Consider the following 230,686-nt stretch of genomic DNA (forward strand, 5'->3'; position numbering starts at 1 on the left):
CGCCGGCAACAAGACCCTCACCGCCGCCGACCCGCTACCGACCGACCTCGCCGAAGCACTCACCAAAATCCACGGATCCGCCGGGCCAAACCCGGCGGACTTGCACACTAACCTGTCCTAACTCGGGTCCGACATCGCGAGCAGCGGCTCGATCGACTGCGGCGCGCGATCGGCCCACGGATCGCCGCGCTCGGCCAGCAGCGCGGGCACGGTCGCGATGGTCAGCTCGTCGGGGACCACGGTGTCCAACTCCGACCAGGAGATCGGCGTCGACACCTGCGCGCCCACCTTCGGGCGCACGCACCACGCGCCGAAGACCGTCTTGTGCGGGGCGTTCTGATTGAAGTCGACGAATACCCGGTGCCCGCGCTCCTCCTTCCACCACTTCGCGGTGATCTCCTCGGGGAAGCGGCGCTCCAACTCCCTGGCCAGCGCCACCGCCGCCGCCCGCACCTGGTAGCCGTCCCACTTCGGCGCCAGCGCCGCGTAGATGTGCAGCCCGCGCGAGCCTGAGGTCTTCACGTTCGACGCGACGCCGAGTTCGGCGAGCAGGTCGCGTGTGTGGGTGGCGGCCCTGCGCAGATCCTCGAATCCGATGCCGGGGGACGGGTCGAGGTCGATGCGCAGTTCGTCGGCGATCTCCAGGTTCCCGACCCGGTTCGGCCAGACGTGGAAGCCGAGGCAGCCCTGGTTCACCGCCCACAGGATGTGGGCCAGATCGTGGGCGACCAGCGCGTCGCTCGTGGTGCCGTTGGGCGTGGCGACCTCGACGGTGTGCAACCAGTCCGGCGCGGACTTGGGGACCCGCTTCTGGAACCAGGACTTCCCCGACGCACCGTCGGGATAGCGCTCCAGCAGCAGCGGCCGCTCCCTGACCACGCCGAGGAAGGGTTCGGCGACGGCCTGGTAGTAGCGCACCAGATCGAGTTTCGTCTCGCCGCGCTTGGTGAAGTAGACCTTGTCCGGATTGCTGACGGTGACGGTCCTGCCGTCGGTCTCGATCTCGATCGACGCGCTCATCGCCGGGCCGCTTCCTCGAAGATGGCGCCGAGCTCGGCGGGGGCGACCTCGTCGAGCTGGGCGTAGGTACAGGACCGCGGCGTGCGGTCGGTGCGGAACCGCACCAGCCTGCCGCCGTGGCGCAGCCGCCCGGACTGCACGTGCTCGTAGCGCACCTCGGCGACGAGTTCGGGCCGCAGCGCCTCCCAGGACAGGTCCTTGCCGCCGGTCCAGCGGCTGATCCCGCCCGGCATCTTGCCGTCGGCCCTGGCCTGCGCGGCCGCGTCGGCCCATTCCCGCCATGGGTGGTTGTCCAGCGCGTTCTCGCGCAGCGGCGCCAATTCCGCGAGCAGTTCCCGGCGGCGCGCCGCGGTGAAACTGCTGGCCACCCCGACATGGTGCAGGTTGCCCTCGTCGTCGAACAGCCCGAGCAGCAGCGAGCCGACGCCCTCGCCGTCCTTGTGCACGCGGTATCCGGCGACCACGCAGTCGGCGGTGCGCTCGTGCTTGATCTTGAGCATGACCCGCTTGTCCTGGAGGTAGGCCAGCTCGTCGGATTTGGCGATCACCCCGTCGAATCCGGCGCCCTCGAAGCGGGTGAACCAGTCCTGCGCGATATCGGGATCCCTGGTGAGCGGGGTGAGGTGCACTCTGGCGAGCTCGGTGTCGAGGATGGTCTCGAGCAGGCGCCTGCGTTCGGCGAACGGGTCCTCGGTGAGGTCGCGGTCGCCGAGGGCGAGCAGGTCGAAGGCGACGAAACTGGCCGGGGTCTCCGCCGCGAGTTTGGCGACGCGCGAGGCCGCGGGGTGCAGGCGGTTCTGCAGGGTGTCGAAGTCGAGGCCATGATCGGTGACCACGACGATCTCCCCGTCGACCACGCATTTGTCCGGCAGCGCCCGCTTCAGCGACTCGGCCACCTCGGGGAAGTAGCGGGTGAGCGGGCGGTCGTTGCGCGAGCCGAGTTCGACCTCGTCGCCGTCGCGGAAGACCACGCAGCGGAAGCCGTCCCATTTGGGCTCGTAGCTGAGACCGGGCTCGCGCGGCACCGACGGCGCCGTCTTGGCCAGCATCGGGCGCACGGGCGGCATGACCGGTAGGTCCACGCGCTCCTCCTCGGATCGTGGGGTCACCCATGTCGACGCCGCCGCCTGGGGAAACTCATCGGTACGGCGTCGGGCTCGATCGTAGGCGCAGGCACCGACAACGGCCCGACATCGACCCGCGCCCGCCGTGCCGCGCCCGGTCCCACCGGCACCATGAGGCTCACCCGCGACGGGTGATGTCGCGCGCCGCGCGGACCTGCGACATTGGAGGCGCGACCGGTGTCGGCGGATCACCCGGCGCGGAAGGGGGAACGTCGATGGACATCGCCCGGCGGATGCGAGAGGCGGGTGAGCTGCGGTGGGCGGACTGATCGGACGGCTGCTTCCCGAATTGCTGGGTCTCGTTGTCACCCCGGTGGCCGTCGTCGGATGCGTCCTGCTGTTGCGGTCGGGCAACGCGGTGCGCAACGCCTACGCCTTCGGGGCGGCATTCCTGCTGGTGTATCTCCAGATCGGGATCGCCGGCCTGCTCGGTGGCGCCGGTGGCGAGCACGCCACGCCCGCCGCGGTCGCGCACTGGTTCGGATTCCTGGTCGGCGTGCTGTTCCTGGGTTTCGGCGCGTGGGTGCTGGCGCGCCCGCCTGCGCGCGCGGGCCCGCCGCGGTGGCTGACGGAACTCGAATCGGCCGGTGCGCGAAGGGCTTTCGCCACGGGGCTGGTGCTCGCGGTGCTCAACCCGAAGCTGTTGATCATGCTGTCGGGAGTGAGCGTCATCGCGAGTTCGGATGCGGGGCCGGGTGCCGCGATCTTCGCGACGCTACTGCTGTTGGTCTCGGCCGCACTGGATTTCGCGATCCCCATCGGCATGTACGTGCTGCTCGGGGTGCGGGCGCGCCGGGGGTTGGACCGCGCGACCCGGTGGATGGTCGCCAACGACCGGATGCTGGCCGTGTGCGTCTCACTCGTATTCGGCCTGCTCTTCACCGTGCGCGGACTGCTCGCGCTCGGCTGATCCGTACCCGTTGGGACGCAACGGATTCGGTGCGACGGATCCCCGACCGCGACCCGGTATCGGCCGTGATCGGGGACGCGAACTCAGTTGTCGAGCCAGCCGTGCTGTTCGGCGAAGGCGGTGAGGCGTTCGCGGATGGTGAGGATCTCACCGGCGGTGAGCGCGGGACTCGCGTCGAGCAGCAGTTCGGTGACCAGCCGGGTGTGTTCGGCGGCCGAGAGCTGACCTGTCACGGACTTGTCCTTCTTGCGAGGGGCGGCCGGTGGTGCGGGCTGCCCACCCGCCGCACTCAGATTGACCGCCTTCGGACCCCGATCACCCTCGGTGACATCGAATTCGAACACCCGCCCCTGCCGCAGTTCGTCCTCGTCCAGACCGATGTCGTTCACGTGCACGAACACATCGGGGCCACCGTCCTCGGGTCTGATGAACCCGAACCCCCTCGAACTGTCGAACGACACCAACTTACCGATGGACACCAACACCCACTCCTCGCCGCCGCCCGTCTCTACCGTGGCAACTCTAGTCCGCTTTATCCACGACGTCGTTCGAAAGCGCCTTTTGTAGCGAATTGAACACCGTCAGACCCTGTCCGACCATTCCGTTCACCAATTCACCCACACCATCCGGTCCGTTGAGCACCGTGAGATTCGCATTCGACAGACCGCCTGCGGCCTGCTTCACGATTTCGGGCAGCTGCTCGATCAGCAACTGGTCGAGCGCGATCCTATTGTTGGACGCGGCCGCCTCGGCCTGGATCCTGGTGCGATCGGCCTCGGCCACGGCGAGAATGCGCACCCGTTCCGCCTCGGCCAGCGCGGGCTTGACCACCTCGGCCTGCAATTGCTGTTCGCGCAGGTCCGCTTCCTTGCGGGCCTGTTCGGCCTGGGCGGTGAGCACTTCCTGTTTCGCGACCGCCTCCGCCAGCGGACCGGCCTGGGCCGCCTCGGCATTGGCCTTGTCGATATCGCGCTGGAACTGCGCCTGCAGAATCGAGGTCTCCCGCTGGTATTCGGCCTGGCGGCGCAGCGATTCCTGTTCGGCCTCGGCGGCGCGCTGGGCGGCCTGGGCCTGCGCGATCTGCGCGTCGCGCTGGACGGCGGCATTGTGCGGGGCGGCGAGCGCGTTGATGTAGCCGAGATTGCCGTCGTCGATGGACTGGATCTGGAACGAATCCACCCACAGCCCGATATTGCTCATCTCGACTTTCGACGCGACCAGCACCTCGTCCGCCAGCCTCTGGCGTTCGCGGATGATCTCCTCCACGGTCATCGAGCCGACGATCGAGCGCAGATGACCGGAGAAAATGCGACCGGTCAGTACCGACATCTCCTTTTCCTGCTCGGAAAGGAATCGCTGCGCCGCATTCACGATGGAAATGGTGTCGTTGGCGACCTTGAACGCGATGACCGCGCGCACGTCGAGCTGAATGGCCTGTTTGGTCACGCAGCGTTCCTTGATCTCGGCCTCGAACATGGCCAGCGACAGATAACTGACCTTGCGGAACAGCGGCACCACCCACGCGCCGCGGCCGATCACCACCTTGAACGGCGCGTTGTCTTTGACCTTGGCGCCGCTGACCAGCATCGCCTCGTCGGGATCTGGTACGTGGTACCCAAGCAACGTCGAACTCCTCTCGGCTGTCTACCTCGGATCCGGCGAGGTCAGGGGCACCCAGGGGACGACATCGACGATGCGTCCGGGATGCGCCTCGATGATCAGTACGCTCGCCCCCGCCGCGATCGGCTCCTGCGCCCGCGCGATGTACAGCTCCGTGCCCCCTCGGATCGCGACCAAGACCTCTCCCAGCGCCCCGGCGCCGCGAATCGGCGACGTGATCGTACCGGTCAATCCCGTCACGGGATCGGTCATCGTGCCGCACTCCTGGATCGCTCGCCGAACCCGCTCAGCCTACGTCGACGGACGCCCCGCCGCCCAGTACACGGCGGGGATCGATGCGGCCGACTACCGGTACAGCGTGCGGTAGGCGGTGAGGGTCGCGACGCAGTGGTCGACGATCTGGTCGCGGGTGGCGCGCAGCGAACCGCTCAGCCACGCCGAGAACATGCCCGCGTTGCCGCTGGCCATGGTGACCGCCGCCAGGCGTCGGCGCACCGGGTCCTCGATCCCGGCGAACAGGTGATCCTGGATGAGCCGGGTGAAGGCGGGCATCACCGCGATCGTGGTCGCGCCGAGGCCCGTGCTGGAATACGGTTCGACCAGGAACAATCGCGACTTGCGCGGATCTTCGAGCACCTTGTCGACCAAGGTCGTGGCCAGCGCGCGGTCGCGGCTCGGCTCGTCGGCATCGGCGAACGCGGTCATCGGCTCCAGGAATTCCGCGGCGACCTGCCGATACAGCACGTCGAGCAGTTCGTCGCGGCTGGTGAAGCTCTCGTAGAAGTAGCGGTCGGTGAGGTTGGCCCGCCTGCACACCGCGCGCATGGTGACACCGGCGGCGCCGGATTCGCCGATCAGGTTCAGCGCGGCCTCGAGCAGCGCCGCGCGGCGCGCCTCGCGACGTTCGGTGAGCGTTGTCCCGCCCCAGATGCGGGGACCGCCGTCCGCTGATTCCTGACCTGTCTGCACCGTTTCACAGTAATCGCGGCCGCCGAGGGCGCGCTCAGCCGCCGCTTTCCAGACCGAGTCCGGCGTCGCGCCAGGCGATGATCCCGCCCGCGAGGCTCGCCGCGTCGTAACCCCGCGCGTTGGCGAGCGCGGCGAAGCGGCGGGAGATCTCGCCGACCGGGCAGACGAAGACGACCGGGCGCGAGCGCGGGAACGGGATGCCGTGCGCGAACAGGTCGTCGAGATGGTCGTCGCGGATGTTGAGTGCGCCGGGGACGTGGCCGATGCGGTAGGCCATGGCGCCGCGGGTGTCCACGATCAGCGGTGCGCCGTCGCGGTCGAGGTCGGCCAGTTCGGTCGGGGACAGTTCGGGGGCCGCGCGCAGTTCCTCGGCGGTGGGAGCGCGTCGCCGGTCGTCGCGGCCGAAGAGATCCGGGCGGCGTTTCCTGATGTAGGACAGGTACGGTTCGAGGCGGTCGCACACGACGAGCACCGCGACCACCGGCGCCTCGCGTTCGGAAAGGTCGAGCGCGCCGAGGATTTCGAGGGCGGCGGCGTAGGACGCGCCGCTGGTCGGGCCCGCGAGCACGCCGTGGCCGGTGGCCAGTCGCAGCGTGCCGTCGATCGCCGCGGTCGAGTCCACGGTGATCACGCGGTCGTAGAACTCGGGCCGGAAGAGCCCGACATCCCACATCTCGGTTTCGGAGCGGATGCCGGGAATGAAGTCCGAGCGTTCGGAAACCACGCCGACGGTCCGCATCTCGGGATGGTGTTTGCGCAGGTAGGTGGCCGCGCCCCGGGTCGAGCCCGTGGTGCCGAGTCCACCGACGAGGTAGTCGATCCGGCCAGGTCCGCCGTCGGCGGTCAGATCCTCGTGGATCTCGCGGCCGGTGCCGAGGAAATGCGCCTCGATGTTCTTCTCGTTGGTGTACTGCGACGGGTGGTGGTAGGCGCCGGGCTGCCTGGCCATGGTCGATTCGATGACCGAGTACACGTCGTTCGGCGTCGTCGGGTCGGGACATTCGGAAAGTCCGGGCAGTTCCTCGATTTCGGCGCCGAGCAGATGCAGCAGATCGCGCACCTCGCCCACCTTGATCCGATTGGTCACCGCCCGCAGCTCGATGCCGTGCATCGCGCCGAGCACGCGCAGCGCCTTGGCGGTATTGCCGCTGGAAGCCTCGATGAGTGTGCGTCCGGCGGCGGCGATCTCGTCGACCTCGTCGCGGATCATGGCCCACGCCACCCGGTCCTTCACCGAGCCGAACGGGTTGTGCGACTCCAGTTTCGCGTACAACTGCACCCCGGCCAGACCGTGCACGGCCGGGTCGAGCCGCAGCAGGGGAGTGTCGCCGATCAGGTCGGTGATGCTGTCGTAGCGCATCAGCGTTGCTCGCCCCGGCGCGCGAAGGCGACCGCGTCGAGTCCGTGCGGCTCGTCCTCGGGCACGTGGTCGGCGTCCGGGACCGCGACGAATCGGCCGTCCCTATGGGTGACAGCCACTTTCGGGGGCAGCGGATGCATCGAGGCCGATGAGGCCGACAGATCCATGTGGTAGGCGGCGGTATTCGGGAACACCACCAGATCGCCCGGCCGCGGCATCCACTCGAGCCACACCTTGTGATTGGTGATCATGTCCCGTTCCAGGCACAAGCGTCCGGCGAAATAGACGCCGACCGGGCCGCGCCCGCCCTGCCGGGTATTCGACAGCACCAGCGGATCCACCATCACCTCCTGATCGGCGGGCGTCACCGAATCACGGCTCAGATCGACGGCCACCACGATCGTCCCGTCGGCGAGTTCCTTGGTGAACTCCACCGTGGCCACGGTGATGCCCGCGTGATCCACCAGCGCCTTGCCCGGTTCCAGCCACAGCGTCAGCAGATTGTCGCCGACCACCTCGGCCACGGTCCGGCCGCCGTGGCGCTCCAGTGGCGCGGTGAGCAGGTCGTCGAGCATCCGCGCGGCGGGCACCGTGTTGGCGTACTTGTGGAAGACCGGGACCCCGCGCACCGCACCGCCGTCGACGTGATAGCCGAAAGTGTTCTCGCCCCAGCTCATCGGCTCGCCGCGGCCGAGCAGCGAGGCGCGCAACGCGCGCACGTACCCGTCGAAGCGGTCGGCGTCGGCGGTGAACACCTGGCGCAGTCCCCCGCCGATATTCAGCACCGACGGGGTGTGGCCGTGGCGGTAGGCCCGCTCGATCAGGCCGAGGCAGGCGTCGACGGCGCGCACCCGGTCGGCGGTCTCGCCGGAGTCGAGGTGGAAGGCGAAGCCGAGCAGGGTGATTCGGTCGCGATGGTCGGACACTAGGTCGAAGGCCCGGTCCACCTGCGCGAGCGCGATACCGAATCGGCTCGGCGGGGTGCCCGCGAATCCCGACACCCGCAGCAGGATCGGGACCGGACCGAGGTCGCGGGCCGATTCGGTGATCCGGCCCAACTCCCACAGATTGTCCACGCTGATCGTCACCCCGCGCCCGATCACCTCGCGCAGGAACCGATCTCCTTTCGGCCCGGTGACCTCCACGCGCTCCGGATCGAAGCCCGCCGCCAGCGCCGAGGACAGTTCGCGGGGCGAGGCGACGTCGATGCCGATACCCGCGCGGCACGCCGTGCGCGCGAAGGCGGCGGACTGGTTCACCTTGTGCGCGTAGCAGATCCGGTGCCGGTCGAGCCGACGGCGCAGCACCGCTTCGAGATCCGCCAGGTTCCGTGCGTAAACCTGCGGGAACACCAGGTGCGTCGGGGTGTCCGTGACGGCCGCGCGCACGGCGGCGGGATCATCGAGGAAGGCGCGCACCAAGTCGGGCAGCAGTGCGGGCAGGCTCGCGCTCATACCGCGGTTTCCGATGGCCGCGCGGCGGGCGGGCGCCGGATCACCGGGTTGTAGCCGCCGTCCCGGATCGCCTCGAAGGCGCGCAGGCGATTGCGCGGGCTGCGGAACTCGGCCACCACCCGCTTGCTGACCAGGTCGATATCGTCCACGGTGATATCCATCGAGGTGAGCACCCCGGTGATGGTGTGCACGCAGTGCTTGCAGTTCATGTCGGGCACGTAGAACACGCGGTCCTCGGCGCCCACCGGGAAGTCGCCTATGTCGTCGTCGACATCCGCGCCGACCTCGACGATCTCGCAGCGCGCCGCCAGATCGCCGAACACCTCGACGAATCGGGCCGCCACCGCTGGCAGCACGCTGTAGTGCTCGCCGTCGAGCTGATGCGGCATGGCCGCGAGACAGGCGGGCCTGGTACCCGCGGGCAGCAGCGCGTACTGGCGGGAGATGAGGTCGAGTTCGTCGTGGTACTTGGCGATCGCCTCCTCGACCCCGAGACCCTCGACGCGGGTGGCGCGGCGCATCACCGAATGGGCCTCGGCGATGGTGGCGTCCTTCATCGCGCGCAGCGTCGCGACCGTGTCGGCGTTGTACCGGACCGTGCCGTCGGGCTGCGCGGTGAGTGTCACCGGAATCATGCCGCGGCGGTAGGTCGAGGCCTGCAATTCCCAGTACCAGCGGGTGGCGACGGCGGCGAAGATGCCGGATTCGTGCATGCCCGAGGCGAATTCGGCCGAACTCCGGTATGGCGTCTGGCGAGCGAGCAGGGCGTGCTGGGCCAGGGCGCGGCCGGTGGCCTCGATGCCGACGCGGAAGATCTCGCGCGGATCGTGATCGGTGGTTGTGCCGGTCAGCACGGCGTGCGCCTGCGGGCCGAGCGCGTCCACCCGCGCGCCGAAGGCGGCGTCGGCCGAGAGCGCGTGCCACAGCGCGAGCACCGCCTCGCGGGTCGCGATCGGGACCAGCGGCCCGAGGCCGTCGGCGCGGTAGTGGCCGCCGTTCGGGATGCCGTCACTGTCGACCCAGCTGATCCGATGCGTCGCGCTGGTGACCTGGTAGGGCAGGCACGGCCGCATGAACCGCTCGAGATACAGCCGCTGCGACAGGGTGAGGTGGCTGTTGGGCTCGGTGCGCAGCGCGGTGCTGGTGTATTCGATGCGTGGCGCGCGTGGCGCGGGAGCGAGGTTCGGGAACAGACCGGGGTGGGCGAGTTCGGCGAGGACGCGGGAGGCGGCACGCCTGTCGTAGCGCGGAATGTCGCCGCGGGTGGTGATATTGCCTTCGCCGCGCTCGTTCACGAAACCTCCTCGGCAATCGTCGTGACGCACCGGACGAACCGGTCGATCTCGTCGAAAGTGGTGTAGATGTGGGTGCTGACCCGTACCGAATCCGTCTCGCGCACATCGGCGTCGCCGTCGGGGACCGTGCAGTGCGCTCCGGTGCGCACCAGGAATCCGAGCTCACTCAGTACGAATCCCACGTCGGCGGAGGAGATTCCGGTGAGGGTGAACGATACGATCCCGTAGCCCACCGCGCACGGCGCGTAGGCCGGACCCGGCAGGAACCGCAGGCCCGGCACCCGGCGCAGCCGCTCGACGAGATGGATCGTCAGATCGCGATCGTGTCCGGCGATGGCGTCGACGCCGAAGGAATCGATGACCTCGAGCGCCGCGCCGAGCGCGAGAATGCCGGGGAGATTGTGGGTTCCGCCCTCGAGCAGGTCCGGCATCCCGGTCGCCACCAGGCCCGCGTCGGTGAGCCGCACGCCGCTGTTGCCGCCGGGCAGGAACGGCAGCAGCCGGTCGTGGACCCGGCGGCGGCAGTACAGGATTCCGGTGCCGGGCGCGCCGAACATCTTGTGCGCGGCGAATATCGCGAAGTCGGCGCCGAGTTCGGCGACGTCGACCGGTTGGTGCCCGCCGCTCTGGCTGCAATCGAAACACAGCAGGATCGCCGGATCGATCAGTCCGCGCAGTTCCTCGAGGGTGGTGCGCCCGCCGAACACGTGATGCACGTGGGCGGTGGTGATCAACCGGGTCCGCGCGGTGACCTTGGCGAGGATGTCGGCGGTGTCGGCCTCGCCGAACGCGTTCGTGCGGTACGGGACCAGCTCGATTCGGCGGCCGAAACGCGCGAGCAACTGGCGCAGGTGATGCCAGGGGTAGACATTGGAGCTGTGCCCGTCGGGACTGTAGAGAATCTGGTCGCCGTCGGCGAGTTCGGCCAGCCCCCATGACATCGCCACCGCGTTCAGCGCGGCCGTCGCGCCCGAGGTGAACACCACCTCGTCGGTGTCGTCGGCGCCGATGAATCGGGCGGTGCGCGCGCGGATCTCGGCGACGCGGCGGCCGAGCCCCGTAGCCCACGGATAAGCGCCGCGATCGGCGTTGGCCGTGCGCGACGCGTGATACTCGGTCACCGCGCGCACCACCGGCTCCGGCTTCTGGGTGGTGGCCGCGCTGTCCAGATAGACTTCCCGCGACTCGGCGAGCGCCGGGAACAACGCGCGCACCGCGGCGCGCGACGGCGCGGCCCCCGGCGCCTGCCGCGTGATCGGCGGCCGGGCGGCGTGTGGCCCTGGTGCGGACGACCGCAACGTGACGCTCCCTCCGCAGGATGCGCTTGACCCGACCAACGATACGCACTCCCGCGCGATCACATCGAAGGTTTCAGGTGGACAACATCTTTCACGCGCGCGCCACGGACGGGCGCGCGCGGCGGCGAGCGGCCTCGCTCAGTACTGGCCCTGCACGTAGTTCACCAGTTGCTGGCGCTCGGTGGTGAGCTCGGACAACGCGCTCTTCACGACATCGCCGATACTGACGATGCCGACGAGTTCGCCGCCGGACACCACCGGCAGATGCCGGACGCGATGCTCGGTCATGACGCGCCGCAGCCCGTCGACCAGGTCGTCGGGCGCGCAGACCCGCACATCGGTGGTCATGATCTCCGAGACCGCCGCATCGAGCAGTTCCGCGCCGCGCCGGTGCAGATGCCGCACCACATCGCGCTCGGAGACGATGCCCGTGATCGCGACGCCGTCCGGGGAGACGACCACCGCGCCGATATTGTGCTCGGCCAGCACGGCGAGCAGCAGCCGCACCGGCGTGGCCGGTGTGACGGTCGTGACAGCGCTGCCTTTGCGCCGAAGGATCTCCGTAATTCGCATAGGTCACCATCCAATGGGCACGGGCTTCAAGGATCCCGCTTTCCCGCCCCCGTGACCAGCATCGATTCCGCCCAGTTGGTCGGCCCGCCGTGCCGCGGCCCGCACGGATCCGCCGACAACCGCCCCCGACCAGGGCCGGAGCGGATGTGGAGCGCAGGCGACACGAAGACGTCGGCTCGAGGGACAATAGCGGTGTGAAGGACGACGCGACCAGCACCACGCGCGCACCCCGGTTAGGCGCGGCGACAGACGCCGGACCACCGGGCGCACCCGCGCCGCTCGGCGGATAGCTCGATGTCGGACCGGGAGGTGCCGGGCAGGCACAACGAGTCGAGCGCCGACCGCGCGAACGCGCGCGACAAATTGCGACGCCAACTAGAGGACATGAGATCCGCCGAAGCCGATCCGTCCTCCGGCAACCGCACGCCGAAGGTCACCCGACTACCACGCCGCCCCCGGCGCGTCACCGACGACCTTCGCGGCGCCCCCGACCCACAAGGCGGCCCCGTCTACGACCCGGCCCCCACCAGACCCGTCTCCCGATCCGAACTACAACACGAAACCGGCCGCTGGCCCGCAGGCCCCACCCCCAAAAAACCACCGACCGCCCCACCCCAAGGCAACGTCGTAGACCTCGACGCCCTCCGCCGCAGACGAGGCGGCGACGACCCCCGCCCCACCAAAGCCCGACGCATCACGAAAAAAGACGAACGCCCAGCCCCCACCGAAGACACCCCCACCCCCGACGACCCCGCCAACCCGAACTGACCCCCCGACCCCGGCTCACCTAAACCGCTCCGTCCCCACATACCCACCCCCGTCGGGAGCCCCTCGGTACACCGACAAGGTTCGCGGCCGTCTCGCGTCCCAGCGGGCGAGACAATGCGACGCAGGAGCAAGTATCGCCCGCTGGGACGCGAGACTCCCAGGGCCGCGAACCCGCGGCGCCGGAGGCGACGCCAATAAACACAGCGCGCGGGTAAACCATTGCGAAGAAGCGTGCCCGGGTTCTGGACCCGACCATCCCGACGTGCCGCCGGTTCACCCCTGGGACGGTTGCGAAGAGCCGTGCCCGGGTTCTTCACGACGTGCCGCTGGTTCACCCCCGGGACGGTTGCGAAGAAGCGCGCCCGGGTTCCGTACCAGACCATCCCGACGTGCCGCCAGCTCACCACTGGAACGGTTGCGAAGAGGCGTGCCCGGGGTTCTGGACCTGACTATCGCGACGGACCGCTAGCTCACCACTGGGACGGTTGCGAAGAGCCGTGCCCGAGATCGGCACCCGACCATCCCGACGTATCCCTGGCTCCCCACCAGGACCCAGTGGGAAGACCCGTGCCCCCACCCACCGACGCCACACCGGAAACCTCAGTGCTGATTACGCTCCCCACTACCCCGGAACTCCGGAACAGCGCGAATCTCGTGCTCGATCGCCACGGCGGCGTAATGCTGGCCGCACGCGCGTAACTGAGCGATGCGATGGTGCAAAGCTTCGGTGCCGTAGGCAGCGGCGATGTCGGCGATGCCGAGCCGGTGCGAGCGGTTAGGTGGCTGGTCCACGTCTAGCCTTTGGACTCTGGCGCACCGAAATCCGATTGGCGACGCTGGCACGGCTCCGGGTGCGAACTCCCGTGATCTAACGATGGTGAGTCTAGAGATTTGTACCGTGCAGATGCAAGAACAGATGTGTGTGCTGTGGGTGTTCTTGATGGTTTCCGTGGTGAGCCGGGGGGTGGCCGGTTGGGGGTGAGGGGTTGTGAACGTGACTGTTCGGGGATGGAACCTGGGTAAGGGGCGCTCCGGGGTGGTTGGCCGGGCACGGGAGGGGGCTCGTTGGTTTGCCGCATGTGGAGTGGGAGATGGGTACGAACCTGTCGGTCGTTCGATTTTCTCCAGGGTGGGGGAGGAGGTGAACGAGCGGTTCGTGGGTGTGCGCGTGGCGGCTCGGCGTGAGGGAATGCTGATACGGGCGGGGCCGAATAGGGCTGGGCGAGTGGAGGTGTCGCGGTGGGGTGAACCGGTGCGGCGGGGGTGGGTTACTCGTCGTCCAAGCCGGCTGAGAGGTAGGCGGCGGCGGCCAGCCATTGGCGGCATTGGGGGCCGTGTACCTCGTGTTGGTGCAGGATTTCGCGGGCGCGGCGGTAGGTGAGGCCGCCGGGTTCGCTGGCACAATCGGTGAAGCGCTCCGAGGTGGGGCGTGGTCGTGGTGCTTCGGCGCCTGCGCCCGCCATGACGGACCGGCGGGAAGTGCGATATGCCTGGCTCATGTCGACCGCCCCTCGCGTGTGGCTCGGGGGAGGCGGATGTGTGGCGACGCGGGAGAGTGCTCCGTGCGTTACCTCCCCGTTTTGCGAGTTCTACTTTATGGGGTCGTCGCTTGCAGATGCAAGTACATTTGCACGAACGGCAAGGGATTTCGAAAGAAAACCGGTAGGTACGGAAACGGCGATTACCGACCTGCCGGTCGGAAATCGCCGTGTGCCGCTGGGGATTCGCCGAAGGCGGCGGTCAGGGCTTGCGGGCCACCGCGCAGTAGGCCGAGATCGGGCGGATCTCGCCGACCTCCGCGTCGGGCGCGCGCCACTGGGTGAGCGAGGTGAAACCGGGCTCGACCAACTCCAAACCGTCGAAGACGGCGCGGATCTCGGCCTGCGGGCGCGGAACGTACGGTGCGCCGCCGGTGTTGGTGTACTCCTTGCACAGCGTCACGTAGGCCTCGCTGTCGTCGGTGCCGTCCCACATCACCAGGTAGCTGCCCGAGGGCACCGCGTCGAGCACCGTGCGCACGATGCGCCGCAGTTCCTCGTAGCTCGCGGCGTGGCCGAGCACGCCCATGAACATCACGCCGATCGGCTGGTTGAAGTTCAGCACGTTGCGGGCGCTGGTGATGATCTGCTCGGGGAAGTGGTAGTCCGAATCTATGTAGGTGGTAACGCCTTCGGGCGTGGTGCTGGTGAGCAGCGCGCGCGCGTGGGTGAGCACCAGCGGGTCGTTGTCGACGTAGACGATCTTCGATTCGGGGGCGATGCTCTGGGCCACCTCGTGGGTGTTCTGCATGGTGGGCAGGCCGGTGCCGATGTCGAGGAACTGGCGGATGCCGATCTCGCCGGTGAGGTAGCTGACGGCGCGGATGAGGAACTGGCGCGACTGCACCGCCATGGTGGTGATCTCGGGGTCGACCTCCTTGCCCGCGTCGCCCGCGACCCGGTCGATCTCGTAGTAGTCCTTGCCGCCCATCCAGTAGTTCCAGATGCGCGCCGAATGCGGAATGTCCGTGCGGATCAGGGGGGCGTTGGCTTCGGTCATTGGGTCCATCTCCTCGGCGGACATGTTCGACGGCACGCCGGTGTGGGTGTCGCGAACGGCTGGTGCATCCGATGTGCAGTGTGACAGTACAAGATTCGCGGGGAGGCGGCGGCGCTGATCAGGGACCTGAACACCGGCTTTCCGAACGCCCTTGTCGCACAGTAAATAAGCCGACCGATAGGTATGTAAATTCCCCGACGCAAGGGTGAACTTCGTGCTATCGTCCGTTCGTCGGTGCAAATGCAAGAACGTTTGAGCGTGCATCTGCAAAGCCGGCGAACACTCTCCCTCTCAAACACTGGTGTGACCGAGGAGTGGCAAATGCCTGCAACACCCGAGCCCAAGATCGAAAGCGACTGGCGCAAGAGCTCGTTCAGCGGTCCGAACGGCGGTAACTGCGTGGAGGTCGCGGAGGCGTCCGGCGGACTCGTCGCCATGCGCAATTCGCGAAACCCCGAAGGAGGTGTGCTTTTCTACACCCGTCCCGAGATCGATGCCTTCGTTCGCGGGGCGAAAGCCGGGGAATTCGACTATCTGACTAGCTGAAAGGTAACATTGCGGTCGGCGCGGTGTGTCTGACAGCCGCTGGTCTATGACACACTGGTGGGCAACCTCGAGTATCGGAGACGACTCCATGATCGCAGAACCCGATGACGACGGTCGTGTGCAATCGGTTGTCGCGGAACGTGGTCCGACCGTGCTTCGGATCGCGCTCGGCGGTCAACTGCGCAGACTTCGGGAGAGCAGGAATATCACCCGAGAGGCCGCGGGAGATGCGATTCGCGGTTCCCACGCGAAGATCAGTCGCCTCGAGCTGGGTCGAACCGGCTTCAAGGAACGCGACATCCGTGATCTGCTGACCTTCTACGGCGTGCACGATGTCGAGGAGCGCGACGCGTTCATCGACTTGGCGCGCAAAGCGAACGAACCCGGCTGGTGGCATCGCTACAGCGATCTGCTGCCCCCTTGGTTCAGTACGTATCTCGGTCTGGAACAGGCCGCAGGCAAGATCCGCACCTACGAGGCGCATCTGATGCCCGGCCTGTTGCAGACACCCGACTATTCCAGGGCCGTACTCTCACTCGGCGCCGACGACGCCGACACCGAACGGCGCGTCGCCGTGCGGCAGCGTCGCCAGGAATTGCTGTACCGGCCGGAGGCCCCGGTGGTGTGGGTCGTGCTCGACGAAGCGGCCCTGCACCGCCCGGTCGGCGGCCGCCGGGTCCAGCGCGATCAGATGCGCCATCTCATCACCCTCGGCGAGCTGCCGAACGTGACGATCCAGGTCCTGCCCTATTCCGCGGGCGAACATGCCGCGGCGGGCAGCGCGTTCAGCATCCTGCGTTTCGCCGAACCCGAACTGCCCGACGTGGTCTACCTCGAGCACCTCACCAGTGCCCTGTACCTGGACCGCAGGCAGGATCTCGCCCAGTACCTCTCGATCATGGACCGTCTCAGCGTGCAGTCGCTGCCGCCGGAGAAGTCGATGGACATGTTGGACGAGTACGCGACAAAACTGTCCTAGCACTCCGCCTGGGAGCCGTCACAGGACGAAAATCAACACAGGGTGCGTACCGAGGAAATCGGTACGCACCCTGTGCATTTCGGGCTCTGCACTGCTTTCGCGCCGGAATCCGGTGGTGTCGCGTAGGTCACGGAGGGTCGCCGGGCGAGGTGCGGCGGACACGCGAGCGGCCTCGACACCGAAGGTGTGAGGCCGCAGGTGGGTATCGAATTCGACTGGAGCGCATGCGATCTCGAGCGCACGGTGTTCTTCGCCCGCGGTGCTTCATCCGGATCGTCGCGGCGGCGGCCCGCGTGGCTCTTCGCGGACACGCGGTCGCGCGCGAGGTGTCGACCGTTCGCGCGTGACCTGCGGTGCACAGTTCGATGGCACAGCTGTCACTCGCCGGGGGCGTCGCGTGGACGCGGTACCCGGCGGTTCGACCTTCGTGCCGCAGGTGGCGCGGTCCCGGGCGGGACCGCTACCGGCGGATGCCGACTACTGTTTGATGAAACTGGACGCGATGCGCCAGAACGTGGAGGGCTGCAAGGCGTTCATATCCCAGTCGTCGGCCATCGCGTGCGCGATGGAGACGATCCGGTCGATGTCGAAGTCGTTCCTGGTGGCGGCGCCGGTGGATTCGACCGCATCGATCACGAAGGCGACCGCGGTCTCCCGCGAGTACGCGATGGTGCGAGGGCTTTTGAAAGCCGATGTTGTGCTCATGATTGTCATACCGTTCCCTGGCTGGTGGGCCAGTGCGGCTTCGGTGTACCGAGCCGGCCGCCGGAAAGTGGTCGATCCATAGGAACTCCCCTGACATGTGGCGGCAGCAAACCTTTAGCTACTGGGCCGTCGGTCTGCCCACGCGGCCTCCCCTGATTGTCCCCTGACTTGCGCTGCGGACTGAGTCTAGGTCCGCTGGGCTTTCAGATGCAAGTACATCTGCAATTTCGATTTGTATTCGTACGGACCATTTTTCACGGTTCCGGGCCGATTCGCACGCAATGCCGACCGGACGGTTCGGGTGGGGCCGCGGGGAGTGTGTGGAGCAAAGTCGTGGCAGCGGCCCGGTGCGCGGATTCGACGTGGGCATTCGTCGGTATTCGACGCCATCGTGACCGGGTGTTTCTGCGGCGGTCTCGGGGGTTGGGTGCGGGCTTGCGATGTGGTGGAATCACCCGACTGGTCGGTTCGGAGCCCGCCGCGCCGGAGAGTTGGCACTGTCCGTACGGTGTGTCGCGCGCTGTGGGTGCTTCGGGCCTGTCGTCATGCCGCTCGGCGCGTTCGCGGCGACGCGCGGGCATCGCCCGGTGTCGCGCGCGGTATCCCGGTGCGCGACACCGGCAATGGCTAATTATTAGTTAACAGTCTGGGCCACGGCGTCGACGAATGGTGTGGCGCCCGTCACGAGTTCGAGCGTCGCACCGGCGGTCGCGGGCGTATGTAGCAGTTCGGTCACGACGGCCGCGACATCGGCGCGCGGGATGTCGCCACGGCCGACCGGTGGCCGGGACAGCGTGACCGCACCCGTGCCTGGAGTGTCCACCAGACGGCCGGGACGCAGGATCGTCCAGTCCAGATCGCGGCCGCGCAGATCCTGCTCGGCCTGGGACTTGGCGTCGAGATAGGCCGCCCACACCTCGTCGGCGCCCGCCGCGGGCGGTTGCCCCGCGCCCATGCTGGAGATCTGGACGAACCGCCGCGCGCCCGCCCGCTCGGCGGCCGTGGCGAGCAGCACCGACCCGTCCCGGTCGACGGTGTACTTGCGCGCGACGCCGCTGCCCGGCCCGGCCCCCGCCGCGAAGACCGCCGCGTCGGCGCCGTCGAGCAGTGCGGCCAGCGCGTCGGGTGTGGTGTTCTCCAGGTCGAGAACCACCGGTCGCGCACCGGCGGCCGCCACCGCGCCCGCGTGGTCGGGATTGCGGACCAGGCCGTCCACGGTGTCACCGCGTCGGGTGGCCGCCTCGGCGAGCAGCAGGGCGATCTTTCCGTGACCGCCCGCTATGACGATGTGCATGGCATCGATCCTTTCCTGTCGTCGGAACCGGTTCAGCGTTCGGGACCGCCGGGATTGCAGGACGCGGCGACCACGGCCTGGTAGCCGACGTCGGGTCGCCACGGCTCCAGATTCCAGCTGGGCTTGTTCGGCTGCACCAGCCTCGCCCATTCCCAGTGGCAGACGAATTGGTCACGCATGCCGGGGGATTCGGCGTCGGCGGACAGCGCGAGCACCTCCTGCCATGCCCGCTCGTCGGATCCCTGCGTTGTGGTGCGTCGCCCGGCCGTGGTCGGGAAGACCAGCAGGCGCGGGCCGTCGACATTCGAGGTCCACTCCACGCGTTCGATGAGCGGCAGCCCGGCGTACGGGTCGACGGTGGGCAGTCCGGCGGGCGTGGTCAGCGCGGACGCGGATCTCGCCACCGTCGCGGTCGGCACGGCGGTGCTCGCGGCGAGGGTGCCGATGCTGACCGGATCGGTGTCGCCGGTGTCCGCGCAGGCGATCAGTGGCAGCAAGCTCGCGCAGAGCGCGGTGGCCGCCGCGGCGCGTCGATGTCTTCGCGGTGCCCGTCTCCTCGGTGTCACGCGTGTCCTCTCCGATCCGGTGCTCGTGATTGGTCGCCATGTCGAGGGTAGCCGGCCGCGCCTGCATCGACGGTGGGCGCGGTCGGGCCACCGAAGGTGGTGTCTTGCCGGGGGAGAGCGCGCGGACGATAGTCGAGCCGTGGGCAGGCCGGGTTGACGAGACTCGCCGTCGCCGCGATGGTCGCGGTGGTGGTGTCGGCTCCGTCGGTGGTTTCGATCCCGGCGCTTCCGGTCTCGACATCGGGCCCGCACGCGGTATCGATATCCTTCGCGACGGCGTCGGCGGTACCCGCGACCGCGCCGGAACCCGCGACCGCGCCGGGGACGGTGACCTTGCCGGGGACCGCGACCATGCCGGGGACGGTGACCGAGGTGTCGGCGCTGCCCGGCGAGGTACAGGTGTCGGCCGCGGGCGCTTCCTACGCCATGACCTACCGGTCGCGCGGTCCGCGCGGCCCGATGCTCAGCAGCGGCGCGGTCTACCTGCCGTCGGGTGACCCGCCTGCGGGCGGTTGGCCGGTGGTGGCGTACGCGCACGGCAGCGTCGGCATCGCCGACAAGTGCGCGTTCACCACGATTCGCCGCGACTACTATCTGGATACGGTGTACCCGACGCTGCTCGGCGCGGGATACGCCGTAGTGATCTCCGATTACGTCGGACTCGGTACACCGGGCACCCATCCCTATCTCGACGGTCCGTCGCAGGCGCACAGCGTGATCGACGGTGTGCGCGCGGCTCGCGCGCAGACGCCCGAGCTCGGTGCGCGCTGGGCCGTGCTCGGTCAATCCCAGGGCGGCCAAGCCGCGCTGTTCGCCGCGAACATCGCCCCGACCGATGCGCCGGAACTCGACTTCCGCGGCGCCGCCGCGACGGGTCCGCCGTCGAATCTCGACCTGCTCGCGCCGCTGCTCGGCCCGTGGGTGCCGAGATTGCCGCTGCGGGTGACCACCGCCTACGTCGCGATGATCCTGGCAGGCGTGCGCGCCACCGCGCCCGAACTCGACGTGAACCGCTATCTGACGCCGACCGGGCGGCGGGTGCTCGACATCGTGGAGAACGTCTGTGTGACCGAGGCCGATCCGCTGGTTCGCGAGGTGGCGATCGGGGAGATGCTCACCGGTCCGCTCGACGATCCGGCGTTCACCGAGGTGGTGTCCGCGATGCTGCGGATTCCGACGACCGGCTACCTGATGCCGCTGTTCATCGGTCAGGGCCTGGCCGACGCGGAGGTCCCGGCGCCGCTGAGCGCGAAGCTGATCGCCGATCTCGCGCTCGGCGGCGCCGATCTCCAGGTGCGGGTGTATCCGGGCGATCATCTCGGCGCGGCGCGTGCGGCGCTGCCGGAGGCCGTGGCCTTCCTGCACCGGGTGCTCGACCGGCCGTGACGTCGCGTCGGGCGGCCCGCGCGGCCGGATTGTTCAGTGCCAGAGCGTGTTGCAGGGCAGTCGGCGCAGTCCGGGGCGGACCATGCCGTCCACGGTGACCGTCAGTCCCGCCTGGGTCGCCGCGAGGGTGAACTGCGCGGCTTCCACGCCGGTGGCCACGTATTCGAGGACAAGCGGATCCTCGGGATTCGGGCCGTCGAAGTAGACGGTCACGCGCCGATTCAAGATCTCGTTCGCCCGCCGGTCCCGTGTCGCCCTCGCGGACTTCCTGGTTCTCGCGGCCCGCAGTGTCACCGCTCGAGGTGTCACCGTTGTGGTCGTCACAGTGCCGTCCATGCCACCGTCTCCCTTCGACCGGGCGATACTGCTCGGTAACTTAGACGGTAAGTCGAGGTGGGCCGCCGAAACCAGAGGCGCGGCGCGGCGTTTGACATCTCACAGGGCGCGCACGGTTCGGCGCTGGGACAAGTCACGACGCATGGAGAATCGGGTCACGTCGCGCGATCGGGACGCCGGGTCCTCGACCGGACAGCCGAAGGTGACCGGAGCGGCGACGATGCCGGAGTGTGCGCCGAATCCGCCACGGTGCGGAGGTGTTCGGTGCTCGCCGGGCTCGGCCGCGGTGCGTCCGAGCCGTCCGGCGCGCCCGTATGGTAGCGCACTCTCGGGGATCCGTCCCGAGAACGTCGGCGCCGGGACGGGATTCGATGCGGCGCCCGCGCTCGGATTTGCGAAGTCGGGGTCGGTGAGACCTTCGGAGAATCGTATTCCTACCGGTGCGTTCGTATCTCGTCCTGTGATGTTGCCAGGTTGCGGAACGGATGTCGGGCAACGGCTTTCGATCGAATGCCGAATCGGTCTCGTAATCGCCTCGGGCGAATGACCTTCGGGTGCCGTGGCCGTTCGCGTGCCGTGTCGCGTTCGAGCCTAGTCACTGTTCAGGAGGAGTGACGTGGAGCCCGAAAGCTCTTGCCGTCGCTCGGAATATCCGCAGATTTCGATTCGGAGACGTGACATGCACAACTCGGGAACAACGGCGGTGCCGCGTTCGCCGGCGGCGATAGCCTGAAAGTCCTGCACCCATATCCCACGGGACATTTCGTTACCGGAATACGCATATCGGGTGCGGCACAATTCGACATTCTCTTCGGGGGCGTGTGCCATGAGATTTTCACCGATGGCCTTACTCGTGACGGCCCTCGTGGTCGCGGGCGCGACCGGACAGGCGGGTGCGCAACCACCCGCCGAACCCGCCCCGCCTAGCCTTCCCGGACTGCCTGCACCGGCCGACCTCTCGGGATCGCTGCTTCCGGAGTTGCAGCGGTGGATCGATGCGGTCATCCCGGCGCCGCCCATCGATCCGGTGCCGCAACCGAACTCGCCGGTGGTGTCGGAATCGTCCGCGCAGTTGGCTGCCCTTCGGCTCGCGGTGCTGCCCGCCGCGGTGGGCGACCCGTTCTTCGACGCGTGGCCGGAAGGGCTCGGCGAGCTCGAGCCGGGTCAGCCGATCGAGGTGCGCGACATCACCGCCACGGCGGCCGCCATGGTTCTGATGCCGTTCCAGCGGGCGCTTCAGATCAAATATCGCACCACCGATTCCGGCGCGCGGCCCTCCTTCGCCACCGCGACCCTCGTGGTGCCGCTCGGCGAGTGGACCGGACCGGGGCAGCGGCCGGTGGTGGTGAACAACCTGCCCATCAACGGTCTCGGCCGCCGGTGCACGATCGGCTACAACTTGGCTCACGGCCCGTACGAGGACAGTGTCACCGACTACATTCCGCCCACGATCCAACTCGCGCTGCTGCGCGGCTACGCGGTGCTGCTGCCCGACCACGAGGGTCCGTGGATGGCCTACGCCGAACCCGTGGTGGCCGGGCACGCCATCCTCGACGCGATCAGAACGGTGCGTGGGCTGTGGCCCGAGGCGTACGGGACGAGCCGGTTCGGGATGACGGGATACTCCGGCGGCGCGATCGCGACGCACGGCGCGGTGAAGCAATTGGCCGACTACGCACCGGAGTTGGCCGAATTCGTGGTTGGCGCGGCGCTGGGCGGCGTGCCCGCCGACGCCGAGATCCTCGCGCGCAGCCTGAACGGCAATCTGGCGGCGGGCGTGTTCGCGGGCGCCGTCTTCGGTATCGCACGCGAACGCACCGAGATCCTGTCGCGGATGAATCATCTGGCGCAGTGGATCGCCACCTCACCGGTGAAGGACCTGTGCGCGGACGGTTTCGGGGCGACCGGCGTGCTGATGCTGCCGATCGACGTGGCCGCGAACTTCCCCGACCCGCTGCGTTCGGAATTCGCCGCCGAGATCTACCGGACGCTGCGCATGGAGGGCCGCAAGTCGGCGACGCCGCTCTACATCTACAACGGCGAGCAGGAGTGGTGGATTCCGGCCGAGGGCGCAAGGAACCTCTTCCGCGAGCAGTGCGATCTCGGTGTGCCCGCGGTCTATCGGAGTGTGTTCGGTGAACACGTGATCGCCGCGGCGACCGGGTATCCCGAAGCCATCGTGTGGCTCGATGATCGTCTGCGCGGACTGCCCGCGCCCGACGAGTGCTGAACGCGCCGGGCACGGTTGTGGGTCGGGTCAGGTCATGATGGTCAGGGGCACCGGCCCCGACCATCCGCAGGGTAGGTCGCAATTAGCGGTGACGGTGATGTCGACTTCGCCGCGCGGGCTCATGCCGCGAGCCTCCGTCGCGCGTGCGGGATAACCGCACGCGGGACATTTGCCGAAGTAGTTCAGGATTTCGTGAGTCCGGACGGCGACCGGACGGCTCTGCGCGCTCATGGGGCGAGCGACTCGACATCAGACATGGTGGCGACACTAGAGCCACGAGGTTGCCCGCATATGTGGTTCAGCCCACACCTCGTGGGACTCACAGCAAATTCGGCGATGCGGTGGTGAGTTGCACAGTCGGGCTCGTCGCGGCGGTCTAGGGGGAGCCGGGGGCGACCGAGCGGATCACCGGGGGATCGGTCGCGTCCGGGCCGATTAGCAGGCGCTTGAGGATCTTGCCTGTCTCCCCGCGCGGCAGCGCGTTGAGGAAGGTCACGTCGCGCGGCACCGAGAACCGGCTCAGCCGGTGCTTGATATAGCTGCGGACCATATCCGAATCCAGGCCGGAGCCTTCCCGCTTGACCACGAACGCGGCGAGGCGCTGGCCGAACTCCTGATCCGGCACGCCGACCACGGCGACCTCGCTGACCTGCGGCAGGTAGGCCAGCGCCTCCTCGACCGGGCGTGGGAACACGTTCTCGCCGCCGGAGATGATCATCTCGTCGTCGCGTCCGTCGATGAACAGTTTGCCGGAGGCGTCGAGGAAGCCGAGGTCGCCGGTGTCGAGCATGCCGTCGGCCTCGTTCGGCGGCGCGGAGTTGACGTAGCCGTCGAACAGCATGTGGTTGCCCACGTAGATGTGCCCGGTGGCGCCGACCGGCAGCGGCTTGTGGTCGGTGCCGAGCACCGCGACCCTGGTGCCGAGCGGGGGACGGCCCGCCGTGGTCGGTGCGGCGCGCAGATCCTTCGGGTCGGCGACGGTCGCCCAGGAGACCTCGGTGGAGCCGTACACGTTGTAGAGGATGTCGCCGTAGTCGTCCATGAACCGCAGCACGGTGTTCGCCGCCAGCGGCGCCCCGCAGCTGGCGACCACCTTCAGACTGGAGGTGTCGTAGCGTTCGCGGATGTGCACGGGCAGTTCGAGGATGCGGTGCACCATGATCGGCACCGCGATGAACGTGGTGACCTTGTATTCGGCGATGAGCCGCAGGCATTCCTCGGCGTCGAACTGCGACGGCAGCACGACCGTCGCGCGCAGCGCTGTGCTCATCTGGAGTGCGGCCAGGCCCCAGGTGTGGAACAGCGGCGCCGGGATCAGCATGGTGTCGTCGGTCCGCAGCGGGATTCGCGACAGCAGCGCGGCGACGGTGCCGAATCCCTTGGGATGCGGTCGGCGCGCGCCCTTGGGCGTGCCTGAGGTGCCCGAGGTGAGCACGACCAATTTGCCGGGGTGCGTCGGCTTCGGGAAGGTGCGGTGCCCGCGCGCGATCAACTCGTCGACGCCGACGGGCCCGAAGCCGCCGGGGCGGATGTCGCTGGCGTAGCGGGCGATGTCGGCGTGCAGGTACTGCACGAGGTGATCGAATTCGGCGTCGATGAACAGCGCCGAGAGTTTGTCGCGCTGCACGACCTCCTCGATCCTGCGGGCGGGCAGGCCGGTGTTGAGCAGGGCGACGTCGACCCCGAGTTTGCCCGCCGCCACCATGATTTCGACCATGCCGCGATGGTTGCGGGCGAGCAGGCCGATGGCGTCGCCCGCCGCGAGTCCGGCGGCGTGCATGGCCGCGGCCAGCGCGTGGGTGCGGTCGTGCATCTCGGCGAAGGTCCGCACGCCCTCGGCGTCGACCAGCGCGGTGCGCTCGGGCGCGAAGGCGGCGGCCGCGGCGTAGCCGCCCGCCAGGTTGAACCCCCACTCGGCCAGTCGGCGCAGCTGTCGCACGCCGCGGTCGAGGCGGTAGGTGACGGCCACGCCCGCGGTCATGATCTGCCTGGTGACCTCGGCGTGCCTGCGCAGCGGCGAGTTCTCGCCATTGACCACGACCGAGGTGTGCGCGCCGCGCACCAGGTCGGCGACCCGTCCGAGCCCGGCGCGCGCCCATTCGGTGACGGTGGCGTTGGACATCCCGGCCACCGCGGGGTGCACGCGGTTGGCGGCGAAGAAGGTGGCAACGATCTTGGTGTGCTGCTCGTCGCCGGTGATCCTGACCGAGGCGAAACTGCCAAGCGTCGGGCACTGCAACTCGAAGCCGTCACGGATGCGGCCGACGACCATGCGGACGCTGTGGGTACGGATGCCGAGGTCGGCGGTGCCGACCCGCAGGCGCATCATCATGTGCCCGTCGCTGCTCTCGAGCGGTTCACATGCGCCGATACCGGGGAAGACCCTCGGGTAGGTCTGCGACTCCAGGAGGAGTTCCCATACTGCGGACTTGGGGATCGCGAACTCCGCGACCACGTCGATGACATCGGCAACCACTGGCGTGTCAATTCTCGTCGGCCGGTTCGAACTGCTCGGGTCGGCGGGAAATTCATTTGTAACCCTGGATTCACCTACGGTCAAGCAGCGGGAGCCTGCACGGGCCTTCCGTGTGATTATTCGAAAGCGCCATCGAATCGAGTTGTGATCGAACATGATTCGATGGCCGCGAGACGGTCTTTCCTGGTAGCGCGCACCGCGTCGAGCGGAATCGTCCGGCGATTGTGACGGATCATAATTGGACGGTTGTTATTTCGCTTGTTCCGGTGTCATGTCGTTCGGCTATCCGCGCTGCGTTCCGAGGCCGCGCGGGTCCGCGGCGTACTCGTGTCGCCGCGGCTCGGGTGGCTCGCGGCTATGACCGATCGGAACCCCGGGCAGGTAATGTCCCGCCGGGACAATAGTCGTACCATGAGGTCATGGTCGGCGAGGTCGATGTGGACGGTCGCAGGCTGCGCGCGCGCCGCAGTCACGAGGCCATGTCGCGCGCGGCGTTCGAACTGCTCGCCGAACACGGACTCGGCGCGCTGAGCGTCGAAGGCGTCGCCGAACGCGCCGGTGTCACCCGGCGAACCTTCAGCAGGCACTTCGGCTCCCTCGAAGAAGCCGTGCTCGGCGCGGTCGACCAGGACGTGCACCTGTTCAACGACGCCCTGCTGCGCCGCCCGCTCGCCGAATCCCCGCTGGTCGCCTTTCGCGCCGCCGTGCACGACTGGCTCGACGACGCCTACGGCGCCGATCGTGCCGCCCGGCTCGCGCACCGGTGGGAGCTGTTCCGCCGGATCGAGGGCGAGCCCGCGCTCTCGGCGGAGTATCAGCGGATCAGAATCGACGGTCAGCGCGAATCGGAGCGCATCGTCGCGGCCCGCCTCGGGGTCGACCCGGCCGTCGATCCGAGGCCTGCCGCGGCCGTCGCCGCCGGATCCGGCATGTTGCTCGCCGCCTCGCGGGCATGGGCCGAGGGCGAGGATCCCGCGGCGCTGCCGCGCCTCGTCGAACGCTTCTTCGCGGCGCTGGACGAACTGGTAGCCGCGCGAAAGTACGAGGAGTCGATGTCATGACCATCGGAAGGGCCCGCGTCGTGCGCCGCGCCTGCCGCCGCGTCGGCCTGGATCGCAATCCGCTGCGGCGGCGCGAGGACCGTTGGCAAACCGCGATCGGCGCGCTGCTCGCGCTGTGTGTCGTGGTCAGCGTGCCGCTGGTCGTCCTCGGCGTCGGTGTGCCGATCCACGCGGCCCAGACGCGCGCTCTGCACGCCGAATACGCGCGCCTGCACCGGGTCGATGCCACCGTGACCGAGGTGGGCAAGACGCCGCTCTACGCTCCGGTCACCCCGGTGACGGTGTCGTGGACCGGAGCCGACGGCCTGCCGCGCACCGCCACATATCACAGCGCCATCGTGGTGAAAGTCGGTGCCACACTGCCGATCTGGCTCGACGGCGCCGATCGCGTCACCGAACCGCCCTCCGCCACGAGACCGGTCGGCCGGGCCGTGCTCGTCAGCGCCGCCGTGCTCTGCGCCGTGCTGATCGGTTGCGCCGGAAGCTATCTCGCTGCGCGCCTGGCGCTGAACCGGCGCCGTTCAGTGCTCTGGGAATCCGAGTGGGAACGCGCCGGGCTCACCTGGGGCGCACACGGCGCGAGCTGAGATCGGTTGCGTCGCAGAAGGAGTGCGGCGTGCCCGGCGAGCGAGGGTAGGGACTCGCTCGCCGGGCACGCCGCGGCGCCGGGCCACCGCGCGGCGACGCGGGCCGGGCACGCACCGAGAGTAGGGGATCCGCTACCAATCGGGCCCGGAGCCGGGACCGATTCGTAGGATGCGTACAGAATAGTCCGGTCGCGGTGTGAGCGAACACAATACAACCGCGAAAACCGCTCAGACCGGCATGAGGCTGTGCTTGCGCGGGTTGTGCTTGCGCACCGCGTCCTTGTCGCGCAGCAAACGCAGCGCCTTGCGGATCTCGAGGCGGGTCCGCGACGGTTCGATCACCGCGTCCACGTAGCCGCGCTCGGCGGCGATCCACGGCGTGGCCAGCGTCGCGTTGTAGAAGTCGATCATCTGCTGACGCAGCGCCGGACGATCCTGCGGCTGCGCGGCCTCGAGCTGCCTGCGGCCAACGATGCCGACCATGCTCTCCGCGCCCATCACCGCGATCCGCGCGGTCGGCCAGGCCAGGCTGATGTCGGCGCCGAGCTGCTTGCAGCCCATCACCGCGTAGCCGCCGCCGTACGCCTTGCGGGTCACCACCGTCACCACCGGCACGGTGGCCTCGATGACCGCGCGGAAGAACCGGCCGCCACGCTTGATGACCCCGGCGCGCTCCTCCTCGACGCCGGGCAGCACGCCGGGTGTGTCCACCACGAAGATCAGCGGCAGGCCGAAGGCGTCGCACAGCCGGATGAAATGCGTCGCCTTGTCCGAGCACTTGGCGTCGAGCGCGCCGCCGAGCACCTGCGGCTGATTGGCGACGACCCCGACGCTGCGGCCGTCGACCCGCGCGAAACCGGTGATCAGGTTGCGCGCGGTCGCCTCGCCGATCTCGTGGAAGGCGCCGTCGTCGAAGATCCGCAACAGGATCTCGTGCATGTCGTAGCCGACCTTGTCCGAATCCGGGATGATCGCGTCGAGCTCCAGATCGCTCGCGGTGACCTCGGGTTCGAGTCCAGGATTGACCACCGGCGGCTGTTCCAGGCAGCTCGAGGGCAGATAACCCAGGTAGGAACGCACCCAGTCGAAGGCGGCGCGCTCGTCGGCGGCGACGTGGTGGATGGTGCCGATCTCGGCCTGCACGGCCGCGCCGCCGAGTTCCTCGGCGCTGACGCTGTGACCGGTGACCGCCTTGATGACCTCGGGGCCGGTGACGAACATGTAGGACTTCTCGGTCGCGACGAGCACATCCATGTTGACCGGGCCGTAGACCGAGCCCGCCGCGCATTTGCCGAGCATCACCGCGACCATCGGGACGTAGCCGGACAGGTCCTCCTGGCGGCGGCACATGAGCGCGTACCAGGCCAGCGAGGTCACCGCGTCCTGGATGCGGGCGCCGCCGGAATCGTTGATCGCGACCACCGGGCAGGCATTGTCCTGGGCGAATTCCATGGCCGCGGCGACCTTGCGCCCGAACATCTCGCCCACCGACCCGCCGTGCACGGTCTGGTCGTGGGCGATCACGACGACCGGCCTGCCGTCGACGTATCCGCGTCCGGTAACCACGCCGTCGCCGTACATCGCGTTCTTTCCGCCGGGCTGGCGCATCAGTGCGCCCATTTCGACGAAGGTCCCCGGATCGAGCAGCATTCGAACGCGCTCGCGAGCGCTGGGAATACCCTTGCTCTTGCGTTTCGCGATACCGGTCTCGCCTGCGGGTTCTCGGGCGAGCTCCAGGATGTCCCGGAGTTCCTCCAGCTTTTCGCGCGTGCCGCTCATATGTGTCGTGCTGTCCTTCGAACTAGGTGTCGCCGCCCCCGGCGCCGGTGCTGCCGTGCTCGGGGTGCGGCGCTCGATGTTAGCCCTGATGAGGCGCTTGGTATAGCCGATCGGCCGATCCGGTGGGCCGGGCACGGCGATGTCGCACGTTCTCTCGGTGCATGACCGTATCGTGCGGGCGATGCCGACGTTGTGCGCGGTACCGGCGCGGTGTGGGTCCGGTGGTGACAACGACAGACTTTTCACCCCGCGGCGCGGGAGGTTCTACCGTGACTGTGCGCGGCGCCGGAAATTGCGCGGCCGGCGCCGCGCACTTCCGGGGGAGTCTCGCTTTCGCACTTCGTGTATCCGAATCGTGATCGGCGTGTCGTTGGCTGCGCAGTTGCCGATTCGGGAACACGAAATCCATTGTCGGAGTGCTGCGGACCCGGCACGTCCGGACCAATGACGGCGAACGCCCGTGATCGTCTTGTGATTTCGCCCAATGGGAAATCCGAACCCTCAGGAGATGCCAAGTTCAGGTCTGCGCGTCTGTAATTCGCATCGACTCGTGGCTAGCCTTCGATAGTCATGGTGGGTATAGAGATCGGGTCGGATACCACGACCCTGACGAGCAGGCTCGTCGATCACTTGGCCTATCGTCCGCGTGGCGCGGCGCCGGGTGATCTCACAACCGTCACGCGGCACTGCCTCGCGGCCGCGGTGCGCAGCTCCCTCGGCCCCTCCGCTCCGCCGGGCGCGCAGCCCTCCGAGATCGCGGGCTCGGCGGCACGATGGGCGCGCGAAGGAGTGGCGCTCGAGACCGTGCTCGGCGCCTATCACGACGGCATCCGCGCCGGCCTCGAATTCCTCGCGACCGCCGCCGAGAACAACGACTCCGAACAGGTGGTCGCTGGCGCCCGGTTGATCGTGCGTGCACTCGAGATGGTGACGCTCGCGGCCTCGACGGCCTACGTCGAGGAGCATCGTGTGGTCGCCAAGGAGCATCAGACCGCGGCGCAGACCCTGGTGTCGGCGCTGCTGGCCGGACACGGCGTCGGGCGGATGGCACGCCAGACCGGTATCACGGTGGCCCCGGTCTACCAGGTGATCGCGTTGTCCATACCGCCGCATCCCGATGAATCGAGGCCGGGCGCGGGACTCTCGGCCGCGCGCTACAAACTGCGCAGGGTGCAGGCCGCGCTGGCCTATCCGCTGGGTTCGCGGGCGCTGTCGCTGCTGTCCAGCGGCGGCGGCACGGTGCTGGTGCCCATCGACGACGAGGCGGGCGCGCTGACCCCGCTCGCGATGACCTCCGAGGTGCTGGAACTGGTGAGCGCCGCCGCCGAGGTGCCGCTCATCGCGACCATGGTCGCCGGCCGGACCAAACACATCCCCGAACTGGCCGCCCGCGCGCACGAGTTCCTGCACCGGTTGCGCGTCGAGGGGCGGGCGCCTGGCCTGTACGCGGTCCCCGAGCCGGAGGAGCTCCCCGCACCCGAGGTCGAGCCCGCGCCGCGCCGCGACCGAGCGAGACGGTGAGCCGCGTGGGGGCCGTCGAATCGCTCACATTCCCCGCCGCGCGCGATTCCGTGTCATGTCGAATTGACCGGCGAGCGCGGCAAATCGGGCCGAATCGTTGTGAAAGGTCCTGAACGTCGTCATCCGCGCTGTGATTCGCCCAGCAAATGGGTAACCTCCGTCCTGTAATGGAGTGGCTCTTCTACTGTCTGGATACCCGGTCCTGACGGGTGTCGGAGGAGCCCTAGAAGGTGATGAGCAAACGAGTACCGATCGCCGCTGCCGCGATGGCCGCGGTCGCGGCGACCACATTGTGCATCGGCGGTCGTTCCATGGCGGAACCGCCCGCGGCGGAGCCGCCCAATCCGATGGCGCCGTCAACGCCGCCGCCCCCGGTCGATCCGAAGATGACCCGAACGGGACTGCTGAGCAGCGAGACCATCGCGCCGCAGCACGAGCGACTGCGTATCGCCTCCGCGGCCATGCGCCGCGTCGTCGAGGTCGACGTGCTGCGCGGTGCCGGTGACGGCCCGCGCCCCACCCTCTACCTGCTCGACGGCGTCGACGGCGAGCCGACCTCGGGATGGCTCACCAAGGGCAACGCGGCCCGATTCTTCGCCGACAAGCCGGTGGACGTGGTGCTGACCGCTGGCGGCACCGGCAGCATGTACAGCGACTGGGATCGCCACGACGCCGCGCTCGGCCTGAACCGGTGGGAGACCTTCCTCACCGACGAACTGCCCCCGATCGTGGAATCGCTGCTGAAATCCAACGGCGCGCGCGCCATCGCGGGCGTATCGATGGGCGCGCAGGCGGCCATGATGCTGACCCAGCGCCATCCGGGGCTGTACCGCGCGGTGGCGGGCATGAGCGGCTGCTATTCGACCGCCGACCCGCTCGGCCAGGCGATCACCACCATCACCGTGGCCTCGCGCGGCGGCAACGTGAACAACCTGTGGGGTCCGCCCACCTCGCCGGAATGGGCCGAACACGACACCGTGCTCGGCGCGGACAAGTTGCGGGGGACCGCGGTCTACCTGTCGGCGGCCTCGGGCGCGCCGACGCACGCCGATCTCTCCGCGGTGGCCCGAGCCACCGACGTCATGGCCGCCCTCGGCCTCGTCGGCGGCGGCGCGGCGCTCGAGGCGGGCGCGCGCTCCTGCACCGAACGCTTCGCGGCCCGGCTCGCCGAACTGCGCATCCCGGTCACCGTCGACTACTCCGACGCGGGCATGCACACCTGGGTCGATTTCGAGGCCCAGCTACCGCGCGCCTGGAACGTGCTCGCCGAGGCGCTCGGGGTGCCGCGCCCGCAGTGACCCGGCCGTCCGCCTGTGAGTGGTCGGGCGCTGCCTATCGACCGAGGCGTGACCGACCAGCGCTCGAAGGCAGGGCACGTGTGGGGTCGGCCACGATGGGCGGTGTGGTGCGTTCATCGTCGTGGCGGTAGTTGCACGTCGACCGAGGCGTGGCTGAACAATGCTCGGTGGCCCGCGTGCGCGGTGAGCGCGACGGTGGCGCGGCGGCGGCCGAGGTCGAGTCCGGTTACGCGACCGCCCATCCGCAGGTGTGCGCCGTCGGGCGCGGGCAGGGTCAGATGGTGGGTGTGGCGTGAGGTCTGGGTGCGGATCCGCCGCACCAGCGCGTCGGGGCCGAAGCGCCGACCGAGATAGGTTGTGGCGTAGGCGAGTTCGATGGTGCTCGGGGCAAGTCCGGTGGCGCAGGCGAGTCGCGCGTAGCCGAGGAGGTCGGTGCGCGGCACCCACACCGACCACGGCGCGATCCGGTCTCCGATCGCGGGCATCGCGCCGTCGGCGCTCGCGAATTCATCGGTGTCCGAACCCGATACGCCGACGGGACGGTCACGGTCGTCGTCCGGGGCGCAGCGGTGGCCGTCGCCGCCGATGCGGGTGAGCAGGGAGGTCGTTCCCGACAGGATCGCCGCGCCGTTGTCGTCGACGAGCGCGGTGCGGATCGCCAGGACGTGGTAGTCGGCGAAGTGCCGGAAGGACTCGATCGCGGCGCGGCAGACCACCAGGTCGCCGTCGACGAGCGGCCTGCGCAGGTCGAGCACCTGGTCGACGTGCAGGATGCGCTCGGCGGTGCCGTCGGGGACGAAGTCGGCGAGCAGCGCGCCGACCGCGCCGGTGCGGACGGTCGCCGCGAAGGAGACGGGCGCGACAGCGCGGCCGGTCGCCGGATCCCGACGCGGGAATTCCCGCACGGTGCGGACGAATTCGGCGATGGTCTCCGCATCGATCGGATGCGGGCCGGTACAGATGCGGCGGCGGTCGACCGCCGCCGTGTCGACGGTGGCCGATCCTGCGGATTCACGCAATTCGCTCTCGATTCGCTGATTCACTCGAATGTGGTTCTGTGCGCGCGGGTTACCGCTGTCGGGCGGGTGCGCGGACCGGGCGGCAAGGCGCGCGTCCGATCGAGGGTGACGGTCGCGACTCCCGTGTCGGCCGAGTCTCGGACGGCCTAGCCATCCGGCTGGCCTGGGCGAGGCGGCGACCCGCGGTGGATCGGCATGGCAACTCCGTCGGTTAGCCACAGGTTGTCTACTAATGGATCAGTCACTCTATGGTGGACCCGTTATCGACTGCGGCCACAACGATTTTCGTAACCTGCTGACTTCTCACCGTGACATACCCGTGCTTTTGGTATTTCGGACGTGTCGGGTCGTGGCGGCTGCCGCTTGCCCCGCTGCGCGGGCGTGCCCCGCGGTCGCGGTCGGATGTCCGATTCCGCGTCCGAAGTCCGGCATCCGACGCTCGTACCGAGGCGCCGCCGAGGTCTTCTCGCCCGCCGGTCCTGGGCGCACGCGGGGCGCGTGTCGCGGGGATGGCTCCGTGCGGCAGACGGGACGTAAAGGACGGAAGTGGATGCCGATTCGAGCCCGGTGGGCGGGGTGCTATACGATCTCGAGTCGCGACACGCGAATGAGGGCGCGTGCCGGTGTACCGGATTCACCACCGAGCTGCCAATTCTGAAAATCAATGAATTCACAGATGTCGTTCGGGAATGGATCCGACTGTTCGCCTTGTTCTGCGGGAGTCTCGACCTTTATCCGGGTCGGTCGGCCGTGGAGAACCGATACGCGATCGTTGCGCCTTCGCGAAATGGTCGGTCGGTAGTTAGCCAGAAAATCGGACATGAGATTCGGGTGCTCGGTCGCAAATATCGGTGAACCCGAAGGGGTGGAGCTGACCGGTTGGTCGGTGGATATTTCGCGCGTCGACATCGGGGTCGACGGTCGCGAGCGGATCTCACCCATCCGCGACACGCCGCGCGGAAATCGCGGCAAAACTGCTAGTCAGACGGTATATACGCCGGTCGACGCCCGGTAGGGATCCGTGCTGAAGCCGGAGTAACGTTGCCGCACACGCGGGCGAACAACATTACGCCAGGCAAACAACTCGGCCCCAGCTCGGTATGACCCGTCTACACTGAGCGGGGAATGCTGCCTGATAGCTGAATGGCGCAGAGCTCGATCGCTTCATCGCATGATTCATGTCCTCGTTTCGCGGTAGTTGGTGGAAGACGTGGTTATGGAGGTGGGTTCGCTATAGCAGACCGTGTCGGCATCGGTTCGATGATCCGCGCACGGGGACACGTCGTATGTGGTACACGGTCGGCGCATTCGTAGCAGGGGTCGCGCCGTCCCGTCGTTAGGTAATTCGGGTAATCGGGGAAATTCGGATGCGGTACGCAGGCGTCTCGTCGTGCGTGGCGTGCTTTCGAGTTGAGTTAGGGGTCACACGAATGAATCTGAAGTCGGACCGATCCGGCGCGGGCGAGCGCGATCTGATTCCGCTGTCGAGGGCGCAGTACGGCATGTGGCTTGCCGACAACATGCCGGGCGGGCCTCCCGTCAACATCGCGCACTACGTCGAGATCGAGGGTCCGATCGACCACGACGCCTTCCGCCGCGCCGTCAATCTGGCGGGCCGGGAGACCGAATCGATGGCCGTGCGGGTCGTCGAGGTCGACGGGCGTCCGTACCAGTACGTGGACGACACCCTGGAATACCGCGAACCCGTCCTCGACGTGAGCGAAGCGGACGACCCCTACGCGGCCGCCATGGCGTGGATGCGCCGCGACTACAACACCAAGGCAAGCGATCTCGCCGTCGACCGGCTCGCCGCCACCATGCTCATCAAGCTCGGCGAGAACCGCTACCTGTGGTATGCCCGCGCCCACCACCTGGTGATCGACGGCTACGGCGCCTTCAACGTCCTGACCCGCGCCACCGAGCACTACAACGCCATCATCGAGGACAGGCGGCCGTCCCGGCTGGTGGCCGCCGACCTGCGCGAGGTCGCCGCCGCCGAGGACGCCTACCGCGCAGGCCCCCGTTTCGAGCGGGACCGCGCCTACTGGCTCGACAAGGTCAGCGGCCTGCCCGCACCGGTCAGCCTGGCCGGGCGCACCGCCCGCTGGCACAAGGTCGACCGTTATGCGGGACAGGAGATTCCGCCGAAGGTCGCCGCCGCGCTCGACCGGTTCGCCGCCACGTCGGGCGCCTCGCCCGCGCAGATCGTGATCGCCGCCTTCGCCGCCTTCCTGGCCCGCATGACCGGCACCGACGACGTGGTGCTCTCCATGCCGGTCAGCGCGCGCGTCACCAAACGGCTGCGCCACGCCGCGGCCATGCTGGCGAATATGGTGCCGATCCGTTTCGGGGTCGACGCCTCGACCACGATCCGCGACATGGTCGACGCCTCGGTCGGCGAACTCGTCGCCGCCATGCGCCATCAGCTCTACCGCTTCGAGGATCTGCGCCGCGAATCCGACGCCATCGACGCCACCGCGAACTCCTTCGGCCCGATCGTCAACATCCTGTTCTTCGACACCGAGGTCCGCATGGGCGCCGCGCTCGGCCGCTACCGCGCGCTGACCTCGGGCGTTCTCGACGACCTCCAGCTCAACATGTACCGCTCCGGCGACGACGCGCCGATGCAGGTCGAACTGCACGGCAACGCGAACCTGTACGAGCAGGACGAACTCGATTCGCACACCAAACGATTCGTCGACTTCCTGAGCAGGATGCTGACCGCGCCCGCCGATACGCCCGTGGTCGAGATCGAACTGCTCGACCGGGCCGAACGCGGCCGCATCGTGCGCGATCTCGCGGGCGTCGACGGCGCTACCGTCTCCGGCACGTTGACCGACCTGTTGGCGCGGCGGATGTCGACCACACCGGACGCGGTCGCCGTCACCGCGGGCGAGGTCGCGGTCACCTACCGCGAGCTCGACCGGCGCTCGAACCGGCTCGCGCGCAGGCTGATCGAATGCGGCGCGCGCCCGGAGACCCTGGTCGCCATCGCGATGCCGCGCACCGCCGACCTGATCGTCGCGACCCTCGCCGTGCTGAAATCCGGCGCGGGATACCTGCCGCTCGACCTCGCGCATCCGGTCGACCGGCTCGCCTACGTGCTCTCCGACGCCGACCCCATCGCGGTGCTGACCACCGAGGAGTTCCGCGACCGCGTCCCCGGCGACCCCGACCGGGTCCTGCTCTTCGACGCCGACCAGCGGCATTCGGCCCGCCCGCTCACCGACGCCGACCGCCTCGCGCCGACCCGCTCCGAGCAGATCGCCTACGTCATCTACACCTCCGGGTCCACCGGCAAGCCCAAGGGCGTCGCGATCACCCACCGCGCGGTGACCTCCTACCTGCGCAACTCCTGCGCGAAGTTCGGCATCGAGCCGGGCGACGTGTGGACCCTGTTCCACTCCTACGCCTTCGACTACTCGATCTGGGAGATCTTCGGTCCGCTGAGCACCGGCGGCCGGATCGTGGTGGTCGACGCCGCGACCAGCCGCGCGCCCGACGAGATGGTCGCGCTGGCGGCCCGCGAGAAGGTCACGATCTTCAGCCAGACGCCTTCGGCGTTCTACCAATTCGCCACCGCGCGACGGCGTTACGCCGACCAGGGCGAACCCGGGGGCGCGCTGGCGCTGCGCCAGGTCGTGCTCTCCGGTGAGGGCCTGCATCCGGGCTGGCTCGCCGACTGGTACGAGCACGATCCCGAGGTTCCGGTACTGGTCAACAGCTACGGCATCACCGAGACCACGGTCTTCGTCACCCATCGGTCGATGGCGCGCGCGGATGCCGTGCCCGGCGCGCCGAGCGCCATCGGGCGCGCGCTGCCGGGGCTGCGCACCTACGTCCTCGACGGGCGGCTGCGGCCCGCGCCGCTCGGCGCGTGGGGCGAGATCTATGTCGCCGGTGACCAACTCGCGCGCGGCTACCTCGGCAAGCCCGCGCTCAGCGCCGGGCGTTTCGTGGCCGACCCGTTCGGCGCGCCCGGTTCACGGCTGTATCGCAGCGGCGATGTCGCGCGCTGGAATCACGGCGGCGAACTGGAGTATCGCGGTCGCGCGGACCAGCAGGTGCAGTTGCGCGGATTCCGCATCGAACTCGACGAGATCCGTAACGCGCTGTCGAGCCATCCCGCGGTGTCGGCGGCCGTCGCCATCGTGCACCTGCCCGACACCGAGGGCGCGTGCCTCGTCGGCTACGTGGTCCCGGCGGCCGGGTCGAGCTGTGACACGGAGGCTCTGCGCGCCCACGTCGGCGCGCAGCTGCCCGAATACATGGTGCCCTCCGCCCTGGTCACCCTCGATGCGCTGCCGCTGACGGTCAACGGCAAGGTCGACCTGCGCGCGTTGCCCGAACCGGTCTTCGACGCCGCGGCGCCCTATGTCGCACCGCGCACCGATGTCGAGGCGGCGATCGCCGACGTGTTCGCCGAGGTGCTCGGTACGGAACGGGTCGGGGTGCTCGACGGCTTCTTCGAACTCGGCGGCAACTCGATCACCGCGACCAGCGCCGCGGTGCGCATCGCCGAGGTGACCCACTGCGACGTCTCCGTGCGCGACCTGTTCACCACCCCGACCGTGGCCGGTCTCGCCGCGCGCCTCGGCGAGACGCGGCGTCCCGCCCGCCCGGCCCTGACCGCAGTGCACCGCGAGGCGCCCATCCCGCTCGCGCCCGCGCAGAACCGGATCTGGGTGCTCAACCAGGCCGATCCCGAATCCGCCGCCTACAACATCCCGCTGGTCCTGCGGCTGACCGGGCGACTCGATCTCGACGCGCTGCGCGCCGCGCTCACCGACGTGATCGACCGCCACGAAGCGCTGCGCACCATCTACCCCGACCACAACGGGCAGGGCTCGCAGGTGATCCTGTCCGCCGCGCAGGCCGCCCCGGATCTGGAACGCGACACCGCGACCAGCCCGGCGGAACTGGCCGAGCGCATCCGCGCGCTGGTGTCGGTGGGCGTCGACCTGCGCTACGAGGCGCCGATCCGGGCCACGCTGCTGCGCACCGCCGAATGCGACGACCACGTTCTGGTCGTCGTGCTGCACCACATCTGCTGCGACGGCTGGTCGCTGCGCCCGCTCGCGATCGATGTCGCCACCGCCTACAAGGCGCGGGTCGACGGCAAGGCGCCGGACTGGCACCCGCTCGCGGTGCAGTACGCCGACTACAGCGTCTGGCATCGCGGCCTGCTCGGCGACGAGACCGCCCCGAATTCGGTTGCCGCGCGGCAACTGCGGTACTGGGCGCAGCGCCTCGCCGGGCTGGCCCCGGTGCTGGAACTGCCCGCCGACCGCCCGCGTCCCGCGCGCGCGTCGCTGCGCGGCGATATCGCCACCGGCGCGATCCCGGCGGCGGTCTTCGCGGGTGTCGAGCGCGTCGCGCGCGCCGCGGGCGTGACCAATTTCGTCGTCGTGCACGCCGCGCTGGCGGCGCTGCTGTCGCGCATGTCCGGTGTCGCCGACATCGCGATCGGCGCGCCGGTGGCCGGGCGCGGCGAACGCGCGCTGGAACCGCTGATCGGCATGTTCGTCAACACCGTTCCGCTGCGCACCGACGTGCGCCGCGACGAATCCTTCCGCGCCTTCCTGAGCCGGGTCAAGGAAACCGACGTCGACGCGTTCGCCAACAGCGACCTGCCCTACGAGCGGATCGTGGACGAACTCGACCCGACCAGGTCGATGGCCTACGCGCCGCTGTGCCAGGTGTACCTGGTGTTCGAGAACACCCGCCGCGCCACCGCGGAACTGGCCGACCTCACCGTCGAGGTCCTCGATCCCGGCCCGGAACCGGCCAAGGTCGACCTCATCGTCACCGTGTCCGAGAACACCGCCGACGGCGGCGATGTCGCGGTGCGGGTCAACTACGCCACCGACCTGTTCGACCGGGCAACGGTCGAGGAGTTCGTGCGCCGCCTCAACCGGGTGCTCGCCGCCTTCGTCGCCGACCCGCAGCTGAGCGTCGGTGCGGCGCCGGTGCTTTCGGCCAGTGAGATCCACGACACCGTGCCCGCCGTCGGCGCCGTCGCCGAACCCGCGCGCGTGCTGTCGGAGGTGTTCACGGTGGGCGCGGCCACCGACGAGGCGGTCGTGGCCGACGGGCGTGTCCTCACCTACGGGGAACTCGACGCGTGGTCGAATCGCCTCGCCCGCAAGCTGATCGCGGCGGGCGTGGGTCCCGAGGACCGGGTCGCGCTCGCCATGGGACGCGGGGCGGAATTCGTGGCCTGCGTGTGGGCGGTGGCGAAGTCCGGTGCGGCATTCGTGCCCGTCGACCCCAGGTATCCGGCCGACCGGATCGCGCACATGATCGCCGACTCCGCGATCGAGGTCGCGCTCACCGTGCGCGCGGCGCGGGAACTGCTGCCGGGGACCGTGCGCGCGATCGTGCTCGACGACCCGTGCACCGCCGACGAGCTCGGCTCGGAATCGGCCAAGGCGGTGCGGGAATCCGAGCGCGTGCGCCAGAGTCGCCCGAGGGACGTGGCCTACGTGCTCTACACCTCCGGGTCCACCGGCACGCCGAAGGGTGTCGCGGTGACCCACGAGGGTCTGGCGAATTTCGCCGCCGAACAACGCGATCGGTACCGGGTGGACCGGCGTGCGCGGGTATTGCAGGTCGCCGCGCCGGGATTCGACGCGGTGATGCTGGAACTGTTGATGGCCCACGCCAACGGTGCGGTGCTCGTGGTGTCCCCGCCGCAGGTGTTCGCGGGCGCCGAACTCACCGAACTGATTCGCGCGCACCGTGTCACGCACGCCTTCCTCACCCCGAGCGTGCTCGCCACCATGTCGACCGATGGCGCCGAATCGCTGCGGGTGCTGGTCGCGGGCGGCGAGGCCGTCACGGCGGAGACGGTGGCGGTGTGGGCGCCGGGGCGTGAGCTGTTCAACGGCTACGGCCCCACCGAGACCACCATCATGGTCGCCATCAGCGATCCGCTGCGGGTCGGCGAGACGGTGACCATGGGCGGCCCGATCCGCGGCACCGACACCGTGGTGCTCGACGCCGCGCTGCGCCCGGTCCCGATCGGCGCGACGGGCGAGTTGTATGTCTCCGGTGTGCAATTGGCGCGCGGCTACCTCGCGCGCCCGGACGCGACCGCGGCGGCCTTCGTGGCGAACCCGTACGGCGAGCCCGGCGCGCGCATGTACCGCACCGGTGATCTGGTGCGCTGGCGCGGCGATCGCCGCCTCGAGTATCAGGGACGCGGCGACTTCCAGGTCAAGATCCGCGGCCAGCGCATCGAACTCGGCGAGATCGAGTCGGTGCTCGCGAGCCATCCCTCGGTCGCCGCCGCGGTCGTGGTTGGGCTCGCCGGAGAATCCGGCACGCGACTGGCCGCCTACGTCGTGCCCGCCGACGGCGCCCTCGACACCGCCGAACTGCTGCGGCACGCCGGCGGGCGACTGCCGTCGCACATGGTGCCCGACGCCGTGACCGTGCTGGCCGCACTGCCTTTGAGCTCGGTCGGCAAGATCGATCGCGCCGCGCTGCCCGCCCCCGATTTCGTGACCACCGTCGAATTCGTCGCGCCGCGCGACACCGCGGAACAGACCGTGGCCGAGACCTTCGCCGAAGTGCTCGGCGTCACCAGGGTCGGCGCGCTCGACGACTTCTTCGGACTCGGCGGCAACTCGCTCTCGGCCACCAGGGTGGCCGCGCGGCTGGCGACCGCCTTCGGCGCCGAGGTGCCGTTGCGCGCGATCTTCGAGGCGCCGACCGTCGCGGCGCTGGCGCGGCAGCTGCGCACCGCGCGGACCACGACCCGCGAGCCGCTGGTTCCCCAGCCGCGCCCGGACCGCGTACCGCTCTCACCCGCGCAGGCCCGCATGTGGTTCCTGAACCGGCTCGATCCCGAGTCGGCGGTCTACAACGTGCCGATCGTCGTGCACATCGATGGCGCCCTCGACATCGATGCGATGCGGGCCACGCTGATGGACCTGCTCGAACGCCACGAAACCCTGCGCACCTTCTATCCGGACAGCGACAGCGGACCGCACCAGGTAGTCGTCGCGGTCGATGCCGCCGCGGTTGCCGAGGCTGCGGCATCTACCGAGGTTGCGAAGACTACCGAGGCTGTGGCGACTACCGAGACTGCGGTGGCGGGCGACGCTGTGATGGCTGAGGGTGCCGCGGCAGCGGGAGATGTCGCGGTGGCAGCCGGGGCTGTGGTCACGGGCGGTGCCGTGGCGGCGAGCTTGACGCCGATTCCGGTGGCCGAGGCCGACCTCGAGGCGCGGATCGCGGTCGAGGTGGCGGCGGGCTTCGACGTGACCGCCGCGCCGCCGTGCCGTATCGCGTTGCTGCGCAGCGCACCCGGGCGGCACACCCTGATTCTGGTCGTGCACCACATCGGCATCGACGGCTCCTCGCTCGCGCCGCTGGCCGCCGACCTCATGACCGCCTACCGGTCCAGGTCGCGGCAGCAGGCCCCGGACTGGGCGCCGCTGCCGGTGCAGTACGCCGATTACGCGCTGTGGCAACGGAATCTGCTCGGCGCCGAGGACGATCCGCACAGCCCCACCGTCGCCCAGACCACCTATTGGCGCACGGCGCTGGCCGATCTGCCCGAGGTGCTCGACCTGCCGACCGATCACCCGCGCCCGGCGATCCAGTCCTTCCGCGGCGCGACGGTGTCGGCGGCCGTACCCGCCGACGTGCACGCCGCCGTCCGCACGCTGGCGCGCGCCAACGACGTCACGGTGTTCATGGTGATGCACGCGGCCTTCGCGGCACTGCTGGCGCGGCTGTCGGGCAGCGGCGACATCGCGGTCGGCACCCCGATCGCCGGTCGCGGCGAACCCGGACTCGACGGCTTGGTCGGTATGTTCGTCAACACCCTCGTGCTCAGGACCGAGGTCTCGCCCGGCTCCTCCTTCCTCGACCTGCTGCGCGATGTGCGCGCCACCGACCTGGCGGCCTTCGAGAACGCCGACATCCCGTTCGAACGTCTCGTCGAGGTCATGAACCCGCCCCGCTCGGCCGCGCACGCCCCGCTGACCCAGGTCGGGTTCTCCTTCCAGAACATCGAGATCCCCACCGTCGACTTCGACGGCCTCACGGTCTCGACGCGCATGGTCGATCCGGGCGTGGCGAAATACGATCTGCACCTGAACCTGGTCGACACCATCGGCGCGGACGGCGAACCCGAGGACATGGCCGTCGAATTCGCCTACGCCACAGATCTGTTCGAGGAATCCACGGTATCGGCGATCTTCGAACGCTTCGTTCGTCTGCTGCGCGGCGCGCTCGCCGATCCGGCCCGCGCGCTCGGCGACATCGACCTGCTGACCGCCGCCGAACGCGACCGGCTGACCGCGCTGTCCATCGGACCGGTGGTCGTCGAGTCGCCGACCACGCTCGCCGACATGTTCGCCGCGCAGGTCACGGCCACCCCGGAGGCCACCGCGCTGATCGACGCCGAAACCGGTGCGCGACTGACCTACCGCGACTTCGGCGCGCGAGTGAACGCGCTGGCGCACGGTCTGATCGCGCGCGGCGTGGCCCCCGGCACCCTGGTCGCGGTCGCGATGCGGCGCAGTGTGGATCTGCTGACCGCGCTGTACGCGATCCACGCCGCGGGCGCGGCCTATCTGCCGCTCGACCCCGACCATCCGATGGAACGCACCCGCGCGGTACTCGGCGCGGCCGGACCACTCGCGGTGCTCACCCGCGCGGACGACGAAGCCCCGTTGCCGGTCGATGCGACCCGTTGGAAGCTCGCCGAATTCACGTCCGAGAACGTCGCACCGGTCACCGACGCCGACCGGATCCGCCCGCTGCGCCCGGCCGACCTCGCCTACGTCATCTACACCTCGGGGTCGACCGGCGAGCCGAAGGGCGTCGCGGTGCCGCACGCGGCGGTCGCGAACCAGATGCGTTGGATGCGCGCGCATTACGAACTCGGCGGCACCGATGTCCTGCTCTGGCGCACCCCCGTGACCTTCGATCTCTCGGTATGGGAACTGTTCTCGGCCGGGGTGTCCGGCGCGGCGTTGGTCGTCGCCGACCCCGGCGCACACACCGATCCGGTGGCACTGGCCGGCTCGATCACCGAATACGGCGTCACCCTGGTCGATTTCGTCCCCTCACTGTTGTCGGCCTTCCTCGAGGCCACCCCCGCGGGGACCATCGCGGACCGGTGCCGAGTGCTGTGCATCGGCGAGGCGCTGCCCGCCGCGACGGTGCGCCGCTTCCGCGAGCACAGCGGCGCGCGCATCGACAATCTGTACGGTCCGACCGAGGCCGCGGTGAGCGTCACCGCGCACCGGATCGGCGAGGTCGACGCGGGCACCGTGCCCATCGGCGCGCCGGAGGCCAATGTGACGGTGCAGGTGCTCGACGCGCGACTGCGTCCGACCCCGCCCGGCGTGACCGGCGAACTGTATCTGGGCGGTGTGCAGTTGGCGCGCGGCTATCACGGCAGTCGCGGCCGGAGCGCGGCGGCTTTCGTCGCCGACCCGTACACACCCGGCGCGCGCATGTACCGCACCGGCGACCTGGTCCGCTGGGGCGGCGACGGGAATCTGCGCTACGTCGGGCGCGCCGACACCCAGGTGAAGGTGCGCGGTCTGCGTGTGGAACTCGGCGACATCGAGGCGGCGCTGCGCGCGCACCCGTCGGTGCGCGCCGCGGTCGCGCAGGTGCGTGCCGCGGGCGGCGAACAGCGCGTGGTGGCCTACGCGGTAGCCGAGGATCCGTTCGACGCCAAGGAGATCCGCGCGTTCCTGCTGACTCGCCTGCCCGCCTATATGGTGCCGTCGGTGGTGATCGCGATCGACGCGATTCCGCTGACCCCGAACGGCAAGGTCGACCACCGCGCTCTGCCCGCACCCGATCCCGCGCATTTCGTCTCCGAGTACCGTGCGCCGCGCGGCGTCGTGGAACAGGCCGTCGCCGGGGTCTTCGGCGACCTGTTCGGGGTACCCGAGGTTGGCGCGGACGACGACTTCTTCGAACTCGGCGGCAATTCGCTGATCGCGACCCGCGCGCTGAGCCGCATCGGCGCGGTCGTCGACGTGACGATTCCGGTGCGCACGATCTTCGAGGCGCCCACCGTCGCCCGGCTGGCCGAGCGCGTCGCGCGGCTGCGCGACGCCCCGAGTCTGCCCGCGCTGGAACGCAAGTCGCGTCCCGAGCGTATTCCGTTGTCGCACGCGCAGACCCGGATGTGGTTCCTCAACCAGTTCGAACCGGACGCGCCGGGCTACGTGGTGCCCTTGGCCATCCGGCTCAGCGGCGCGCTCGACGTGGCGGCATTGCGTTCGGCCTTCGGCGATGTCGTGGCCCGCCACGAGAGTCTGCGCACCACCTACCCGGTGATCGACGGCGTACCCGCCCAGCTCGTCCTCGATCCCGAGGAGGTCTTCGCCGCGCACGACCTGATCCCCGCGCCGATCACGGCCGAGGAACTGCCCGCGCGGCTCGCCGAGTTCTGCGCGGTCGGATTCCACGTGTCGCTGGAGGTGCCGGTGCGCGCGGCGCTGTTCCGGCTCGCCGAACAGGACTGGGTCGTCGCGGTCGCGGTGCACCACATCAGCTGCGACGGCTTCTCGGTGGCGCCGCTGGTCACCGACGTGATGACCGCCTACCGGGCGCGCGCGAACGACGCCGCGCCCCAATGGTCGCCGCTGCCTGTGCAATTCGCCGATTTCGCGCTCTGGCAGCACGAGGTGCTCGGTTCGGCCGACGACCCCGAATCCCCGGTCGGGCGCGATATCGCCTACTGGCGCGAACGGCTCGACGGCCTCCCGGATCGTCTCGACCTGCCGACCGACCGCCCGCGCCCGGCGGTGCGCACCCAGCACGGCGCGGTACTGCACGCCACCGTGCCCGCCGAAGTGCACACGCGGGTCAGGGAACTGGCCCGCCGCACCGGATGCACTCCGTTCATGGTGCTGCACGCGGCGCTGGCCGTGGTGCTAGCGCGCCTGTCGGGCAGCGACGACATCGCCGTCGGCGTGCCGCACGCGGGTCGCGGCGACCGCGCCCTCGACGATCTGGTCGGCATGTTCGTCAACACCCTGGTGCTGCGCACCGAAGTCGATGCCGGGGAGTCGTTCTCGGATCTGCTCGACCGGGTTCGCCACGCCGACCTCGAGGCGTTCGACCACGCCACGGTGCCCTTCGAGCAGTTGGTCGAGGCCCTCGCACCCGCCCGATCCACCTCGCACACCCCGCTGTTCCAGGTCATGATGGCCTACCAGAACATGGGACGCACCCGCCTCGAGCTGCCCGGGCTCACCGTCGAGAACGTCGATCCCGGTGACAGCGCCGCCATCTACGATCTGCTGCTGATGGTCTCGGAGGAATTCGGGCCGCGGCAGGAACCCGCAGGCGCCGCTCTGCGCCTGACCTACTCCACCGACCTGTTCGACGAACAGTCGATGCGCCGCTGCCTGGCGCGGCTGGTGCGCGTTCTGGACGCCGTCACCGCCGAGGCGGGCGCGGCCGTCCGGATCGGCGACATCGATCTGCTCGACGCGCACGAGAGCGCCATGATCGACCGCGTCAACGACACCGGCGGCGCGGTCGCGCGTGCCACCCTCGCCGAGCTGTTCGACGCGCAGGTCGTTCGTACTCCGCACCGCCCGGCGATCCGGGTGCCCGGCGGGGTCACCTGGACCTACCGCGAATTCGACGAGCGCGTGAACCGGTTGGCGCGCACGCTGATCGAACTCGGCGCGGGCCCGGAGACCGTGGTCGCCGTCGCGGTCGAGCGCGGCGCGGCGCTGGTGACGGCGCTGTACGCGGTGATGAAAGCGGGCGCGGCCTTCCTGCCGATCGACCCCGCCCATCCGAGCGCGCGGATCGCGCGGATCACGGCGGCGGCGCGACCGCTGCTGGTCCTCACCACCGAGGCCGACAGCGGTAATCTGCCCGCCGAGGTCCGCCGCGAATACCTCGACCGGATGGACACCGCCCCGATGTCGGCGGGCCCGATCACCGACGCCGACCGCCGCGCGCCGCTGCGTCCCGATCACCTGGCCTACGTGCTGTTCACCTCCGGCTCGACCGGCACCCCGAAGGGGGTCGCGCTCACCCACGCCGCGACGGTCAGCCAGTTGGCATGGGCGCAGCGGCGCTGGCCTCACGATGCCTCGGACGCGGTTCTGTTCAAGACCCCGGTGACCTTCGACATCGCGGTCTGGGAACTGTTCTGGCCGTTGCAGACCGGCGCGCACATCGTGGTCTCCGCACCCGGCGGCCACCGCGACCCGGCCTACCTGCTCGACGTCATTGCCCGCTATCGCGTCACCACCGTGCATTTCGTGCCGTCGATGCTGGACGTGCTGCTGGAATCCGCGCGCGGCGAGGCACGCACCTCGGTGCGGCGGGTGTTCGTGGCGGGCGAGGCGCTGACCAGGCGCACCGCCGAGACCGCGACGGATCTGTTCACCTACGCGGAACTGGTCAACTGGTACGGACCGGCGGAGGCGGAGGTGGTGACCTTCGCGGCGCCCGACACCGCCGACGAGACCGCGGCCACCGTCCCGATCGGCGTTCCGGTCTCGGGGATGCGGACCCACGTCCTGGACGCCAGGCTGCGGCGGGTGCCGGTCGGCGTTATCGGCGAACTGTACGTCGCCGGAACCCAGCTCGCGCGCGGCTACCACGCGCGCACCGACCTGACCTGCGCGGCATTCGTCGCCGACCCGTTCGAGGGCGCGGGCGAAAGGCTCTACCGCACCGGCGATCTGGTGCGCTGGAGCGACGCGGGGCAGCTCGAGTACCTCGGCCGCCGCGACTTCCAGGTGAAGGTGCGCGGCCAGCGCGTCGAAGCGGGCGATATCGAGGCCGCGCTGCACGAGCTCGCGCAGGTGGCGCGCGCGGCGGTGGTGGTGACGCCCGATCGCATCGCCGCCTATGTGACGCCCGCGCCGGGCGCCACATTGGACGCTCGCGGTGTGCGCGCGGAATTGGCGCGCGCGCTGCCCGCCTACCTCGTCCCCTCGGGGGTCACGGTGCTCGCGGAGATGCCGCTCAGCGCGAACGGCAAACTCGACCGGTCCGCGTTGCCGGAGCCGGTGTTCGACGCGGGCGAGGAGTTCGTGGCGCCGCGCGGTGAACGGGAGACGCTGCTCGCGGGCATCGTCGCCGAACTCACCGGCGCCGAGCGGGTCGGGGTGACCGCGAATCTGTTCGATATCGGCGTCACGTCGCTGTCGGCGGCGCGCATCGCCGCGCGCGCCGAAGCGTCGCTCGGCGTCGCGGTCGGCATCCGTGACATCTTCGAGGCGCCGACCGTGGCCGAGCTGGCCGACCTGCTGGCCACGCGCACCGCCTCGGCGGCGATTCCGCTGCTCACCCGCCCGCGACCGGAGATCGTCCCGCTCGCCACCGCCCAGCGCCGGATGTGGCTGCTCAACCAGCTCGACACCGAATCCGCCGCCTACAACATCTGCCTCGCGGTGCGCCTCACCGGCGCACTCGACGTCGACGCGCTGCGCGCGGCCTTCCTCGACGTGCTCGCCAGGCACGAACCGCTGCGCACCGTGTACCCGGCGGTGGACGGCGAACCTTGCCAGGTCGTGCACACCGTCGCGGCGTTCGGCGCGGCGGCCACGCGCGAGATCGCGGTGTTCGAACCCGAATCCGTCACCGACGCATCCGAACTCACCGCGCGCATCGGCGCGACGGTGGCGGCGGGCTTCGACGTGGCCCGCGAGGTCCCGGTGCGCGCGCGGCTGTTCCGCACCGCCGCGGACAGTCACGTACTCGTGGTCGTCGTCCACCACATCGCGGCCGACGGCGCGTCCATGCCGCCGCTGGCGCGCGATGTGTTCACCGCCTACCAGGCCCGCGGACGAGGCCAGGTGCCGCGCTGGCAGCCGCTGGCCGTCCAGTTCGCCGACTACGCGCTGTGGCAACGTGATTCGCTCGGTTCGGAATCCGATCCGGAATCCACGATCGCCCGGCAGATCGATTACTGGACCGGCGCGCTCGACGGCTCGCCGGAACTGCTCGACCTGCCGACCGACCGTCCGCGTCCGGCCGCCATGTCCATGGTCGGCGCGAGCGCCCGCTTCACCGTCTCCGCCGAATTGCACGAGGCCGTGGTGCGTTTGGCGCGGCGCGAGGGCGTGACCATGTTCGTGGTGCTGCACGCGGCGCTGGCCGTCGTGCTGGCACGCACCGCGCACGACTCGGACATCTGCGTCGGCACGCCGGTCGCCGGACGCGGCAGGCGCGAACTCGACGACCTGGTCGGCATGTTCGTCAACACCGTGGTGCTGCGCACCGACGTGCGCGACGATCGGTCGTTCCGGGAATTCCTGGCGCGGGTCCGCGACACCGACCTCGCCGCGCTCACCCACGCCGACCTGCCCTACGAGCGTCTCGTCGAGATCCTCGACCGTCCGCGCTCGGCGGCGTATTCGCCGCTGTTCCAGGTGATGTTGGGCGTACAGCCCGCGGGCGGCGTGCGTTTCGAACTGCCCGATATCGCGGTCGAGGTCGTCGATCCCGGTCTGTCCCAGGCCAAGACCGACCTGACGGTCCTGCTGACCGAGCGCGCCGAGGACGGCCGCGCCGCAGGCATCGACGGCGAGATCATCTACGCCACAGATCTTTTCGTGGCGTCCACCGCGGAGTCGCTGGCCGCGCGCCTGCTGCGCGTACTGGAATCGGTCACTACCGATCCGGCCGCGCGGGTCGGCGACATCTCGCTGCTCGACGCGAGCGAGCTGGCGCGGTTCGTCCCCGCGAGCGGCGGCGCGACCGCCGCCCCCGGCCTGTTCCCTGACCTGCTCACCGCCGCGACCGCCGCCGCACCCGAGGCCGCCGCGCTGATCGGCGTCGACCGGACGTTGACCTACGCGGAGTTCGATCGCGAATCGAACCGCTTGGCGGCCTACCTGCTCGCCCGCGGTGTCGGTGTCGGGTCCTTCGTGGCGTTGGCGGTGCCGAGATCGGTGGACTACCACGTCGCCATGTGGGCCGTCGCCAAGACCGGCGCGACCTTCGTCCCGGTCGACCTGCGCTATCCCACCGCCCGCATCGCGCACATGATCGCCGATTCCGGCGCCGCGATCGGCCTCACCCACCTCGACGCGCGCGCCGCGCTGCCCGACGGCGTGGCCTGGTTCGCACTCGACGATCCGGCCGTCGCCGAAGCGATCGACGCGCGCTCCGACGCGCCGATCACCGACGCGGACCGCACCCGTCGGGTGCACCTCGACGACGCGGCCTACCTCGTCTACACCTCCGGCTCCACCGGAACCCCGAAGGGCGTCGTGGTGACCCACCGCGGCCTGCACGGATTCGCGGCCGTCCAACGTGACCGGTACCGGGTCGACTCCCGCTCCCGCGTGCTCCAGGTCTCGGCGCCCGCCTTCGACGCGGTCCTGCTCGAGTCGTTCATGGCCGTGGCGGCCTCGGCCACGCTGGTGATCTCGCCCCCCGAGGTGTTCGGCGGCTCGGAACTCGACACCCTGGTTCGCGCGCACGCGGTGACCCATGCGTTCCTGACCCCGAGCGTGCTCGCGACCATCGGCCCCGACGGACTCGAATCCGTGCGGGTGCTCGCGGTCGGCGGCGAGATGGTCAGCGCCGAGATCATCGCCGCGTGGTCGCCGGGACGCAGGCTGCACAACATCTACGGCCCCACCGAGACCACGATCGTGGTCACCATCGGCGAACCGGTCGGCGCGGGCGACGCCATCACCATCGGCGGCCCGATCGCGGGCGTCGCCGCGGTGGTCCTCGACGAGCGACTGCGGCCCGCGCCGATCGGTGTGGCGGGCGAGCTCTACCTCGCGGGCGACCAATTGGCTCGCGGATACCTGCACCGGCCCGCGCCGACGGCGGGCGCGTTCGTCGCGAATCCTTTCGCCGCGGCGGGCGCGCGGATGTACCGGACCGGCGACATGGTCCGCTGGACCGCCGATGGCGCCCTGGAATACGTGGGGCGCATCGACTTCCAGGTCAAGATCCGCGGGCAGCGCATCGAACTCGGCGAGATCGACGCGGCGCTGTTCGCCCATCCCGGTGTCGCGACGGCGGTCACGGTGAGCCGCAGCGGCCCCGGCGGTCAGCCCGCGCTGGCCTCCTACGTGGTGGCCGACGGGGGCGCCGAACTCGACCCGGCCGGCGTGCGCGCCCACGTCGCGGCGACACTGCCCGCGCACATGGTGCCCGCCACCGTCACCGTGCTGGACCGGATGCCGCTGTCGGCCACCGGCAAGGTGGATCGAAAAGCGCTGCCCGAACCCGATTTCGAAGTGGGCGAAACCGAGGAGGTCGCCCCCGCCGACGAATCGGAGCGGATCATCGCCGCGGCATTCGCCGAGGTGCTCGGCCTCGCCTCGATCGGCGCGACGAGTTCGTTCTTCGCCCACGGCGGCGACTCCATCATGGTGATCCAGCTGGCATCGCGTCTGAAGGCCGCGGGCATCCTGGTCACCGCGCGAGACATCTTCGAACGCAAGACCGTTCGGGAACTGGCCCGCGTGGCCGACCGCGCGGGTCGCGCCGCGCTGCCGGAGCTGCCCGGCGGCGGCATCGGCGAGATCACGCCGACCCCGATCGTGTCCTGGCTGCTCGAATTGCCCGGACACACCGACCGTTTCGCGCAGTCGCTGCTGGTCCGGTTGCCGCGCACGGCCACCGTCGAACAGGTCGCCGCCACCGTGCGCGCGATTCTCGATCAGCACGACATGTTGCGCGCCCGACTGCGCGACGGCCGCCTCGAGGTCGCCCCGGTCGGCGCCATCGACGCGAACGCGGCGGTCCTGGTCCGCACCTTCGACGCCGATTCCGCGCCGGGCACGGTCGGTTTCGCCGAGGCGGCCCGCGCGGCCGCGATGGCGGCGGCCGATGGACTCGATCCCGCCGACGGCCGCATGCTGCGCGTGGTCTGCCTGCTGCCCGCCCGCGGCGTCGACGCCGAGGCCCGCGCCTTGATCGTGATCCACCACCTCGTGGTCGACGCAGTGTCGTGGCGCATCCTGGTCCCGGACTTCGCCACCGCATGGGGGCAACTCACCAACGGACAGCAGGTTTCGCTGCCCGCGCAGGGCACTTCCATGCGCCGCTGGGCGCACGCGCTGGCCGAGGCGGCGCCGAGCCGGGCGGGCGAACTCGACCTGTGGCGGCGGATGGCGACCGCGTCCGACCCGCTGCTGGGCCGCGGCGAATTCGATCCGGTGCTCGACACCCAGTCCACGGTCCGCCACGTCGAGCTCACCCTGCCCGCATCGGTCACCTCGGCGCTGCTGCACGCGGTGCCCGAGGCCGCGCGCGGCGGCGTGGACGACGCGCTGTTGGCCGGCCTCGCCGTGGCCACCGCCCGCTGGCGGGCGCGTCGCGGCGTCGCCCACCGCGGTCTGAAGGTGCTGCTCGAGGGCCATGGCCGCGCGGAACAGCTCGTCGAGGGCGCCGACCTGTCGCGCACGGTCGGCTGGTTCACCGCCACCTACCCGGTGGCGCTCGACCTGACCGAGGTCGCCGAGGACGATCCGCGCGCCGCCGTCATGGCCGTCAAGGACCAGTTGCGCGCGATTCCGGACAAGGGCATCGGCTACGGCTTACTGCGCTACTTGAACCCGGACACCGCCGCGACCTTGGCCGCGCTGCCCGCGCCGCAGATCAGCTTCAACAATCTCGGCCGCGTCGGCGCCGACATGTCAGCACTCGCGGAGGTGCCCTGGCTCCCGACCGACGAGAACTTCGACCGCACAGCGGCTTTCGATCCGGATATGCCCGCAGCCGCGACGCTCACCATCGATGTGAACGTGCTCGACACCGCCGCCGGACCTCGGCTGACGGCGCGGGTCGGCTACGCGGGCGGCCTGATCGCCCGCACCGCCGCGAGCGAACTCGCCGACGACTGGGCCGCCGCTCTCGCCGAGATCGCGGCCGCCGCCGACCGCGATGCCGACTGGGGACTTTCCCCCGGCGACCTGCCGCTGATCGACCTGACCGGCGCCGACCTGGCCGCCTTCACCGAGCGGTACGGCCGCCTGACCGACGTGTGGCCGCCCGCGCCGTTGCAGGCCGGTCTGCTGTTCCACGCCGAGCTCGCCGCGGGCGGACTCGACGTGTACACCGCGCAGTCGGTGCTCGAGATCGAAGGCCGACTCGACGCCGACCGGCTGGAGCGGTCGATGGCGGCGCTGCTGGAACGGCACCCGAACCTGCGCGCCGGATTCGCCCGCACCGCACAGGGGGTCGCGGCGCAGGTGGTGCCCGCCGAGATCGCCGCGTGCTGGTCGCGCCTGGACCTGTCCGACGACCCGTCGGCGCTGGAGTCGGTGATCGCGGCCGAACGCGCCACCGCCTTCGATCCCGCCGAGCCGCCGCTGCTGCGCCTGCTCACCATCACGGTCGGCCCCGACGCCCACCGCCTGGTGCTGACCGCGCACCACCTGCTGCTCGACGGCTGGTCGCTGCCGCTGCTGTGGCGGGAGCTGATCGGGCTGTACGCGGTCCGGGCGCGCATCGAATTGCTGCCCGCCGCACCGGATTACCGCGACTACCTGACCTGGCTGCACGATCGCGGCGATGACCTCGCGGCGTGGCGGGAGGCGCTGCGCGAGGTCACCGAACCCACGGTGGTCGCGGATCTGCGTACCGGCGCACCGGTCGACATCCCGGTGGACCTGCCCGTCGACCTGCCGCCCTCGGTCACCGCCGAACTCACCGAATTCGCACGGGCGCAAGAGATCACGATGGCGACGATCCTGCAATTCGGGTGGGCGCTGGTACTGGGCAATCAACTCGGCGCCGACCGCGTGGTGTTCGGCGGCACCGTCTCCGGGCGGCCCGCCGAACTGTCCGGCGTGGAATCGATGATCGGCCTGTTCATCAACACGATTCCGGTGCCGGTCGAGCTGCGCCAGGACAGCAGCGTCCGGGACGCGCTGGTGCGGTTGCAGGCCGACAGCGCCAGGATGGTCGACCACCATCACGTCGAGCTGTCGCAGATCCTGTCCGCCGCCGGCGCGGGCGCGCTGTTCGACACCCTGGTCGTGCTCGAGTCCTACCCGGTGGACAGCAGCGGACTCGGCGCGGTCGACATCGACGGTATGCGGGTGACGGCTGCCTCGGGCACCGACGCCGCGCACTACCCGATCACCGTGCAGGCCCACCTGCTCGACACCCTGCACATCCGGGTGCGCTACCAGCGCGGGCACGTCACCGACGCCACCGCGGCGCGGCTGGCCGCCCGCCTCGAGACCGCGCTGCGCGCCATCGCCGCCGATCCGGACGCGCGGGTCGGGGCGGTGGATCTGCTGACGGTCTCCGAGCGGGCGCTGCTCGCCCCGGCCAGGGGCGCGGCGGCCGAAACCGCTTGGCCGCTCGCGGATCTGCTGGCGGTGCGCGAGGATTCGGCCCCCGCCGTGATCTGCGGTGCGCGCGTCGTCTCCTACGGCGAACTCGACGCGTGGTCGACCCGTGTCGCGCGGCAGCTGATCGCCTGGGGCGTCGGCCCCGGCGACCTGGTCGGGCTGGCCATGGGCCGGTCGGTGGAGTTCGTCGTCGGCATGTGGGCCGTGGCCAAGTCGGGCGCCGGATTCGTGCCGATCGACCCGCGCTATCCGGTCGAGCGGGTCGCGGGGATGGTCGCCGATTCCGGTCTGCGGGTGGCGCTCGCGGTCGCGGTGTCGCGGCACGTGGTGCCCGACGGCGTGCGCCTGCTCGAACTCGACGATCCCGATATGGAGGTCTCGATCGCGGGCTGGCCGCCGTATCCGGTGACCGACGCCGACCGGGTCCGCCCGGTCCGCGCGAACGATGTGGCCTACGTCGTCTACACCTCCGGCTCCACCGGAACGCCAAAGGGCGTCGCGGTGACCAACACCGGCCTGGCGAATTTCGCTGCCGAACAACGGCATCGGTACCGGGTGGACGAGCGCGCGCGGGTGCTGCAGGTGTCGGCGCCCGGATTCGACGCGGTGCTGCTGGAACTGCTGATGGCCCATGTGAACGGCGCGGCGCTCGTGGTGTCGCCGCCGGAGGTGTTCGGCGGCGACGAACTCACCCGCCTGATGATCGACCGGCGCGTCACCCACGCCTTCCTCACCCCGAGCGTGCTGGCCACCATGTCGCCCGACGGGCTGGACGCGCTGCGCGTGCTGGTCGTCGGCGGCGAGGCGGTGGCGCCGGAGACGGTGGCGCGGTGGGCGCCGGGCCGCGCGCTGTTCGACGGCTACGGCCCGACCGAGACCACCGTCATGGTGATGATCAGCGACGCCATGGCGCCGGGCCGCGACGTCACCATCGGCGGTCCCATTCGCGGCGTGACGGCCGCGGTACTCGACGCGCGACTGCGCCCGGTGCCGGTCGGCGTCGCGGGCGAACTCTACGTCGGCGGTGTCCAATTGGCGCGCGGCTACCTGAACCGGCCCGCCGCCACCGCGTCCGCCTTCGTCGCCGACCCGTTCGGGTCCGCGGGCGAACGCGTCTACCGCACCGGCGATCTGGTGCGCTGGCGCGCCGATCACACCCTCGAATATCTGGGGCGCGCGGACTTCCAGGTGAAGCTGCGCGGCCAGCGTGTCGAACTCGGCGAGATCGAATCCGTGTGCACCGCGCAGGCCGGAGTCGAGCGGGCCGCGGTGGTCCTGCGCACCGATGATCGCGGCGTGGATCGCCTTGTCGCCTACCTGGTCGGCGCCGCAGGACTCGACCCGGCGGCGGTACGCGATGCCGCGCGCCTGATCCTGCCCGCGCACATGGTGCCCGCAGCGGTCGTCGTACTCGACAGCCTGCCGCTCACCACCACCGGCAAACTCGACCGGGCGGCGCTGCCGACACCGGAATTCGCCGAACGCACCGAGTGGGTCGCCCCGCGCACCGAAGCGGAGACCGCCGTGGCGCGGGTCTTCGCCGAGGTGCTCGGAGTCGAGCCGGTCGGCGCGCTCGACGGGTTCTTCGACCTCGGCGGCAACTCGCTGTCGGCGACCAGGGTGGCCGCGCGGCTGCAGGCCGCGCTCGACGTGCAGGTCGGCGTCCGCGACCTGTTCGAGGAGCCGACGGTGGCGGGTCTGGCCGAACGCCTTGCCTCGGCACGGCTCGCGCCCGCGATCCGCCGCGCGCCGCTGACCCGGCGTCCGCGTCCCGACCTGATCCCGCTCTCGCCCGCCCAGCAGCGGATGTGGTTCTTCAACCAGTTCGACACCTCGATGGGCGCGTACAACATCCCGCTGGCGATCCGGCTGCGCGGCGGACTCGACATCGCCGCCCTCCAGCGCGCCTGCCGCATGGTCATCGACCGGCACGAGTCGTTGCGCACCGCGTTCCCGGTGACCAACGGCACCCCGCACCAGAAGATCGTGACGGCCGACGAAGTGGTGCCCGACCTGGTCCCGATCATGGTCGGCGAGACCGAGATCCTGGCGCGGGTGGCGGCCGCGGTGTCGGCGAGCTTCGATGTGACGCAGGCGCCTCCGGTGCGCATCGAACTGTTCCGGCTCGATCCGCGCGACCACGTCGTCGTCATCACCGTGCACCACATCTGCGCCGACGGCCAGTCCATGGTCCCGCTGGCGCGCGATGTCGCGATGGCCTACGAGGCGAGCCTGCGCGGCGCCGAACCTGCATGGCCCGCGCTGGCCGTCGACTACGCCGACTACTCGCTGTGGCGGCGCGAAATGCTCGGCGAGGACGGCGATCCCGATTCGCTGGTGTCCGAACAGCTGCGCTTCTGGCGCGACACCCTCGGTGGATTGCCGGAACTGCTGGAACTGCCCACCGACCTGCCGCGCCCGCCGGTGTCGTCGATGCGCGGCGCGGGCGTCGATTTCGCGGTGCCCGACGCGCTGCGGACGCGGATCGCGGCGCTGGCGCGCGGCTCGAACAGCACCGTGTTCATGGTCCTGCACGCCGCGCTGACCGTGCTGCTGTCGCGGTGGGCCAATGTCGGCGACATCGCGGTCGGCACACCGGTGGCCGGGCGCGGCGCCCGTGAACTCGACGATCTGGTCGGCATGTTCGTCAACACGGTCGTACTGCGTACCAGGGTGCGGCCGAGGCAGAGTTTCGGCGAACTGCTCGCCGAGGTGCGCGCGGCCGACGTGGCCGCCTTCGGGCACGCCGACGTGGCCTTCGAACAGGTCGTCGACATGCTGAATCCGCCGCGCTCCACCGCCCACCTGCCCGTCTACCAGGTGACCCTGGACGTGCAGAACCTCGGCGCCGCGGCGCTGACGCTGCCCGATCTGGTCATCGAGCCGATCGAGGAGGGCTTCGACCAGGCGCAGGCCGACCTGAACGTCAAACTGGTCGAGGGCCCGGCGGGCATGTCCGGCCGGTTGACCTACGCCACCGACCTGTTCACCGCCGAGACGATGCACCGCGTCGCCGCCGCCTACGTCCGGATTCTCGAGGCGGTGACCCAGAACCCGGCGGTGGCGCTCGAGGCGATCGACATCACCGATCCGGCGCAGCGCCGCGAACTGCTCGACGCGGCGGGCACGGCGAGCGCTCCGGTCGCGGAACGCTCACTCGCGCAATGGTTCCGGGATATCGCCGCCGCACGACCCGACGCGGTCGCGGTCTCCGACGGCGCGTCCAGGCTGACCTTCGCCGAACTCGATCGCAGGTCGGCGGCGGTGGCGGCGCGGCTGGCGGCGCTCGGCGCAGGCCCGGAAACCTTGGTCGCGGTGGCGATGTCGCGCACCGTCGACCTCGTGGTCGCGCTGCTCGGCGTGGTGCGCTCGGGCGCGGGCTACCTGCCGCTGGACGTGACGTATCCGCCGCAACGGCTGCGGCTGGTCCTGGACGACGCCACCCCCGCGGTGGTATTGGCCTGCGCCGCAACCGCATCCGCTGTTCCGGCCGTGGACGCGCCGACGGTCCTGCTCGAAGAGGTGGGCGAAGGCGAAGCGCCGACGGTGCGGATCGCGCCGGACACCATCGCCTACGTCATCTACACCTCCGGTTCGACCGGACGCCCCAAGGGCGTCGCGGTGACCCACCGCCAGGTGGTCACCCTGTTCACCAACACCGCGACCCGCTTCGACGTCGGCCCCGACGACGTGTGGACGCTGTTCCATTCCTACGCTTTCGATTTCGCGGTGTGGGAGATGTGGGGCGCGCTGCTTTCGGGCGGTCGCGTCGTGGTCGTCGATCACGACACCTCGCGTTCGCCGGAGGCCGTGGTCGAACTCGCGGCGCGTGAGGGCGTGACGGTGCTCAGCCAAACACCCTCGGCGTTCTACGGATTCGCCGACGCCGAACGCCGGTATCGCGAATCCGAGCGCGCGCACGGTGATCTCGCGCTGCGCTATGTCGTCTTCGGCGGCGAGGCGCTGGACACCGCGCGGCTCGCGGGCTGGTTCGAGGGCAACGACGGCGCGTGGCCGCGATTGGTCAACATGTACGGCATCACCGAAACCACCGTGCACGTCACCTATTCCGAGGTCGACCGCACCGATCCGGCAGGCGGCGCCGGCGGCATCGGCACGCCGCTGCCCGGCCTGCGCGCCTATGTGCTCGACGACCGGCTGCGCCCGACCCCGGTCGGGGTGGCGGGGGAGATCTACCTCGCGGGCGCCCAGCTCTCGCGCGGCTATCTCGGCGCGCCCGGCGTGAGCGCGGGCCGTTTCGTGGCCGATCCGTTCGGCCCCGAGGGTTCGCGGCTGTACCGCTCCGGCGACGTTGCCAGGTGGCGGCGCACCGGACGCGGGCTCGAACTGGCCTATGTCGGTCGCGCGGACGGCCAGGTGCAGGTGCGCGGATTCCGCATCGAACTCGGCGAGGTGGAGTCGGCGCTGCTGCGGCATCCCGGTGTCGGCCAGGCCGCGGCGGCGGTGCACCGGCACGAGAGCGGCGTCGACCAGCTGATCGGCTACGTGGTGGCCCGCGACGGGCAGGTGGTCGATCCCGACGAGGTCCGCACCGCGGCGGCGCGGGTGCTGACGAACTACATGGTGCCCGCCGCGGTCACGGTGCTGGCGCGGCTGCCGCTCACGGTCAACGGCAAACTCGACCGCGCCGCGCTGCCCGCCCCCGAATTCGGCACGGCGAGCGCCGAATTCGTCGCCGCGCGCACGCATTCGGAGAAGGTGGTGTGCGAGGTGTACGCGCAGGTGCTCGGGGTGGCGCGGGTCGGGGTCGGCGACGGGTTCTTCGACCTCGGCGGCAACTCGCTGCTGGCCGCGACCGTGGTCACCGAGGCGCGCGCCCGCGGCGTGACCATTTCGCTGCCGTGGATGTTCGACGACGCCACACCCGCGGCGTTGGCGCGGCGCGCCGACGAGGCCGAAGGCGGGTCAGGACTCCAGGTGCTGCTGCCGCTGCGCGCGGGCGGCGCCAAGCCCGCGGTCTTCGGCGTACATCCCGCGGGCGGTCTGGCCTGGTTCTACGGCGGGGTGGTCGAACACCTCGACCAGGACCGCCCGGTGTACGGATTGCAGGACCCGCACGTCGTGGCGGGGGAGCCGAGCGCGACCTCGGTGGACGACTTCGCGCGACGCTACGTGGCCGAGCTCCGCCGTCTCCAGCCGGAAGGCCCGTATCACCTGCTCGGCTGGTCGCTCGGCGGCGAGATCGCGCACGCCATGGCGGTGCGGCTGCAGCGCGAGGGCGCTGAGGTCGGCATGCTGGCCGTGCTGGACGCCATGGTCGGCCCGCCGCTGCCCGAACACGTCGCGGGCGACGCCGCGCCCGGTGAGCTGATGGCCGATCTGCTCGGCGGCTGGCGGGAACTGTTCGACCTCGGCGACGCGGTCACCGCCGACACCCACCAGCAGGCGTGGTCGGTCATCCGCGACCAGGTCGTCGGCACCGGAATATTCACCGCCGACCAGGTCGACCGACTGATGACCAGTTTCGAGACCGCGGCCGAGATCGCGCACGAATACCGCCCCGGCGTATTCGACGGTGATCTGGTGTTCTTCACCGCGGGGCGTGAGCGCGATGACCACGACGCGATCGCCGAGACCTGGCGGCCGTACGTCACCGGCGGCATCACCAACACCGTGGTCGACGCCAGGCATCTGGAGTTGACCCACCCGGCCGCGCTCGCCGTCGTCGGTCCGATTCTCGAGCGCTACATGGTCACGGCCGAGAACCGGTCGATGACGCGGGCCGGGCGGGATTAGGCGCCCCGGCGCGTCGGGTCGCCCGCGCTACGCGCGATAGGTGCGGGCGACCAGCGCCGAGCGCAGGTACCACAGGCCCGAAGGCTGGGTCGGGTCGAATCCGGTGAGCTGGCCGATGCGCTTGAGTCGGTAGTCGACGGTGTTGGTGTGCACGTGCAGCACCCGCGCGGTGCGCTGGCGGTTGAGGTTGTTGGCGATGTGGCGTTGCAGCGTCTCCAGCAGTTCGGGATGTTCGTCCAGCGAATCGAGCAGCGAGCCGAGGTATTCGCGACCCGGACCCGGGCGGGTCAGCTGGTATTCCAGCGCCAGCTCGTCGAAGCGGTACAGCCCGGGCACCGCCTGCAGCCGCTGCACCATGTCGAGCAGTTCGTGAGCCTGGTCGGCGGCATCGGGGATCTGCTGCGGGGTGGCGTCCATCATGGTCGCCGTGATGCCGACCTGGGCCGCCTGGGAGAGCTGGTCGGTCAGCGCCTCCAGGCCTTTGTGGTCGAACATGGTCGAGGGGATGAGCAGGGTGCCGCCGTCGATGCTGAGCAGCGACAGCGCCTTGTTGCCGCAGCGGGTGGCGAGTTCGGCCTGCACCCTGCGCAGTTTGCGCCGGGCCACCACCTGGGTGTCGACCGCCGGGTTCTGCTCCTCGCGGTGCGCCGGAATCGCCACCGCCACGACGGAATAGGACTCGGCGATGGCGATGCCGCATTCGCGCGCCATGGTCGAGGTGCTGTGTCCGCCCAGCAGTGCCGAGGTCAAGGTGTGCACCGCCGTGTGGTGTTCGCTGACCACCGCGCGCAGTTCGCGCACGTAGGCGACGGAGATGGCGGAGGTGATCTGGTCGAGCATCTCCACCACGGCCTTGGCGCCGTCGACGAGGTTGTCGTAATCCTTGATCGAGGCGCCGGACACGACCAGATCCAGGCCGATCTTGAAGCCCTCGTGGATGGAGTGGTGGATGGTGTCGATCGGCACGCCCTCGCGCGCCCAGCCCGCGGCGGCGTCCTGCAGGCGTTGCAGCTTGGCCGGGATATCGCGCCCGTCGAGCATGGTCACCGCGAACTCGAGGCAGATCCGCGTGATGGTGGTCACATCGCCGCTGATGGCGTCGCCCGGTAATGTTCCACATGGTGCCACGTTCTCCACGAAGTGGCCGACCATCTGTCGAGACAACGACCGGATGTCCTGTAGTTGCGACGACATCGGCCTGCCCGACAGGGTGAGGCTCGGCCTGGCCGAACTGTCGACGGTCATTGGCGACTCCTTCCGCCCCCAGAAATTACTGTGCGGCGCATTCACACTAACTTGCGGTGGCGGGGAGCGGATCGATTCGGCCGGTTCTGTGACATCGGTCGGGCCGTGCGGCAGGCCGTTGTGAGTCGTCACAGGACCGGTTCAGTAGTCGCACAGCTGCACCCAGTCGTTGTCGTTGTCGCGGTTGTCGCGCGCGAACAGACCCGCGTCGTCCACGTACGGCACGGGCAGAAAGTCCCGCCGCGACGCACGCGTCCTCGGTTCGCCGGCCGGTTGACAGCGGCGTCGATCGCCCTTGTTTACGGGAGCGATTGTGCCACGCGGAATTCCAACCCGACTGTTCTCTCTGTTTTCCGCACTTGGCAACCGATATGAAATACCTGCTCAGGCCCTATTTCTCGAATTGAGTGAGGACGCCGCCTCGCGGTACCGGTAGTATCGCTTCGGCCGGAACGGCCCCGGAAACCAGGGGCTTGCCCGGTGTGTGCCGTGTCCGGGAAGGTTGCGACAGTGTGGTTTTCCCGCTCGCGACACGGCAGCAGCGGCAGCGAACGGCGAACGATAGGGGCAGGCATGCGACCGGCTCTGCGATGTCTTGTCTGGGAACTGGACAACACCCTCTGGGACGGCGTTGTCTGCGACGCGACGAGTACCGTCCCGAGACCCGAAGCCCTGCGCACCCTACGCACCCTGAGCGAACGCGGCATCTGGCACGCCGTCGCCAGCCGCAGCGACCGCGACAAAACCATGGACCGCCTCTACCGCCACGGCGTCTACGAAATGTTCTCCGCCATCGAAATCGGCTGGGGCCGCAAATCCACCGCGATAATCCACATCGCCCGAACCCTCGGCCTGACCCTGGAATCCGTCGCCTTCATCGACGCCGAACCAGTCGAACGCGCCGAAGTCGCCGCCGCGCTGCCCTCCGTGCGCTGCTACGCCGCGCGCAATGTCGACATACTCACCGCCCTCCCGGATTTCGGCCGAATCCCACGGATCGGCCCCGATCCCACGCCCCCACTCGGCTTCGCGCGGGTTCCCGCTCACTGAATCCGCGCTGCCGGTCACTCCGGCAGGATCGCGATCTCCAGCGCGCGTAGCCGCGCCGGATCGGCGATGACCTCGTAAGACGAGATACGTCCCGCCGTGACGGTGATCCGCAATGCCAGGCGCATCCGCGTGCCCTCCGCCACGATGATGCCGACCGCGCCCTCGACGAGGGCGACCGCGGCCGTCCGCGCCCGATCGCGCAGCAGCGCGGTCTCCTCGGCTACGGCGCGCGCACCTCGCAGCACCGCCGCCGACGCGGCGGGCAGTGCGGCCGGATCGGCGCTCCTGACCACATCGGGGGCGAGCACCGCGACGAGTCCTGCCAAGTCACCCTCGCGCGCCGCCGCGAGAAATGCCTCGACCACTCGGCGCTGCTCACCGAATTCGACTGTGGTGCGCGAGGATTCGACTCCGACCCGCCCTCGCGCCCGACTGGCAAGCTTCTTGGTCGCTGCGGTGCCGCGCCCGACGACGGGTGCGATGAGATCGAACGGCACCGCGAACATGTCGTGCAGGACGAACGCGACCCGCTCGGCCGGGCCGAGGGTCTCCAGCACGATCAGCAGCGCTCGACCGACCGAATCCGCCAGTACCGCTTCATGTTCCGGATCGGCCGAGGAATCCGCGCGCCGCGGATCGATATCGCCGTCGAGGAAGTCCTCGCGCCGCGCTGCCCGCGTGCGCAACATGTCCAGGCAGATGCGGGAGACCACCGTGGTCAGCCATGCCGCCGGTGTCTCGATCGCGGCCATGTCGGTGCGCGCGACGCGCAGCCAGGTCTCCTGCACGGCGTCCTCGGCCTCGGCCGCCGACCCGAGGATGCGGTAGGCGACGGCGTGCAGACGGCCGCGTTCGGATTCGAAGAGCCGGTCGGGTTCGCGCACTGGTCACCTTTCCGCGTCGGCGCGCGTCATCTGTTGGAAGGGCGCGGTCGGCGCAAGCCTGGCAGATCGCGTCGACCACCATCGGAGGAGGGTTTCATGACCATCGCCTACATCGTCGTCACCGTACTGGCCGCCGCGGCGGCCGCTTTCGCCGCAGGATACGACGTGGTCGCCGCCGATCGCGTGCGCGAGACGATGCGCGGCTACCGCGTTCCGCCGTGGAGTCTGGCGCCGCTCGCGGTGATCAAGGCCGTCGGCGCGCTGGGGCTGTTGGCAGGACTGTTCGTCCCCGCACTCGGTTTCGCGGCCGCGCTCGGCCTCGTCCTGTATTTCCTGTTGGCTGTCGCGACCATCGTGCGCGCGGGCGTGTACTCCGACATCGGATACCCGCTGCCGTATCTCGCGGCGGCCGCGGGCTCGCTCGCGCTGTTCGCGTTCGCCTGAGCGGGCTTCAGCGCAGGATCAGTAGCGCGGACTTCTCGATGCGGTCGGCTATTTCGGAGTAGGAGCCGTACCCCATGCCCGCGCGAACCAGCGCACCCGCGTAGAGCAGTTCGAGGGATTCGACGATGTCGACGTCGGCGTCGGGTCCGAGCGCGGTGATGATCCGCTTGCGGATCTCGGTCCCGATACGCAACCGCAGATGCTCGACATCGGCATCCCGACCGAGCAGCGCGCTGGTCACCGCGCCGGAGAGCTCCTGCTCATCGGCCACGAGCATCGCGATGGCCCGCAATTCGGCGACCACCCGGGCGATCGGATCGGGATCCTCGCTGGCGGGCGAGCCCGCGGCCATCAGTCGACGCCAGAAGATCTCGGCGACAAGGTGTTCCTTGGACGAGAAGTAGGTGTAGGCCGTCGCCGTCCCCACACCCGCGGCGGCCGCGACCAGCCGAATCGTCATGCCCGCGAAGCCCTCGCGGGCAAGCACCTCCACCGCCGCTCTGGTGAGTTTGTCGACGGTGTCGGCCTGCTTGCCGCTGAGGCGGCGACGGGTGGCCTCGAGACTGAGGGAATCGGCTTCGGACATGTGTCTGTATCCTACTTGGTCACCGCGCCGTGGCGACACCAGTGCGTGTGCCGTGGCGGCTGTGGTCACGGGGAGTGTCGTTCACCCAGCCGCCACGGTCGCTACCCGACCGCCGTGGTCAGGGCGCGATGTGTTTTTCGGCGATGGCGCCGGGGCCGGTGCCGAGTCCGATGCCGAGTCCGCCCAGCGCCACATCGGCGAGGGGGAGATCGACGCCGAGGCGTTCGCCGAGTCCGAGCGCCAGCGACAGGTCCTTCTCGCCGAGATCGCGCGCGTGACTGAGGATGGGCAGCCAGAAGTCGCCCTCGGGGATCGCCGCGGTGGTCTCGCGCAGCATGATCGCGCCCGCGCCGCCGGTGATCGCGTCGGAGTGGCGGACCACCTTGCCGAGTTCGGTGATGTCGAGCCCCGCGGCCTCGGCCAGGCGCTGCGCCTCGGTCGCCGCGGTGAACGCGATGAAGTGAAGCAGGTTGCGCGCCAACTTCATCCGGGTTCCGGCGCCGACCGGTCCGGCGTGCACGATCAGGTCGGCGAACGCGCTGAACGGTTCCTTCACCCGCTCGTAGCCGGTCTCGGTGCCGCCGACCATCACCGCGAGCTTGCCGAGTTTGGCCGCCTGCGCGCCGCCGCTGACCGGCGCGTCCACGAATTCCACGTCGTGGCTCGCGCACAGCTGCGCCATTTCCTCGGCCGTGGTGTCGGAGATGGTGGAGTGCACCGCGATCACCGTGCCGGGCTTGGCCGCGCGCAGGATGCCGTCGGCGCCGTCGATGACCGAGCGCACCTGCGCGTCGTCGACCACGGCGACACTGACGACCTCGGAGCGCTCGGCAACCTCGGCGGGGGAGCTCGCGGAGGTGGCGCCCTTGTCGGTGTAGGCGACCACGACTTCGGGGCGCATATCGCAGACGGTCAGGCCGCCGGGGTGATCGAGGAGTTTCTTGGCCATGGGCGCGCCCATGTTGCCGAGGCCGATGAAGCCGACACCACCGCTCATGACCGGAACACCTGCCCGCCGTCGACGTTGAAGATCTGTCCGGTGACCCAGCTCGCGTCGTCGGAGAGCAGGTAGAGGCAGGCGCCGACGAGGTCCTGCGGGGTGCCCATGCGCTTGAGTGGCAGGCGTTTGACCATGTCGTCGACCATATTGCCCGGTGTCACCGACTTGGTCGCGTCGGTATTGATCGGCCCGGGCGCGATGGCGTTGACGCGGATGTTGGATCCGCCGAGTTCGGTCGCCAATTGCTGGGTGAGGCCGTTGACGCCGACCTTGGCCAGGCCGTAGAAGCCCGAGTACAACCAGGCCGCCGTCGAGGACTGGTTGACGATAGACCCGCCCTTCTTGGTCATGTGCGGCCACACCGCGCGGATCATGTTCAGCGCGCCGTCCATGTTGACGCTCATGAATTTCTTGTAGTAGTCCCAGGGGACGGTGAGCAGGAGGTCGAGTTTCATGGTGCCGTAGATGGCGGCGTTGTTGACGAGGTGGTCGATGCCGCCGAATTCCTTGACGGTGAATTCGGCGAGTGCGGTGGCGGAGTCGGGGTCGGCGACGTCGACGGAGGCGAAGACGGCGGTGCCGCCGTCGGCCACGATCTTCTCCGCGACGGCGTTGCCGAGTTCGGTGTTGAGGTCGGCGACCACGACCTTGGCGCCTTCGGCGGCCAGTGCTTGGGCGTACACCGCGCCGATGCCTTGGGCGGCGCCGGTGACGATGACGGATCTTCCCGTGAAACGGGTCATGGATTCCTGCTCCTCTACGAGGTCGGGAGGTCGGTGTGCCGGGGTGTCCGACGGCCTGCCACGCCGATCACAATACTGTCTGGACACGTGTACGGAAATATAGGCTCGTGAGGTGTCGCGACGCAAGAACCTGTTTCAGAACGGGGCGCCGCCGCCCTTTCGTCGGACGGCGTCCCGGCCGTTCTCGGGCCGATCCGGGCGTAATCGTTGTCCGCGCGCGTAACCCGCTGGTAGTGTCCGGACACATGTCCAGCTTACTGGCACCCCGGGGTGCGACGGTTTGTGATCCGGCCACGGGTGGGCGTCGGTAATGCCACGTTTCGCACCGCACCCCGAGCGGCGGCCCTCCCTCGTCGCGGGTGCGTCCTCCGGCATCGGCGCCGCCACCGCGCTCGCGCTGGCCGACCTCGGCCACCCGGTCGCCCTCGGCGCGCGCCGCGTCGAGAAACTCGAAGAACTCGCCGCCGAAATCCACGGGCGCGGCGGATCGGCCTTCGTGCACCCCCTCGACGTCTCCGAGGAGAGTTCGGTCGACGAGTTCGTGACCGCCGCGGAGAAGGAATTCGGGCCCGCCGAGATCCTGGTCTCCGGCGCGGGCGACATCGAATTCGGCCTGATCCACGAAATGCCGCCGGACCGTTTCCTCGCCCAGGTCGGCGTGCACCTTGCGGGCGCGCACCGCCTCGCGCACCGCATCCTGCCCGGCATGATCGAGCGGCAGCGCGGCGACTTCGTGCTCATCAGCTCCGACAGCGCCGACCGCCCGCGCCCGCGCACCGGCGCCTACAGCGCGGCCAAGGCCGGACTCGAGGCGATGGCGCTGCAAATGCGCATGGAACTCGAGGGCACCGGCGTGCGCGCGTCGCTGGTGCGCCCCGGCCCGACCTTCACCGGTATGGGCATGGACGCCACCCCCGAAGCGGTCGGCCCGGTCATCGAGGACTGGCAGCGCTGGGGCTTCGCCCGCCACCCCTACATGCTGCGCCCGAGCGACCTCGCCGCGGCCGCCGTTACGGTCGTCAGCGCCCCGCGCGGCGTCCACTTCGTCCTGATCGAAGTCCAACCCGAAGCGCCGCTGCGCGCCGCGGAGTAAGGAGCTCGGAGCACATGAGAATCGAGGCCGATCTCGACCTGTGCCAGGGGCACGCCGTCTGCCAGGACGAGGCGCCCGACGTGTTCACCGTCCCCAAGCGCGGGACGGTCGAGATCCTGGACGCCACACCGGATCCGAGCCTGCACGCCGAGGTGCGACGTGCCGTGAAATATTGCCCGGCCCAGGCCCTGTTCCTGTCCGAGGACACCGCGGGCTGAGTCGCGCCGACCGCGTCGCCGCGGGTCGGGCGCCGCTTCGGTAGCGCCGACCGGCATGTCGGCCCCCGGGTAGGGGCGGCCATCGCGGGTCGGCGTGGTGTCGCCCGGTACCGGATTCGTCGTCGTGCGCGTCTATCCGTCGTGAGACGTACGCGGGCACAACGGGTCCGGAGGTGAGCTGAATCCGCGCCGCTAGCGCGCCATGACACCGCGCAGGAACAGGTCGACCGCGTGGGAGAGGTGGCGGCGCTGTTCCCTCGGTGTGCGGTAGACGCCGAAATCGGCGAGGCGGGCGGGCAGGATCTCCACCATCGCGATGAAGTGTTCGGCGGTGAGTTCGATGTCATCGATGTCGAGCGCGCCCGTCTCGGTGTGGTGGCGCAGCACGTCCATCACCTGCTGCTGGCGTCGTGCCCAGCCGAGTGAGCTCGCCGCCGAAGCGAATTCGGGGAATCGGTGGGATTCGTTGCGGGCGATGCGGTGCAACTGGACGATATCGGGGTCGAGCGCGTGTTCGATGGCGGCGCGGCCGATGGCGAGCAGGGTGGCTCTGAGGTCGCCGTCGCTGTCGCCGTCGTCGGGATCGGGCTCGGGGCGCACGGCGCGGCTCAGCGCCCACGGGATCACGTCGAGGAAGACCGCGCGCTTGTCCGGGTAGCGCGCGTAGAGCGTGGCTTTGGCGACCTCGGCCGCTTCGGCGATCGCGACCATGGTGGTCGCGTCGTAGCCGTTGTCGAGGAAGGTGCGGACCGCGGCTTCGCGCAGTCGCTGGTGCAGCGCCGCGGCTTCGGCCTGTGTGGGGCGACCGCCGCGCCGCGGCGATCCCGTCGACCCGTTCACCGTCATTCCCCCGACTCTAGAGCCCGATCGGAAGTCCTCGCGCGGAACGCCGCCAATAACTAGACGCCTGTGTATAGTTATGGCATCGGCGACGGGTACACCGAAACCGCACACCGCCGATGACCTTCTGAGGAGATTCGATGTCTGAATCGCTATCGAGCCGCTCGGCCGACCTGCTCCCGCACAGGCCGGTGACGGCATGAGCACCGACACCGCGCTGGAATCGACCGAACTCACCCCGCGCATCGCCTCGGCCGTGCACGCCGACAAGGAAACGCTGCTCAGCGGGTGCCACGCCACCCAATTGCGTGACCTGCTCGAACGGCGTGGCGTGCTGGTGTTCCCGCGGATCGGGTTCACCGACGAGGAACACGTGGCGTTCACCCGCACCCTCGGCACCTTCGCGCCCGAACGCAGCGGGGAAGAGGTCTACAGCGTCACCCTCGACACCAGCGTCAACAAGCTGGCCGACTATCTCAAGGGCTCGCTGTTCTGGCATATCGACGGCACCATGAACGAAGTCCCCATCCGGGCCTCGCTGCTGTCGTCGAAGGTGCTGCCGTCCACCGGCGGCGGCGACACCGAGTTCTGCAACACCTACGCCGCCTACGACGACCTCTCCGACGAGGACAAGCAGCGCATCGCCGAGCTGCGGGTCATGCACTCGGCCTGGAACACGCTGTTCTACTACGACCCGGAACCCGACTACCGGACGCTGCGCCGGATGATGGCCATCGGCGACCGCGAACTGCCCCTGGTGTGGACGCACCGCTCCGGCCGCAAGTCGCTGGTACTCGGCTGCACCGCCCGCCACATCATCGACTCCGAGTTCCGCGAGAGCTTGGATCTGCTGGTGCGCCTGCGTGATTGGGCCACCAAACCGCAGTTCGTCTACCGGCACACCTGGTCCGTCGGCGACCTGGTGATCTGGGACAACACCGGCACGATGCACCGCGCGCGGCCCTACGACCCCACTTCCGGCAGGCTGCTGCACCGCACGAAACTCGAGGGCGAGGAACCGTTCGAGTGAGCGAACCCGCCGACCCGCCCTTCCGGGAACGCTACGGTCGCTGGGCCGTCGTCGCGGGCGCCTCGGAAGGGATAGGCGCCGTGTACGCCCGCGCGATGGCCGAACGCGGACTCGACCTCGTCCTGCTCGCCCGGCGCCGCGAACCGCTCGAGCGGCTCGCCGCCGACCTGCGCGCCGACACCGGCGTGCAGGTGCGCGTGGTCCCCGTCGACCTGTCCGAACCCGACGCGGCCGCGACCGTCTTCGCCGCCACCGCCGGACTCGAGGTCGGCATGCTGATGTATTGCGCCGGAGCGGATCCCAACTACGCGCCGCTGCTGTCGGGTCCCGTCGAATCGGCTCTGGCGCTGGTGCGACGCAATTGCGCGGCGCCCCTGACGCTGTGCCACCACTTCGCGGGCGACATGGCCCGGCGCGGCCGCGGCGCCCTCGTCGTGCTCACCTCGGTCACGGGCCTCTACGGCGCGCCCAATATGGTCGCCTACTCGGCCACCAAGGCATTTGACCTGGTCATGACCGAGGCGCTGTGGGCGGAGCTGCGCGGACACGGCGTCGATGTCCTCGCCCTGGTACTCGGTACCACCGACACTCCCGCCCTGCGCCGCGCGCTCACCGAACGCGGCCTCCTCGATCCCGAGGACACGACGCCGGTGGCCGGTGCGGTCACGGCGGAAGAGGTTGTCGCCGAGGCCATCGCGAACCTGTCGAACGGCCCGACCTGGTTCGTCGGCGATCAGATCCGCGAATTCGCCCGCCGCCTTGCGCTGCGAACCCGGAGTGAGGCCGTCGGGGTCCTGGCCCGCCACAGCGACAGTGTCGTCGCCGGGAGCGAATAGCGGTCGGTCAGGTCGACGAAGGGTGCCGAGGACATGTCGCCGCATCCTCGGCGCCTGTTGTCGAATCATGCTGCGTGCGAACGAGTTCGCTCATCCGGCGGCTTCGCGGAGGCGGCGCTTGTAGATCTTGCCGGAATCGTCGCGCGGGAGTTCGGCTACCAGGGTGACGGTGGTGGGGATCTTGTAGTCGGCGAGGTACGCGCGCAGCGCGGATCGGATGCCTGCGGGGTCGAGCGCGGCGCCCGGGCGGGGGAGGATGTGGGCGGTGACGGTTTCGCCGAGGTCGCCGTCGTCGGGTGCGCCGAATACGGCGACGTCCTCGACGCCGTCGATGGCCATGATGGCGTTCTCGATCTCGGCGGGATAGATGTTGACTCCGCCCCGGATGACGATGTCGGCGGCTCGCCCCGACAGGTAGAGGTAGCCGTCGGCATCGACGTGACCGAGGTCGCCGACCCAGGTCATCCGCGGCACGGGGCTTTCGGGTGCGCCGCGGTGCGAATAGGTGAAAGCGGGCCAGTAGTCGGCGCCGCGTACGTAGACGCGGCCGGTTTCGCCCGCGGGCAGCGGGTTGCCGTGTTCGTCGGCGATGAGGACGGCCGATCCGTCGGCCTGCTTGCCCACCGAGCCTGGGTGTTCGAGCCATTCGGCGGCCGAGATCCAGGTTATGGCGCCGCATTCGGTGTTGCCGTAGAACTCCCACAGCGCGTCGCCGAACCAGTCGACGGCCGCGCGTTTCAGCGCGGGCGGGCAGGGGGCGGCGGAGTGGATGAGATGGGTCAGGCTGCTCACGTCGTAGCGGGCGCGGACGTCCTCGGGCAGGGACAGCAGGCGCGAGAGCATGGTCGGCACGACCTTGGCCTGCTGGATGCGCTGCCGGTCGATGTGGCGCAGGAATCGTTCGGAATGCCAGCGGGGCATGATCGTGATGTGCGCGCCCATGCGCAGCGCGAGCACGGTGACCGCGTTCGGGCTGGTGTGGTAGAGCGGCCCGGCGACCAGCATCCGCCCGCCCGCGGCCAGCCCCATCCGCCGCGCGGTGCCCGCCGCCGTCGCCAGCAGCTGCTCGAGGGACATTCGTGCACGCAGTACGCCTTTGGGTGTTCCCGTGGTGCCCGAGGTGTAGATCAACCCCATGGAATCGGCGATCGCGCCTTCCACGTATCCCAAGGGTTCGGACTGGGATTCGATCCAACTGTCGAGCAGCGGATGTCGCCCGGTCGGCTCGGTCGACACCGCGTCGAGGCCCGCCTCCTCGATCGTCTCCGGCGGCATCGCCACCTCGAGCACGCCCGGCTCGGTCCCGGCGTATTCGCGCGCGTCCTCGACGACCGGCACGAATTCGGTGTGTGCGATGACCAGGCGGGCGGCGCTGTCGCGCAGGACGTGCGCGACCTCCCGCGCCCGCCAGCGGGTGTTGACGGGCACCGGGTTGGCCCCGCAGCTCGCGGCGGCGAGCGAGATCTCCAGGAACTCGATGTCGTTGCGCGCCATGACCGCCACCCGATCGCCGCGAGCGATCCCGGCCTCGACCAGCGCGGCGGCGAGGCGGCCCGCGCGGTCGTGCACCTGCGAGTGCGGGCGGACGCGGGTGCCGCAGGTGACAGTGGGAGCGGTGTCGTCGTGCATGGTTGCGAAGTCTGCCGCACCGGAACCGCGTCGGGCGAGAACGTGGGAAGGAGAACATCCCGGAAAGATCGGCAATCTCTGAAACAAGAATGCTATTCTTAGAAGTAAGATTATCGTACTTGCAGGTTGTGGCCCTCGCGACGACCTGTGCGACGCGATCGGAACTTCGCGAGTTCCTGCCGGCGTCCATAACTTTCGGAGGTCGCGTGACGGAGACGAGCCGATCGCCGCTGCTGCCCGGACCCGTGCGGCAGCTCGGCTACGTGGTGGCCGATATCGATGCGGCCATGCGCTCCTGGATTCGGCTCGGCGTCGGCCCCTGGTACGTGCTGCGCGCACTCCCGCAGCGGGCGCGCTATCGCGGCGCGCCCTGCGACGTGGTCGTCACGGTCGCCTTCGCCCACTCCGGCGATCTGCAGCTCGAACTCATCCAGCAGGAAGACGAAACGCCGAGCATCTACACCGAATTCCTGGGTGACGGCCCCGGCGGCTTCCATCAACTCGCTTGGTGGTCGACCGATTTCGAGGCAACCGTCGAAGCCGTGCGCGCGGCGGGCTACGAATCGGTGTGGTCCGGCGGGTCCGACGGCGGCGTGCGCTACGCCTACTTCGAGCCGCGCGACGAAATCGCCACCGTCCTCGAGATCAGCGAATACACCGACAGCACCGCCGGACTCGCCCGCATGCTCCGCGCCGCCGCCGACGGCTGGGACGGCGACGACCCGATCCGAACCCTCGGGTGATGACGCCCCGAACCCTCGGGTGATGACGCAGTCGGAGCAGGCAGGCGTGTGCACGGCGGCGGTGGACGCGCTCATCCGGACCGCGTTGTCGCGCGCGGAATCTATGCGCCGCGCGCGTTTTCAACGCGGTCGGCGCCCGCGACGACGCCGTCGGCGATCAGTTCCTCGACGGTTTCGGGCGCGCAACCGATCTCGGAGAGCAGTGCGCGTGTGTGTTGTCCCAGTGCGGGAATCGCGCCGAGCGCAAGCTCCACGTCGTGGAACGTCGTCGGCGGCAGCAGCGCCGCGATCGGGCCCGAGGGCGTGGCGATCTCGCGCCAGCGGTCGCGTTCGCGCAGCTGTGGATGCTCGGCCAACGCGGCCATGTCGTTGATGCTCGCGGCCGGGATGCCCGCCGCGGCGAGACGGCGGTCCAGGTCGGCGGTGGTGAACCGGCGGGTCAGCGCGGCGACGGTCGCGTCGCAGGCCGAACGGTGCGCCACACGGAGCGGGTTGGTCGCGAAATCGGGATGGTCGACCAGGTCGGGGCGGCCGAAGACGTCGGAGACCAGCGCGCGCCAGCCGCGGTCGTTCTGGACGCCGATGAGTATGTCGCCGTCGGCGGTGGGGTAGCGGTCGTAGGGGGCGATGGCGGCGTGGCCGAGCCCCATGCGCGGCACCTGCACGCCCGCGTAGAGCTGCATGTACATGGGATGGCCGAGCCATTCCACGGTGGCGTCGAACATCGAGATGTCCACCAGCGCACCGACACCCGTTCGCGCACGGCGCAACAGCGCGGCCAGCACGGCCTGCGCGGTGTAGAGGCCCGCGGCGATATCGGCGCTCGGCACACCGGTCTTGGTGGCCGTCTCGGGTGTGCCGGTGACCGAGATCAGGCCGGATTCGGCCTGGATCAGCATGTCGTATGCCTTGCGGTCGCGCAGCGGCCCGGCCGTGCCGTATCCGCTGATGCAGCCGATCACCAGGCGCGGATACCGTCGGTGCAGCGCGTGCGGGTCGAGTCCGAGGCGTTCCATGGCGCCGGGCGCGGTGTTGTGCACCAGTACGTCGGCGCGGTCGAGGAGTTCGCGCACGATCGCGACCCCGCGCTCGGATTTGAGATCGACGGCGATCGACTCCTTGCCGCGATTCAGCCAGACGAAATGCGAAGCCTGACCGTGCACGGCGTGATCGTAGTTGCGCGCGAAATCGCCCTCGCCGACGCGCTCGACCTTGATGACGCGGGCGCCGAGGTCGGCCAGTTGTCGGGTGGCCAGCGGCGCGGCGACGGCCTGTTCGACGGCGACGACGGTGAACCCGTCCAGTGGAAGCAGCGACGAACTCACGGCACTCTCCGGTCTTGCGACGACGCCTTCGCCTCGAGCGGACATGTCTCCGATATCATTGTGCCGTAGATGTTTTCGGCGAACTGTCGAACAGTTCTCATCGGGCGCCTGCCTCGCTGCGGGTCAGTCCGGCAGCCGCGGCGGCGGCGATGAGCGCGTCGAGGCCGAAGGCTTCGACGGGGCCGAGGGCGCCGGTCTCGCGCAGTCCGCCGTCGAGCGCCGTGCGCGCACCCCACGACAGCATCGCCGCGGTGAGATCGTAGGGATCGCCACCGGTCAGCGTCACCGAGGCCAGGAGCCTGCCGTCGGCGTCGGAGACGTCGGCGACGGTGTGCGAACGGGTGCGGGCGCGCGCTCGCGGGCCTGGTCCGCCCGTCGAACCCTTGACGACTCGTCCGAGCGCGCCGAGCGCGAGCCGTTTCACCGGCGCGACACCGGCAGCGGCACTCGCGACCAGCGAGGTGACCTGCATCCCGCGCGCGGCGACCTCGGGCAGTCCGAGATAGACGTCGGCCTCGCGTAGCCCCGGATGCGCGCGGTGCAGGACGAGATGTTCCGAACCGGGAATCGACACACTCGAACGCTTCCCGCCCGCGACATCGAAGGCCCGCACCCGCGAACCCGACCGCTGCGCCACGACCCGGCCGCCACGCAACGCGAAGCCTTCCTCGAACAGCATGCCCGCGATGGAAGCGCGTGTGCCGCCGCTGGTTCCCGGCCGGTCCAGGAAGTAGCCGATATCCGCGCGCACCGCGTCGGGCGCCTCCCGCAGTGCGAGCGCGGCCGCGAGATTGCCCGGCACGTAGTCGAATCCGAAGGCGGGGAGCAGCGCGATGCCCGAATCGCGTGCGCGCTCGTGGTGCTCGAACACGGTGCGGATGAACGGTCCCTCACCGGTCGAGTCGAGGTAGTGCGCGCCCGCGGCCAGCGCGGCGTCCAAGGCGGGGCGGCCGTAGCGCAGGAACGGGCCGACCGTCGTCACCAGTACGTCACCTCGGCCGAGCAGGGCGCGTACCGAGGTCGGCTCGCGCACGTCGGCCACGGCGGTGTCCGCGCCGCCGAGTTCGGTGGCCAGTTTCGCCAGCGCGGTCGCATCGCGTGCGGCCAGTACGGGCGCGGCGCCCGCGGCGAGCAGAGCCTCGGTGGTGAGTCGACCGGTGAAGCCGGTCGCTCCGAACACCACGATCTTCGACATCGATGACTACCTGTGTTTCTGCGCGTCGTTGCGGTCGGTCGGCGAAGTCGCGGCGGACTCCGTCCCGGCCAGTGTGTCAGGCGACGGACGACTTCGCGCTCGCACCGGTTCGATGCCGGCGAGCAGGGTGGCGATCACCCGCTCGACAGACGCGGCTGTCGTCGGGACGACGCCGGGCAGCAGGGCGGCGAGCACCCGATCGTGGCAGAGTCCGACGAGTACGGCGGCCGCGGCCTCGGGATCGGCGTCGGGGGCGAGGCGTCCGAGGTCGCGTTCGGCGCGCAGATAGTCGGTGAGCAGATCGCGCCAGTCGCGTTCGGCACCGTGGCTCGCGCCGAGGCGGTCGCGCAGCGCGGGGCGGCCGAGTAGGAGGGTGAGCACCGGGAGAATGGCCCGGTGCACGGCCAGACCTTCGCGGACGTGCACGCCCAGGTTCTCGGCGACCGTGGCCGTGCCGGGTTCCGGCAGCGGACCCATGCGGCGGTGGGCGTCATCGATGTGTGCGCGCAGGGCGGTCGCGAGCAGTTCCTCCTTGTCGGCGAAATGGTTGTAGAGCACGCCGTCGGCGACGCCCGCGGCTCGCGCGATCGCCCGCACCGTCAGTGTGGCGTCGTCCTGTTTCTCCAGCATCCGCTCGGCCGTGGCGATCAGATGCGCGCGCAGGTCGCGGTTGTCCGGCAGTGCCGCGGCTTTCCTCGGTGACATTCGGGATCACCGTCGGGCGGTGGCGGTGACCAGCCAGGCGGGGGAGTCCAGGTGCACGCCGTCCGGGCGGGCGAACTGCTCGAGCGCGGCGGTCAGCGCGGCGCGCACCTGCGTGTCCGTGGCGAATTCGCACAGGCCGCGGCGGTGGCGCATCGGCCCCCAGTCGATGATGAAGTTCGCGGCGTCGGCGGGATCGCAGCCCCAGACGCTGTCGGCGACGATCCGGCGGATCTCGACGGCCTCGAATCCCGCCGAGGTGAGCACGTCGGTGGTGGCGTCGGGAAAGGCGAACGCGGAGTTGCGATGGCCGGCTTCGACGGCGGGCAGGTAGGGCGCGGCCGCCTCGAAGACGAGTCCGATATCGGAATCCTCGAGCGGGGGCAGCGAGACGAACGCGAGTCGCCCGCCGGGTCGCAGTGCGCGGGCGACGGTGGTGAAGGCCGCGACCGGGTCGGCGAAGAACATGACCCCGAACCGGCTGACGGCGACGTCGAACGCGCCCGCCGGGAACGCGTGGACCTGCGCGTCGCCGTGCACGAATTCGACGTTGTCGACCTGCTCGGCGGCGGCGCGACCTCGGGCCACCGCCAGCATCGGTTCCGACAGGTCGATCCCGGTCGCCGACACCGCTCGCCGCGCCGCGCGGCGGGTCAATTGCCCGTTGCCGCAGCCGATATCGAGTACCCGGTCGTGCCTGGTCAGTTGCGCGGCGGACAGCAGCGACTCGTTGAATCCGCCGTTGATGCCGTCATAGCGGTCCTCGTTGTCCGCCCAGTGGCCGCCGTCGTAGCCGTTCCACGTCGCGGACTGGCCGGTATTGACGATCTCGGTCATGCGCGCCTCCTCCTCGTTATGAACGTTTGTTCATGAACGCACGTTCATAATAAGCACGGAGAGCCCTCGTGGTCGACCGCCGACATCACCGCGCGGGACAGGACGCGACGGTCGAGGTGGTCGGGTCGAGTAGGAAGTCGTCGACCGCGGTGCGCGTGCATTCGGTTCGGTCGTAGCCGCCGTGACCCCGGCCGTCCCAGGTCACCAGTCGCGCGCCCGGGATTCGCGAGGCGACCCCGGACGCCCAGCCGTGGGGAGTGGCCGGGTCGTGACGCGCGTTCAGCACCAGGACCGGCGGTGTGTCCACCGTCGACGCGACATGCTGCGGATTCGCGACGGGCGTCGACATCCCCGAGCAGAAAGCCGCCGCGGCCCAGGCGAAATGCGTGCCGAGCACCGGCGCCTCGACCCGCTGCCGTTCCCACAGCTCGAGCCAGCGGGCCTGGTCGGGAATATCGAAACGCCAATCCGCGCAGACGATCACCCCGGGATAGTCCGTCACGACGCCGCCGCGGCGCGGCGACGGCACGGCTTCGGCTGCCGCAGGCGCTTGTTCGGCGAGGTCGAACAGTGTGCGCGCCAAGTCCGGCCAGGTCGGGGCGTAGAGATACTGGATCACCGCCGAAGCGAGATCCACCGGCCCCCAGACCGCATCCGGGCGGCCGGGTGCGCGCAGTCGCCCCTCGGTCGCGGTGGCGCGTAGATTCGCGTAGAGCGCGGCGACATCGCGTCCGTGCAGGACGCAGTCCGGATGCGTCGCACACCATTCGGTGAATCCATCGAAGGCGTCCTGTCCGGCACGGGCCTCGTCGGCGAGGAATTCGTCGCCGGTGCGGCTGTGATCGTCCACGCTGTCCAACACCGACGCGCGCACACGTCGCGGGAACAACTCCGCGTACGCCTGCGCGGGCATCGTCCCGTAGGAGCGGCTGTACAAGGTCACGCGCTCCTCGCCGAGCGCGACGCGCAGCGCCTCCACATCGCGGGCCACGCTGACCGCGTCCACGTGATCGAGTAGCGGCCCGGTGTGCTCGCGGCAACTCGCCTCGAGATCGCGTGCGTAGGAATGCACTTCGACGAGTGAGGCGCCCGCGTCGGGCGCGAGCTGCGGGCGTCGCGTCGCGAGTCCTTCGTCGCAGCGCACCGGATGGCTGCGGCCGACACCGCGCGGATCGATGCTCACGATGTCGAAGGCGGCGCGCAATCGCGGTGACAGCGCCGTGCCGCGCAGAATCTGGTCGACGCCGGAGGTGCCGGGGCCGCCCGGCAACGAGATCAGGGTTCCGACACGATGATTCGGGTCATCGGCGCGGTCGCGGACCACCGCGATGTCGATCGTCGCGTCGGGAGCGGACCAATCGATCGGCACGGTCACTGTCGCGCAATCGAATTCCGGCCGCTCCGGGCAACTGCGCCACTCGAGCCCGGCGCGCGGTGGATCTTGCGCACAGCTCGTCAGTGCGCCACAGGCGAGTACGGTCGCGATGGCGACCATGAATCCGTTCCGGCCCGACAACATGTGCCGATCCTCGCCGGCCACACCGCCGACCCGCATCACCCGTCCGGGCTGTTCGCCTCTCACCCCACGGTGCTAGCCCGCGGGGGCGCGGGGCGCTACGCGAGCGGGTGGTCCGGGCCGAACTGCCACACGCCGGGTTGCGCGGTGGCATTGGGCGTCACGGTGCCGATGACCTCGACGCCCGCCTCGTGGAAGGTGTCGACGGCGCGGTCGAGGTGGTCCACGGAGGTGACGACCACCGCGTCGCGGACGCCGAGTTGGCGCATGATCGGAGCCGAGTGTTCGGCGTTCTGAACCGTGGAATTGGCGGTGTCCTCGATGTGGATGCGATCGGCGGGCATGCATTGGCGCAGCAGCCAGTCCGCCATGGCCCTGGCCTCGGTCATGCCGTTGTGCGGGTTGCCGCCGGTCACGATGATCGGCGACATCGGCGCGAGTAGCGCCTGTAGGTAGCCCGCGCGTAGTCGTTCCACCAGTTCCGGGCGCATGCTGCCGTCGTCCTGCAAGCCGTAACCGAGAATGACGATGGCCGTCGACCTTCCGTGGATGTCCGGCAGCGTCTGCGGGCTCACCGTCGCGATCGCGCGCAACGCGTCGACGAGCTGGCCCGCGGCCGACGGCACCGAGCAGGTGGCGGCGGTATCGGCCTGCGCCGCGGGCGCCGCCTGGGTGTAAGTCGCGGCGGCCATGGCGAAGGTGCCGAGCAGCGCTCGGGTGGCGTTGCCGGTGCGGGAGGGGCGTCGGTGGCGGGCGCGGTGCTTGGACGGTGAGACGGGCATGAACTCTCCAGTGGTCGGCCGAAATCTCCGTAACGGCGGAGGATCAGGTGTCGATCAACGTCTAGCAGCGCCGTATTCGCCGATCGACCCTTCGGCCGGGTCTCTGGACATCTCACGTTCACCCGGCGGATCTTTGTGACGACTACTACCGGAATCGCCGGGCCGAAGCGGCATTTTCGAGCGCGCGCTCGGCCCGTCTACCGGAGTGGGGAACGGCTGCGCGTGGCGCTCGGCGTCTCGCCGGTGTATCGACGGTAGACGCGTCGAAAGGCGGCGGCATCGGCGTATCCGACGGCGGCGGCGACCGCGTCGACGGAATTCCGCGTGGTGGTGAGCAGCGCGCTCGCGTGCTCGACACGGAGTCGGTGCACGAAATCGGTGGGAGTGACGCCGAGGACCGCGTGCAGTCGCCTGGCCAGCGTGCGCGGGGACACCGATGCGGCCGCGGCCAATTCGGCGAGCCCGAGTTGCCTGGTCAGGTGCGCGGCGACATACCGCCGCACCGCGCGCACGACGGGATCGTCCGCCCGCAGGTGTTCGAGCGCCATGTACCGCGACTGCGACATTCGGGCGTCGAGCACGAGGTAACCCGCCACGCGCCGCGCCGCGTCCTGCCCGCGCAGGCGCGCCAGGATCGCGAGCAGCAGATCGGCGTGGGCGAAGGCGGCGCCCGCGGTGAGGACGGCGCCGCCGTCGACCACCATCCGGTCGGCGCGCACCCGCACCGGTGGGAACCGGCGGGCGAGCTCCGGCGCCAACCACCAGGTGGTCGTGGCCTCGGCTCCGTCCAGCACACCCGCGGCCGCCAGCACGAAGGTCGCCGAACAGGACGCGGCGACCGTCGCCCCGCTCGCCGCGGCCCGCCGCACGAGTTCGGCCGCCAGGGTGGTGTCGGGGTGGGCGAGCAGGCGTTCGACCAGTTCGGGACTCGACGCCGACGGTCCGGGGAGCACAAGCACGTCACCGGGACCGAACTCCGCCGCGCCCGCGGGCGTCGCCGCCGTGACGCAGACGGTTCGACCCGCGCCGGAACGCACCGGTCCGCCGTCGAGCGACAGCACCCGTTGCGGCAGCGCGGGCTCGGCGGTGTCGATGATGTCGATGCCGACGCCGAGCGCCCCTTCGAGGACGCCGTCGAGCACCAGGTGCGTGATCATGGCGAGATCAGACCGAATAGTGGCGATCCTGTCAATGGCGAGCGCTCCTCGCGTCCGGCACCGTTGGAGTCGTGCCGAACCCCACTGAAAGCCCCCGCGACGCCGCGGGCAGGCGCGACGACAGCCTCGCCGACTTCCGCCCGCGCGTTGTCACCCTGCTGGACACCGCTCGAACGGTGTACGTGAGCGGGACCGGACCGGCGGTGATCGTGATGGCGGAAATGCCGGGAATCAGCCCCGACGTAGCCCGATTCGCGCGCTGGGTGCGCGACGCGGGCTGCACCGTCTACCTGCCGTCGCTGTTCGGACGCGACGGCGCCTACCCGGAGGCGGAGGAAGGACTCGCGGTGCTGCGCCGCGCCTGCGTCAGCGCCGAGTTCCGCGCGTTCGGCGCGGGCCGTTCCAGTCCCGTCACCGACTGGCTGCGCGCGCTGGCCGCGCTCGCCCACCGCGAATGCGGCGGCCCTGGCGTCGGCGCCGTCGGCATGTGCTTCACCGGCAATTTCGCCCTCACCATGATGTGCGAACCGTCGATGCTGGCCCCGGTGCTGTGCCAGCCGTCGCTGCCGTTGGACGAGCCGGGCGGCATCGAGATCTCCCAGAGTGAACTCGCGACGATCCGTGCCCGCCTCGACCGCGAGGACCTGGCGGTGCGCGCCTACCGCTTCGACGGCGACCGCGTGTGCACCGCACAGCGTTTCGCGGCCTACGCGGCCGCGCTCGGCCCGCGCTTCGAGGCGCGCGTGCTGCCCGCGAGCGCGGCGAATCCGACGCCGCCGCCGTTCTTCGAACAGGTGGTCGGCTGTCCGCACAGCGTCGTCACCGCCCACCTCGTCGATGCCGAAGGCGAACCGACCCGCGCCGCGCGCGACGAGATCATCGCCTTCCTACGCGCCCGATTGCACATCACGGAGCACTGAATCGGGCGGGTGAGCGATCCGGGTGGATCAGGTCAGTGTGACGCCGCCGTCCACGACCACGGTCTGGCCCGTCACATAGCTCGCGGCGTCGGAGGTCAACCAGATCGCGCAGGCGGCGAGTTCGTCGGTGTCGCCGGTGCGGCCCAACACGATGCGGGACTTCATGGCCTCCAGGTAGCCGGGCTGGTAGTGGTCGGTCATCTCGGTTTCGAAGAATCCCGGCGCGATCGCGTTGACCCTGATGCCTTTTCGCGCGCCCCACTGCTGGGCGAGGTCGCGGGTCAGGCCGATCACGGCGGCCTTGCTCGCGGCGTAGGCGGCCTGCGGCAGACCGGCGGTGGTGATGCCGAGAACGCTGGAGATGTTCAGGATGGACGATCCCGGCTCCATCACGCGCCCGCAGGCCTGCGCCGCCCAGTACGAGCCGTGCAGATTGACGTCGACGACCTGGCGGAACTGTTCCGGCGTCTCGCGCGTCGCGGGCACGGCGGTGCCGATGCCAGCGTTGTTGACCAGCACGTCGACGCGGCCGTAATGCGCCATGGCGGTATCGATCATGCGCTGGGCCTGATCGGGATCGGCGATATCGGTCTCCACGGTGAGCGCCTGTCGGCCCGCGCCTCGGACCAGTTCGGCCGTCTTGTTCAGCTTGTCGAGCCTGCGCGCGGCCAGCACCAGATCGGCGCCCGCCTCGGCGTAGGCGCGCGCCATGGCCACACCGAGTCCGGAGGACGCGCCGGTGACCACCACGACGCGGCCGTCCATCTTGAAGCTGTCCAGAATTCCCATGGGGGTTGTCTCCCTATATCTTTCGCGTCGGGCGACACCGCGCCGCCCGAATACCCGGTTGTCGCCGCGGCGCGTCCGGGCGAGGTCGGTGGGTCACTTCCGACCCGAGGACTCGGCGTCCGCGCGTTTCGCCGCGCCGACACGGCGTTTCGCGATCGCCCACCGGTGCACCTCGGACGGCCCGTCGTAGATGCGGAACGGGCGGACCTCGCGCGACAGGCGCGCCAGCGGCAGATCCTCGCAGACGCCGCGCGCACCGGCCATCTGCACGCTGCGGTCGACGATGCGGAAGATGGCTTCGGCGGCGAAGGTTTTCGCGATCGAGGTGGAATCCGAGGCGCGAAGTCCTTCGTCGAGTTCCCAGCAGGCCCGCACCAGCAACGCGCGGGTGGCCGCGATGTCGATCTCGTTGTCGGCCACCATCTTCTGGATCATGCCGAGATCGCCGAGCCGTTGTCCGAACCCTTCCCGGTGCGCGACCAGGTCCACCGCGACATCGTGCGCGCGGCACGCGGCGCCGAGCCACCGCATCACGTGCGTCATCCGCGCGGGCCCCAAACGCACTTGCGCATAGTCGAATCCGCGATCGACCTCACCGAGTACGGCCGAATCCGGCACGGTGACATCGGTGAACTCGACCTCGCAGTGCCCGCCGATCATCGCGCGATCCAAGGTGCCGATATGGCGACCGACCCGCACGCCGGGCGTGTCGGCGGGGACGAGGAACATGGTCGCCCCGCCCCGCGACCCCGGTTCGCCCGAGGTCCGCGCCATCACGATGAAGAAGCCCGCGCCGTCCGCGCCGGTGATGAACCATTTCTGTCCGTCGATGCGCCATTCGCCACCGCTGCGCGCCGCGCGGGTGCGCAGCGCGGAGGGGTCCGATCCCGCGCCGGGCGCGGGCTCGGTCATGGCGAACGCGGACCGGATGTCGCCCGCGGCCAGTGGCGCGAGGTAGCGGGCCTGTTGCTCGGGCGAGGCGATGTGGGCGAGTAGGTGCACATTGCCCTCGTCGGGGGCGGCGATGTTCAGTGCCGTCGGGCCGAACAGCGAGTATCCGGCCGCTTCGAAGACGGGCGCGCGATCGGACATGTTCAGCCCGAGCCCGCCGTATTCGACCGGGGCGTGCGGGGCGAAGACACCCGCCTGCTTCGCGGCTCGCTGCATGCGCACGCGCAGCGTGTCGCCGCCCGCGGCCGCGATGTCGCCGCCGTGTCGATCCTCGACGGGGAGGATTTCGCCGTGCACGAACTCCCGCGTCCGCTCGATCAGCGCGGTGACCTCGGGGGAGTAGGACAGCTCGATCGGCACGTCGCCTCGTCTCGTCGAAGTGTGCTTACCGAACGATCGCTCGGTACCCGACGAATCTCCCACTCGCGGTGTTGACAGTCAAGTTCCGAGTGTGAAAACCGAACACGAATTACTTGTATTGTTCAGTGTGGCTGAACACAATGATCGTGTGGAGAATGTTTCGGATTCCGGCGCCGTGAGATCGAGTCCGGTGACATCGGGCGTGACGGGATCGGGTGCGGCCATCAAGCGGGCGCGCACCGCAGCGGGACTCAGCGTGCGCGCGCTCGCCGCGCACATGGACCTCAGCCCCGCCACCATCAGCGCGATCGAGAACGGACGCACCGAAGTCACCGTCGCGCGCCTACGCCGCTTCGCCACGGTGCTCGAGGTCCCCACGGCGCACCTGCTCGCCGAGGGCGGCGCGCCGGTCGATGCGGTGGCACCCGCCGCCGAACCCGAACACGCCGCCGACCTCCCGGACTGGCGCGACTTCCCGCCCCTCACGCTCGACCCGGTCCTCGCCGCCACGGTCGCGGCGATCGTCGAAACCGGCTACCACGGCACAACCATGCGCTCGGTCGCCGCGCGCGCCGGACTCAGCGTTCCCGGCATCTACCACCACTACACCGACAAACAGCAGCTCCTGGTACGCATCCTCGACCTGACCATGGACGAACTGCACCTGCGCGTATCGGCCGCCGCCGACAGCGCGGCCGACAGCGTCGAACGGGTAGCCCGCGTGGTCGAGGCACTCGCCCTGTTCCACACCCACCGCCGCGCGCTCGCCTTCATCGGCGCGAGCGAGATGCGCAGCCTCACCGCCGCCAACCGCACCCGCATCGCCGATTCCCGCAGCCGCCTGCAACGCGTCCTCGACCACGCCATCGAGGCCGCGGCCGCCGAAGGCAGGCTGTGTTGCTCCGACCCGCACACCGCGGGCCGCGCCATCGCCACCATGTGCACCTCGATCCCGCAGTGGTTCCGCGACGACGGTCCACTCACCCCGGAAGACGTGGCACGCGACTACGCCGGGTTCGCCCTCGCTCTATTGGGAGTCGGCCACCGAGGGTGATATCGACAGCGCGCGCGGGCTGTCGAGCTGGATCTCCTCGCGCGTCGCCGGATGCGGACGACTACTTCCGCGGGAGTCCGAGAATCATCTGGGCGATGATGTTGAGCTGGATCTCCTTGGTCCCGCCGCCGATCAACTCGGCGGGCATGGTGAGATACGGCCCGGTGACCGCGGGTTCGGTGGCGGCGGCCATCGCAAGGCGCCCGGTGGTCGCGAGGGTGGCGCGGAAGGTGCGGCGCAGCAGGATGTTCATCGCGACCTTGGAGACGCTGGAGGCCGCGCCCGCGCCATGCCCGTCGAGCAGCCGCAGGATTTCGCGCACCCCGAGCGCCTTGATCGCGTTCGCGTAGGCATCGAGTTCGCCGAGCGCGCGCACGGCGTCGTCACGGTCTTCGCCGGAGGCCGTCGCGGCGACCGTGCGCACCGCGGCGGCCCGGTCGAGCACGACATATCCGCTGATGGCCGTGCGTTCCTCGGCCATGGTGGCGATGGCGAGATCCCATCCCGCGGTGGGTTCGCCGATCAGCATGTGGTCGGGCACGAAGACGTCGGTGAGGAACACCTCGTTGAAGTGGGCGTCGCCGTCGACCTGCCGGATCGGGTTGATCTCGATTCCCGGCGACCGCATGTCGACCACGAAATATCCGATGCCGCGATGCTTGGCCGCCTGCGGATCGGTGCGTGCGAGCAGCGCGCCGTAGTCGGCCCGGTGCGCCGCCGAGGTCCAGATCTTGTGCCCGTTGATCCGCCAGCCGCCCTCGACGCGTTCGGCGCGCGTGACCAGCGCGGCCAGATCGGAGCCCGCGCCGAGTTCGCTGAACAGCTGACACCAGGCGAGTTCACCGCGCAGCGTCGGTGTGATCAACTGCTTCGGCTCTTCGGTGGCGGCCCGTCGCAGGGACGGCAGAATCCATTCGGCGATGCCGAGTGATGGACGCACCAGGTCCGGGCGTCTGCGGAATTCCTCGTCGATGACGAGTTGGCGCAGTGGCGAGGCATCGATTCCCCACGGCGCGGGGAACTGCGGTGCGACGAGTCCGGCCGCGGCGATGGTGTCGCGTCGCGCACCGGTCGCGAAGTGCGGGTAGTCGCCCTGGCGGCCGGGTCCGTCGTCGGTCAGCGCTCGGGCGGCGTCGAGTGTCGCGGCGACGCCCGCGCGGAACTCGGCGTCGGCGTCGCCGATGTCGACGGTGAAGTCCCGCTCGGTCGCGATGGTGGATTCGCCGAGCCGCCTGGCCCAGCGGCCGGGCGCGCCGATCGATGCGGCCAGCGATGTCGCGCGCCGCCAGTAGAGATGCAGGTCGTGTTCCCAGGTGAATCCGATGGCGCCGAACATCGTCATGGTGTCGAGTACGAGGTCGGGGCCCGGGATGATCGTGGTCAGCGCCGCGCCCGCCGCGGCGATCCGATGCTGTTCGAGAGTGTCGCCCGCGGCGCGTACAGCGTCCCAAGCCGCGGCGGTCGCGAGCTCGCTGTCGACGAACAGCAGCGCGGCGCGGTGTTGCAGCGCTTGGAACGCGCCGATCGGTTTGCCGAACTGTTCGCGGACCCGCAGGTGCGCGGTCGCCGCTTCGACGCACCATCGCGCGATGCCCGCCGCCATCGCCGCCGTCGCCGCGACCGCGAGATATTCGGCGCGGTCGGCATCGATGCCGTGCCACACGTCGGCGGTGTCGACCGGGTAGTCGGTGAGGGTGATCGTCGCGAGGTCGGTGAGCAGGTCTGTCCCGTCGACCGGCTCGACCACGCATTCGGGCCGCGCGGTGTCCACGGCGACCCACAACGTCTCTCCGGTGTCGCGCACCGCACCGACCAGCGCGAACCGGGCCGAGCGAGCACCGGCCACGACCGGGGAGGCGCCGGTGATCGACCACCCCGTGCGCTCCGGTCGCGCGCGCGGGCCCGAAGACCGGGGTAGCAGCACCGTTGCCGTGGCGCCCCCGGCGAGCTGTTCGAGGAAGACGCGCACGGATGGCGTCGCTTCGGCGAGCAGAGCTATCGCCCCCGCCGTCATGGTCGGCAGCAGCGGCCCCGGCAGTCCCGCCTTGCCCGCCGCTTCCAGGACGCAGGCGGCGTCGAGCAGGTCGCCGCCCTGGCCGCCGTAGTGCTCGGGCAGGTGGACCGCGTGGAACCCGTTGGCCGTCAGCTCCTTCCACCAGGCGGGGAGTTCGCCCGCGGCGAGCCCGGCGAAGGTGTCGCGGGCACCCGACAGCGGTGCGTACCTGGCGGCGAACTGTTCGACGTAGGTGCCGAGTTCACGTTGTTCGGGGGTCGACGCGATCGTCACGACAGCTGTCCTTCCTCCGTCGCGGCGGATGACCAACGCGGTGGCGGCCCCACCGCGTGGACACGAGTACAGACATTAGTCCAACTGTGGCGCGGGTCAAGTATCCGTCGCGTCCGGCATAAGACGTCGATGCGGATGGCGACGGTGACATCGATATCGCCCGAAGATTGCCCGCACCTGGACTATTGTGCTTACCGTATTGGTTACCGTAGTGTTGCCCAGGTCACACGGAAATGCAGTGGTTTCGACCCGAGGGTCGGCGGGTCAGGCGACGTGCCCGATCGGTGATACCGATTCGGCATGATTCGCCCCCCGGAGCGGAAGTTAGGCACGCGATGCGATTTGGTACATCGAGATCGGCGACGGCGCGGAACGCGACGAATCTGAGAAAGATCGTCGACCGGAACCCGCACGGCGCATCGGCGGGCACCCCCGCGGGACGACCGGCATGACACAACATATCCAGTTCCTGTTGTTGGGAATCGGAAGCGGTGGCGTATTCGGTGCGCTCGCGATCGCTTTGGTGCTCACCTACCGCAGTTCGGGGGTGTTGAACTTCGCGACCGGGGCGATCGCGTTGAACTGCGCCTACATCTACGCCTTCCTGCGTAAGGGTGAGTTCGTCGTCCTGATTCCCGGACTGCCGAAATCCGTCGATATCGGCGGTGACCCCGGGTTCGCCGTCTCGGCCCTGATCGCCGTCGCGCTGTCGGCGCTGTTCGGCCTGTTCGTCTACGTGGTCGTGTTCCGCCCGCTGCGCAAAGCGCCGCCCATCGCGCGCGCCGTGGCCTCGATCGCGCTGATGATCGTGATGGTCGCCGTCGCCGCCAAACAGGTCGGCACGAACGCCGTCGGCGTGAAGGCGATCTTCCCGGTCGATATCTGGACCTTCGGCGGTGTCCGGCTTCCGCAGGACCGCGTCTATTTCGGTATCAGCATCGTGGTGCTGGCCCTGGTCCTCGCCGCGCTCTACAAGTTCACCCGATTCGGCCTGGTGACCCGCGCGACCGCGGAGAGCGAGGAAGGCGCCTACGTCAGCGGCCTGTCCCCGGACCGGATCGCCGCCTACAACTGGATGATCGGCGCGGCGGTCGCGGGCGCGGCGGGCATCCTCATCTCGCCCATCGTGCCGCTGAGCCCGACGGGATACTCGCTGTTCATCGTGCCCGCGCTGGCCGCCGCGATCATCGGCCAGTTCTCCTCGGTCGTGGCCGCGGTCTTCGCGGGTCTGGTGATCGGCATGTTGCAGTCCGAGGCCACCTACCTCTCGCGCACCTACGAATGGCTGCCCTCGAGCGGACTTGTCGAACTGGTTCCGCTGATCGTGATCCTGGTGGTGCTGGTCATCCGGGCCAAGCCGCTGCCATCGCGCGGCGCGGTCATCGTCGCCGAACTGGGCAACGCGCCCTATCCGCGCCGAATTCCGCTGTGGGCGGGCCTGGGCACGGTGGTCACCGCGGTGGTGCTGATCGTGTCCGGAAACGATCTGCGGGTCGCGCTGATCACGACGCTGATCCTCGCCGTGATCGGCATATCCCAGGTCGTGGTCACCGGTTACGCGGGTCAGGTGTCGCTGGCGCAGCTCGCGCTCGCGGGCGCCGCCGCCTACATCCTCGGCCCGATCACCGAGAGCTGGGGCGTTCCTTTCCCGTTCGCGCCCCTGCTCGCGGCGCTGGTGGCGACCGTGCTCGGCGTGGTCGTCGGATTGCCCGCGCTGCGGATTCGCGGACTCACGGTCGCGGTGGTCACCCTTGCTCTCGCGTACGCGATCGAGGCGCTGTGGTTCCGGAATCTGGATTTCGTGCCGTCGAGCGGTGTGAACATCCCGGATCCGAAGATCTTCGGGCACAGCATCGGCATCGGTCGCGGCGAGAACTATCCGCGCCTGGAATTCGGGCTGTTCTGTCTCGCGGTGCTGGTCGTGGTCGGCGTCTCGGTGGCGTATCTGCGGCGCAGCCGCCTGGGCACCCGCATGCTGGCGGTGCGCGCCAACGAACGCTCGGCCGCGGCCTCGGGCGTGGATGTCGTGCGAACGAAGTTGGCGGCCTTCGCGATCGGAGCGTTCATCGCGGGCATCGGCGGCTGCCTGCTCGCCTATCAGCAGACGAACGTGTCGTTCCAGTCCTTCACGTCGCTGGCCGGGGTCACCCTGTTCGCGATCGTGTACCTGGCGGGTGTCACCTCGATCTCCGGCGCCGTCCTCAGCGGCGTGCTCGGCGCGGGCGGTGTCGCGTTCCTGCTGCTGGAGAACGTCAGCGGTAACGCGGGCACCTGGTACCAGGTGATCGTCGGCATCGGGCTCATGATCACCGTGCTGACCAATCCGGAAGGCATCGTCGCACCCGCGCAACGCGCCCTGGCCCGCGTCGGGCGCAAGACCGCGCCGCGCGCGGGTTCGCAGGTCGCCGCGCCATCGCTCGCCGTCGACCACGGCGACGTGCGCCTGGGCGATCCGCTGCTGGTCCTGGACGGCGTGACGGTCCGCTACGGCGGCGTCGTCGCCGTGGACGGGGTGAGTTTCGCGGTGCCGCAGGGCGCGATCGTCGGCCTGATCGGACCGAACGGCGCGGGCAAGACGACGCTCATCGACGCGATCAGCGGTTCGGTGCGCAATGAGGGCACGGTGTCGCTCGGCGGGAATGACCTCGGCGACAAGAGCACCCACCGCCGGATCCACGCCGGTCTCGGCCGGACCTTCCAGGCGATCGAGCTGTACGAGGATCTCAGCGTCCGGGAGAACGTCGTGGTCGGACTGTCCGGTCGCGGGCGCGAGGACGGCGCGGCCACGGCCGAACTCGACGAGATCTTCGACCTGCTCGGCCTCGCCGAGGTCTGCGACACCCCGGCGGGCGAATTGTCGCAGGGGCAACGGCAATTGGTGTCGATCGCCCGCGCGCTGGCGGGCAAGCCGAAACTGTTGCTGCTCGACGAACCGGCGGGCGGCCTCGACACCACCGAAAGTCATTGGCTCGGTGAGCGATTGCTGGCGATCCGCGCCAGCGGCGTGACCATCCTGCTCGTCGAACACGATATGAGCCTGGTGCTGCGGATCTGCGACATCGTCGAGGTCCTGAACTTCGGCCGCAGCCTCGCCTCCGGCACGCCCGAGCAGATCCGCGGCGACCGCGATGTCGCCGAGGCCTACCTCGGCACCATGTACACCGAGGAGGTCGTCGGATGAGCCTGCGGTTGAGCGGCGTGACCGCCGGATACGGCAAACTCCCCATCGTCAGGAATCTGGACCTCGAGGTGCCGTCGGGCACCGTCACCGCGGTACTCGGCCCCAACGGCGCGGGCAAGACCACCCTCATGCTGACGATCGCGGGCCTGCTGCCCGCCCTCGGCGGCGAGATCGGCGTCGAAGGCAAGCGGCTGCCCGACGGCAGACCCGCGCGGGCCAACAACTCCGGCGTCGTGCTCGTCCCCGACAACCGGGCGCTGTTCACCGGGCTGACCGTCGCGGAGAACCTCGAGATCGCCCGCAAACGCGGCGGGCCATCGCTCGACGAGATCCGCGAGACGCTGCCCGCGCTGATACCGCGCTGGAACGTGGCGGCGGGCGCGCTCTCCGGCGGCGAGCAGCAGATGCTCGCGGTCGGGCGGGCACTGGTGCAGAAACCGAAAGTGCTGCTCATCGATGAGATGAGCATGGGCCTCGCGCCGGTCATCGTGGAGAATCTGCTGCCCGCGGTCCGGCATATCGCCGACAGCACCGGCGCGGCGATCGTCCTGGTCGAACAGCACGTGCGGCTCGCCCTCGAGGTCGCCGACGACGCGGTGGTCCTCGTGCACGGCGACGTCACGCTGCGCGGTCCCGCCGCGGAACTGCGCGGCGCACCGGAACGGCTCGAGGCCGCCTACCTCGGAGGTGAATCCGCCACAGCCGCACGTTGATCCGCACACGAGGTCGCGAACAAGCCCACTACACAGCACAATTCCCAGGAGATAGACATGTCCTTACTCACCACGAAGCGATGGCTGGCGCTGCCGTGTATCGCGTTGGCGGCCACGCTGTTCGCGTCCGGCTGTTCCAGTGACGACAAGGATTCCTCGGCCCCGGTCGACAAGTCCGTGCTCGGCCCGGAGAACAAGGCGACCGGTGCGCCGGTGAAGATCGGCTTCATCACCACCGGACCCAAGGCGCCGGTCTACACCGAGGAGACCGAGGTCGCCAACGCCACCGTCGCCTACATCAACAACCACCTCGGCGGCATCAACGGCCGCCCGATCGAGCTGATCGCGTGCGAGGACGAGATCCAGGTCAGTCTGTCGCGCAACTGCGCCAACAAGTTCGTGCAGTCCGACGCGGTGGCCGTGGTCAGCGGTGAGGCCAACAACGCCGACACCGTCGCCGCCATCACCTCGCCGTCCTCCATGGCCTACCTCACCGCCGCGGGCGGCCAGCAGTCGATGATGCTGCCGAACACCTTCGTGCTGGTCAACGCGCTCAACTCGCTGGCGGGCGTGCCCGCGGCGTACGCGAAGCAGAACGGCTACAAGAAGGTCGCCATCATGACCGTCGACTCGCCGACCGCGGTCGACCCGCTCAAGCAGCTCGGGCCGTTCGCGTTCGGCAACGCGGGCGCGCAGGTCGATGTGGTGCCCGTGCCGCTCGGCACCGCCGATATGACCCCGCAGGTCCAGGCCGCGCTCGAGAAGAAGCCCGAGATGTTCCACTTGCTCGGCGACGTCTCGTTCTGCACCGCCGCGCTCAAGGCCATGAAGACGCTGAACACCAGCCAGCCGGTCATGTCGGTGACCCAGTGCGTCGGCAGCGCGGACGCCGCCGCGCAGATCCCCGGCGGCTACGAGGGTGTGAAGGTCGTCGCCAACGCGGTGTTCGACACCTCGACCGAGGACGGCAAGCTCTTCGCCGCGGTGGTCGACGGGTCGGGAGCCAAGGATCCGCAGCGCGCCGCCTCGATCTACCGGACGATCCTGAGCCTGCAGTCGGCGTTGAACGGCGCCCCGGGTGAGATCACCCGCGAATCCACCCTCGCGCGCCTGAGCGCGATGCCCGAGCCGAAGCCGCTCCCGCTCTCCGGCGGCGGCACCTTCCAGTGCGGCAGCAAGCCCATCCCGGTCGTGCCCAACATCTGCTCCGACGGCGCCCTGCTCGGCACCGCGAAGGAGGACGGCACTCTGGTCGACATCAAGCCGATCGACACGAAAGGTATCTTCTCCCTGCCCGGTACGGCCCGCTGACACGTTGCGGACGGCGCCCGCCCGGCACCCGGGCGGGCGTCGCGGCGTGTTCGCGGTACCCGATCACAGAAAGGCACGACATGCAGCGGTTGCAAGCGGAGGAGACCTTGAGCTCCTCGACCGAGGTCGACGCCGAGATCGACACCGTCTACGCACTGGTCTCCGACGTCACCCGCATCCCCGAGTGGAGCACCGAGACCGTCCGCGTGCGCCACCTCGACGCGCAGCGGTTCCGCTCCTGGAACCGACGGCGGCTCGGAGTGTGGCGAACCGACGCGGAGATCGTCGAATCGGTTCCGGGACAGCGGTTCTCCTTCGTCGTCAAGGTCATGGGCGGCGACTGGACGCAGTGGACCTACCTTGTCGAACCCGGCGCCGCGCCCGGCACCACCCGCCTGACCGAGACCTTCCGCATGTGCGTCGCACTGCCGAACAGCGTGCTCGCCTTCGAGCGGCTGTTCCTGTTCGTCCGCGACCGCCGCACCGACCTGCAGGCCAATCTCGACGCCTCGGTCGCGCGCATCAAGAGCATCGCCGAAGCCGATGCTCGCGTCGGTGACAAGGGGGACGCTCGCGTCGGTGACAACGGGGACGCTCGCGTCCGTGACAACGGGGACGCTCGCGTCCGTGACAACGGGGACGCTCGCGTCCGTGACAACGGGGACGCTCGCGTCCGTGACAACGGGGACGCTCGCGTCCGTGACAACGGGGACGCTCGCGTCCGTGACAAGGGAGAACCGGCATGAGATATCAGGATCGTGTCGCGGTGGTCACCGGCGCGGGTTCGGGCATCGGCCGCGCGTTGACCATCGCCCTCGCCCGCGACGGCGCCCGAGTCGCGGCCTCCGACATCGACCCGAAGGGCCTGGCCGAGACCGCGTCCGCGGGTCCGGCGGGCAGCGTCACCACCTACCCGCTCGACGTCGCCGACCGCGCGGCGTTCTCCGCGCACGCCGAGCAGGTGCGCACCGATCTCGGTCCCGCCTCGATGGTGTTCAACAACGCGGGCGTCGACCTGATGGCCAATATCGCCGACATGGACCCGGCCGATCTCGACTGGCTGTTCGGCATCAATATCGGCGGTGTCGTCAACGGCATCAAGGCATTCCTGCCGCAACTCCTGGAAACGGGCACCGCGGCGAAACCGTCGCACCTGATCACCATGTCCAGTGCGTTCGGCCTGATCGCGGTGCCCGCCCAGGGCGCCTACAGCGCGTCGAAATTCGCGGTGCGCGGTCTCACCGAAGCGCTGCGCCAGGAAATGATCCTCGACAACCTCCCGGTATCGGTGCACTGCGTGCATCCCGGCGTGGTGAAGACGAACTTCGGCGCCAATATGCGGACCGCCGAAGCCGACGCCGATATCGCGAGGACCCTGTTCGACAAAGCCGCCATGACCACCCCCGAGAAGGCGGCCGAGGTGATACTGCGCGGTGTCGACAAGAATCGCGCCAGGATTCTCGTCGGTCCCGACGGCCGCGTCATGGCGGCATTGCCGCGCGTTCTCGGGGTCTCCTACACGACGCTGCTGGCGCGCGGCGCCCGGCTGATGAATTCGCGCTCGAAGAAGAACTGACCGCTATCCGGCCGTGGCGTGGGCCTGCTCGTAGAGTCGGGCCCATTCGGCGCGCGAGCGGATGGAGACGTCGACATCGGTGGCCGCCGCCCGCAGCGCGCCGACGGTGACGTCCTCGCGCCGCTTGCCCCCGAACGGATCCCAGTCGAAGAATCGGCACGAATTCTGCCAGGTGATCTTGTCGATATCGCTGTCGTCGGCGCCCGCTCCGTCGAGTTCGGCGAGCACCTTCTCGGCGGCGTCGGGCCAGAAGCAGTCCGAATGGGGGTAGTCGCATTCCCAGGCGATGATGTCGATGCCGATCTCGTGGCGCAGTTTCAACGCGGTCGGGTCGGTGACGTAGCAGGCCAGCGAGTGTTCCTTGAACACCTCGCTCGGCAGTTTCCCGCCGAAGTCGCGGCGCAGCCACCGCTGATTGGTGTAGTGGCGGTCGCACCGATCGAGGAAGAACGGAATCCAGCCGATCCCGCCTTCGGAGAACGCGAACTTGAGTCCGGGGAACGCGCGCATCGCGGGCCCCCACAGCAGATCCTGTGCGGTGATCGCCGACACCTGGGTGGCCAGCACGATCATATTGTCGATCGGCGCGTCGTCGGCCATCGAAATGGCGCCGAGTCCCGAGCCGATGTGCAGGCACATCACCACGTTCTCGTCGACGAGCGTGCGGAACACCGGACCCCAGTAGTCGATGTCGTGATAGCTGGGCAGACCCTCGAGGTGCGGGATCTCGGGCATGGTGATCGCGCGGCAGCCCTTGGCGGCCACCCGGCGGATCTCCGCGCACATCGCTTCCGGATTCCAGGTCGGCATCAGCGCCAGCGGGAGGAACCGGTCGGGGTAGGCGCCGCACCACTCGTCGATGTGCCAGTCGTTGTACGCCTGCACCATCACGATGGTCACGTCGGCCTGATGCTGGTTCAGGTGGCGCGCGGAGAATCCGGTGAACGTCGGGAAGCACATCGAGCCGACGATGCCGTTGCGGTTCATGTCACGGACGCGCTCGTGCACGTCGTAGACGCCGGGCCGCATCTCGGCGAAGCGGGCCGGGTCGCGCCCCCATTCCTCGGCGGGCCACGACACCACCGCGTTGAGGCCGCTGACCCCGGTCGGTTTGCCCTGATACACCCACTGGTCGATGCCATCGTCGGTGACGATGACCCGCGGCGCCTCGTCGACGTATTTCGCGGGCACGTGGCGGTGGAACATATCCGGCGGTTCCACCACGTGGTCGTCGATACTGACGAGAATCAAGTCCTCACAACGCATTTCGATTCCTGGATACGCTCGGCTACAAATGTCTGCCCTCAGTTGTACGCTGTTCCGATATGACCGACTCCACGCTATCGGCCACACATGACGCAGAATCGGCCAAAGTCGAGTATCTGCGTCGCAGCGCCGCGGTCACGGCGGGCAGCTACGTGTACGAGGAAGGACACCTCGTCACCGGATGGCACCGCCACGACCTGCACCAGATCCAGTACGCGGCGGGCGGCGTCGTTGAGGTGGAGACCGCCACCGCCCACTACCTCTCGCCGCCGCACCGCGCGGTCTGGATCCCCGCCGGACTCGCCCACCAGACCGTCATGAGCGCCAACGTGCGCGCCATCTCGGTGATGTTCGACCCGTCCCTGGTGCACGCCGATGGCGACCGCGCCGCGGTGCTCGACGTGTCCGCGGTGATCCGCGAGATGATCATCCACGCCCAGCGCTGGCCGATCTACCGCCTCGGCACCGAACCGATGGCCGACAGATACTTCACCACCCTCGGCGAACTGGTCCTCGACGCCATCGAGACCGACGAGACCTACCTCAACCTCCCCGTCTCCGACCATCCCGTGGTCGGCGCGGCCATGGCCTACACCAAACAGCACCTCGTCGAGGTCACCATCGCCGAGGTCGCCCGCGCGGTGGCGGTCTCCGAACGCACCCTGCGCCGCCTGTTCGACGACCACGTCGGCTACTCGTGGCGCACCTACCTGCTGAACGTGCGCATGCTGCGCGCGATGGCTCTGCTCGCCTCCCCGAGACAGACCGTTCAGGAGACCGCGCGCGCCGTCGGCTTCGACAACGCGGGCTCCTTCTCCCGGGCCTTCACCGAATTCAGCGGCCAGTCACCGTCCTCCTACCGCCGCAGCGCGGAGTCCCATCTCTGATCCCTCGGCCCGAGAAACCGCGGGCTACCCGTTCATCAGAGTGAACAGCGCCCACGCCGTGGACGGGTCGAAGATCTCGCTGTGCCCGTGAATGGTGCGAGAACCGTTGACGGACAACACCTCCGTGTCCACGTGCGGATACAGATCGCCGGGATCTTTGATGTCGGCCCAAGTGACCCGCACTCGCCCGCCCGGCCCGTAGCCGCCGAGTGCGGCATAGTCACTGGGCGCGTCCGCTCCCGCGACGCCGATATCACCGAGGTCTTTTCCGCGGCGCAATGCGAGGTGGAAGAAACAACGCAACGCGCGGTCCTCCAGGCTGAAAGTCGTCACGATCGGTTGCCGCACGAATTCCCCGGCCCCGCGATATCCGCCTTCGGGATGGTCGGCGGAGAAGCAGAGATAGTTCACGGCGGGCTGCAACAACAGCATGGAATCCACGGGACGGGGCAGCGGGGCGCCCGCGGGCCGCGACACCGCGTTGAGGAATACCCGCGCGCCGTAGGAATGCCCGATCACGTGGAAACGGGTGTCGCTGTTCGACTTCTCGAGCATTTCGCGCAGCATCGGGCCGACGCCGACCGTGCCGACCGTGCCCGCCCGATCCTTCATTTGATACACCGTGAACATCCGCAGCAGTTTGCGCGGATCGAGCGCCGACAGGAATCCGGCGGCCTCGGGAGACGGCCCGCCGCCGTTCGCCGAACCGCCGGGATCGCCGGGGGAGACGCGCGGCGCGAGCTCCGCTTCGATCATCGCCCATGCCGCGAGGATGTCGTCGGCGTCGCGGGCGGTATCGGCGGGCAGGTCGGCGTCGCCGGTCGCGCAGACGTCGACGAGCATGTCGATCAAGCGGCGTCCCTCGGTCTCGTCGATCCTGGCGGGCTCGGTCAGACGGTAGAACTCGGCGCGATCGCCCTCGGCGACGAGCGGCGCGAACTCGAGCGTGGTGTCCGGCGTGTTCGCGCGCTCGTCGGCGGCGGCGATATCGGGGCCGTGCTCCCACGAGAACTCCAGCGCCGCCGACGGCCAGTAGAGCCCGACGAGAGCGGGCCGGTATTCCCGATCGAATCGGTAGCCGCCGTCGTGCATCATCTTGTGGAATACCGAGAGGAATCGCAGATACGTCTCGTTGGCCGCGTCCCAATCGTTGTTCCAGCCGTGGCAGAAGGCGATGACGTCGGTGAATTCGCCCGCACCGACGGCATCGATCAGAGCGCGCTGGGTGAGTGGGCTCGTCGATATGCCGTCGGCGTCGAACTGCAACGCGTAGCGTGGCACGCGCGCTCCGGTGTCGGTGACGAAATAGTCGATAGGTTTTGTATCCGTCGGCATGGCACACCTCTTCCTCGACGTTTGCGCTACTGTGCGGGCACGGGGAACTATCCCTCCGATAGCTGGAAATTTCCTGAGTACTCGACTACCTCAATCCGGCGCCGGTCTACTCGCCACGGCCTTCGGTGCGTCGAAAGCCCGTGGGATCCTTCGCCGGTTCGGGAGTCGTACCGGTCTCATGAGGTTAGGCAAACCCTGGTCGATGTCCGGATCGCGGCGATCGGGCAACCTGTCGGAGGCGGGGCCTATACTGTTGGCCCAGGGGAGTTGATCCGTGTCGGGGTGAGCGTGAGGTAGCAGGGGTTATGGTGGCTGAAGCTCGGGAACGTCAGCAGGATTCGACCGTCGTGCCGACCGAGCCCGCCGGGCATCCGGAATTGCGAGTACTGCCGGAATGGCCGCGCGACACCATCGCGGTGCTCGTGACCGCCGATCCGGCACTGCACGCGATCCCCGTGTCCTGGCCGGTTCGCGCCGGTGACAAGCGAATCCTGTTGAGTCTGCGCAACAATCGCGGTTCGCTCGCGCGGTTGCGCGACAGCGCCGAGGTGGCGCTGGTCATTCTCGGCGGCGGCAACGTCGCGCTCTCGGCGCGCGGTCGCGCCGAGGTGATCGCGGATCCGATGCCCGAGGCGGAGGATTACGTCGCCGTCGCGATCGCGGTCGAGGTGATCGACGACCACCGCCAGGGCGCGTTCCTGGTCGATGCGGGCATCCAGCGCACCGTGGTCGACGAGGCCGAATTCCAGTATCTGGAAGCACGTTTCGCCACCCTGCGCGAGATGGCCCGCGAAGGGAAGTAGTCGCGGCGCCGAATCCTCCGGCGCCGCAGACTGTTTCGACGCTCAGCCCTGTTTCGACGCTCAGCCGCGCGCGGGTCCGCGCGGCACATCGCGGAAGGGCAGGGTGCTGTCCGGCGAGGGTTCGCGTGGCATCCCGAGCAGTCTTTCGCTGATCACGTTGCGAGCCATCTCCGTGGTGCCGCCGCCGATGCACGCGGTCTGCCGCATCAGGAACGTCTCCGCCGCGCCCGCGTGCACGTCGTCCTCGGACCAGGCGATGGCCGCACCCGCCGCGACCTCGGCCCGGATGGTCGATTGCCGCACGCCCGCGAGGCCGCGGAAGAGCCGTCCGAGCGCGGCGGACTGATCCGAGATCGCCCCGGAGGAGATGCCGGTGGCGAGGCGGCCCGCGAGCGCCGTTTCGACCAGGTCGAGCATCTGCGATTCGCCGACGAGTTCGCGGGTGCCCGGCTCGTCCAGAACGCCCGCCCGGCACGCGACGTCGAGCAGGGGAGCGTCGGTCAGCCCCGGCCGGTCGGACCAGGTCACGTAGGGGGAGTCGGCGAGCATCCGTTCGTGGAACATCCAGCGCCTGCCGACGGTCCATCCGTCGTTGACCTCGCCGACCCGGTCGGTGTCGGGAACCCGGACGTCGGTGAGGAATTCCTGACAGAAATCCTTGGCGCCGTTGAGCATTTCGATCTGGTGCACCTGCACGCCGGGTTGGTGGATGGGCAGGATGAACACCGTGAGCCCGCGGTGTTTCGGCACATCCCAGTCGGTGCGCGCCAGGCACAGCGCCCAGTCCGACCACCACGCGCCGGTGGTCCAGATCTTGGCGCCGTTGAGTATCCAGTCGTCCCCGTCGCGGACCGCGGTGGTGACCGCGCCCGCCACATCCGAGCCGCCGCCCGGCTCGGAGAGGAACTGCATCCAGATCTCCTCGCCGCGCAGGATCGCCGGGATGTGGCGCAGCTTCTGTTCCTCGGTGCCGAAGTCGAGCAGCACCGCGGCGCACGGAGACAGCGTCGGCACCTGGAATCGGGTCGGATATTCGTAGCCCGCCAGTTCCTCGTTGAACGCGCGTTGATGGTCGCCGGTGAGGCCGCGGCCGCCGTAGCGGGTGGGGATGGCGAGTCCGGCGAATCCCGCGTCGTAGAACTTGCGTTGCAGTTCACGGTCGTAGGCGACCGCGGCCAACTCGGCCTCGCGGGCGACGCTGCGCAGCCCGGACGCGGTCTCGGGGCGGAAGGCGCCCAGTTCGGCGCGGATCCATCGGCGGGCCCGCAGCCGGAAGTCCTCGACGGTCTCGGCGCTCATGCGGAAACCCTCTCGCTCAGTAGGTGTTCGGTGATCGCGCGATGATGCTGGGCCGGTGTGGCGTGCAGCATCCGGTTGACGGTCGCCCGGCGCAGGAACAGGTGCAGATCGTGTTCGAAGGTGAGTCCGATGCCGCCGTGCAGCTGCACACAGTCCTGGAGCAGTTCGACACCGTATTCGCCGGTGTAGGCCGCGGCCGCCCGCGCGAGCACGCCCGCGTCGGGACGGCGATCCTCGACGGCGGCGGCCGCGGCGTCGGCGATCGCGTGCGAGGCTTCCAGCCACATCTTCATGTCGGCGAACCGGTGTTTCAGCGCCTGGTAGGAGGCCAGCGGACGACCGAAACTGTAGCGGTCGTCGGCCCATCGGGCGGTCATGTCGAATCCGACCTGCATGGCGGCGACGGTTTCGGCGGATTGCAGGATCAGCGCCGTGTGCAGCTGGCTCTCGAGTTGCTCGCCCGCGCCGTCGATGTCGCCGACCGCCGCGCTCGCGTGCACCCGGACATTGTCGAAGACCACGGTGTCGAAGCGGCGGACCAGGTCGATCGAGCGCAGCGGGGTGATGGAAACGCCGGGCGCCGCGGCGGGCACGAGCACCTGGGTCGGGCCGTTGTCGGTCCGGCCCGCGACCAGCAGGTAGCGGGCCGCGCTCGCGGACTCCACGGGTCGGCAGGCGCCGTCGATCACCAGATCGCCGCCGTCGGAGCGGATGCGGAGTTCGCCGTCGGGACCGGACGGGGCGCGGCACCAGGTCGCGATCGCCGCTCCCGAGGTCAGTTCGTCCAGCACCTCCGGGTGCGCGCCGGTGTCGTGCAGTGCGCGCACGACGACGTTGACGGCGGCCAGCGGGCCTGGTGCGGAGTGCGTGCCGAATTCGTTGGCGATGAGGGTGAGGTCGACGAGCGGGCGGCCGCTTATCCCGTGGCCGTCGGGGTCGGCGAGCAGCGCGGTCCAGCCGAGTTCGGCGCCGCGGCGCCAATAGTCGGGGTCGAATCCGGTCGGGTGCTCGCGCAGCTGCCGCAGCATGGTCACGGGCATGTGGGTGGCGAGGAACTTGGCGGTGGTCGATCGAAAGAACTCCTGGTCGGAGGTCATGTCCAGGAGCATCGTTCGCACTCGTTTCTGTCGGTGGTCGGTCGCGGCTCGGCGACCGGCCTCCTATATCGAATACCTTGTGGTAGGTACTTTCTGCAAGGCTTCGACGAAATCCGACACGCGTCCTCGACGGGCGTTGTGAGCTGGGGGTTCACCTTCGCGACCGCTACGGAGTGCATATACAGTAAACTACTACTGTAGCGATAGTTGATGCATCTACCATCTGGGGTTCGGTCGGTGCGATCCACACCGACCCGCGACCTCAGCGCATCACGCCCGTGTGACCGGTGGAGTACCGGCCGGGCTGGGGCCAGACCGTGAGCCCGTGCGGTCCGCTGCCGCCGACCGGAATGCGGGCCAACAGGTTCCAGTTGACGATATCGATCGCGTACACCTCGCCGTGGTAGCGCCCCGAAACCCAGAACACCCGGCCGTCGGCGGAGATATTGCCCATATCGGGGCTGCCGCCGCCGGGAATCTGCCACTTGTGCACGATCCGCTGCTCCGCGAAGTCCCACACCGAGATGCTGCCCTCGTCGCGATTGGTGACCAGCATCTGCTTGGAATCGCGGGTGATGTAGAGCCCGTGCGTGCCCTTGCCGGTCGGAATGTGGCCGGTGTATTCGAAACTCGCCGCGTCGACGGTGTAGATGCCGTCGGCCATCATGTCGGCGATGAAGAACGTGTGCCCGTCGGGGGAGAGCTTCACATCCTGCGGCATGCCGGAGCGGCCGCCCGGCAGGTCGATCAGCTTGAGCACGGTGCGTTGCGCGACATCGAAAACCAGCATCCTGCCCATGAATTCGCAACTGGCCAAGGCGAATCGGCCGTCGGCGGTGAAATCCATGTGGTCGACGCCCGCGCAGTCCGGGACCGGCATCGAATGCAGTTTCTCCCAGGATCTCGGATCGTAGAAGTCGAGCGACTTGTCCGCCTCCGCCACCACGAGGGCGAACCGGCCGTCCGGCGTGTAGTACATGTTGTAGGGGTCGCGCACCGGGAATGGCGCGCCCGGCGCGCCGGTGCGCGGGTCGATCGGCAGCAGGCTGCCGCCGCCGATCGGCAGATCGTTGGTGACGTAGAGCGTCTGCATGTCGTAGGACGGCACGACGTGCTGCGGTTCGAGCCCGCCCGCCGAGAAGGTGTCGACCACCGCGAAGGTGGCCTGATCGATCACCGTCACCGAATTCGACCGGCTGTTGGGCACATAGACCAACGGCCGGTGGTCGGCCACCGCCGGACTCAGCGTGCGGTTCGCGGCGTACACGTCGGTCGGCGACAGGGGCGGCGGCATTCCCGGCAACAGCGTCGCCACATGTGGCGGTACGGGTTCGGCCGCCATCACGGTCGGCGGCGCCGCCGTCGTCGTGAGCGGCGGTGCGTCGGCGGTGTCGGCGGCTCCGCAACCGGTGATCGTCAGCGGTCCCGCGGCGAGGGCGATGGCCGCGAGTAGTGCACCCAGCCGTGGCTTCCGGTGCGGATCGGTCTCGTCCTTCGGCGCGGGCGTCACAGGCACGCGGATAGACTATGCGGCAACGGACTCCGCTGCACCCACTGTTCGCAACGCCACCGCAAACGTTATGTGAAGTCCATGTCGGTGCGGTCAGTGGTCGAGCCAGACTCCCGCGGGCGCGCAGACGAGGCCCACATCCTTGAGCGTCGAGATACCGGCGGGCGCGGCGACGACCTCGAGCGCGGCATTGACCGCGGGCATGGCGGTCATCGTGTCCCACTCGTGGTTGCCCCAGGTGTCGGGCGGGACGAAACGAATGCGGGTCCGCACTTCGGGTTCGCCCTCGATCACGACGTGGTAGTGGTCGTCGTCGAACTGCCAGTCCTCGTTGAGCTGCTTGGTGAGATACCAGGCGACATTGGACTGCACGACGGTCTTGCCCGCCACCTTGCCGTTCCAGCCCGCGCGGATGGCGGCGATGGTGTCCTTCTCGATGCGCAGCCAACCGAGGTCGACCTCGGTCGACGCGGTGGCGTGCTCGATGAAGAATTCGATGTCGTCGAGCCGGTATCCCAGGGCGGCGGCCATGCGCTCGTTGGAGTCGCGGAAGGTGCTCAGCCAGAGTTTCGACATCTCGATCTTCTCGGGCGTCGCTTCGGGGTAGGAGAATCCGAGCGCCTGCCAGGTCTCGGCGGACTCGTAGACCGACACGTCGGCGGATTCGTGGATCGACACGGTCTCGACGTGCCTGCACACCGCGGTCATCGCCGTGACCATGGAGTTGATCCAACCCGGATTGATGCCGGTGATGAACAGCGAACTGTCGCCGCGCGCGCAGGCCGCGGCCAGTTTCTCCCTGGTCTCGCCCTGGATGCCGCCGAGGTTGAGAAACAGGTTGGTGCTGATCACGTCGAGGCCGCTGTCGAGCAAGCGCACCGCGTGGTCGAGATCGGCCATGAACGGCGTGTAGAGCACGACGTCGGCGTCCAGCGCGAGCAGCGCGTCGATATCGGTGGTGGCGAGTATTCCGGTGTCCGGTCGGCCGCACAGCGCTCCGGCGTCGACGCCCGCCTTGTCGGCGGAATAGGCGTAGACGCCCGCCAGTTCGAGGCGCGGGTCGTCGAGTATGCCGCGCAGGCTGAGCTTGCCGACCTTCCCCGTGGTCCATTGGATGACTCGCAGTGTGGTCACAGGCTTCCTCCGACGCGGGATTCGGCCGAGCCACGTGCGTGTCGAGCGGCCGTCTTCGGGTGGCGCCGACGAGTATCCGGTTCGCGGGCGACTGCCGTCAGAATATGATTCTCGTCAACGACGAGGATGATAGTCGAGATCGGGAATCATATTCTCGTTTCGGCTCGACGCTTCGCCGCCTCAACGCGCGGGGCTGATCTGTCGTCCGTTTCCGGGTCTGGTGTTGATCAAGGTGCGGTCGCCGCCGTAGTGCGCGAGGACACGGCGGTCCATCACCGCCCGCCACAGTGGTGGCACGGCCGCGAGCAGGATCATGGTGGCGTAACCCGCCGGGAGTTGCGGCGCCTGCTCGCTGCTGCGCAAGGTCTGGTAGCGGCGTCCCGGGTTGGCGTGGTGGTCGCTGTGGCGTTGCAGATGGAACAGGAAGACATTGGTGACCAGATGATCGCTGTTCCAGCTGTCCCGCGGCGAGCAGCGCGCGAAACCGCCGTCGGGTCGGCGGGAACGCAGCAGGCCGTAGTGCTCGATATAGTTGACGGACTCGAGCAGTGTTATTCCGATCAATGCCTGTAGGGCCAGGAAAGGCAGCACGATCCAGCCGAAGAGGACGACCATCGCGCCGAACAACGCGAGGGTTATCGCCCATGCCTGCAGAATATGGTTGTTCGGGCTGAACCAGGATTTTCCTCTTCGGGAGAGGCGTTCTCCCTCGAGTCGCACGGCCGATCGCACACCGCCGATGGCGCTGCGCGGAATGAATTGCCACAGCGATTCGCCGAACCTCGCGCTGGCCGGGTCGGCCGGGGTGGCGACGCGGGCGTGGTGGCCGCGATTGTGTTCGACGAAGAAATGCCCGTAGGCGGATTGCGCCAACGCGATTTTCGCCAGTCGCCGTTCGAGGTGTTCGGCGCGGTGGCCGAGTTCGTGCGCGGCGTTGATGCCGACCCCGGACACCACGCCGAGCGTGGTGGCGAGCCCGATCTTGTCGACGAGGTCGAGCCCGGGATCGGCCCACAGGTATCCGGCGATGAAGAGGCCGGTGATCTGCAGCGGCAAGGCCAGGTAGGTGCACCACCGGTAGTAGCGGTCCTCGGTCAGCGCCGCGTAGTCCTCCTCGCGCGGACGGCTGCCGTCCTCGCCGATCGCGACGTCGAGCAGCGGGATCACCAGGAATATGATGATCGGGCCGATCCACCAGAACAGCTGGAGACCGGTGTGCTGCACGAGAATCGAGGGTAGAAGTGCGCATCCGGGGGCGATCAGTCCCAGAATCCAGAGATAGCGTTTCGGATCGCGCGCTGCCGAGTTGTCGAAGACCATGCCAGCCATCCATCGCATTCGAGCCTCCCCCGCGGATATTTCGGATTCAGCTCCTTAGACGGGTATATCTCGCCGCTTCGGTCCACTGTCTCGCACCGCCTTGCTCGGGTGCGGGTGTATTCCGAATATCGTGAGAAATATGGAGTGGAAGCGGTGACGTATGGAAACGATGTCATTCCGGCCGCCACTGTGACAAGTGACGCAACCCCTGCTGAGAAAAACCGTACCTGTGGGTCGAAATGCTGTCAACGGAAAGTGGCGGCGGTGGGCCGTCGAAGTATCCGGTGGTCCAACCAGTTCTCCGGTGTGTGGAAGGCGCGGTGGGGCGGGATCGCCGGTTGTTTCCCCGGTTCGGGAGGTCGCGGGTCGACCGGAGTTCGCCACTCGGCTGGAGTGGCCCTCGGTGGTGACGCTCGTGTCCGGTCGCGTGGCCGCGGACTGCCGTGCGGTATCGACCAAGGCGTTGACGAGCCTGATGTAACTAGTTACATTTGTGGGGGGAGTGTACGGATCAGGCTGAATTCTATTGCTGATCAGGAGAATTGGCTGACTTTTCGGATCGTCCATGTCGAGGGGTGTGGACGACATCCGGCCGTACGCCGCTTCGATGGCGCCTGTGGTCGCGCGAGTATCGCCGCGTCGGTGGCGGGTGCGCCGTCGATGTCCCGCCCTGTCGGTCGAAGCTGTTCTCGGACAAGGAATCTCATGGTCTCACAAGTTGTCGTCATCGGTGCGGGTGTCTACGGCGCCGCGGTGGCCGCCGAGCTGTCGAGGCGCGGCGCCGGAGTCACGATCGTGGACTCCGGCGCACCCGCCTCGGGCACCTCGCGCGCGACGTTCTCCTGGATCAACTCCTGCGGCAAGCAGCCGCGCGCGTACCACGATCTCAATGTGGCGGGCATGGCCGCGCACCGGCGATTGGCCGCGCGGATCACCGGAGCCGACTGGTACCACGGCGGCGGAAATCTGGAATGGGCGGACGGCGAAGTCGAACGGGCGGCGCTGCGCCGAAAAGTGGAGGCGGTGCGCGAGACCGGGTACGAAGCCCAGTGGCTCACCCGCGCGCACGTACTGCGGCTGGAGCCCGAAATACGTTCGGCCGCACTGCCCGACGGGGATATCGCGTACTTCCCGGCCGAAGGGTGGCTCGAACCCGTCCGGCTGATCGGGCACCTGCTTTCGGTGGCGGGCGCCCACCGCGTATGGCACGACGCCGTAACAGGTTTCGACATGTCGGACGGCCTGGTGCGCGCCGTGCGCCTGGCCTCGGGTCGGCTGCTGCGCGCCGACGCCGTGGTGAACTGTGCCGGGCCGAGGGCGGCCGACATCGCCGGATTCGCGGGACTCGAACTGCCCATGCGCAATACGCCCGGCGTCCTCGTCTACACCACGCCCGTACCGGTTTCCGTGTCGCGGGTGATCCACGCCCCGCGCGTGCACCTACGTCCCGACGGCGGCGGCCGCCTGTTGCTGCACACCCACGATCTCGATCACGCGGCGCGGCTCGCGGGCGAAGGTGAGTTCACCGTGGACGGGCACGCGGCGGAGGAACTGATCGCCGCCGCGGCCGCGCTGTACCCCGGTATCGCCGCGGCGAGTGTCGAGAGCGTGCGCGTCGGCGTGCGGCCCATCCCCGGTGACGGCCTGCCGGTGCTCGGACGGGCGCGCGCGGTGCCGAACTTCCACTTCGCGGTCTCGCACAGCGGTGCGACCCTCGCGCTGGTCGCGGGCGCGCTGGTCGCGGCCGAGGCGCTCGGCGTCGACCGCGACGAAGAACTGGCCGACTTCCGTTTCGAGCGGTTCTGAGTGACGTCATGCGAACGACAGTGTTACGTGGCGGCGATCTCGTCGACGGCACGGGAGCGCCGCCGCGACCGATGGTCGACATCGTGATCGAAGGCGACACCGTCCGCTCGATCCTGCCGAGCGCACCGCGACCGGCATACGGCACCGTGGACGAGATTCTCGACGCCCGAGGACTTCTCGTGATTCCGGGTCTGATCAACAACCACACCCATGGCACCGCGTACGGACCGCTGTTCCCCAGCGCGCACGAAGGACTCCCATCCGAGCGGGTGCGCGCGAACCTCGACCGGCACCTGCTCGAAGGCACGACCACCGTGCTGTGCGTCGACGGCTTCGTCACCGCCGAGGCCGCCGCGCGCACCGCCGACGACCATCCGATGCGCGTGCGGCTCGCCTCCTGCAACACGCCCGCGTGCCTGCGAGCGGCGTCGATCGCGGACGGCGCCGGTCTCACCGAGGAGATTCGCGCCTTCACCGCGCACCGGGCGCTCGCCGCGGGCGCCGTCGCGCTGGGGGAGATCGGCGCGGGCCACACCCTCGGCGGCGGCGGAGCGAGCTACCTGTACATCCCGGCGGAAGTGTCGCGCCGCACCGGAAAGACGATCACGCCCCGCCAAGCCGACGCAATCAAGATCGCGGTGCTCGGCCGCCACATCTCGAGCTCCTCGTTCGACCGGGACGCGGTCGAGGAAGCCCTCGTCGGCGCGGGGCTCGCCGAGCATCTGTCCGTCACGCAGGCGCGTGCTCTCGTCTCGGAAATAGTGTTGCCCGCCTTCGATATCGCGCTCGACGGCTTGACCGAGGCCGCCGACTACGCGCGCCGCGCCGACGTGCCGGTACTCGTGCACAACGCGGCCGCGTCGATGTCGCAGGTCGCCGCCATCGCCGCAACCGATGTTCGGCTCATCGCGGGCCATTCCAACCACGCGAGCTTCGACCCGCGCGAAGCGCTGCGCCACGCCGAACGCCTCAAGGAACTCGGCGCGACCGTGGACGTGTCGACCTTCGACACCTTCGGCGCGCGGCGGCTCACCACCGGACCCGAACTGCTCTACGCGATGCTGCGCGACGGCCTCATCGACACGATCTCCACCGATTACGCGGGCGGGCATCACGATCCGATCCTGCTCGCCGTCGAACGCGCCACCGAAGCCGGTGTCGTGCGGCTGCCCGAGGCGATCGCGATGGCCACGGCCAATGTCGCGGACGCCGTCCCCGGACTCGCACCGCGCCGCGGTCGCGTCACACCCGGTGCGGTGGCCGATATCGTGGTCACGGACCCGGCGCGGCTCTCGCAGGTCGACACGGTGCTCATCGGCGGTGCGATCGTGGTCAGCGGGGGTCGGCGGGTGACGGCTGTGGAAAGGGCGGAAGTCGTTGAAGCGTACGACGATCGGTGATGTGGCGGCCGCCGCGGGCGTCTCGGTGGCCACGGTGTCGCGGGTGCTCAACGGCGGCAATGTCAAAGAGGCAACGGCTGGGCGCGTGTGGGAGGCGGCCAACCGGCTCGAGTACACGCCGAACGCGCTCACCAAGAGCATCTTCGCGGGCCGCTCCACCACCATCGGCGTCGTGGTGCGGGACCTCGCCTCCCCGTTCTACCTCGACATGATGCGCGGCATCGACGAGATCGCCGCCGCCGACAACGCTCTGGTCATGTTCGCCAACGCTTTTCGCCGCGTCGACCGCGAGATCGCCCAGGTGCGGATGATGGACGAGCAGCGCGTGCGCGGGCTGGTCGTCACCACCGGCGCCGCCACCGACGACCGGACCCGCCGCATGGCCGAACGCGGTACTCCCTGCGTCGTCATGGCGCGATCGATCCCCGCCCCGCCGCCCCGCCTGCACACCGTCGCCCTCGACGATCTCGCCGCGGGCCGCCTGATGGCCGCGCACGCGGTGTCGTGCGGGCGGCGGTCGGTCGCGGTGCTCGCATCGGGCGCCCGTCCGTCCCAGCTCGCACGCATCGAAGGACTGCGCGGGGGGCTCGCCGAGGCCGGTGCGGCGCTACCCGAGCACGCCGTGGCCTCGGCCGCCGTTCCCGCCGACGTCGACGGCGCGGTCGCGACATTGCTCGAGCGTGTCCACGCCGTCGACCTGCTCGTGTGCCTGACCGGCCGCCTCACCGTCGCCGCCCACACGGCGCTCACGGTTCGCGACATCGACATACCCGCGGACATCGGACTCCTGGCGATGGACGACTTCCCGTGGGCGCCAACCCTCGGCATTACCGTGATCGCGCAGCCGCCCTACGAAATGGGAAGGCGGGCAGCAGAACTCATCATCGAGAACCCTGATCGGTCGGTGCGCACGATCTTCGAACCGGAACTCGTCGCGCGCGCCTCCTGCGGTGAGCGCTCGACCGGTGATGCCGCGCTGTAGGTGGGGTCGTGAGTGGGGGGCGTGTCGTGATCCGAGGTGGTTTCGCCCGCGGCAGGCATCGGCCCGGTGCCGCGGCGGCGGTGTCGAGCTGTTGTCGACGGCGTCGAGCACCCGTGAAATTCGGTGGCTCGGTGCGCCCCGACCCTTCTACAGTGCGCTCATGGCCAATGAGGTGCACGGCACTCATCATCCGCGTTTCGCTCCGGTCGTCCGCGCGCTCGAGGAGTCGCTGCGCACCGTCGACGTGGGCGCCGCCGTCGCGGTGTTCATCGACGGTGAACCCGTGGTCGACATCTGGGGCGGGCACACCGACGCCGACCGGACCATCCCGTGGCGGTCCGACACCATCGTCAACGTGTTCTCCACGACCAAGACGATGGTCGCCGTGTGCGCGCTGATCCTCGCCGACCGGGGCGATCTCGATCTGAACGCCCCGGTCGCCACCTACTGGCCCGAGTTCGCCGCCGCGGGCAAAGACGGTGTGCTGGTACGACATCTGCTCGGCCACGCCGCGGGCCTACCCGCCTGGGACACCCCCGTCACCGCCGCCGACCTCTATTCCTGGCCCACGGTCACCACCCGCTTGGCCGAACAGACCCCGAGCTGGGAGCCGGGCACCGCGGGCGGATACCACGCCCTCACCTACGGCTACCTCGTCGGCGAGGTGATCGCCCGAGTCACCGGCCGCAGCGTCGGCGAGTTCTTCGCCGAGGAGGTCGCCGCACCCCTCGGCGCCGACTTCCACATCGGCCTGCCCGCAGAACACGACCACCGCGTCGCCACCCTCGTCCCCGACCCGAAAGGCGACCGCCCCGAAGGATTCCCGGTCGGCGTCTCCGACGCCAACACCCTCGCCTGGCGCCGCGCCCAGATCCCCGCCGTCAACGGTCACGGCAACGCCCGAGCGGTGGCGACCATCCAATCCCTGCTGGTCTGCGGCGGATCCGTGGGCGGGGTCCGCCTGCTGTCCCCCGAAGGCTGCGCCCGAGTATTCGACGAACAGTCCCGCGGCGAAGACCGCATCCTCGGCCGCCCGATCCGCTGGGGACTCGGCTACAGCCTCGAAGGAAACACCTTCACCTGGGGTGGTTGGGGCGGCTCCCTGGCCTTCAACGACCTCGACCACCGAATGTCGTTCTCCTACGTCATGAACCAGATGCTCTGGGAAGACGGCTACGCCCGCTCCATCGCCCTCCTGATGTCCGCCTACGAATCCCTCACCTAGCCCTCAGCCGTCTGCCCACTCCGGACGCAACCCGAAATCGACCGGGAGCCGTGCGACCACCGACGGTGGCCGATCGCGCTGTTCGCGCTCACGACATGCATCGGCCTCGGCGAACATTCGTCGGGGCGGCGTCCGTCTCGGCGTCAGCACGGTCCGGAGGCCGCGTGACGGATCCGCCGGGCGAGGTCGGCTGCGTCGACGGGCTTCGCGGTGTCGACGGGAACAACCGGTGCGAGCCCGAGCGGCGCCGCCCGTTCGGCCCATGCGTCCCAATCCTCGGCCAACCGTTGCTCGTCGCGGTGCAGCGGGGACCGGCGTCGGTCGCGGTAGCGGTCCCGGGCGATCGCCACCGGAACGTCGCACCAGACCTCCGCGACACGGTCGGCTCCGCCGCGCGCGATTCCGGCCCTGGCGAATTCCAGGTCGCGCGGCGCGAACCACCACGAATCGATGAGCACGTCGCCGGTCGACGCGCCCGCCATCGCCCAGACGGTGTCCATCGCGATGCCGCCGAGCCAGGGCAGGGCGTCGGCGTCGTCGAGGCAGTCCGCCAGCGCTTCCTTGACCGCGTCCTTCGACAGCAACCGAGCACCCAACGCCGGTGCGAGCGAGCGGCCGAGTGTGGTTTTGCCCGCCCCGGGCAGGCCGTTGATCAGGACCAGCAGTTTGCTCATCGGATCGCTACCGTTGCCGCACAGGGGCATCGAGGAACCAGCGGTGACCGAAGGGGTCCACGAATACCGCGACTCGGCCCGCGGGTGGGCTGTCCTCGGGGCCGCGCGTCATCTCGATGCCGTTGGCGAGCACGCGCGCCGCGGCCGCGTCGCAGTCCTCGACGGTGAGGTGCAGCGAGACCGCGGCGCCGCGGGCGAGGTCGGGAGCCTCGACGCCGATCTCGGGATGCTCGTCGCTCATCATCCAGCGGGCGCCCGCCACCCGGAGCTCGCAGTGCCCGACGCGGCCGTCGGGCATCACGATCGGGTCGTGGGCGATTTCGGCGCCGAGCGCCGAGATGTACCAGTCGATCGCGGCGTGGGCGTCGGCCACGGCCAGGTACGGGGTGATCTCACTCATCGGTATCTCCCTGCGGGGTGGAGGAAATGGGGGTTTGGAACGACCAGAGGTGCCCCTCCAGGTCGCGTGCGGAGTACTCGCGGAACCCGTAGGGCTGGTCGACGGGCGGGTAGTCGACCGAGGCGCCGGTCGCGGCGACCCGCTCGTGGTGGGCGTCGACGTCGTCGACCGCGACCGCGAGGGACGCCGTCAAGGCGCCGCCGGTGGCCAGCGGCGAAAGCAATCGGTGCTCGGGGGCTTCCCGGTGCAGCCAGATGACGCCGTCGCCGACGTGCACCTCGCCGTGCACCACACGACCGGACTCGTCGTAGGTGAGGCCGCCCGGCGCGAATCCGAAGACCTCGACCAGCCACGTGTGCGCGCCCACGAGGTCGCGGTAGACGAGCAGGGTGATCCGGCGGGTCGGCACCTGCTCCGCACCGGCGAGTCCGGCGAGCAGGTCGAGCAGCGCGGAGTCCGCCGGGGCATTGCCGGACAGCAGGCGGTCCTCGACGGCGCGCACGCGTTCGCGCTGGCGGGCTAGCACGGCCAGCCTGGCGTCGAGTTCGGCGAGGTGGCGCCGGGTGAGCGACGCGAGGTCCCCGGCCGCCGGGTCGACCTCGGCGAGCGGTGTGCCGAGGTCGCGCAGCAGCCGCACCCGGTAGAGCCGGTCCAGTGCCGCACTGTCGTACCGGCGGCGGCTGCCGCTGTCTCGGCCCGGCGTGACCAGCCCGAGTTCTTCGTAGTAGCGCAGTGTGCGCTCGGTGAGGCCGGTGCGGCGCGCGACCTCGCCGATCGTGAGCTCGTTGTCTGTCACATCGGTGACGCTAGAACCTCACGTCACGTCAGGTGCAAGTTCCGCCGCACGGACCGGCGATCGACCTGCCTCGGACTCGGGGCGTCGGGCGGCGGACGCGCGCAGCGCGGTCCTGGTCCGCATCAGCGCGAATCCGAGCAGGTTCGTTCCCGGCCACCGTCGCGGGTCCTGCGCCACGGGATCGTCGGCCGCCGCCCCGATGCCCCAGATCCGGTCCACCGGACTCGCCTCGACCACCACGCGGTCGCCGGTGCGCAGCAGATAGTCGCCCAATTCGGGATGCTGCCCGAACTTCGCGGTATTTCCCGCGACCACGATATCGAAACGATGTGCGCACCAGAGCGATTCATCGTAGTCGCGGACTTCGCGACCGATCTCCTTCGCCCGCTTCGGGTGTCGAGCCGCCAATACCCGCCCTGCGGCGTCCTCGTCGCCGAACAGCATGGCCTTGCGCCACATCATGTAGTGCTCGGCGGTGGCGAAGGTGTTTCCGTCCGCCGTGAATTCGACAGGCCACCACTGGCTGAGGCATCCCTGCCCGACGCTGCCGTCGCGCTGCGGTCGATGCCCCCAGAAGTACAGGTACTTCACCGACGCTCCCGCGTCGAGAAGCGCCACCAATTCCTCGACCGAACTCGCATCCATGCCGACAGTCTGCCGTATCCGGCCGCGCCGCCGCTGCCGGATTTCGTCCGAGCCACTTGTCGCGGATGCCGCTTCCGTTGATCCGTCAAGTGTGCGTAGCATTCGCCCCGCAGGCGACTCTTTCGGTGAATCACGTTGGCTTACAATGACTGTAGTCGGAGATGATGGTTCCCGTCCGGCACTGCGGGGAAGCCCGTAGGATACCGACCGGACTCCCGGCCATCCCCGCCGAGGAGTGCACGATACGCGCCGTCGTGATCCACGTCGGGCGATTCCCGGTGCGACGGAAAGATGCCACGCGCCGGGCTGATTCGGAATTCGAACATGGGAGTTGTTGCTGTACAGGTATTCACACACTCGGGCCGTCCAGTTCCACGGACCGGGACGTTCTACCGATCCCGTGCGGGCGCGAGGCGATGGATCGGATCGCCTACGCACGACCTCGGGTCGCGGGGGATCGATACGTTCGCGGGGGGATGGCGGTCACGTGGAGGTTTCTCGGTGACGGAATCGGTTTTCGCACGCGGCGGCGGAGCGCCGACGGGCGCGGACAACTCGCGGGTGTCGTTGTATTCGGAGCGGTTCGCCGCCGCACCCCACGACGCCTACCGCAGTATGCGCGAGGTGTACGGCTCGCTCGTGCCGGTGTGGCTGGCGCCGGGAGTACCGGCGACGCTGGTCGTCGGATGGCGCGCCGCGGTGCGAATCCTCAACGACCCGGCGCATTTTCCGGCCGATCCGGCCCGGTGGGAGTCCACGGCGCGGACCGACAGCCCCGTGTTCGAGGTGTTGCGCGGACGGCGCAACGCGTTGCGGTGTGCGGGCGCCGAACACGCGCGCTACCGGGCGACGATCAAGTCGGCCCTCGACGAAACCGATCGGTTCAAGGTGGAGTCGACCGTCGACCGCATCGCCGAGGACCTGGTGAACGGTTTCTGTGCGGACGGCAGCGCGGACCTGCGCGCCCAGTTCGCCTTTCCACTGACCGTTCGGGTGATGTGCGAGCTACTCGGACTCACCCCCGACCGCGCGCATCAGGTGTGGGCGGAGATGGCCGCCATGATGGACGGCGTTCCCGAGGCGGGAGCGCGGTTCGGTGCGGCGCTGTACGAGGTGGTCACCAGCAAACGCGCCGCACCGAGCGCGGACATGATGTCGCGGCTGATCACGCACGAGCAGAAACTCGACGACATCGAGGTGGTCGAGCAGACCGCGCTGCTGCTTGGACCTGGCACCGAGCCGACCTGCAACCTGATCATCAACGCGGTGCTGCTGTCCATGACCGACGACCGGTTCGCCGGTGGGTTGCACGGTGGTTCCCTGGCGACCAGGGACGCGATCGACGAGGTCTTGTTCGCCGACACCCCGCTGCCGAATTTCTGTATCACGTATCCGCGCCAGCCCCAGTTGATCGATGAGGTGTGGCTGCCCGCCGATCAGCCGGTGGTGATCAGCATGGCCGCGTGCAACACCGACCCGACGATGGCTCCAGCGCGCGGTCCGGACGAAGTCGGCCGGTGGGGCAACAGGTCCCACCTGTCCTGGGGTGCGGGTCCGCACGCGTGCCCGGCGCAGGACATCGCGGGGATCATCGTGCACCGCGCCATCGATCAGCTGTTCGACGCGTTGCCCGATCTCCGTCTCGCGGACGGGGAATCGCCCCGGTGGCGGCCGGGACCGTTCCACCGGGCCGTGGAATCGTTGCCGGTCGTCTTCCCACCCGGCCCGCCGACGCATCCGGTTTCGCGGCAACCGATCCCAGAGGAGGTCCACCCATGACCACGCGTACCGACAACGATCCGCTCGTGTTGACCGGCGTCGACTGGCCGGGGGAGTTGGCTCGCTTGCGCGCTCGAGGCCCGATCGCGCGCGTCGAACTACCGGGTGCGGTGCCCGCGTGGGCGGTCACCGATACCGTGCTGCTGAAGAAGCTGCTCACCGATCCCCGGGTTTCCAAGGACGCGCAACAGCATTGGCCCGCACTGGTCGACGGTGAGATCACCCCGGAGTGGGTGATGTATCCGTGGGTGGCGGTGCGCAGCATGCTCACCACCTACGGCGCCGATCACAAACGCCTGCGCTCGATCGTGACCCCGGTCTTCACCAACCGCCGCCTCAAGACGCTGACCCCGCGCATCGAAGCGATCACCGCCGACCTGCTCGACCGGATCGCCGCCGCTCCCGCGGGTGAGATCACCGACCTGCGAGCGAGTTTCGCGAACGAGGTGCCGATCCGGGTGATCTGCGAACTGATGGGTGTGCCGCCGGGGCCCGCCGCCGAGCTGTGCGCCTGCACGACCGCGATCCTCGACACCTCGCTCACTCCCGAACAGGCGGGCGCCAATTTCGCCGCGCTGTACCGGGTGCTCGGCGAACTCATCGCCCACAAACGCGCGAATCCGGGCGACGACGTCACCAGCGCGCTGCTCGCCGCGCACGAGAACGACGCGGAGCGACTGAGCGAACGCGAACTCGGCGACACCTTGACGCTGATCATCACGGCGGGCTACGAGACCACGACCCACCTGCTCGACCAGTCGATCCTCGCGGTGCTCACGAACGCGGAGCTGCGCGCCGACCTGCTCGCCGAGCGGGTGGCGTGGACCACGCTGGTCGAGGAGATCCTGCGTGTCCAGCCCCCGATCGTGCACATGCCGTTCCGTTTCGCGGTCACCGATATCGACCTCGGCGCCGGTGTCAGGATCGCGGCGGGTGAGGTCATCCTCGCGTCACTCGCGGGTGCGGGACGTGATCCGCGCGTGCACGCCGACCCGGACATCGTCGACCCGAGTCGCCCGAGCAACGACCACCTGGCGTTCGGGTACGGTCCGCACCACTGCCTCGGCGCGCCGCTGGCGAGGCTGGAGGCGGCGATCGCCCTGCCCGCGTTGTTCGCGCGGTTCCCCGAGGTCGAACTCGCGGCCGATCCCGCGGGCCTCGAACAGATTCCGAGCATCGTCGTCAACGGCCACCACAGCATCCCGGTTCGCCTGAACGCGCGATCCTCCTAGACCGCGCGTTCCGACCGTGGCCGCTCGCCTCAGCAGGTTGGCGGCCACGGGTTCGGCGAGCGCACCGAACCCTGCGAGCCGGTGGCGATCGGCGCGAGCGTGCCGACCGCGGCGTTCTCGACGCCGACGAGTCCGCGCGCCGCCTTGGCGGTCGGCGAGATCTCGGTCGCCGCGGCGAGTTCGGCGCCCGTCAGCGGGCGCTCGGCGGCGTCGAAGAGTTCGGAGACCCCGGCGATGCCGTAGTCGGCCAACGCTTTGTCGAGTGAGTAGATGCCGACGGTGCCGGTCGTGAGCGCGGCCGCCAGGCGGGTGTCGCGCACCAGTTCGCCCAGATCGTGTTCGTACGGGCCTTCACCGGCCTCGCCGAGGCTGAAGGTGGCCGAATCGCCGTACCAGCGTTTCATTTCGGCGATGTAGGCGGAGTGGATCGACGGGCCGGGATCGCTGCCGATCATCGACGCGTAGACCGAGCGCATCGCCATGAATCCGAGCTCGCGGAAGACTCCGGGGCGCGGCACCGGCATATCGAGGGCATCGGAAAGGCCGAGGTCACCGTCGGCGATATCGTCGAACAGGTACGAGTAGGCCGCCGCCTTGGTCGGATACCCGTGTTCCTCGAGCCAGGCCACGACCCGCTCGTATCCGTGCATCGCCTCGCACTGCTGTTCGGGACCGATATTTCGCGCCAGCATCTGCACCGCGGGCAGGGGATCGCGGAATGCCTTGTTGAAGACCGCGGTATCGGTCAGCGGCGCCTCGAGATCGAGCACCACCTCCTCGGGCCGGAACTCGACCGCGTGCGTCCAGGCGTCGAAATCGCGGATCATCCGCTCGTGCTGGGCGACATTGTCCTCGGTGGCCCAGTAGCCGTCGGAGTAGGGGATGGTGAGCCAGGCGACGACGCCGACGTGATGGTCGGCGGCGGTCCGCAGGAAGGGCAGCAGTTCGTCGAATCGAGGCATGCCAGCGGGGACCGGTCCGAAGTCGCGTTGCCAGCGCATGTTGACCGCGATCGCGGCGCCGCGGTTCTGGAGCAGGCGCCAGACTTCGGGCGTGTAGGCGCTGAAGTCACGCGGGACGGTCCAGTAGGTGTTCGGATCGGGGACTTGGCCGCTGGTGAATCCGTGCAGCGTCGACACCTCCTCCCCGGCGGCGAATACCAGGCGCGAATGAGCGGGCGCCGCATCGGCTTCGGTGATCGAGGTCGGAGCGGTATGCAGCAAGAACAGCGCCGCGGCGGCGGCCGCGAATCTCGGTGCGATGCCTCGTGTGAGCATTCGGTCGGTGTTTCCTTTCACTCGTTCGGTGCGAGCGTCGTAGGGGTGTGAATATCGTTGGTGTGCTGATTTTTTCGCGCTGCGGCCGGGCGTGGGTCGGCGGTCCGCGTCTCGAATCGGTAGTCGTCTAGATCGAAGCGCGCGCTGCGGATCGCCGCGCCGAAGGACGTGGACGGGCGGAACGGCACGTCGCCGTGTCGGTCGAAGTAATAGCTGTTGGCGTTGGAACAGCTTGCCTGCCAGAAGATCTGGGTGTGGCGACGAGCCAGCATCTCGTCGAAGAAGCGCCGGTTCGCCTCGGTGCGGATCTCGACGAGGGTCGCGCCCTCGCGTCGCGCGCGGTCCAGACAGCGGGTGATATGGCGCATCTGGGTCTCGATCAGTCCGAAGAAGGACTGGCCGTTGAACGCGTACGGTCCGAGAATCGAGAACATGTTCGGGAATCCGGGCACGCTCACGCCTTCGTAGGCCTGGTGGCGGTTGGTCTGCCAGAAGTCCGCGAGCGCGACGCCGTCGCGGCCGAACACCGGATACGGCGGCACGCCGTCGTCGAATCTCGCGAAGCCGGTTGCCAATACGAGAACGTCGACGGCGTGCTCGGTGCCGTCGGTGTGGCGGACGCCGTCGCGGGTCACCGCCGCGATCGGGGTGGTCTCGAGCGTCACGTTGTCGCGGTTGAAGGTGGACAGGTAGCTGTTGTGAAAACTGGGGCGTTTGCAGCCGAGGCCGTACTCCGGAGTGAGTTTCGCGCGCACCTCGGGGTCGTCGACCTGGCGGCGCAGGTGGGTGAGTCCCTGTCGCCGACCCGCCGCGCCGAGCAGGGGGAAGCGTGCGCCGAATTGCGCGGGCAGCGGGAAGGTGAGTTCGACGAACGCCTGACTCAGCCAGCGGGGCAGGAACTTTCCGCCGGGCAGGCGCAGCAGTGCGGCCAGCCAGCCGGGGATGCGCGCGTCGGGCTTGGGTAGGCACCAGATCGGCGTGCGCTGGAAGACGACCAGCTGATCGACCCGCGTCGCGATCTCCGGGATCACCTGCACCGCTGACGCGCCGGTGCCGATGATCCCGACCCGCTTGCCGCGCAGGTCGACGCCGTGATCCCAGCGCGCGGTGTGCATCCTCGGCCCGGCGAAGTCGGCGAGCCCCGCGATGTCGGGGTCGCGCGGTTGGGCGAACACCCCGGTCGCGCCGATCACGAAGCGCGCCGTGACGGGACTCGCGCCCGCGATCTCGATCCGCCAGAGGTGCCGTTCGCTGTCGAATACGCAGGCCGTCACCTCGGAATTCAGCCGGAGCCGCGGTCGCACACCGTATTTGTCGACCAGGTCGTCGGCGTAGACCTTCAACTCGCGGCCCGGCGCGTACACGCGCGACCAGTCCGCGCGCTGGTCGAAGGAGAACTGATAGCTGAACGACGGGATGTCAACGCCCACACCGGGATAGGTGTTCCAGTGCCACGCGCCGCCGACGCCGTCGCCCGCCTCGATGACGACGTAGTCGCCGAATCCGGCGGCATCGAGCGCGATGGCCGCGCCGATCCCGGAGAAGCCGCCGCCGATGATCGCCACCTCGTGATCGGGACGATTGTTCGATGAATCCACTGCATCCACGCGCTCACCCTAACTCGACTCTGGTACTTTTCGTACTTGATCAGTACCATACGTCCCATGGAGTTGTTGTGAACGCTATCCAGCGCCGCGTCGTGGCGGGACTCGAGGACATCGTCGGGCGCCACGACGACCCGGCCGTCTACGGCGGGCCGCCCGGTGATCCCGGGCTCTGCGGTCCCGGCAGCGTCTCGTGGAAGGTCAACAGCGATCTCACCTCGATCATGCACGCGGGCACCAGCGCGATCGTCCTCGAACTGCTGCACCCCTCGGTCATGGCCGGTGTCCAACAACTGTCCAGCTACCAGAAGGATCCCTTCCGGCGCGCCCGGACCACCCTCGGCTACGTCCTGACCACCACCTTCGGCAACACCGAAGCCGCCACCGGCCTCATCGACCGGGTCGCGCGCATCCACGGGAAGATCAACGGCGAACGCCCCGACGGCGTGCCGTTCCGCGCCCTCGACCCGAGCCTGCTCACCTGGGTGCACATCAGCATCCCCTGGATGATCCTGCGCAGCTACGAGCGCAACAACGCGCCCCTCACCGCCGCCGAGCAGGACCGGTACCTGGCCGAGCAGGCCGTCATCGGCCGCATGAGCGGCGCGACCGGCGTCCCGGAGTCCATGGCCGAACTGCGTGACTACGTCGAGGCCATGCGCCCACACCTCGCCGTGACCGAGCAGACGCTCGAGTTCTTCGAATTCCTGATGACCGCACCGCTGCTCCCGATCCGCGCACCAGGGTCGCTGGGCCGGCTGCTGCACCTCTACTACGCGCACGCCAGCATGAGTCTCGCCCCGGACTGGGCGCGGCGCATGAGCGGCTTCCACCACCCGCCGCTGCTGCACAAGCTCCTGTTCGCGCCGTACCTGACCATCGACCCGTATGTCACCCGCCGGTTGCTGGGCGAACCCGCCTACTACACCCTCGCCAAGGCGCGCACGACCGGTGTGGCGTCGAAGGCCGCCGAGTCATTGGCGATAATCCACCAATGAACTCCTCGCCCGTAGCGCTGTCGGAGCTGCTCAGCCGCGCGACCTCCGACACCTCGGCGGCCCCGGACGCCACCGCCGAGCGCATCATCGACGCCGCGGTCGCCGAATCCGCCGCCGTCGGCCTGGACCGCCTGCGCATGGAAGACGTGGTGCGTCGCAGCGGCCTGGGCCGCACCACCGTCTACCGACGCTTCCCCACCCGCGACGAACTCGTGCGCGCCCTCGCCACCCGCGAGACCCGACGTTTCCTCAGCGCCGTCTCCGCCGGGATCGACAGCGTCGAAGCCCCCAGCGAGCGCGTCGTCGAAGCTTTCGTCGCGGCCGTCTCCTTCGCGCGCAAACACCCCATGATGCGCCGCATGGCCGAAACCGCCCCAGGCAGCGTCGTCGACCTCGCCCACGCCCCCGACGCCGAACTCTTCGCCGCCGGAACGGCATTCATCACCCGGCAACTACACGGCGCGAACCCGGGCGAGCCGTCCCGCGAAGCGCGCTGGGTGGCAGACGTTTTCGCCCGCCTCTTCCTGACCTACCTGGCCCTACCCCCCGTAGACCCAGACGTCCGCGACGACACCGAACTCCGGGCGTTCGCCCAGGCGGTCCTGATCCCGATGGCCGAACGCGTCACCCCGTCCTGACCCGGCTCGTTCAGGACGGGAAGTACACGACCTGATTCGAGACGATCGCGTCCGGGTCCGCGATGTTGTTGGCGGCGACGACCACGTCGACGCGGGTCTGGAGATCATCGACATCGCCGTACTCGTGACGGCACATGGCGGCGAGGGTGTCGCCGCGGGCGTGGCTGCGGCGGTTGAGTTTCGGGACGACGAGTATGTCGCCGGGCGCGGGAACGTGCTGGAACGGGAGGTGGTTCGCCAATTCGATCATGCGCGCGAGATGTTCGTCGCCGTACCAGTCGAAGGCGAGTCCGGGCAGGGTCTCGCCCGCGACCACCGTGTGGTGACCGACATCGGCGAGATCCGGGATGAGCAACCACGCGCCTTTCGCGATCGGCTTCTGGGCGACGCCGTTGACGATTTCCCAGATCAACTGCGCGTCCGGGTCGCCGCCGTAATAACGCTCGGTGACCGCCAGCCGCGCGGCCGTGGAATTCTCGCCTGCGAACCGGTGCCGGAATGTGACATACGGGATGAGCAGTTCGTCGCCCGCGTGGATGACATCGGGATCCAACAGATGATTCTGTATCGCGATCACCGAGAACAACATGCTGGTGCCGTATTCACGCAGCGCGATCGCCGACAGCGTGTCACCGGGCTGGATCTTGTATTTCTTCATTTCCTCGGTCTCCTTCCGTGGTCGCGAGCACCGTCGGACATGAGCCGAGCGGACACCGCGGTCACCCGCGTAGTCCATGGTGACCACCGCGCGCACAGGGATCGCGAGTACGCGACTACCTGTCTCGTGGGGACGAGAATGGCTTGCGTTCGGCGTGCACGGATGTGGCGCGCGAAGCGATCACGGCCGTGTAGCCGACGGCGGGCCTCGCCGTATCAGGCGGGGACTCGGCCGCCGTTGACGCCGAATACCTGGCCGGTGATGTAGCCCGCGTCCTCGCCGATCAGGAAGGCGCAGGCGGCGGCGACGTCTTCGGGTTGTCCGACTCGGCGAACCGGGGTGGCGGTTTCCAGTGCGGCGACGCCGGGGCCGAGGAATCCGTTGCGTTCGCTGCGGCGCAGCATCGGGGTGTCGACGAAGCCGGGTGGGATGGTGTTGACGGTGATTCCGAGGGGGCCGAGTTCCAGTGCCAGTGACTTGGTGAGTCCGAAGACGCCCGCTTTGGCCGCGGCGTAGTGCGCCATCAGCGGCGCTCCGGTCTGGCCGCTGGAGGAGGCGATATTGACGATGCGGCCCCAGCCGGCCTCGATCATGTGCGGCGTCACGGACTGACAGCAGTCGAAGGTGCCGGTCAGGTTGACGGCGAGGATGCGTTGCCAGCTCTGCGCGGTGATGTCGAGGAACGGTGCGAAGCCGTCGAGGCCCGCACTGTTCACCAGGATGGTCGGCACGCCGATGGTCTGGCGCACCGTGTGCACCGCCGCGTCGATGGCCGGGCGGTCGGTGACGTCGACGCGCATGCCGGTCGCGCGCCCGCCTGCCGCCGTGATCGCTTCGGCGGTGGACCGGGCGGCGGTTTCGTCGAGGTCGAAGATCGCCACCGTGACCCCGTCGCCCGCGATACGGCGCGCGATGGCCGAGCCGATTCCCGAGCCGCCCCCGGTCACGATCGCCGTGCGCGGGGCGGTGTCTGTCGTGGTCACGGGATTTCCCTCCGCACCGCGGGCGTTGCCCTCGCGGACGACCCCGACTACCAGGTGATATGCCAGATTCGACTTCATGCCTACCGTGGCTCTCGGGGCGGTGTCAAGGTGGCCATGGCGACGCCTACCCGGCACGGTCGGCGCCCGGTCCGGAAATCGGCCGCCGTCTCGGCGACGACATCGCGACCGCGCCGACCGACCGGGAGACGCGCAGGCGGCGCGAGCGGGACACGGCCGCACCCGCGCCGACCGGCTCGACAGCGATCCGGGCCTGCGAGTTCACCTGCACTCGCCGGACCGGTCCCGGCACGGGTCGCGGCGAATTCGCGACGGTTCGTCGAAACCTGCGGCCGGGCGCGCGTGACAGTGGCAGGCTTGATCGGGCCATCCAGAACGGATGCGAAAGGACCGGCCCATGTTCACCAGCGTGATCGAACCTTTGCGAGAACTCGCCGAACAGAATCGCGACGTGATCGCCTTCGTGGTCGTCAACCTCGGCAACGCGGGACTCGGAATCGCCAAGTGGGGGTTCGACGCGGCGACTCCGCTGCTGCAGCAGTTCTTCTCCGAATATCCGCCGGGCGGCACGCACTGACCCGAACGCGCCGCCTACAGCCCTTCGGCGCGCGTCGCCGCGACCGTCTCGCGCGGCGCCGGATTTCGGCCGGCGCCCGACGGGCCGATGCCGTGCAGCATGAGCGGCACCACGGCGGTGCGGACGAACGCGCGGGCGGTCTCCTCGTCGCCGAAGTCGGCGCCCGCGGTGGGAGTGAGCATAAGCGAATGGGCGAAGCGCGCGACCAATTCGGCGACCGGGCGCGGGTCGTACCGGCCGACGACGCCTTTCTCCTGGGCCCCTTCGAGCACGCCGACGATATAGGAAATACCTTGGGAGACAAGCTCTTCGCCGCGCACGGTATAGAATTCGAGCGCTTCTTCGGGGGAGACGGCGAGCATCTGGGTCACCAGCGGATGGGTGCGGGTCAGATGCAGGACGTAGAGGACGGTTTCCTCGATCTGGGCTTCGACCCCGGAAGTGGTCGCCGCGATGGCGGTGGCCTCGGCGAGGATTCGGCGGATCTCGCGGTGTAGCACGGTTTCGATCAGATTCTCCTTGCCGGAGAATCGGCGATAAATCGTCACACGATTGATGCCGGAGCGGCGTGCGATATCGTCGAGGCTGCTGCGGCGAATGCCGACCTGGAGAATACGTTGCAATGCCGCGTCGAGGATCTTCTCGTCGAGTTCGTCATGGGCTCGCGCCATGCAGCGAACATACCGAGACGGTTTCACCGGGGCAAAACGGTGCGGTCGAATCCCACTGTCGAGACAATTCCGTGCCCGTTCGTTCACGAAATCGAAACAACGAAACCGGATGTATCCGTGCGCGATTCGGACGCACGCTCCGGCGCGGACGATCGGGGTCGGTCGGCGCCCGACCGAATCGCCCGGTCGGGCAACGAAACCGACCTCAGGCCGTGGACGCGTCGTTCGCGCGGATTTCGACGATCGGCAACACCAGTGCGGCGGGCGCACTCGCCGGAACCACCGCAGCCTTGGGGGTGACCGGCGCGATGCGGCGGTAACCGGAGTCCTGCGGTGGCCTGCTGTCGATCTCGCCCTTGTTCGGCCAGTAGGCCGCCGCGCGCTCGGCCTGTGCGGTGATGGTCAGCGAGGGATTCACGCCGAGATTCGCCGACACCGCGGCGCCGTCGACCACGCTCAGCGTGGGATAGCCGAACACCCGGTGATATCCGTCGATGACACCGTGCTCGGCGTCGGCGCCGATCGCCGCGCCGCCCAGGAAATGCGCTGTCATCGGGATATTGAAGATCTCACCCCAACTGCCGCCCGCGATTCCGCCGATCCGGTCCGCCACGCGGCGGGTGACGTCGTTGCCGACCGGAATCCAGGTGGGATTCGGTTCGCCGTGCCCCTGCTTGCTGGTGAGTTTGCGTCCGAACAGCCCGCGTTTGGTGTAGGTGGTGATCGAATTGTCCAAGTTCTGCATCACCAGCGAGATGATCGTCCGTTCGCTCCAGTTCTTGGTGGTCATGAAGCTGAACAGATCCAGCGGGCGGCGCAGCACCAGCAGCACGAATCGCAGCCAGCGCGGAATCCGGCCGCCGCCGTCGACCATGAGGGTTTGCAGCAGGCCCATGGCGTTGGAGCCTTTGCCGTAGCGGACCGGTTCGATGTGGGTGTCGGGTGTCGGGTGGATGGAGGAGGTGATGGCGACGCCCTTGGTGAAATCGACTCCGGGAGTGACCTTCTTGGTCGCAGCGCCGACGATCGACTCGGAATTGGTGCGGGTCAGCACCCCGAGGCGATCCGACAGCTTCGGCAGCACGCCGCGGTCGCGCATGTCGAACAGCAGTCGCTGGGTGCCGCGCGTGCCCGCGGCGAGCACCACGTGCGTGGCCGTGTACGTCGCGGGGCGCTTGCGGATCCGGGCTCCGGTGCGCACGGTCGACACGTCCCAGGTGCCATCGGGCAGCGGGCGCAGGCCGGTGGCCGTCGTCATCGGAATCACCCGCGCCCCCGCCTGTTCGGCGAGGTACAGGTAATTCTTGACCAGGGTGTTCTTGGCGCCGAATTTGCAGCCGACCATACAGTCGCCGCATTCCAGGCATCCGGTGCGCTCGGGCCCGACGCCGCCGAAGTACGGATCCGGCACCGTCTTTCCCGGTTCGCCGAAGAACACCCCGACCGGAGTCTGGACGAAGGTGTCGCCGACGCCCATATCGTCGGCGACCTTCTTGAACACCTCGTCGGCCGGTGTCATGTGCGGATTGCGCACCACGCCGAGCATTTTCTGCGCCTGCTCGTAGTAGGGCGCGAGTTCTTCGCGCCAGTCGGTGATGTCGCGCCACTGCGGATCGCGGAAGAACGGCTCCGGCGGAACGTAGAGAGTGTTGGCGTAGTTCAGCGACCCGCCGCCGACGCCCGCGCCGCCGAGGATGAGCACATCGCGCAGCAGGTGGATGCGCTGGATGCCGTAGCAGCCGAGCGCGGGCGCCCACAGGAATTTGCGCAGATCCCAACTGGTACGCGGCAATTCGTCGTCGGCGAAGCGCTGACCGGCCTCGAGGACGCCGACCCGGTAGCCCTTCTCCACCAAGCGCAGCGCCGTGACGCTGCCGCCGAAGCCGGACCCGATCACGAGCACATCGAAGTCCGTCGCTCGCTGGTTCATGTGGCTCTCCTAGATCGCGTCACCGGTGACGACACTAACATTACTCCCGGGTAGGTTATGGCCTTCGCCGGATGTCCGCCAGTATCGGCGGAGACCATGGGTGCGGGACGGATCCCGAGCGCGGGTGGTCGTTGCGGTGGCGTTGTCGGCCCACCCGCGGCGCGCTTCAGGCCGCAGGCCACACACCGAGGCCGGCCAGGCGCGTGGCGCCCGCGTCGGTGATCGCGAGCGCGCGGTCTCGGGGGCGGCGATTCAGCCAGCCTTGCTCCAGCATCGCCGCCATGACCGCCGAGCCGAGGCGTCCGGCGAGGTGCGGAGTGCCTTCGGTCCAGTCCGGGCAGCCGCGGACCGCCGGTGCGGAGCCCGTTGCCACACGGCTTATCCCGAGCGAACGAAGCAGCGGATGGTCGAACGAGCGGATCTCGCCCGATGCGCGAGGCAGCAGCGCGGTGATGACCCCGTCGCTCACCAGGACCCCGGTGATCGCCACGGCGAGCCTGCCGCCGAGATGGCTGTAGCAGGCGCGGGCGACCTGCAGACGACTGCCGGTGCGGGCCTGGCGGAGATTTTCCACCGGGAGTAGCGGTGACACCATGGCCAATGCCTCGATGGCGTTGGCGACTTCGGTGGATGCCAGTAGATGGAGACGACGGCGACCGGCGATCGTCACGGCGATGAGTCCCGCGTCGACGAGGTGGCGCAGGTGAGCGCTGGCCGCCGAAGCCGATACGCCCGCCGACCGGGCCAGGTCGCCCGCGGTGTGGGCGCGGCCGTCCATCAGGCGCAGCAGCATGGCGGCCCGCGTCGGGTCGGCGATGGCACGGCCGGTGGCCGCCAGGTCGTAGTCCGCATACACATTTTCAGGGTAGGACGCGGACTGTTCAGGCCTGCGTGAAATATTCCGATGTCACGATGACCGTCGCGGAATCCGGGTCGCGTTCCCTGCTCGACATCGATTTCGCCGCACCGATCACCGATCGTTGGTTCGAGGACTATCGGCCCGGCATGGTACTCGAATGCGGATACCGGACCGTTACCGAGTCCGAAATACTGATCGCGGTCTCGTGGTCACCCGTGCCGAACTTCTCGACCGAGCGGACCGTACCCCGATCAGCCCGCTGTTCATGAATCTTCTTCGTTGCCGTCCGAGACGGGAGGACGCGTCGTGGAACGGGTAGCCACTACCCGAACATGTGGGTTCCCGACCTAAATAGTGGTCGGATATCGTCGGGGGAGATCGAAAGCCTAGCGAATTGCTCGTTCGATCTGCTCGTGCTACCCGCCGCTGTGTACCGAACACAATTCTGCACGTCGCGTTCTCCGTATCGGGAGGGAAATCCGATGAAGGACCGAATACTGGAACTTGTCCGATCGACGTTCGACGAGATAAATCTGACACGGAGCGAGAAGATACCGCTCGACAATATCCTCGATATCGGATTGTATGGCGAGAACGGTTTGTTCGACTCGATGCACCTGGTCAGCTTCCTGAGCTTGTTGGAGGAGCAGATCGAGGACGAGCTCGACTTCCAGGTGTCGCTGACCTCGGAGAAGGCGGTGTCTCGCCGGGTGAGTCCGTTCTCCAGCGTGACCAACCTGGTCGGCTTCATCGAAGAAGAGTTGCAGGACGCCGGCGTCTCCGAAGCGGTGTGAGCCGGCCTGCCATGCTCATCTTGATCACCGGCACTCGGACCGGGGTCGGCCAGGCGCTCGCGCAGCAGCTGCTCGATCGTGGACACCAGATCGTCGGTTGCAGTAGAAGATCGGCGACGATCGAGCACGATCGTTACAGACATTACGAGGTCGACCTGACCCGGGCGGATCAGGTTCGTAGTCTGTTCACCGCCGTTCGGCGCGAATACGGCTATCTGGACGGCCTGATAAACAATGCGGGCACCTCGACGATGAATCACTTCATGATGACGCCGGGAGATGTCTCGCGGAAGATATTCGAGCTCAATTTCTTCGCGGTGCTCGACTGTTGTCGAGAGGCGACGAAACTCTTGCAGCGCAGCGCCGACCCGCCTTCGGCGATTTTGAACGTCTCCACCGTCGCCGTGCCGTGGGCGCTGGACGGCCAGTTGGTCTACTCGGCGAGCAAGAGCGCGATAGAGCAATTGACGCGGGTAATGAGCAAGGAACTCGCTGATTTCGAGATCAGGGTCAACGGCATCGGTCTGCCGCCGGTGCGGACAGTTCTCACCAGAACAGTTTCCAAGGCGAAGATCGACGAATTGATCCGCCGACAGACAATCAATCGGATGTGCAGCGTGGAAGATATTGTCGGACCAGTCGAATTTCTGATGACGCAGCAATCCGCCTTCGTGACCGGGGAGACGCTGTTTCTGGGCGGGGTGAACTGATGGGCAGCCACGAACTCTTCGATCGGTTGAAGCATCTCGGCGACCGCACCGCGATCATCGATGGTGACGTCGAGCATTCCTATCTCGATCTGCTCGAAGAGGTGCGATCCGCCGAAGCGCTACTTCGCGATTCGGGAGTGCGGCGGCACGACGTGGTCGTGCTGCACGGGGACTTCTCCTTCCGGTCCATCGCGATTCTCCTGGCGCTCTACGTGAACAAGAACATCGTCGTTCCGATCGTGCACCTCACCGACGCGGCACTGGCCACCATCTCCGATCACTGTGCCCCGGACCACCTGATCAGGATCGCCGACGGCATCGCGGTGCAGCCGTTCGGCGCTTCCGTGGACAGGGCGAAGCCCCAGATGTTCGAGGCGATCGTGGGTGCGGGTGCGTCGGGGCTGATCTTGCTCAGCAGCGGCAGCACCGGTAAGCCGAAAGCGATTCTGCACAATCTCGACGCCCTCGTCGAGGAGAAGCTCGCGGCTCGCGCCCGTACCGGCACGAAGGTGCCGAGTATTCTGATCTTCCTGTTGTTCGACCATATCGGCGGCATCAACACCGTCCTCGGTGCGGTTCTCGGCGGCAGTCCGGCGATCGTGCCGATCGAACGAACCCCCGACGCGGTGTGCGCCATGATCGAACGGCGCCAGGTCAGGGTGTTGCCAACCAGTCCGACTTTTCTCAACCTGATCCTCATCGGCGACTTCCACCGCAGGTACGACCTGTCTTGTCTCCGGTTGATCACCTACGGCACCGAGCCGATGCCCGCGGCATTGTTGCAGCGCTTGACCACCGCGTTTCCTCGGGTGAAGTTCGTGCAGACCTTCGGCACCAGCGAGACCGGGATCTCCACCACCGCCAGCGAGTCCTCGGGGAGCACCTACTTCAAGATCACCGATGCCGAGGTCGAGTTCCGGGTGGTCGAGGGCGAATTGCAGCTGAAGAGTCGGACGCAGTTCGTCGGGTACCTGAACTACCCGAACGAAGCGCTGACCCCCGATGGATGGTTCCGGACCGGAGATCTGGTGGAGGAGAGCGAGGACGGCTATCTGCGGGTCGTCGGACGGGCCAAAGAGGTCATCAATGTCGGCGGCGAGAAAGTTCTTCCACTGGAACTCGAATCGCTGTTGCTGTCCAGTCCGGTCATCGCCGACTGCACCGTCTACGGCGTGCCGAACAATATCACCGGCCAAGCCGTCTGCGTGGACGTGCAGACCGTCGAGCCGATGTCGAAAACGGAGCTGCGCCGCCACGTGCACGAATTCCTGGCGGGGCGGGTGGCGCAGTTCAAGATTCCCTCGAAAGTCAATCCGGTGACCGATATCGCGGTGTCGGAGCGGTTCAAGAAGAAAAGGATACTGTCCTGAAAGATCTCGTGCTGATCGGCGCCGGGAAATTCGCGCTGGAAGTCGCCCGGTATGTCGAGGACATGAACGCGGACCGTTCCGAATTCAGAATAGCCGGCTATCTGTCGGTCGCGGCCGAAGCGGACGTCGTCGACGCCGAGCTCGTGCTCGCCGAGCACCAGGTGCCGTCCTCGGCCGCCGTCGTCGTGGCGGTGGCGGACATCGGCGCACGTCGGGAGATCATCGACGGCTACGTTCGTCCCAGCGGACGTACCGCGGCCAACATCGTCCATCCCAGCACCAGAATCGATCCCGCGGCGCTCTCCGGCGACGGGAACGTACTCGGTCCGTGGTGCTACGTCGGCGTCGACACCCTCATCGGGAGTTTCAACGTCGTCAACTACCAGTGCTCGATAGGCCACCATTCTCGGCTCGGGTCGAATAATTTTCTCGCCCCCAATTTCAACTGCGGAAACAGCGTCGGCATCGGCGACGACAACTTCTTCGGGTTGAGTTGCACCGTCGCGCCCGAGGTGTCGGTCGGTGACCGCAGCGTCTTTCAGGCGGGTATCTGCCTGTTCGAGGATCCGCCGAGCGACCATTCGTATTTCCTGCCGAATCGGCTGAAGTCCATGAAATCGTTGAAGGAGATGACATGAAGCGTGCAAAAGTGCTTATCATCGGCGGCGGCCCGGCCGGGTGCATCGCGGGGCTGGCGCTCAACGGTCTCGGGCACGAGGTCGAGATATTCGAGAAGAGCCGGTTTCCGCGCTATCGAATCGGGGAGTCGTTCCTGCCCGGCACCCTGTCGATCCTGCACCGACTCGGGCTGTCCGACGCGTTGGAGGCGGCGGAATATGTCAAGAAGCCGTCCGCGACCTTCCTGTGGGGGCGTGATCAGGCGCCCTGGACCTTCTCCTTCAACACGCCGCGCACCGCACCGTGGGTATTCGATCACTCGATTCAGGTCGACCGGGGCGACTTCGACAAGCTTCTGCTCGACCAGGCACGGGCGCGCGGCGTCGTCGTGCACGAGAACGCGCTGGTCGAGAACGTCGATGTCGACGCGGCCGACTCGGTCTCGCTGACCGCGCGCAGCGGCGACGAATCGGAAACCCATACCGGGGATTTCGTGATCGACGCGGGCGGATCGGGCGGTCCGCTGGCCCGTCAGCTCGATGTGCGTCGTTTCGACGAGTTCTACAAGAACTTCGCCGTCTGGTCGTACTTCCGGCGAGACGACCCGTTCACCGGGGATCTGAAGGGCACCACCTACTCGATCACCTTCGAGGACGGCTGGGTGTGGATGATTCCGCTCAAAGGTGACATCTACAGCGTCGGTGTCGTCGTCGACCGGTCCAAGGTCGACGAAATGCGCAAAGTCGGTCGCGAGCAGTTCTATCGAGAAACCCTCGCACGCTGCGAGCGGGCCATGGAAATCCTGGACGGCGCCACTCCGTACGAAGAGGTACGGGTGGTCCACGACTGGTCCTACGACTCCGAGATCTTCTCCGGCGGAAGGTTCTTCCTGTGTGGGGACTCCGCCTGTTTCACCGACCCGCTGTTCTCCCAGGGCGTCCATCTGGCGGCGCAGTCCGCGGTGTCGGCGGCGGCGTCCATCGACCGCATCACCGCACACCCCGACGAGCAGGACGCTGTGCACCGGTGGTACAACCGCAGCTACCAGGAGACCTACGAGCAGTATCACGAGTTCTTGGCCTCCTTCTACACTTTCGCGTCGTTCACCGAGCCGGAGTCGGAATTCTGGCTGCGGCGTCGTATCGCGGAGTCCGACGACGACCGGCTGGAACGGCGCGGTTGGTTCGACAAGCTGATCGAGAAGGATCAGCAGAATCCGGACTGGTCGATCGGCGATTTCCGGGACCGCGCGTCGACCATGATCGCGATCGGCAGACATCAGCGCATGGAACTCAGCGACGAATTCTCCGACAACGAACTCAATCCGGCACGGGTGCGCTGGATCAGCGAGCTGACCAAACAACTCAACCGCATCACCCGACTGGAATGGAACGGCGGGGAGGTGATATTGGCGGACTACTACAAAGTCGACCCGCTGAGCTTCCGGTTGGAAGCCAAGAAGGTCCTGGCCAACGACAAGGGCCAGGACATGATCAAATACACGTTCGATGATGAACACCTCGGCATCTTCACCGACCTCAAGGAACAGGAGACCGGATACCGGGCGCTGGTGAAGAGCCTCGGCGATATCGGCCGTAAGGACGTCAGCTCACAGATCGTGATCCGGTTGATCGAGGCCGGGCTGATCACCGGCTACGACAAGCACGGCGAGCGGGTCGCGATCCAGGACCGGCTGCGCTTCGACGGCGTCGGTGTCGAGTACGAAGTGTGATGTCGGACCATCAGCTCGTCATGCTACTGGTCGACTTGGTCCTGATCACCGTCGCCGCGCGACTGTTGGGCAGGGTCGCCGAGATGCTCGGCCAGCCCGCGGTGATCGGCGAGATCGCCGCGGGCATCGTAGCGGGGCCGGTCGTGCTCGGCAGCACGATATCCACCGCGATATTCCCGCTCGACGTCCAGCACTACCTGGCGGCGTTCGCCAACGTCGGCATCGCCCTTTTCATGTTCCAGGCCGGACTGGAGATCGATCGGAATTCGTTCTCCGGCGCGCGTCGGTTGGTCACCTCCGTGTCGATCGCCGCGTACGCGGCGCCGTTCGTGCTCGGCATCGTGCTCGGGGCGACGCTGTTGGCCCGGCACGCGCAAGGACATTCGACCCGGTTCGCGTTCTTCCTCGGCGCGGCTCTCGCGGTGACGGCCTTTCCCGTGCTGGCTCGCATACTCGCCGAGCGCGGCCTGCTGCGCAGCAAGGTCGGCCAGATCGGATTGGCGGCGGCCGCGGTCAACGACGTGCTGGCGTGGACGGTTCTGTGCGTGTTGGTCGCGGCGACGAGCGCGAACTCCGCGCAGGGATGGCGTCTGATCGCGGTGGCGCCGTTCCTCGTCGCGATCGTCTCGATGCGCAGGCTGCTGCCGCGGCTGTCGCGGTCGGCGACGCCGAGCGCGCTGATCGCGGTCGGCATCAGCGGGACACTGATCTGCGGGGCCGCCACCGCGTGGATGGGCCTGCACCTCATCTTCGGCGCGTTCCTCTTCGGCCTGGTGTTCCCTCGGGAACACAGCGCTCTGCTCTTGGAGCACACCCGGCTGGTGAGCGCACTGTTCCTCCCGGCGTTCTTCGTGACCGCGGGCTTGCAGGTCAGCTTGAGCGGGTTGGATCGGGGCAGCGCATTGGAGCTGGGCGTGATCATCGCGGCCGCGGTGCTCGGCAAATTCGGTGGCACCTACGGCGCGGCGCGCCTGTGCGGCTCACCCCCGAGAGAGGCGGGGATGCTGGCGAGCCTGATGAACACCCGAGGGTTGACGGAACTGGTGATCTTGGTCGCGGGTCTGTCGCTCGGCTTGATCGGGCCGGAAATGTACTCGCTGTTGGTGATCGCGGCTCTGGTGACGACCGCGATGACCGCGCCGCTGCTGCGGCTGTTCGCCGGTCGCGCGCGGGTGCGTAGCCCGGGCGGGGATGCGCGAACGGTCGAGCCCGCCTTGAACGTCGGAACGTGAGGGCCGAGAAAGTGACAGTGCGAACGTCGGAATTGAATGTCGTGGTCAAGGGGTCGGGGTTGCCGATAGTGTTCCTGCACGGCTACGGGGTGGATCACCGCACCTTCCTGCCGTGCGAGGATGTCTTCACCGACGACGAACCTTGGCAGCGAATCTATGTCGACCTCCCCGGTTTCGGCGGGAGTCCGGCCGAGGGCACCGCGCCGAACGCCGACGCGTTTCTCGCGTTGATCGAGAGATTCGTCGACAACCGCATCGATTCCCGTTTCGCGGTGGTCGGCAATTCCTTCGGCGCGCAACTCGCCCGGCATCTGGTCGGAGCATTTCGTGATCGAGTGGTCGGTGCGGCCTTCTTCTCCCCGGTGCTGGTCGATCCGCGCGACGCGACGCTGCCGGAGAAGGTCTTTCCCCGGTCCAATCGTGAGTTGCGTGATCGACTCGACCCGGTCGAACGGGCGCTGTTCCGTGCCAACGCCATGGATCAGAGCTGGGGTGCGTGGGACCGGTTCGCCCGCTGTGTGCTGCCCGGATTACAGGTATACGACCGCGAGTTCGGCGAACTGTTGCGGGCCTCGTTCGTTCCGGTCGAGCGGGTGGAATACGAAAAGGGCTCGGTGGATATTCCGGCGCTGTTGATCACGGGACGGCAGGACACCATTGTCGGCTGGTCCGATCAGCAAATTCTGTCGCGTACCTACACTCGTATGGACAATGTGGTCCTCGACGCGTGCGGCCACAACCCGCACGTCGACAGGCCGGTCGCCTTCGACAGCTGCTTCCGGGAATGGGTCCGGCGGGTCGCCGCGGAGCTGCGATCGTGACCGGCGCACCGTTCACCCGAGCGTGAAGTATTCCGGTGCCAGGATGAGTTCCATGCGCTTCTCGATTCAGGATTGGTTTCGTGCCGCGTTCGTCATGTTCGGCGTCGGCTGGGGTGCGAATCAGTTCTCGCCCATGGCTGGGGTGTACGAGCGAGACACGAACCTGTCCGGCGCCGCCTTCGCCGCGCTGTTCGGCGTGTACGCGGCTGGGCTGATCCCGGCGCTGCTGATCACCGGAGCAGTGGCCGACCGGCGCGGGCGCCGGTGGGTGACGATCCGCACGGCCGTCTTGTCGATCGTGGCGACCATCGTACTGATCTGCGGACCGGGCGAGGTTGCGGTGATGGGCTCGGCGCGGTTCCTGGCCGGAATCGCCTCGGGCGCCGCCTTTGTCGCGGGAAGTGCCTGGGTGAAGGAACTGTCCGCGGGCGCCGCCGAAGGGGCGGGCGCCCGTCGGGCCGCGATCGCGTTGTCGGCGGGGTTCGGCGCCGGACCGCTCGTGTCCGGTGCGGTCGCGCAATGGCTGCCGCTCGCGACGAGTGCTCCGTATTTCCCGCATCTGGTGTTGATGCTCCCGGCGGTGCTGTTGGTCCGTCGGTGCCCCGATCCGGCGTCGACTCGGCTCGGGCCTCGGACGCCGCTGCCGGAGATGGTACGGACCCGAGGCTTCCTGGTCGGCGTTCTTCCGTGGGCGCCATGGGTTTTCGGAGCCGCGACGACATCTTTCGTGACCGCGGCGAAACTGGCCTCGGCACATGCGGGTGGCCTGCCGATCGCGTTCAGCGGCGCCGTGGCAGGTCTCACGCTACTGACCGGCGTGCTGATTCAGCCCTTGGCGCGGCGGTTGGATTCGCGTGGAGCGCAGTGGCCACCGGTTGTCGGCCTGCTGCTGGCAGGCGGTGGGTTCGTGGTCACCGCGGTGCTCGCCGAGACCGCGGGTGCGCGCTATCAGGTCGCGCTCATTCTGCCCGCCGCCGTGCTGCTCGGCGCCGCGTACGGAATTCTGCTGGTCGCGGGGTTGCTCGCGGTGCAACGACTGGCCGAGCCGGACGAACTGGCCTCCGCTGTCGCGGTGTTCTACACCCTGATCTACCTCGGATTCGCCGCTCCCTATCTGCTCGAGGTCCTGTCCGGCGGTGTGGACTGGGCGCCGTGGTTGATCGTGGAGGCGGTGGTGACATCGGTGACCGCGGCGGTGGTCGTGGTCAACGCGAGGGTGACGACAGCGCGCTCGGCGCCCGTACGGCACGACGAGGTAGTCGCCGCGCCGCTTTCGAGGAGCGTTTCAATCGATGAATGATCTTCCTGCCCAGTATTTTTCGTGCAGATGTCGCTTGAAGAGCTTGCCGCTGGGATCGCGCGGCAGTTCGTCGACGAAATCCACGGCGCGTGGGCATTTGTAGGAGGCGAGTCGAGCACGGCAGTAGGCGATCAATTCGGCTGCCGTGTCCTCGGCGGCCGACCGATCGGTCGGCTGCACCACCGCGCGGACCGATTCGCCCATCTCGCCATCGGGAACTCCGATCACCGCGGCATCGAGGACCGCCGGGTGTGTGGCCAGGACATCTTCCACCTCTTGCGGGTAGATGTTCACGCCGCCGGAAATGATCATATGAGCTTGCCGATCGGTCAGGTACAGATAGCCGTCGTCGTCCAGATACCCGATATCGCCGAAAGTGCGCCGGTCACGGTGTCGGTGATGCGCGACGGAGGCTGTCTTCTTCGGGTCGTTGTGGTATTCGAACGGCCGCCCACCGCCGAAATAGATGCTTCCGACCTGTCCGGACGGCAGGATTTCGCCGTCTTCGCCGACTATGAAGCAGTCCTGGGTCGGCCGTCCGACCGACCCGGGATGCGCCAGCCATTCCTTCGACGTGATATAGGTCGAGCCGATATCCTCTGTCCCGGAATAGTATTCGTTGACGATCGGCCCCAGCCATTCGATCATCGCTCGCTTGACCGGGATCGCACACGGCGCGGCGGAATGCACGATGTCGACCAGGCTGGAGAGGTCGTGGCGCTCGCGCAGCTCCCGCGGTAGTCGCAGCAAGCGCACGAACATCGTCGGCACCATCTGGGTATGGGTGACGCGGTGACGCTCGATCAAGGCGAGGCACTGCCGCGCGTCGAATCGCTCCATCACGATCACCGTGGCTCCGAACCGATGCAGGGACATCGAGAAGATCAGTGGCGCCCCGTGGTACAAGGGAGCCGGAGAAAGGAATACGACCGACTCCGACTCCCATTGTGTCAGAAGTCCGTTCGCGATCTGCACCGGAGCGGCGGACGGGTGCCCGAACTCGGTGCCCGGCAACGGTTTGCGCACCCCCTTCGGCCGCCCCGTGGTGCCGGACGAGTACAGCATCTCCCTGCCCTCGCGCTCGTCCTCGACCTCGATTCGCCGATGTTCGGCCAGCAGGTCCGCGTAGCGCTCGAACCCGTCGACGTCGCCCGCGACGCACACGCGCACCGGAATCCTCGACAGGTCGAGACCCGCGACGATCTCGGCCGTCGCGGAACTGGTCACGATGGCCTGCGCACCGCAGTCGTCGAGAATGTACTGCACCTCGCCGACGCGCAGGTGGTTGTTGACCGCCGTATAGTAGAGCCCTGAACGCTGTGCGGCCCAAGCGACTTCGAGGTACGCGCGGTTGTTCTCCATCAGGATGGCGATTTGGCCGCCCGCCGAGATGCCGCGTGCGCGTAGTGCACCGGCAAATCGCGCGGAACGGTCTTCCAGATCGGTGTAGGTCACGGTCTCCCCGCTCGTCGCCATCATGATCGCCACGCGCTCGGGGGTATCGATCGCGTGCAGGCTCGGTGTCGCCGCCTCGGCTGTTCTCCGGGAACGTGCGGGCCGCCGCGCGCCGCGGCCCGAGCCACCGGGTAATGGTGTCGTCTCGTCGGTCATCGCCACATCGTCGCAGTTGTGGGAGGCGCGAAACTGCTTGTCGCTCAGAGTCTGTCCGAAATCGACCATGGCTATGACCGATCTCGGGCAGGCCCGGTGCGCGAGGGTGTCCGCAGGCCCCGGTGGACCACCCCAACCCCGGCATCGTGCACTACTGTGGTAACGAGGTTCTCGGTCGACAACTACTCGGCTCAGCCGACAGGTCGACACCACTTGAGCAGACCTATCGGAGGCGGGCATGGCTGATGAATCCCTCTCGGCGACAAGAATGTACACCGAAGAACCGGCCGCGACTCCGCCGTCGGCGGAGTCGGCTCCCGAACTGATCAGCGATCTTCTGTTCATGGCAGCCACGGTGGAAACCGTCGAAGGCCTCAACCCTCGGATACTCGCCGACTTGAAGTGCAGTACAACCGCATTGGTGCGTGGCGACTTCCCTCGGGCTCTCGCGGACCTGGAACGGCTGTCGGTGGCACGCGATACCTCGCCCGAGTTCGACGATCATCTGACCGCGCTGCGAATGCTCATGCTGTCGCAGATCGACGAGCGGCGTGCCTACGATGTCGCCGCCGCGGTTCTGCACGGTGCGGCGAATCGCATCGCTTCTCGGGCTGTGGCCCTTGGCATTCGAGCGAATCGCAGCTGGACGACGGGTGATCTGGCCGCCGGGCTCTGGCAGCATCAGGTGGCCGTGCACGTATCGGCCGCGGCGGCGCCGATCTGGCGCGTGCACGCCCAGATCATGCTGGCGAAGCGGCTGGTCGATCTACGGATCATCGATCGAGCCGACCGACTGCTGTCGGACCTGCAGTCCGTCATCGACAGATCCGGCCTGCATGCCTTCGATTCCATACCTCTAGCCCTGCGGGCTGCCCTGCATCTACAGGCGGGCAGTCCGCGAAAGGCGCTGCGGACCGCCGCCCGCGCGATCGAAATCGCCACCCAGCATGGAACCGCGGCCGGAGTCGCGCGGGCACTGGTGATTTCGGCATCCGCCCACCTGCGGCTCGGTGAGATCGCGCATGCGGTCGAAGCCCTCGGCCGGATGCGATCGCAACCACACTACTACGCGCTATCGGATTCGGTCGCTCGTGCCGAGTTCCTCGAGATCGAGATCGCCGCCCTCGATTCCGGACCGAGGCTCGCGAGCATGCGGCTGCGATCGTCGCTGTATCTGATCGGCGCCGAGAGCGCGTGTTTCGCGGAGGATCCCTCGATGGCCGCACGGCTGGTCCGCATCGCGATACAGGGTGGCGATATGCCGTTGGCGGAGGGGGTGGCCGCCGCGGCGACTTCGATCGCACGCCGTAACCCCGGATTGTCCGCGCTGGAGGTCGGCTCGGTGCACGCGCGGGGAGTACTCACCTACGATCGCGCGCTTCTCGAATCGGCGCTCGAGTCCAGTCGGGATCCCTACGTGCGCAGTCGGATTCTCGCGGATATGGGTGCGTTGCCCGCGCGCCGATCGGCCCGTGCGGCGGGATCCGACGCCGCCCGTCCCGAGATCTCCGACCTCACCGATCGGGAAAGGGAGATCGCCGTTCTGGTCGGTCGAGGTCTGACCAATCGTCAAGTGGCGCGTCAGGTCGGCCTCACCGACCACACCGTGAACTTTCATCTGCGGAAGGTGTATCGCAAGCTCGAGATCTCGTCCAGGGCGCAACTCGGGCAGATAATCGCACGTGCCGAGTAGCGCGATCCGCGCGTACCGTCGACCGGGCGGCCGCCGCTACCAAGACAAGTAGTCGCGGGTAGTTCCGCGAGAAACGCCGAAATGCTGCACTAGAATTTCACCGTGCACCGGCACATCGCCGTGCGATTCGCAGAGGGAATTCGCGCATGCATCGACTGGGCATCATCGCGCTGCCGGGAGTTTCGGCTTATGAACTCGCGATTCCGTTGGAGGTCTTCTCGACCGTGTCGTCCGCCCGGGCGGGGCGACGCTATTCGGTCGAAATCCTGCGGTATGGAGAATTTCGGAACGATTTTCCATTCGATATGTCCCGAATCCCGCCCATAGGCGATGTGAAACGGCGATTCGATACGCTGGTGATTCCGCCCGCGCGCCCGTCGCCCGGAGCTTCCCCGGAGGCTCTGATCGAATTCCTCCGTGGCTCCTTCGAGCGCGGGACGCGCCTGGCATCGCTGTGTACCGGCGCTTTCGTGCTGGCGGGCACCGGTTTGCTGGATGGGTGCGACGCGACGACTCATTGGATGTACGCGAGTCGATTCCAGCAGTTGTTTCCTTTGGTCAAAGTACATCCTCGGGCGGTCTATGTCGACTCCGGATCATTGCTGTCCTCGGCGGGAAAGACTGCGGCCATGGATCTGTGTCTGCATATGGTGCGCAGGGATTGCGGGGACGCGGCCGCGGCCGCGTTGGCGCATCGCCTCGTGCTGCCGAGTCGGCATCAGGGAAATAGCGGCTATTTCGTATCGGGGCGCCCGGACGCCGCTCCCGATGCCGAGATCATCGAATTGCTCGCGTGGTTGTCGGCTCGGCTCGCGGCACCGGTAACGGTGCGCGAGCTGGCCGAGCACGCGAACATCAGTCCGCGCCAGCTGTCTCGTCGATTCCGGAGAACCGTCGGACTGCCGCCGGGAAAATGGATCGATCGAGAACGCATCCGCCGGGCGGTTCAGCTTTTGGAACGCACGGACCTGACGGTCGCGCGCATCGCAGCGGATACCGGATTCGGTTCATCCGAGGCGATGCGCAGAAGGTTCAAGACGGTGGTGGGGACGACGCCTGATCACTATCGAAAACTCGACTGTGGACCGGCGTCGGCGCGGAATCCGCCGGACTGTCGGCATCGGTGATGCGACGCAGGAAGCGCAGGAAGTCGCGATGGAGTTCGGGGCGGTAGCCGTGGCGGGCGGTGGTGGCCAGGTATTCGTCGGTGGCGGCCGCGACGGCTTGGCCCGCGATCGCGAACATCGGCCGGTCGGGTTCGAGTCCGGTGCGCAGCGCGAAGGCGTCGGCGGTCTGTGTGGTGAGCCTGGCCACCATGCGACTGCGGCTCAGCGCGCGCAGTCGCGGGTCGCTTTCGAGCAGGTCCCAGGCCAGCGCGGCCAGCTGTGGATCCTGGGTGGCCGCTTCGGCGCCGAGCCACTGTTCGAGGACGGAGACGAAGTCCGGATTCGAAGGGCTCGCCGCGAAGGCCGCCTGCAATCGCACACCCATCTCGTCGAACCACGAGAGCGCGAGGTCGATCTTGGCCGGGAAATACATCATGACCGTGCGACGGGCGACCTCGGCGCGTTCGGCGACGTTCGAGATCGTCGTCGCCTCGAAGCCCCGCTCGACGAACAATTCGAGCGCCGCGCGTTGGATGGCGATGCGCCGCTTGGTCTTCGCGCGCTCGCGCAAACCGCGGGGAGCGCTGTCTGCCGGGCTGTCAACCATGGATCGAATAGTAGTCCCCATTGCATCATTGCCCTCGAGGCTATTTTCGTCCTAGAGTCCGGATGACCCATATGGCAGTTCCGTCCGGTGCGCATGGTGATCGCGCCGCGCGCCGCGGAAAGAGAGGTGGCACCGATGCGTGCGGTGGTGGCGAAAGCCGGAGCGATCGAGGTGCAGGAGCTGCCCGACCCGACGCCGGGGCCGGGCCAGGTGCTGGTCGCACCGTCGGCGTGCGGCATCTGCGGGTCCGACCTACACCTGCTGGAAACCCAGGCCGCCATGCCGGATCTGGTTCCCGCGATCGTGCTCGGCCACGAGTACGTCGGCACGATCCTCGACTACGGACCGGACACCGAGCGGACCCTGCCGATCGGCTCGGTGGTGACCTCGGTGCCCTACCTCGATCAGCCGGACGGCCCACAGCTGATCGGACTGTCCCCGACCGTGACCGGCGCGTTGGCGGATGTCGTCGTCCTACAGGAGAGCAGGCTGGTCTCGGTCCCGTCGATACCACAGCCGGAGTACGCCGCGCTGACCGAGCCGCTGGCCGTCGGCGTGCACGCGGTCGGCGCCGCAGACCTCGCGCCGGGCGATGTCGCGCTGGTGGTGGGATGCGGGCCGGTCGGACTGTCGGTGATCGCGGCGTTGAAGGCCGTCGGCTCGGTCGAGGTGGTGGCCGCCGACTATTCCTCCGCGCGCCGGGCGCTGGCCGAGAAGTTCGGCGCCGACGTGGTCGTCGATCCGGCGCAGACCAGTCCCTACACCGCGTGGGCGCAACTGGCGGGCCCCGAAATACCTCCCTCGCCGCTGGTCGAAACCTTGCGCAGGCCCCGCACGGTCGTCTTCGAATGCGTCGGCGCGCCGGGCGTTCTGAACAGCGTCATGGAATCGGCGACCCCGCACACCCGCATCGTGGTCGTCGGCGTGTGCCAGCAGCCCGACACGATCACCCCGGCGATCGCCATCGTCAAGGAACTCGCCCTCCGCTTCGCCTTCGCCTACCGCCCCGACGAATTCGCCCGCGCGTCGCGGTGGATCACCGACGGCACCGTGGACGTCGGCCCCCTCGTCACCGCGACCCGCACCCTGGCCGATGCCGCGGGCGCGTTCGCCGACCTGCGCAACCCCGAGGACCACTGCAAGATCCTGCTCACCCCCTAGACCGACCGCGCCCGGTATACGGCGCTCCGGTCGGCCGAGCGGTGTGGAAGTATTCGGTCGATACCGATGGGCGAGGGGGATGCGGATCATGCGCGTGCGTGTGGGGACCAAAGGGCTGATCGCGGTGCTGGCGCTGGCGGCCACCGCGTGCGGGAGCGTCGTGGCGGGCACGCCGGTCGCGGAACCGGGAGGTCCGGCGCAGTCGAGTTCGTGGCCGTCGAGCACTCGCACGCCGGTTGCCCGGCCGTCGGGCTCGCGGACGCCGAGCGCGACGTCGACCCAGGCCGCCGGTGGCTCGCCGTTCGAGGAACATGCCGTCGACAACGAATGCGTACTGGATTCGTCCCAGATCAGCGCGCTGGCGGGGGTGAGTCTGGACGGCGGTCGCGACACCAGCACCAAACGCTCGGACGGCACCTACGGTCGAAGTTGCACCTACTACCTGACCGCGGGCGGCATCCTGTCGTTCACCGCGACCATCAAGGTCATGCGACCGCGGCAGGGGCGGGTCACCGACGAGATGATCGCGCAACGCAAGGAGCCCGGCGCCCGGGTGGTCACCGACATCGGCCGCGCGGTCCTCATCGAAGCCGATTCCGACTTCCCGCAGGTGTGGGTCTTCACCGACAGATTCGTCGCCACCATCGTCCTGGTCGGCAGCAACCTTTCCGCGCCGCCCACCGACGCTCGCTGGCGCGCGGCCGCCCGACAGATCGTGGCCGTCCTGCCCAGCTGAGCCGCGCCCCGTGCCTGATTCGAGTCGAAAATGGCCGGAAACGTAGGATAGATCACAATCGGAGGTCTCACCTCCGCTTCGAGGTACCGTCGGGTATGGGCATGTCGCGACGGCAGTTGTTGGGCGTCGGCGCCGCCGGTTCGGCCGCGCTGTTGGTCGGCACGTCGGCGGTGAGCAGCAGTCGGTTCCGGGCGCCGCGATGGTCGCACGACCCCTTCACCCTCGGCGTGGCCTCCGGTGATCCCACACCCGACGGGATGGTGCTGTGGACCAGGCTCGCGCCGGACCCGTTCGCCCCCGACGGTTCCGGCGGATCGGGGCGAAGCCCGGTCACCGTCGACTATCAGGTCGCCGAGGACGAGGCGTTCACGCGGGTGGTGCGATCGGGCGAGGCGGTGGCGACCAGGGAATCGGCGCACAGCGTGCACCCCGAGATCCACGGTCTCGCACCGGATCGCTGGTATTACTACCGCTTCCGGGCGGGATCGGTGATCTCGCCGGTGGGGCGCACCCGCACCGCGCCCGCCGCAGGCGCCCGACCGGATCGACTGCGTTTCGTCTTCGCGTCGTGTCAGGCGTGGAGCGACGGCTACTACACCGCCTACGACCACATCGCCGACGAAGATCTCGACCTGGTCGTGCATTTGGGGGACTACATCTACGAGGACGCCGTCTCGGGGCAGCGCACCGGGCGGTGGGTGGAGTCGCATCTGCGGCCCGAGGCGCGCGATCTGGCAGGCTACCGCCTGCGCTACGCGCTGTCCAAGGTCGAGGCGCCACTACAGCGCGCGCACGCTCGGTTCCCGTGGCTGGTCACCATGGACGATCACGAAGTCGACGACAACTGGGCCTCGGGTTCCTCCGGCCTCGACCTCGACATCGATGTGCTACCCGCCGTCTTCCGCCGTCGCCGCGCCGCGGCCATGCGAGCCATGTACGAACACCAGCCGCTGCGACTGACACAGCGTCCGTCCGGCACGCGGGTCCACCTGCACCGTCGCTACAGCCACGGCGACCTCGCCGAGATCACCATGCTCGACACCCGCCAATACCGCACCCGCCAAGCCAGTCTCAACGGTGACCTGACCACCCACCGCAGGCAGCGCCGGGCCGCCGACCGGACCATTCTCGGCGCCGCGCAACGGGAATGGTTTCTCGACGGCCTCGCGCACTCCGACGCGCGCTGGCAGATCATCGGCAACCAGGTCGTCATGGGGCAGACCGACCACGATCCCGGCCCGGCGATATCGGTGTCGACCGACGCGTGGGACGGCTATGTGGCCGAACGCGATACCCTGCTCGCGACCGCCGCCGACCGCGGGGTGCGCAACCTCGTCGTCATCACCGGCGACCGGCACGAGAACTACGCCGCCGACCTGCGTCGCGACTACGCCGATCCCGACTCTGCGGTGGTCGGCAGCGAATTCACCGGAACCTCGGTGACCAGCGGCGGCGACGGTGTCGATGTCTACGACCACGGCCGCCGCCTGCTCGCGGCCAATCCGGACCTGAAGTTCTTCAACGCGCAACGTGGGTACGTCCGTGTCGAAGTCGATCGACAACTGTGGCGCAACGACTTCCGCGTCGTCCCCTACGTGACGCGGCCGGGCGCGCCGGTGCTGACCCGCGCCACCTACGTGGTGCGCGACGGCGAACCGGGCGTCATCGAGGCATGGCGCCCCGACCGCGCGACCGACTCCGAGCCGGAACTCGACCTCGACGACCTCGCGCAGCCCTCCGAGAGCATCCGCTGATTCCGGCGCCGCCGAGGACACGCGAGTCGGCGGTTACTTCAAGGCTTTTCGCCGTGTCGGATGCTAACGGGGCGTTGACTTGTGACGATGCGTTTCATACATCAATCCTTTTCGCCTTCGAAGGTGGTGCGGCCGTGCGTCGCTTGACTCTCCTGTTGTTCTCGATTCTCGGTGTCGTCGGTCTGTCGGTCGCGCCTGCCCAGGTCTCCGCCGCGCCCGCGTGCGCGTCGGGGTGGGGTTCACTGCCCGCGGTGAGCCGCGCCCAGGCGTCGGCGCCGCTGACCGGAATCCACGCGGGCCGCCACGACTGCTTCGACCGTTTGGTGTTCGACCTCAGCGGGCCCGCGACGGGCTACTACGTCGGCTATGTCGAGCAGGTCGGCATGGACGGTTCCGGCGCGCCGGTGCCGTTGCGCGGTACGGCCTTCTTGAACATCACCGTGAACGCCCCCGCCTACGATGCTTCGTTCACTTCCACCTACGACCCCGCCGATCGAACCGAACTCGTCGACGTGCGGGACTACCGGACCTTCCGGCAGGCGTCGTGGGCGGGCTCCTTCGAAGGTCAGACGCGGGTCGGGCTCGGTACGCGCGCCCGACTCCCGTTCAAGGTCTACACCCTCGACGGTCCTGGCAGCGGCTCGCGCGTCGTGGTCGACGTGGCGCATTCCTGGTGAGGTGTCGAGGCGGCGGAGTTTCGCGGGTCCGCTCGTGGGTAGCACGGTCTCGGTTCGGGGTTCGGTAGGTCCGATCCTCGACCGACGATCGCGTATTCGGTCACCGGGAAAGACCGGTGAGCGGGTTCGCGGCCGTCGACCACTTGCCCGTCATCGAAACAAGAAGTCGTCATGATTATTCTCGGAATCATCCTTCTGGTAGTGGGATTCCTTTTCGGTATCCCGATTCTGTGGACCATCGGGCTCGTCGTCCTGGTCATCGGCTTGGTGCTGTTGCTGCTGGGGTCGATGGGCCGCGCCGTCGGCGGACGCCGCCACTACTACTGACCGCGTGACAGTAGAGAGCGCTGCTCTCGTTTGTTGACATTGCTCTCTGTAGAGAGCATCGTTGCTATATGCCGACCACGCCGAGAACCCGCGCTCGCGCGCAGACCATGGAAGACATCGTCCGAATCGGTCGCCGACACCTGGCGACCGACGGCGCGGCCGCGCTGTCGCTGCGTGCCGTCGCCCGCGAACTGGGCGTGGTGTCCTCGGCGGTCTACCGGTACGTTCGCAGTCGCGACGAACTGCTGACCCTGCTCGTGGTCGACGGCTACACCGACCTCGGCGACACCGTCGACGCGGCGCTGGCCGAGGCGCCCGACGAACCCGCCGAACAGTTCCGTGTCCTCGCGCGCACGGTGCTGAGCTGGGCCCGCGCCGAACCCTCGCGCTACGGACTGCTTTTCGGCACGCCGGTGCCCGGCTACGACGCGCCCGCCGAGCAGACCACCGCCCCCGGCACCCGCGTCGTGATCGCCATGCAACGGATCTTCGCCCGCGCCTACGAGCGCGGCCTGCTGACCGCGCCCGCCGGTGAGCGGTCCGTATCCGTGCCGCTCACCGAAAGTTTCGACGCGATCAGGGACTTCCTCGGGCTCGAGGTGCCGGACTGGCTGATGCTGCGCGGGGTGACGGTATGGCCCGCGCTGTTCGGCACGGTCGGCTTCGACGTGTTCGACCAGTACGGCGCGGACACCTTCGCCGACCGGGACGAGTTGTTCGAACGCCAACTCGACGGCCTGCTCGCCGTGGTGGGATTCCGACCCGGATCGTGACGGGCGCGGATGGGCAACGCCCCGATGGGATTACGGCTGCGGCGATGTCTCTACCTGGGAACTTTCCGGTGTACACAGTATCGGTTGCCGTTGTCCGGGAACGTTGTCCCCGGGTATCGGGAGTGGCGCTTTCGACCCAGTCGAGTACCCAAACCGGGGCGGTGCCATACTTCTGATTCCGATCTGAACGTGAGCGTTCGGCGCTCGCGCGCTATTCTGCTGACAGCATCGCGGAAATACACCGAAGAGACAGTGCTGAATTAGAACAAGGGGGCTCCTATGGCCGAGAAGGTAACTGTCACCCTGGTCGACGACTTCGACGGAACTTCGATCGCCGACGAAACCGTTCAATTCTCCCTGGACGGGGTCGATTACGAAATCGACCTGTCCACTCCCAACGCGACGGAACTGCGTCATTCCCTGGAGCTGTGGGTGGATAAGGCGCGCCGCACCGGCGGGCGTACCAAACGCTCGCTGATCGCGAAGACGCCCTCGGCGGCGGATCGCGAACGCAGTGCGATCATTCGCGATTGGGCGCGGCGCAACGGCCATCCGGTATCCGCGCGCGGGCGCGTCGCTTCCGGTGTCGTGGAAGCCTACGAACGCGCCACGGCCTGAGTTCACCGCGTCCGCTGTGCGCCCGCGGGGATGAGCCCTGGGAGACCTCACAATCCGGATTCGCCGACTTAGGTGGTTCGCCCGAGTCGGGCGCTCGACCGGAATTGCGCGGCGGCACACCACTACCGTCGAAGCCGAGCTTTCAGCGGTGAAGGGAGTGCGCGGTGGAGACGAACGGCCGGTCCGACGCCGAGTGGCCTGCGCAGGCGGCGCGCGGATTCCTCGGCAAGGCCGGCATCGAGTTCCGCGCGGCGTTGCGCGAGGGCTTGGACAGGGCGATCGCGCTGCTGGAGGATTTGGACGAATCGGGTCTGGTGTTGGCCAGACTCGAATTCGCGGCGGCGCAACGGGCCCGTGAAGGCGTCCCGATGGAAGCGGTGCTGCGCGCCGTATACGACGGGGTGCAGTGGTGCACGGACGCCGTCGCCGCGACAGCCCGCAATTCGGCGCCGGACCGGAAAGTCGACGGCGCCCGCGTGGCGGAGGCGCTGGAATTGTTGACCGCCACCGTGAACCGCGCGTACGGGCATCCGCGGTGAGGCCGGTCCGAGTTTCGATACCGCGCGTCGACCGTCGGCCACGCCCGCAATATCGAACGCGCCGGTAACATTCGGGAGTAATGCCGACCGTTCCCCGCAGGCATCCGGTCGGATTCGAACTCCGCGATAACCGGACGCCGTCGAAGCAGACCGCAGGTACCACAAACCGGTTGGTTGGCCGGGGTGAATCCGCCGAAATCCCCAATTCTTTTCCCTCGGAAATCGATGGCCCCGGACCATTCAGCCGCCTGCCAGCACGACCGAGCGTCCGTTGCGCGGCTGCGCGGGCCGATTGGTGTGCGGGAAAAGCGCGCGGTAGCGCTCGATCTCGGCGGCGGCGACGGTGACCGGATTATGCAGCACGGTCCACGCCACGCCTTCGGTGCACGGGGGAGTCGTGAGTGAACCGGCGTACCGGAATTGGGTGCGATCACCGGGTAGGAAGGTGCGCGGATCGACCGGGCCGAGCGTTCGCTTCTCGCCCGCGCGCGGCAGATCGGTCAGCACCGATGCGAACGGTGAGTTCGGTCCCTCGGTCAGCAGCACGGCGAGCACCGCGAGTCCGCCGGCGGCGTCGCGGTGCACCAGGTGCAGTTCCATGGCCGTGCCGACGCCGTCGATCGTATGCTCGCTCGGCGCGTGGAAATGGAACTGGGTCAGGGTGAATGCGCGGCCGCCGACGACGATGCGGTGCGGGCTGCCCTCGGGTAGGTTCGCCTGCACGGTGTGTCCGGTGTTGACGAGTTCGACCGAGGCGACGGGGCCGTAATCGATGTCGATGTGATCGCGGGAATCGACCGGGGCGTGGTCGGCGAGGTCGATCGGCGACTGTTCGGCGCCGCGTCCGCACACGGTGTAGCGGTTGTCGATGTCGGCCCAGTGGTCGGGACCGTCCGCGTCGTAGTCCCAGTGCGGCGGCGCGGGGGTCGGTTCGACATCGGATCGCCCGTCGGGGGAGCCGCAGGCGGACAGGGCGAGCAACGCGGTCGCGGCGAGCAGGCCGCGGCGGCCGATCACCGCGCGGGCGGACGGGACGAACGGGGATGGCGTGGGGATCGACACCGGAGAACTCCTTGCGGATGACGCGGATCACCGCACGGCCTTACGTTGCCCTCGCGCATCTGGCTATCGCGGGGCGAACCGCGCCGGACGCGACCGCATTCGATTCACGAGTCCGATGGAGTCGTGAATACCACTGTGTGACACTACGTTTCGTAGTAGACGGTGCTGTCAGCGTAACCCCGCCTGCCCGGTCCTGTCAGGAGTCGAGGACGGCGATCTGCGTCACAGGAGTCGGTCAGAGATACGGGACGAGCAGATCGATCGCTTGCGCGGTCCAGGACCGCAGATGCGGATCGCGCGTCGCGTCGCGCCGATCGAAGGCGTAGGTCATGGCCACCCCGCGCATGCTCGTGGTCAGCAGTTCGCGGATGCGCGGATAGTCGGGATGGGAGTTGACCGGCGCGCCGAACATGGCGTCGGTGGAGGCGCGGATCTCGCGATAGAGCACCCGCTCCTCGCGTCGCAGGGCCGCGCGCAATTCCTCGTTGTGGCGCGCGGCGACCCACAACTCGGTGGCCGCCCAGAAATAGTCCTGGTGATAGGACGCCCACAGGGTCTCCACCACCGCGCGCACCCGCTCGGCCGGATCGCGCGGCCACCTCACCTGCGACCCGAGCGCCTCGAAACGCGCCGAGGCCAGATGTTGCACGGCGGCGACGAGCAGCGCGTCGCGGGAGGGGAACTGGTGCAGCAGACTGCCCCGGCTGACCCGCGCGAGCTGCTGGATGCGCAGGGTGGATGCGCCCGCGTAGCCGTGGTCGACCAGCGCGCGCACAGCGGCGTCGAGAATGCGGTGCTGGGTGATCAGTCCGCGGGCTTGCGGCGGCCGTTGCTGCGACATGCATCCAAAATAGTCAACATTGACTAGTCTGTGGGCCGCCGCCTAACATGCGACTGGGCGGTCGACCCGAACGGAGCTGCCGGACCGATTACGCGCCACGAACTTTCGCCTCGCCACTGTTGTCGATTGCCGTTGCCGTCGATGACCTGCGGCGATCGCGCGTCGCGGCCTCTACGAGTTGGGAATGCTATGTCGTACACGCTGTCCACGTCGTTCACCGAGACCTTCGGCGTCCGGTATCCGATCGTGCAGGGCGGGATGCAGTGGGTCGGTCGCGCCGAACTCGCCGCCGCAGTGTCGGAGGCGGGCGGCCTCGGGATGATCACGGCCCTGACCCAGCCCACGCCCGCCGACCTGGCCAAGGAGATCGAGCGCGCCAGGACGCTGACCAGCAAGCCGTTCGGCGTCAACCTGACCATCCTGCCCTCGATCAACCCGCCGCCCTACGACGAGTATCGGCGCGTGATCGTCGATTCCGGTATCACGATCGTGGAGACCGCCGGGTCCAATCCGGAACCGCACATGGCGATGTTCAAGGAACACGGCGTCCGGGTGCTGCACAAGTGCACCAGCGTGCGGCACGCGGTGAAGGCGGAGAAGGTCGGCGTCGACGGGGTCAGCATCGACGGGTTCGAATGCGCGGGCCATCCCGGCGAGGACGACATCCCGGGTCTGGTGCTCATTCCCGCCGCCGCGTCCAAGCTGACGATTCCGATGATCGCCTCCGGCGGATTCGCCGACGGGCGCGGTCTGGCCGCCGCGCTGGCACTGGGTGCCGACGGGGTGAATATGGGCACGCGGTTCATGTGCACCACCGAGTCGCCGATCCACGAGTCGATCAAGCAGGTGATCGTCGACTCCGACGAGCGCGAGACCGACCTGATCTTCCGCCCGCTGCGCAATACCGCGCGAGTGGCGCGCAACACCGTGTCGCGCGAGGTCGTCTCGATCCTGAACGAGGGCGGGCAGTTCGAGGACGTGCGCGAGCTGGTCGCCGGTGCGCGCGGGCGCACCGTCTACGATCTCGGCGATCCCGAGGCGGGCATCTGGACGGTCGGTATGGTCCAGGGCCTTATCCACGACATCCCGTCGGCGGGCGAGTTGGTCGAGCGCATCGTCGCCGAGGCCAAGAGCGTTCTGGACAAGGCGGTTTCCCGCTTCGCCGATCCGGTGCTGCTGGACGCCTGAGTGTCTCGAGTCCGCGCCGCCGGGATGCCCGGCGGCGCGGACTTCTTCGTTCCACGGGCGCGGCGTTTCCGATGGGCGGAGCGTTTCCGATGGGCGGGGCATTTTCCCGGGGCGTCTCGGGCGGCGGAGGCGTACCGCCGGTTACCCTCGCGCCCGCGGTTGTTCATCGCGTGTTCGTGTGCGAAAGTGGAAGCGGTCGATGTGGACCTGTTGACCGAGTCACACTGTCGCACGGGAGATTACGAAAGGCGAGCGGGCTCGCGCCCACTGTGGAACCAGACGGTTCCCCCGGTCTGTGAACCCGTTTCGGGGTCGAATCCGGAGTTTGCTCGGATTACTTACCGGTAGGTAACCAATCGTGTTGCCGTCGAGAACGTTTCACGCGCAAACCTGCGCGTTATGTGATGTTCCTCACTGCACTCTGGGGCATTTCAATAGCCGGTGTGCATGATTTTGCAGCCTCTACCAGTAGATCTGATGATCCGTCAGAAATCCATGTGACATTTCCATCTCGGATTACTCTGGCGCGCTTGCCCTTCGCCTGCTGTGCCGGATGTGCGCGACACCGTTTGCACCCCTGCCGGACGGTCGAGTGGTCTATCGTCGGCGTCGGTCCCGGTCGGAAGCACACAACGGTAGTGAGTAAGTCGTCTCGGGCCGTTTGTCGGTAGATGCCCGAACCCAGTCGTCAACCCGTGGCGACATTCACGAGCACCGAGGTCACCATGCGCCAGAGCCCCAACGCGGAACACGGCGGGTCGCGAGAGAACCGCCAGCGACCCGCTCTACCACGGCGGACATCGGCGGCATCGGGATCGGTCGGACGCGCTGACCTGCCCGCGGATCTGGTCGTGCGCGCGGCGAGCGCCATCGCCGCGTGGGCGAGCGCCGACGCCGATCGCCCGAAATGGCGCGATCGTCACGAATTCTCGGTGCAGAATGCCTTCGACTTCGATCGCTTCGGTCCGATGTTCGGAGTCAACTGACCATCGATCGAGCTGCCCGCGCCCGCGGGGGTCCCACGACCCGCAGCGGCGTGGGCCGGGGGTGGATGGAGCGGAGCCGAAACTGAAACAGGTTTCCGCGTAAACAATTTCAAAGAAGACGGGTCGCCGTGCGTCCCGAACGGAAGGGGAGCGATGTCCTCGTGGAATACGGTGCTTTACGCCGGTGTGGCGGGTCTCGGGGCGGTGGTCCTGCTCGCGATCGTGATGCTGGTGTCGGTCGGCAAGATCGACTCCCTCGATCGTCGCGGTGACGGGCTATCCGGACGGGACGACGACGCGGAGTCGTGGGAGCCCGTCGAGGACGCGGAATATCCTGCGCCGCACGATTATTCGAACCGTTTCCAGCAGGCGGCGCCGCATCCGGCGCCCGATGGCCGATTCGGGGCCGGGACGCGTCGCTGATCGTGCGCCGAGCGCCGTGCCCCCGTGGGTGCGGCGCTCGCTCCGTATGTGCCGTGGCACTGCGTGTCATCGGGTGAGCGACGGGGCCCGACAGTGACATCTGCCGAATTTGATTCCCCCCCAGTAGGTTTCGAGTACCGAGACCTGTGCTTCGGCTGCGAGGCGGCTGCGTCGGCCCGGCGAGGCATGCGTGCGTCGACAGGACAGACCGACCGGTCGCCGGGCGGGTAATCGTCGGCGGGGCGTGGTCCGGTGATCACAGAGTTTCGGCCATCCGATAGACCGATACGTGCGAGGGTGAATCGGCGGTGAACTCGCCGCGACTCCAGTCCGCGTGCCGCGACTCCAAGGTCATGCCCGCGAGCTGGGCCATCAGGTCCAGTTCGGCGGGCCAGACGTAGCGGTGCGGACTGCGCCTGACCCGTGCCGTGTCCCCGCCTTCGGGCTCGAACCGGAGGTGATGGGAAACGACCTGCTGACCGACGACGTCGTAGGTGTCGAGCCCCGTATACCCCGGCTCCGATCTCCACACCACCGCGGTGCGCCCCGGCGGCAGCGCGCGGAGTTCGGGCACCCACAATTCGACGACGAAACGCCCCCGCGCGCCGAGATGCCGTGCGGCATTGCGGAAACAGGCGACCTGTTCGGCCTGGGTGAGCAGATTCGCGATGGTGTTGTACACGAGATACACCACCTGGAACTCGCCGGGAACCCGCGTGGTCGCCATATCGCCGACGACGACCGGAATCACCGTCTCGTCCACCTTGTCCCGCAACCGTTCGATCATCGCCGTCGACAATTCGATTCCGCTGACGGGCACACCGCGCTCGGCCAGCGGCACCGCGACCCGCCCGGTGCCGACCGCGAATTCCAGCGCGCGTCCACCCCCGGCGAACTCGGCGAGCCGGTCCACCGTCGGCGTCAGCACCTCGGGCGCGAACATGCCGACGCCGGGGGTGTCGTAGAGCCGAGCGGCTTCGTCGTCCCAGATCTGCTCTTGGCGCATCCCGGTATGTTCTCCGCTCCACCCCTGGACTTCCACCGAATTTCCGCACGGCTCGGCCTACCGTGCGGGGCCCATGCCCGTGAACGGCGTCGTCAGGCCGTCCCGCGACCTCCCGCGGTGACTCGTCTCGTCGTGAGCGTGCCACAGGTGGGTGCGGTAGCACCGTCGAATCCGGTCACGCTGCGTCCAACTCTGCTGGGCCGGGCGGGTAGGTCGTAGGGTCGAGCCGGGGCTGCGTCTCGGTTTCGGTCGAGGCGCGGGCTCGGTATGTCCGCATCGTCGTCTCATCGAGGAGAATCATGGTCGATTCGTCCACATCGCGTCGTCTCGGGAATTCGGGGCTCGCGGTCTCGGTCGTCGGGCTCGGGACCAACAACTTCGGGATGAAACTGGATTTCGAACAGACCAAGGCGGTGGTGCACGCGGCGCTCGATCACGGCATCACGCTGTTCGACACCGCCGATTCCTATGGCGATTCCGAGCAGCGCCTCGGCGAGATCTTGCAGGGTGTGCGCGATGACGTGGTGATCGCGACGAAGTTCGGCAACGATGTCCGGCGGCTCGGCCAGGACAACGGGGTGGACTGGGGCGCGCGCGGGTCGCGACGCTATATCCGCCGCGCCGTGGAGAATTCGCTGCGGCGACTGCGCACCGACTGGATCGACCTCTACCAGTACCACAGCCCCGACCCGGCGACCCCGATCGAGGAAACTCTCTCCGCGCTCGACGATCTCGTGCGCGAGGGCAAGGTCCGCTACCTCGGCCACTCCAATTTCACCGGCTGGCAGGCCGCGGACGCCGAGTGGACCGCCCGCACCCGAGGACTGACCCGCTTCGTCAGCGCCCAGAACGAGTACAACCTGCTCCAACGGGGTGTCGAGGCCGATCTGGTGCCCGCGCTCGAACAGTACGGAATCGGCCTGCTGCCGTTCTTTCCGCTGGCCAGCGGCGTGCTCACCGGCAAGTACCGGCGTGGCGAGCCCGCGCCGGAAGGCAGCAGGATCCGCGCGTGGAATCGCGAATCCACGCTTACCGCGGCGAAATTCGATGTGGTCGAGAAGTTGGAGAAGTTCGCGGCGCAGCGTTCGATCACGGTGCTCGATGTGGCGATCGGCGGTCTCGCCGCCAAGCCCGCCGTGAGTTCGGTGATCGCGGGCGCCACCTCGCCCGAACAGGTCGCCGCGAACGTGGCGGCGGGTAGCTGGCGGCCCACCGCCGAAGATCTCGCGGAGATCGATCGGATCACCGCGCCGAACTGAGCCTTGCTCGCGGTGACTACGAGGGGCAGTGCACGGTGTAGTCCCAGTCGGTGCTGTTGGGTCCGGTGACGCGGACGGTCACCGAGGTCGCGGCGCCCGCCGGGAGGTTCACCACGACCGAGCCGGTGCCCTGGTTGATGTTGTCGCCGACATACCCGGTGCTGCGGACCAGCGAGCCCTCGTAGAAGACCTCGATCAGGTCGGGAATCGCGTAGGTCTCGTAGCTGAGCACGAACGAGGTGGGGCCGCTGCGACCGATCTGGTGCACGGTACTGGTGACTCCCGCGCCGCCGGATTTCGTCGACTGGTTGCACAACTGGGTGAGCGGACCGAAAGACCCTCCGCCGTCGGCGCTTCCGCTTCCGCTGCCGGTGTCACCGCTGCCGCCGCTGCTGCCGCTGCTGCCGCTGGACGGCGCGGCCGAGGCCACCGCGCCCGTGCCGAGGACGACCGCTGCGGCGAGCGCGGGGACCATCATCGCGACCCGCATATCGACAGCGCTGAATACCTTCTTGCCCAACACATTTCCTCCACGATCCGGGGTGGAACATCCGTCGGGACGATGGTCGCACCGCAGCACGCGGGTGTATATCCGATGTTCGCACGACGCGAGTGCGCACGGTTCAGCGTCGGACGAGTTCGGCGGCGAAGGTGTAGTCGCGCTCCCAGTCCGGACCGGACGGCGCGAGGACGACGCGTTCGACGCCCGCCGCGGCGTATTCGGCGAGCCGGTCGGCGGCGGCGGTGACATCGGTCGGGAGCTCGGGTGCGACGACGGTGATCGCCGGTACGGGGCGTCCGTACCGTTCGGCGAGTTCACGCAGGTGCGCGCGGGCGGCCGGAATCTCGCCGGGCTCGGGGCGCAGCACGATCCAGCCGTCGGCGTGCGCGGCCGCGCGCCTTCGTGCGCGATCGCCGTTGCCCGCCACCAGGATCGGCGGCAGTTCGGCGCCGGGGGACAGGGTCACCTCGAGACCGTCGGACAGGGTGGCGGGCTTTCCGGTGACCAGGTCGGGCAGTACGGCGAGCGCCTCGTCGGTGCGCGCGCCGCGTCCGTCGAACGCGACGCCCGCCGCGCGCCAGCCGATGTCACCGTGCGCGGGATTGCCGGTGCCGACGCCGAGGACGATCCGATTCCCGGAGACGTGCTGCAGCGCGGCGATCTGCTTGGCGGCCCAGGCCACGGGACGCAGCGCGAGCAGCATGACGTTGAAGCCGACACGGATGCGGTCGGTGACGGCCGCGGCGGTGGCGACGGTGACGGTGCTGTCGAGGATCGGCGCGCTCGCGATGAGATGGTCCGAGGTCCAGACGGATTCGAGTCCGAGCGCTTCGGCGAGGCGGGCGCTGGCCCGGACGTCGCCGAGGATCGGATGTTCCGGGTCGGGGGTCGACGTGGGCAGGATGACGCCGATGGCGACGGTCATGGATTTCCTCCTCGGGTCGGTGGTGCGCTGACATCGACGCTAGAAGTCCGTCGCGGGCGGGCCAATGCTCGAACGACTCCCGGCCATATCCGTGCCGCTCACCGCCGCGCAACCTCCGTCGCGCGGCTTGCCCGCGTGCGCGAGTAGAAGGGGAGACGAGTGTCAAGGGTTTGAATCAGCCCTGGTCGGAGCTCTGTCGCCGCCGATCGCTCCGCTGAGAGGTGTCGCTGCTCGTAGTAGCATGTGCAAGGCGGCTTCGAAGTCCGGATTGTGTTCTGCATCACATCGCGGTCCCGCTTGACCCTCACATTAATGTGAGGGTTTCAGCATACGTACATGGTCGATCGCATATCTCACCCGAGTGACTCGGACATTGTGAAAGACGGTCCGCGACTGCCGATTCCGGCACTGCTCGCGCTGGCCACCGCCGCGTTCCTCACGGTGCTCACCGAAGCGCTGCCCGCGGGCGTGCTGCCGGGGATGAGCGCCGACCTGAACGTCAGCGAATCCGCCACCGGCCAACTGGTGACGGTCTACGCCATCGGCACCGCGCTCACCGCGATCCCGCTCTCGGTGGCCACGGCGGGGTGGCGGCGCAAACGGCTGCTGCTGGTCGGAGTGGCGGGATTCCTGGTGGCGAATACGGTGACCGCGCTGTCGCTGGTGTTCGCGCTCACCCTGGTCGCGCGGTTCGTCGCGGGCATCGGCGCGGGCGTGGTGTGGGCGCTGCTGGCGAGTTACGCCGTGCGCCTGGCTCCGGAAGCGTTGCAGGGCAAGGCGATCGCCATCGTGATGGCGGGCATCCCGCTGGCGCTGTCGCTCGGCATCCCGGCGGGCACCTTCCTCGGCGACGCGCTCGGCTGGCAGGTCACCTTCGGGGTGATGTCGGCCATCGCGGTGCTGCTGATCGGCTGGATCTCGGTGGTCGTGCCGGACTTCGACGGCCCCGGCCGCGCGGGCCGCATCCCGCTGCTGGCGACCGCGAAGGTCCCCGGCGTCGGCGCGGTGCTGTTCGTCACCCTGACCTTCGTGCTCGCGCACAACATCCTCTACACCTATGTCGCCACCTTCCTGGAGGAGACCGGGCTCGGCGACGCGGTCGGCGAGGTGCTGCTGGTCTTCGGCATCGCGTCGATGGCGAGCATCTGGTTCGTCGGCGTGCACATCGACCGGCGGCTGCGCGTGCTGACCATCGCCGCGACGGTGCTGGTCGCCGTTGCCGTCGCGGTGCTGGCCGTGCTGTCGGGCAACGCGGCGCTGGTGTACGTCGCGGCGGCGCTGTGGGGCCTCGGCTGGGGCGGTGTGCCGACGTTGTTGCAGACCGCGGTGGCGATCGCGGGCGGCGAGGCCGGTGACACCGCGCTGGCCATGCTGGTCACGCTCTGGAATGTCGCGATGGCGGGCGGCGGCGTGGTCGGCGGTGTGCTGCTCGACGCGTTCGGCCCCGAGGTGTTCCCGTGGACCGTGCTCCTGCTGCTGCTCCCGACGCTGGTCGTGGTGATCGCCGCGCGCACCCACGGCTTCACCGACCGCGCTCCAGCGCCGGAACAGGCCGCTCCCGCACCGGCGGTGGCCGAAAAGGACTTGGTATGAAGCAGATTCACCTCGCGGCGCAACTGCCGGGGATCCATCACACCACGGTGTGGTCGGATCCACGCTCCGCCAGCCAGATCGGGTTCGAGTCCTTCGCGCGGCTGGCCCGCACCGCCGAACGCGGCAAGTTCGACTTCTTCTTCCTCGCCGAGGGGCTGCGCCTGCGCGAGCACAAGGGCGAACTGCACGACGTGGACGTCGCGGGCCGCCCGGAGTCGCTGACCGTGCTCAGCGCGCTCGCGGCGGTCACCGAACGCCTCGGCTTGGCCGCGACCGTCAACGCCACCTTCAACGAGCCCTACGAGGTGGCCAGGCGACTGTCCACGCTGGACGTGCTCAGCGGCGGCCGCGCGGCCTGGAATGTGGTGACCAGCTTCGACGCGTTCACCGGCGAGAACTTCCGGCGCGGCGGTTTCCTCGACGAAGCCGACCGCTACGGCCGAGCGGCGGAATTCCTGGCCGTGGCGCGCGAGCTGTGGGACAGCTGGCGCGCCGAAGATGTTCGCGCCGATCAGGTTTCGGGAGAGTTCGTCCGAGCCGACGCGGGCGCGTTCACCCACGGCGGCGAACACTTCGACATCTCGGGGCGTTTCACCACTCCGCCCGGTCCGCAGGGACATCCGGTCGTCATCCAGGCGGGCGAGTCGCCGACCGGTCGTGACTTCGCGGCCCGCGAGGCGGAGGTCGTCTTCAGCAAATACGATCGGCTCGACGAGGCCCGCGCGTTCTATCGAGACGTGAAGTCGCGGGTGGCCGCGCACGGCAGGTCACCCGAACAGGTCAAGATCTTCCCCTCGGTGACCTACGTCCTCGGCGACACCGAGGCCGATGCGCGCGAACGCGCCCGCGAGATCGCCCGCGCCCAGGTCGGGCCGCGCACCGCGCTGATCTACCTGGAGGGATTCTGGGGCCGCGACCTGTCCGATTACGATCCGGAAGGACCGCTGCCCGACATCGACCCCGAGCCGGAAAATCAACTCCTGAAGGGGCATTCGACGTTCCGCAACGGTCGGGCCGAGACCGTGCGGCGCTGGCGCGAGATCGCCGAACAGCGCGGGCTCGGCATCCGCGACCTGGTGATCGAGGTCGCCGCCACACCGACCTTCGTCGGCACACCGCGCTCGGTCGCCGACGCGATCGACGAATTCGCGCAGACCGACGGCGCGGACGGTTTCATCTTCGTCCCGCACCTCACACCCTCCGGCCTGGACGAACTCGTGGACCGAGTGGTGCCACTGCTGCAGGAGAAGGGCGTGTTCCGCACCGACTACACCGGCTCGACCCTGCGCGACCATCTCGGCCTCACCGCCGTATCGAACGAAGCCGTCACACCGAACGAGGCCGCATCGAGGAGAGCTTCATGAGTCTGCGTCTCGCGGTCGCGCTGGACGGCGCGGGCTGGCATCCGGCGGCGTGGCGACTGCCCGACGCGCGGCCCGCCGACCTGTTCACGGTGGGCTACTGGGCCGATCTGGTCGCCGAGGCCGAGCGCGCCGACCTCGACTTCGTCACCGTCGAGGACGCCCTCGGCGTGCAGTCCGCGCGATTCCACCTGCCCGACGACCGCACCGACCAGGTGCGCGGCAGGCTCGACGCGGTGCTGCTGTGCGCTCGCGTCGCGCCGCTGACCTCGCGGATCGGTTTGGTGCCCACCACGAATGTCACCCACACCGAACCGTTCCACATCGCCATGGGCATCGCCACCCTCGACTACGTGAGCAACGGACGAGCGGGATGGCGCCCACAGGTCGCCTCGCGCGCCGCCGACGCCGCGCACTTCGGTCGCCGCACCACCCCGCAATTGACCGACGCCGATCTCACCGGACCCGAGGCCATCGCCGCGGCGCTGGAGGATCTGCACGCCGAGGCGGGCGAGGCCGTCGAGGCGACACGAAGGCTGTGGGACAGCTGGGAGGACGACGCCGAGATCCGCGACGCCGCCACCGAACGCTTCTTCGACCGGAACAAGGTGCACCACATCGACTTTCGCGGTAAGCACTTCAGCGTGCGCGGACCCGCCATCACCCCGCGCCCGCCGCAGGGACAGCCGCTGATCACGGTGCTCGCCCACGCCTGCGCCCCGTTCCGGCTCGCGGCGGGCGGCGCGGACGTGGTCTACGTGACCCCGCATTCGGCCGCCGACGTCACCCGGGTACTCGGCGAGGTCGAGTCGGCGAAGACGGCCGTCGGACGACCGGCGGACCACCCGCTGCTGGTATTCGGCGAACTCGTGGTCTTCCTGGATCGCGAACCGGGCGCCGCCGCGGGCCGCGCACAGCGACTCGACGAACTCGACGGTGCGCCGCTCACCTCGGACGCCGAGATCTTCACCGGGACGCCCGCCGAACTCGCCGACCTGCTGCTGGACCGGCGAGCATCAGGACTCGACGGATTCCGCCTGCGACCGGGCGCCCTCCCACACGACCTGACGCTGATCACCGAGGAGTTGGTGCCCGAATTGCGCCGCCGCGGCGCGTTCGCCCCGGACCGCGAGGCGGACACCCTACGCGGCAGACTCGGCCTGACCAGGCCGCTCAGTCGCTACGCGGCGGTCGTCCAGAGCCTGTAGCAGTGGGTGGGCCGGTGTCCGTTGGTGCGGCGCGATGGTGTGCAGCGCCCACCACAGACTCGCCAGATTGGTGCTGAGCAGCACCGGCCCCGCACCTACGTCGAGGGTTCGCAGCGCGGCGAGGGTGTGCATGCCGGTGCCGGTGAACAGCACGGCCCGCGCGTCGTTGGTAGGCAGCGCGTCGACCTGCTCGAGCAATTGTTCGGTGGTCACGAGGTACGGGTCGTAGGTCGTGGGGTTCGCGCGCACCAGCGCGACCGCGTCCACCGCGATGCCCGCGGCTTCCCAGTACACGCGCGAGATGTCGGTCAGCCAGGGCTCGTAGGGGGAGACGAGGGTGATCCGGTCGATGCCGAGCGCCTCGAAGGCGGCGAGGATGGTGAGCGGGCTGGAGACGACCGGAAAACCCGCGCGCTCGGTGAGTTCCGCGCACGCCCGCCGGTCGCCCTCGGGTGACAGCAGGTAATGCGAAGCATTGCAAGCGATCACGAGCGCGTCGAGATCGAGCGCGCCGAATCGCGAGATCGTCTCCGGGAGGGCCTCGATCCATTTGTCGAGAGTCTCCCGCAGCGACAGTCCGGGGTACACCGGTAGTCGTGAGGTGTGCACATTCAGCCGATCACCGGCCAGTCGCGTGTATTCGGGTTCGGCCGTGGGGTTTTCGGGCGGGACGACGAGTCCGAGCCGGGGAGTATGACCAATGTCCATGGGGAAGAAGGTAGGTCGACGCGCGCTCGCCGGACGAGGGCTCACCGAGTGATTTGACCACGCCCTGACCACACCTGGCCGAGGCCGGATACCGGCTGACAGTGCCTCACATTTCCTGACGTTCCCTGACCTGCGATTCATTGACCGTCGCGCCGCGAGCGGACAAGATCGTTCTGACGGCCGGTTCGCCGAAAATGACTCTTACACAGTCGATCACAGCGTATTCGGCGGGTCGGATCAGCGGCGTCGAGTGCGCGGAATTCGAAAGGATGAATGCGATGGTTGTCGCGGAAAACAGACCACAGCGCCTACTGTCGGGCCCATGTCCGGCCGCGAGATCGGCACGGGCCGAATCGACGGACGCGCCCGAAATATCAGCGGGAACAACGCGGCAGGCCGATCAAAGGCATTCGCATGCCCCCGAGTGACACCATCACCATGTCGGCGACGCTGGCCGCCGACGCGGCACTCGCCGCCCGCCGCGCCGCGGGCGAATCCGTACTCTTCATGGCGAGCGGCGAAATCGGCTTACCCGCCCATCCCGAACTGCGCGACCGACTCGCCGCGGCCGCCGACGTCCACGACTACGGCCCCGTGGCGGGCAGCCCGGAACTGCTCGCGGCGGCGGCGGGCTACTGGAACCGGCGCGGCATCGACGCCGACCCCGGACTCGTCGTAGCCGGTCCCGGCAGCAAGCCGCTGCTGTTCGGACTGCTGCTCGCCATCGGCGGCGACGTCGTCGTACCGGTGCCGAGCTGGGTCAGCTACGCCGCCCAGATCCGGCTCGTCGGCGCGCGCCCGATACCCGTGCCGATCCGGCCGGGACAGGGCGGCGTCCCCGATCCCGACCTGCTGCGCGCGGCCGTGCGCGAGCACCGCGCGGCGGGCCGCGACGTGCGCGCGGTGGTCGTCACGGTGCCCGACAACCCCACCGGCACCTTCCCGACCCCGGAGACGACCACCGAATTGATCTCCGCCGCCCTCGATCTCGACCTGATCATCATCTCCGACGAGATCTACTGCGATCTGGTGTTCGGTCCGGCGCCGGTCTCGCCCGCGCGCCTGGCGCCGGAACGCACCGTCGTCACCACCGGCCTGACGAAGAGTTTCGCGCTCGGCGGCTGGCGCATCGGCATCGCCCGACTCCCGGACGCCGCCCTGCGCGAGCGGCTGGCAGGCGTGGCGAGCCAGATCTGGTCGAGCCCGGTCGCGCCGATCCAGCGCGCGGCCGCCTACGCCTTCGACGAGCCGCCCGAACTCGTCGACCACGTAGCCGCCGCCCGCGGATTGCACGAGGCCGTGGCGCGGGCCGTGGCCGAGAAGTTCACGGCGGTCGGCGCCGCCCTGGCCCCGGTGCGGGCCACCTGCTACCTGTACCCGGATCTCGAACCGCTGCGCGCCGAACTGGGCCGCCGAAACATCGACAGCGGAGCGGATTTCACCGACCTGCTGCTCGCCCGCCACGGCATCGGCCTGCTGCCCGCGGCCGCCTTCGGGGAACCGGAGCGCTCGCTGCGGGTGCGCGCCTCGGTGAGCAGGCTCTACGGCGACACCGACGACCAGCGCCGCGCCGCGCTCGCCGCCGAGGACCCGGTGGCGCTGCCGTGGATCCGCGACGCCGTCCACCGCATCGGATCGGTGCTCACCGCCGTGACCGGTCGCTGAAAACCCGAGAACACGAGGAGTCTCCATGTCACTGTTGTTCGAATGCGAATACCGCGGCGAACGTTTCGTCGGCTTCGAGCGGCCCGCCCCGAATGCCCCGACCACGCTCTACCGGGTGCGCGAAGGCCAGTTGCGCGCCGCGATACTCGGCGCGGGCCCCGGCGGGGTCGGCGCGGTCGTCACGGCCGAGAGCGATCCGGTGATCGTGCCCGCGACGGCGGCCTCCGAACTGCGCTTCCGTCCGCCGCTGCTGCCGGAGCACACCGGGAACGCGCTGCTGAGCGGTTTCATGCGGACCCACGAGAAGAAATGGGTCGACGCGCCGCCGCACGACGAGACGAATCAGCACGCGCAGTGGTTCTTCAAGGGTTTCGGGTCGTGGCTGCGGCTGCCGGGCGAAACGCTGACGGTCCCGTCCTCGGCCGTGGCGCTCATCGAGGAACCCGAGGTGGTGTTGGTCTACGTCAACGACGACGAAGGCAGGCCGCACTACGTCGGCTACACCTTCGGCAACGACCTGTGCGATATCGGGCTGCACCGGCTCAACCCGATCTACAACTCCTACTGCAAACTCTGCGACACCTCGATCTCGCCGTGGCTCTTCCTCGGTGAGCCGCCGGAATCGGTGACCGGGCGCGTTGCCATCGACCGCGCGGACGGCCTCGCGTGGGAGGGAACCTTCCGGTGCGGCGCCGAAGCACTGCACTTCCCCGCCAAGGGCATGGCTGACAACCTGCTGTCCTATCCCGCGCTGCACCGGCCAGGCCTGGTCAACTATCTGCTGCTCGGTGCGGACGAGGCCAGCTTCCACGACGGCTTCCGGCTCACCCACGGTGATCGCGTCACCATCGAGTTCGCGAGCCACGACGTGGTGCTCGAGAACACGGTGCGCTGGGCCGACCGGATCAGCGTCGCCTGACCTCGGATTCCGGAACCCCTCGTGCCGCAAGGGGTTCCGGAATTCCGATGCGGTGTCAGAGCTGAGCCCACACCGACTTGGTCTGCATGTACGCCTCGACGCCCTCGCGCCCGAATTCGTGACCCCACCCGGACTGCTTGTACCCGCCGAAGGGGACGGCGTGGTCGAACACCAACTGGCAGTTCAGCGAGACGGTGCCCGCCTGCAGGCGCTTGGCGATGCGGTGCGCGCGGCTGAGGTTGGTGGTCCAGGCGGTGGCGGCGAGGCCGTAGCTGGTGTCGTTGGCCAGGGCGACGGCCTCGTCCTCGCTGTCGAAGGGCAGCACCGTCACGACCGGGCCGAAGATCTCTTCCTGGTAGAGCCTGCTGGTGGCCGGGTCGACATTGGTGAGCACGGTCGGGTGCACGAAGTAGCCGGTGCGGTCGAGGCGGTGTCCGCCGGTGACGACCTCGACGCCGTCGGACTTGCCCTCGTGGATGTAGCCCATCACGCGGTTGAGCTGCTTGGCGCTGATCAGCGGGCCGATCATGGAGCCGTCTTCCTTGGGCCCGCCCAGCTTCAGGTTGTTGGCGACGGTCGCGATGCCATCGACCACCCGCTCGTACACGCCGCGCTGCACGAAGATCCGCGAGCCGCAGACACATCCCTGTCCGGAGTGCACGAAGATGCCCATCGAGGCCATCATGATCGCCATGTCGAGGTCGGCGTCGTCGAAGATGAGCACCGGCGATTTGCCGCCGAGTTCGAGCATGACCTTCTTGAGGTTGCCCGCCGAGGCTTCGACGATCTTCTTGCCGACCTCGGTGGAGCCGGTGAAGGCGATCTTCTCGACGTCGGGGTGCGCGGTGAGCGCGGCGCCCGCGGTGTGGCCGTAGCCGGTGAGCAGGTTCACCACGCCCTCGGGCACGCCGGCCTCGTGGATGAGCCGGTCCAGCAGCAGCGCCGAGAGCGGAGTCTCCTCGGCGGGCTTGACCACGCTGGAACAGCCCGCGGCCAGCGCCGGGGCGATCTTGGCGCAGGCGTTGAACACCGGGCCGTTCCACGGGAAGATCAGCCCGACCACGCCGTAGGGCTCTTTGAGGGTGTAGGCGTGCATGTCGGCGTAGGCGCCGGACACCCCGCCCTGCATTTGCACCTCGTAGGCGCTGCCGTGCACCTTGGTGCACCAGCCCGCGTAGTAGCGGAAGAACTCCGCGCAGGTCGGCACGATCATCTGCGCCTGCGCGAGCGGCATGCCGGTGTTCAGCGAATCGAGTTCGGCGAGTTCCTGGGCGTGCTCGTCCATGAGGTCGGCGATGCGCCACATGATCTTGGCCCGCTCGCGTCCCGGCATGGTGTGCCAGATCCCGGAGTCGAAGGAGGTGCGCGCCGCCGCCACCGCCTCGTTCACCGCGTCCTCGCCGCAGTCGGTGAACTCGGTGATCTGTTCCTCGGTCACCGGGTCGATGACCGGGATGACCTCGCCCGTGCCGGGGCGTTTACGGATGTCCTCCAGAACCGATTGCAGCGTCATCGCCGAGTCCTTTCGATGCCGAGGGCCGCACGCCCACCAATGCTGTGCACATGCTTAGCACCGGTCCGGAGGTGTGGTCAATAGCTCGTTCTCGCTCAGGAGATCATGATTCTCCAAATCGCGTCGGTTCGTTTCCGTCGATCGGCCGACCCGCGCGCTCCGGGTCCCCGCAACCGACCGATCGGCTCGGTACCATCGCCGACATGCGGCTATCCACACGCAATCAACTCGACGGCACCGTCGTCTCCGTGACCCGTGGTGCAGCCATGGCCGTGGTCCGGGTCCGCCTCGCGGGCGGCGACGAGATCACGTCCTCCATCACCCGCGACGCACTCGACGACCTCGGACTCGCCGACGGCAGCGCGGTCAAGGTCCTCGTCAAATCCACCGAGGTCACCCTCGGCGTCGAATAGGCGGCGTGTCAGCCGACCGGCACCAGGTCGAAACCCAGCGGCGGGAAGCTCGGCAGGCCGCTGCGGAAGACCTCGGTCGGGGTGTTCAGCGCCTGCGGCAGCTGTGCCGCGGTCAACGCCTGGGCCTTGAACGCCTGCGCGGCGATGCTCAACCGGTGCACCACCGGATCGACCTGGTGCTGCGGCGGCGACGTCCACGCCCGACCCCAGACCACGACTTCGACGCCGCCGTCGTGCAGGGCGTTGAGCAGTCCGCGGTGGGTGCGCGAATCCTGTTCGCAGACCACCGAGGAGATCGCGACCGCGTCGGGCCTGCGTCCCTGGCCGCGCGCGGCGATCACCGAGTCCAGGTCGAGGACCTCGGCGCCGAGGATGCGCAGCGGACGCACGTCCGCGGTGGGCAGACCGGGAATGAGCACGGTCACCTCCCAGCCCGCTCCGACCCGGTCGAACAACCATCCGCCCGCGTGTTCGACGGCATCGGCGACATTGTGGGCGACGACGTCGAGTCGGTAGCGCACCGCGTCGCGGGGCGGGCGGACGCCCGCGGCCGGGCGGATGCCGCGGTCGGCGGGGTCGAGCGGTCGAGCAACCATGAGATCTCCATTCCCTCGGTGAACGCGACGATTCTCCGGCTCGGGTGCCGGGGTGCGGTCGCGGCGGTTTCGGCCCCGTGCGCGGGCCGTTCGCGAAGCGTCGGTGCGGTCCGGTGTGGAGGGGGAGTATCGCGCCGACGGGCTCGATCCTCGACCCTGACCGTCATGCGCCTCACTCCTCGCACGGCTACGACTCGTTCGACCGGCGGCTCCATGCCCAGCGCGCCGTCCCCCAGTAGGTTAAGCGCTTAACCGTCCGGTGTCCAGAATAGATCGTCCGCGCGGTGCTGCCCGCTACGTCGACGCGCGCACGATCAGCCGGGCGACCTCCGTCGACTCCGCAGGCAGCGATGCGGCGTACCCCAGCTCCGCGAGCACCGCCGCGACCGCGACCGCGGCGATGGCGGCCGGATCGAACTCGACGGTCGTCAACGGCGGAGACGCGAAGGCGCCCATCGGATTCGCGTCGACCCCGATCACCGCGAGATCCTCAGGACAGCGCAAACCTGCCGCGCGCATGCCGAACAGCACGAGTCCGGCGATCTCGTCGCTCTGTGCGCACACCGCCGTCACGCCGTCGCGAACCCAGCCGAGCAGCACCTCCGCGACGGTCTCGGGGGTCACCGCACCCACCGTGACGGACGGCAGGTCGTGCGCCCGCGCCGCCCGCGCCACGCCCTCGAACCAGTAGTCGCCCAGCGCGCGCCACTTCGCGATTCCGGTGTAGGCGAACGCGATCGCACGATGCCCCCGCGCCACCAGATGGCCGACCCGCAACGCGCCGACCGACAGCAGCGGGTCACCGAGGGTCGGCAGCAGGCCGATTCCGATATGCGGCACCTTCGCGGCCACCACGGCGGCGCGCGCGCCCGCGCTGAGCGGGAACATGCTCACGACCGCGGCCGGATCGAGGTTCTCGATGGCGTCGACCACCTGCTGGTCGTCCTCGGTCTCGAAGATCTGCACCTGCAACAGCCCGAGCCTGGCCAGTTCCGTGGTCATCCAGCTGCCGACCTGGATCGGCATCTCGCCGACCGCGACGCGGGGCACCACGTACAGCACCACCCCGCCCTTGCCGCGCGCCAGATTCCGGGCCGCCACATTGGGCCGGTACCCCAGTTGCTCGGCGGCCCGGTAGACCGCCTCCCTGGTGCGCGTCGAGATCCGACGACCCTCGGCATTGTTGAGCACATAACTCACCGTCGCCGTCGATACCTTCGCCAAGCGGGCCACATCGGCGTTCGTCGGCCGCGCGACCTTGTCCTCGACGCCGGAAGCGTCACCTTCACGAGCGGCCATGGCGACATGATGGCATACGCGGTCGCCACCGAATCGAGACCCGGTGATTCACCTGCGCGTGCATGATCCGGGTTCGACGGGGTATGCCGCCGGCGAAAGACGCGTCGGCATGGAGGACGCGCTCGACCGACAGGAGTACCGCAATGCTCGGACTTGGCATCATCGGATGGATCGTGATCGGCGGACTGGCCGGTTGGATCGCCAGCAAGATCATGAAAACCGATGCGCAGCAAGGCATCTTGCTCAACATCGTGGTCGGCGTCGTGGGCGGTCTGCTCGGCGGATTCCTGCTGAAGCTGCTCGACGTCGACGTGGAGGGCGGCGGCCTCTGGTTCAGCTTCTTCACCTGCCTCGGCGGCGCGGTGATCCTGTTGTTCCTGGTCGGCCTGGCCACGGGGCGGCGCGTGCGCCACTAGTCGGAACCCCTCCGCGCGCGGTCCGTGTGGCCCGATCCGCCCGGTGACGTCTCGGCGTCGCCGGGCGGTGTCGCGTGCGCGCCGCGCGAATCGCTCGTGGCCGACCGGTCAGGAGGCGGGGGAAACGGCGACCGGAAGGCTCGTGAGTGCGCGGTGGAAGGGGCCCGGTCGCCAGGTCAAGGTGTCGGCGGGGCGCGACAGGCGAATTTCCGGTAGGGCGTCGAGAAGTTCGTCCACCGCGGATTCGGCGATGATGTAGGCGATATCCCTGGCCGGGCAGGCGTGCGCGCCCGCGCCGAATGCCAGGTGCGCGGCATTGCCGGAATTGTCGGCGACCATTTCCGGATCGCCGTTGCAGCCCGCCATGCTGATGACGACCGGTTGGTGTGCGGGCAGCACGACATCGTCTATCTCGATCGGATTCGGCGGATAGGTGACGCACAGATTCGACACCGGCGGATTGTGCGACAGGACCTCATCGATGGCTTCCCTGGTGGATCTTTCACCCGCGCCGAATCGCGGGTCGGTAACCAGGAGCAGCAGGGTATTGAGGACGAGATTCGCGACCGGTTCGAGACCCGCCGCGTACAGGGTGAGCAATTGCTGCGACACCTCGGCGTCGTCGAGTCCGGTGGGATGGGCGATCAGCGCGGAGGTGATGCCGTTGGAGGGTGCTCGGTGTTCGATCGCGACCAATTCGGCGAACGCTTCGTCGAGGAGCGTGCCCGCCTTCTCCGGATCCGCGGCGTCGAACATCGCCGCGAACCCTTCGCCCACTCGCTCGCCCGTCGGCCTCGGACATCCGAGCAGTGCGTTCATCACCTCGAAGGCCAGCGGAAAGGCGTAGGCGGTGACCAATTCGACTTTACCGCCCGATTCGAAACCCTCGACCAACCGGGCCGCTACTCGCGCGACCGTGCGCCGCAGGCGATAGGTGTCGACGTCGTTGATGGCCGCGATGACCGGCTGCCGGTAACGCCGGTGCGCCGCACCGGTGTTGCGCAAGGCATTCGGCCGCCATTCCAGCATGGGCAGCACCGGGCAGCCGGGCGCGATCGTGCGCTGCCAGACGCGCGGGTCGGCCGGAAAGTTCCGCGGGTCGTGCAGGATTCGCAGCGCGGTGCGGTAGCGCAACACCAGCCACGCGGGCACGCCGGGCGCGAGTTCGACCGGGGCCAGCGAACCGTACCGTTCGCGCATGGCTTCGTGGAATCCGTGCGGGTTCGCGGCGTAGGCCGCCGAATACAGCGGCACGCGCGGTTCGTCGAAATCCGATGGGCGACAACCGGTATTTCGCGTCGAATCGTTCTCTGAATTCACAGATATTCTCCGGAAGGGAAGTGGTAACGCGTCCGCGACCGGGATCGCATTCGATCACCGGTCGGCGGCGCGGCTGGTCGTCGCTCAGCGGCGGCTTGACACCAAATCCTCGGCTGACTCGCGAATCATCGCCTGAATCCCCCTCTGTACTTGTGCTGCTCGCCGTGACGGCGTTCGGATGATGGGCAAAGGAACCGTGACGCAGAAGGAACCGTGCAACAGCCCGTGCCGGGCGACGATCCCACCTCGACACCCCGTGGTCGCGCCTGCCACCTGTCGGCCCCCTCGGCGATATCGTATCCCGGACGAGCCAGCCCAGTGTCACGCGGCAGGCCCGAATGGTCAAGCGTCGCCGGTGTCCCGAAACAGGTCGCCCCGCTCGCGGCGTCCGCGGCGGGCCGTGCGGGAAAACTCTTGTCGGAGAGAATGATCGGGCGCGGATGCGGACTGTTCTGTCCGGTAGTGTCCGCATGATCGGCTCGCGACGACAGGTCGCAGCCGGGGGCCGCATGTCGACTCGCCGCGCCGGAGCGACCGTGTCGAACTCGAGCCACCCGGCGACCGGTCGGTTACATATCCGGCGCGCCGACGGTGATCCAATAACGCCGCGCCGGACCGAATTCCGTGTCACGGATGCTTTCGAGCACACCGCCGTTGCCCTCGATCGTCCGCGCCGACGCGGTGTTGTCGGCGGCGCAAACGATCAGCACCCGCTCCAGCGCGAGATCTCCCGCCATGTCGAGCATCCGACCCAGCGCCCAGCCCGCGAGTCCGCGCCTGCGCGCCGAAGGCCGCACGCCGTAGCCGATATGCCCTGCGCGCGAGACGAACTCGCTGAATCCGTGCCGCAGCGCGATACCGCCGAGCACCCGGTCGCCCTCGGTGATCCACCGGTAGGTGCACAGGTCGTGCCGCGCGTCCTCGCTGAGCCTGCCCACCCACTCCGCGAATCCCGCCGCCGACTCCACTTCGTCGCTGGTGCGCAGCCCGAACCCGTCCTCGTGCGCCCCCGGCCCCCACTCCCGGTGCGCATCAAGCCACGCGCTGTGCAGACCGACGGTTGGCGCGATCAATTCCGGCATACCCGCGACCCTAGCGACCCCGCGCCCGCACCGTGCCGCAGCGCGCGCCGCCGGGCAGTTCCGGACGGTACGAAAGCCCGACGGACAACCGTTCTATATGCTCGCGCCGGCCGCATGCTCGCGCCGGGTTCTCTGTCAGTCGTCAGGGAGAGGTGGATCTGCGGCAGGTGCCGTTCACCGCACCAGGTCCGCGTCGACGGGAGTAGTGAGCGTCCAGATTCGGCGGATGAGCGGTGTGGCTTCGATGGACTGGCGGAGGCCCGCTTCGAAGGCGGCCTGCCATCTCGACCGGTCGGACAGATCGGGGCCGAACGCGGAATCGGCGGCGGCGTCGGCGGTGATGCGCACCACGTCGGGATGAGTGTCGACAGGTGCGTTGCCCATTCGTAGCCCGAGTGGTTCCGCGATGATCACGCGTGCTTTCGGCGGGACGAGATCGGTGTTGAGGCCCGCGCGGAAGGCGCCGTCGAAATACCGGCGGTCGCCGACGGGTATCGGTTCGGCCATGCCGGGGGCGGCGGTACCGGCCGCGACCGCCGACGCGGGCGGCACACCGTCGCCCGCGCGCCACACGATCGGCTCGCCGGAATCCGCGTCGACGGCCGGGACGAGCAGATTCGCGGGCCAGTCGACGTCGCCGATGAGATGCCGCATCCGGGCGACCCAGATGTGGGCGGGTGTCGCGGTGGCCGTCGATGCGATCCGGCCGACCTGCCGCCTGGTGTCGGTGGTCGGCGCGCTGCCGCCGAGGAGCAGGTGGGCCTGCGCCATGGCGTTCGGGTCGCCCCGGTTCGGACCCGATTCGAGCTCGGGGTTCGGCGCGGGCCGCGCCAGATCGGTGTCACCTCCGAGCAGCATGCCCGCGATGGCGCCCGCCGAGGTGCCGACGACGGTGTCGGCCTCCGCCAGGTCGATGCCGCCGCGCCGGAGTCCGGTGAGCAGCCCGAGCAGCCATGCCGTCCCCGGTACGCCGCCGGGTCCGAGCACGACGGCGCGGTGCGGCTTCACAGGGTCCTCCGGTAGGTGCCGGGCCGCTGCGGGTCGACGTTCCAGCCGACGATGCGCTGCGGGCGGATCCGGATGATGTGCGGGCTGAGGTGCGCGTCGGCGGCTTCGGTGACGGCGGGTTCGGCCAGGCCGCGGATTTCCAGGAAGCGCATGCCCTGCGCACCGACCCCGATCGCGTCCTCGACCATGAACGCCACGCTGGGATGTTCGGCGATATTGCGGTATTTCGCGGAGGCGGCCATCTCGTATCCGGCGATGTCGATGGTGCCGAATTCGGCGTTGTACTCGAAGCCGACCGGTTTGACCTGCGGCGTGCCGTTGGGCGACACCGTCGCGAGGTGACCTCTCGGGTGGACGCCGAGGTATCCGAGTTCGATCTCGTTGAGGCTCATGCCCATATCGTCATACCTCGACCGAGGTTGAGGTCAAGACCGCGGTCAGCGGCGTCGCAGACCTGCCGCCAGACCCGCGCCGAACAGGAGTGCGCCGACGACGAAGAGTCCGCCGCCGATCGCCCACATGCTCAACGCGATTCGGGTGTCGCGCGGCAGCACGGACAGGTCCGTCAGGAATTCGGCGGTGTCGTCGGGCAGCAGCAGGCCCGCGATGCCGGGGATCAGCCCCCACAGCAGTCCCGCCAGCATCGTGCCGACCGGCGACATCGCGGCCAGCGCCGCGACGAGCAGCAGCAGGAACGCGCCGCCGATGAGTTGCAGGTTGGGTCCGAGCCGGTCGGAGGTCTGGTACCCCTCCCAGCGGCCGGTGGCTTCGGCGCCGAGCGCGACCAGGGTGATGCCGATCGGCGTCAGCACCAGCGCGAGGAACGTGCCGAAGAAATTGCGGGCGACGCCCCCGCCGCGCGCCGGTGCGGGGGGCGGCGACCAGCGCGGAGGCTGCTGATACGGCTGCTGCGGGGACTGGTGCGGGGGCGGGTACTGATAGGACATGGTCTGTCTCCTGCCGTGCGCGGCCTGTTTGCTCCGCCGCCCATTCTTCTCCCCGGAGGCCGCATTCGGCAGTACACCCGACCCGGTGTCGCGTCGGGCGGTTCAGCAGGCCGGATGGTCGGAGTGTTGAATATGTATCGTGCACTTAGGTTAGGCTTACCACATGGTTGAGGTTTCTCGCACTGCTGCATTCTGTCGCACGGGGACGGGGCATGCGATCGAAGTGGTGGACATAGGCAAACGGTTCGGCGCGGTGACCGCACTGGACGGGCTCAGCCTGACCGCCGACTACGGCACCATCACCGGCGTTCTCGGCCCGAACGGCGCGGGTAAGACCACAACCATCGATGTACTCACCACCTTGCGGCGACCCGACAGCGGCCGGGCGAGCGTCGCGGGGCACGACGTGGTCACCGAGGCGGCCGCGGTGCGCTCGGTGATCGGCGTGACCGGTCAGTTCGCGGCCATCGACGCGAACCTCACCGCGCGGGAGAACCTGGTCCTGTTCGGGCGACTGCTGAAACTGGGGCGCAAGCGCTCGCGCGAGCGAGCCGACGAACTGCTGGCCCGATTCGAGTTGAGCGAGGCCGCCGACCGGCGTAGCGGCACCTTCTCCGGCGGCATGCGCAGGCGGCTCGACCTGGCGGCCTCGCTGGTCGGCAACCCGAAGGTGCTGTTCCTCGACGAACCGACCACCGGATTGGACCCGCGCAGCCGCGCGGTGCTGTGGGAGGTCGTGCGCGGCCTGCGCGACGAGGGCATGACCATCCTGCTGACCACCCAGTACCTGAACGAGGCCGACGAACTCGCCGACCGCATCGTCGTGGTCGACCACGGCCGCGTCATCGCGGGCGGCACCGCCGACGAGCTCAAGAACCAAGCGGGCGAACCGGTTTGCCACATCGCCGCCGACAACTCGGAACAACAGGGCCGGATCATGGCCGCGCTGAACGGTTTCGCGGGCGCGGCACTCGTCGCCGACGGAGTCACGGTGCCCGCCAACGGGTCCGCCACCCTGGTCGAGGTGGTTCGGCGCCTCGACGCCGCCGGAATCCACGCCGAGGACATCGCGCTGCGCCGTCCCACCCTCGACGACGTGTTCTTCCGGCTCACCGGACATCCCACCGAACCCGAAGCGGCATCCGAGGAGTCGGCCGAGCCCGTCGGACCGGCGGCCCGATGACCGTCGACGAAGCGCCTCCCGCCGCGCGCGCGTCCCTACCGGTGGATGTCGCGGTGCTTGCGGGGCGGCATCTGCGATTGATGAGCAGGCGCCCGGCCTCCATCTTCGGCGCCATCGTATTGCCGCTGGTGTTCGCGGTGCTGTTCTTCGCGGTGTTCGGCAAGGTCGTGGAACGCCACATCGACGGCGACTACGGCCAGTACGTGCTGCCCGCGGTGCTGTTGCAGGCCATGCTGTTCACGGCCATGTCGGCCGCGATCCTGACCGTCGAGGACATCACGGGCGGCCTGATCCGCCGGCTGCGTTCGATGGCCGTCGCTTCGGGCGCGCCGCCGCTCGGTTTGGTCACGGCGGAACTGGCCAGGGCGGTGCTGACCACGGCGGTTCTGCTGATCGCCGGTCTCGCACTGGGATTCGCGCTGCACGGCGGCGTGGCGGCCTCGATCGGGTTCGTACTCCTCGGACTCGGATTCGGCGCGGCCGCCTGCACCGGATTCGTCGCTCTCGCCTTCGCGTTGGGCAAACTCGAATCGGTGCAGTTGGTCACCAACCTCATCTTCTTCCCGTTCCTGCTGGTCTCCAATGCGTTCACCCCCACCGAGGCCTTCCCGGAATGGCTACGGCCGTTCGTGGCGAATCAGCCGCTGAGCCGCACCGCCGACGCCCTGCGCGCCCTCGCCTCCGCCGACGACGCGCTGGCCGAACCGGTCGCCGTCGCGGTCGCGTGGGTGGCCGCACTGCTCGTGGTGTGCGCGATCGGCGCCACCGTCGCCTACCGGAGGGCCCGATGACCGCGACACCCGCACCGCACACCGCCGCGCCGCGCCGCGTGGTCGCTCAGGCCGTGGAGCTCGCGGCGCTGACCGGCCGCGCGGTCCGGGTCACCCTGCGCGACCCGGCGCTGATCGGACCCGCCACCCTGTTCCCGGTGATCCTTTTGGTGCTGATCACCGTGTCCTTCGGCACGCTGGTCGCACCCGGCGGCGACCGCGCCGACTACGTGAACTACAGCCTGCCGCTGTTCGCGGTCATGGGCATCCTGTTCGCCGGACTCGGCACGGCCATGACCGCGTTCGCCGACCTGCACTCCGGATTCGACGCCCGCCTGCGCACCATGCCGATCAGCCGGTCCGCGCCGCTGCTCGGCCGGGTACTCGGCGACGGTGTTCGCAACCTGATCACCTTGATCGTGGTCGTGCTCGTCGGCTACGCGCTCGGGTTCCGATTCAGCGGACCGGCGGCCGGAACGATCGGATTCTTCCTGCTGCCCTTGGTATTCGGCAGTGCGGTGGCCTGGGTCATGGTGGCGTTCGCGGTGCGGGCCTCCTCGGCGGAGGCGGTGACCTCGGCGTTGAACGCCCTGCTGCTCGTCGCCTCGTTCCTGTCGACCGGTTTCGTGCCGCGCGCCCAGCTGCCGGGCTGGGTGCAGCCGATCGCGGCCGCCAATCCGGTGTCCTCGGTGGTCGAGACCATGCGCGCGCTGGCCTCCTCCGGCGCGATCGCGGAGCCCCTTGCCCGCGCGTCGGCGTGGACGGTCGGACTCACCGTGGTGTTCGGCGTGCTCGCCGTGCGCGGCTATTCCCGTCACGATTCGCGCGGCTAGCCCGGCAGCGCCCGCCGGAGGGGAGCGTCGCCGGGCCTGCGCGACGAATCACACCGATTCCCTGGGCTTTTCACTCGGGACCGGTGCGGAACGCGGGAAGAGTTCGTCCCAGTGGCGATCCAGACGCACGCGCGCCCGCACCGGCTCGACGACGCCGAACGTGCCGTCTCCGTGTTCGACGAGCAGATCCAGTTCGCGGAGTCGGCGCAGTCCGGCGCGGATCTCGAAATCGAAGGTCGTCTCCCAGCGCGCGCGGAACCAGTCCTCGATGCGCCGATCGAGGTCATCGGCGGTCGACGGCGCGCCCGCGGTGCGCAGGAAGTGATAGGCCAGCACGGTTTCCTTCACCTCCGATTCCTCGGCGGCGCCGAGCAGATGGTGGAATACGCCCGCGTCGTTGTCGAGATTGCGGAAATAGAGATGCTCCGACAGCGTCTTCAGCAGCTTGATCTTGCGGTTCTTGAACTTCGAGAACTGCCGGAACACATAGCCGCCGAAGGCCGCGATCCCGGCGCCGAGAGTCACCAGCGCGGTCTGATCCAGGCGCACCGACTCCTCACGCAGCCCCAGCCAGAACGCGACGAGCAGAATCAACAACCCGAGCGAGGCGACCAGTTTGGTGACGAGCACGATGATGCCGGAGATCACCGCGGGCACCCCGATCAGCAGTTTGTCCAACGGCCGCATTCCCACGCGGACACTGGGATACAGCATCTCCAGATCGTTCTTCGGCACGTTCTGGAACAGTTTCAACAGCACGCCGCTCGGCCGGTCCGGATCCGGCTCGGCGCGCTCGGCGAACGCGATGTACACCAGAACCTTGGAATAGCTGGTGAATTCGATCTCGCGGGTGCGCAATCCGTACAGCCACTTCACCTTCTCGGTGCGCTGGGTCACCCCGCGCCGGAAGAACAGCGCGGTGTCGATGTCGGCGTCGTCCACCTCGAGGCGCAGCTTCACCAGCGAATGCTCGTCGAAGGCGCGCCGGATCTCCTCGGCCTCGACTCGCGTGAAATCGGCCGCCTCGGCCAGGGCGACGAGTTCTCGTTCCACGATCGCCCGCGCCGCCGCCCGATCGTGCGCCGTCGGGACACCGACCGTGCGCACGTCCTCGGCGGGATCGACCAAGTGGTAGGCGTCGAGCACCGCGTCGCCGCGCGCGTGGAATCCGTGGTGGGTCAGCGCCGCCAGCAAACGCGCGAACTCGAGGAAGGCGCCGCGGTCGGCCTCGGGTAATTGCTCCGCGCACAGCGAGATCACCGCGCTCTTGCGAAACGGCAGGAAGTGTTCGGCATCCATCGGCAACTCCTCTCGGCGGGCACCGCCCGTCGGCCTTCACCCTAAAGGGAATCGGACATCGACCGTGCGGGGCCGCCGAGTGGACGCGCGGATCAGCCCCGGAAACGCAGCCGGAGTTCGGCGAGTCCGCGGATGAGGACGTTCGGCCGGTAGGGCGGCTCGTCCTGGAGCAGTTCGATCGAGCCGACCCGCGCCAGCACCGCCTGCAGCAGCACCTCCATCTCCATGGTCGCCAGGGGCGCGCCGAGGCAGTAGTGGTGGCCGAGGCTGAACGCGAGGTGCCGCGACACCGGTGCGTGGCCGTCGAAGCGCGTGATGTCGAACACCTCGGGGTCGTCGAATGCGCGCGGGTCGCGATTGGCGCAGGCCAGCAGCGTGACCACGCCGTCGCCGGGTTCGAAGGTCTGCCCGCCGAGGGTGGTGCGCACCCGCGCCGAACGGGTGTTGAGATGCGGGGGACCGTCGTAGCGCAACATCTCCTCGATGGCGGGACGCACCAGTTCGGGCCGTGCGCGCAACAGCGCCAACTGGTCGGGATGGCGCACCAGCGCGAGCAGGCCGTTACCGATCAGGTTCACCGTGGTCTCGTGGCCCGCCACGATGAGGAACACGATGGTGCCGAGCATCTCCTCCTCGGTGAGCCGGTCGCCCTGCTCCTCCACCGCCGCCAGCGCGCTGATCAGGTCATCGGTCGGCGCGGCCCGCCGTTCGGCGATGAGGTCGCGCAGGTAGTCGAGGAAGGCGGGGGTCGCGGCGGCGCGCGCGTCCTTGTCACGCTGCGGCAGCAGATGATCGGGGTCGAGGCCGCGGGACAGAACCTGCGACCAGTCCTGGACGCGGTCGTGGTCGCAGGCGGGCACCCCGAGGATCTCGCAGATCACGGTCAGCGGCAGCGGGTAGGCGAGCCCGGTGATCGCGTCGAATTCCCCGGCGGCGAGCGCGGTGTCGAGCAGACCGGCCACGATCTGCTCGACCCGAGGGCGCATCGCCATGATCCGGCGCGGGGTGAACGCCTTGGACACCAGACCGCGCAGGCGCGTGTGATCCGGCGGCTCCATCCACATGAACACCGGCGGGAACGCCTCCTCCTGACCGGAGTGCAACTGCTCGACCTCCTGGTCGTGACCCCAGTCCGCGCCGGTGAGCGCCGTGGCGACCTCGTCGTAGCGGGTGAGCAGGGTCAGGCCGAGCGGGGAGCGGTGCGCCGGTCCCAACTCCCGCAATCGCCGGTAGTAGGGAAACGGGTCGTGGCGATTGGCCGGATCGAAGATCTGCAACATCAACCGCAGTTCCGTCGACAGCTCGTCCGCCGTCGTCGGCTGCGCCGGTGCGCCTGCTTGACTCATGACCGATTTCCTTCATGTGGGAGGCGTGTCGCTGGTCGAGATGTCCTCGGCAAGCTTGCGCGAATCACCCGCGAGGCCACGGTGTGATTCCTCTTTCGATTCGGCCGATGGATAAACCTCGCACCGCGATTCGCCCCGACATCTCACGCGCCGCCGCACCCTCGGTGGGCTATCGTGGCGGCGTGGGATCTGCCGAGTTCGTTCCCGGTGATGTCGTGTACTTCCCGGAGGGACCGTTCAGCGGGGTGTGCGGTGTCGTCCGTGCGGTCGATGTCCGAAAGGCCGAGTTGCGTCTGGAGTTCGGCGAGGGCATCGTGCACCGCGAGGGCGGAGTCCTGCGTGGACGATGGCACACGATGACCGTCGGGTTCGACGAGATCGAACTCGGCTGACCGCCGCCGCGACCCGTCGAGTCCTGCGCGAATGCCGTCTTCCCGTCGGTCGACGGCGAGCTTGCGCCCGGTCAGAGTCTGGCGGCGGTGACGGCGACCGTGCGGTAGGCGCAGGTGAAATGTCCACCCGCGCGGTCGATGGCGGCGCCGAGGCCCGAGAGCACCTCGGCCAGGACCGATTCCGGGAGGTTCGTCGCGATACCGCTGGTGGCGGCGAAATCCAGCCACTGGGCGCGGGAATACCGCTGTTCCCAATCGAATTCCCAGAACTGCGGACGCTCGAAGGCATTGGTTCGACGTATGCCGTCGCTCGCCTTGTCGACCTGTTGCGAATGTGTCTGCGGGCCGGCTGAGTTCGCGGCCATGCGTGCGAGCGGTGAGTCGGGCAGCACCCGCAGATACACGTCGGCGAATTCGGCCCGCAACGGTTCCGGCGGTGTCTGCACATTCCAGAACACCGCCAGTCTGCCGTGGGGGCGCAGTATTCGGGCGGCCTGCTCCGCGCCGCGATCGGGGTCGACCCAATGCCAGGTCTGGCCGGCGACGACGGCGTCGAAACGTCGCTCGCGCGGCTCCCACTTCTCGAAAGTCGCGGTGTCGACCGGGAATCCGCCGCCGCGCGCGAATTCCGCCATGCGAGCGTCGGGTTCGACGCCGTGCACCGAAGCGCCCGCGGCGCGGAACTGCCGCGCGACGATCCCGGTGCCGATGCCGACATCGAGGACGTCGCGTCCGGGGCTCGCGTCGAGGATCTCGCGGATCAGCGCGTCGGGATAGCGGGGGCGGGAGCGGTCGTAGCGAGCGGCGTCCACGCCGAAGGATTCGGCGATGTTCCTGGCTCGATGCGATTCGGTGGGGAGCGGATTCGGGGGTTCCGCACGTGGAGTGGGCATGCGCCCACTATTGTGGGCGGGTGCCCACTTGTCAACGGGCGCTATGTTCGTTCGGAGCGAAACGAGGAGGTGCGGTGCCGACCGGAGTCCACATGCGCGACGCGCGCGAGCAGTTGTTCGACGCCGCCGAACGAATCCTGTTGCGCGACGGCCCGAACGCGCTCACCAGCCGGTCCGTCACCGGCGAAGCGGGTTGCGCCAAAGGCGTACTGCACCGCCATTTCGAGGATTTCGACGCCTTCCTGGTCGAGCTCGTCCTGGACCGGATCCGGGGCATCGAAGACCGATCCGCCACCCTGTGCGCGGCCGCGGGCACCGGCACCGTCGTCGGTAATGTCACCGAAGTCCTGACGGAGGTCTTCGAATCGGTGGCGGGCGCGATCCTCCCGCTGATCACCTTCCGCGACGAACTGCGCACACGGTTGCGCGCGGCGGGCCTGCGCGGCTTGCCCGTGGTCACCGAATCCGCCGCCATGATCGCCGCATACCTCACGCGCGAGCGCGCGCTGGGCCGAATCGACGCGGCGGCCGATATCGAAGCCCTCGCGCCCACCGTCATCGGAGTCGGCCACCTGCTCTACGCCGACCGCTCGGCGGCACCGCACTCGGATCAGGTGCGGCGGATGGTGTCCTCGGTGCTCGCGGGTGCGCTGTCGTAAGCGAGCGCCACACTCGGACCGGCGGGGCGATTCGTGGTGTATCGCCGTGTCGTCGGCGGATCGAATGACAGCCGAACGGCCCGGCGCGACTCGTTGTTCCGGACGCCGCGCGGATCGCGTATCGACGAACGCTCGCGACGGTGTTCAGTCTCTGTTCATCATCGAATTCATCGAAGCGGGCGCCGGGGCCGAGATCGTCGCAGTACCTTTCCGCCATGGGGAACTCCGAGGACGACGAGCGCGCCCGGCTCGCGCTCAAGAATGCCGTACTGGTCGCCGATGACGACGAACTGCGTTCCGAACTGATCGAGACCCGCGCCGCGATCGAGGAGCGGCCGGAAGTGGGATTCTCGCCCGAGAGTGGCGATTCGTTCGACGGTCCGGCGCGGAGGGGGCTTCGGGGGAGGGCGACGGCGGGTTCACCGCCGAGACGATCGTCCTACGCACCGGAAGGCCGGTGCTGACCATCCGGCGCGACGCCGCGCAACTGACGTTCACCGATCCCGAGAGCGAAGTCTGGCGCACCCGTCTCAGCGCGGCGTCGGAGGCGCTGGTGCGTGCGGCGCGCGCCGTCGGACGGATCGAGGTCACGGGCCACGACGCGGCATGGCTCGGCACCGGGTGGCTGCTCGCCTCCGATATCGTCGTCACCAATCGGCATGTCGCCAGGGAGTTCGGCCGGGCGGGCGGCGCCGGGTTCGTCTTCCGTCAGGGCTTCTTCGGGCCGATGACCGCGTCCATCGACTTCCTCGAGGAGGCCGACCGCCCCGAGGACCTGACCTTCGCGATCAGCCGGATCCTGCACATCGAGGACGACGCGGGTCCCGATATCGCGTTGCTGCGAGTCCAGCAGACCGGCGCGGGGATGTCGGCGCCGATACCGCTGTCGGAGGCTCCCGTCGCCGACGACCTGCTCGCCGTGATCGGCTACCCGGCCAGGGACAGCCGGATTCCGGACCAAGCGCTCATGGACAAGATCTACGGCGACATCTACGACAAGAAGCGCCTGGCGCCGGGGCGGCTCACCAGGACCGAAGGTCCGGTGATCCTGCACGACTGCTCGACTCTCGGTGGGAACTCCGGATCGGTCGTGGTGTCGCTGACCACCGGCGAGGCGGTCGGCCTGCACTTCGCGGGGCGCTTCCTGAAGTCGAACTTCGCGGTCGCCGCGCCGGTGGTGAAGCAGCGCCTCGGTGCGGTGCTCGGCGGCGGGGTCCGCCGTCCACGGCAGCCCGCCGTCACCGTCGACCCGGGCGTGGACGCGGGCGTGCGAGGAGAGACAAGGGCCGATGGTCCCGGTCCGGTCGCCGCGGGCCCGCCCAGGTTCACCGCGGTCGTTCCGCTGCGTGTCACGGTGGAGCTCGCGGATCCGCACTGGGACAACGCATCTGCTCCCGTGACCGCCACGAGCCCGGTCACCGAGGTCGACGCGGACGAGGTCGTCGTGGAGGGCGTCGCCGCCGACTACACGGACCGCGCGGGCTTCTCGGAGGCATTCCTCGGCGCCGAGGCGCCCGTCGCCCTGCCGGTGGTCGCGGACCAGGACGACGTCCTCGTCTTCGACGACAACGGCAGTTCGGGCACCGTGCTGAAGTACGACCATTTCTCGGTGGTGATGAGCAAGAAACGTCGCATGTGCCACTACAGCGCGGTCAATATCGATGGCAAGCAACTCATTCGGTTGCCACGCCCGGGTTGGCGCCAGGATCCGCGCATCCCGAAGGGTGCGCAGATCAGCGCCGAATGCTACGGAAATCCCCCGAAGTTCTCCCGCGGTCATATGACGCGGCGCGAAGACCCGGTCTGGGGTTCGCCCGCGACGGCGGCGCGCGCGAACAGCGACACCATGCACGTGACCAATGTGGTACCGCAGATGCAGACCTTCAACGGCGGTGTCTGGCTCGGTCTCGAGGAGTACGCGTTGCGGAACGCGCGCCAGGACCGGATGCGGATCTCCGTCATCACCGGCCCCTTCCTCGAGGAGGACGATCCGGTTCGATTCGGGGTGCCGATCCCGGTGGACTTCTGGAAGGTGATCGTCTTCGTGCACGACGCGACCGGAGCGCTCACCGCGACGGGATACAGTATGTCCCAACGGGATTTCTTCGCCGAGGAGGAATTCGTCTTCGGCCGGTTCAAGACCGCGCAACGCCGGATCGAATGGATCGAGCGCCGCGCGGGCTTGTCGTTCCGCGGTCTCGCCGACCTCGACCCGTTCCGCGAACCGGAAAGCGGTGTCACCGAATTGCACGACTTCAGCGAAATCCAGTTCGTCTAGGGTCGCCGCAGGCGAAAATCGTTGTAACGTCAGCGAAGTAGACCTTGCCCGATCCGATTGGCGCGATGTCCTCGTGGCCGCTGGTCTGGCAGAGCAGAACTGGGAGGAACGAATCACCGCGGAATTGGGACCGGCTGCCGAAGCGGAATCGGCGGCATCGCCACAACAGGCGGACGGCGCCGCCGTGCGCGGTACGGCGCCGCGTGCTCGCGGTACGGGCGGTGCCGGGTGAGAGCTGTCGTGTACGACCGCTACGGCGGTCCGGAGGTGCTGTCGGTCGCGGAGGTCGCGGTACCGTCTCCCGGCGAGAAGCAGGTGCTCGTTCGCGTCCACGCCACCTCGCTCAATCTCTCCGATTGGGAATGTCTGCGCGGGACACCGCTGTATGCGCGCCTCGGAGGGCTGCGCGCACCCGCGAACCGCATTCTCGGCTCCGATATCGCGGGGCGGGTGGTGGCTGTCGGCGCCGGAGTCACCCGATTCCGGCCCGGGGAGGAGGTCTACGGTGACAATCTCGCTCTCAAAGGCGGATTCGCCGAATACGCCGTCGTGGCCGAGTCGGCGCTGGCGCGCAAACCGGCGGCGCTGACCTTCGCCGAGGCCGCCGCGCTGCCGCAGGCGGGTGTGATCGCGTTGCAAGGTGTTGCCGGAGCGGGCCCCGACACGTCGGTGTTGGTCAATGGCGCCGGTGGAGGTTCCGGCTCGTTCGCCATCCAACTCGCGAAACGCGCGGGCGCCCACGTGACCGGGGTGGACAACGCGAGCAAACTCGACTTCATGTGCTCACTCGGCGCGGACGAGGTGATCGACTACCGCGAACAGGATTTCACCCGCACCGGTTCGTACGACCTGATACTCGATCTCGTCGCGTACCGTTCGGTATTCGCCTACCGCAGAGCGCTCGCGCGCGGCGGCCGCTACCGATGCGTCGGCGGAACGGCGCGCGCACTGCTGCGCGTCACGACGGCGGGCGTTGCCATCGGCGCCATGACCGGACGCAGGCTGAGCGTGCTCGCGGTGCGGCAAGGGCCCGCGCACTTCACCCCGCTGGCCGAACGCTGCGTGGCGGGCGAGATCGATATCCATATCGATCGCACCTTCACCCTCGACGAGGTGCCGAGTGCGCTCGCACACGTCGGTGAAGGTCACGCCCTCGGCAAAGTGGTCATCGAAATCCCCTGAGAAGGAGCGGAACTCATCGCAATTGTGGATGAGCGCCGCGCACGGGTCGGGGCGATCGGCATACCAGATGTCCATGCCGCGGCTCGTCCGGTGCGGGGCTGCCGAAGCGCCGTCGCCCGCGAGTTTTGTCCCGGAGGCTTCGTCGGGGGAGAAGACGGTCCCGGATCGAAGGGGATGATCCGGGACCGTCGCAGGAATATCGCGCGGACTGCGCCCCGAGTTAACTCGCGTCCCGAGTCGGTGTCTTGCGGCCCGGTCGGCCACGGTCGGTGCTCGAGGCGGCGACGGTGTCGATGAGTTCGTCGATGCCCCGAGTTGCGCGGATCTGTTCGGCCAGCACGGCGGCGGCTTCCCGATAGCGTGGCGAGCTCAGGGTTTTGCGGACCGCGCGGCGGATCGCGGTGACGCTCGGGTGACCGGTGTGCAGGTTGATTCCGGTGCCCGACCAGGCGACACGGGCCGCGACTTCGGGTTTGTCCTCGGTGTCTCCGGCGATCACGATCGGCACCGCGTTGGCGAGTGCGTAGTGGACGCCGCCGTATCCGCCGTTGGTGACGAGCAGGTCGAGGTGGGGGAAAAGTTTGTCGTAGGGCAGGAATCGGTCCGCGCGGACGTTGGCGGGGAGTTCGCCGAGTTCTTCGATCGGTCGTCCGCCGGTGGTGACGACGAGCAGGACGTCCTCGGTGGCGAGTGCGTCGATGGTGGGCCGGACGAGGTCGTGGTAGTCCTGGTTGGCGATGGTGCCTTGAGTGGCGAGTACGACCGGTCGGGCGCCGTCGAGGTCGCTCCACCAGGACGGGAGAGGGCCGTCGGTGGGGGCGATCACCGGGCCCGCGAAGCGGATGGGCACCGTGGCGTCGGGGCGGGGATATTCGAAACCCGGCACGGACAGTTGGACGATCGCGTCGGCCTCGCTCATCCAGTTGACGACGAAGGCTTCGGCGGCGCGTCCGTGCACGGAGCGGTGCAGTTGGTCGAGGTCGGCTTGGACGGGGCCGAAGACCACCTTCTCGACCAGGGCGCGCAGGACGGTGTTGCGCACGCGGTTGAACGGGCCGCGCCACGGCCTGAAACCGAGTCCGAAGGGCGGCACCGCCGTGGAGGCGAGCGGTAGGGGCAGCATGCCCGCGACGATCACCGGGGGACGGGTGTCGCGGGGGTGGCCCGCGAGCAGCATGGCGCCGATGAAGGTCGGATCGACCAGGACGGCGTCGGGCTGGGTCGGGTCGTCCATGGTCAGTTCCAGGAGGGCGTCGTATTGGGCTCGGGCGGGGCGCAGGAAGTTCTGGGCGACGTCGTAGCGCAGTCCGGCGATGCCCGCGGGCCGCTCGCGGGCGAGGACGGCGCTGATGACTCGGTCGTCGTAGTCGGCTTCGGTTGGTAGCGCGAGGAATTCGCTGCCGGTGCGGGCCACGGCGTCGGCGAAGCGGGCTCCGGTCAGGAATCGGACCCGGTGCCCGCGCCGGGTGAGTTCGGTGGCGATGCCGAGCAGGGGAGTGACGTGCCCGTGGATGGGGACGCTGGCAATGAGGTACTGGGACATGCGCGGGTTCCTTCGATGGCGGTCGGCGGGATACAGTTCACTGGTACGTCATACCAGTGAATCGTGTCGAAGGGATATTGTGTCGGAGGCGAATTACGTTTCACCGGTGCGGGCTCGGCAAGCGGCGGCCACCCGCCACAAGATCCTCGTCACAGCCGCCGAACTCTTCGCCGCGCAGGGCTACGGGCGTACGTCGCTTCGCCAGATCGCGCAGGCGGCCGGGGTGTCGCTGGAAACCGTTCGGGTCCAGGGCCGCAAGGGGAGTCTGCTGACCTCGGCCGTGCGCGTGCTCAGTTTCGGCCGCGATGTCGACGAGTCGGTGCTCGATGCCCCCGAGGCGGGCGATCTCCGGAGTGCCTCGACCCCCGCGGAATTCGCGACGGCGGCGGCGCGATTGCTGACCGGCCTCGCCGCCCGCACGGCAGGAGTGTGGCGCGCGTTCCTTTCGGCCGCCGCCGACGATCCCGAGGTGGACGCCGAGTTGTCGCACACGCAAACGATGATCAGGGCGAATGCGGGCAGCGCGGTCGAACTGCTTTCCGCCCGCGGCTGGCTGCGCACCGACATCGCCGACGACGAACTCACCGTGAGCCTGTGGCTGCTGATCTCGGTAGAGAACTACGACAAGCTGACCGGTCGCCTCGGCTGGAGTCCGCGGCGCTACGAACAGTGGCTGGCAATCGCGTTGAGCGACCTGCTGTTCGGCCGATCACCCCGGTCCGGCGCGCCGGTCGCGCACCGCACGAACTGACCGCCCGATCGGCCCGCACGTGTTGTGTTCGGATTACGGCCACCGCTGTGGCCGAGGCGAGGCGGCGGAGGGCGCAGGGGCGTAGGTTGTTCGTATTGTGCCGTTCTGGTCAGGTTCGAAGCAGATGTACCAGGTGCCGTGGCGTCCGGGAACTGTTCCGACGTAGTGGCATTCGGCCGTGCCCGGCGCGGGCGACGTGGTCGGCGTGGCGATCGCGGCGGGAAGCCCGGACAGGATGCCCGCGACGGTGAGCAGGGTGAGCGACGCGATCTTCATGTTGGGCCTCGAAACCATGGAAGTAATCGGTATGTGACGGTTCAGGTGCTCGGGTGGGACCGCCGCGCCGCCTCAGCGCAGCGGTCCCCGGGTGTGGTCGGTCAGATGACCGCGATGACGGCGCCGATCACCGCGCCCGCGACCTTGAGTGCGTCGAGGACGGAATTGAGCAGGGCCACGGGATTGAAGTTGACCCGCGCTTTCCAGTGCCAACGCCAGCCGCGGACGAGCTTGGGCCAGTTGGCGGCGACCTGCGGGCTGACCACGGTGCGGTTCCAGTCGACATTGCGCGAACCCGGTTCGCTGGTGCCGTGCATCCGGCCCTTGGCGGTGAAGGTGTAGGCGGTGCCTGCCGAATCCGTGATGACCCAAACGAAGACCAGGTCGTAGCTGGGGAAGCCGGAGTCGTGGAAGTGGCCCGTGAATACACACTTGCCGTCCCGGTGCAGAGTCAAGGAGGCGAATCCGTTCACCGGGACCCCGTTGTTGAACGTGATGTTGCCGGTGTGGAATGGCCCGATGACCGCGGGCACATCGGCGGCGGGCTCGGGGAGGGCTCCGTCGAACTGGATCATCTCGGTCGCATCGGGATACAGCTCCTTCAGCTGGTCGAGATCCTCGATCAGTTCGAACTCGGCCGATCCGCCGACGCTCGCGATGACGCGGAGTTCGTCGACCGCCGCTCGGGACAGGAGGTCGGTGATCTTCTCTTCGTTGTCTACTTCACGCGATGTCATGGCACGTGATTCCTTCCGCTCGAATCTCTGTCGAAATCCGCAGGTGCTGCGAACGAGTTCCAGAATCGCGGGAAAGGCCAGGTCGGCGCATCGGAGCGTGATGGTGTTCTCGACGTACCGTGTGGCGATGACCCTGTCATCCATTCGACGTATCGACAGTGAAATAGATGGCTGTGCAGTGTGATCGCTGCCAGAATTCTTCGTATGACACAGAGCGTGGAAGGTGATTCCCGGCCGAATCCGGAGGCATTGGTCGTCGTGTACGCGGTGGGCGAGACGGGAGCCACCGCCGACTTGTTGGGGCGGGCAACGCTGATCAACCGGCAGTTCGCCCTCGTATCCGAACCTCTCAACCGGGTATTGGCCGAGCATCCGAGGCGAATGCGGGTGGGGGTATTCGCCGCACGACATGCCTATCAGAAGGCGCCGAAGGTGACGACCTGTGGCGAGATCATCGACGTCGCCTTCACCCGGGTCGTCGAGGAGGATCGGGAACTGGTCCTGCTCGACCTCGCGGTCGAGTCGGCGGCGCCTGTGTTGTTGCCGTTCCTGGTGCCCCCTCGGGAGGACATTGTCGCCGCACTGCGCGGTGTGCTCGACGGAAACCCGTTGTCCGCCCCCCATATCGGCGATCCCGCCGACCCCGTCGCCGTGTTCCGCAAGGTGATGGGTTGGGACAGGTAGAGCAGGCCGCGACAGTGGGCGATGCGCAGCGCCACGGCATCCCGCGAAATCGTGTCGTCGACGTGGCGCTGGTGGTCTCGGCGGGGGCGGTGGATCTGGCGTTCTGGAATGGCAGTCGTGAGTTGGCCGGTGGTGGCGTGCTGCCGCTGTGGGTCGTGCCGTTCCTCAGCGCGGTGATGTGTTCGCTGCTGTTGTTGCGACAGCGGCACCCGATACCGGTGTGGGTCGCGCAGGCCGCCTACACCGGCATCAACTTCCTGATTCCCGCCTACTACCCGTTCGCCTACCTGCTGGTGGCCTCCTACGCGGTGGCCGCACGCAAGACGATGTCGGTCGCCCGGTGGATCCTGCCCGCCGCCGCTGTGCCGTTCGCCCTTTTCAGCTATCACTCCGCCCAGACCGCCGCTTCGGGACAACAGGCTGCGCGGGAGTTCCTCGTCGCGGCGGGCATCTGGACGATGTTCATGTCGATAGCATGGACTCTGGGGCGGCTGGCCTACACCCGCGAGCAGCAGGCCCGTGCGGTGCAGGCGCGGATGGCAGAAGAGGCGGAACAGGCGTTGGCCGCCCAACGGCTGCAGTTGGCCCATGAACTGCACGACAGTGTTTCCGGCGCGGTCGCCGGGATGGTGCTCTACGCGGGCGCGGCGCGTGCGGTCGCCGCGGGTGCCGATCCTCGAACCCACGACGCGCTGGAAGCCATCGAGAAGACGGGGCAGCAGGCCATCGGCGAGCTGCATGCGCTGCTCGGCCTGCTCCGCTCCACCGATACCGTGAAAGGCCACAGCGAGAAGCCACGCTCGCAAGGCATCGACGAGTTGGTCGAATTGACCCGAAAAGGTGGAATCGAAGTCCGCTTCGACCACACCGGCTCACCTGCTCACGGTCTCGACCCGGATATCGATCTGGCTGTCTACCGCATCGTGCAGGAATCGTTGACCAACATCATCAAACACGCCGGTCGTGACGCGGTCGCCGCAGTGGATATCGAGTGGGGTGCGCGCACCGTGATCGTGACCGTCGAGAGCGGCGGCGGACGCGGGTCGGCGGACACGGCGAAGGACCTGTCTTCCGGGCAGGGACTACGTGGACTGGGTGAACGTATCGAGGCGCTGGGTGGCAGCCTGGAATTCGGTCCGGTGGACGCAGGCTGGCGGGTCAACGCCGAACTTCCTCTCACCGCGTCGAACCTGTCCCGCCGATCGAGATGAGGGCTCGATGACGATCACCGTGCTCATCGCCGAAGACGAGGCGCTCGTGCGCGCCGGATGTGTGATGCTGCTGGAAGCCACCGCCGATATCGAGGTCGTCGGCGAGGTCGGCGACGGTGCGGCGGCGGTGGAGCGAACAGGCTCGCTGCGTCCCGACGTCGTGTTGATGGACTTACGCATGCCGGTGATGGACGGCATCGCCGCGACCCGCGCCATCACCGAAATCTCCGACCCGCCCGCTGTTCTCGTCCTCACCACGTTCAACGAGGACACCGCGGTGCAACAGGCGTTGTCCGCTGGAGCGAGCGGCTTCCTGCTCAAACACGCCGCGCCCGCCGATCTGGCCCAAGCCATCCGGCACTGCGCGGCGGGACAGGGATGGCTCGATCCCGCGGTCATCGGTGGCGTACTCACCGCACTACGCCGAACCGGCCCCCGCGCGCACACCGCACCGGCCGCGTTGGCGGAGTTGACCAACCGAGAACGCGAAGTACTCACCATGATGGCTCTGGGACATTCCAACGCCGAGATCAGCAAGCAATTGTTCATCAGCGAAGCCACCACCCGCACCCATGTCTCCCACATCATCACCAAGACCGGCGCGCGCGATCGCACCCGAGCCGTCGTTCTCGCCTATCAGAGCGGCCTGATGAATTGAAGTCGCGATCCGGTGCGGTAGGCGCTCTCGGCGCTGGATCAATTCTCTCATCGCCACACGGTATGCCGGAGATACCACAGTGCGCTGATTCGCTGGAAGGGCCGCTTCAGCCATTCTGAAGTATGTCAGCGCATCGACGATGAACCAGGAATCACGTCGATGTCCTTGCTGTACCACACCTTCCACTGTCCGGGCCGACCGGCATCGTTCGGCCCGGCGACGAGTCATGGAGCGATAATGAACACACCCGACCGTACTCCGGTATGCAGCCCGAAATCCCTGCCGGAGGAAGTCCGGATCGAATCCGCCAGGACCGCCGTGGAAATCAACCCGGCCAACCGTCCCTACCTCCGTCCCGCCGCCGCGATGATCGGTGCACAGAGTTCGACCAAGGAACTGATCGCCGCGTTGGCGACGAAGTACTGGCGAAGCGGCGGTGTGCATCTGGGAGTCCGATTCCTCGACACCGAGGACACCGCGTTGCGGAACCGCATCCTCGTCCACATGAACGCCTGGTCTTCGGGGGCGAATGTCAAGTTCGGTCTCAGCCTCGGTCGTGAGGCCGAGGTCCGCATCGCGCGTACCCCCGGCGACGGATATTGGTCCTACTTGGGCACCGATATCCTCCATATCCCGATCGACCAGCCGACGATGAATCTGGACTCGTTCTCGATGGACACCGACGAACGCGAATACCGACGGGTCGTCCGTCACGAGACCGGTCACACCCTCGGGTTCCCACACGAACATCTGCGCCGGGAGATAGTCGGACGCATTCATCCGGACAAGGCGATCCGGTACTTCCGCGACCGTTCGGGATGGAGCGAGAAGACGACACGCGCCCAGGTCTTGACTCCACTCGAAGAGACCGCACTCGTCGCGACTCCGACTGATACGCAATCGATCATGTGCTATCAATTGCCCGGATACATCATGCGTGACGGCCGTGCGGTACCCGGTGGCCTCGATATCAACGATCAGGACCACCACTTCGTTCGCAATCTCTACCCGGCCCGGCTGGTCGGTTCACAGTAGGAAGCATTCGACCGTGCCGGAGGCCGCGACCGCGGGGGATTCCGAGGAAACGGCTGTCCCGTATGCGCGACTCCGGTTGACTATCATCGACATTCGATCACCAAGGGGAGGCGCAGCAGGGTATGGGGTACTTCAACGGGGGCAGATTCAACCTCACTGTTTCGCTGCGCTACACGCCGCGAGCGGGTGAGCTCGAGTTCTTGTTCGATCTGTTCAACCGCACGTCGCGACTTTTGCACGGCGCGACCGATGGCGTTCATTCCATCGGAACGGTGCTCTTCGCCACCGATGGTTTCGGCGGAGCCGACGCGAGTATCTGGCTGCATCCCCGCAGCAGATTCTGGCCCGACTCCGGCGCGGCGCGATTGTGGCTGCCCGCGGAGTCCTTGGACACCTCGCAGGACTATCTGATGTGGCCGACGGTCCTGGTCCACGAGCTTTCCCACTATCTGTACGACCTGCTCGACGAGTACAACAACTCCAGTTGGTGCCAGGGCGATATCAAGACCCGAGCATCGATCATGGAGACCTACCCCTGGGAGGGCCAAACCCGCTGGACCGATGCGAAAGAGAAGGACTACCATCTCTCGTTCGAGCAGTTCCTGCGGGACTACAACGATGGGACCGCGATCTTTCGAGAGGGCGAACCCACGCGGTATTGCCATGCGGGCAACCACAACACCGACGTTCACAACAACCAGAACGACTGCCACGGCCTGCAGTCCTGCTGGACATACATGGCCGCGGACAACAACCACAACAACATCGCCTACGGCCTGACCGAACCGAAAGCCGATGGCCTGGAATCGAACCTAACGCCCGCGGACGTCGCCTGCACGATCTTGATACCGGCTCAACGTTTCGAGTTGGTACTCGACCGTTCCCTCGCGATGGCCGGGACCACACTCGAGCAGCTGAAAATCGGCGCCAAGTTCTGGATCGACTACGTCAACCCACTCGAAGAACTCGGGATGGTCACCTTTGCCGATGAAGCGACCATCGACATCGCGCGAAGCGCGGTGCCCGCGGCCGAAGAAGAAGCCGCGGCCTGGCGTCGTGATCGGCATGCCGTCATCGACAGGCTCGCCGCGGATGGGGGCCAATTCGGCATCGTCGCCGCACTGCTACAAGCAGTGAACGAGATCACCGCCCGTGGCCGAGCCGCCAGCCAGGTGATGGTGCTGTTCACCAACGGGCGCCGGAATGTGGGGGTGGGAACCGTCGAGCAGATCCTGCCGGAGCTGCTCGCGCGCGGTGTGCGTGTCTACACGATCGGAATAGGCGCAGAGCAGGATTCGGTGATGCTCGAATCGGTAGCCACGACCACCGGGGCCAGGTACTTTCCCATCTCCGCCGACCTCACACCCGAACAGGCCGAAAAGGCGATCCTCGCCGCCATGGTCCAGATCGCCGGTGAGAGCCGCGAAAACGGCGGTGTGGTCGCTTTCGACGACATCGACGGCGCAGGCGCCCCGATCGATCGAGGCGCACCGTTCTTCCGCGGGTCCAACAGAGGATTCGGCGAACCCGACCCGCGGCGACCTCTACGGTTCCCCGTGAACCTCAGCGAGGGAAGCGTTCACGCCACACTCGGCGCGCTGTGGAATTCGGGATACCGGAGCGTTCGCCAGGTCAGGATCTACGATCCCGACGGTAGCGAGGTAGCCCCGGGCCGAGGAGTCCGCTACGTCGAGGGAATCGACGCATACGCGTTCTACGAGGTCTCGACCCCGATGCCGGGCATCTGGCATGTCGAAGTACTCGGTGAGATATCCGGTGATTCCGGCTTGCGTAGTCTCGGCCTCGAAGTCAATCCGGATATCAGGCTCGAGGCCACCGCGATCCCGCACCACCCGGCCCGCGGGGAAACCTTCCGTATACGCGCGCGCCTGCTCAGTCCGCATCCGGTACCGCACGCCACCATCCTGGCCCGGATCCATTCCCCCGAGGGCGTTTGGACGGAAGCACGGTTGGTACGCGGTGAGCAGAGCGCAGCCGAAAAGGGGCTCTACATCGCCGACGTACCGACGGACGAGGATCGACCCGGTCAGTACTTGATCGTGATCGACGCGAACGTCGAATCAGGCACCTTCGTTCAGGAGATCGACGATCTCTACACCATGCACGCCGACTTCGAACCGGGACAGCGAACCCGAACCGTCGCCACCCCGGATGTCCGACGCCGCGCGATCCTCAGCGTAGTGACGACCGAACGGACACCGAGCCCGGACGAGCCGATCCCAGGAAGCAATAGCGTGGATCCCGTGATTCCGGAGGATCACGACGACTATCTGAGGAGGTGTCCTTCCTCGCGTCGGAGCAGTTGCCCGCCTCCTCCATCGTCGAGTTGATTCGCGGAATTTCTCGGAACACGCGGTCGCGCCATGTTCGGGTAGGAGTCGAATGATCGCTCATTTCAGCAGTACCGGTAGTCGGCGGTGTCCGTTGGAGATGAATCCGGGGGTGGGGTGGACGGGTTCGTCGGCCAGTCGGATGTCCGGGTAGCGCGCGAACAGCGCGGGCACGGCGATATTGGCTTCCAGGCGTGCCAGGGGCGCGCCGAGGCAGCGGTGTATGCCGTATCCGAAGGCGAGGTGGGTGGTCGCGCTCGAGCGGGTGGGGTCGAAGGCGTCGGCGGTGGGGCCGTGGACCGTGCGGTCTCGGCCCGGTCCGGCGAAGCAGGGCATGATCGGGTCGCCCGCAGTGATCGCGACGCCGTCGAGGACGAAGTCGGCGACGGCGTAGCGCAGGGGGACGTGGGCGATGGGCGCCTCGAGGCGTAAAGCCTCTTCGATCACGGTTCTCCATTCCAGCTCGCCGTCGGTCACGGCGCGGCGGTGGTCGGGGTGGGTGAGCAGGAGGTGGATGGTGTGGTCGATCAGGCTCACCGTGGTCTCGTGGCCCGCGTTGACGATCAGGTAGAGGGTGCCGACGATTTCGGCTTCGGTCAGGCCGCTTTCGGCGCTGTCGCGGATCAGGGCGCTGGTCACGTCTTCGCCGGGGTGTTCGCGGCGGTGGGCGATGACCTCGCGCAGTAGCGTGATCATCGTCGTGTAGGTCGCGGCGGCATCCTGGTTGTCGGTGTCGAATACCGCGTCCACGCAGTGGCGCAGCGGCTCGGCGAGGTGGTCGGGAACTCCGAGCAGTGCGTTGATCACCCGGATCGGCAGCGGGTAGGCGTATTCGGCCCGCGCGTCCACGGTCTGGCCCGCGTAGGCCGCGTCCATGTCGGCGAGCAGTTGCTCGGCGATCGCGTCGATGTGTTCGCGCAGTGTCTCGGTGCGGGCGGGGCTGAACCACGCGGACACGGGTTTGCGTAGTCTGCGGTGCTCGCTGCCGTAGGCGGTGAACATGGAGGGGGTGTTGACCCAGGCGGCCAGCGGCCAGTCCTGCGGAATCCTGCCTTCGATGAACGCGGGCCAGTGCTGTCGTGGGTCTTTGGACACCGTGGCGCTGGTCAGGATGTGTTCGAGTGCCTTCGCGCCGGTCACCGACCACACGCGTACTCCGCCCGGCAGTTCGATCGGGGTGACGTTTCCTCGGGCTCGGATGCGGGCGAGTTCGCCTTGGAGGTCGGCGCCGTGCGGGTCGAGGACGATCGGGTCGGTGTCGGAAAGGCCGCTGTTCATCGAGAACTCCTGTCTGAAACCGAGAGCCGGTTTCCTTGACGAGTGAGGTCACAGACGCGGCCACGCCCCCCTGTTGTGACCATCCCCCCGGGACCCGGTGTTGGCCACGCCGTCGGCGGCGTCGCGCGAGCCTGTCTCGGACACCAGTAGAAACCACCGCCCGCGCGCGGATACCGCTTTCCCGCCAGATCGGCGATTTTCAGCCGGCCGCGCCGCGGTCATCGAGTTCTGCGACAAGTCGGCCCTCGCCGATGAAATCGGCATCCGAGCAGCGAAGTCCACCTCGCCGATTCGGCAGTATTCGTCCGCCCGGCGAAATCACTTCGGGTACGTCCAGTGGGCGGTGAGGGTGGTGAACGAAGGCACGACGGCCGCGTAGCCGCTGTAGCCCGGGGGCCGGGTGTCAGTTGCGGTGGTGGCGCGGCTGACGCGGGTCCGCCGACCGAGCGGGTCGGCAACGCAAGGCCAAGGGCGGCAGTTCGTTTCACGCCTGGGCCGGGTGGTAGGGCGGGGCGACGCCCCAGCCCCAGTGCGGCACCGGAGCTTCGGTCGGTGGGTCGGCATCGGGCTGGGAATTGGCGAGCGCGATTCGGGTGCCCCATTCGATGTAGCCGAGGAACGCGGCGCGGAATTCCGGGTCGGCGGGCAGACCGACCTCGTCGGCGGCGTCCAACAGCAGGCCGACCCACCGCCGCCGCTGTGGTTCCGTGATGGCCTTGCCCAGGTGGTGGACCAACATGTTGTGGTAGCCGCCGCGTTCGTCGGTGTAGCGGGACGGACCGCCGAACACTTCGGCCAGCCACATGGCCACATAGCGGGGATGGCCGGGGTCCATGTTCGCGAACAGCGGACCGACCAGGTCGTCGGCGCCGACGCGGGTGTAGAAGACCTCGGTGAGATGTTCCAACGCCGCTGTGCCGCCGAGCCATTCGCACATGGTCGGCACCGAGGCCCCGACCCCGCGCACCGCGGTCCGCTCGTAGTGGCGCATCTCCTCGATCCCGCCCACATAAGGTTCGATCTCGGCGAAGAACGCCACGAAGTGTTCGCCGCGTCGGAAGCCTTGCAGATGATCGTCGACCGAGGTCCAAGTGATCCGCAGGACATAGCATTCGGGCTCGTCGACGCATCGCGACAGTTCGTAGTCGACGCACTGTGGCGCGAGGGCCAGTGCTCGCGCGGCACGCGCGTAGGCGGCTTCGAATTCGGCGGCGTCAGGGCGCGCGACCCGGTAACGAATGTATTCGATTGTCATGTGCAACACTGTAATCATCGTCGGGCAAGGTGGGTTTCGCCCGGAGAGAACACGCCGACGGACTGGCAGGTATCGTGATCGGCTACTTCTTCGGAAGAGATGCCAGGTAGAAGACCCCTTTCCATTCGGAACTCGGATGGGACTGTTGCATGCCTATCGCCATTGTCACAGCGCCGCAACCAATTTCACGACCGCTTTGCGAAGGTCTACCCGTGCGGGCGGCGCCAATGGGATATCGGTCCGCCAGTGGATGGGTCGAGTCGGCGCGCGAACAACGCGACTGCTCGCGGCCAGATCGTGGACAGCCCTCGGCCCGTCGCCGGGTTCGTCGGTGAGCCCTGAAAGGGCAGGGAGGCCGCGCTCTCGCGGGGAAGTCGACACCGGCGTGCAGCGATAAGACGCCGATAGCCGCAGAGGCTCCTGAGCGGTGCTCGAGGTGATCGTTTGCTATCTTGAACGCCGTTCAAGTGTTGAGTGGAAGGTGATCCGATGGAGGGCGTCGACAACCCCCGCGCGCGTCGGTTGATGTTTTCCGGTCGGGACATGGCCCAGATCGCGGTGTTCGCGGCGCTCATCGCCGCGCTGGGTCTGCCGGGGGCGATCACGGTCGGCTTCAGCGGCGTTCCCATCACTCTCCAGACGCTCGGCGTCATTCTCGCGGGCGCGGTGCTCGGTGCGCGGAAAGGAACGGCCGCGGTGGCGGTCTTCCTCGCGTTGACCATCATCGGCCTGCCACTGCTTTCGGGCGGACGCACCGGCCTCACCGCACTCGCCGGGCCGAGCGCGGGGTATTTGATCGGCTGGATTCCGGCGGCGTTCGTGATCGGTGCGCTCACCGCGCGCATCCTGCCGAAGTATCCGATCGTGCTCGGCCTGCTCGTCAACGCACTCGGTGGTATCGCGGTGATCTACCTGTTCGGCACCGTCGGTCTGCTGCTGCGCACCGATCTCGGGGTGCGTGCGGCGATCACGACCAACGGCGCGTTCATTCCCGGCGATCTGGCGAAGGTCGTCGCCGCCACGGTGGTCGCCAAGGGTGTGCACCGCGCCTATCCCGGTGTGATCGGTGCTTGATCCGCTGCGCGGGCGCGCCGACGAGCGGCCCGCGCTCGACCTGGGCGGCCGGACCTACACCTACGCCGAACTCGATCGTGCGGTCGACGGCGTGCCGGATGCCGACGTCGACGACGTCTCCGATCTCGCACCCGCCGACGCGCTGATCCGGGTGTGCGCCGCCGCCCGCCGCGGCAGGCCGGTGCGCGTCGAGAACCCCGCCGCCCGACCTGCCCGCACGTGGATCCCGGACGCGGCCTTCCTGCTCGTGGCCACCTCGGGCTCGACCGGCGCGCCGCGCCCGTTGGCCCGCACCGCGGCCTCCTGGTATGACAGCTTCCCGGCCTTCACCCGCCTGACCGGGATCGAGCCCACCGACCGCGTGCTGCTCACCGGTCCGCTGCACGCCACCATGCACCTGTTCGGCACACTGCACGCGCTGTGGCGCGGGGCCTGCGTCACCGACGATGCGGCCCGCGCGACCGTCGCGCACGCGGTGCCCGCGATATTGCGCGAGATCGTCACCGCCGCAACGGAACTGCGCACGGCGATCGTGGCGGGCATCGCACTCGACGAGGGCGCCGTCGCCGCCGCGCGCGGCGTGCGGATCATCGAGTACTACGGATCGGCGGAGGTTTCCCTGGTGGCCGCGCGATGTGTCCCCGAACCGCTGCGCCTGTTCGATGGCGTGCGGGCCCGAGTCAGGGACGGCCTGTTGTTCGTGCGCTCCGGATACACCGTGCTCGGCGGGCCGACCTGGCATCCGGTGGGCGATCTCGCCGAACTCGGCCCCGACGGCACGCTGCGGGTGCGTGGTCGCGGCGACGGGGTCATCAATGTCGGCGGGACCACGGTGGTCGCCGAGGACGTCGAACGGATACTGGGCGGCCTCGACGGTATCGCCGCGGTCGCGGTGGTCGGCGCGCCGCATCCGGTGTTCGGCGAGATCGTCACCGCCGCATTGGAACTCGACGAGACCAGGGAGCTGGCGTTGGTGCGTTCGGCGGCGCGCGGACTGTTCACCAAGGAGGCCATGCCGCGCCGGTGGGTGGCCGTGTCCGCGCTGCCGAGGACCGCCTCCGGCAAGGTCGCGCGCGGACACCTGAAGAATATGCTCGTATGAGCCCCGTTCTGATGGCGCCGCGTCGCACCCCGATCGGCAATGCCGGGCACGGGTTCGCCGACCTGACCGTGATCGACCTGGCCGCTCCCGTCCTGGCCGCGGTGTCGCGGGAGGTGCGCGCCGCGGGCATCGACGCCGAGATCGACGATGTGGTGCTCGGCAACTGTCTCGGTCCCGGCGGTGATCCCGCGCGGGTGGCGGCGCTGCGCGCGGGGCTCGGGGTCGGCATTCCCGGCGTCACCGTCGACCGGCAGTGCGGTTCCGGACTCGACGCCGTCATGCAGGCCGTCACCCGTGTGCGGGCCGGCGCGGACGAGTTGCTGATCGCGGGCGGCGTCGAGTCGGCCAGTACCGCGCCGTGGCGCTTCTGGCCGCCGGTCGGCGACGCCGATCCCGTCCGCTACACCCGCGCCCCGTTCGCGCCGCCGGAGTTTCCCGACCCGGACATGGGCGTCGCCGCCGACGATCTCGCGCGCGCTCGCGGAATCGACAGGCGGCGCCAGGACGAATACGCCGAACGCTCCCACACTCTGGCTGCTGCAACCGATTTCACGGCCGAAATCGTGCCGGTCGGCGCGCTGTCGCGCGACCAGCGCATCAGGTCGGGCATGACCGTCGAGCGACTCGCCCGCCTGCGCCCGAGCTTCGGCGCGAACGGCACCGCGACGGCGGGCAATTCGTGCGGCATCTCCGACGGCGCGGCGGCACTGGCCGTCACCACCGAATCCCGCGCCGCCGGACTGCCCGCGCTGCGTGTGCTCGGCTGCGCGGTGACCGGCTCGGATCCGGCGCTGCCCGGCCTCGGCCCGGCCTTCGCGATCCGGAAACTGCTGCGCCGCACCGGATTCACCGTCACCGATATCGGAATCCTCGAGATCACCGAGGCGTTCGCGTCGGTGGTGCTCGCGGTCGCCGACGAACTCGGCATCGACGAATCGCTGATCTGCCCGCAGGGCGGCGCCATCGCCATGGGACATCCGTGGGGGGCGTCGGGGGCGATCCTTCTGGTGCGCTTGGCGAGTCGGATGCTGGCCGCCGACGGTCCCGAACTCGGCGTCGCGGCCTGCGCGATCGGCGGGGGACAGGGGATCGCGATGCTGGTGGAGCGGATGTCGTGAGCGAGATCGTCTTCGACCGGGTGCATCACCGCTACGGCGAACGCCACGTCCTGCGCGATATCCGACTGCGGCTCACCGAACGCCGCATCGGCGTCATCGGCGCGAACGGGTCGGGCAAATCGACGCTCGCGCGCATGGTCAACGGCCTGCTCACCCCGACCTCGGGCACCGTCACCGTCGACGGCGTCGACACCGCCCGCAAAGGCGCGCGGGTGCGGCGCCAGGTCGGTTTCGTGTTCACCGATCCCGACACCCAGATCGTCATGCCGACGGTGGGCGAGGATCTGGCGTTCTCGTTGCGGCGCAGCGGATTGGACAAGGCCCAGATCGCGGCGCGCGTCACCGAGATCCTGGAGCGGTTCGGCCTGCGCGACCACGCCGACCATCCCGCGCACCTGCTCTCGGGCGGCCAGAAACAGTTGCTCGCACTCGGGGCGGTCCTCATCCGCCGCCCGTCGGTGATCGTCGCCGACGAACCGACGACCCTGCTCGACCTGCGCAATGCCCGCATCGTCGCGTCCGCGCTCGACGCGGTCGACCAGCAGGTGATCGTCGTGACCCACCAGTTGCCGCTGTTGGATACCTTCGACCGCGTGATCGTCGTGGACGAGGGCGCGATCGTCTTCGACGGCGCGCCCGCCGACGCCGTGCCCGCCTACCGTGAGCTGATCGAATGATCGGCCTCTACCACCCGGGGCATTCGATCCTGCATCGCCTCCCCGCGCGGTTCAAGCTGCCGGTGCTGTTCCTCGCGATCGTGGCGGCCACGGTCGCGCTGCGCACACCGCTCGAGGTCCTGATCGCCGCGGTGGCGGTCGGCGCGCTGTTCGCGCTGGCGCGGATTCCGTGGCGCACGGCGCTGGCCCAGCTGCGGCCGGTGGTGTGGATGTTGTCGGTGATCGCGGTGTTCCAGGTGCTGATCACCTCGCCGCAGCGCGCGGCGGTGGTGTGCGGGGTCCTGCTGATCTCGGTCGCGGCGGCGGCACTGGTCACCCTCACCACGCGGGTGAGCGACATGCTCGACGCCGTGACCAGCGCGCTCGGCCCGCTGCGACGCTTCGGCGTCGACCCCGACCGCCTGGGACTGCTGCTCGCCCTGGCGATTCGGTGCGTGCCGCTGCTGGCGGGCATCGTGCACGAGGTCGCCGAGGCGCGCCGCGCACGCGGATCGGAATGGTCGATGACCGCGCTGGTCACCCCGGTACTCGTGCGCGCGCTGCGCACCGCCGACGCCCTGGGTGAGGCGCTGGCCGCGAGAGGAGTCGACGATGAGTGACCTGCTGACCGAGCGGATCGCGGTTGCGGCGCACCGCGATCCGCACGCGGTCGCCGTGCGCGCCGCGTCCGACCGCGTGCACTACGGCGAATTCTGGCGCCGGGTGACCCGCACCGCGGCCGGTCTGCGCGGAATGCGCCGGGTCGCGGTGCTGCCGACCTCCGATATCGAATCCCTGGTGATCGTGACGGCGGCGATGCGGGCGGGCGTCGCGGTGGTACTGCTGCACCGCCACCTGCTCGCCACGCAACTGGCCCGCGTGCTCGACCTCGCCCGACCCGGCGCCGTCGTGGCCGCGCCGCGACAGCACGCGCGACTGCGCAGGCTCGGCCACGCGCACACGGTCACCGCCGCCGACCTCGAATCCGACGGCACGCCCGAATCGGCGCATCCGGATTCCGAACTGCTGGTCGGCATCACCTCCGGCACCACCGGCGAGCCGAAACTGTTCGTGCGCGACCAGAAGTCGTGGGCGGCGACCCTTGACCGCAGCGATCAGGTCTTCGACATCGCCGCCGGTGACCGCGTATCGGTGCCCGGCGTGCTCGACCACACGCATTTCCTCTACGGCGCGCTGCACGCGCTGACCCGAGGGGCGAGCGTCGACCTGCGCCCGGTGACCGACGCGCTCGGCGACGGCGCGACCCACCTGTACTCGGTGCCGACCATCGCCTGGGATGTGGTGCGCGGCGGCGGCGGACCGTTCCCGCTGGTGCGGGAGGTGCTGTCCTCGGCGGCGCGCTGGCCGCGGGCCGGACGCGAGGCGTTGCGGCAGACCCTGCCGAACGCCACCCTCACCCACTTCTACGGCGCCTCCGAACTCAGCTTCGTGTCTTTCGACCGCGGTGTGGACGACCGCTCGGCCGGACAGTTGTTCGACGGCGTCGACGCCGAGATCCGCGACGGATCGGTCTATGTCCGCAGCGACATGCTCTTCGACGGCTACCTCACCGACAGCGGCCGCACCGGCGGACCGGTCGACGGCTGGATGACCGTCGGCGACCGCGGCGAGGTCGACGGCCGCGCGCTGACACTGTTCGGCCGCGCGAGCGAGATGCTGATCCGCGCCGGACTGAATGTCGAACCGGCGGAAGTGGAATCGGCGTTGACCGCGCTGCCCGGCATCGGCGAAGCGGCCTGTATCGGCATCCCCGATCCGCGCATGGGCGAGGTGCCGGTGGCCGCGATCGTGGTCGACGGCGACCCGCCCCCGATCGCCGAGATCTGGCGACACCTGCGCGCCACCGTGCCGACCCCGAGCATGCCGGTACGCGTGCTGCCGGTGGCGAGTCTGCCCCGCACCCCGCGCGGCAAACTCGACAAGCGGGCGCTGCGCGAGATATTCAGCACCGCAACGGAATCCGACGGCCCGCGATAACCGGAACCGACCGCCGCGACCGCTTCGTCGCGGGGTCGACCTCCGGCACGGTCAAACCACCAGCGGCGTCGTCGGTGTGAAGACGACCGGAAGCGCGGTCAGCGCCCGGTGGAACGGACCGGGACGCCACGCGGGCGGTTCCTCGTCCGGGTCGAGCCGCATCTCGGGCAGCACATCGAGCAACTGGTCGATCGCCGACTGCGCGATCAGATAGGCCAGCGACTGCGCGGGACAGGCGTGCGGGCCGATGCCCCACGCCAGGTGGGCGCGGTTGCCGGTGAGGTCCTCGGCGCGGATCGCCGGATCGTTGTTGCAGGCGGCCATGCTGATGACCACCGGCTGGTGCGCGGGCAGCCACACGTCATCGATCAGAATCGGCTGACGCGGATAGGTGACCAGCAGGTTCGCCAGCGGGGGGTCGTTGAACAGCACCTCGTCCAGCGCGTCACGCGAGGACAGGTTGCCCGCGACCACGCTGGCGCCGAAACGATCGTCGGTCAGTAGCAGCAGCAGCGTGTTCACGATCAGGTTGAGTTCGTACTCGATCCCGGTGCCGTAGACCTGCGAGACATGGTGCGACACTTCGACATCGTCGAGCGGGTGGGTGAGCAGCACCGAGGTGAGATCGGCGCCGGGCTCGGACTTCTTGACCGAGACCAGCCGCGAGAGCGCCTCGCTCAGCAGTTGATTGCCCTGCTCGGTGTCCGCGCCTTCGAACAGCGCCGCCGTGCCCGCGGCGACCTGTCTGCCGATATCGTCCGGGCAACCGAGAATATGGTTGGTCGCGGCGAAGGCGAGCGGGAACACGTACTGGCTGATGAGATCGGCCTTGCCGTCCCCGCAGAACGAGTTGACCAGGTCCAAGGCCGTGCGCTCCACCGCCTGTCTGGTGGCGAACAGGTCGACCCGCCTGATGCTGTCGGTGATGGCCTGCCGATACCGCGCGAACTCCAGCCCGGTGCTGCGACTGGCCATCGGCCGCCATTCCAGCAGCGGCAGGATCGGGCAGTCCTCGGGGACGCCCTGCTGCCAGGCGCGCGGGTCGGCCGGGAAGTGTTCGGGATCGTTGAGCACGCGCACGGCGGTGCGATACGAGATCACCAGGGTGGCGGGCACATCGGGGGCCAACTCGACCGGGGCGAGCGAGCCGTATCGGTCGCGCATCATCCGGTAGAAGGCGTGCGGGTCGGCCGCGAATTCGGCCGAATGCAGGGGAACGCGCGGTTCGTCGGAAAGGATCGGTGAGCCGTGGGAGACCGGGCAGGACCGGTCGACGGCAGGTGGTGTGCTCAAGCAGAACTCCCGGGTATCTTTCTGAGCTACGGATTTGGGGAAAGAGTCACGCTGGCCGAGACGGTTCCCGCGCCGTTGATCCGGACGGCATCGGAGACGCGTCCATGCTACGACGCCCGCGGCGTGCCGGAGTGCCGAGCCGAATGCGGCGAGCCGTGCGCCGATGCGGCGGGAGTACCCGCACCGGCGCTCCGATCAGGGCCGCGGCGGTGCGAAGGGCAGCGAATCGGAATCGTGGACAGTGACGAGGATTACGGCGTCGCCGAACGGTTCGTCGCGGCGCGCGAGCCGATGCGCCAACCGCGCCAGCGGAATTCGCCACCGATACTTGGCGTCGAGCTCCGAGCGCACATACGGCAACAGCGTGCCCGCCGTCACCAACTGCGCGTGCCCCTCACGCTGCCGCGACCCGAGCACCGGACTGCCACGCCAGTCACCCGGCTGCACCAACACCCGCTCGTCGGTGGCGAACTGGTCGGCCTCCGCCGAACGCGACGACACGCTGAACGCGAGTTGCCCCGCACCCACCGGCACCACCAGCCTCGGCACCGTCACCAACTTGCGCGGCCCGACCACCGGCCGCGCCGCCAACACCGTCCTCGCCTCCCGCCACAACGCCGTGACCGGCGAAGGCTCCCGCGCGGGCGTGCGCATCCGGTGATACCCGCGCGGCGCGGGCCGCGCGATCAACTCGCGTTCGACGGGAATCTCACGGTGGGCGGGAACATCGATCAGAGTGCCGGTCATCGCATCCGAACCTTCCGGTGACGAAATCGGTGGCGGGCACGACGAATCGGTGCGGCCCCGTCGCCGAACCCGATCCCCACCTCGCGCGCCCGACCGTCCGCACGGACGACGAACCGCGAGTGCGAGACCACGACCATCGTGGTGGACGTACCTGCCCGTGCTCCACCAGCCATACCCGATGACAGCGACGATAATCACAGTTCGGGCCGGGCGATACAGTCGCCATGTCGTGACAGGACAGGAGGAGTGGGACTTTGGGTGACGGGGCGACGGTCGAGCCGGATGCCGTGATGGTGGATCGCGGTGCCCGGCTGTTCGAGTATCTGGCGCAGGTGCAGGGTATCGGTTCGACGCGAATGTCCGATCTCGCCGATTCCGGGTCGGTGACATGGTTGGCGAATCTGCCGGGCCATCACACGGTCCGGTACGCCCCCGCTTCGGATGGGCCGTTCCTGGTGGTCGGCAAGGTACAGGTGGAGCAGCCGCCCGCGGTGGACCCGCGGTTGGCGGGCCTGCTCGCCGCCGCCGACACCGAGGACCCCGACCGGGAACCCACCCTGCGGGACCGGCGTCACGGTGCGGGCGGCGCACAGCGGGCCGCGCACGATCCCGAGATCGCGGCACTGTTCGACGAGTGGTTGGCGCGGTGGCGGATGTGGGCGCTGCGGGCACGACCCGATGTCGCCGCGCAACAGCTGTACCGTCACCTCTACCAGTGTCATGTGACACTCGGCGTTGCTGCGGAATCGCAGGAGGCGGTGCTCGGAGTCGGCTGCCTGTCCTGGAGTCCCGAGGGACACGCCGCAGTGCGCCGACACATGCTGAGTGTGCCGGTCACCGTTGGTTTCGACGCCGATTCCGGCGAGGTCAGCGTGAGCGTGCTGACCGAGGCGGGCGTGGGCGGGATGAGCGTCGAATTGATGGAGTTCCTCGACAGTGCCAAGGTGTGCGCGCCGACGGGATTGCGCGAGGCGGAACGTTCGGCTCGCGAGAACGACATCGATCCGCTGGATCGCGCGGCCGTCGGCGCCCTCGTGCGGCGGATGGTCCACAGTGTGGATCCGGCGGCGACCTACCTCGACGACATGACAGCCGCCACCGCGACGCGAACACCGGTGGCCACCTACGCGCCCGCCGTGATCGTGCGCCCGCGTGGCCGCCGCGGTCTGGAGCGACTCCTCGGATCCATTGCCCGGCGCATCCGCGAGCGGCGAGCCCTTCCGGACGGACTCCGCGATCTCGTCGACCCCGACCACGTGCCCGCACCGGTGTCCGACGCCGATGACGGGGCCATCGTCAGGGACGGAACGGATTGTTTTCTGCCGTTGCCGCTCAACGATGTTCAGCTACGCATCCTCGACCATGTCGACAATCACGCGCACACGGTGGTGCAGGGTCCGCCGGGGACCGGCAAGACCCATACCGCCGCCGCGTTGATCACCCACCTGCTGGCGCAGGGCAAGCGGGTGTTGGTCACCGCGCAGACCGATCGTGCCCTGGAGGAGGTGCGGGGAAAACTCCGCGAGGAGATCCGGCCGTTGTGCGTCTCGGTGGTGGGCGCCTCGCGGGAATCGTTCGCCGACCTCGAATCAGCGGTGCGAACGATCTCCAAGATGGCCGACGACCACGATCCGAAGGTCTCGGCGGCGCGCGGCGAGAAGGCACGGCTGCGGATCGCCGATCTGCGTGCTCGGCGTGCCGATGTGCGGCAGCGGCTCTCGCGTGCCCGCGAGCTCGAGGTCGCGCGCCACGATGTCCGCGGTTACCGCGGGACGCTGTCGGACATCGTCGTGCGGCACCGTGCGCAGGCGCGACACCACGCGTGGGCCACCGATCTGTTGCCCGCGCGGGTCGACGTGCCGTTGCCGGTGGACGGTGCGGAGGTCGAGCAATGGCGGCGGTTGCTGCTCGATGAAACCCTGCGCGACCCGGAAGTGCGGGCGCCCGCGCTGATCCGCGCCGACGAGCTGACATCCGCGCACGAGATGCGCGGATGGTTCGCGCGCCGTGCGAGCGCCGCGTCCCGGTGCCGCGAACTGGAAGCGGCAGGCCGCAGTTCGTGGGCCATCGGGATCACCGAGCTCCAGCCGCACGTGCGAGCCGAATTGCGCGGTCTGATCTGTGAGATGGACCGGGTGGCGACCGAGGAGGAATCCGCTCGCGAACCCTGGATCCGGCAGGCCGTCGCGGACCTGCGCGCGGGCCACGCCGCCCAGTGGCACACCCGAGCCGAGGAGATCGACGCGCTGCTGCGCTCCGCCGAAGGCTGTGCCGCCGAGGTCGGGATGACCGAGGTCACCGTCGCGGGCGAGGATCACGGGCCGCTGGTGGCGCTGGCGGAGAAGCTTATCGCACACCTGGCGGAGAACGACGCGATCAAGACCAACGCGGACGGCTCACCGAAGATCGGGTTCCGCACGCCGCGCATCGTCAAGGAAGCGGCGCCGTTGTTCGAGCGGGTTCGTGTCGACGGCCGCATCCCCACCACCGAGGCGCCGCTGCGGATCTTCTGCCGCGCCGAGGAAGCCATCAGGTTGCTGCACCGGCTCGACGCCATGTGGTTCGGTGTGCTGGTCCCGCCGCCCGCCGCCGTGACCATCGGTGGTCGGCTGGCCTGGCACCGCGATGCCCACGCCAGAATCGTGCGGTTGACCCAGTTCGACGGCCGCTTGCGGGCCGCGGGGACGACGCTGCGCGAATACGGTCTGGCGGAACCGGATTGGGCCGATGCCCGGTCGGTGCGGTGGCTGCTCGCGGCGTTCGACGCGGTCGCCGCGATGGACGAACTGCGGGCAGCCGACGTGCCGATCGAGGCTGTGCGTTCGCGATTGCGTGGCCTGCGAAGTGATCCCGGGAGTACGGCGACGATCGCCGCGGCCTGCGCGGCGATCGAACACGGGGACGGCGATGCCTACGCCGCGGCGGTGGCACGGCTGGCCGTGGTGGACGGCGCGAGGCAGCGCTACGGGCGGCTGCGGGCTCTCGAGGCTCGCATGTCGGCGTTACCCGCGCTGCGTTCGGCCGTCGAGGCGACCCCGAGCGATCCGAAGTGGGCAGCCCACGCGGCCGAGCTGTCGGCGGCCTGGGACTGGGTCGCGGTCGGCGGGTGGCTCGCCGACGAGTCGGACGCGGAGGTGAACGACCTGTTCACCGCGCTCGACGACATCGAGTCCGGACTGCGCGCGGCCGCCACCGACCTGGCGGTCCAGAAATCCTGGGATCGCGCCGTCGGCCCGGGGGGACTCACCCGCACCGCGCGCGCCGACCTGCAACAGTACGTGCAGCTGGTGCGGATGCTCGGCAAAGGAACCGGGACCCATGCCGCGCGCCACCGCGGCAATGTGCAACAGGCTCTGACCCGCTGCCGGGCAGCGGTTCCGGTGTGGATCATGCCGATCTACCGGATCGTGGAACAACTCGACATCGAGCCGGACATGTTCGACGTGATCGTCGTCGACGAGGCGTCGCAGGCGGGCCTGGAGTCGGTTTTCCTGCAGTACCTCGCGCCGCGCATCGTGGTCATCGGCGACGACAAACAGGTGTCGCCGTCGGGGGTCGGCATCGAGCAGGTGCAGCTGCAACGGCTGGCCTCGCAGTATCTGTTCGATTTCCGGTTCCGCGCTTCCTGGGAGAACCCCAAGCACAGCCTTTTCGACGAAGCGCTGCTGCGTTTCGCCGGACGGCTGACCCTGGTCGAACATCGGCGCTGCGTTCCCGAGATCATCGGGTTCTCGAACATGATCGCCTACGAACCGCACGGGGTGCGATTGGCGCCGGTCCGGATGTTCGGAAGTGACCGGTTGCCGCCGATCGAGGCGGTGTATGTCGCCGACGGCGTCAGCAGAGGTGACAATGTCAACGAGCGGGAGGCCGAGCGGCTGGTCGAGCGCATCGTCGAATGTGTCGGGGATCCGGCGTACGCGGGCAAGACCTTCGGTGTCATCTCGCTACTCGGAAAGAAGCAAGCCAAACTCGTCTGGGACAAGGTGCTGCGGCGTCTCGCGCCGGAGGAGATCGCGCGCCGACAGCTGCGCTGCGGTGACGCCGCCGACTTCCAGGGCGCCGAACGCGACGTGATCTTCCTGTCGATGGTCAAATCCTCCGGGCCGGATTCGTTGCTGGTGGCACAGACCGGTGAGCAGGTGGTGCAGCGCTACAACGTCGCCGTGTCGCGCGCCCGAGATCAGCTGTGGCTGTTCCATTCGGTCGCCATCGAGGAATTGCGCAATCCCGAGGACCTGCGTTTTCGGCTTCTCGACTACTGTCGGACCGCGCGGCAATCGGGTGGCGCCCGTGTGACGATGCCGCGGCGGGTTGCCGAGGATCGTCCGGTCGCGCCTTTCGATTCCCTGTTCGAGCAGCAGGTTTTCAATCGTGTGGTGGATCGCGGATACCTGGTGACCGCACACGAGGACGCCACGGGTTACGACATGGACATGGTCGTCGTCGGTGGTCGCTCTCGGGTGGCGGTGCAATGCGATGGCGATACGGTCGAAGGGCCGGAGCAGTTCCAGTGGGAGATCGCACGGCAACGTGATCTGGAACGATGCGGGTGGCCGTTCTTCCGGGTGCGGCGGTCGCGGTTCATCGCCGATCCGGAATCGGCGATGTCGCCACTGTGGCTGATGCTCGGCGAGCACGGTATCCATCCGGCGAGCGCGCAGGCTGCTCCCGCACTCGAAGAGTCGGCGGTGGCGAGCGCGAGTCCGGTGGTCCAGGACATCGCGCGTCTCCCGGTTGAGGGCGTTGTGCGTTCGCCGGTTGAGGACGTTGTGCGCCCATCGGTCGAGGAGATTGCGCGCCCGCTGGTCGATGATGTTGGGCGTTCGTCGGTCGAGGACGTCGCGCGTGCGCGGGTCGGAGACGTTGCGCGTAAGCCGGTTGAGGAGATTGCGCGGTCTCCGGTATTCGACGAGGACCTGTCGGAGGAGTTCGCGGACGCGGCTGTCGAGGAATCCGCCGCGCTTCCCGAGCCGCGAGTTGGTCGGTCCACGCGGGATCGGGGACAGCGGGTCGGCGTCTCGAGGGAGGAGGAATCGGCGGCGGTGTCGGTTGCCGATGTGGCGGTCGCACCGAAAGTGGTTCCTTACGAGTCGTTCTCCGAGTTGGCGGCCCGACCGGACGAGGTGGCCGACGACACGGTAGTGCACGATCTCGTGCGGATCGTCGGCGTCGAGGGGCCGGTGTGCGGCGGTCGCGTGCACGCGATCTATCTGCGCGGTCGCCCGGCCGCCGAGCACGATCGGCTGCGCGAAGCGGTGGATCGAGCATTGCGCGAAGCCGTGCGTGCCGCGGTGCTCGTGGACGAGGACCCACTCGATCTCGGTGACCCCGAGCGCTGGACCTATCGGCTCCCCGACCAACCCCATTTCCTGCCGAGGACGCTCGGTGCGCGACAGATCAGCCAGGTTCCCGCTCGGGAACTCGCGGACGTCATGCGCAACTGCGGCGACCGGCTCGGGTGGACCGACAGAGCGGCGCTCATGCGCGCGGTCCTGAGCGAACTGGGCGAATCGGACCTGACCGACGAGGCTGTCGCCGAGCTGGCCTTGGTGCTGCCGCTGGCCACGCGGCCGATCCCAGAGCCTCGGCCGGTGTCGTGACTCTCGTTCACAGCAACGCCGTCGGGGTCACCCCGCGAACAAAGGCGGCGATCTGCACCAGGCGTCGCGCGGGAACTCGCACCGGTCGGATGTCCGACATCAGGCCGTGTAGTCCGGCGAGCGGATCGGCGGCGTTGATCCACTCCGCGACCAGCCTCGACGCACGGTCCCGCTCGTTGGGCGTGCCACCGGTCGATACCGAGAGCAGCAGCAGATCCTCGAAATCGGTGTCGAGAGAGTAGAAGTGCAGCCGCGCCGCCGCGGCCGCGGCCTCGACCGCCGCCGCGAGTCCGGTCTGATCGGTCAGCCCGATGATGTCGCCGAGTTCTTCGGCGGTGCCGATGCCGCCTCGATCGGTGAGCGCCCCGCAGAATTCAGCGACGATTCCGGTGTCTCGTGCGGGCGAAACCTGCGGAGTCGAAAACTTCGGGGACGAAAACTCCGGGGACAGCGGCTGTTCGGCTGTTGCGGCCGACGGCGGTGTGAGCGTCGACCGACTGTTCGCGAGTAGCGCGGGAGTGGGACGCGCGGGAGCGGAACGTGCGGGGGTGGGAGGCGCGGCGGTAGGAGGCGCGGTCGGGTCGGGTGTGGCGCGATCCCGCGTGTCGGGACGGTTGCTGTCGGCGAGCCACCGTTCCAGGACGGCCGCCATCTCCGCCAGGTCGGCGGTGGACACTTCCTCGGCGATCGACGCGAGGTAGGCATCCTGTGCGCCCGCCTCGTCGCGCGGGTTCTCGGAGGTTCCCGGCAGGTGGGCGATGAGCAGGATCGGCGGTGACGTCGCGTCGGGACGCATGATCCGGCCGAGCCGATGGGCCAGTTGGCGTTCGGTCCGCGTGGTCGCGAGGACCACTCCCACTCGGAGGTCCGGTATGGCGACGGCTTGGTCGAGAACGCGGGATTCGACGATCGCCGACAGGTCGCCGTCGCGCAGTCGCCGAACGATCTCGTCGCGCTCGGACGCGCTCACACCGGCGCCGACGCGCGCGGCTCGCATTCCCGACTCGGTGAGCGCCTGGACGACCTGGCCTGCCGAGGACGCCCGACCGGCGAACAGTACCGTGCGGGTTCGCGCGAGAGCGCGCACCGGCAGTTGCCTGACCAGCAGCATCTTCTGTTCGCAGTCGGCGAGGATCGCGTCGCGATCCATGACGGCGTCGAGATAGCGCGCGGCGATGCGCGCGCTCGGGCCGGTGGCGTCGGCCAGAAGTCTTGCGTACGCGTCGAATTCACGCCGCGACGACTCGGGTGCGCCGTAGGTGCCGACCAGGGTGTCGGTGGCGCGCGCCATCCGTTCGTCGATGTGCTGGAGGCGCTGCGTTTCCCGTTCCCCGAGCCGGACGGCGACCCGCAGGACGCGCACCCGCGGGAGGATCGCCTCGCGAACCGCCCTCGGGTGGTCGCAGCCGTTGATCACCGCACCGAAGTAGGGGTGCACCACGGTTTCGATGATGTCGTCGTGGCGCTCGGCGGTGGTGGCCAGGCCGAGTCGCCATTCGTAGTGGTCGAGCAGAAGTTTCGGGTAGGCGCCCGCGGCGTAGTCCTGTATTTCATCGACCACCAGCGCGGACGCGCGCGCGGATTCGGTGTCGGGGCGGAGCTGGGCGGCGGCTTTGGCCGTGACCACCAGCACCTCACCCCGCGTCGGCAGCGATTCGGTCGACCCGCCGAGCCCGCCGACCGCGCGACCGGGCAGTGTCGTGCGCGTGGTCGCGATCCAGTGCTCCAGACGTGCCGCATCGGGCACCACGACGACCACTCGGTGTCCGTGGGCGAGTGCTTCGGCGACGGCCGCGATGCCGAGGACGGTCTTGCCCGTGCCGCGGACCGCTTCGACCACCGCGCGGTGGTCGTTCCCGCTCCAGGTCCGCAACGCTTCGTCCTGCCACGCCCGCAACGGCGGCCCGGCGTATACCTCGGCGTCCGATGTACGCGCGGCATGAGAGGAATCGAACCAGGATCGCACCGTGGCTTCGGAATCCGCTCGCACGGCCCACACGGGCGGCTGGTCGTCGAACTGCTCGAAGATGTCCTGGCGCCGGTAGAGCGCGCTGTTGACCACCGACCGGGTGATCCGAGGATCGGCGAGCGCGTTCGCGATCTGGGCCGCCGAGCATTTCGGATGTGCCAGCAAGTGCTCGGCGATCCGAAGAATATCCGTCACGTGCGCGTTCACCTTCCCCCGCTGTCACCGCGTGATCGCGTGTAAGCGTATCGTCCGCATACCGGTTTCGAGTGGAACGGACCGAGGGAAACGATCCGTACCTGTCGGCCGATTGTCGATGCGATGATGGTGACCTTCGCCGCACGCGGCGCACGGTGGTCGAGTAGTTGCGGAGGGGGCTGCGTGGCGGAATCGTTCCTGGCCCGGCAGGCCGGAGATGAGGAATTCCGGCTGGCCGAGGCGCTGCGGTCGGTGAAATTGTTCGTCGAGACCGGCTTGGACGCCGACGAGATCGCCCGTGCCCAGGAATTGTTCGGCAGGCTGGCGCGCGAGCGGGCGCGGCGCTTCGGGATACGGTCGGTCATCGACCGGTATCCGGCGCTGACCTTGACGACTTTGATAGGCCACGCCGGACTGGCCTACGACCAGGGGAAGTACTGGGAAAGTTTCTGGGCGGTGGTCGATCTGACGCCGGAACCGGATTTCGAGGCGGCGCTGCGCACCCGGCTACGCGGCATGCTGCGCAAATTCGGAATGCGGGAATTCGATGATCTCGGCGCCCAGTACGTCCAGGTCTTGGCGGTGCACGCGGGTATTCCCGTGCACTGCCTGAACGATCTGGTCGAGGTGATCGAACAGCACATCGCGGCGGGACGCGATCGTGACGGTGCGGCGCTGTTCGAATGGCTCACCGAACCCGGCATGGGTTACCGGATGGGGTCGCTCGATGTCCCCGTGCGCAATTTCCTCCGGTTCGGTGGCGAGGTGGCCGTCGACATCGTGGACCGGATCATCGAATTCGCCGAATACACCGTCGAACACCCCGATTTCACCAACGACCTCGGTCTGGACACCTCGACCACGGGCCTTCCCGACGCGTTGCTCGACGCGCTCATCGATCGGCTCCAGGAGCGTCCTTTCGGTTCGGAGGCAAGGGTTTCCGGGCCCGCCGAAGCGCGCGGGCGGCGCCCTGCGGTGGCCTACAATCGGATCGACGACGAGATCGTGATCGAGGTTCCCTATCCGAGCACGGCGCCGGAAACCCCGTGGCTGGTGTCGTTCGACGGCGACACCGTTCAGGTGTACGCCGAGCGACCGTGGGGCCTGTCCGACACCCGACTCTGCCCGCCTACGTCGGTGCCCGTACCGCGCCGCGTCCGACACGTCCTGCTCACCCATCCCGGTTCGGGGGCCAGACACACGCTGCCGGTGGTGGACAAGGACGAACCCCTGCTGCTGTTCGACGAGTACGGTCGCGCACTGTCGCGGCACACGGCGTTGCCGCGCGGTGAGGTGATCGCGGTCCATCCCGGTGACGCCGAATTGCTCGATGCCGATCGCGGCGCCCGAATCGCCGCGACCTCCGAATGCGTTCCGGTGGGTTGGCGCGGCTGGGTGGCGCGGGTGTGCGCGCTCGACGACGTCGACGGTGTCGTCCTGCGCCGCGACGGTTCCACCGGTCCCGTCGTGCGCGCGGTGCGGGCGGTCGGCGCGGCGCGGCTGGAGCCTGCGACACCGCTGCCGGGGCTGAGTACGCGCAACGGTCTGCACGTCTACGCCGAGCGACCCACGGTGCTGCTGCCGCCCGCCACCGCCGCGTCCGTCGTATGGTGGGTGCGCACTCGGCGTGCCGGGACCGTGGACTGGCTCACCGACGAGGAATGGGAATCCTCGGACACCGAATCCTGCCTCGACCCGTTCGACGGGATCGAGTCCGGTCTGCTCGGGTTGTTCGACATCGTGGTCAGCGGCCCGCTCGGGTCCGATCTGCGGCATACCTTCTTCCTCGCCGAGGGTTTGGTCGTCGAGTACGACACGCCGTTCCGGGTGCCCGAACAGGACGGCATGTCGGAGTGCACCGCTGAACTTGTCGCGCTATCCCCGATGGCGGTGGACACCGAGAGGGTGCGATTCGACCGCTCGACGCGGGAAACCGAGGTGCGGGTCCGGTCTCGCGACCGGTCGGAGCGGTTGATACTGCGCCCGCCGCATGTCGAGTTGCGGGTCGACCCCGTGGGATCGGCCGCGCGGTGGCGCACCGCGGCGACGGTGCTGTCGGCCGAGGACATGACCGACGACGCTGTTGTGGCGGTGCGCGTACCCGGCGACGTCGAAGTCGATCTCGCCCTGGTCACGGCGACGGGGTCGGTCGCGCAGGTCGAGATCCCCGAGGTGCTGCGCGGCAACGTCTTCCAGGTCTCCACTCGCGTGTTCGCCGATACCGCGCGGGCGCTGCGCACGTCGACGCTGTCGGCGCGCGTCGACGTGGCGGCGGATGTCACTCGGCTGGTCAGCTTGGCGCGCATCCGCCCGACGCGGCTGTTCGCGGGCGTGCGCCTCGCGGGCTCGTCGCTGATCTTCGACGGATTGGCGGGACCGGAGATGGCGGCGTTCGTGTGGGCCGACACGGCGCCGTGGCGGCCGCCGGAGCAGGTCGCGATCTCGGATGGAACCGCCTGTCTACCTGCGGAATTGACCGGTGCGGGCCCGCTGACCGTTCAGGTGTTCGTCGATGATCCGTGGTCGGTGATCACGTCGCCCGCGCGGCCCGACGACACCGCGGTGCGGATGGAACAGCCGGGCTGGGTCGAGGACCCCGACCCCGCGCGCGCCCGCTTGTCCCGGTATCTCGCGGGGGCGGCGCCGCTGCCGCGTGACGGCATGGCGTTCGGTGCGATCTGGCCGGTTCTTGTGCGCGAGTTCGACGCGGCGCACGGGCGCGACCGGGTCGCCGACGGCCTGATCGAGGCGTTGTCCGTCGACCCGCGCGGCGCGGTGGAGGCATTGGCGGACAGCGCGATTCCGCAATCGGAGTTCCCGGCGTTGTTGATCCGCTCGGGACTCGTGGAGCGCGGCTTCGACTCCGTGGTGCGCGGTGAGCGGAACGCCCATCCGTGGCTCGGCTGCCTGATGGACATCGCGGATCTGCCGCTGCTGAAGCTGCGAACCTCGGCCGAGGCCGAACGCGCCGAAGTGGCGGGATATCTCGCGAGTCGCGGCGGCCCGTGGCTGACCGAACTGCTGTCCGGCAAGGTCGGCGACCCGCGGGTAGGCGTCCTCGACGCGAACACCTTGCGCATGACCGGGTTCGACGCGGTGCGCGTCGAAGAGCTGAAGTCGGCCTGCGAGATAATTCCCGGCGCGCTGCTCGACATCGACACCAGATTCTCGGCGGTGTTCGACGCTTTCGGACAGCGGCAGGCATGGCAGCGCGATCCCGCCCTCGGCATCCTGACGAAGGCATCGGCCCCGGCGTTGGCGCTGCTGCACCGGGCCGCGCCGTTTGTCTACGGTGTCGTCGCCGCGCGCAACGAGGTGCTCACCGGGGTCGACACGACCGAACATCCGTGGCTGCTCATGTCCCTGCAATCGCTGCTGATGGCCGTCTCGGCCCGGCTCGCGGCGCGTGGCGTGTTGTCGCGCCCGTTCTCGCCGGAGACCCGCGGGGCCTGGGCGCGGCTGGCCGAACTGTGTCCCGCCCTTGTGGCGACCGACCTGCTCATCGCCGACGCGCTCGCCTGCTACCACATCCACAACGACCTGATCGGAGTCACCGCGTGACCGACCGCCTCGATCCACTGGCCGCCGCCGCCGATATCGAGTCGAGCTACAAGCGCTACCTGAAAACGCTGATCGCGCCGCGTGATCCGGCGCTCGCTGCGGAATTCGATCATCGGATCGACGCGACCACCATGCTGACCAAGGGGCCACTGCTCGAACTCACGCCCCCTTACGAGCCCGGCGCCTCACTCGCCGATCTGATCGCCGAGGGGGTGTTGCATCCGGGATTCGCGGAGTTCGAATCCGAGAAGTTGTCGCTGGATCGTCCGCTCTACCGGCATCAGGAGACCGCGGTGCGCAAGGCGGTCGCGGGCCGCAACCTGGTCGTGAGTACCGGTACCGGTTCGGGAAAGACCGAGAGTTTCCTGTTGCCCATCTTCAACGCCCTGGTCGCCGAGAAGGCCGCTGGCACACTGGGACCCGGCGTGCGCGCGCTGCTGCTCTATCCGATGAACGCGCTGGCCAACGACCAGCTCGGCCGCTTGCGTGAGCTGTTGGCGAACTCACCCGAGATCACCTTCGGTCGCTACACGGGCGAGACCCGCCAGGATCGCCGCGATGCCGAAACCGTTTTCCGCGCGATGTATCCAGGCCGCGAACGCCTGCCCAATGAACTGCTCAGCCGAGACGAGATGCGGGACAGGCCGCCACATATCCTGCTGACCAACTACGCGATGCTCGAATACCTGTTGCTGCGTCCTCTCGACATCGAACTCTTCGACGGCGAATACCGGGACACCTGGCGTTTCATCGCCTTGGACGAAGCCCACGTCTACGACGGCGCTCAGGGCGGCGAGGTGGCGCTGTTGTTGCGCAGGCTCCGCGACCGGGTCGCAGGCTCGCGGTCGGTTCAGTGCATCGCGACCTCGGCGTCGTTGACGGGGACGGGCGAGGCGAATCAGGGCCGCGAGGCGACGGATTTCGCGCGCAAACTGTTCGACCAGGCGTTCGAGTTCGTCGCCGATGACCCGTCGCGTCAGGATCTGGTCACCGCGACGCGGTTGGGCAGCCGTGCCGAGTCGACCTGGACCATCACCGATGAGCAATTGCTTCGGCTGGCAGAGCCCGACGCCGATCCGGCCGAGCTGGCGACGCATTCGCCGATCGGCGATGTCGCGGACGCGCTGCACCGGGAAAAGCGGATCGCCGCTCTGAAATCGCAGGCCAACCGTAAACCGGTGGCGGTCTCGGAACTGGCCGAAAAACTGTGGCCGGACGACGAGTCGGCCGCGCGTAAGGTGGAGGCGCTGGTCGCGCTCGGCTCGAAGGTCTCCGACGACGCGGACCGACCGGTGCTGTCGGCTCGCTATCACCTGTTCGTCCGGTCCACCGAAGGCGCCTTCGTCTCCTTCGAAGCGGACGGCGCCCCCAAGGTGTTGCTGAGCAGGCATGAGATCGATCCAGACACCGGGCGCGCGGTATTCGAGTTCGGCGCCTGCCATCGCTGCGGAGCGGTGCATCTGGCGGGCGAGACGAGTGAGCAGGAAGGCAGGCGGGTGTTCCGGCCCGCCGCGAGTGAGAAGGCAGTGCGCTGGCTGGTGCTCACCGACGGCGACGCGGCGAGTGTGGTCGACGAGGACGAGGCCACGCTGTCCGAGGACAAGGAATCCGAGACCGCCGCGAGCGTGCGTATGTTGTGTACCGGATGCGGCGCGTACGGTGCTCCTGCGGTGTGCGCACTCGACTGTCCCGGCGGCGCGGTCAGGGCGGTGCGCGAGCATCAGAGCCCGCAACGTGTCATGAGCACCTGCACGGAATGCGGAGCCCGTGCGCGCCAGGTCATCCGGCGTCTGCACACCGATACCAATGCGGCGCCCGCGGTCATCACGACCGCGCTGTACCAGCACATCCCGACGGCCGACGACGCGACCGCGTTGCATGTCGGCGGCGGGCGAAAGTTGTTGATGTTCTCCGACTCTCGACAAGCGGCCGCCTTCGCCGCGCCGTATCTGGCGAGCACCTACGGAAGGCTGCTGCATCGGCGCTATCTGACCGAGGCGCTGAGCGATCCGAAGAACGCCGACGAGCCGCTGTCGGTGGAGGATCTCGCGGCCGCGGCGCGCGCGGTGGCGCGCGGTGGCGGTCACTTCGACGAACGCGCCACTCGCTCGACGATGTTACGCGAGGTCAATCCTTGGGTGATGGCCGAATTGATGTCGATGGATCAGCGCCAGTCGCTCGAGGGGCTCGGCTTGATGCGGGTGACGCTGTTCCGTCCACGCGGCGCGGCGGTCCCGAAGGGGTTCGCCGCGCTCGGGCTCTCCGAAGACGAGTTCTGGGCGCTGCTGGACGAATTGGTGCGAACGCTGCGCGTGCAGGGCGCGATGACGCTGCTCGACGACGTGGACATCAAGGCCGCGATCTTCGAACCCCGCAATGCCGAGATCCGGATCCGCACCCGGGATTCCGATCGCAATCGGCGCATCATCAGCTGGCTGCCCGCGGGCCGGGCGGGTACCACCAACAACCGAATCCTGCTCGTGCGCAAGGTGCTGTCGGCACTCGAGGCGTCGGCGCCTGCGGAGACCGTTCTGGAGAAATGCTGGGATTTCCTGCGGGACAACGGATATGTCGTGGCCCGAACCGACAAGGTCGCGGGGGTGATCTACCAGCTGGACCACGAGCAGTTGCGACTCGGCCGCGGCATGGACAGCGCCTGGTACCAGTGCTCGGCCTGCCGCAGGCTCACCACCAACGATATCCGCGGACTGTGCCCGCAGGGTGGCTGTGACGGCACCGTCTCGGAGTTCTCGGTGCCTGCGCCGGGCGAGGACACCAACCACTATCGCACCGTGTATCGCACGCTGGCGATGGCGCCGCTGAGCGCGCAGGAGCACACCGCGCAGTGGCAGGCCGGCGAGGCCGCCGGAATCCAACGCGATTTCGTGGACGGCAAGGTCAATGTGCTGTCGTGTTCGACCACCTTCGAACTCGGTGTCGACGTGGGTGAGTTGCAGTCGGTGATGCTGCGCAATATGCCGCCGAAGACCGCGAATTACGTCCAACGGGCAGGCCGCGCCGGTCGCCGGGTGAGCGCGGCGGCCCTGGTGGTGACCTACGCCAAACGCAGTTCGCACGATCTGTCGAAGTTCCAGCAGCCGGACTCCATGATCGCGGGCGAGATGCGAATTCCGTGGATTCCCATCGAGAACGACAGGATCGGCCGACGGCACGCGCATTCGATCGCGCTGGCGGCCTACTTCCGGCTCCGCTTCGATGCCGACAAGCTCCAATGGCGGCACGCGGGTGACTTCTTCACCCCGACACCGCAGGGCGGCGATTCGGCGGCCACCCAGGTGCGGGCCTTCCTGACGCCCGTGCCGGAGGCGATCCGCCGTTCGCTGCGTGCGGCGCTGCCCGCCGCCACCGCCGCCGCGATCGACGTGGACGGCGACGGCTGGGTGGCGCGGTTGTGCGCATTGCTCGAGGTGGCCGAACACGACATCGTCAGCGATATCGCCACCTTCGACGGTTTGATCGCGGAGGCGGTCGAGGCGGGCAAGTACGCGCTCGCCGACAGGTTGAAGCGCACGCTGCGCACCATTCGGGAACGCGCACTGCTCGGCTATCTGGCGAACAAGAACATTCTCCCGAAGTACGGATTCCCCGTCGACACCGTGGAATTGCGAACCCTGCACTGTGAGGGCACGATCGGCGACAAACTCGAACTGTCGCGCGATCTGAGCCAGGCGGTCTTCGATTACGCACCGGGCAATCAGGTGGTGGCGGGCGGCAAGGTGTGGACGTCGCGCGGGCTGCACAAGTTGCCCAAACGCGAATTGGAGGAACTGCAGTACCGGGTGTGCAAGGAATGCTCGTACTTCGAATGCGGCCATGTGCTCGACAGCACGGCGCTGTGCCCGAACTGCGACACCGCATTCGGCGCAGTCCGCCGATGTGTGCTGCCGGAGTTCGGCTTCGTCGCCGAACGTCGGCCCCAAGACGTGCGACCGGAGCCGCCGCAGCGTAGGTGGGGCGGCACGAGCTATGTCGAGCACACCGGCGATATCTCCGAGATGCCGCGCTGGACTCCCGCTCCTGGGCTCGAGGTGCGCGCGCGGGCCGGAACGCGGGCGCGGATGGCGGTTGTCAGCGACGGCGGTGGGGCCGGTTTCCAGCTCTGCCCGTGGTGCGGCTGGGCCGATGTCTACGCCGGGGGGACTTCGGTGGCGCGCGCCCACCAGCACCCGACCACCGGCACCCCGTGCAAGGGGCGGCCGACGGTCACCTCGCTGGCGCACCGCTACGAAACCGATGTCGCCGAATTCACCTTCCGTGGCTTCGACGCAGTCACGGCGTCGGATGAAAACTGGTTGTCGGTGCTGTACGCGCTGCTCGAGGGTGCTTCGCAGGCGCTGGAGATCAGCCGCGACGATATCGACGGCACCCTGTCCTGGAGCGCGGACGGACATCGCAGCCTGGTGCTGTTCGACACGGTGCCCGCGGGTGCGGGTGCGGCCAAACAGATCGCGACGGAATTCCGGAAGGTGGTCGAGACCGCCGCGAAACGGGTGAACTCCTGTGAATGCGGCAGGGAGACCTCGTGTTACGGATGTCTGCGGACATTCCGCAACGAACGTTTCCACGAAAAGTTGTCGCGCGATGGCGCGATGGCGGTCTTCGAGCGACTGGCCGTCCTCGACGAACCCGCCGACGCCGACCAGCCTCGCTGGGATCCCGTCGCCGTCCACAGTTCGGACGCGGTGCGCGCGCTGCTGGTCGAACTCGCCGCTCTCGGTGTGCCCGAACCCGAGATCGGTGTGGAGCAGGGCAGGCACTACTGGCCGGTGGAGATCAGCTGGCCGCACGCGAAGGTGGTGGTGGTCGAGGGCGAGCAGCCCGAACGCGACAGCGAACTGACCGCCGACGGGTTCCACGTCGTCGCCGTCGAGGACGCCGAGGCGGCACAGCTGCTGACTTTGCTCGTTCGACGGTGAACGCCTGCGGAACAGAGTTTTTCAGAGCTGTTCAGCGCAGCAGTTCCGAGCGCCCGCCCGACCAGGTGACCACCAGTTCGTCGCGGGCGCGACTGGCCGCGACATACAGCAGCGACCGCTCCCGCTGCCGGGCCTCGGCCATGTCCTCCTCGGGGATGTGGCGCAGCTGGGAACGCGACGGTACTCGGTCGCTGCCCGTGCGGGCGAGTATCGCGTAGCGGAACTCCATGCCCTTGGCGCGGTGCATCGTCAGCACTTGGACGTGGTCGGCGGTGGCCGGGTCGTCGTCGAGTACGGTCGCGGGGATGCCGCGTTGGACCAGTCCACGCGCGAGGATGTCCCGATCGGTTTTCGCTCTGGTGAGGACCGCGATATCGCCCGGCCGACTGTGCTCGGTCGCGAGCCAGCGCCCGATCCGCGCCTCGATGACGTCGAGTTCGTCGGCGGCGCTGTCGCATTCGACCAGAGTCGGTTCGGGGCCGAGCCGCGCGGAGGTGTATCCGGCCGTGGTGTCGTGGCCTTCCTCCAGATCGCGGTACTCGCCCCCTTCGAGCAGGCCGACCGCGAAACGCAGGTTTTGCGCGGTGGTCCGGTAGTTGAGGGTCAGCCTGCTGGAGCGGGCGCCGCGGATGTTGATGCCGAGCCTGCTCAGCACGACCGGCTGGCCGTAGATGCGTTGGTGCGGGTCCTCGGCGATGAACAGGTCGTCCGGGCCGTCGGCGACGAGTGCGCGCAGCAGCCGCCAATGGGAGGCGTGCAGGTCCTGTCCCTCGTCGACGACGACGTGGTCTGCGGGCTCCGGGTGTCCGGCGTCGGCGCGTAGGCGCAGGTGCGCGGCGGCGATGGCGACCGCCTCGGGATAGGTCAGCGACCCGTTGCGGGCCGCTTGCCTGCGGTATTCCTCGACCACACGCCAGATCTGCATGCGCTGGGTCCGTGAGACCCGCACTCCGCGCCCCGCGCGTGGCGCCCGCGCATACTCCTCGACGGTGGTGATCTCGTTGCCGAGCACCACGCTGACGTATTCCTGGGACAGGAAAGTCGGGTGGCGCAACCGCGCGTCGAGGCCGTCGCCCGCCGCCGCCGCGGCCTGTGCCCACCCGGCCTCGTTGCCGACCCGTTTGCGGCGGTGCGCGGAAAGGCCGGGCCCGAACACGGCGGCGTAGGCGGGCCCCTGATCGCCCTGCCGGACCGCGCCTGCCGCGAGCGAGTCGAGGCCGGACACGAAAACGCCCGGTGCGCCCAAGGAAGTCGCGATGCGCACGGTGGGGTCGAGCGCTTTCAGGTCGTCTTCCAGCCCGCTCGCCAGGGTCTTGTTGAACGTGGTGAGCACGATGCGCGCGAGCGGATCGCGTCGGGCCAGCGCGCGGGTGCGGTGCAAGAGTACGACCGTCTTCCCGGTGCCCGCGCCCCCGGACAGCCGGAACGGCCCGCGCTGATCCTTCTCCGCGAATCGGCGCTGATCAGGATGCAGGAAGGTGCGCCACGCCTTGAAGTCGCCTTCTTCGAGCACCCGACGCAGTTCGTCGTTGTCGTCGACCATGGTGAACTGCATCTTGGTCGCCGGATGCTCGAGCGCGGCGAGGATCTGTTCGTTCTCGTCGAGGTCGGTGTCGACCGGGGTGTCGGTGAAGGACAGGCCGGCCCGGACGTCCTCGATGCCGTGCCCCGCAGCCAAGCCGAGGAGCGCGGTCTGCTGCCAGCTGACCTCGGTGGACCTGGCCACCTCGGCGACGCTGTCCCGATCGGTGGCGGCCAGCGCGCGGGCGGCCGTCTCCGCGTCGAGGCCGAGCCGGTCGGTGAGGTCGGCGCCGGTGAGTCCGGCGCGAGTGAGGTGGCCATCCGGTGCTGCCGCGGCCATTCTGGCCAGGTCGCCGGTGGGATCGGGCACCACGGTCCGCTTCTTGCGGTCGCCGCGCCCGTCGAGTTGTCCGACGATGCCTTCGAGCACGCCGTTGACCGGATTCACCCGAAGCGTCGACTGTTCGGCGAGTTCGGTGGCCGTGTGGTGCGGCCAAGTGCCGAGGTAGATGTAGGTGGCGTCGCCGAATTTGTCGTCGACCCGGAACATGACGGCCCGATGCTCGGCATCGATGTGGCCGACGCGCACCCGGTGGTCGGTCGCGCCATCGATACCGGTGATGTGCGCGCTCGCCGCCGCGTGGTCGGCGCGCACGCTCTCGAAGAACCGGTAGACCTTGTCGGTGACGGCGCCGTCGAGTTTCGGCATGGATCTGCTGTTGGTCGCCAACACGACGGTCGCCGTTCCCATGGTGCTGTGTCCTTCCGCGCCGCGTCGGGGCGCTGTGTGTTCTCGTCCGCTCATCCCAGTAGTTGCGACCTGCGTCCGCTCCAGGTGACGACCAGCTCGTCGCGGGCGCGGCTGGCCGCGACGTAGAGCAGTGACCGTTCGCGCAGTTCGGCTTCGCCGCGTTCCTCGTCGGGTACCTCCGCCAGCGCGGCCTTGGCCGGCACGTGACCTTCGTCGATGCCCGCCAGGATCACCCGCGAGAATTCCATGCCCTTGGCGCGGTGCATGGTCAGCACCTGCACGTGACCCGAGGTGATCGGGCTGTCGTCGAGCGCACGGGCCTCGACGCCGCGCTCCGCGAGGCCGCGCACGAATTGGCTGCGCTCGTTCTTGCTCCGGGTGAGCACAGCGATGGTCGACGGGTCGACGTCGTCGGCGAGCCACGCGCGGATGGTGGCCGCCACCTTGTCCAGTTCGTCCACGGCCGAATCACAGGGCAGCGGTCGTGGCGTCGGACCGTTACGGGCCGAACGGTATTCGAGCGTGGATTCCCGCTCGCCCACCAGGTCGTGGTATTCCGCGCCGGACAGGATCCCGACGGCGAAACGCAGGTTCTGCGCCGTGGTCCGGTAATTGAGCGTGAGTCGCCGGGAACGGCCGGTGATCTTGATGCCCATCCGGCTCAGCACCACGGGCTGACCGTAGATGCGTTGATGCGAGTCCTCGGCGATGAACAGGTCATCGGGGCCTTCGGCGACGAGGGTGCGCAGCATCGCCCAGTGGGTCGCGTGCAGATCCTGGGCTTCGTCGACGATCACATGATCGGCCGGTCGCGGCGCACCTCGCTCGTGGGCGAGCCGCAGATGTTCGGCGGCCAGCGCGAGCACCTCGGGGAAGCTCAGGGTGCCGTCCATGCGACTGCGGCGGCGGAAGGCCTCGACGAGCTTCCACACCGCGATCCGCTGCGGCCTGCTCAACCGCACGCCACGCCCGGCCCGCGCCACCTTCACGTACTGCTCGACGGCGGTGACGCGATTGGCAAGGACCACGCTCACGTATTCGCTCTCCAGGAACGATTCGGTCGCCAGCCGCCGATCCAATCCGCTGTCTACGGTTTCGATCACCTCCCGCCACAAGCGCGAATGCTCGGTGCGCCCCGTACCGACCTCGACCATGGCGCCGAACAGCGCCTCCGCGGCGGGGCCGAGGTCGCCCCCGCGTTGCACCAGCGCGTTGGCCAGGCGGTCGACGCTGTCGACGTAGATGCCGGGTTCCCCCGGTTTCGCGGCGCGCGGCAGATCCGGGTCAAGTACGCGCAGACTGTTCTCGAGCTCCTTGGCCAGTGTCCTGTTGAACGTGGTGAGCACGATCCGAGCGCCGGGGTTACGGTCGGCGAGATTCTTCGCGCGGTGCAGGGCGACGACCGTCTTGCCGGTTCCGGCGCCTCCCGAGATACGGAACGGCCCGCTGTAGCTCTTCTCGGCGAAGGCGCGTTGTTGCGGATGCAGGAACACCCGCCAAGCGCTGAAGTCGCCGCCTTCGATGACGCGGCGCAGTTCCTCGCTGCCCTCGATATAGGTGAACTGCATCCGCGACGACGGGTGCGCGAGCGCTTCGATGATCCGATCGTCCTCGCCGAGAGCGGGATCGAGCGGCTGTTCGGCTACGACGTAGGTGGCCCTGACATCATCGATGCCCTTGCCGCACGCCAGGTCGAACAGCGCGCTGCCCTGCCACCCGTCGGCCTCGACGGCGAGGTCGTTGATCGCGTCCTCGTCGGGGGCCGTGAGCGCGCGGGCGGCGAAGGCGGGATCGAATCCGAGTCGTTCGGTGAGGTCGGCGAGGGTGAAGCCGACACCTGCGAGGTAACCGGGCACGGGTTCGGCAGCCCGCGCCCCGGGGCGGGGCGCGACGGGAGGGGCCGCGGTCTCGGGTTCGGCGAGGATGCCCTCGAGGATCCCGTTCACCGGATTCACCCGCAGCACAGCGCGTTCGGCATAGGCGTTGGCGTCGTCGTGTTTCCACGTGCCCATGTAGATGTAGGTGGTCTCGCCCTTGTCGGGATCGATACGGAAAAGCACGGCACGGTGGTTGAGGTCGACGCGACCGGTGCGCACCCGCGAATCGACGGCGATCCTGAGCGGTTCGATGTGCAGACCCGGTGCGGTGTGGTCGGTTTGGAGTTTGTCGAGGAAGTCGTAGACCCGGCTCTTCACCGAGCCGTCCAGCTTCCCCAATGCCTTGTTGCCCATCACGATGTTCACCATCACCGCACTCCGCTCTCTGCGAGTGTTTCGATGATCCGCACCGCGTCGGGCGGGCAGATCGTCCATCCTTGTTCGCTCAGTCGCGCCGCCGTGTGGCCGTCGTCATCGAGCAGCACCGCGACGCGGCGCTCGGGCCAGCTCAGGTCGATGACCGCGCCGTCGTCGGTCTCGACGCCGAGCTGCGGCAGCGGGGCGTTCGCCTCGGCGAGCGCCGTCACCAGTTCGCGTTCGAGGCCGGGCATCGTCATCTCGTGGAGCTGTTGCCATTGCGGTGACAACCCGGTGGTGTCGGCGGCCTGCTCGGGGGCGACGCTGTCGGCGGCCAACAGACTGCGCGTGGTGACCAGATGTCCGTCGCGCAGGCCGAACCAGTTCGACAGCCGCAGCCAATCCTTCCAGAACCGCCCGTCCTCGCGGTCGAGGTGGTCGTCGCGGTCGTCGAGGGCGAGGACGGCGGTCATGGTCTCGGCCATGCGCGGACCCGCGGCCGCCACTTTCGGGGGCTGGAAGGCGGCGGTGACGGTGAGGGGCCCGTCGCGATAGGACCAGCACGCGTAGTGTCCGCCGGGCGGTGCGGTGTCCTTGCCGTCGAGCAGGTCGAGCGCCCAGGCCGCGATGGCCGAGTTGTCGCCTCGGGCGGGAGCCCCGGCGAGGAACATCATCGGCAGCCACGAGCCGACCCGCTCGAAATCCTCCCGGTCGGGCGCGGACATGAAGGCAAGCAATTGGGTGACCGGATCGGCGCTCAGCAACTTCACCAGGTCGGGCTTCAGATTGCCGCGCTGCATCATGACTTTCGCACCGCTCGCCGAATGCCAGCGCGGCGGCGCCACCTTGTTCGCGCGGAAGTTTTCGAGGTCGTCATGGCTGAACGACCACACAACGACCCGGCCCGATGAGCGAAGTTTCGCGCGCTGTTCGGCGTCCTTGGCGACGCGGTTCTTCCCGGGCACCGCGTGGAATCTGCGGCCGTCGGCGAAGATCAGGATCTCCGGGATGGCCGGGTCGGGGGTGGTCAGTTCGAAGTCCGGCCGCACGTCGCCGCGCGGCACCTGGGGGATGAGGGTCCAGCGGCGGATCTTGTCGCCCGGCATGGTGATGATGGCACTGGGCCCGTAGGTGCCAGGACGTTCGGTGACGGTGGCGCCGAAGGTTTTCAGGCGCCCGATGAAGGCTTGGTAGAAGCGTCGTTCCAGCGGGGATTCCTCGCTGGTCGGCCGTTTCGCCGGTGACTGCCTGGTGAGCCTCGCCGTCCACTGCTCCCAGGACGGCACGGCGGGTGTGCTGGTGCCGAGGGCTGCGCTGGTGCCGGGGGCGGTGCTGGTGCCGAGGGCGGCGGTGATGCCGAGCAGGTCGTCGAGAATCGTCAGCGCGGTGGTGCGCGAAACCTTGTCGATGGTCTGCGGCGTCGCGAAGGGCAGCAGGCAGTGGTGACAGGCCAGACGGTCCTCGTGCGCGCACGCGCATTCGGCGACTACGGCGCGCGCCGCGTGCAGCACCGACCACACCTTGTGCGGGTCGGCGAGTTCGGCGAGATATCCGGTGCCGCCGGGCACGGTGTCGTGCAACAGCAGCGCGCGCTGTTGCGGCGCGTGCAGTGCGTCGGCGATCACGGCGACATCCAGATGTTGTGGCGCGCCGCCGATCACCTCGCGCAGTCCGAGCAGCAGCGCCGCGCTGAGACTGGGATGAGCGAAGGAGTCGTATTCCAACCGGCCGGGCAGATGCAGCAGCACGGCCTGGGTGCTGAGGGTGCGGGCCAGCGCGATCTCGCGGACGTGGTTCTCGTCGGCCGCCTTGCGGAACCGACACCAGGCGCGATGTTCGTGCGGCTGGTTGCGGCCCGCGACCTTGTCCAGTTGCCCGCAGCCCGAGCACACCCGGAACAGGGCGGTGGTCGTCTCCTCTCCTGCGATCGTTCGGCGCGCGCCCTGGGAGCCGCGTCTGCCTACGTTCAGCCAGCGAATGTCCATGTGCCGCAGGTATTCCGCGCCGAACTCGTAGTCCTCGACATACCAGCTGAGCACCACCTCGTCGGGGTCGATGTCGGCGGCGGTGACCACTCGGAACGACTCCTTGGCGCGTTCGTCGCGGTTGTCGGTGATGGACGCCTCGTCGCGGCGCACCTCCGCCGACACCCGCGACATCTCAAGCACGTGCATTTGCTGGGCGATATCGGCGATCGCCCCGGTGCCGCACCTCGGGCACTGGCGCAGCGGCGCGGCATCCTCGGCGGCGTGGCTGATGCGCACCCAGCCGCACTGCGGGCAGACCTGCCAGGTGTGGATGTCGGCGGCGTCGGCGCCGAGGTCGACGGCGTCGATCTGCACCGCGAGGCCCTGGGCGTAGAAAGTCGCTCCCGGCGCGAGTTCGGTGAGCGCGACCCGTGAGCCGCGACGATAGCTCGCGGTGTCGCCCGCATAGTCGTTGGTTTCCGGGTCTATCCAGGTGATGCCGACGTCGAGGGTGACCGCGTCGTCGAGCAGTGTGTAGTTGGGCAGCACACCGTAGCGTTCGAGCACACCGACCCAGTGTTCCTCGGTGAGGTCGCGGATGTGGGCGCCGAGCAGGCGCAGGGTGCCGCGTGCGGTGCGCAGATCGCGCCGGTCGTCCTCGGTGGCGGCCGGTGAGTTCGCGCGCCGCTCGAATTCCGGCATCGCGGCGTCGACAGCGGTGCGGCGCTCGGTGAGTTCGGCCACGTCACGGCGCCAGCGGTGCACAGCTTCGCGTAGATGTGTCGCTAGGTCGCTGGGTTCGTCCGGACCGGCGGGAGTCGCCCACGCCCGCAGGCCCGCGATCGCGGCCTCCGACAATAGATCGCCGAACTGGCCGAGAAATCCGTCGAGCAGCGGCCGCGCGTCGCCGTCGGCGGTGTCGATCAGCGCGGCCATCCAGCTGCCGTCGTCGAATCCGCCGAGTACGCCCGCGGCCTTGTGCGGGTCCATTGCCCCCGGCCTGCGCGCGAGCAGGTCGACGATGTGGGCGACGTACTGGCGGCGCAGGATCTCCTCGGCGTCGAGGAAGGTGGCCGGTGGGCGCACCTGGCCCTGGATGACCGAGGTGGGTTCGTAGAGTTTGGGCAGGTGCTCACCCCGGCCTCGGACGAAGGCCAGCGCCAGCGCGTTGCCGGTCAAGCGGCCCGCGCGACCCACCCGCTGCAGATACGACGACACGGTGCGCGGCAGCGATCCGAGCATCACCGTGGACAGATCGCCGATATCGATACCCATTTCCAGCGTGGGCGTGGCGACCAGGACATTGGGTGCGGACGGTTCGGCGTCGCTGTTCTTGAACGCGGTCTCGTACTCGAGGCGGGTCGCGGTGGGCAGCAGCGATGTGTGTTCGCGTGCCACAACGCGTTTCATCTCCGACTCGCTGTAGAGGCGGCGGTAGAAGTTGTCGCCGCGTGGTGCGCGACGCAGCCTGCCGGGGCAGCGCACCAGCAGGCACGGTGCGCCGTCGAGTTGGTCGACCACGGCGCGGCTGCCCGGCGTCGGCGTCTGACAGACATCGCAGACCAGTTGGTGGTCGCCCGCTTTCAACGCGTCCGGTTCGGGAACGCCGACCAGGATCGACTCTGTGCCGAGCACGTAGACAGTGAGATCCTTCTCGGTGGTGACGGTGGACGCGATCCGGTCCTCTGCCAGCACAGCGAACAGTGATCGCGCCAGCGCGCCGCCTTCGAACGGGGCGACGTCCAGGCAATCCGCCGCCCACCGCGCATACCACGACGACGGCGCGGTGATGGCGTCGAAACCCTCGGGGATGGTCCGTGACCCGACCGCGGGGAAGGCGGGCGCCGGACGGCCGCGCGGGAACGCCGGCATACCTTCGCCCTTGGGTCGGCCGGTCCACACCCAGTGGCGGTTGCCGTCGCGGTGGACGTACTTGTCCAGCCACGGGTGGCCGATCGCGCCCTGGGTACGCATCCGCTCGACGGTGCCGCGCACCCACCGGGTGACGGCGCTCGCGTCCGGGTCCGAGAAGCCGAGTTGGCGCTGCGCGCCGTCGAGGGCGGCCGCGCCCAGTCGGGCGATCCGCTCGGGCGCGCCGAGATCGACTTCGGCGAAGGCGCTTCCGGTGAGTTCGAGGGTGCGGCCGAGTCGGGACTGCAGGCCGAACTCGAGATCGATGTCGAATTCGACGCGCCTGCGCACGGTGCGCAGCGCGTTGCGGCGGTCCTCCGCGGAGCCGCCGGGCCGCCAGAACGCGGTGAACTCCTCGTGTTCGACGATATCGGGAGCCAGCAGGTGGTAGCGCCGCATCGGGTCGTCGCCCGCCAGGTCGAGCACGGTGTCGCGAAGTTCGCCCAAGGTCATCGGGGCGCTCGCCGTGCCGAGTGCGTTGCGCAGCGTCGAACGCAGGCTGAGGATGTGGGAGCGGGCCTGCACGAATCCGGCGCGATGCGCGGCGTCCTGCACGCTGTCGGTGAAGATGAGCGCCTTCTTCTCGGCGCTGTCGAGTCCGGCGTCGCCGAACATGCTCGACAGCGACACCGAGAGCTGGGTCGCGACCGCGCTGCCCAGGAAGCGGATGCCGTCGGCGGTGCGGCACGCCGGGCACACATCCTTCTGCGAGTTGTCGTCGGCGTCGGGACCGTGCAGTACGAGCACCGGCAGCGCCTTGCCCTCCAGCACTTCGGCGCTCGCGGGATCGGGTGTGTCGGAGGATATTTCGCGATCGTCGACGCGCCACCACCGTAGATCTTCGACAGCCGCGCCGAGTTGGGCCTCGGCCGGGGCGGAGATCAGCGCGCGGAAGCGGGGGCCGCCGGTGAGGTGGTAGGTGCGCACCGATTCGTCACCGGGATCGAGCGCGTCACCGGTGGGCGCCAAACGGATGCCCCACCCGGACCGGCCGCAATGGCGGCAGTAGACGGCGCTGTGGTACTCGGTGCGCTGGCTTTCGCTGTTGCCGTCGTCGGCCCAGCGGAACAGCGCGGCGGGCCCGGCGGCTCGGTCGATTCGCGAGAGTTCCCGGATCCACAGGTGCACATCGACATTCAGCGCGGCCCGGCCGACCTCGGCGCGCAGGTGCGACAGCGCGGCGAACAGGTGGTCGAGGTAGCGCTCCCGGTCTGCCCGCGCCGCGGGGGAGTCGTTGGTGTGGATCGGCAACACGGTGCTCGCGAGGTCACGCAACGACACCGCGTCGGTGGCTTCGCGCAGCAGGCGGACGAACAGCGGATGCCCTTTGAGCAGATCCAGTTGTTCCACCGGGTCGAGGCGGCGCATCCGCGCGGCGGCGCCCGCGAGGTCGTCGTCGAGGTCGCCCGCGCGCCGGAACAAGGTGGCGAGCACCAGGGCGGTGAGCTTCGCGTTGCCGGTGTGCTCGGGTTTGCGCAGTTCGGTGACCGCGACCTCGACCCGAGGCGCCTTGACTACCTCGTAGGCGCTGTCGAGGGCGCGATCCCGGTCGGCGAGCCACTGTTCGGGGGTCAGGCGGGTCTCGCTGATGACGTCGTCCACCGTGAACAGCTCGCCGAAAACCGTATGCGCGAAATCCGTCATGGCGCTGGGGTCGCCCTCGGCGCCGAGCGTCGCCGAGGTGGCCACCGGTGTGATCCGGCCGAGCGGGCGAGCCCGATCCGCCTCCGTCACCGGCGATTCCGGAGTCCACTGCGATTTGACGGTCAATCCGAGCCGACGCAGCAGCATCGCCACATCGGTGCCCTGCGCGCCGTCGTAAGTGTGGAATTCATCGAGCACCACATATTGCAGCGAGTCCGCCGACTGCCGCCACATGGCTGCCCGATCGGGACGCAACAGCAGATGGTCGAGCATCTTGTAATTGGTGAGCAGGATATCGGGCGGCGAATCGTGCATGAGCCCGCGGTCGGTGATGAGTCCCTGCTCCGACACCATGGTGCGCCCGCCGCTGGACTGTTCGCCGGTATAGAGCCCCGCCGTGATCCCCGCCAACTCCGAATGTCTCGCGATGAGCCGCGCGAGCCGCTGCTCCTGATCATTGGCCAGCGCGTTCATCGGATAGATGATCAGCGCCTTCATCCCCGCCACACCGTTCTTCTTGGCGCGCAACACATGATCGAGGATCGGCACCAGAAACGATTCCGTCTTACCCGACCCGGTGCCGGTGGTCACCAAGGTGGGCTGCGCGCGATCCTGGAATTTCGTCGACAAACGCTCGAACGCGCGCGCCTGATGGCCGTACGGGGTGAAACCCTTCGGCCACCAATCCAGATGCATACCCCAATTGCCGAGCGCGGGCGCGAACGGCAGACGCAGACGGACGTACGGCCCTTTGAACATGCCGTCCCTCGGATGCCCGACGAAATCGGTCAAGGCGCCCAAGGTGTCGGCATCGGTCAAGGCGAATGTGGTCGTGAGGTAGTCGGTCAACCCCTCCCGCAGGTGATTCGCCTGCAACGTGGGCAGTAGTGCCCCCATGCGCCCCGTTCCCTTCTGCTATCGCCCGCGGTTCCACGATCCCGGTACGGAATCGGCCCGCGGTGTCGTCGTGGTCCTGTTTTCCTCGGCCGCGCGTATGCGGACTCCGGATGTTCAGTCGTTCGACCGTACTTCCTCGTCCGGGACCGAGTGCACCGCGGCGTCATCGCTAGCTCTTCAGACGTGAGAAGTGCTCGTGGGCGAGCCGCATATCCCGCGCGCGATCTACACCAGTGAAAGGCAGCTCATAGGTGATTCCATCGACGGCGAGTTCTGTAGGAGAGAGCCTTCCGTCCATTCGGTACAGGGTGGCGAGTCGCCCCGGAACTTGGCGCCCGCTTGCGTCGTACAGGGCTTCGCGCTCGTACTTCTGGAGTACCGGGAACTGTGCTCGATAGAGGGCTTCGAGTTCGTCAGCGGTAATCCCAAGCATGATGGCGACGATCGCATCCAGCTCGACCAAAGCCTGTCTACGATCGGCAGCCGATCGTAGTGGCGTAGACGGACACCAATCAGCGCCGATCACACCAATGCTCTCGGCGGAGTGCGGTCGTGGAATCGTCGGTGTCCAAGAATCCTGTCGCCATCTCTCATCGAAGAGGGAGTTCCAGAGCGTCTCGTACTGTCGCACCACGCAATTGAGGCGGAGCGTGCGCAGTAGAAGATTTTGCTCGAGAACATGGTTGCGGATATGCGGAATCCTCCCTATCGCCGATGTTTTTATATTGACTACACCCATCACCTTGATCAGATAATCTGCGACAAGTGAAGTTGCGAATGCTACGGAGACTACGAGATCCGTGGAGCTCTTTGTTGTGAGGCTGAATATCCCTCCTGCATGTGCGGGTCCAGGTGGCAGTAGAGCCGCATGCAGAGTGCGGACCGTGGCGGGATCGCACATCGCCCGCCAAGCCAGTCGAAAGTAGGAAGAACTGGGTTCGTCATCCCACTTCGGATAGGCTGCGATGTATTCTGAAAGTGGCCGCGCGATCTGGTAGTTCGTACGAGGGATGAAATCTTCGGGCATTGCTTCGAGGTCGACGAGAGAGTAATCGGCTCCGTTGCGCATGGTCGGGTTGCCCTCCTGGTAGATGGGGCACGCGACAGTTAAATGTGGACCCTGTAGAATTACTTCCTTCCAATGTTCAGGCGTGGCCGAGCGTGATTCGAAGTAGCCGAGCTTTCGGTCGGCTGATTCGTGCCAGCCGCTAGTCCACTCGAAGCCTATATCTCCGAGTCGCGATGCCGATGCCAGCTTGTTCAGGGTGGTTGCGTTCACTCGGTTCACCGGGTACAGCATGCGAGCTTCTGCTGGAGGTGTACCTGGATCGTCGATCAAGGCCCCCCAATTGGCAAGTACGCCACTATCGACCCGTATGATGCGGTCACTGTGGGGATTAACGTCCCATTTATCATATCGGTCTCGGACACCTGGCGGGGGTCCGGTGCCATCGTGGCGAAGCGATCTAACTGCAACATCTGGGTGGTATATCCATCCCGCGTGGAGAAACTGAATATCAGAGCTCTCTTCGCCGTAGATGTGTACGCCGAAATCTCGCTTGTCACTGATCTCTCGGAAGATGTATGCGTTGTTCTTGAATCCCCAGTGGCGACGGAGTCGACGATAGGTGGAGCGCCTGAGTACGTTGGCTCTGAGTTCGCTGAAATGGCTTTCTGGATGTATCAGTGAAACAATTCCGTCCGACGCTCTAGAGCGCCAAGTGCGTTCCATGAAGCATCGATAAAGATCCGGCTGAAGACCGTTCAAAACCGGCCTGTCCACTCCTGACCCGAGATGGGATTTCTGCCCCGCCTGCGCGGCTCGCTCATCGAGGTACACCGCGAGCACCTTCGGATCGCCCAGTAGCTCAGCGGATTTCGCCCGCTTGGCCGCCTCGGACGGTTTGTGCGCCAACTGCCACCACGGATCGAATTCCGCCAGCACCGACGCTTCGTCCCAGTCCGGTCGCACCCACGGCGGATTTCCCACCTGCAGATCGAAGCCCCCGCGCGCAAACACCTGCGCGAAATCGAGTTCCCAGTGGAAGAATCCCGCGTCGCGGGCGATCTCGTGTGCCACTGTCAGCCAGGGGAACTGCGCGACGGCCCGGTCGGCGCGCTGAGCCGCGGCGAGTAGGAGATCGTTCTCCTCGGCGGTATTCAACTCCTGCCAACTCGCATCGCGCCCGAAGCTGAGCTGTCCTCGCCTTTCCGCAGCGGTTTCGCGAGGCGCGACACCGAGAACGGCTTCCAGCCCACCAACCCACTGATCCCAGTCCGGCGGAGCGATGTCAGTGGTGAGCGGCCACGACCACAGCGCGCACCACGCGTCCATCGCACACCGCAAACGCTGGTACGCCCCGTTCGGGTCGTGGAGTACCTTCTCGATATCCTCGCGAGTGACGGCGGAGCTGACGTCGACAGGCTCACTGCCCCACAGGTGGATATCACGCCGGATCTCGGATTCGGCGATCTCGAGCCGCCGGGAGGTGAACTCCCACAACGTCTCCACCCGCTGCGCGAGCGCGGCGAGGCGTTTCACGATCGCCTTGTTCGGGGATTTGCGAATCTCGTTGCGCCACAACCGCAGTGTCTCGCGAGCGTCGGGAGCGTAGGTTTTGGCTTCGGCGGTATCCACTACCGCGCCCCACCCTTCCGACGGCAGCAGGAAGTGGTGGATGCCCGCGCCGATCTCCGTGCCGAGCGGCACATCGGCGGGCACGGCTTTCAACCAGACCTTTCTGGCCAGTTGGTTCGGCTGGTACACCGCCCGCCGCGCACCGATGAGCGAATTGCCGCGTCGCAGATGTAGGCCGAACCACGGCGCCTGCAATCCGGCGACCATGGTGTCGAGCCACAGCGAGATCTCGGCGAGTTCCACGGCGGTGGCGTTGAGGTCCACCCCGTACACCTGGTGCAGCGCGATATGCGCCTTCACCTTCTGCAGTTCCACCGGATACCGGTCGGCCTCGATGCGCTGGTCGAGGTCTTCCTGTTTGCGGGTGAGATAGGCGGCGGCGAGTTGGCGCACCGCCTCCACGGCGAACGCCCCCGACCCGAGCGCGGGTTCGCAGATCGTGAATCCGAGGATCTGCTCGGGGGTGGTGCGCACGCCGTCCTGGTCGAGCAGTTCCTCGAGCGCCTGGGACACCACGAATTTCGTCAGCACCTCGGGGGTGTAGTACGAGGCCGACTGCTGGCGTTCACGGCCCGCGAGCCGGAAGACGAAGGTGCCCTTCGTATGCAGCACCGCCTTCTGTTCCCCGGTGTCCGGGTCCTCGCCGCGCACGAAGTCGGCTTCCGACAGGTGGTCGGCGCTGCCCGCGGGCACCACCCACGAACCCTTCTCCGGATTGCCGTCCTTGGCGACCTCGTACAGATCCTGCTCGGCGAAGAATCCGGTGTAGGACATCAGGCCCTCGTACACCGCGCCCAACTGGTTGATGCCGAGTTCGGCGTAGCTGATGAATCCGCGGTCGGCGCCCTTGCGGCCCTTGCTCTCCTTGGTGAGCAGCAGATGTTCGAGCACCCGTTGGGTCTTCTCGTTGCCGAGTCCGACCTCGTCGATGAGCGCGGTCGCCTTCGGCGAGAACAGATCGGCTCTCAGCGAGTTGAATTCCAGCCCCGGCGCCGGATCGTCGGCGAGTCCGTCGGTTCCGGTGGGCGTATGTCCCTTGTCGACCAGCCGGAACAGGGTGGCCAGCGATTCGTAGAGGTGGGTGCCGTGCCTGGCGCGCTCGGACCCCAATTCGGTGAGCGTCAGCTCGCGCAGCCGGTCCAGGCCGTAGCCTTCGTCGTATTCCGGTGCGCCGGTTGGCAACACCTGCATTTCCGGGGACGCCTCGGCATAGAGCAGGAACAGGATCCGATACAGGAACCGCAGCGCGTGCTTGGCCAGTTCGTTGCCGTCGACGCCCGCCATGGACATGCCGCGCGCGGCGCGGCGCCGCACCACCTCGTTGGCGATGATCTCGATCGAGAGCCGGATCCCTTCCCGCAGGTCCTTCGACACACCGACGGTGTGTTTGACCGATTCCTCGAGCACATCGGCCCACCAGATGCCGCCGTCGGCGTCCTCGCGCACGGCTTGGTGGCCGAGAATAGCCGCCGCGCGGTCGATCTCGCCGCCGCGCGCCTCGTGCCGCCGCTCGGCGACCACGAGCAGATCCACGGCGAGGTACCGTCCCTCGGCCCAGCGTTCGGCCTCGGTGAGCAGCATCCACTGACCGGCCTGCACCAGGACGAACGCGGGCGGGGTCTCGCAGCGGAAGGCGGCCGATACCGCTTTCGTCACCGACTCGAGCGGCGTGCCGTCCTCGGCGGCCGCGGTGAGCAGCCTGCCTTCCTCGGGTGAGAGCAGACCTTCGAGCGAGGCGACAGGATGGGCCTGCAACACCAACACCCGGTCGAATCCGGCCAGGGCCGCATCCGGAATCTCGAGATCGCCACCGGCTCGCTCGCCGCGAAAGGCCGACAGCTCGCCGTGGTATCCGAGGGCGGCGCGAACCTGCCCGTGCGCCTTGGGGACGGTTTCCGGACTCTCCGCCAGCGCGGCCAAACTCACCTGCAGATCACCGGCGGCCGACAGCAGCGCCGAGCGCACGGTGGCCCGGCCTTCCTTGGCCTCGGCGTCCCACATCTTGCGCAATGCCAGAACTCTGCCGTGAAAGGACTCCTTCACCGAGTCGGTGGTGAAGTAGTGCTCGCTGATCCAGTCCTCGCCGACGACGATGGAATCGAAAGAAGCCATGGGTCACTGATCCTTCTCGGGCACGATCACCAGCAGTGGGCGCACCAATTGCTGGGTGGGGGCGAGGGATTCGGCCAGGCGCTGCTCCTCGGCGATGCGCCGCGACCACCTGTCCACGGTGCTCTTGCGCGCACCGAACATCTCCAGTTGTTCGGCGCCGCTGTGCCA

Annotated in this window: 179 protein-coding genes and 1 pseudogene (1 of these 180 cut by a window edge); 89 read left to right on the forward strand and 91 right to left on the reverse strand. The window is 68.5% G+C overall.

Annotated features, from left to right (window positions below; translation table 11 throughout):
* Window positions 1–117 precede the first annotated feature (117 nt).
* Window positions 118–1,020 (reverse strand): non-homologous end-joining DNA ligase, encoded by a 903-nt coding sequence (ligD, locus tag IT779_RS23100; RefSeq protein WP_196151492.1) that lies wholly within the window; start codon window positions 1,018–1,020, stop codon window positions 118–120.
* The gene (locus tag IT779_RS23105) at window positions 1,017–2,102 is read right to left on the reverse strand and encodes an ATP-dependent DNA ligase (RefSeq protein ID WP_196151493.1); all 1,086 of its coding nucleotides are present in this window, start codon (window positions 2,100–2,102) and stop codon (window positions 1,017–1,019) included. Before IT779_RS23105 ends, ligD begins: the two co-directional genes overlap by 4 nt.
* A 298-nt stretch (window positions 2,103–2,400) precedes the next feature.
* Here IT779_RS23105 and IT779_RS23110 point away from each other — a divergent pair, with 298 nt between their 5' ends.
* Window positions 2,401–3,054, forward strand: a complete 654-nt coding sequence (locus tag IT779_RS23110) for a GAP family protein (RefSeq protein ID WP_196151494.1) — start codon at window positions 2,401–2,403, stop codon at window positions 3,052–3,054.
* A gap of 83 nt (window positions 3,055–3,137) precedes the next feature.
* On the opposite strand, the gene IT779_RS23115 is transcribed toward IT779_RS23110, so the two are convergent.
* The 9 genes from IT779_RS23115 to IT779_RS23155 form a co-directional block, all read right to left on the reverse strand.
* Window positions 3,138–3,539, reverse strand: a complete 402-nt coding sequence (locus IT779_RS23115; RefSeq protein WP_196151495.1) for a cold shock domain-containing protein — start codon at window positions 3,537–3,539, stop codon at window positions 3,138–3,140.
* A 37-nt stretch (window positions 3,540–3,576) separates the two neighbouring features.
* A complete protein-coding gene (locus IT779_RS23120; protein WP_196151496.1) occupies window positions 3,577–4,677 on the reverse strand; it encodes an SPFH domain-containing protein in 1,101 nt (366 codons plus the stop codon).
* Between the two features lie 21 nt (window positions 4,678–4,698).
* The gene (locus IT779_RS23125; protein ID WP_196151497.1) at window positions 4,699–4,926 is read right to left on the reverse strand and encodes a hypothetical protein; all 228 of its coding nucleotides are present in this window, start codon (window positions 4,924–4,926) and stop codon (window positions 4,699–4,701) included.
* 93 nt (window positions 4,927–5,019) lie between these two features.
* The gene (locus IT779_RS23130; protein WP_196151498.1) at window positions 5,020–5,643 is read right to left on the reverse strand and encodes a TetR/AcrR family transcriptional regulator; all 624 of its coding nucleotides are present in this window, start codon (window positions 5,641–5,643) and stop codon (window positions 5,020–5,022) included.
* A 34-nt stretch (window positions 5,644–5,677) separates the two neighbouring features.
* Entirely contained in the window at window positions 5,678–7,003 is a 1,326-nt protein-coding gene (locus tag IT779_RS23135) for a pyridoxal-phosphate dependent enzyme (protein ID WP_196151499.1), read from the reverse strand.
* Window positions 7,003–8,457 carry a type III PLP-dependent enzyme domain-containing protein gene (locus IT779_RS23140; protein WP_196151500.1) on the reverse strand — a complete coding sequence of 485 codons (1,455 nt, stop codon included), beginning with the start codon at window positions 8,455–8,457 and terminating at the stop codon, window positions 7,003–7,005. The genes IT779_RS23135 and IT779_RS23140 overlap by 1 nt, the downstream gene beginning before the upstream one ends.
* Window positions 8,454–9,752, reverse strand: a complete 1,299-nt coding sequence (locus tag IT779_RS23145) for a heavy-metal-associated domain-containing protein (RefSeq protein WP_232542019.1) — start codon at window positions 9,750–9,752, stop codon at window positions 8,454–8,456. Before IT779_RS23145 ends, IT779_RS23140 begins: the two co-directional genes overlap by 4 nt.
* Entirely contained in the window at window positions 9,749–11,050 is a 1,302-nt protein-coding gene (locus tag IT779_RS23150) for an aminotransferase class V-fold PLP-dependent enzyme (RefSeq protein ID WP_196151501.1), read from the reverse strand. The genes IT779_RS23145 and IT779_RS23150 overlap by 4 nt, the downstream gene beginning before the upstream one ends.
* Window positions 11,051–11,188: 138 nt before the next feature.
* Window positions 11,189–11,623, reverse strand: coding sequence for a CBS domain-containing protein (locus tag IT779_RS23155; RefSeq protein WP_196151502.1), 435 nt, complete (start codon window positions 11,621–11,623; stop codon window positions 11,189–11,191).
* A 294-nt stretch (window positions 11,624–11,917) separates the two neighbouring features.
* Between IT779_RS23155 and IT779_RS23160 the strand changes: the two genes are divergently transcribed.
* Window positions 11,918–12,391 carry a hypothetical protein gene (locus IT779_RS23160; RefSeq protein WP_196151503.1) on the forward strand — a complete coding sequence of 158 codons (474 nt, stop codon included), beginning with the start codon at window positions 11,918–11,920 and terminating at the stop codon, window positions 12,389–12,391.
* A 600-nt stretch (window positions 12,392–12,991) separates the two neighbouring features.
* Here the strand turns inward: IT779_RS23160 and IT779_RS23165 are convergent.
* The 3 genes from IT779_RS23165 to IT779_RS23175 all read right to left on the reverse strand — a co-directional run bounded on the left by IT779_RS23165 (window position 12,992) and on the right by IT779_RS23175 (window position 14,929).
* The gene (locus IT779_RS23165; RefSeq protein WP_196151504.1) at window positions 12,992–13,183 is read right to left on the reverse strand and encodes a hypothetical protein; all 192 of its coding nucleotides are present in this window, start codon (window positions 13,181–13,183) and stop codon (window positions 12,992–12,994) included.
* Between the two features lie 476 nt (window positions 13,184–13,659).
* Window positions 13,660–13,890, reverse strand: coding sequence for a hypothetical protein (locus IT779_RS23170; protein ID WP_232542020.1), 231 nt, complete (start codon window positions 13,888–13,890; stop codon window positions 13,660–13,662).
* A 241-nt stretch (window positions 13,891–14,131) separates the two neighbouring features.
* Window positions 14,132–14,929 carry an SAM-dependent methyltransferase gene (locus tag IT779_RS23175; protein WP_196151505.1) on the reverse strand — a complete coding sequence of 266 codons (798 nt, stop codon included), beginning with the start codon at window positions 14,927–14,929 and terminating at the stop codon, window positions 14,132–14,134.
* Between the two features lie 321 nt (window positions 14,930–15,250).
* Between IT779_RS23175 and IT779_RS23180 the strand changes: the two genes are divergently transcribed.
* Both IT779_RS23180 and IT779_RS23185 read left to right on the forward strand, forming a co-directional pair.
* Window positions 15,251–15,475: a DUF397 domain-containing protein gene (locus IT779_RS23180; RefSeq protein WP_196151506.1), complete on the forward strand. Its 225-nt coding sequence runs from the start codon at window positions 15,251–15,253 to the stop codon at window positions 15,473–15,475.
* 88 nt (window positions 15,476–15,563) lie between these two features.
* Complete coding sequence (locus IT779_RS23185; protein WP_196151507.1) at window positions 15,564–16,454, forward strand: helix-turn-helix domain-containing protein; 891 nt, start codon at window positions 15,564–15,566, stop codon at window positions 16,452–16,454.
* Between the two features lie 477 nt (window positions 16,455–16,931).
* Here IT779_RS23185 and IT779_RS23190 read toward each other — a convergent pair whose 3' ends face one another.
* From IT779_RS23190 to IT779_RS37965, 4 genes are all read right to left on the reverse strand, one after another.
* Window positions 16,932–17,159, reverse strand: a complete 228-nt coding sequence (locus tag IT779_RS23190) for a hypothetical protein (protein ID WP_196151508.1) — start codon at window positions 17,157–17,159, stop codon at window positions 16,932–16,934.
* Between the two features lie 634 nt (window positions 17,160–17,793).
* Window positions 17,794–18,453, reverse strand: coding sequence for an NAD(P)H-binding protein (locus tag IT779_RS23195; protein ID WP_196151509.1), 660 nt, complete (start codon window positions 18,451–18,453; stop codon window positions 17,794–17,796).
* A gap of 32 nt (window positions 18,454–18,485) precedes the next feature.
* Complete coding sequence (locus IT779_RS23200) at window positions 18,486–19,019, reverse strand: DUF2599 domain-containing protein (protein WP_332838932.1); 534 nt, start codon at window positions 19,017–19,019, stop codon at window positions 18,486–18,488.
* Window positions 19,016–19,372 carry a hypothetical protein gene (locus IT779_RS37965; protein WP_232542021.1) on the reverse strand — a complete coding sequence of 119 codons (357 nt, stop codon included), beginning with the start codon at window positions 19,370–19,372 and terminating at the stop codon, window positions 19,016–19,018. Before IT779_RS37965 ends, IT779_RS23200 begins: the two co-directional genes overlap by 4 nt.
* Here IT779_RS37965 and IT779_RS23205 point away from each other — a divergent pair.
* On the forward strand, window positions 19,371–20,405 hold the full coding sequence (locus IT779_RS23205; RefSeq protein WP_232542022.1) for a lipase family protein: 1,035 nt from the start codon (window positions 19,371–19,373) through the stop codon (window positions 20,403–20,405). The genes IT779_RS37965 and IT779_RS23205 overlap by 2 nt on opposite strands.
* A gap of 33 nt (window positions 20,406–20,438) precedes the next feature.
* Here IT779_RS23205 and IT779_RS23210 read toward each other — a convergent pair whose 3' ends face one another.
* Window positions 20,439–20,618: a hypothetical protein gene (locus tag IT779_RS23210; protein ID WP_232542023.1), complete on the reverse strand. Its 180-nt coding sequence runs from the start codon at window positions 20,616–20,618 to the stop codon at window positions 20,439–20,441.
* Between the two features lie 964 nt (window positions 20,619–21,582).
* Here IT779_RS23210 and IT779_RS23215 point away from each other — a divergent pair.
* The gene (locus tag IT779_RS23215) at window positions 21,583–22,971 is read left to right on the forward strand and encodes a lipase family protein (protein WP_196151510.1); all 1,389 of its coding nucleotides are present in this window, start codon (window positions 21,583–21,585) and stop codon (window positions 22,969–22,971) included.
* A 27-nt stretch (window positions 22,972–22,998) separates the two neighbouring features.
* Here IT779_RS23215 and IT779_RS23220 read toward each other — a convergent pair whose 3' ends face one another.
* Both IT779_RS23220 and IT779_RS23225 read right to left on the reverse strand, forming a co-directional pair.
* Entirely contained in the window at window positions 22,999–23,202 is a 204-nt protein-coding gene (locus IT779_RS23220) for a hypothetical protein (RefSeq protein WP_196151511.1), read from the reverse strand.
* A 145-nt stretch (window positions 23,203–23,347) separates the two neighbouring features.
* Window positions 23,348–25,447, reverse strand: a complete 2,100-nt coding sequence (locus IT779_RS23225) for an AMP-binding protein (RefSeq protein WP_332838933.1) — start codon at window positions 25,445–25,447, stop codon at window positions 23,348–23,350.
* Between the two features lie 419 nt (window positions 25,448–25,866).
* Between IT779_RS23225 and IT779_RS23230 the strand changes: the two genes are divergently transcribed.
* Together IT779_RS23230 and IT779_RS23235 are read left to right on the forward strand one after the other, a co-directional pair.
* Entirely contained in the window at window positions 25,867–26,508 is a 642-nt protein-coding gene (locus IT779_RS23230; RefSeq protein WP_196151513.1) for a TetR/AcrR family transcriptional regulator, read from the forward strand.
* Window positions 26,505–27,095, forward strand: a complete 591-nt coding sequence (locus IT779_RS23235; protein ID WP_196151514.1) for an Rv1733c family protein — start codon at window positions 26,505–26,507, stop codon at window positions 27,093–27,095. The genes IT779_RS23230 and IT779_RS23235 overlap by 4 nt, the downstream gene beginning before the upstream one ends.
* 228 nt (window positions 27,096–27,323) lie before the next feature.
* Here IT779_RS23235 and IT779_RS23240 read toward each other — a convergent pair whose 3' ends face one another.
* Window positions 27,324–28,874, reverse strand: a complete 1,551-nt coding sequence (locus tag IT779_RS23240; RefSeq protein WP_196151515.1) for an acyl-CoA carboxylase subunit beta — start codon at window positions 28,872–28,874, stop codon at window positions 27,324–27,326.
* 570 nt (window positions 28,875–29,444) lie between these two features.
* On the opposite strand from IT779_RS23240, the gene IT779_RS23245 reads away from it, so the two are divergent.
* On the forward strand, window positions 29,445–30,395 hold the full coding sequence (locus IT779_RS23245) for a transcriptional regulator (RefSeq protein ID WP_196151516.1): 951 nt from the start codon (window positions 29,445–29,447) through the stop codon (window positions 30,393–30,395).
* Between the two features lie 233 nt (window positions 30,396–30,628).
* Window positions 30,629–31,693, forward strand: a complete 1,065-nt coding sequence (locus tag IT779_RS23250) for an alpha/beta hydrolase (protein WP_196151517.1) — start codon at window positions 30,629–30,631, stop codon at window positions 31,691–31,693.
* Between the two features lie 113 nt (window positions 31,694–31,806).
* Here the strand turns inward: IT779_RS23250 and IT779_RS23255 are convergent, their stop codons facing one another.
* Together IT779_RS23255 and IT779_RS23260 are read right to left on the reverse strand one after the other, a co-directional pair.
* Window positions 31,807–32,736: an FAS1-like dehydratase domain-containing protein gene (locus IT779_RS23255; RefSeq protein WP_196151518.1), complete on the reverse strand. Its 930-nt coding sequence runs from the start codon at window positions 32,734–32,736 to the stop codon at window positions 31,807–31,809.
* Window positions 32,737–33,291: 555 nt separating this feature from the next.
* Entirely contained in the window at window positions 33,292–33,621 is a 330-nt protein-coding gene (locus IT779_RS23260; RefSeq protein WP_196151519.1) for a hypothetical protein, read from the reverse strand.
* Window positions 33,622–34,142: 521 nt separating this feature from the next.
* Here IT779_RS23260 and IT779_RS23265 point away from each other — a divergent pair.
* A complete protein-coding gene (locus IT779_RS23265) occupies window positions 34,143–58,757 on the forward strand; it encodes a non-ribosomal peptide synthetase (protein WP_196151520.1) in 24,615 nt (8,204 codons plus the stop codon).
* A 27-nt stretch (window positions 58,758–58,784) separates the two neighbouring features.
* Here the strand turns inward: IT779_RS23265 and IT779_RS23270 are convergent, their stop codons facing one another.
* On the reverse strand, window positions 58,785–60,002 hold the full coding sequence (locus IT779_RS23270) for a PucR family transcriptional regulator (RefSeq protein ID WP_196151521.1): 1,218 nt from the start codon (window positions 60,000–60,002) through the stop codon (window positions 58,785–58,787).
* Window positions 60,003–60,575: 573 nt separating this feature from the next.
* On the opposite strand from IT779_RS23270, the gene IT779_RS23275 reads away from it, so the two are divergent.
* Window positions 60,576–61,052, forward strand: coding sequence for an HAD-IIIC family phosphatase (locus IT779_RS23275; RefSeq protein WP_196151522.1), 477 nt, complete (start codon window positions 60,576–60,578; stop codon window positions 61,050–61,052).
* Between the two features lie 14 nt (window positions 61,053–61,066).
* On the opposite strand, the gene IT779_RS23280 is transcribed toward IT779_RS23275, so the two are convergent.
* On the reverse strand, window positions 61,067–61,936 hold the full coding sequence (locus IT779_RS23280) for a sigma-70 family RNA polymerase sigma factor (protein WP_196151523.1): 870 nt from the start codon (window positions 61,934–61,936) through the stop codon (window positions 61,067–61,069).
* 96 nt (window positions 61,937–62,032) lie between these two features.
* On the opposite strand from IT779_RS23280, the gene IT779_RS23285 reads away from it, so the two are divergent.
* Window positions 62,033–62,380: a DoxX family protein gene (locus IT779_RS23285; RefSeq protein ID WP_196151524.1), complete on the forward strand. Its 348-nt coding sequence runs from the start codon at window positions 62,033–62,035 to the stop codon at window positions 62,378–62,380.
* A gap of 7 nt (window positions 62,381–62,387) precedes the next feature.
* On the opposite strand, the gene IT779_RS23290 is transcribed toward IT779_RS23285, so the two are convergent.
* From IT779_RS23290 to IT779_RS23300, 3 genes are all read right to left on the reverse strand, one after another.
* Window positions 62,388–62,966, reverse strand: a complete 579-nt coding sequence (locus tag IT779_RS23290; protein WP_196151525.1) for a TetR/AcrR family transcriptional regulator — start codon at window positions 62,964–62,966, stop codon at window positions 62,388–62,390.
* Between the two features lie 118 nt (window positions 62,967–63,084).
* Window positions 63,085–63,963: an NAD(P)-dependent oxidoreductase gene (locus IT779_RS23295; protein ID WP_196151526.1), complete on the reverse strand. Its 879-nt coding sequence runs from the start codon at window positions 63,961–63,963 to the stop codon at window positions 63,085–63,087.
* Window positions 63,960–64,709: an SDR family oxidoreductase gene (locus IT779_RS23300; protein ID WP_196151527.1), complete on the reverse strand. Its 750-nt coding sequence runs from the start codon at window positions 64,707–64,709 to the stop codon at window positions 63,960–63,962. Before IT779_RS23300 ends, IT779_RS23295 begins: the two co-directional genes overlap by 4 nt.
* A gap of 310 nt (window positions 64,710–65,019) precedes the next feature.
* On the opposite strand from IT779_RS23300, the gene IT779_RS23305 reads away from it, so the two are divergent.
* Entirely contained in the window at window positions 65,020–65,802 is a 783-nt protein-coding gene (locus IT779_RS23305) for an SDR family oxidoreductase (protein WP_196151528.1), read from the forward strand.
* A gap of 14 nt (window positions 65,803–65,816) precedes the next feature.
* A complete protein-coding gene (locus IT779_RS23310; protein ID WP_196151529.1) occupies window positions 65,817–66,020 on the forward strand; it encodes a ferredoxin in 204 nt (67 codons plus the stop codon).
* Between the two features lie 192 nt (window positions 66,021–66,212).
* Here the strand turns inward: IT779_RS23310 and IT779_RS23315 are convergent, their stop codons facing one another.
* Window positions 66,213–66,866, reverse strand: coding sequence for a TetR/AcrR family transcriptional regulator C-terminal domain-containing protein (locus IT779_RS23315; protein WP_196151530.1), 654 nt, complete (start codon window positions 66,864–66,866; stop codon window positions 66,213–66,215).
* A gap of 193 nt (window positions 66,867–67,059) precedes the next feature.
* Here IT779_RS23315 and IT779_RS23320 point away from each other — a divergent pair, with 193 nt between their 5' ends.
* Entirely contained in the window at window positions 67,060–67,890 is an 831-nt protein-coding gene (locus IT779_RS23320; protein ID WP_196151531.1) for a TauD/TfdA dioxygenase family protein, read from the forward strand.
* Window positions 67,887–68,726, forward strand: a complete 840-nt coding sequence (locus IT779_RS23325; RefSeq protein WP_196151532.1) for an SDR family NAD(P)-dependent oxidoreductase — start codon at window positions 67,887–67,889, stop codon at window positions 68,724–68,726. The genes IT779_RS23320 and IT779_RS23325 overlap by 4 nt, the downstream gene beginning before the upstream one ends.
* A gap of 90 nt (window positions 68,727–68,816) precedes the next feature.
* Here the strand turns inward: IT779_RS23325 and IT779_RS23330 are convergent, their stop codons facing one another.
* Window positions 68,817–70,355, reverse strand: coding sequence for an AMP-binding protein (locus IT779_RS23330; protein ID WP_196151533.1), 1,539 nt, complete (start codon window positions 70,353–70,355; stop codon window positions 68,817–68,819).
* Between the two features lie 206 nt (window positions 70,356–70,561).
* Between IT779_RS23330 and IT779_RS23335 the strand changes: the two genes are divergently transcribed.
* Window positions 70,562–71,098: a VOC family protein gene (locus IT779_RS23335; protein ID WP_332838934.1), complete on the forward strand. Its 537-nt coding sequence runs from the start codon at window positions 70,562–70,564 to the stop codon at window positions 71,096–71,098.
* A gap of 101 nt (window positions 71,099–71,199) precedes the next feature.
* Here IT779_RS23335 and IT779_RS23340 read toward each other — a convergent pair whose 3' ends face one another.
* From IT779_RS23340 to IT779_RS23370, 7 genes are all read right to left on the reverse strand, one after another.
* Complete coding sequence (locus IT779_RS23340; RefSeq protein ID WP_196151535.1) at window positions 71,200–72,468, reverse strand: CaiB/BaiF CoA transferase family protein; 1,269 nt, start codon at window positions 72,466–72,468, stop codon at window positions 71,200–71,202.
* 52 nt (window positions 72,469–72,520) lie between these two features.
* Window positions 72,521–73,618, reverse strand: a complete 1,098-nt coding sequence (locus IT779_RS23345) for a saccharopine dehydrogenase family protein (protein ID WP_196151536.1) — start codon at window positions 73,616–73,618, stop codon at window positions 72,521–72,523.
* Between the two features lie 6 nt (window positions 73,619–73,624).
* A complete protein-coding gene (locus IT779_RS23350) occupies window positions 73,625–74,323 on the reverse strand; it encodes a TetR/AcrR family transcriptional regulator (protein ID WP_196151537.1) in 699 nt (232 codons plus the stop codon).
* Between the two features lie 6 nt (window positions 74,324–74,329).
* On the reverse strand, window positions 74,330–75,157 hold the full coding sequence (locus IT779_RS23355) for a class I SAM-dependent methyltransferase (protein WP_196151538.1): 828 nt from the start codon (window positions 75,155–75,157) through the stop codon (window positions 74,330–74,332).
* Between the two features lie 85 nt (window positions 75,158–75,242).
* A complete protein-coding gene (locus IT779_RS23360) occupies window positions 75,243–76,676 on the reverse strand; it encodes an alpha/beta hydrolase (protein ID WP_196151539.1) in 1,434 nt (477 codons plus the stop codon).
* Between the two features lie 95 nt (window positions 76,677–76,771).
* Window positions 76,772–77,455, reverse strand: coding sequence for a YdcF family protein (locus IT779_RS23365; protein WP_232542024.1), 684 nt, complete (start codon window positions 77,453–77,455; stop codon window positions 76,772–76,774).
* A gap of 197 nt (window positions 77,456–77,652) precedes the next feature.
* Window positions 77,653–78,612, reverse strand: a complete 960-nt coding sequence (locus tag IT779_RS23370; RefSeq protein WP_196151540.1) for a GlxA family transcriptional regulator — start codon at window positions 78,610–78,612, stop codon at window positions 77,653–77,655.
* Window positions 78,613–78,683: 71 nt separating this feature from the next.
* On the opposite strand from IT779_RS23370, the gene IT779_RS23375 reads away from it, so the two are divergent.
* Window positions 78,684–79,532, forward strand: coding sequence for a dienelactone hydrolase family protein (locus IT779_RS23375; RefSeq protein ID WP_196151541.1), 849 nt, complete (start codon window positions 78,684–78,686; stop codon window positions 79,530–79,532).
* Window positions 79,533–79,559: 27 nt separating this feature from the next.
* Here IT779_RS23375 and IT779_RS23380 read toward each other — a convergent pair whose 3' ends face one another.
* Window positions 79,560–80,321: an SDR family NAD(P)-dependent oxidoreductase gene (locus IT779_RS23380; protein WP_196151542.1), complete on the reverse strand. Its 762-nt coding sequence runs from the start codon at window positions 80,319–80,321 to the stop codon at window positions 79,560–79,562.
* Window positions 80,322–80,414: 93 nt separating this feature from the next.
* Window positions 80,415–81,632 (reverse strand): acyl-CoA dehydrogenase family protein, encoded by a 1,218-nt coding sequence (locus tag IT779_RS23385; protein WP_196151543.1) that lies wholly within the window; start codon window positions 81,630–81,632, stop codon window positions 80,415–80,417.
* Between the two features lie 148 nt (window positions 81,633–81,780).
* Here IT779_RS23385 and IT779_RS23390 point away from each other — a divergent pair, with 148 nt between their 5' ends.
* A complete protein-coding gene (locus IT779_RS23390) occupies window positions 81,781–82,686 on the forward strand; it encodes a TetR family transcriptional regulator (RefSeq protein ID WP_332838936.1) in 906 nt (301 codons plus the stop codon).
* Window positions 82,687–82,747: 61 nt separating this feature from the next.
* Here the strand turns inward: IT779_RS23390 and IT779_RS23395 are convergent, their stop codons facing one another.
* Window positions 82,748–84,973 carry an acyl-CoA dehydrogenase family protein gene (locus IT779_RS23395; protein ID WP_196151544.1) on the reverse strand — a complete coding sequence of 742 codons (2,226 nt, stop codon included), beginning with the start codon at window positions 84,971–84,973 and terminating at the stop codon, window positions 82,748–82,750.
* 448 nt (window positions 84,974–85,421) lie between these two features.
* Here IT779_RS23395 and IT779_RS23400 point away from each other — a divergent pair, with 448 nt between their 5' ends.
* From IT779_RS23400 to IT779_RS23420, 5 genes are all read left to right on the forward strand, one after another.
* Window positions 85,422–88,154, forward strand: a complete 2,733-nt coding sequence (locus IT779_RS23400) for a branched-chain amino acid ABC transporter permease/ATP-binding protein (RefSeq protein ID WP_196151545.1) — start codon at window positions 85,422–85,424, stop codon at window positions 88,152–88,154.
* Window positions 88,151–88,867, forward strand: coding sequence for an ABC transporter ATP-binding protein (locus IT779_RS23405; protein WP_196151546.1), 717 nt, complete (start codon window positions 88,151–88,153; stop codon window positions 88,865–88,867). The genes IT779_RS23400 and IT779_RS23405 overlap by 4 nt, the downstream gene beginning before the upstream one ends.
* Before the next feature lie 57 nt (window positions 88,868–88,924).
* Window positions 88,925–90,178 (forward strand): ABC transporter substrate-binding protein, encoded by a 1,254-nt coding sequence (locus tag IT779_RS23410; protein ID WP_196151547.1) that lies wholly within the window; start codon window positions 88,925–88,927, stop codon window positions 90,176–90,178.
* An 80-nt stretch (window positions 90,179–90,258) separates the two neighbouring features.
* Complete coding sequence (locus IT779_RS23415) at window positions 90,259–90,924, forward strand: SRPBCC family protein (RefSeq protein ID WP_198428862.1); 666 nt, start codon at window positions 90,259–90,261, stop codon at window positions 90,922–90,924.
* A complete protein-coding gene (locus tag IT779_RS23420; RefSeq protein WP_196151548.1) occupies window positions 90,921–91,754 on the forward strand; it encodes an SDR family NAD(P)-dependent oxidoreductase in 834 nt (277 codons plus the stop codon). Before IT779_RS23415 ends, IT779_RS23420 begins: the two co-directional genes overlap by 4 nt.
* A 3-nt stretch (window positions 91,755–91,757) precedes the next feature.
* On the opposite strand, the gene IT779_RS23425 is transcribed toward IT779_RS23420, so the two are convergent.
* Window positions 91,758–93,020, reverse strand: a complete 1,263-nt coding sequence (locus tag IT779_RS23425; protein ID WP_196151549.1) for an amidohydrolase family protein — start codon at window positions 93,018–93,020, stop codon at window positions 91,758–91,760.
* Window positions 93,021–93,079: 59 nt separating this feature from the next.
* On the opposite strand from IT779_RS23425, the gene IT779_RS23430 reads away from it, so the two are divergent.
* Window positions 93,080–93,907 (forward strand): AraC family transcriptional regulator, encoded by an 828-nt coding sequence (locus IT779_RS23430; protein WP_196151550.1) that lies wholly within the window; start codon window positions 93,080–93,082, stop codon window positions 93,905–93,907.
* A 24-nt stretch (window positions 93,908–93,931) separates the two neighbouring features.
* On the opposite strand, the gene IT779_RS23435 is transcribed toward IT779_RS23430, so the two are convergent.
* Window positions 93,932–95,242: a hypothetical protein gene (locus IT779_RS23435; RefSeq protein WP_196151551.1), complete on the reverse strand. Its 1,311-nt coding sequence runs from the start codon at window positions 95,240–95,242 to the stop codon at window positions 93,932–93,934.
* Between the two features lie 305 nt (window positions 95,243–95,547).
* Here IT779_RS23435 and IT779_RS23440 point away from each other — a divergent pair, with 305 nt between their 5' ends.
* Window positions 95,548–96,045, forward strand: coding sequence for a hypothetical protein (locus IT779_RS23440; protein WP_232542025.1), 498 nt, complete (start codon window positions 95,548–95,550; stop codon window positions 96,043–96,045).
* A gap of 60 nt (window positions 96,046–96,105) precedes the next feature.
* Here the strand turns inward: IT779_RS23440 and IT779_RS23445 are convergent, their stop codons facing one another.
* From IT779_RS23445 to IT779_RS23465, 5 genes are all read right to left on the reverse strand, one after another.
* Entirely contained in the window at window positions 96,106–97,344 is a 1,239-nt protein-coding gene (locus tag IT779_RS23445; RefSeq protein WP_196151552.1) for an acyl-CoA dehydrogenase family protein, read from the reverse strand.
* Window positions 97,341–98,441: an acyl-CoA dehydrogenase family protein gene (locus IT779_RS23450; RefSeq protein ID WP_232542026.1), complete on the reverse strand. Its 1,101-nt coding sequence runs from the start codon at window positions 98,439–98,441 to the stop codon at window positions 97,341–97,343. Before IT779_RS23450 ends, IT779_RS23445 begins: the two co-directional genes overlap by 4 nt.
* 262 nt (window positions 98,442–98,703) lie before the next feature.
* A complete protein-coding gene (locus tag IT779_RS23455) occupies window positions 98,704–99,957 on the reverse strand; it encodes a YVTN family beta-propeller repeat protein (RefSeq protein ID WP_332838937.1) in 1,254 nt (417 codons plus the stop codon).
* Between the two features lie 87 nt (window positions 99,958–100,044).
* Window positions 100,045–101,085, reverse strand: a complete 1,041-nt coding sequence (locus IT779_RS23460) for an NAD(P)H-dependent amine dehydrogenase family protein (RefSeq protein WP_196151554.1) — start codon at window positions 101,083–101,085, stop codon at window positions 100,045–100,047.
* A 180-nt stretch (window positions 101,086–101,265) separates the two neighbouring features.
* A complete protein-coding gene (locus tag IT779_RS23465; RefSeq protein WP_196151718.1) occupies window positions 101,266–102,414 on the reverse strand; it encodes an alkane 1-monooxygenase in 1,149 nt (382 codons plus the stop codon).
* A 696-nt stretch (window positions 102,415–103,110) separates the two neighbouring features.
* Here IT779_RS23465 and IT779_RS23470 point away from each other — a divergent pair.
* The 4 genes from IT779_RS23470 to IT779_RS23485 all read left to right on the forward strand — a co-directional run bounded on the left by IT779_RS23470 (window position 103,111) and on the right by IT779_RS23485 (window position 107,818).
* A complete protein-coding gene (locus IT779_RS23470) occupies window positions 103,111–104,211 on the forward strand; it encodes an NAD(P)/FAD-dependent oxidoreductase (protein WP_196151555.1) in 1,101 nt (366 codons plus the stop codon).
* An 8-nt stretch (window positions 104,212–104,219) separates the two neighbouring features.
* Window positions 104,220–105,611, forward strand: coding sequence for an amidohydrolase family protein (locus IT779_RS23475; RefSeq protein WP_196151556.1), 1,392 nt, complete (start codon window positions 104,220–104,222; stop codon window positions 105,609–105,611).
* Complete coding sequence (locus tag IT779_RS23480) at window positions 105,589–106,593, forward strand: LacI family DNA-binding transcriptional regulator (RefSeq protein ID WP_196151557.1); 1,005 nt, start codon at window positions 105,589–105,591, stop codon at window positions 106,591–106,593. The genes IT779_RS23475 and IT779_RS23480 overlap by 23 nt, the downstream gene beginning before the upstream one ends.
* Window positions 106,594–106,753: 160 nt before the next feature.
* Window positions 106,754–107,818 (forward strand): serine hydrolase domain-containing protein, encoded by a 1,065-nt coding sequence (locus IT779_RS23485; protein ID WP_196151558.1) that lies wholly within the window; start codon window positions 106,754–106,756, stop codon window positions 107,816–107,818.
* Window positions 107,819–107,961: 143 nt separating this feature from the next.
* Here the strand turns inward: IT779_RS23485 and IT779_RS23490 are convergent, their stop codons facing one another.
* The 4 genes from IT779_RS23490 to IT779_RS23505 are packed head-to-tail and all read right to left on the reverse strand — an operon-like array spanning window position 107,962 to window position 110,333.
* The gene (locus tag IT779_RS23490; RefSeq protein ID WP_196151559.1) at window positions 107,962–108,492 is read right to left on the reverse strand and encodes an AAA family ATPase; all 531 of its coding nucleotides are present in this window, start codon (window positions 108,490–108,492) and stop codon (window positions 107,962–107,964) included.
* Between the two features lie 7 nt (window positions 108,493–108,499).
* A complete protein-coding gene (locus tag IT779_RS23495; RefSeq protein WP_196151560.1) occupies window positions 108,500–108,892 on the reverse strand; it encodes a VOC family protein in 393 nt (130 codons plus the stop codon).
* On the reverse strand, window positions 108,885–109,688 hold the full coding sequence (locus IT779_RS38850; protein ID WP_196151561.1) for a MerR family transcriptional regulator: 804 nt from the start codon (window positions 109,686–109,688) through the stop codon (window positions 108,885–108,887). The genes IT779_RS23495 and IT779_RS38850 overlap by 8 nt, the downstream gene beginning before the upstream one ends.
* An 18-nt stretch (window positions 109,689–109,706) precedes the next feature.
* Window positions 109,707–110,333, reverse strand: coding sequence for an NADAR family protein (locus IT779_RS23505; RefSeq protein ID WP_196151562.1), 627 nt, complete (start codon window positions 110,331–110,333; stop codon window positions 109,707–109,709).
* Window positions 110,334–110,834: 501 nt separating this feature from the next.
* Here IT779_RS23505 and IT779_RS23510 point away from each other — a divergent pair.
* On the forward strand, window positions 110,835–112,112 hold the full coding sequence (locus IT779_RS23510; protein WP_196151563.1) for a cytochrome P450: 1,278 nt from the start codon (window positions 110,835–110,837) through the stop codon (window positions 112,110–112,112).
* The gene (locus IT779_RS23515; protein ID WP_196151564.1) at window positions 112,109–113,344 is read left to right on the forward strand and encodes a cytochrome P450 family protein; all 1,236 of its coding nucleotides are present in this window, start codon (window positions 112,109–112,111) and stop codon (window positions 113,342–113,344) included. Before IT779_RS23510 ends, IT779_RS23515 begins: the two co-directional genes overlap by 4 nt.
* A 29-nt stretch (window positions 113,345–113,373) precedes the next feature.
* Here IT779_RS23515 and IT779_RS23520 read toward each other — a convergent pair whose 3' ends face one another.
* A complete protein-coding gene (locus tag IT779_RS23520) occupies window positions 113,374–114,621 on the reverse strand; it encodes a hypothetical protein (protein ID WP_196151565.1) in 1,248 nt (415 codons plus the stop codon).
* Between the two features lie 107 nt (window positions 114,622–114,728).
* Window positions 114,729–116,228, reverse strand: a pseudogene (locus IT779_RS23525) (flavin-containing monooxygenase); the annotation flags it as partial.
* A gap of 68 nt (window positions 116,229–116,296) precedes the next feature.
* Here IT779_RS23525 and IT779_RS23530 point away from each other — a divergent pair.
* Both IT779_RS23530 and IT779_RS23535 read left to right on the forward strand, forming a co-directional pair.
* Window positions 116,297–117,223 (forward strand): oxygenase MpaB family protein, encoded by a 927-nt coding sequence (locus tag IT779_RS23530; protein ID WP_332838938.1) that lies wholly within the window; start codon window positions 116,297–116,299, stop codon window positions 117,221–117,223.
* Window positions 117,220–117,861: a TetR/AcrR family transcriptional regulator gene (locus IT779_RS23535; RefSeq protein WP_196151567.1), complete on the forward strand. Its 642-nt coding sequence runs from the start codon at window positions 117,220–117,222 to the stop codon at window positions 117,859–117,861. The genes IT779_RS23530 and IT779_RS23535 overlap by 4 nt, the downstream gene beginning before the upstream one ends.
* A 10-nt stretch (window positions 117,862–117,871) precedes the next feature.
* Here the strand turns inward: IT779_RS23535 and IT779_RS23540 are convergent, their stop codons facing one another.
* Together IT779_RS23540 and IT779_RS23545 are read right to left on the reverse strand one after the other, a co-directional pair.
* Entirely contained in the window at window positions 117,872–118,519 is a 648-nt protein-coding gene (locus tag IT779_RS23540) for a LysM peptidoglycan-binding domain-containing protein (RefSeq protein WP_196151568.1), read from the reverse strand.
* Window positions 118,520–118,734: 215 nt separating this feature from the next.
* Complete coding sequence (locus IT779_RS23545) at window positions 118,735–119,502, reverse strand: SDR family oxidoreductase (protein ID WP_332838939.1); 768 nt, start codon at window positions 119,500–119,502, stop codon at window positions 118,735–118,737.
* Window positions 119,503–119,917: 415 nt separating this feature from the next.
* Between IT779_RS23545 and IT779_RS23550 the strand changes: the two genes are divergently transcribed.
* Window positions 119,918–120,097 carry a hypothetical protein gene (locus IT779_RS23550; RefSeq protein ID WP_196151570.1) on the forward strand — a complete coding sequence of 60 codons (180 nt, stop codon included), beginning with the start codon at window positions 119,918–119,920 and terminating at the stop codon, window positions 120,095–120,097.
* Between the two features lie 14 nt (window positions 120,098–120,111).
* Here the strand turns inward: IT779_RS23550 and IT779_RS23555 are convergent, their stop codons facing one another.
* The 3 genes from IT779_RS23555 to IT779_RS23565 form a co-directional block, all read right to left on the reverse strand.
* Complete coding sequence (locus tag IT779_RS23555) at window positions 120,112–120,768, reverse strand: TetR/AcrR family transcriptional regulator (protein ID WP_196151571.1); 657 nt, start codon at window positions 120,766–120,768, stop codon at window positions 120,112–120,114.
* Window positions 120,769–120,973: 205 nt separating this feature from the next.
* Window positions 120,974–122,698 (reverse strand): GMC oxidoreductase, encoded by a 1,725-nt coding sequence (locus tag IT779_RS23560; protein WP_196151572.1) that lies wholly within the window; start codon window positions 122,696–122,698, stop codon window positions 120,974–120,976.
* 166 nt (window positions 122,699–122,864) lie between these two features.
* A complete protein-coding gene (locus IT779_RS23565; protein ID WP_196151573.1) occupies window positions 122,865–123,554 on the reverse strand; it encodes an ArsR/SmtB family transcription factor in 690 nt (229 codons plus the stop codon).
* A gap of 485 nt (window positions 123,555–124,039) precedes the next feature.
* Here IT779_RS23565 and IT779_RS23570 point away from each other — a divergent pair, with 485 nt between their 5' ends.
* The 8 genes from IT779_RS23570 to IT779_RS23605 are packed head-to-tail and all read left to right on the forward strand — an operon-like array spanning window position 124,040 to window position 132,134.
* On the forward strand, window positions 124,040–124,351 hold the full coding sequence (locus IT779_RS23570; protein WP_196151574.1) for a hypothetical protein: 312 nt from the start codon (window positions 124,040–124,042) through the stop codon (window positions 124,349–124,351).
* Between the two features lie 11 nt (window positions 124,352–124,362).
* A complete protein-coding gene (locus IT779_RS23575; protein WP_196151575.1) occupies window positions 124,363–125,061 on the forward strand; it encodes an SDR family NAD(P)-dependent oxidoreductase in 699 nt (232 codons plus the stop codon).
* Complete coding sequence (locus tag IT779_RS23580; protein WP_198428863.1) at window positions 124,962–126,431, forward strand: class I adenylate-forming enzyme family protein; 1,470 nt, start codon at window positions 124,962–124,964, stop codon at window positions 126,429–126,431. Before IT779_RS23575 ends, IT779_RS23580 begins: the two co-directional genes overlap by 100 nt.
* Window positions 126,432–126,439: 8 nt before the next feature.
* Entirely contained in the window at window positions 126,440–127,069 is a 630-nt protein-coding gene (locus IT779_RS23585; protein ID WP_196151576.1) for an LbetaH domain-containing protein, read from the forward strand.
* On the forward strand, window positions 127,066–128,781 hold the full coding sequence (gene cmlS, locus IT779_RS23590) for a chloramphenicol-biosynthetic FADH2-dependent halogenase CmlS (protein ID WP_196151577.1): 1,716 nt from the start codon (window positions 127,066–127,068) through the stop codon (window positions 128,779–128,781). The genes IT779_RS23585 and cmlS overlap by 4 nt, the downstream gene beginning before the upstream one ends.
* Window positions 128,781–130,013, forward strand: coding sequence for a cation:proton antiporter (locus IT779_RS23595; protein ID WP_196151578.1), 1,233 nt, complete (start codon window positions 128,781–128,783; stop codon window positions 130,011–130,013). The genes cmlS and IT779_RS23595 overlap by 1 nt, the downstream gene beginning before the upstream one ends.
* An 11-nt stretch (window positions 130,014–130,024) precedes the next feature.
* A complete protein-coding gene (locus tag IT779_RS23600) occupies window positions 130,025–130,834 on the forward strand; it encodes an alpha/beta fold hydrolase (protein WP_196151579.1) in 810 nt (269 codons plus the stop codon).
* 52 nt (window positions 130,835–130,886) lie between these two features.
* Entirely contained in the window at window positions 130,887–132,134 is a 1,248-nt protein-coding gene (locus IT779_RS23605) for an MFS transporter (protein ID WP_196151580.1), read from the forward strand.
* On the opposite strand, the gene IT779_RS23610 is transcribed toward IT779_RS23605, so the two are convergent.
* Entirely contained in the window at window positions 132,120–133,745 is a 1,626-nt protein-coding gene (locus tag IT779_RS23610; protein WP_196151581.1) for an AMP-binding protein, read from the reverse strand. The genes IT779_RS23605 and IT779_RS23610 overlap by 15 nt on opposite strands.
* A gap of 238 nt (window positions 133,746–133,983) precedes the next feature.
* On the opposite strand from IT779_RS23610, the gene IT779_RS23615 reads away from it, so the two are divergent.
* Both IT779_RS23615 and IT779_RS23620 read left to right on the forward strand, forming a co-directional pair.
* A complete protein-coding gene (locus tag IT779_RS23615; RefSeq protein ID WP_196151582.1) occupies window positions 133,984–135,438 on the forward strand; it encodes a response regulator transcription factor in 1,455 nt (484 codons plus the stop codon).
* 146 nt (window positions 135,439–135,584) lie between these two features.
* Window positions 135,585–136,565, forward strand: coding sequence for a GlxA family transcriptional regulator (locus IT779_RS23620; RefSeq protein WP_196151583.1), 981 nt, complete (start codon window positions 135,585–135,587; stop codon window positions 136,563–136,565).
* On the opposite strand, the gene IT779_RS23625 is transcribed toward IT779_RS23620, so the two are convergent.
* Complete coding sequence (locus IT779_RS23625; protein WP_196151584.1) at window positions 136,471–137,151, reverse strand: TetR/AcrR family transcriptional regulator; 681 nt, start codon at window positions 137,149–137,151, stop codon at window positions 136,471–136,473. The two genes, IT779_RS23620 and IT779_RS23625, sit on opposite strands and share 95 nt — an antisense overlap.
* A 135-nt stretch (window positions 137,152–137,286) precedes the next feature.
* Here IT779_RS23625 and IT779_RS23630 point away from each other — a divergent pair, with 135 nt between their 5' ends.
* The 8 genes from IT779_RS23630 to IT779_RS23665 all read left to right on the forward strand — a co-directional run bounded on the left by IT779_RS23630 (window position 137,287) and on the right by IT779_RS23665 (window position 143,736).
* Entirely contained in the window at window positions 137,287–138,312 is a 1,026-nt protein-coding gene (locus IT779_RS23630; RefSeq protein ID WP_196151585.1) for a zinc-binding dehydrogenase, read from the forward strand.
* An 88-nt stretch (window positions 138,313–138,400) separates the two neighbouring features.
* Window positions 138,401–139,048 (forward strand): hypothetical protein, encoded by a 648-nt coding sequence (locus IT779_RS23635; protein ID WP_196151586.1) that lies wholly within the window; start codon window positions 138,401–138,403, stop codon window positions 139,046–139,048.
* A 95-nt stretch (window positions 139,049–139,143) separates the two neighbouring features.
* Complete coding sequence (locus tag IT779_RS23640) at window positions 139,144–140,802, forward strand: alkaline phosphatase D family protein (RefSeq protein ID WP_196151587.1); 1,659 nt, start codon at window positions 139,144–139,146, stop codon at window positions 140,800–140,802.
* Between the two features lie 134 nt (window positions 140,803–140,936).
* Window positions 140,937–141,479, forward strand: coding sequence for an AMIN-like domain-containing (lipo)protein (locus tag IT779_RS23645; protein ID WP_196151588.1), 543 nt, complete (start codon window positions 140,937–140,939; stop codon window positions 141,477–141,479).
* Between the two features lie 171 nt (window positions 141,480–141,650).
* Complete coding sequence (locus tag IT779_RS23650) at window positions 141,651–141,806, forward strand: DUF6131 family protein (protein WP_196151589.1); 156 nt, start codon at window positions 141,651–141,653, stop codon at window positions 141,804–141,806.
* A 68-nt stretch (window positions 141,807–141,874) separates the two neighbouring features.
* Window positions 141,875–142,579 carry a TetR/AcrR family transcriptional regulator gene (locus IT779_RS23655; protein WP_196151590.1) on the forward strand — a complete coding sequence of 235 codons (705 nt, stop codon included), beginning with the start codon at window positions 141,875–141,877 and terminating at the stop codon, window positions 142,577–142,579.
* A 279-nt stretch (window positions 142,580–142,858) separates the two neighbouring features.
* On the forward strand, window positions 142,859–143,197 hold the full coding sequence (locus IT779_RS23660; RefSeq protein ID WP_196151591.1) for a histone-like nucleoid-structuring protein Lsr2: 339 nt from the start codon (window positions 142,859–142,861) through the stop codon (window positions 143,195–143,197).
* Window positions 143,198–143,361: 164 nt separating this feature from the next.
* A complete protein-coding gene (locus IT779_RS23665) occupies window positions 143,362–143,736 on the forward strand; it encodes a hypothetical protein (RefSeq protein WP_196151592.1) in 375 nt (124 codons plus the stop codon).
* A gap of 240 nt (window positions 143,737–143,976) precedes the next feature.
* On the opposite strand, the gene IT779_RS23670 is transcribed toward IT779_RS23665, so the two are convergent.
* Complete coding sequence (locus IT779_RS23670) at window positions 143,977–144,798, reverse strand: carbonic anhydrase (RefSeq protein ID WP_332838940.1); 822 nt, start codon at window positions 144,796–144,798, stop codon at window positions 143,977–143,979.
* A 235-nt stretch (window positions 144,799–145,033) separates the two neighbouring features.
* Window positions 145,034–145,639, reverse strand: coding sequence for a TetR/AcrR family transcriptional regulator (locus IT779_RS23675; RefSeq protein WP_196151593.1), 606 nt, complete (start codon window positions 145,637–145,639; stop codon window positions 145,034–145,036).
* Window positions 145,640–145,828: 189 nt separating this feature from the next.
* On the opposite strand from IT779_RS23675, the gene IT779_RS23680 reads away from it, so the two are divergent.
* The 3 genes from IT779_RS23680 to IT779_RS23690 all read left to right on the forward strand — a co-directional run bounded on the left by IT779_RS23680 (window position 145,829) and on the right by IT779_RS23690 (window position 148,236).
* A complete protein-coding gene (locus IT779_RS23680; protein ID WP_196151594.1) occupies window positions 145,829–146,827 on the forward strand; it encodes an NAD(P)H-dependent flavin oxidoreductase in 999 nt (332 codons plus the stop codon).
* Window positions 146,828–147,522: 695 nt separating this feature from the next.
* Window positions 147,523–147,813, forward strand: coding sequence for a hypothetical protein (locus IT779_RS23685; RefSeq protein WP_196151595.1), 291 nt, complete (start codon window positions 147,523–147,525; stop codon window positions 147,811–147,813).
* Window positions 147,814–147,966: 153 nt separating this feature from the next.
* A complete protein-coding gene (locus tag IT779_RS23690; RefSeq protein WP_196151596.1) occupies window positions 147,967–148,236 on the forward strand; it encodes a hypothetical protein in 270 nt (89 codons plus the stop codon).
* A gap of 256 nt (window positions 148,237–148,492) precedes the next feature.
* Here the strand turns inward: IT779_RS23690 and IT779_RS23695 are convergent, their stop codons facing one another.
* Window positions 148,493–149,242 (reverse strand): class I SAM-dependent methyltransferase, encoded by a 750-nt coding sequence (locus IT779_RS23695; protein WP_196151597.1) that lies wholly within the window; start codon window positions 149,240–149,242, stop codon window positions 148,493–148,495.
* Window positions 149,243–149,541: 299 nt separating this feature from the next.
* On the opposite strand from IT779_RS23695, the gene IT779_RS23700 reads away from it, so the two are divergent.
* Window positions 149,542–150,501, forward strand: coding sequence for an aldo/keto reductase (locus IT779_RS23700; RefSeq protein WP_196151598.1), 960 nt, complete (start codon window positions 149,542–149,544; stop codon window positions 150,499–150,501).
* A gap of 16 nt (window positions 150,502–150,517) precedes the next feature.
* Here IT779_RS23700 and IT779_RS23705 read toward each other — a convergent pair whose 3' ends face one another.
* Entirely contained in the window at window positions 150,518–151,024 is a 507-nt protein-coding gene (locus IT779_RS23705; protein WP_408637788.1) for a hypothetical protein, read from the reverse strand.
* A gap of 100 nt (window positions 151,025–151,124) precedes the next feature.
* On the reverse strand, window positions 151,125–151,928 hold the full coding sequence (locus IT779_RS23710) for an LLM class flavin-dependent oxidoreductase (protein WP_196151599.1): 804 nt from the start codon (window positions 151,926–151,928) through the stop codon (window positions 151,125–151,127).
* A 375-nt stretch (window positions 151,929–152,303) separates the two neighbouring features.
* On the opposite strand from IT779_RS23710, the gene IT779_RS23715 reads away from it, so the two are divergent.
* From IT779_RS23715 to IT779_RS23725, 3 genes are read left to right on the forward strand one after another with little or no spacing between them, the layout of a single operon-like run.
* Window positions 152,304–153,521 (forward strand): MFS transporter, encoded by a 1,218-nt coding sequence (locus tag IT779_RS23715; RefSeq protein ID WP_198428864.1) that lies wholly within the window; start codon window positions 152,304–152,306, stop codon window positions 153,519–153,521.
* Complete coding sequence (locus IT779_RS23720; RefSeq protein ID WP_196151601.1) at window positions 153,518–154,885, forward strand: NtaA/DmoA family FMN-dependent monooxygenase; 1,368 nt, start codon at window positions 153,518–153,520, stop codon at window positions 154,883–154,885. Before IT779_RS23715 ends, IT779_RS23720 begins: the two co-directional genes overlap by 4 nt.
* Complete coding sequence (locus IT779_RS23725) at window positions 154,882–156,090, forward strand: LLM class flavin-dependent oxidoreductase (protein WP_196151602.1); 1,209 nt, start codon at window positions 154,882–154,884, stop codon at window positions 156,088–156,090. The genes IT779_RS23720 and IT779_RS23725 overlap by 4 nt, the downstream gene beginning before the upstream one ends.
* Here IT779_RS23725 and IT779_RS23730 read toward each other — a convergent pair.
* Window positions 156,025–156,798 carry a maleate cis-trans isomerase family protein gene (locus tag IT779_RS23730; RefSeq protein ID WP_196151603.1) on the reverse strand — a complete coding sequence of 258 codons (774 nt, stop codon included), beginning with the start codon at window positions 156,796–156,798 and terminating at the stop codon, window positions 156,025–156,027. The two genes, IT779_RS23725 and IT779_RS23730, sit on opposite strands and share 66 nt — an antisense overlap.
* A gap of 414 nt (window positions 156,799–157,212) precedes the next feature.
* Here IT779_RS23730 and IT779_RS23735 point away from each other — a divergent pair, with 414 nt between their 5' ends.
* Both IT779_RS23735 and IT779_RS23740 read left to right on the forward strand, forming a co-directional pair.
* Window positions 157,213–158,463, forward strand: a complete 1,251-nt coding sequence (locus IT779_RS23735; RefSeq protein WP_232542027.1) for a pyridoxal phosphate-dependent aminotransferase — start codon at window positions 157,213–157,215, stop codon at window positions 158,461–158,463.
* Window positions 158,464–158,488: 25 nt separating this feature from the next.
* Window positions 158,489–159,382, forward strand: a complete 894-nt coding sequence (locus tag IT779_RS23740) for a fumarylacetoacetate (FAA) hydrolase (RefSeq protein WP_196151604.1) — start codon at window positions 158,489–158,491, stop codon at window positions 159,380–159,382.
* A gap of 55 nt (window positions 159,383–159,437) precedes the next feature.
* Here IT779_RS23740 and IT779_RS23745 read toward each other — a convergent pair whose 3' ends face one another.
* Entirely contained in the window at window positions 159,438–160,895 is a 1,458-nt protein-coding gene (locus tag IT779_RS23745; protein ID WP_196151605.1) for an aldehyde dehydrogenase family protein, read from the reverse strand.
* 203 nt (window positions 160,896–161,098) lie between these two features.
* Between IT779_RS23745 and IT779_RS23750 the strand changes: the two genes are divergently transcribed.
* Entirely contained in the window at window positions 161,099–161,308 is a 210-nt protein-coding gene (locus IT779_RS23750; protein WP_196151606.1) for a TOBE domain-containing protein, read from the forward strand.
* Between the two features lie 8 nt (window positions 161,309–161,316).
* Here IT779_RS23750 and IT779_RS23755 read toward each other — a convergent pair whose 3' ends face one another.
* Both IT779_RS23755 and IT779_RS23760 read right to left on the reverse strand, forming a co-directional pair.
* Complete coding sequence (locus IT779_RS23755) at window positions 161,317–161,904, reverse strand: hypothetical protein (RefSeq protein ID WP_232542028.1); 588 nt, start codon at window positions 161,902–161,904, stop codon at window positions 161,317–161,319.
* A gap of 294 nt (window positions 161,905–162,198) precedes the next feature.
* Window positions 162,199–163,203, reverse strand: coding sequence for a LacI family DNA-binding transcriptional regulator (locus IT779_RS23760; RefSeq protein ID WP_196151607.1), 1,005 nt, complete (start codon window positions 163,201–163,203; stop codon window positions 162,199–162,201).
* A gap of 143 nt (window positions 163,204–163,346) precedes the next feature.
* On the opposite strand from IT779_RS23760, the gene IT779_RS23765 reads away from it, so the two are divergent.
* Window positions 163,347–163,619 (forward strand): GlsB/YeaQ/YmgE family stress response membrane protein, encoded by a 273-nt coding sequence (locus IT779_RS23765; protein WP_196151608.1) that lies wholly within the window; start codon window positions 163,347–163,349, stop codon window positions 163,617–163,619.
* Window positions 163,620–163,727: 108 nt separating this feature from the next.
* Here IT779_RS23765 and IT779_RS23770 read toward each other — a convergent pair whose 3' ends face one another.
* From IT779_RS23770 to IT779_RS23790, 5 genes are all read right to left on the reverse strand, one after another.
* Entirely contained in the window at window positions 163,728–164,939 is a 1,212-nt protein-coding gene (locus IT779_RS23770; protein WP_196151609.1) for a cytochrome P450, read from the reverse strand.
* Between the two features lie 569 nt (window positions 164,940–165,508).
* A complete protein-coding gene (locus tag IT779_RS23775) occupies window positions 165,509–166,021 on the reverse strand; it encodes a GNAT family N-acetyltransferase (protein ID WP_196151610.1) in 513 nt (170 codons plus the stop codon).
* A gap of 174 nt (window positions 166,022–166,195) precedes the next feature.
* Window positions 166,196–167,029, reverse strand: a complete 834-nt coding sequence (locus IT779_RS23780; protein ID WP_196151611.1) for a patatin-like phospholipase family protein — start codon at window positions 167,027–167,029, stop codon at window positions 166,196–166,198.
* Window positions 167,026–167,421: a PPOX class F420-dependent oxidoreductase gene (locus IT779_RS23785; RefSeq protein ID WP_196151612.1), complete on the reverse strand. Its 396-nt coding sequence runs from the start codon at window positions 167,419–167,421 to the stop codon at window positions 167,026–167,028. The genes IT779_RS23780 and IT779_RS23785 overlap by 4 nt, the downstream gene beginning before the upstream one ends.
* Before the next feature lie 45 nt (window positions 167,422–167,466).
* Window positions 167,467–167,976, reverse strand: a complete 510-nt coding sequence (locus IT779_RS23790; protein ID WP_196151613.1) for a hypothetical protein — start codon at window positions 167,974–167,976, stop codon at window positions 167,467–167,469.
* Window positions 167,977–168,202: 226 nt separating this feature from the next.
* Between IT779_RS23790 and IT779_RS23795 the strand changes: the two genes are divergently transcribed.
* From IT779_RS23795 to IT779_RS23805, 3 genes are read left to right on the forward strand one after another with little or no spacing between them, the layout of a single operon-like run.
* Window positions 168,203–169,159, forward strand: a complete 957-nt coding sequence (locus tag IT779_RS23795; RefSeq protein ID WP_332838941.1) for an ATP-binding cassette domain-containing protein — start codon at window positions 168,203–168,205, stop codon at window positions 169,157–169,159.
* Window positions 169,156–169,950 (forward strand): ABC transporter permease, encoded by a 795-nt coding sequence (locus tag IT779_RS23800; protein ID WP_196151615.1) that lies wholly within the window; start codon window positions 169,156–169,158, stop codon window positions 169,948–169,950. The genes IT779_RS23795 and IT779_RS23800 overlap by 4 nt, the downstream gene beginning before the upstream one ends.
* Window positions 169,947–170,762, forward strand: a complete 816-nt coding sequence (locus IT779_RS23805) for an ABC transporter permease (RefSeq protein WP_196151616.1) — start codon at window positions 169,947–169,949, stop codon at window positions 170,760–170,762. The genes IT779_RS23800 and IT779_RS23805 overlap by 4 nt, the downstream gene beginning before the upstream one ends.
* Before the next feature lie 48 nt (window positions 170,763–170,810).
* On the opposite strand, the gene IT779_RS23810 is transcribed toward IT779_RS23805, so the two are convergent.
* Window positions 170,811–172,061 (reverse strand): TMEM143 family protein, encoded by a 1,251-nt coding sequence (locus tag IT779_RS23810; RefSeq protein WP_196151617.1) that lies wholly within the window; start codon window positions 172,059–172,061, stop codon window positions 170,811–170,813.
* 92 nt (window positions 172,062–172,153) lie between these two features.
* Complete coding sequence (locus IT779_RS23815; RefSeq protein WP_196151618.1) at window positions 172,154–173,407, reverse strand: cytochrome P450; 1,254 nt, start codon at window positions 173,405–173,407, stop codon at window positions 172,154–172,156.
* A gap of 182 nt (window positions 173,408–173,589) precedes the next feature.
* Here IT779_RS23815 and IT779_RS23820 point away from each other — a divergent pair, with 182 nt between their 5' ends.
* A complete protein-coding gene (locus tag IT779_RS23820) occupies window positions 173,590–173,799 on the forward strand; it encodes a hypothetical protein (protein WP_196151619.1) in 210 nt (69 codons plus the stop codon).
* A 71-nt stretch (window positions 173,800–173,870) separates the two neighbouring features.
* On the opposite strand, the gene IT779_RS23825 is transcribed toward IT779_RS23820, so the two are convergent.
* A complete protein-coding gene (locus IT779_RS23825; protein WP_196151620.1) occupies window positions 173,871–174,692 on the reverse strand; it encodes a class I SAM-dependent methyltransferase in 822 nt (273 codons plus the stop codon).
* Between the two features lie 74 nt (window positions 174,693–174,766).
* Here IT779_RS23825 and IT779_RS23830 point away from each other — a divergent pair, with 74 nt between their 5' ends.
* From IT779_RS23830 to IT779_RS23845, 4 genes are all read left to right on the forward strand, one after another.
* Complete coding sequence (locus tag IT779_RS23830) at window positions 174,767–175,351, forward strand: TetR/AcrR family transcriptional regulator (RefSeq protein WP_196151621.1); 585 nt, start codon at window positions 174,767–174,769, stop codon at window positions 175,349–175,351.
* 215 nt (window positions 175,352–175,566) lie between these two features.
* Window positions 175,567–175,815, forward strand: a complete 249-nt coding sequence (locus IT779_RS23835; protein WP_196151622.1) for a hypothetical protein — start codon at window positions 175,567–175,569, stop codon at window positions 175,813–175,815.
* The gene (locus IT779_RS23840; RefSeq protein ID WP_196151623.1) at window positions 175,809–177,629 is read left to right on the forward strand and encodes a DNA/RNA non-specific endonuclease; all 1,821 of its coding nucleotides are present in this window, start codon (window positions 175,809–175,811) and stop codon (window positions 177,627–177,629) included. The genes IT779_RS23835 and IT779_RS23840 overlap by 7 nt, the downstream gene beginning before the upstream one ends.
* A 228-nt stretch (window positions 177,630–177,857) precedes the next feature.
* Window positions 177,858–178,811 (forward strand): NAD(P)-dependent alcohol dehydrogenase, encoded by a 954-nt coding sequence (locus tag IT779_RS23845; RefSeq protein WP_196151624.1) that lies wholly within the window; start codon window positions 177,858–177,860, stop codon window positions 178,809–178,811.
* A 220-nt stretch (window positions 178,812–179,031) separates the two neighbouring features.
* On the opposite strand, the gene IT779_RS23850 is transcribed toward IT779_RS23845, so the two are convergent.
* The gene (locus tag IT779_RS23850; RefSeq protein ID WP_196151625.1) at window positions 179,032–180,354 is read right to left on the reverse strand and encodes a glycosyltransferase; all 1,323 of its coding nucleotides are present in this window, start codon (window positions 180,352–180,354) and stop codon (window positions 179,032–179,034) included.
* 106 nt (window positions 180,355–180,460) lie between these two features.
* Here IT779_RS23850 and IT779_RS23855 point away from each other — a divergent pair, with 106 nt between their 5' ends.
* Window positions 180,461–181,105: a TetR/AcrR family transcriptional regulator gene (locus IT779_RS23855; protein WP_196151626.1), complete on the forward strand. Its 645-nt coding sequence runs from the start codon at window positions 180,461–180,463 to the stop codon at window positions 181,103–181,105.
* A gap of 33 nt (window positions 181,106–181,138) precedes the next feature.
* Here IT779_RS23855 and IT779_RS23860 read toward each other — a convergent pair whose 3' ends face one another.
* A complete protein-coding gene (locus tag IT779_RS23860) occupies window positions 181,139–181,399 on the reverse strand; it encodes a hypothetical protein (protein WP_196151627.1) in 261 nt (86 codons plus the stop codon).
* A gap of 83 nt (window positions 181,400–181,482) precedes the next feature.
* Window positions 181,483–182,118 (reverse strand): hypothetical protein, encoded by a 636-nt coding sequence (locus IT779_RS23865; RefSeq protein ID WP_196151628.1) that lies wholly within the window; start codon window positions 182,116–182,118, stop codon window positions 181,483–181,485.
* 204 nt (window positions 182,119–182,322) lie between these two features.
* Here IT779_RS23865 and IT779_RS23870 point away from each other — a divergent pair, with 204 nt between their 5' ends.
* From IT779_RS23870 to IT779_RS23890, 5 genes are all read left to right on the forward strand, one after another.
* Window positions 182,323–182,802, forward strand: a complete 480-nt coding sequence (locus IT779_RS23870; RefSeq protein WP_196151629.1) for a hypothetical protein — start codon at window positions 182,323–182,325, stop codon at window positions 182,800–182,802.
* The gene (locus tag IT779_RS23875) at window positions 182,790–184,013 is read left to right on the forward strand and encodes a sensor histidine kinase (RefSeq protein ID WP_198428865.1); all 1,224 of its coding nucleotides are present in this window, start codon (window positions 182,790–182,792) and stop codon (window positions 184,011–184,013) included. Before IT779_RS23870 ends, IT779_RS23875 begins: the two co-directional genes overlap by 13 nt.
* A 7-nt stretch (window positions 184,014–184,020) precedes the next feature.
* The gene (locus tag IT779_RS23880) at window positions 184,021–184,671 is read left to right on the forward strand and encodes a response regulator (protein ID WP_196151630.1); all 651 of its coding nucleotides are present in this window, start codon (window positions 184,021–184,023) and stop codon (window positions 184,669–184,671) included.
* 237 nt (window positions 184,672–184,908) lie between these two features.
* Window positions 184,909–185,706, forward strand: coding sequence for a M12 family metallopeptidase (locus IT779_RS23885; protein WP_196151631.1), 798 nt, complete (start codon window positions 184,909–184,911; stop codon window positions 185,704–185,706).
* Window positions 185,707–185,828: 122 nt separating this feature from the next.
* A complete protein-coding gene (locus tag IT779_RS23890; protein ID WP_196151632.1) occupies window positions 185,829–188,057 on the forward strand; it encodes a vWA domain-containing protein in 2,229 nt (742 codons plus the stop codon).
* 60 nt (window positions 188,058–188,117) lie between these two features.
* Here IT779_RS23890 and IT779_RS23895 read toward each other — a convergent pair whose 3' ends face one another.
* Window positions 188,118–189,335 carry a cytochrome P450 family protein gene (locus tag IT779_RS23895; protein WP_196151633.1) on the reverse strand — a complete coding sequence of 406 codons (1,218 nt, stop codon included), beginning with the start codon at window positions 189,333–189,335 and terminating at the stop codon, window positions 188,118–188,120.
* A gap of 97 nt (window positions 189,336–189,432) precedes the next feature.
* On the opposite strand from IT779_RS23895, the gene IT779_RS23900 reads away from it, so the two are divergent.
* On the forward strand, window positions 189,433–189,714 hold the full coding sequence (locus tag IT779_RS23900; RefSeq protein ID WP_196151634.1) for a hypothetical protein: 282 nt from the start codon (window positions 189,433–189,435) through the stop codon (window positions 189,712–189,714).
* A gap of 105 nt (window positions 189,715–189,819) precedes the next feature.
* Here IT779_RS23900 and IT779_RS23905 read toward each other — a convergent pair whose 3' ends face one another.
* The gene (locus IT779_RS23905) at window positions 189,820–190,590 is read right to left on the reverse strand and encodes a group II truncated hemoglobin (RefSeq protein ID WP_196151635.1); all 771 of its coding nucleotides are present in this window, start codon (window positions 190,588–190,590) and stop codon (window positions 189,820–189,822) included.
* A 489-nt stretch (window positions 190,591–191,079) separates the two neighbouring features.
* On the opposite strand from IT779_RS23905, the gene IT779_RS23910 reads away from it, so the two are divergent.
* The 6 genes from IT779_RS23910 to IT779_RS23935 are packed head-to-tail and all read left to right on the forward strand — an operon-like array spanning window position 191,080 to window position 196,538.
* A complete protein-coding gene (locus IT779_RS23910) occupies window positions 191,080–191,664 on the forward strand; it encodes a biotin transporter BioY (RefSeq protein ID WP_196151636.1) in 585 nt (194 codons plus the stop codon).
* Window positions 191,657–192,766 carry a class I adenylate-forming enzyme family protein gene (locus IT779_RS23915; protein ID WP_196151637.1) on the forward strand — a complete coding sequence of 370 codons (1,110 nt, stop codon included), beginning with the start codon at window positions 191,657–191,659 and terminating at the stop codon, window positions 192,764–192,766. Before IT779_RS23910 ends, IT779_RS23915 begins: the two co-directional genes overlap by 8 nt.
* Complete coding sequence (locus IT779_RS23920) at window positions 192,763–193,884, forward strand: thiolase family protein (RefSeq protein WP_196151638.1); 1,122 nt, start codon at window positions 192,763–192,765, stop codon at window positions 193,882–193,884. The genes IT779_RS23915 and IT779_RS23920 overlap by 4 nt, the downstream gene beginning before the upstream one ends.
* On the forward strand, window positions 193,881–194,561 hold the full coding sequence (locus IT779_RS23925; RefSeq protein WP_196151639.1) for an energy-coupling factor ABC transporter ATP-binding protein: 681 nt from the start codon (window positions 193,881–193,883) through the stop codon (window positions 194,559–194,561). The genes IT779_RS23920 and IT779_RS23925 overlap by 4 nt, the downstream gene beginning before the upstream one ends.
* Entirely contained in the window at window positions 194,558–195,160 is a 603-nt protein-coding gene (locus tag IT779_RS23930) for an energy-coupling factor transporter transmembrane component T family protein (RefSeq protein WP_196151640.1), read from the forward strand. Before IT779_RS23925 ends, IT779_RS23930 begins: the two co-directional genes overlap by 4 nt.
* Window positions 195,153–196,538, forward strand: a complete 1,386-nt coding sequence (locus IT779_RS23935; RefSeq protein ID WP_196151641.1) for a class I adenylate-forming enzyme family protein — start codon at window positions 195,153–195,155, stop codon at window positions 196,536–196,538. Before IT779_RS23930 ends, IT779_RS23935 begins: the two co-directional genes overlap by 8 nt.
* A 51-nt stretch (window positions 196,539–196,589) precedes the next feature.
* Here IT779_RS23935 and IT779_RS23940 read toward each other — a convergent pair whose 3' ends face one another.
* Complete coding sequence (locus IT779_RS23940) at window positions 196,590–197,831, reverse strand: cytochrome P450 (protein WP_196151642.1); 1,242 nt, start codon at window positions 197,829–197,831, stop codon at window positions 196,590–196,592.
* Between the two features lie 195 nt (window positions 197,832–198,026).
* A complete protein-coding gene (locus tag IT779_RS23945) occupies window positions 198,027–198,578 on the reverse strand; it encodes a hypothetical protein (RefSeq protein ID WP_196151643.1) in 552 nt (183 codons plus the stop codon).
* Window positions 198,579–198,832: 254 nt separating this feature from the next.
* Between IT779_RS23945 and IT779_RS23950 the strand changes: the two genes are divergently transcribed.
* Window positions 198,833–204,181, forward strand: coding sequence for an AAA domain-containing protein (locus IT779_RS23950; protein WP_196151644.1), 5,349 nt, complete (start codon window positions 198,833–198,835; stop codon window positions 204,179–204,181).
* Window positions 204,182–204,188: 7 nt separating this feature from the next.
* Here IT779_RS23950 and IT779_RS23955 read toward each other — a convergent pair whose 3' ends face one another.
* Window positions 204,189–206,345, reverse strand: a complete 2,157-nt coding sequence (locus IT779_RS23955; protein ID WP_196151645.1) for a DEAD/DEAH box helicase — start codon at window positions 206,343–206,345, stop codon at window positions 204,189–204,191.
* A 183-nt stretch (window positions 206,346–206,528) separates the two neighbouring features.
* Between IT779_RS23955 and IT779_RS37970 the strand changes: the two genes are divergently transcribed.
* Entirely contained in the window at window positions 206,529–209,906 is a 3,378-nt protein-coding gene (locus IT779_RS37970) for a hypothetical protein (protein ID WP_196151646.1), read from the forward strand.
* Window positions 209,903–214,843, forward strand: a complete 4,941-nt coding sequence (locus IT779_RS23965) for a DEAD/DEAH box helicase (RefSeq protein WP_196151647.1) — start codon at window positions 209,903–209,905, stop codon at window positions 214,841–214,843. The genes IT779_RS37970 and IT779_RS23965 overlap by 4 nt, the downstream gene beginning before the upstream one ends.
* A 31-nt stretch (window positions 214,844–214,874) precedes the next feature.
* Here IT779_RS23965 and IT779_RS23970 read toward each other — a convergent pair whose 3' ends face one another.
* The 5 genes from IT779_RS23970 to IT779_RS23990 form a co-directional block, all read right to left on the reverse strand.
* Window positions 214,875–217,115, reverse strand: a complete 2,241-nt coding sequence (locus IT779_RS23970) for a 3'-5' exonuclease (protein ID WP_196151648.1) — start codon at window positions 217,113–217,115, stop codon at window positions 214,875–214,877.
* A 50-nt stretch (window positions 217,116–217,165) separates the two neighbouring features.
* Window positions 217,166–219,361, reverse strand: a complete 2,196-nt coding sequence (locus IT779_RS23975) for a 3'-5' exonuclease (protein ID WP_196151649.1) — start codon at window positions 219,359–219,361, stop codon at window positions 217,166–217,168.
* On the reverse strand, window positions 219,361–225,768 hold the full coding sequence (locus IT779_RS23980; RefSeq protein ID WP_196151650.1) for a DEAD/DEAH box helicase: 6,408 nt from the start codon (window positions 225,766–225,768) through the stop codon (window positions 219,361–219,363). The genes IT779_RS23975 and IT779_RS23980 overlap by 1 nt, the downstream gene beginning before the upstream one ends.
* A gap of 169 nt (window positions 225,769–225,937) precedes the next feature.
* The gene (locus IT779_RS23985; RefSeq protein WP_332838942.1) at window positions 225,938–229,987 is read right to left on the reverse strand and encodes an Eco57I restriction-modification methylase domain-containing protein; all 4,050 of its coding nucleotides are present in this window, start codon (window positions 229,985–229,987) and stop codon (window positions 225,938–225,940) included.
* Between the two features lie 534 nt (window positions 229,988–230,521).
* A protein-coding gene (locus IT779_RS23990; RefSeq protein WP_196151652.1) for a helicase-related protein crosses the window boundary here: on the reverse strand, window positions 230,522–230,686 show its 3' end. The gene runs 2,709 nt beyond the window's last position; 165 of the gene's 2,874 nt are visible here — the last part of the coding sequence; its start codon lies beyond the right edge, outside the window; the stop codon is at window positions 230,522–230,524.

The sequence above is a fragment of the Nocardia bovistercoris genome, from assembly GCF_015674855.1.
Taxonomy (GTDB): domain Bacteria; phylum Actinomycetota; class Actinomycetes; order Mycobacteriales; family Mycobacteriaceae; genus Nocardia; species Nocardia bovistercoris.

Coding starts and splice junctions, on each gene's coding strand:
- ligD (WP_196151492.1), bottom strand. CDS start 1,020: ATGAGCGCGTCGATCGAGATCGAGACCGACGGCAGGACCGTCACCGTC.
- IT779_RS23125 (WP_196151497.1), bottom strand. CDS start 4,926: ATGACCGATCCCGTGACGGGATTGACCGGTACGATCACGTCGCCGATT.
- IT779_RS23135 (WP_196151499.1), bottom strand. CDS start 7,003: ATGCGCTACGACAGCATCACCGACCTGATCGGCGACACTCCCCTGCTG.
- IT779_RS23140 (WP_196151500.1), bottom strand. CDS start 8,457: ATGAGCGCGAGCCTGCCCGCACTGCTGCCCGACTTGGTGCGCGCCTTC.
- IT779_RS23155 (WP_196151502.1), bottom strand. CDS start 11,623: ATGCGAATTACGGAGATCCTTCGGCGCAAAGGCAGCGCTGTCACGACC.
- IT779_RS23160 (WP_196151503.1), top strand. CDS start 11,918: ATGTCGGACCGGGAGGTGCCGGGCAGGCACAACGAGTCGAGCGCCGAC.
- IT779_RS23170 (WP_232542020.1), bottom strand. CDS start 13,890: ATGAGCCAGGCATATCGCACTTCCCGCCGGTCCGTCATGGCGGGCGCA.
- IT779_RS23175 (WP_196151505.1), bottom strand. CDS start 14,929: ATGACCGAAGCCAACGCCCCCCTGATCCGCACGGACATTCCGCATTCG.
- IT779_RS23180 (WP_196151506.1), top strand. CDS start 15,251: ATGCCTGCAACACCCGAGCCCAAGATCGAAAGCGACTGGCGCAAGAGC.
- IT779_RS23185 (WP_196151507.1), top strand. CDS start 15,564: ATGATCGCAGAACCCGATGACGACGGTCGTGTGCAATCGGTTGTCGCG.
- IT779_RS23190 (WP_196151508.1), bottom strand. CDS start 17,159: ATGAGCACAACATCGGCTTTCAAAAGCCCTCGCACCATCGCGTACTCG.
- IT779_RS23195 (WP_196151509.1), bottom strand. CDS start 18,453: ATGCACATCGTCATAGCGGGCGGTCACGGAAAGATCGCCCTGCTGCTC.
- IT779_RS23205 (WP_232542022.1), top strand. CDS start 19,371: ATGCCGGGGACGGTGACCGAGGTGTCGGCGCTGCCCGGCGAGGTACAG.
- IT779_RS37965 (WP_232542021.1), bottom strand. CDS start 19,372: ATGGTCGCGGTCCCCGGCAAGGTCACCGTCCCCGGCGCGGTCGCGGGT.
- IT779_RS23215 (WP_196151510.1), top strand. CDS start 21,583: ATGGCCTTACTCGTGACGGCCCTCGTGGTCGCGGGCGCGACCGGACAG.
- IT779_RS23220 (WP_196151511.1), bottom strand. CDS start 23,202: ATGAGCGCGCAGAGCCGTCCGGTCGCCGTCCGGACTCACGAAATCCTG.
- IT779_RS23230 (WP_196151513.1), top strand. CDS start 25,867: ATGGTCGGCGAGGTCGATGTGGACGGTCGCAGGCTGCGCGCGCGCCGC.
- IT779_RS23235 (WP_196151514.1), top strand. CDS start 26,505: ATGACCATCGGAAGGGCCCGCGTCGTGCGCCGCGCCTGCCGCCGCGTC.
- IT779_RS23240 (WP_196151515.1), bottom strand. CDS start 28,874: ATGAGCGGCACGCGCGAAAAGCTGGAGGAACTCCGGGACATCCTGGAG.
- IT779_RS23245 (WP_196151516.1), top strand. CDS start 29,445: ATGGTGGGTATAGAGATCGGGTCGGATACCACGACCCTGACGAGCAGG.
- IT779_RS23250 (WP_196151517.1), top strand. CDS start 30,629: ATGAGCAAACGAGTACCGATCGCCGCTGCCGCGATGGCCGCGGTCGCG.
- IT779_RS23260 (WP_196151519.1), bottom strand. CDS start 33,621: ATGTCGACGCGCGAAATATCCACCGACCAACCGGTCAGCTCCACCCCT.
- IT779_RS23265 (WP_196151520.1), top strand. CDS start 34,143: ATGAATCTGAAGTCGGACCGATCCGGCGCGGGCGAGCGCGATCTGATT.
- IT779_RS23270 (WP_196151521.1), bottom strand. CDS start 60,002: ATGACCGTCGACAGTTCGGCCAGGCCGAGCCTCACCCTGTCGGGCAGG.
- IT779_RS23275 (WP_196151522.1), top strand. CDS start 60,576: ATGCGACCGGCTCTGCGATGTCTTGTCTGGGAACTGGACAACACCCTC.
- IT779_RS23285 (WP_196151524.1), top strand. CDS start 62,033: ATGACCATCGCCTACATCGTCGTCACCGTACTGGCCGCCGCGGCGGCC.
- IT779_RS23290 (WP_196151525.1), bottom strand. CDS start 62,966: ATGTCCGAAGCCGATTCCCTCAGTCTCGAGGCCACCCGTCGCCGCCTC.
- IT779_RS23295 (WP_196151526.1), bottom strand. CDS start 63,963: ATGAGCGGTGGTGTCGGCTTCATCGGCCTCGGCAACATGGGCGCGCCC.
- IT779_RS23300 (WP_196151527.1), bottom strand. CDS start 64,709: ATGACCCGTTTCACGGGAAGATCCGTCATCGTCACCGGCGCCGCCCAA.
- IT779_RS23305 (WP_196151528.1), top strand. CDS start 65,020: ATGCCACGTTTCGCACCGCACCCCGAGCGGCGGCCCTCCCTCGTCGCG.
- IT779_RS23310 (WP_196151529.1), top strand. CDS start 65,817: ATGAGAATCGAGGCCGATCTCGACCTGTGCCAGGGGCACGCCGTCTGC.
- IT779_RS23315 (WP_196151530.1), bottom strand. CDS start 66,866: ATGACGGTGAACGGGTCGACGGGATCGCCGCGGCGCGGCGGTCGCCCC.
- IT779_RS23320 (WP_196151531.1), top strand. CDS start 67,060: ATGAGCACCGACACCGCGCTGGAATCGACCGAACTCACCCCGCGCATC.
- IT779_RS23330 (WP_196151533.1), bottom strand. CDS start 70,355: ATGCACGACGACACCGCTCCCACTGTCACCTGCGGCACCCGCGTCCGC.
- IT779_RS23340 (WP_196151535.1), bottom strand. CDS start 72,468: ATGTCCGCTCGAGGCGAAGGCGTCGTCGCAAGACCGGAGAGTGCCGTG.
- IT779_RS23345 (WP_196151536.1), bottom strand. CDS start 73,618: ATGTCGAAGATCGTGGTGTTCGGAGCGACCGGCTTCACCGGTCGACTC.
- IT779_RS23350 (WP_196151537.1), bottom strand. CDS start 74,323: ATGTCACCGAGGAAAGCCGCGGCACTGCCGGACAACCGCGACCTGCGC.
- IT779_RS23355 (WP_196151538.1), bottom strand. CDS start 75,157: ATGACCGAGATCGTCAATACCGGCCAGTCCGCGACGTGGAACGGCTAC.
- IT779_RS23360 (WP_196151539.1), bottom strand. CDS start 76,676: ATGTTGTCGGGCCGGAACGGATTCATGGTCGCCATCGCGACCGTACTC.
- IT779_RS23365 (WP_232542024.1), bottom strand. CDS start 77,455: ATGCCCGTCTCACCGTCCAAGCACCGCGCCCGCCACCGACGCCCCTCC.
- IT779_RS23370 (WP_196151540.1), bottom strand. CDS start 78,612: ATGATCACGCACCTGGTGCTCGACGGCGTCCTCGAAGGGGCGCTCGGC.
- IT779_RS23380 (WP_196151542.1), bottom strand. CDS start 80,321: ATGGGAATTCTGGACAGCTTCAAGATGGACGGCCGCGTCGTGGTGGTC.
- IT779_RS23400 (WP_196151545.1), top strand. CDS start 85,422: ATGACACAACATATCCAGTTCCTGTTGTTGGGAATCGGAAGCGGTGGC.
- IT779_RS23405 (WP_196151546.1), top strand. CDS start 88,151: ATGAGCCTGCGGTTGAGCGGCGTGACCGCCGGATACGGCAAACTCCCC.
- IT779_RS23410 (WP_196151547.1), top strand. CDS start 88,925: ATGTCCTTACTCACCACGAAGCGATGGCTGGCGCTGCCGTGTATCGCG.
- IT779_RS23415 (WP_198428862.1), top strand. CDS start 90,259: ATGCAGCGGTTGCAAGCGGAGGAGACCTTGAGCTCCTCGACCGAGGTC.
- IT779_RS23420 (WP_196151548.1), top strand. CDS start 90,921: ATGAGATATCAGGATCGTGTCGCGGTGGTCACCGGCGCGGGTTCGGGC.
- IT779_RS23425 (WP_196151549.1), bottom strand. CDS start 93,020: ATGCGTTGTGAGGACTTGATTCTCGTCAGTATCGACGACCACGTGGTG.
- IT779_RS23430 (WP_196151550.1), top strand. CDS start 93,080: ATGACCGACTCCACGCTATCGGCCACACATGACGCAGAATCGGCCAAA.
- IT779_RS23435 (WP_196151551.1), bottom strand. CDS start 95,242: ATGCCGACGGATACAAAACCTATCGACTATTTCGTCACCGACACCGGA.
- IT779_RS23440 (WP_232542025.1), top strand. CDS start 95,548: ATGGTGGCTGAAGCTCGGGAACGTCAGCAGGATTCGACCGTCGTGCCG.
- IT779_RS23445 (WP_196151552.1), bottom strand. CDS start 97,344: ATGAGCGCCGAGACCGTCGAGGACTTCCGGCTGCGGGCCCGCCGATGG.
- IT779_RS23450 (WP_232542026.1), bottom strand. CDS start 98,441: ATGACCTCCGACCAGGAGTTCTTTCGATCGACCACCGCCAAGTTCCTC.
- IT779_RS23465 (WP_196151718.1), bottom strand. CDS start 102,414: ATGGCTGGCATGGTCTTCGACAACTCGGCAGCGCGCGATCCGAAACGC.
- IT779_RS23470 (WP_196151555.1), top strand. CDS start 103,111: ATGGTCTCACAAGTTGTCGTCATCGGTGCGGGTGTCTACGGCGCCGCG.
- IT779_RS23475 (WP_196151556.1), top strand. CDS start 104,220: ATGCGAACGACAGTGTTACGTGGCGGCGATCTCGTCGACGGCACGGGA.
- IT779_RS23485 (WP_196151558.1), top strand. CDS start 106,754: ATGGCCAATGAGGTGCACGGCACTCATCATCCGCGTTTCGCTCCGGTC.
- IT779_RS23490 (WP_196151559.1), bottom strand. CDS start 108,492: ATGAGCAAACTGCTGGTCCTGATCAACGGCCTGCCCGGGGCGGGCAAA.
- IT779_RS23495 (WP_196151560.1), bottom strand. CDS start 108,892: ATGAGTGAGATCACCCCGTACCTGGCCGTGGCCGACGCCCACGCCGCG.
- IT779_RS23505 (WP_196151562.1), bottom strand. CDS start 110,333: ATGGATGCGAGTTCGGTCGAGGAATTGGTGGCGCTTCTCGACGCGGGA.
- IT779_RS23515 (WP_196151564.1), top strand. CDS start 112,109: ATGACCACGCGTACCGACAACGATCCGCTCGTGTTGACCGGCGTCGAC.
- IT779_RS23520 (WP_196151565.1), bottom strand. CDS start 114,621: ATGCTCACACGAGGCATCGCACCGAGATTCGCGGCCGCCGCCGCGGCG.
- IT779_RS23535 (WP_196151567.1), top strand. CDS start 117,220: ATGAACTCCTCGCCCGTAGCGCTGTCGGAGCTGCTCAGCCGCGCGACC.
- IT779_RS23540 (WP_196151568.1), bottom strand. CDS start 118,519: ATGAAGAAATACAAGATCCAGCCCGGTGACACGCTGTCGGCGATCGCG.
- IT779_RS23550 (WP_196151570.1), top strand. CDS start 119,918: ATGTTCACCAGCGTGATCGAACCTTTGCGAGAACTCGCCGAACAGAAT.
- IT779_RS23555 (WP_196151571.1), bottom strand. CDS start 120,768: ATGGCGCGAGCCCATGACGAACTCGACGAGAAGATCCTCGACGCGGCA.
- IT779_RS23560 (WP_196151572.1), bottom strand. CDS start 122,698: ATGAACCAGCGAGCGACGGACTTCGATGTGCTCGTGATCGGGTCCGGC.
- IT779_RS23570 (WP_196151574.1), top strand. CDS start 124,040: ATGAAGGACCGAATACTGGAACTTGTCCGATCGACGTTCGACGAGATA.
- IT779_RS23575 (WP_196151575.1), top strand. CDS start 124,363: ATGCTCATCTTGATCACCGGCACTCGGACCGGGGTCGGCCAGGCGCTC.
- cmlS (WP_196151577.1), top strand. CDS start 127,066: ATGAAGCGTGCAAAAGTGCTTATCATCGGCGGCGGCCCGGCCGGGTGC.
- IT779_RS23595 (WP_196151578.1), top strand. CDS start 128,781: ATGTCGGACCATCAGCTCGTCATGCTACTGGTCGACTTGGTCCTGATC.
- IT779_RS23605 (WP_196151580.1), top strand. CDS start 130,887: ATGCGCTTCTCGATTCAGGATTGGTTTCGTGCCGCGTTCGTCATGTTC.
- IT779_RS23610 (WP_196151581.1), bottom strand. CDS start 133,745: ATGACCGACGAGACGACACCATTACCCGGTGGCTCGGGCCGCGGCGCG.
- IT779_RS23615 (WP_196151582.1), top strand. CDS start 133,984: ATGGCTGATGAATCCCTCTCGGCGACAAGAATGTACACCGAAGAACCG.
- IT779_RS23620 (WP_196151583.1), top strand. CDS start 135,585: ATGCATCGACTGGGCATCATCGCGCTGCCGGGAGTTTCGGCTTATGAA.
- IT779_RS23625 (WP_196151584.1), bottom strand. CDS start 137,151: ATGGTTGACAGCCCGGCAGACAGCGCTCCCCGCGGTTTGCGCGAGCGC.
- IT779_RS23630 (WP_196151585.1), top strand. CDS start 137,287: ATGCGTGCGGTGGTGGCGAAAGCCGGAGCGATCGAGGTGCAGGAGCTG.
- IT779_RS23635 (WP_196151586.1), top strand. CDS start 138,401: ATGCGCGTGCGTGTGGGGACCAAAGGGCTGATCGCGGTGCTGGCGCTG.
- IT779_RS23640 (WP_196151587.1), top strand. CDS start 139,144: ATGGGCATGTCGCGACGGCAGTTGTTGGGCGTCGGCGCCGCCGGTTCG.
- IT779_RS23650 (WP_196151589.1), top strand. CDS start 141,651: ATGATTATTCTCGGAATCATCCTTCTGGTAGTGGGATTCCTTTTCGGT.
- IT779_RS23655 (WP_196151590.1), top strand. CDS start 141,875: ATGCCGACCACGCCGAGAACCCGCGCTCGCGCGCAGACCATGGAAGAC.
- IT779_RS23660 (WP_196151591.1), top strand. CDS start 142,859: ATGGCCGAGAAGGTAACTGTCACCCTGGTCGACGACTTCGACGGAACT.
- IT779_RS23675 (WP_196151593.1), bottom strand. CDS start 145,639: ATGTCGCAGCAACGGCCGCCGCAAGCCCGCGGACTGATCACCCAGCAC.
- IT779_RS23680 (WP_196151594.1), top strand. CDS start 145,829: ATGTCGTACACGCTGTCCACGTCGTTCACCGAGACCTTCGGCGTCCGG.
- IT779_RS23690 (WP_196151596.1), top strand. CDS start 147,967: ATGTCCTCGTGGAATACGGTGCTTTACGCCGGTGTGGCGGGTCTCGGG.
- IT779_RS23695 (WP_196151597.1), bottom strand. CDS start 149,242: ATGCGCCAAGAGCAGATCTGGGACGACGAAGCCGCTCGGCTCTACGAC.
- IT779_RS23700 (WP_196151598.1), top strand. CDS start 149,542: ATGGTCGATTCGTCCACATCGCGTCGTCTCGGGAATTCGGGGCTCGCG.
- IT779_RS23710 (WP_196151599.1), bottom strand. CDS start 151,928: ATGACCGTCGCCATCGGCGTCATCCTGCCCACGTCGACCCCCGACCCG.
- IT779_RS23720 (WP_196151601.1), top strand. CDS start 153,518: ATGAAGCAGATTCACCTCGCGGCGCAACTGCCGGGGATCCATCACACC.
- IT779_RS23725 (WP_196151602.1), top strand. CDS start 154,882: ATGAGTCTGCGTCTCGCGGTCGCGCTGGACGGCGCGGGCTGGCATCCG.
- IT779_RS23730 (WP_196151603.1), bottom strand. CDS start 156,798: ATGGACATTGGTCATACTCCCCGGCTCGGACTCGTCGTCCCGCCCGAA.
- IT779_RS23735 (WP_232542027.1), top strand. CDS start 157,213: ATGCCCCCGAGTGACACCATCACCATGTCGGCGACGCTGGCCGCCGAC.
- IT779_RS23740 (WP_196151604.1), top strand. CDS start 158,489: ATGTCACTGTTGTTCGAATGCGAATACCGCGGCGAACGTTTCGTCGGC.
- IT779_RS23745 (WP_196151605.1), bottom strand. CDS start 160,895: ATGACGCTGCAATCGGTTCTGGAGGACATCCGTAAACGCCCCGGCACG.
- IT779_RS23750 (WP_196151606.1), top strand. CDS start 161,099: ATGCGGCTATCCACACGCAATCAACTCGACGGCACCGTCGTCTCCGTG.
- IT779_RS23755 (WP_232542028.1), bottom strand. CDS start 161,904: ATGGTTGCTCGACCGCTCGACCCCGCCGACCGCGGCATCCGCCCGGCC.
- IT779_RS23760 (WP_196151607.1), bottom strand. CDS start 163,203: ATGGCCGCTCGTGAAGGTGACGCTTCCGGCGTCGAGGACAAGGTCGCG.
- IT779_RS23765 (WP_196151608.1), top strand. CDS start 163,347: ATGCTCGGACTTGGCATCATCGGATGGATCGTGATCGGCGGACTGGCC.
- IT779_RS23775 (WP_196151610.1), bottom strand. CDS start 166,021: ATGCCGGAATTGATCGCGCCAACCGTCGGTCTGCACAGCGCGTGGCTT.
- IT779_RS23785 (WP_196151612.1), bottom strand. CDS start 167,421: ATGAGCCTCAACGAGATCGAACTCGGATACCTCGGCGTCCACCCGAGA.
- IT779_RS23790 (WP_196151613.1), bottom strand. CDS start 167,976: ATGTCCTATCAGTACCCGCCCCCGCACCAGTCCCCGCAGCAGCCGTAT.
- IT779_RS23800 (WP_196151615.1), top strand. CDS start 169,156: ATGACCGTCGACGAAGCGCCTCCCGCCGCGCGCGCGTCCCTACCGGTG.
- IT779_RS23805 (WP_196151616.1), top strand. CDS start 169,947: ATGACCGCGACACCCGCACCGCACACCGCCGCGCCGCGCCGCGTGGTC.
- IT779_RS23810 (WP_196151617.1), bottom strand. CDS start 172,061: ATGGATGCCGAACACTTCCTGCCGTTTCGCAAGAGCGCGGTGATCTCG.
- IT779_RS23815 (WP_196151618.1), bottom strand. CDS start 173,407: ATGAGTCAAGCAGGCGCACCGGCGCAGCCGACGACGGCGGACGAGCTG.
- IT779_RS23825 (WP_196151620.1), bottom strand. CDS start 174,692: ATGCCCACTCCACGTGCGGAACCCCCGAATCCGCTCCCCACCGAATCG.
- IT779_RS23835 (WP_196151622.1), top strand. CDS start 175,567: ATGGGGAACTCCGAGGACGACGAGCGCGCCCGGCTCGCGCTCAAGAAT.
- IT779_RS23850 (WP_196151625.1), bottom strand. CDS start 180,354: ATGTCCCAGTACCTCATTGCCAGCGTCCCCATCCACGGGCACGTCACT.
- IT779_RS23860 (WP_196151627.1), bottom strand. CDS start 181,399: ATGGTTTCGAGGCCCAACATGAAGATCGCGTCGCTCACCCTGCTCACC.
- IT779_RS23865 (WP_196151628.1), bottom strand. CDS start 182,118: ATGACATCGCGTGAAGTAGACAACGAAGAGAAGATCACCGACCTCCTG.
- IT779_RS23870 (WP_196151629.1), top strand. CDS start 182,323: ATGACACAGAGCGTGGAAGGTGATTCCCGGCCGAATCCGGAGGCATTG.
- IT779_RS23880 (WP_196151630.1), top strand. CDS start 184,021: ATGACGATCACCGTGCTCATCGCCGAAGACGAGGCGCTCGTGCGCGCC.
- IT779_RS23885 (WP_196151631.1), top strand. CDS start 184,909: ATGAACACACCCGACCGTACTCCGGTATGCAGCCCGAAATCCCTGCCG.
- IT779_RS23890 (WP_196151632.1), top strand. CDS start 185,829: ATGGGGTACTTCAACGGGGGCAGATTCAACCTCACTGTTTCGCTGCGC.
- IT779_RS23895 (WP_196151633.1), bottom strand. CDS start 189,335: ATGAACAGCGGCCTTTCCGACACCGACCCGATCGTCCTCGACCCGCAC.
- IT779_RS23905 (WP_196151635.1), bottom strand. CDS start 190,590: ATGACAATCGAATACATTCGTTACCGGGTCGCGCGCCCTGACGCCGCC.
- IT779_RS23910 (WP_196151636.1), top strand. CDS start 191,080: ATGGAGGGCGTCGACAACCCCCGCGCGCGTCGGTTGATGTTTTCCGGT.
- IT779_RS23920 (WP_196151638.1), top strand. CDS start 192,763: ATGAGCCCCGTTCTGATGGCGCCGCGTCGCACCCCGATCGGCAATGCC.
- IT779_RS23930 (WP_196151640.1), top strand. CDS start 194,558: ATGATCGGCCTCTACCACCCGGGGCATTCGATCCTGCATCGCCTCCCC.
- IT779_RS23935 (WP_196151641.1), top strand. CDS start 195,153: ATGAGTGACCTGCTGACCGAGCGGATCGCGGTTGCGGCGCACCGCGAT.
- IT779_RS23945 (WP_196151643.1), bottom strand. CDS start 198,578: ATGACCGGCACTCTGATCGATGTTCCCGCCCACCGTGAGATTCCCGTC.
- IT779_RS23970 (WP_196151648.1), bottom strand. CDS start 217,115: ATGGGAACGGCGACCGTCGTGTTGGCGACCAACAGCAGATCCATGCCG.
- IT779_RS23975 (WP_196151649.1), bottom strand. CDS start 219,361: ATGGTGAACATCGTGATGGGCAACAAGGCATTGGGGAAGCTGGACGGC.
- IT779_RS23980 (WP_196151650.1), bottom strand. CDS start 225,768: ATGGGGGCACTACTGCCCACGTTGCAGGCGAATCACCTGCGGGAGGGG.
- IT779_RS23985 (WP_332838942.1), bottom strand. CDS start 229,987: ATGCTGCTCACCGAGGCCGAACGCTGGGCCGAGGGACGGTACCTCGCC.